This is a genomic window from Paraprevotella clara YIT 11840, from assembly GCF_000233955.1.
Classification (GTDB): domain Bacteria; phylum Bacteroidota; class Bacteroidia; order Bacteroidales; family Bacteroidaceae; genus Paraprevotella; species Paraprevotella clara.
This window is the reverse complement of sequence record NZ_JH376616.1, coordinates 173,015-389,748: the sequence shown is the minus strand read 5'-3', so window position 1 is coordinate 389,748 and position 216,734 is coordinate 173,015. Positions and strand designations below refer to the sequence as shown.

General features: G+C 47.8%; 157 protein-coding genes and 5 tRNA genes (1 of these 162 cut by a window edge). 95 read left to right on the top strand and 67 right to left on the bottom strand.

The window, feature by feature from the left end:
* Nucleotides 1-401, top strand: a 401-nt coding sequence (locus HMPREF9441_RS13125; RefSeq protein ID WP_008622006.1) for a DUF3874 domain-containing protein, incomplete at its 5' end; no start/stop codon positions are given.
* A 158-nt stretch (nucleotides 402-559) separates the two neighbouring features.
* On the opposite strand, the gene HMPREF9441_RS13120 is transcribed toward HMPREF9441_RS13125, so the two are convergent.
* Nucleotides 560-2,962: a glycosyl hydrolase 115 family protein gene (locus tag HMPREF9441_RS13120; RefSeq protein ID WP_008622005.1), complete on the bottom strand. Its 2,403-nt coding sequence runs from the start codon at nucleotides 2,960-2,962 to the stop codon at nucleotides 560-562.
* A gap of 146 nt (nucleotides 2,963-3,108) precedes the next feature.
* Here HMPREF9441_RS13120 and kdsA point away from each other — a divergent pair, with 146 nt between their 5' ends.
* From kdsA to HMPREF9441_RS13105, 3 genes are all read left to right on the top strand, one after another.
* Complete coding sequence (kdsA, locus tag HMPREF9441_RS13115) at nucleotides 3,109-3,861, top strand: 3-deoxy-8-phosphooctulonate synthase (RefSeq protein WP_008622003.1); 753 nt, start codon at nucleotides 3,109-3,111, stop codon at nucleotides 3,859-3,861.
* Nucleotides 3,858-4,808, top strand: a complete 951-nt coding sequence (locus HMPREF9441_RS13110) for a KpsF/GutQ family sugar-phosphate isomerase (protein WP_008622001.1) — start codon at nucleotides 3,858-3,860, stop codon at nucleotides 4,806-4,808. Before kdsA ends, HMPREF9441_RS13110 begins: the two co-directional genes overlap by 4 nt.
* 74 nt (nucleotides 4,809-4,882) lie before the next feature.
* Nucleotides 4,883-6,160 carry a phospholipase D-like domain-containing protein gene (locus HMPREF9441_RS13105; RefSeq protein ID WP_008621999.1) on the top strand — a complete coding sequence of 426 codons (1,278 nt, stop codon included), beginning with the start codon at nucleotides 4,883-4,885 and terminating at the stop codon, nucleotides 6,158-6,160.
* A gap of 9 nt (nucleotides 6,161-6,169) precedes the next feature.
* Here HMPREF9441_RS13105 and HMPREF9441_RS13100 read toward each other — a convergent pair whose 3' ends face one another.
* The 7 genes from HMPREF9441_RS13100 to HMPREF9441_RS13060 form a co-directional block, all read right to left on the bottom strand.
* Nucleotides 6,170-8,383 (bottom strand): tetratricopeptide repeat protein, encoded by a 2,214-nt coding sequence (locus HMPREF9441_RS13100; RefSeq protein ID WP_008621997.1) that lies wholly within the window; start codon nucleotides 8,381-8,383, stop codon nucleotides 6,170-6,172.
* A 4-nt stretch (nucleotides 8,384-8,387) separates the two neighbouring features.
* Entirely contained in the window at nucleotides 8,388-9,350 is a 963-nt protein-coding gene (locus HMPREF9441_RS13095) for an ABC transporter substrate-binding protein (RefSeq protein WP_008621995.1), read from the bottom strand.
* 75 nt (nucleotides 9,351-9,425) lie between these two features.
* The gene (locus tag HMPREF9441_RS13090) at nucleotides 9,426-10,673 is read right to left on the bottom strand and encodes a phosphoglycerate kinase (protein WP_008621985.1); all 1,248 of its coding nucleotides are present in this window, start codon (nucleotides 10,671-10,673) and stop codon (nucleotides 9,426-9,428) included.
* Nucleotides 10,674-10,845: 172 nt separating this feature from the next.
* Nucleotides 10,846-11,514, bottom strand: coding sequence for an endonuclease III (nth, locus tag HMPREF9441_RS13085; RefSeq protein ID WP_008621983.1), 669 nt, complete (start codon nucleotides 11,512-11,514; stop codon nucleotides 10,846-10,848).
* 392 nt (nucleotides 11,515-11,906) lie between these two features.
* Complete coding sequence (locus HMPREF9441_RS17955) at nucleotides 11,907-13,223, bottom strand: leucine-rich repeat domain-containing protein (RefSeq protein ID WP_157244583.1); 1,317 nt, start codon at nucleotides 13,221-13,223, stop codon at nucleotides 11,907-11,909.
* A 481-nt stretch (nucleotides 13,224-13,704) separates the two neighbouring features.
* A complete protein-coding gene (locus tag HMPREF9441_RS13065; RefSeq protein ID WP_008621969.1) occupies nucleotides 13,705-14,172 on the bottom strand; it encodes a nucleoside deaminase in 468 nt (155 codons plus the stop codon).
* A gap of 46 nt (nucleotides 14,173-14,218) precedes the next feature.
* Nucleotides 14,219-18,547 carry a translocation/assembly module TamB domain-containing protein gene (locus HMPREF9441_RS13060; protein WP_244949771.1) on the bottom strand — a complete coding sequence of 1,443 codons (4,329 nt, stop codon included), beginning with the start codon at nucleotides 18,545-18,547 and terminating at the stop codon, nucleotides 14,219-14,221.
* 244 nt (nucleotides 18,548-18,791) lie between these two features.
* On the opposite strand from HMPREF9441_RS13060, the gene HMPREF9441_RS13055 reads away from it, so the two are divergent.
* Genes HMPREF9441_RS13055 through nqrF form a run of 6 tightly spaced genes read left to right on the top strand, consistent with a single transcriptional unit; the run spans nucleotide 18,792 to nucleotide 24,809 of the window.
* Nucleotides 18,792-20,141: a Na(+)-translocating NADH-quinone reductase subunit A gene (locus HMPREF9441_RS13055; protein WP_008621967.1), complete on the top strand. Its 1,350-nt coding sequence runs from the start codon at nucleotides 18,792-18,794 to the stop codon at nucleotides 20,139-20,141.
* A gap of 33 nt (nucleotides 20,142-20,174) precedes the next feature.
* Nucleotides 20,175-21,341 (top strand): NADH:ubiquinone reductase (Na(+)-transporting) subunit B, encoded by a 1,167-nt coding sequence (locus HMPREF9441_RS13050; RefSeq protein ID WP_008621966.1) that lies wholly within the window; start codon nucleotides 20,175-20,177, stop codon nucleotides 21,339-21,341.
* Entirely contained in the window at nucleotides 21,325-22,215 is an 891-nt protein-coding gene (gene nqrC, locus HMPREF9441_RS13045) for an NADH:ubiquinone reductase (Na(+)-transporting) subunit C (protein ID WP_008621965.1), read from the top strand. Before HMPREF9441_RS13050 ends, nqrC begins: the two co-directional genes overlap by 17 nt.
* A 12-nt stretch (nucleotides 22,216-22,227) precedes the next feature.
* A complete protein-coding gene (locus tag HMPREF9441_RS13040) occupies nucleotides 22,228-22,860 on the top strand; it encodes an NADH:ubiquinone reductase (Na(+)-transporting) subunit D (protein ID WP_008621964.1) in 633 nt (210 codons plus the stop codon).
* 35 nt (nucleotides 22,861-22,895) lie between these two features.
* The gene (nqrE, locus tag HMPREF9441_RS13035) at nucleotides 22,896-23,522 is read left to right on the top strand and encodes an NADH:ubiquinone reductase (Na(+)-transporting) subunit E (protein ID WP_008621963.1); all 627 of its coding nucleotides are present in this window, start codon (nucleotides 22,896-22,898) and stop codon (nucleotides 23,520-23,522) included.
* An 18-nt stretch (nucleotides 23,523-23,540) separates the two neighbouring features.
* A complete protein-coding gene (gene nqrF, locus HMPREF9441_RS13030; RefSeq protein WP_008621962.1) occupies nucleotides 23,541-24,809 on the top strand; it encodes an NADH:ubiquinone reductase (Na(+)-transporting) subunit F in 1,269 nt (422 codons plus the stop codon).
* A 745-nt stretch (nucleotides 24,810-25,554) separates the two neighbouring features.
* Here the strand turns inward: nqrF and HMPREF9441_RS13025 are convergent.
* The 3 genes from HMPREF9441_RS13025 to HMPREF9441_RS13015 are packed head-to-tail and all read right to left on the bottom strand — an operon-like array spanning nucleotide 25,555 to nucleotide 30,233.
* Nucleotides 25,555-27,423 (bottom strand): MBOAT family O-acyltransferase, encoded by a 1,869-nt coding sequence (locus tag HMPREF9441_RS13025; RefSeq protein WP_050806181.1) that lies wholly within the window; start codon nucleotides 27,421-27,423, stop codon nucleotides 25,555-25,557.
* Entirely contained in the window at nucleotides 27,413-28,690 is a 1,278-nt protein-coding gene (locus HMPREF9441_RS13020; RefSeq protein ID WP_008621957.1) for a GDSL-type esterase/lipase family protein, read from the bottom strand. The genes HMPREF9441_RS13025 and HMPREF9441_RS13020 overlap by 11 nt, the downstream gene beginning before the upstream one ends.
* 28 nt (nucleotides 28,691-28,718) lie before the next feature.
* Nucleotides 28,719-30,233: a GDSL-type esterase/lipase family protein gene (locus HMPREF9441_RS13015; RefSeq protein WP_008621956.1), complete on the bottom strand. Its 1,515-nt coding sequence runs from the start codon at nucleotides 30,231-30,233 to the stop codon at nucleotides 28,719-28,721.
* A gap of 139 nt (nucleotides 30,234-30,372) precedes the next feature.
* Here HMPREF9441_RS13015 and HMPREF9441_RS13010 point away from each other — a divergent pair, with 139 nt between their 5' ends.
* On the top strand, nucleotides 30,373-31,551 hold the full coding sequence (locus tag HMPREF9441_RS13010; RefSeq protein ID WP_008621953.1) for a DUF418 domain-containing protein: 1,179 nt from the start codon (nucleotides 30,373-30,375) through the stop codon (nucleotides 31,549-31,551).
* Between the two features lie 210 nt (nucleotides 31,552-31,761).
* Nucleotides 31,762-31,998 carry a winged helix-turn-helix domain-containing protein gene (locus HMPREF9441_RS13005; RefSeq protein ID WP_008621952.1) on the top strand — a complete coding sequence of 79 codons (237 nt, stop codon included), beginning with the start codon at nucleotides 31,762-31,764 and terminating at the stop codon, nucleotides 31,996-31,998.
* Between the two features lie 326 nt (nucleotides 31,999-32,324).
* Here HMPREF9441_RS13005 and HMPREF9441_RS12995 read toward each other — a convergent pair whose 3' ends face one another.
* From HMPREF9441_RS12995 to dnaN, 7 genes are read right to left on the bottom strand one after another with little or no spacing between them, the layout of a single operon-like run.
* Complete coding sequence (locus HMPREF9441_RS12995) at nucleotides 32,325-34,163, bottom strand: hypothetical protein (RefSeq protein WP_008621951.1); 1,839 nt, start codon at nucleotides 34,161-34,163, stop codon at nucleotides 32,325-32,327.
* A gap of 42 nt (nucleotides 34,164-34,205) precedes the next feature.
* A complete protein-coding gene (locus tag HMPREF9441_RS12990; protein WP_008621950.1) occupies nucleotides 34,206-35,909 on the bottom strand; it encodes a serine protease in 1,704 nt (567 codons plus the stop codon).
* Complete coding sequence (gene recN, locus HMPREF9441_RS12985) at nucleotides 35,906-37,579, bottom strand: DNA repair protein RecN (RefSeq protein ID WP_008621949.1); 1,674 nt, start codon at nucleotides 37,577-37,579, stop codon at nucleotides 35,906-35,908. The genes HMPREF9441_RS12990 and recN overlap by 4 nt, the downstream gene beginning before the upstream one ends.
* A gap of 4 nt (nucleotides 37,580-37,583) precedes the next feature.
* A complete protein-coding gene (gene porD / locus HMPREF9441_RS12980; protein ID WP_021979748.1) occupies nucleotides 37,584-38,513 on the bottom strand; it encodes a type IX secretion system protein PorD in 930 nt (309 codons plus the stop codon).
* A 12-nt stretch (nucleotides 38,514-38,525) separates the two neighbouring features.
* The gene (coaBC, locus tag HMPREF9441_RS12975; protein WP_008621946.1) at nucleotides 38,526-39,725 is read right to left on the bottom strand and encodes a bifunctional phosphopantothenoylcysteine decarboxylase/phosphopantothenate--cysteine ligase CoaBC; all 1,200 of its coding nucleotides are present in this window, start codon (nucleotides 39,723-39,725) and stop codon (nucleotides 38,526-38,528) included.
* 6 nt (nucleotides 39,726-39,731) lie between these two features.
* The gene (locus HMPREF9441_RS12970) at nucleotides 39,732-40,502 is read right to left on the bottom strand and encodes a 3'-5' exonuclease (protein WP_008621944.1); all 771 of its coding nucleotides are present in this window, start codon (nucleotides 40,500-40,502) and stop codon (nucleotides 39,732-39,734) included.
* 10 nt (nucleotides 40,503-40,512) lie between these two features.
* Nucleotides 40,513-41,637, bottom strand: coding sequence for a DNA polymerase III subunit beta (gene dnaN / locus HMPREF9441_RS12965; RefSeq protein ID WP_008621942.1), 1,125 nt, complete (start codon nucleotides 41,635-41,637; stop codon nucleotides 40,513-40,515).
* Between the two features lie 133 nt (nucleotides 41,638-41,770).
* Here dnaN and HMPREF9441_RS12960 point away from each other — a divergent pair, with 133 nt between their 5' ends.
* A complete protein-coding gene (locus HMPREF9441_RS12960) occupies nucleotides 41,771-42,148 on the top strand; it encodes a DUF3127 domain-containing protein (RefSeq protein WP_008621941.1) in 378 nt (125 codons plus the stop codon).
* Nucleotides 42,149-42,955: 807 nt separating this feature from the next.
* On the opposite strand, the gene HMPREF9441_RS12950 is transcribed toward HMPREF9441_RS12960, so the two are convergent.
* Genes HMPREF9441_RS12950 through HMPREF9441_RS12940 form a run of 3 tightly spaced genes read right to left on the bottom strand, consistent with a single transcriptional unit; the run spans nucleotide 42,956 to nucleotide 48,678 of the window.
* The gene (locus HMPREF9441_RS12950; RefSeq protein WP_008621934.1) at nucleotides 42,956-44,326 is read right to left on the bottom strand and encodes a TolC family protein; all 1,371 of its coding nucleotides are present in this window, start codon (nucleotides 44,324-44,326) and stop codon (nucleotides 42,956-42,958) included.
* A complete protein-coding gene (locus HMPREF9441_RS12945) occupies nucleotides 44,323-47,526 on the bottom strand; it encodes an efflux RND transporter permease subunit (protein WP_008621933.1) in 3,204 nt (1,067 codons plus the stop codon). Before HMPREF9441_RS12945 ends, HMPREF9441_RS12950 begins: the two co-directional genes overlap by 4 nt.
* Before the next feature lie 24 nt (nucleotides 47,527-47,550).
* Nucleotides 47,551-48,678, bottom strand: coding sequence for an efflux RND transporter periplasmic adaptor subunit (locus tag HMPREF9441_RS12940; protein WP_008621932.1), 1,128 nt, complete (start codon nucleotides 48,676-48,678; stop codon nucleotides 47,551-47,553).
* A gap of 164 nt (nucleotides 48,679-48,842) precedes the next feature.
* Between HMPREF9441_RS12940 and HMPREF9441_RS12935 the strand changes: the two genes are divergently transcribed.
* Complete coding sequence (locus HMPREF9441_RS12935) at nucleotides 48,843-49,682, top strand: AraC family transcriptional regulator (RefSeq protein ID WP_008621931.1); 840 nt, start codon at nucleotides 48,843-48,845, stop codon at nucleotides 49,680-49,682.
* Nucleotides 49,683-49,817: 135 nt separating this feature from the next.
* Here HMPREF9441_RS12935 and rho read toward each other — a convergent pair whose 3' ends face one another.
* On the bottom strand, nucleotides 49,818-51,836 hold the full coding sequence (gene rho, locus HMPREF9441_RS12930; RefSeq protein WP_008621930.1) for a transcription termination factor Rho: 2,019 nt from the start codon (nucleotides 51,834-51,836) through the stop codon (nucleotides 49,818-49,820).
* 283 nt (nucleotides 51,837-52,119) lie between these two features.
* Here rho and HMPREF9441_RS12925 point away from each other — a divergent pair, with 283 nt between their 5' ends.
* Nucleotides 52,120-54,024, top strand: coding sequence for an ABC-F family ATP-binding cassette domain-containing protein (locus HMPREF9441_RS12925; protein ID WP_008621928.1), 1,905 nt, complete (start codon nucleotides 52,120-52,122; stop codon nucleotides 54,022-54,024).
* Nucleotides 54,025-54,051: 27 nt separating this feature from the next.
* Here HMPREF9441_RS12925 and HMPREF9441_RS12920 read toward each other — a convergent pair whose 3' ends face one another.
* Nucleotides 54,052-56,265 (bottom strand): RelA/SpoT family protein, encoded by a 2,214-nt coding sequence (locus tag HMPREF9441_RS12920; protein WP_008621927.1) that lies wholly within the window; start codon nucleotides 56,263-56,265, stop codon nucleotides 54,052-54,054.
* 113 nt (nucleotides 56,266-56,378) lie between these two features.
* Here HMPREF9441_RS12920 and HMPREF9441_RS12915 point away from each other — a divergent pair, with 113 nt between their 5' ends.
* The 7 genes from HMPREF9441_RS12915 (at nucleotide 56,379) to HMPREF9441_RS12885 (ending at nucleotide 64,066) form a co-directional block, all read left to right on the top strand.
* The gene (locus tag HMPREF9441_RS12915; RefSeq protein WP_039865310.1) at nucleotides 56,379-57,893 is read left to right on the top strand and encodes a DUF4301 family protein; all 1,515 of its coding nucleotides are present in this window, start codon (nucleotides 56,379-56,381) and stop codon (nucleotides 57,891-57,893) included.
* 37 nt (nucleotides 57,894-57,930) lie between these two features.
* On the top strand, nucleotides 57,931-59,100 hold the full coding sequence (gene purT, locus HMPREF9441_RS12910; protein WP_008621925.1) for a formate-dependent phosphoribosylglycinamide formyltransferase: 1,170 nt from the start codon (nucleotides 57,931-57,933) through the stop codon (nucleotides 59,098-59,100).
* A gap of 67 nt (nucleotides 59,101-59,167) precedes the next feature.
* Nucleotides 59,168-59,240: transfer RNA gene (locus HMPREF9441_RS12905), tRNA-Gly, on the top strand.
* Between the two features lie 19 nt (nucleotides 59,241-59,259).
* Nucleotides 59,260-60,669 (top strand): sodium:proton antiporter NhaD, encoded by a 1,410-nt coding sequence (nhaD, locus tag HMPREF9441_RS12900; RefSeq protein ID WP_008621924.1) that lies wholly within the window; start codon nucleotides 59,260-59,262, stop codon nucleotides 60,667-60,669.
* A gap of 18 nt (nucleotides 60,670-60,687) precedes the next feature.
* Nucleotides 60,688-61,095, top strand: coding sequence for a hypothetical protein (locus HMPREF9441_RS12895; protein ID WP_008621922.1), 408 nt, complete (start codon nucleotides 60,688-60,690; stop codon nucleotides 61,093-61,095).
* Between the two features lie 18 nt (nucleotides 61,096-61,113).
* Nucleotides 61,114-62,682 (top strand): AAA family ATPase, encoded by a 1,569-nt coding sequence (locus HMPREF9441_RS12890; protein WP_008621920.1) that lies wholly within the window; start codon nucleotides 61,114-61,116, stop codon nucleotides 62,680-62,682.
* Nucleotides 62,657-64,066, top strand: coding sequence for a VWA domain-containing protein (locus HMPREF9441_RS12885; protein WP_008621913.1), 1,410 nt, complete (start codon nucleotides 62,657-62,659; stop codon nucleotides 64,064-64,066). The genes HMPREF9441_RS12890 and HMPREF9441_RS12885 overlap by 26 nt, the downstream gene beginning before the upstream one ends.
* A 262-nt stretch (nucleotides 64,067-64,328) precedes the next feature.
* Here HMPREF9441_RS12885 and HMPREF9441_RS12880 read toward each other — a convergent pair whose 3' ends face one another.
* From HMPREF9441_RS12880 to HMPREF9441_RS12860, 5 genes are all read right to left on the bottom strand, one after another.
* The gene (locus tag HMPREF9441_RS12880) at nucleotides 64,329-64,523 is read right to left on the bottom strand and encodes a GIN domain-containing protein (protein WP_244949770.1); all 195 of its coding nucleotides are present in this window, start codon (nucleotides 64,521-64,523) and stop codon (nucleotides 64,329-64,331) included.
* Nucleotides 64,524-64,601: 78 nt separating this feature from the next.
* Nucleotides 64,602-64,676 (bottom strand) — tRNA-Arg (locus HMPREF9441_RS12875).
* A 74-nt stretch (nucleotides 64,677-64,750) separates the two neighbouring features.
* Complete coding sequence (locus HMPREF9441_RS12870; RefSeq protein WP_008621908.1) at nucleotides 64,751-67,564, bottom strand: PD-(D/E)XK nuclease family protein; 2,814 nt, start codon at nucleotides 67,562-67,564, stop codon at nucleotides 64,751-64,753.
* 14 nt (nucleotides 67,565-67,578) lie between these two features.
* Nucleotides 67,579-70,827, bottom strand: coding sequence for a UvrD-helicase domain-containing protein (locus tag HMPREF9441_RS12865; RefSeq protein ID WP_008621906.1), 3,249 nt, complete (start codon nucleotides 70,825-70,827; stop codon nucleotides 67,579-67,581).
* 5 nt (nucleotides 70,828-70,832) lie between these two features.
* Nucleotides 70,833-72,494 carry an AMP-binding protein gene (locus HMPREF9441_RS12860; RefSeq protein ID WP_008621899.1) on the bottom strand — a complete coding sequence of 554 codons (1,662 nt, stop codon included), beginning with the start codon at nucleotides 72,492-72,494 and terminating at the stop codon, nucleotides 70,833-70,835.
* Nucleotides 72,495-73,065: 571 nt separating this feature from the next.
* Here HMPREF9441_RS12860 and HMPREF9441_RS12855 point away from each other — a divergent pair.
* The 15 genes from HMPREF9441_RS12855 to HMPREF9441_RS12785 all read left to right on the top strand — a co-directional run bounded on the left by HMPREF9441_RS12855 (nucleotide 73,066) and on the right by HMPREF9441_RS12785 (nucleotide 99,358).
* On the top strand, nucleotides 73,066-73,725 hold the full coding sequence (locus HMPREF9441_RS12855) for an HAD family hydrolase (protein ID WP_008621894.1): 660 nt from the start codon (nucleotides 73,066-73,068) through the stop codon (nucleotides 73,723-73,725).
* 50 nt (nucleotides 73,726-73,775) lie between these two features.
* Nucleotides 73,776-74,597, top strand: a complete 822-nt coding sequence (gene panB / locus HMPREF9441_RS12850) for a 3-methyl-2-oxobutanoate hydroxymethyltransferase (protein ID WP_008621892.1) — start codon at nucleotides 73,776-73,778, stop codon at nucleotides 74,595-74,597.
* Between the two features lie 3 nt (nucleotides 74,598-74,600).
* Nucleotides 74,601-75,755, top strand: coding sequence for an MFS transporter (locus HMPREF9441_RS12845; RefSeq protein WP_244949769.1), 1,155 nt, complete (start codon nucleotides 74,601-74,603; stop codon nucleotides 75,753-75,755).
* 407 nt (nucleotides 75,756-76,162) lie between these two features.
* Complete coding sequence (locus tag HMPREF9441_RS12840; protein ID WP_008621883.1) at nucleotides 76,163-79,006, top strand: hypothetical protein; 2,844 nt, start codon at nucleotides 76,163-76,165, stop codon at nucleotides 79,004-79,006.
* 5 nt (nucleotides 79,007-79,011) lie between these two features.
* Nucleotides 79,012-82,374, top strand: coding sequence for a SusC/RagA family TonB-linked outer membrane protein (locus HMPREF9441_RS12835; RefSeq protein WP_008621882.1), 3,363 nt, complete (start codon nucleotides 79,012-79,014; stop codon nucleotides 82,372-82,374).
* 11 nt (nucleotides 82,375-82,385) lie between these two features.
* A complete protein-coding gene (locus HMPREF9441_RS12830) occupies nucleotides 82,386-84,104 on the top strand; it encodes a RagB/SusD family nutrient uptake outer membrane protein (RefSeq protein WP_008621881.1) in 1,719 nt (572 codons plus the stop codon).
* A gap of 5 nt (nucleotides 84,105-84,109) precedes the next feature.
* Complete coding sequence (locus tag HMPREF9441_RS12825) at nucleotides 84,110-86,311, top strand: fasciclin (protein ID WP_008621880.1); 2,202 nt, start codon at nucleotides 84,110-84,112, stop codon at nucleotides 86,309-86,311.
* Nucleotides 86,312-86,336: 25 nt separating this feature from the next.
* Nucleotides 86,337-88,037, top strand: coding sequence for a fasciclin domain-containing protein (locus HMPREF9441_RS12820; protein WP_008621877.1), 1,701 nt, complete (start codon nucleotides 86,337-86,339; stop codon nucleotides 88,035-88,037).
* A gap of 63 nt (nucleotides 88,038-88,100) precedes the next feature.
* Entirely contained in the window at nucleotides 88,101-91,316 is a 3,216-nt protein-coding gene (locus HMPREF9441_RS12815; protein ID WP_008621869.1) for a SusC/RagA family TonB-linked outer membrane protein, read from the top strand.
* A gap of 11 nt (nucleotides 91,317-91,327) precedes the next feature.
* Nucleotides 91,328-93,256 (top strand): RagB/SusD family nutrient uptake outer membrane protein, encoded by a 1,929-nt coding sequence (locus tag HMPREF9441_RS12810; RefSeq protein ID WP_008621868.1) that lies wholly within the window; start codon nucleotides 91,328-91,330, stop codon nucleotides 93,254-93,256.
* A gap of 289 nt (nucleotides 93,257-93,545) precedes the next feature.
* Nucleotides 93,546-96,968 carry an isoleucine--tRNA ligase gene (gene ileS / locus HMPREF9441_RS12805; protein ID WP_008621866.1) on the top strand — a complete coding sequence of 1,141 codons (3,423 nt, stop codon included), beginning with the start codon at nucleotides 93,546-93,548 and terminating at the stop codon, nucleotides 96,966-96,968.
* Between the two features lie 33 nt (nucleotides 96,969-97,001).
* Nucleotides 97,002-97,379, top strand: a complete 378-nt coding sequence (locus tag HMPREF9441_RS12800) for a TraR/DksA family transcriptional regulator (protein WP_039865307.1) — start codon at nucleotides 97,002-97,004, stop codon at nucleotides 97,377-97,379.
* Nucleotides 97,379-98,005: a lipoprotein signal peptidase gene (locus HMPREF9441_RS12795; RefSeq protein ID WP_008621863.1), complete on the top strand. Its 627-nt coding sequence runs from the start codon at nucleotides 97,379-97,381 to the stop codon at nucleotides 98,003-98,005. Before HMPREF9441_RS12800 ends, HMPREF9441_RS12795 begins: the two co-directional genes overlap by 1 nt.
* 14 nt (nucleotides 98,006-98,019) lie before the next feature.
* On the top strand, nucleotides 98,020-99,015 hold the full coding sequence (locus tag HMPREF9441_RS12790; protein ID WP_008621862.1) for a DUF4296 domain-containing protein: 996 nt from the start codon (nucleotides 98,020-98,022) through the stop codon (nucleotides 99,013-99,015).
* A 22-nt stretch (nucleotides 99,016-99,037) separates the two neighbouring features.
* Entirely contained in the window at nucleotides 99,038-99,358 is a 321-nt protein-coding gene (locus HMPREF9441_RS12785) for a hypothetical protein (RefSeq protein WP_008621861.1), read from the top strand.
* Here the strand turns inward: HMPREF9441_RS12785 and HMPREF9441_RS12780 are convergent.
* Nucleotides 99,333-100,115: an RNA methyltransferase gene (locus HMPREF9441_RS12780; protein WP_008621860.1), complete on the bottom strand. Its 783-nt coding sequence runs from the start codon at nucleotides 100,113-100,115 to the stop codon at nucleotides 99,333-99,335. The genes HMPREF9441_RS12785 and HMPREF9441_RS12780 overlap by 26 nt on opposite strands.
* A 251-nt stretch (nucleotides 100,116-100,366) precedes the next feature.
* On the opposite strand from HMPREF9441_RS12780, the gene tamL reads away from it, so the two are divergent.
* A complete protein-coding gene (tamL, locus tag HMPREF9441_RS12775; RefSeq protein WP_008621858.1) occupies nucleotides 100,367-102,691 on the top strand; it encodes a translocation and assembly module lipoprotein TamL in 2,325 nt (774 codons plus the stop codon).
* Here the strand turns inward: tamL and HMPREF9441_RS12770 are convergent.
* A complete protein-coding gene (locus HMPREF9441_RS12770) occupies nucleotides 102,657-103,106 on the bottom strand; it encodes a hypothetical protein (protein WP_008621856.1) in 450 nt (149 codons plus the stop codon). The genes tamL and HMPREF9441_RS12770 overlap by 35 nt on opposite strands.
* Before the next feature lie 157 nt (nucleotides 103,107-103,263).
* On the opposite strand from HMPREF9441_RS12770, the gene HMPREF9441_RS12765 reads away from it, so the two are divergent.
* The 9 genes from HMPREF9441_RS12765 to HMPREF9441_RS12725 all read left to right on the top strand — a co-directional run bounded on the left by HMPREF9441_RS12765 (nucleotide 103,264) and on the right by HMPREF9441_RS12725 (nucleotide 114,977).
* Nucleotides 103,264-106,161: a glycoside hydrolase family 38 N-terminal domain-containing protein gene (locus tag HMPREF9441_RS12765; protein ID WP_008621854.1), complete on the top strand. Its 2,898-nt coding sequence runs from the start codon at nucleotides 103,264-103,266 to the stop codon at nucleotides 106,159-106,161.
* 74 nt (nucleotides 106,162-106,235) lie between these two features.
* Nucleotides 106,236-107,045: an MBL fold metallo-hydrolase gene (locus HMPREF9441_RS12760; protein ID WP_172634957.1), complete on the top strand. Its 810-nt coding sequence runs from the start codon at nucleotides 106,236-106,238 to the stop codon at nucleotides 107,043-107,045.
* 72 nt (nucleotides 107,046-107,117) lie between these two features.
* Nucleotides 107,118-107,190: transfer RNA gene (locus HMPREF9441_RS12755), tRNA-Lys, on the top strand.
* A 15-nt stretch (nucleotides 107,191-107,205) separates the two neighbouring features.
* Nucleotides 107,206-107,278 (top strand) — tRNA-Lys (locus HMPREF9441_RS12750).
* A gap of 301 nt (nucleotides 107,279-107,579) precedes the next feature.
* Nucleotides 107,580-108,782, top strand: a complete 1,203-nt coding sequence (locus tag HMPREF9441_RS12745) for a pyridoxal phosphate-dependent aminotransferase (RefSeq protein ID WP_008621847.1) — start codon at nucleotides 107,580-107,582, stop codon at nucleotides 108,780-108,782.
* Nucleotides 108,783-108,795: 13 nt separating this feature from the next.
* The gene (locus HMPREF9441_RS12740; protein ID WP_008621845.1) at nucleotides 108,796-110,040 is read left to right on the top strand and encodes an ABC transporter permease; all 1,245 of its coding nucleotides are present in this window, start codon (nucleotides 108,796-108,798) and stop codon (nucleotides 110,038-110,040) included.
* Nucleotides 110,041-110,160: 120 nt separating this feature from the next.
* On the top strand, nucleotides 110,161-112,422 hold the full coding sequence (locus HMPREF9441_RS12735; RefSeq protein WP_008621842.1) for an inorganic phosphate transporter: 2,262 nt from the start codon (nucleotides 110,161-110,163) through the stop codon (nucleotides 112,420-112,422).
* 76 nt (nucleotides 112,423-112,498) lie between these two features.
* On the top strand, nucleotides 112,499-113,197 hold the full coding sequence (locus HMPREF9441_RS12730) for a response regulator transcription factor (RefSeq protein ID WP_008621840.1): 699 nt from the start codon (nucleotides 112,499-112,501) through the stop codon (nucleotides 113,195-113,197).
* Nucleotide 113,198: 1 nt separating this feature from the next.
* On the top strand, nucleotides 113,199-114,977 hold the full coding sequence (locus HMPREF9441_RS12725) for a sensor histidine kinase (protein ID WP_008621833.1): 1,779 nt from the start codon (nucleotides 113,199-113,201) through the stop codon (nucleotides 114,975-114,977).
* A 70-nt stretch (nucleotides 114,978-115,047) separates the two neighbouring features.
* Here HMPREF9441_RS12725 and HMPREF9441_RS12720 read toward each other — a convergent pair.
* From HMPREF9441_RS12720 to HMPREF9441_RS12680, 9 genes are all read right to left on the bottom strand, one after another.
* Nucleotides 115,048-115,121: transfer RNA gene (locus tag HMPREF9441_RS12720), tRNA-Arg, on the bottom strand.
* 145 nt (nucleotides 115,122-115,266) lie between these two features.
* Complete coding sequence (gene htpG, locus HMPREF9441_RS12715; RefSeq protein WP_008621825.1) at nucleotides 115,267-117,321, bottom strand: molecular chaperone HtpG; 2,055 nt, start codon at nucleotides 117,319-117,321, stop codon at nucleotides 115,267-115,269.
* 121 nt (nucleotides 117,322-117,442) lie between these two features.
* Complete coding sequence (locus HMPREF9441_RS12710) at nucleotides 117,443-119,995, bottom strand: ATP-dependent Clp protease ATP-binding subunit (RefSeq protein ID WP_039865305.1); 2,553 nt, start codon at nucleotides 119,993-119,995, stop codon at nucleotides 117,443-117,445.
* 400 nt (nucleotides 119,996-120,395) lie between these two features.
* Nucleotides 120,396-121,457, bottom strand: a complete 1,062-nt coding sequence (locus tag HMPREF9441_RS12705) for a glycoside hydrolase family protein (protein WP_008621820.1) — start codon at nucleotides 121,455-121,457, stop codon at nucleotides 120,396-120,398.
* Nucleotides 121,454-122,200, bottom strand: coding sequence for a galactosyltransferase-related protein (locus tag HMPREF9441_RS12700; protein WP_008621818.1), 747 nt, complete (start codon nucleotides 122,198-122,200; stop codon nucleotides 121,454-121,456). Before HMPREF9441_RS12700 ends, HMPREF9441_RS12705 begins: the two co-directional genes overlap by 4 nt.
* Before the next feature lie 7 nt (nucleotides 122,201-122,207).
* Entirely contained in the window at nucleotides 122,208-122,861 is a 654-nt protein-coding gene (locus HMPREF9441_RS12695; protein ID WP_008621816.1) for a hypothetical protein, read from the bottom strand.
* A gap of 45 nt (nucleotides 122,862-122,906) precedes the next feature.
* Nucleotides 122,907-123,524, bottom strand: a complete 618-nt coding sequence (locus HMPREF9441_RS12690) for a hypothetical protein (RefSeq protein ID WP_244949767.1) — start codon at nucleotides 123,522-123,524, stop codon at nucleotides 122,907-122,909.
* A gap of 23 nt (nucleotides 123,525-123,547) precedes the next feature.
* Complete coding sequence (locus HMPREF9441_RS12685; RefSeq protein WP_253270816.1) at nucleotides 123,548-124,222, bottom strand: hypothetical protein; 675 nt, start codon at nucleotides 124,220-124,222, stop codon at nucleotides 123,548-123,550.
* A gap of 32 nt (nucleotides 124,223-124,254) precedes the next feature.
* Nucleotides 124,255-124,839 (bottom strand): hypothetical protein, encoded by a 585-nt coding sequence (locus HMPREF9441_RS12680; protein WP_008621813.1) that lies wholly within the window; start codon nucleotides 124,837-124,839, stop codon nucleotides 124,255-124,257.
* Between the two features lie 146 nt (nucleotides 124,840-124,985).
* Here HMPREF9441_RS12680 and HMPREF9441_RS12675 point away from each other — a divergent pair, with 146 nt between their 5' ends.
* From HMPREF9441_RS12675 to HMPREF9441_RS12650, 5 genes are all read left to right on the top strand, one after another.
* Nucleotides 124,986-127,187, top strand: a complete 2,202-nt coding sequence (locus HMPREF9441_RS12675) for a peptidase domain-containing ABC transporter (protein WP_008621811.1) — start codon at nucleotides 124,986-124,988, stop codon at nucleotides 127,185-127,187.
* Nucleotides 127,165-128,496, top strand: a complete 1,332-nt coding sequence (locus HMPREF9441_RS12670; RefSeq protein ID WP_008621810.1) for an HlyD family efflux transporter periplasmic adaptor subunit — start codon at nucleotides 127,165-127,167, stop codon at nucleotides 128,494-128,496. The genes HMPREF9441_RS12675 and HMPREF9441_RS12670 overlap by 23 nt, the downstream gene beginning before the upstream one ends.
* Before the next feature lie 11 nt (nucleotides 128,497-128,507).
* Nucleotides 128,508-129,995 carry a TolC family protein gene (locus HMPREF9441_RS12665; RefSeq protein WP_244949766.1) on the top strand — a complete coding sequence of 496 codons (1,488 nt, stop codon included), beginning with the start codon at nucleotides 128,508-128,510 and terminating at the stop codon, nucleotides 129,993-129,995.
* A gap of 32 nt (nucleotides 129,996-130,027) precedes the next feature.
* Nucleotides 130,028-134,041 (top strand): DUF707 domain-containing protein, encoded by a 4,014-nt coding sequence (locus tag HMPREF9441_RS12660; RefSeq protein WP_008621796.1) that lies wholly within the window; start codon nucleotides 130,028-130,030, stop codon nucleotides 134,039-134,041.
* Nucleotides 134,042-134,691: 650 nt separating this feature from the next.
* The gene (locus tag HMPREF9441_RS12650; protein WP_008621792.1) at nucleotides 134,692-135,963 is read left to right on the top strand and encodes a VapE domain-containing protein; all 1,272 of its coding nucleotides are present in this window, start codon (nucleotides 134,692-134,694) and stop codon (nucleotides 135,961-135,963) included.
* Nucleotides 135,964-136,072: 109 nt separating this feature from the next.
* On the opposite strand, the gene HMPREF9441_RS12645 is transcribed toward HMPREF9441_RS12650, so the two are convergent.
* The 3 genes from HMPREF9441_RS12645 to HMPREF9441_RS12635 are packed head-to-tail and all read right to left on the bottom strand — an operon-like array spanning nucleotide 136,073 to nucleotide 138,770.
* The gene (locus HMPREF9441_RS12645; RefSeq protein WP_008621791.1) at nucleotides 136,073-136,651 is read right to left on the bottom strand and encodes a LutC/YkgG family protein; all 579 of its coding nucleotides are present in this window, start codon (nucleotides 136,649-136,651) and stop codon (nucleotides 136,073-136,075) included.
* Complete coding sequence (locus HMPREF9441_RS12640) at nucleotides 136,648-138,033, bottom strand: lactate utilization protein B (protein WP_008621790.1); 1,386 nt, start codon at nucleotides 138,031-138,033, stop codon at nucleotides 136,648-136,650. The genes HMPREF9441_RS12645 and HMPREF9441_RS12640 overlap by 4 nt, the downstream gene beginning before the upstream one ends.
* A complete protein-coding gene (locus HMPREF9441_RS12635; protein ID WP_008621789.1) occupies nucleotides 138,030-138,770 on the bottom strand; it encodes a (Fe-S)-binding protein in 741 nt (246 codons plus the stop codon). The genes HMPREF9441_RS12640 and HMPREF9441_RS12635 overlap by 4 nt, the downstream gene beginning before the upstream one ends.
* Before the next feature lie 235 nt (nucleotides 138,771-139,005).
* Here HMPREF9441_RS12635 and gyrA point away from each other — a divergent pair, with 235 nt between their 5' ends.
* The 11 genes from gyrA to HMPREF9441_RS12580 all read left to right on the top strand — a co-directional run bounded on the left by gyrA (nucleotide 139,006) and on the right by HMPREF9441_RS12580 (nucleotide 153,469).
* A complete protein-coding gene (gyrA, locus tag HMPREF9441_RS12630) occupies nucleotides 139,006-141,573 on the top strand; it encodes a DNA gyrase subunit A (protein WP_008621787.1) in 2,568 nt (855 codons plus the stop codon).
* A gap of 26 nt (nucleotides 141,574-141,599) precedes the next feature.
* Nucleotides 141,600-142,790: a UDP-N-acetylglucosamine--peptide N-acetylglucosaminyltransferase SPINDLY family protein gene (locus tag HMPREF9441_RS12625; protein ID WP_244949765.1), complete on the top strand. Its 1,191-nt coding sequence runs from the start codon at nucleotides 141,600-141,602 to the stop codon at nucleotides 142,788-142,790.
* 84 nt (nucleotides 142,791-142,874) lie between these two features.
* Nucleotides 142,875-144,152 carry a tetratricopeptide repeat protein gene (locus tag HMPREF9441_RS12620; protein ID WP_244949764.1) on the top strand — a complete coding sequence of 426 codons (1,278 nt, stop codon included), beginning with the start codon at nucleotides 142,875-142,877 and terminating at the stop codon, nucleotides 144,150-144,152.
* A 2-nt stretch (nucleotides 144,153-144,154) separates the two neighbouring features.
* On the top strand, nucleotides 144,155-145,096 hold the full coding sequence (locus tag HMPREF9441_RS12615) for a tRNA-dihydrouridine synthase family protein (RefSeq protein WP_008621777.1): 942 nt from the start codon (nucleotides 144,155-144,157) through the stop codon (nucleotides 145,094-145,096).
* A 30-nt stretch (nucleotides 145,097-145,126) separates the two neighbouring features.
* Nucleotides 145,127-146,134 carry a family 43 glycosylhydrolase gene (locus HMPREF9441_RS12610; protein ID WP_008621776.1) on the top strand — a complete coding sequence of 336 codons (1,008 nt, stop codon included), beginning with the start codon at nucleotides 145,127-145,129 and terminating at the stop codon, nucleotides 146,132-146,134.
* Between the two features lie 127 nt (nucleotides 146,135-146,261).
* Nucleotides 146,262-147,497, top strand: coding sequence for a clostripain-related cysteine peptidase (locus tag HMPREF9441_RS12605; RefSeq protein ID WP_244949763.1), 1,236 nt, complete (start codon nucleotides 146,262-146,264; stop codon nucleotides 147,495-147,497).
* 126 nt (nucleotides 147,498-147,623) lie between these two features.
* Entirely contained in the window at nucleotides 147,624-148,484 is an 861-nt protein-coding gene (locus HMPREF9441_RS12600) for an enoyl-ACP reductase FabI (protein WP_008621774.1), read from the top strand.
* A gap of 119 nt (nucleotides 148,485-148,603) precedes the next feature.
* Nucleotides 148,604-148,876, top strand: coding sequence for an ACT domain-containing protein (locus tag HMPREF9441_RS12595; RefSeq protein WP_008621773.1), 273 nt, complete (start codon nucleotides 148,604-148,606; stop codon nucleotides 148,874-148,876).
* A gap of 15 nt (nucleotides 148,877-148,891) precedes the next feature.
* Nucleotides 148,892-150,256 carry a PFL family protein gene (locus HMPREF9441_RS12590; protein WP_008621772.1) on the top strand — a complete coding sequence of 455 codons (1,365 nt, stop codon included), beginning with the start codon at nucleotides 148,892-148,894 and terminating at the stop codon, nucleotides 150,254-150,256.
* A 243-nt stretch (nucleotides 150,257-150,499) separates the two neighbouring features.
* Nucleotides 150,500-151,879: a family 43 glycosylhydrolase gene (locus tag HMPREF9441_RS12585; protein WP_244949762.1), complete on the top strand. Its 1,380-nt coding sequence runs from the start codon at nucleotides 150,500-150,502 to the stop codon at nucleotides 151,877-151,879.
* Nucleotides 151,880-151,891: 12 nt separating this feature from the next.
* Nucleotides 151,892-153,469 (top strand): glycoside hydrolase family 43 protein, encoded by a 1,578-nt coding sequence (locus tag HMPREF9441_RS12580; protein WP_008621762.1) that lies wholly within the window; start codon nucleotides 151,892-151,894, stop codon nucleotides 153,467-153,469.
* Between the two features lie 77 nt (nucleotides 153,470-153,546).
* Here HMPREF9441_RS12580 and HMPREF9441_RS12575 read toward each other — a convergent pair whose 3' ends face one another.
* Nucleotides 153,547-154,416: a DUF3298 and DUF4163 domain-containing protein gene (locus HMPREF9441_RS12575; protein ID WP_008621760.1), complete on the bottom strand. Its 870-nt coding sequence runs from the start codon at nucleotides 154,414-154,416 to the stop codon at nucleotides 153,547-153,549.
* A gap of 178 nt (nucleotides 154,417-154,594) precedes the next feature.
* On the opposite strand from HMPREF9441_RS12575, the gene HMPREF9441_RS12570 reads away from it, so the two are divergent.
* Nucleotides 154,595-155,332, top strand: coding sequence for an SDR family NAD(P)-dependent oxidoreductase (locus HMPREF9441_RS12570; RefSeq protein WP_008621758.1), 738 nt, complete (start codon nucleotides 154,595-154,597; stop codon nucleotides 155,330-155,332).
* An 81-nt stretch (nucleotides 155,333-155,413) separates the two neighbouring features.
* Here the strand turns inward: HMPREF9441_RS12570 and HMPREF9441_RS12565 are convergent, their stop codons facing one another.
* Nucleotides 155,414-157,429 (bottom strand): DUF2264 domain-containing protein, encoded by a 2,016-nt coding sequence (locus HMPREF9441_RS12565; protein ID WP_008621757.1) that lies wholly within the window; start codon nucleotides 157,427-157,429, stop codon nucleotides 155,414-155,416.
* A 344-nt stretch (nucleotides 157,430-157,773) separates the two neighbouring features.
* On the opposite strand from HMPREF9441_RS12565, the gene HMPREF9441_RS12560 reads away from it, so the two are divergent.
* Entirely contained in the window at nucleotides 157,774-159,072 is a 1,299-nt protein-coding gene (locus tag HMPREF9441_RS12560) for a phenylacetate--CoA ligase family protein (protein ID WP_172634962.1), read from the top strand.
* 11 nt (nucleotides 159,073-159,083) lie between these two features.
* Nucleotides 159,084-159,512, top strand: a complete 429-nt coding sequence (locus HMPREF9441_RS12555) for an amino acid-binding protein (protein ID WP_172634956.1) — start codon at nucleotides 159,084-159,086, stop codon at nucleotides 159,510-159,512.
* Between the two features lie 29 nt (nucleotides 159,513-159,541).
* Here the strand turns inward: HMPREF9441_RS12555 and HMPREF9441_RS12550 are convergent, their stop codons facing one another.
* Nucleotides 159,542-159,811: a hypothetical protein gene (locus HMPREF9441_RS12550; protein ID WP_008621752.1), complete on the bottom strand. Its 270-nt coding sequence runs from the start codon at nucleotides 159,809-159,811 to the stop codon at nucleotides 159,542-159,544.
* Between the two features lie 781 nt (nucleotides 159,812-160,592).
* Between HMPREF9441_RS12550 and HMPREF9441_RS12545 the strand changes: the two genes are divergently transcribed.
* From HMPREF9441_RS12545 to HMPREF9441_RS12500, 10 genes are read left to right on the top strand one after another with little or no spacing between them, the layout of a single operon-like run.
* The gene (locus HMPREF9441_RS12545; RefSeq protein WP_008621741.1) at nucleotides 160,593-161,729 is read left to right on the top strand and encodes a hypothetical protein; all 1,137 of its coding nucleotides are present in this window, start codon (nucleotides 160,593-160,595) and stop codon (nucleotides 161,727-161,729) included.
* 10 nt (nucleotides 161,730-161,739) lie between these two features.
* Nucleotides 161,740-162,960: a beta-ketoacyl-[acyl-carrier-protein] synthase family protein gene (locus HMPREF9441_RS12540; RefSeq protein WP_008621740.1), complete on the top strand. Its 1,221-nt coding sequence runs from the start codon at nucleotides 161,740-161,742 to the stop codon at nucleotides 162,958-162,960.
* Between the two features lie 24 nt (nucleotides 162,961-162,984).
* Nucleotides 162,985-163,233 (top strand): acyl carrier protein, encoded by a 249-nt coding sequence (locus tag HMPREF9441_RS12535; protein ID WP_008621739.1) that lies wholly within the window; start codon nucleotides 162,985-162,987, stop codon nucleotides 163,231-163,233.
* Nucleotides 163,230-163,661 (top strand): hypothetical protein, encoded by a 432-nt coding sequence (locus HMPREF9441_RS12530; RefSeq protein WP_008621738.1) that lies wholly within the window; start codon nucleotides 163,230-163,232, stop codon nucleotides 163,659-163,661. Before HMPREF9441_RS12535 ends, HMPREF9441_RS12530 begins: the two co-directional genes overlap by 4 nt.
* Entirely contained in the window at nucleotides 163,636-164,004 is a 369-nt protein-coding gene (locus HMPREF9441_RS12525) for a hypothetical protein (RefSeq protein ID WP_009390686.1), read from the top strand. The genes HMPREF9441_RS12530 and HMPREF9441_RS12525 overlap by 26 nt, the downstream gene beginning before the upstream one ends.
* Before the next feature lie 7 nt (nucleotides 164,005-164,011).
* Nucleotides 164,012-165,505: a phytoene desaturase family protein gene (locus HMPREF9441_RS12520; RefSeq protein ID WP_008621733.1), complete on the top strand. Its 1,494-nt coding sequence runs from the start codon at nucleotides 164,012-164,014 to the stop codon at nucleotides 165,503-165,505.
* A complete protein-coding gene (gene fabG / locus HMPREF9441_RS12515; RefSeq protein ID WP_008621731.1) occupies nucleotides 165,502-166,230 on the top strand; it encodes a 3-oxoacyl-ACP reductase FabG in 729 nt (242 codons plus the stop codon). Before HMPREF9441_RS12520 ends, fabG begins: the two co-directional genes overlap by 4 nt.
* 24 nt (nucleotides 166,231-166,254) lie before the next feature.
* Nucleotides 166,255-166,692, top strand: a complete 438-nt coding sequence (locus HMPREF9441_RS12510) for an acyl-CoA thioesterase (RefSeq protein WP_230315406.1) — start codon at nucleotides 166,255-166,257, stop codon at nucleotides 166,690-166,692.
* A gap of 18 nt (nucleotides 166,693-166,710) precedes the next feature.
* Nucleotides 166,711-167,772: a lysylphosphatidylglycerol synthase transmembrane domain-containing protein gene (locus HMPREF9441_RS12505; RefSeq protein WP_008621727.1), complete on the top strand. Its 1,062-nt coding sequence runs from the start codon at nucleotides 166,711-166,713 to the stop codon at nucleotides 167,770-167,772.
* Between the two features lie 54 nt (nucleotides 167,773-167,826).
* A complete protein-coding gene (locus HMPREF9441_RS12500; protein ID WP_008621715.1) occupies nucleotides 167,827-170,385 on the top strand; it encodes a DUF5686 family protein in 2,559 nt (852 codons plus the stop codon).
* Between the two features lie 98 nt (nucleotides 170,386-170,483).
* Here HMPREF9441_RS12500 and HMPREF9441_RS12495 read toward each other — a convergent pair whose 3' ends face one another.
* From HMPREF9441_RS12495 to HMPREF9441_RS12410, 18 genes are all read right to left on the bottom strand, one after another.
* Entirely contained in the window at nucleotides 170,484-171,176 is a 693-nt protein-coding gene (locus tag HMPREF9441_RS12495) for a CDP-alcohol phosphatidyltransferase family protein (protein WP_008621714.1), read from the bottom strand.
* Nucleotides 171,177-171,270: 94 nt separating this feature from the next.
* A complete protein-coding gene (locus HMPREF9441_RS12490) occupies nucleotides 171,271-174,003 on the bottom strand; it encodes a hypothetical protein (RefSeq protein WP_039865317.1) in 2,733 nt (910 codons plus the stop codon).
* A 188-nt stretch (nucleotides 174,004-174,191) separates the two neighbouring features.
* On the bottom strand, nucleotides 174,192-174,626 hold the full coding sequence (gene rpiB, locus HMPREF9441_RS12485) for a ribose 5-phosphate isomerase B (protein ID WP_172634961.1): 435 nt from the start codon (nucleotides 174,624-174,626) through the stop codon (nucleotides 174,192-174,194).
* 8 nt (nucleotides 174,627-174,634) lie between these two features.
* Nucleotides 174,635-176,650, bottom strand: coding sequence for a transketolase family protein (locus tag HMPREF9441_RS12480; protein WP_172634955.1), 2,016 nt, complete (start codon nucleotides 176,648-176,650; stop codon nucleotides 174,635-174,637).
* A gap of 96 nt (nucleotides 176,651-176,746) precedes the next feature.
* Nucleotides 176,747-178,345 (bottom strand): xylulokinase, encoded by a 1,599-nt coding sequence (locus HMPREF9441_RS12475; protein WP_008621709.1) that lies wholly within the window; start codon nucleotides 178,343-178,345, stop codon nucleotides 176,747-176,749.
* A 109-nt stretch (nucleotides 178,346-178,454) separates the two neighbouring features.
* Nucleotides 178,455-179,981, bottom strand: a complete 1,527-nt coding sequence (gene araA, locus HMPREF9441_RS12470) for an L-arabinose isomerase (protein WP_008621708.1) — start codon at nucleotides 179,979-179,981, stop codon at nucleotides 178,455-178,457.
* 47 nt (nucleotides 179,982-180,028) lie between these two features.
* The gene (locus HMPREF9441_RS12465; protein WP_008621707.1) at nucleotides 180,029-180,724 is read right to left on the bottom strand and encodes an L-ribulose-5-phosphate 4-epimerase; all 696 of its coding nucleotides are present in this window, start codon (nucleotides 180,722-180,724) and stop codon (nucleotides 180,029-180,031) included.
* A gap of 3 nt (nucleotides 180,725-180,727) precedes the next feature.
* Nucleotides 180,728-181,405: an NUDIX hydrolase gene (locus tag HMPREF9441_RS12460; protein WP_008621706.1), complete on the bottom strand. Its 678-nt coding sequence runs from the start codon at nucleotides 181,403-181,405 to the stop codon at nucleotides 180,728-180,730.
* A gap of 14 nt (nucleotides 181,406-181,419) precedes the next feature.
* Nucleotides 181,420-183,165 (bottom strand): sodium:solute symporter, encoded by a 1,746-nt coding sequence (locus HMPREF9441_RS12455; RefSeq protein WP_008621705.1) that lies wholly within the window; start codon nucleotides 183,163-183,165, stop codon nucleotides 181,420-181,422.
* 37 nt (nucleotides 183,166-183,202) lie between these two features.
* A complete protein-coding gene (locus tag HMPREF9441_RS12450; RefSeq protein WP_008621704.1) occupies nucleotides 183,203-184,351 on the bottom strand; it encodes an aldose epimerase family protein in 1,149 nt (382 codons plus the stop codon).
* A 275-nt stretch (nucleotides 184,352-184,626) separates the two neighbouring features.
* Complete coding sequence (gene galK / locus HMPREF9441_RS12445) at nucleotides 184,627-185,787, bottom strand: galactokinase (protein ID WP_008621703.1); 1,161 nt, start codon at nucleotides 185,785-185,787, stop codon at nucleotides 184,627-184,629.
* 40 nt (nucleotides 185,788-185,827) lie between these two features.
* Entirely contained in the window at nucleotides 185,828-187,057 is a 1,230-nt protein-coding gene (gene gluP / locus HMPREF9441_RS12440; RefSeq protein ID WP_008621702.1) for a glucose/galactose MFS transporter, read from the bottom strand.
* Between the two features lie 44 nt (nucleotides 187,058-187,101).
* On the bottom strand, nucleotides 187,102-188,181 hold the full coding sequence (locus HMPREF9441_RS12435; protein ID WP_008621700.1) for an aldose epimerase family protein: 1,080 nt from the start codon (nucleotides 188,179-188,181) through the stop codon (nucleotides 187,102-187,104).
* 110 nt (nucleotides 188,182-188,291) lie between these two features.
* Nucleotides 188,292-189,587, bottom strand: a complete 1,296-nt coding sequence (locus tag HMPREF9441_RS12430; RefSeq protein WP_008621698.1) for a bifunctional folylpolyglutamate synthase/dihydrofolate synthase — start codon at nucleotides 189,585-189,587, stop codon at nucleotides 188,292-188,294.
* Between the two features lie 17 nt (nucleotides 189,588-189,604).
* Nucleotides 189,605-190,750: a molecular chaperone DnaJ gene (gene dnaJ, locus HMPREF9441_RS12425; protein ID WP_008621697.1), complete on the bottom strand. Its 1,146-nt coding sequence runs from the start codon at nucleotides 190,748-190,750 to the stop codon at nucleotides 189,605-189,607.
* Nucleotides 190,751-190,763: 13 nt separating this feature from the next.
* The gene (locus tag HMPREF9441_RS12420; RefSeq protein ID WP_008621691.1) at nucleotides 190,764-191,348 is read right to left on the bottom strand and encodes a nucleotide exchange factor GrpE; all 585 of its coding nucleotides are present in this window, start codon (nucleotides 191,346-191,348) and stop codon (nucleotides 190,764-190,766) included.
* Nucleotides 191,349-191,431: 83 nt separating this feature from the next.
* Nucleotides 191,432-193,048 carry an ABC-F family ATP-binding cassette domain-containing protein gene (locus HMPREF9441_RS12415; protein WP_008621689.1) on the bottom strand — a complete coding sequence of 539 codons (1,617 nt, stop codon included), beginning with the start codon at nucleotides 193,046-193,048 and terminating at the stop codon, nucleotides 191,432-191,434.
* Nucleotides 193,049-193,101: 53 nt separating this feature from the next.
* Nucleotides 193,102-193,584 (bottom strand): cytidine deaminase, encoded by a 483-nt coding sequence (locus HMPREF9441_RS12410; protein WP_008621687.1) that lies wholly within the window; start codon nucleotides 193,582-193,584, stop codon nucleotides 193,102-193,104.
* Nucleotides 193,585-193,692: 108 nt separating this feature from the next.
* Here HMPREF9441_RS12410 and HMPREF9441_RS12405 point away from each other — a divergent pair, with 108 nt between their 5' ends.
* Together HMPREF9441_RS12405 and HMPREF9441_RS12400 are read left to right on the top strand one after the other, a co-directional pair.
* Complete coding sequence (locus HMPREF9441_RS12405; protein ID WP_008621686.1) at nucleotides 193,693-194,613, top strand: glucosaminidase domain-containing protein; 921 nt, start codon at nucleotides 193,693-193,695, stop codon at nucleotides 194,611-194,613.
* A gap of 14 nt (nucleotides 194,614-194,627) precedes the next feature.
* Complete coding sequence (locus HMPREF9441_RS12400) at nucleotides 194,628-195,353, top strand: hypothetical protein (protein ID WP_008621684.1); 726 nt, start codon at nucleotides 194,628-194,630, stop codon at nucleotides 195,351-195,353.
* A gap of 714 nt (nucleotides 195,354-196,067) precedes the next feature.
* On the opposite strand, the gene HMPREF9441_RS12395 is transcribed toward HMPREF9441_RS12400, so the two are convergent.
* The 4 genes from HMPREF9441_RS12395 to HMPREF9441_RS12380 are packed head-to-tail and all read right to left on the bottom strand — an operon-like array spanning nucleotide 196,068 to nucleotide 201,743.
* Nucleotides 196,068-198,407: an ABC transporter permease gene (locus tag HMPREF9441_RS12395; protein WP_008621678.1), complete on the bottom strand. Its 2,340-nt coding sequence runs from the start codon at nucleotides 198,405-198,407 to the stop codon at nucleotides 196,068-196,070.
* 18 nt (nucleotides 198,408-198,425) lie between these two features.
* Nucleotides 198,426-199,100, bottom strand: a complete 675-nt coding sequence (locus HMPREF9441_RS12390; protein WP_008621677.1) for an ABC transporter ATP-binding protein — start codon at nucleotides 199,098-199,100, stop codon at nucleotides 198,426-198,428.
* Between the two features lie 26 nt (nucleotides 199,101-199,126).
* Nucleotides 199,127-200,377 carry an efflux RND transporter periplasmic adaptor subunit gene (locus tag HMPREF9441_RS12385; protein ID WP_008621676.1) on the bottom strand — a complete coding sequence of 417 codons (1,251 nt, stop codon included), beginning with the start codon at nucleotides 200,375-200,377 and terminating at the stop codon, nucleotides 199,127-199,129.
* 28 nt (nucleotides 200,378-200,405) lie between these two features.
* Nucleotides 200,406-201,743 carry a TolC family protein gene (locus tag HMPREF9441_RS12380; RefSeq protein WP_008621675.1) on the bottom strand — a complete coding sequence of 446 codons (1,338 nt, stop codon included), beginning with the start codon at nucleotides 201,741-201,743 and terminating at the stop codon, nucleotides 200,406-200,408.
* 259 nt (nucleotides 201,744-202,002) lie between these two features.
* Between HMPREF9441_RS12380 and HMPREF9441_RS12375 the strand changes: the two genes are divergently transcribed.
* The 17 genes from HMPREF9441_RS12375 to HMPREF9441_RS12300 all read left to right on the top strand — a co-directional run.
* Nucleotides 202,003-203,349, top strand: coding sequence for a sigma-54-dependent transcriptional regulator (locus HMPREF9441_RS12375; protein WP_008621673.1), 1,347 nt, complete (start codon nucleotides 202,003-202,005; stop codon nucleotides 203,347-203,349).
* Nucleotides 203,339-204,646 (top strand): sensor histidine kinase, encoded by a 1,308-nt coding sequence (locus tag HMPREF9441_RS12370; RefSeq protein ID WP_008621664.1) that lies wholly within the window; start codon nucleotides 203,339-203,341, stop codon nucleotides 204,644-204,646. The genes HMPREF9441_RS12375 and HMPREF9441_RS12370 overlap by 11 nt, the downstream gene beginning before the upstream one ends.
* A gap of 121 nt (nucleotides 204,647-204,767) precedes the next feature.
* Nucleotides 204,768-205,625, top strand: a complete 858-nt coding sequence (map, locus tag HMPREF9441_RS12365; protein ID WP_008621663.1) for a type I methionyl aminopeptidase — start codon at nucleotides 204,768-204,770, stop codon at nucleotides 205,623-205,625.
* A gap of 28 nt (nucleotides 205,626-205,653) precedes the next feature.
* Complete coding sequence (gene tsaD, locus HMPREF9441_RS12360) at nucleotides 205,654-206,685, top strand: tRNA (adenosine(37)-N6)-threonylcarbamoyltransferase complex transferase subunit TsaD (protein WP_008621662.1); 1,032 nt, start codon at nucleotides 205,654-205,656, stop codon at nucleotides 206,683-206,685.
* Nucleotides 206,686-206,694: 9 nt separating this feature from the next.
* A complete protein-coding gene (locus tag HMPREF9441_RS12355) occupies nucleotides 206,695-207,201 on the top strand; it encodes a CinA family protein (protein WP_008621661.1) in 507 nt (168 codons plus the stop codon).
* A gap of 97 nt (nucleotides 207,202-207,298) precedes the next feature.
* Nucleotides 207,299-207,559, top strand: coding sequence for a 50S ribosomal protein L28 (gene rpmB / locus HMPREF9441_RS12350; protein ID WP_008621660.1), 261 nt, complete (start codon nucleotides 207,299-207,301; stop codon nucleotides 207,557-207,559).
* A gap of 19 nt (nucleotides 207,560-207,578) precedes the next feature.
* Complete coding sequence (gene rpmG / locus HMPREF9441_RS12345) at nucleotides 207,579-207,767, top strand: 50S ribosomal protein L33 (protein ID WP_008621659.1); 189 nt, start codon at nucleotides 207,579-207,581, stop codon at nucleotides 207,765-207,767.
* Between the two features lie 12 nt (nucleotides 207,768-207,779).
* Nucleotides 207,780-207,938: a DUF4295 domain-containing protein gene (locus tag HMPREF9441_RS17930; RefSeq protein ID WP_008621658.1), complete on the top strand. Its 159-nt coding sequence runs from the start codon at nucleotides 207,780-207,782 to the stop codon at nucleotides 207,936-207,938.
* 218 nt (nucleotides 207,939-208,156) lie between these two features.
* Nucleotides 208,157-209,113, top strand: coding sequence for a signal recognition particle-docking protein FtsY (gene ftsY / locus HMPREF9441_RS12340; protein ID WP_008621656.1), 957 nt, complete (start codon nucleotides 208,157-208,159; stop codon nucleotides 209,111-209,113).
* A 37-nt stretch (nucleotides 209,114-209,150) separates the two neighbouring features.
* Complete coding sequence (gene rimO / locus HMPREF9441_RS12335; RefSeq protein WP_172634954.1) at nucleotides 209,151-210,452, top strand: 30S ribosomal protein S12 methylthiotransferase RimO; 1,302 nt, start codon at nucleotides 209,151-209,153, stop codon at nucleotides 210,450-210,452.
* A 14-nt stretch (nucleotides 210,453-210,466) separates the two neighbouring features.
* The gene (locus tag HMPREF9441_RS12330; protein WP_008621654.1) at nucleotides 210,467-210,739 is read left to right on the top strand and encodes an HU family DNA-binding protein; all 273 of its coding nucleotides are present in this window, start codon (nucleotides 210,467-210,469) and stop codon (nucleotides 210,737-210,739) included.
* 12 nt (nucleotides 210,740-210,751) lie between these two features.
* Entirely contained in the window at nucleotides 210,752-212,236 is a 1,485-nt protein-coding gene (locus HMPREF9441_RS12325) for an HU family DNA-binding protein (protein ID WP_008621653.1), read from the top strand.
* 133 nt (nucleotides 212,237-212,369) lie between these two features.
* Nucleotides 212,370-213,365: an AAA family ATPase gene (locus HMPREF9441_RS12320; protein ID WP_008621652.1), complete on the top strand. Its 996-nt coding sequence runs from the start codon at nucleotides 212,370-212,372 to the stop codon at nucleotides 213,363-213,365.
* Between the two features lie 12 nt (nucleotides 213,366-213,377).
* Nucleotides 213,378-214,247, top strand: a complete 870-nt coding sequence (locus tag HMPREF9441_RS12315) for a DUF58 domain-containing protein (protein WP_008621651.1) — start codon at nucleotides 213,378-213,380, stop codon at nucleotides 214,245-214,247.
* Between the two features lie 2 nt (nucleotides 214,248-214,249).
* Nucleotides 214,250-215,353, top strand: a complete 1,104-nt coding sequence (locus HMPREF9441_RS12310; protein ID WP_008621649.1) for a BatD family protein — start codon at nucleotides 214,250-214,252, stop codon at nucleotides 215,351-215,353.
* Nucleotides 215,354-215,368: 15 nt separating this feature from the next.
* On the top strand, nucleotides 215,369-216,367 hold the full coding sequence (locus HMPREF9441_RS12305; RefSeq protein WP_008621647.1) for a vWA domain-containing protein: 999 nt from the start codon (nucleotides 215,369-215,371) through the stop codon (nucleotides 216,365-216,367).
* A gap of 12 nt (nucleotides 216,368-216,379) precedes the next feature.
* A protein-coding gene (locus HMPREF9441_RS12300; RefSeq protein WP_008621646.1) for a VWA domain-containing protein crosses the window boundary here: on the top strand, nucleotides 216,380-216,734 show its start. 704 nt of this gene lie beyond the right edge of the window; 355 of the gene's 1,059 nt are visible here — the first part of the coding sequence; its start codon is at nucleotides 216,380-216,382; its stop codon lies beyond the right edge, outside the window.

Genomic DNA, 216,734 nt, shown 5'->3' with positions numbered 1-216,734 from the left:
GCAGCCGCCGTTTCCTCTGCGTGGAGGTGGAGCGACCCATCGACAGCACGGACATCGGACATGCCCAAATCTACGCCCAACTAAAAGCCATGCTCCTCGGTGGCGAACGTCATGGGTTCACGGCGGAAGAAGAGGCGGAAATCCAACGTGCCAACGTGGCTTTTTACCGCACTTGCCCGGCGGAAGAGGCTTTTGCCCGTCACTTCCGTGCCGCCCGTCCGGACGAAGAGGCCCTGTCCGTTTCCCTTCCCGAACTCATCGCCCTGTTGCGCAAGCGTCAGCCGGGCACGCTCACGGGCATCGGCATGCAGGAGTTCAGCCGCGCCCTCGTGGCCGCAGGCGTGGAACGGAGGCACACGGAAAAGGGTAACCGTTACCGGATTGTGCCGTTGGAGATATGAGCCAACCCACACAAGAAGAGACCGTAACTATGTAGTCGGAAACTGCACAATGTGTTCAAGAAAGAACCGGACAAATGCTTTAATAATGGGGCGTATGTGCAGTTAGTTATCTTTGCTACACATACGCCTGAAATAACATTCGCAGTTCTATCCTAAAATTATCTTAGTCGTATTTGGTCAATGACCACTCCTTCGTCCAATGCCGTAATCTTGATGCGTCCTTTTCTGCTGCCGGAGGGGAAGCGGGCGGTTTTGACGGCTTGTGCCCGCAGAATGTTGACTTTCCACTCTTCGCTGTATTCTGCGGTTTCGCAGTCGAACACCTGTGGCTCACGGTCATCCGTGGAGACGGCGAAACGCAGTTTTCCGCCTTCTACGGCATGGGTCGGTACGAGGCATACCTCTACGGTCAGGCTGTCTTTCCGGAAGTTTCGGTATTCGTATTCCACTGTTCCACCCTTACCCAAGTAAATGGCTTTCCCAGAATGTCCCAGACCGTCGATGACGGTATGCACGCCTGTCACGGCATCATGTTCCGTGCCGTTCCACAACTGTAGCGGGGCAGGGGAGGACACTAAGGCCGTGGATGATGCAGTGCGCTTGACCTTGTCGAATACGATCAGTCCGCGAGGGGCAGTGCTGATGATGTGGTTCCATTTGCCGTCGAGCAGGGAGTTGAACCGCCGGGTCAGGGAAACGATGCTGTCGTATGCCGCGTCGGACTTCTTCCATAAAGAAGCGCTGTCGGACGGGGTGTGGCGGGCAAATTGTGCATAGAGCATCTTTTTGTTCATTTCGTTCGAGGCTTGTACGGGATACTGGATCATATCGAAATAAGCATCTTTGCGGTTGGACGGAACGGTTGCATACAATTTTTCCACCCGGTCTGATAGTTTTTTGAATTGTTCGAGGCGTTCGTTGATTTCCTCCGTAGACCATGGCAGGTCGGCGATTTGTTCGTGCCGCTTGTCGTATGTCCGCGTATTACCCATGAATTCCGGTTTGCGGATGTGGGAGAGCAAGTAGAAATCTTTCATGAGAGGTAAGAGCTCCTTTCCCGTTTTCTTTCCGAACGTTTGGTTCAGCCAGTTGCCCAGATGCGAGAATACAACTTCGCTTCCGTCCTTGCATCCGGAAAGGTTGATGTCCCAAGCCATATCGAGGAAGAGCTCGGTCAGGTATTCGGACGGCTTGATGTCTCCGACGTTGAGCACCCATATCTTGCGCATATTCCGGTCGTAAGCCGTTTTCATCTGTTGATACATCAATGAGGGCTGTACGATACCGAGCCAAAGGAAGTCGTGAGGCTCACCCCAGTATGAAGTGTGGTAGTATACGCCGTTTCCGCCCGTGCGTTTTCTTTCTTTCTCATCGGGAAAGTGACGAATGTAGCCGAAGTTGTCGTCCGGCCATACCAAGGTGATGTGGTCAGGCACTTCCAATCCGGCCCGGTACACGTCCAATACTTCTTTGTAGGGGACGAACTGTTGCGGAATCTTTTTACTGTCCGGATGAATGTACTGTCGGAGCAGGCTGTCTTGTACTTGCAACACAGCATTCAGGGCATCTTTGTATTCATGGGTATTCTTTACACCAATCATCCTTCCGTCATGTTTGCCCCGCATGCCCATCGTGAAGATATTATCCGAATGTCCCAGTTCTTTGAGCCGGTCTGTCCAGTAATCTACTACGGCCTGGCGGTTCTTGAGAAAATTGTAGTCGCCTTTTCCGGCTAAGTCCCATTCCGTAGCCGAGTTACGCATCATGGGTTCGCAGTGAGATGTGCTGACCACTATGCCATAGCGTTCCGCCATTTTCCGATTGCCTTCTACGAAATAGAAAGGCATGGTCACTTCGTGCATGGCAGGCCAAATGGTGTTGGCACGTAGCCGAAGAAGCAATTCGAAGACTTTGGCGTATGTTTTCGGGCCGACTTGTCCTTTGAAACGTCCTTTGACCGGATATTGGGTTTGAGCCTCCGGTTCGAAGTTCTTTGTAGACCACGGTGTCAGCCCCCAGTCTTCGTCGTTGAGGAAGATACCTCGGAATTGCACGGAAGGGGCTTGCTGCCCCTCTTTGATTTCGGAGACAAGGAAGCGGTCGCGCTTGTCGGGAGTCACGTCCGCCCACCATTCCCACGGCGAAACGCCTATCATGCGTGAAATTTCCAAAAGGCCGTAGGCCAACCCTCGAGCATCGCTTCCGGTGACGAGAACTTGCTTTTTGCCTAACTTGCGAATTTGGAATGCTTCCCATTGCCCCATGATGGGAGGGAGGTCTACTTCATTTCTTTTCAGGTAAGCCTGCATTTCCGGATTGTCGACCGTTCCGGCCACGATTTCTATGTCATGTCCCGGAGCAGAGGCGGGAACCAGTCGGGCATCGAATACGTTCTTCACGTCCTTTTGCAGGATTTCCAATGCGGTGTGTACTACTTCTTTCTCTTCTTTGCCTACGAAAATTTCCGTCTGGCAATCCTTTTCAAACAGCACTTGTGCAGAAACCGGTGCACACATTAGCATATATATGCTCAGTAACCAGAAGATATTTTTCTTGTGCATGGTCGTTTTTTGTTTTTATTTTATTGTTCTTTTTGTAGGTATAGGTTTTTCAAAAGTACGATTTTAACCGGTATTTGCCAAGTCTGGCGTGGTATTTCTTCTTTTTTTGTGTACCTTTGCACATTATATTATTAAAACAGATTGTCATGACCCCTATATTTATAGCCGGTCCGTGTGTGATTGAATCCGCTGATTTGTTGGACGAGGTGGCGTGCGAGCTGGTTCGGATAAAGCAGAAATTTAATATAGAGATTTACTTTAAGGCTTCTTTTGATAAAGCCAACCGCACTTCGGTGCATTCTTATCGGGGCCCTGGATTGGAGAAGGGTTTGCAGATGTTGGGCGACGTGCGTGAGAAGCACGGCCTTAAACTTCTGACGGACATTCATGAAAGTTTTCAGGCTGCTCCGGTGGGCGAAGTGATGGATGTCCTACAGATACCGGCCTTTTTGTGTCGTCAGACCGATTTGTTGGTGGCGGCAGCCCGTACCGGTAAGATTGTCAACATCAAGAAAGCCCAGTTCTTGTCGGGACTTGACATGAAATACCCCGTGGAAAAAGCGCAGGAGAGCGGAGCAAAGGAAATTTGGCTGACCGAGCGTGGTAATATTTACGGTTACAATAACTTGGTGGTGGATTTCCGTAATATTCCGGATATGAAAGCCTTTGTGCCCCGTGTGGTCATGGACTGTACGCACTCCGTACAACGTCCCGGTGCGGCAGGCGGAAAGACTGGCGGAAACCGTGAGTTCGTGCCGGCCATGGCCTTGGCGGCGAAAGCGTTCGGTGCGAACGGATATTTCTTCGAGACGCATCCCGATCCGGAGAAAGCCATGAGCGACGGCCCGAATATGTTGTATCTGAAAGATTTGGAAACCGTAATTGCATCATTGCTATGAGCCCAGTGAAAGATATTGCCGTCAAGTGCTTCCGCGACGAAGCCCAGGCCATTTTGGATTTGATACCTCAGTTGGATGAACATTTCGATGCAGCGGTGGATTTGATGCTCCGTTGTACCGGAAAGGTAATTATAACAGGAGTGGGCAAGAGCGGGCATATCGGTGCCAAGATGGCCGCTACGTTGTCAAGTACGGGAACACCGGCTTTTTTCATCAATCCGTTGGATGTCTTCCATGGCGATTTGGGGGTGATGACGCCCGATGATGTCGTCATAGCCATTTCCAACTCCGGCCAGACCGACGAACTCCTTCGTTTCATTCCTTATTTATTGGAACATCATATTCCTTTGATTGGTATTTCCGGAAATCCCGATTCTTTGTTGGCCAAGTATTCCACGTGTCATTTGGTGGTCAAGGTCAGCCACGAGGCTTGTCCTTTGAATTTGGCACCGACGTCTTCCACTACGGCTACTTTGGCCATGGGCGATGCTTTGGCCTGTGCGCTCATCGAGATGCGTCATTTTCAGGCTAAGGATTTTGCACAGTTCCATCCCGGCGGGACGTTGGGCAAGCGTCTCTTGACCACGGCGCATGACGTGATGCGCAGCAACGACTTGCCGGTCATACCTCCCGGAATGAAGTTGGGTGAGGCCATTATCCATGTGAGCAAGGGAAAGTTGGGATTATGTGTGGCGCAAGTGGATGGTAAGGTTGTCGGATTGATAACGGACGGCGATGTGCGGCGTGCTATGGAAAGTTTGCAGGATAAGTTCTTTAACGTCCCGGTGGAGCAGGTGATGACGCGTACGCCGAAATGTGTGTCGCCGGATACCAAGATTGCCAAGATTCAAGATATTATGCACAATAACAAGATACATACGGTTTTGGTCGTGGATGAAGACCGCCATTTGTTGGGTGTGGTAGACCACTTCAGTTGTATGTTCTGACGGGCGGGTAACGGTATGAATTTCATAAAAAAAGGATAGAATGCCTCGGCCCGGGTCGAGGTGGGGAAGCGATAATGAGTAAGTGGCGTGTCATATTCTGTGGCGTTTTGCTGTCGATGGGGCTTGTGTCTATGGCACAGGCAAGCCTGAGCGATTCTCTTACGGTAGAGGATTTAAAGGAAAACGGTGTGTTGTTTACGCCCCACAACCGCGTGACGTTGTTACCGAGCGGCGCGGAAAAGTTTGAAGACATGTTCAAAGCCATAGAGCAGGCCCGTCATTATATCTATCTGGAATATTTCAATTTCCGTAGTGATTCTATCGGAAAAGCGTTGTTTACCTTATTGGATAAAAAAGTACGCGAAGGGGTTAAGGTCAGGGTGATTTACGATGATTTTGGTAATGTCAGCAACGACCGTCCCTTGCGGAAAAGACATCTAAGGCAATTAAAGAGCCGTCATTTTGAAGTAGTCGTATTCGATCCCATCGTGTTTCCTTGGGTGAACCATGCCTTACATCGTGACCATCGCAAAATTGTGGTTATCGACGATAAGGTGGTGTACACCGGAGGAATGAATGTGGCCGACTATTATATCCATGGCCGTCCTGAGTTCGGTAAATGGAGGGATATGCACATGCGTCTGGAAGGTGATTGTGTGCCTCTTTACCGACGTATATTCTGTGAGATGTGGGAGCGTTGTACCGGCGACAAGATAGACAGTTTGGAATACCAGACGGACAGTCTGGCCTTCCAGACCGACTTCCGGGGATTGAAAGAGACGGCCTGCGCGGATTCTTCCGGCGTTCTTTTGGGCGTGGCTAATCGTGAACCGAAGAGGAGTCCGGCCATTATCCGCAGGAGTTATATAGACGCAATCGACAATGCGCAAAAACGGATACAGATTGTAAACCCCTATTTTACTTTGGTGCCCAGTGTGAAGAAGGCCTTATATCGTGCGTTGAAGCGTGGGGTGAAGCTTGAGGTCATGTTGTCTACCAAATGTGACGTTCCCGTCATGCCCGATGTGGCGGCCTACCATGCCAAAAGGTTGATGAAGCGAGGGGCCGACATTTATTATTATGAAGACGGGTTCCATCACTCGAAAGTCATGATGGTAGACAGTACGTTTTGTACGGTGGGGTCGGCTAATCTGAATAGCAGGAGCTTGAAGTTCGACTATGAAGTGAACGCTTTTATCGTCGATTCCTGTACGACTCGCGAATTACAGTCTATTTTCGAGGCAGACAAACATCATTCTACGTTACTCACTCCGGAGAATTGGAAAAAGCGGCGCTCTTTCGGACGCCGCTTTATGGGATGGTTCTACCATCTTCTCATTCCCCTGATTTGATTTTTACATTCAGCTTTCCGGTTCCGGTTGGAGAATGTCCCGCATCAGGCTGATGTCCAAATCGTTCAATCCGTGTAGGAGCAATTCTTTCCGGTCTTCGTCAAAGGGGGATAGCAAAGGCTGTGTCGTATCCTTCCTTTTGCTGCGGTAGAGTTGGAGGTAGTTCCGGTAATGGGCGATGGCTTCCGTCGTTTGTTTCAGGCACCATGCCGTATGTCCGGCATTGAGATAGTCTTCCCATGTCACCTTATCTTGTTGCAGTATTTTCCGGTAGTACTTGTCTGCCTGTTCCAGACGTCCCATCTTGAAGTTGCACCAGGCGATGGCTCTCCACGACGGTACCACTCTTTCCCCTTTGTATTCCAATTCATAAAAACGTTGGGCGGCTTCTTCGTAGCGTCCGAGCTGCATCAGGCATAATCCGATTTCCGAAATCAGGCGGGTGTCGCCCGGGTTCATCTCTTCCAAGCTCTTCAGGCAGTCGAGTTCCTGCTCATAGCGTCCCAAGGCGGAATAACACAGATACATTTGTTTCAGAATCCATTCATTGTCCGGACTCAACAGGTCGGCTTGTTGATAATAGTATATGGCCTTGCTCGGCCGGTCGGTGTGCTGATAGCAAAAGGCCACTTTTTGTAGCGTTTCGGCATCTGCCGTTTCGTGTTTGAGCGCCTCTTCCATGTAGGCAATGGCATCCTGGTAATATTCCCTTTTCATAAGGAATGAGGCCATCTCGCGCAAGTAAGCCGGTGTTTTCAACATGCTTTCCAATACCGTATAACGGGTGAACAACTGGTCTCTTTTGAACGGGTCGTCGAATTGTGTCTTACGCGGATGAAGTTTAAAGAAACGGTACAAATCCTGCAAATAGCTACGGTAGACGGAACCGATGTTCATGCTTTCCTTGGCTACATCCCGGAGACCTTCTTCGTTGCCTTCTATCTGTGAACCGATTTGGGAAATCATCATATCCCGTTGCGAAGGGGCTATTTGGTTGAGCATCATGCAAAGCGAATATTTGTCCGATTCGCAGAAGTTACCGGCCTCCATAAGCATCTGTATCGGATTGTGCCGTACACCCGGAGGGAAGATGCTTTTCACTTCCGGCCGCCGTTTGTTGAATGGTGTGAACCAGTGTGCGACGGATTGGAAGAACGAGAAGCCTTTGAGCGCGGAGAAGGTTCCCAAGTTGATGTCTATCCCTTCCTTACCCATGGCAATGATTTCTTTCATGTTGTCGGCCAACTGTTTGTTGCCCCGCATCTTTTCCCATTCCGCATTCGGTTCTCCACGCAAGGCCTTCGCCAAATCTTCCTCCATTTGCTCGAATCCCATTTTATTGCGTTGGTAGTTCCGGCTTCTGAGTAAATCGGGAAAGATTTCATTTTGCAATTTCCTTTCGGCCTTAGCCGTTTCCAGACTGAGTAGGAATTGCTGTTGCAGGAGGATGAGTTCCCCTTTGAGGCGTTCGTCCTGCGCCAGCAATGATAGTCCGTCCGAGAGGTCGGGATAGTAGGCAAAACGCTTTTCGTATTGCATGTAGGTCCACACGGTGGCCGTCATGGCCCGTGCGCGGACTTTTGTATGTTCCGTCCGGCAGAAATGAAGCAACAAGCGGTATTTTTGCGGGTCGAAATATCGTTGTATGTTCAGCATGACGGCACTGACGAGCAAGGCTTGTTCATCGACTTCCTGCCGTTCTATGAAGCTTTTCAGTTTCTTCGCGTCGGCTGCATGGAAAAGAGGAGCGGTCCAGATATACTCGAACAGCCTGTCGTATGCGTTGTAGAAACTGTTTTCCTCAGCCTCTCCCGTAGAGGTCTTCCCGCGCTCCTCTGACAATTTTTCCCGTAATAAATCAGCCGTTTCGAGCCATTGGTCGAAAGAGGCCGTCTGGTCGGCGTCACAGCGATTGTACGTTTCCGCGTATAGGTCGTTTTCGTAACGGACGTGGTAGAGCCGTGCGGACTTGTCGAGCAATGTGAAGGCTCGGTGGGTCAGGTTGCGGTGGACAAGGGCCTGTTGAGGGTCTGTGCCACCCTGTGATATGAAGGTGAGCATCATGCCATAGTCCTGTTGTACGGATTCCAGTTCACGGTTCAGTTCCGGATTCTCGGTATTGAACAAAATCCCCCGGATACAGTTCAGGGCGTCGTGCATGCGGCGTGAGGTGAGTGCCTCTACGGCATCTTGATAAAGAAGTTCAAAGCTTTTCCTATCCATAAGTTTAAGGAATGAATGGTGTGTGGATGAGCGTGTCGCCCGTATATTCAGGCGTAATCAAATGTCGGTAAGTCAAAAAACGGAGAGCTGTGGCCACGTTGCCTTTTTCCGCCTTTTGGGCTTGAGGATAAGCCGGTATTTTCAGAGAATCTATCGTTTCCGGTTCTACAGGGTAGCCGAGCAAGATGTTCCGTATGTTGTCCGTTTGTTCCTTGCGGTTAATTTGTTCCACGGCTTTGTTGTAGCCTTGCAGCAGCAAGCGCATTTGTTCCGATTTCCTTTTGTCGGTCACAACGTCGGACGATACCATGAAAGCCATGAGCCGTATGTGTGGCTTCCGGCTGTCGTAGATGCTCCTATGGCCTTTCAGCTTGGCTTGTGTGATATACGGTTCGGGAAGGAAAGCCGCATCTATCGTGGCATTGTTCAGCATGTCGTACCGGAGCCGGATGTCGTTGATTTGGGGATGGTAGACCGTGGACGGTTCCAGACGTGCCTGCCCGATGACCGTGTCTAACAACAGGTCTGTCACCGAGTGGCGGGCCATGGCCACCATCCGTTCCTTTAGATGCTTGGTCTGTCGTATGCGTCTGCTTTTGGCCGTCAACAGTTCATGATGTCCGTCCGCCTGCATGAATACGTACAGGCCGGTGCCTTTGCTTTGCATCCATGCCGCACGAATCAGATCCGTGTAGGACACGTCCACGTGTCTGCGGGCGAAAGCCGTATCACAGTCCATTTGGGCATTGAAAGTTTGCAGGCGGATGTCCAGGCCTAATTCTTTGAACAGTCCGCACCGCTGGGCATAGTAGAACGGCAGGCAGTCCAAGGTCGGCATCAAGGCCACCTTAAGGGCTAAGGAATCTTGACGCGTTTTCCCGGTCTGCGAGGTAGCCGTATCGTTCTGTCCGGAGTGGCATCCGCACACGATACCCAACAGGAGGAGTAGGGGAATTAACTTCTTCATGGAGTTTTGGAATGAAGAAGGGCAACCCGTATGCACAAGTCGCCCTTCGTATTTCAGAATGTCCGCCGGGACGGATTAACCTTTGATGGCTGCGATACCCGGGAGGATTTTGCCTTCGATGGCTTCGAGCAGAGCACCGCCGCCCGTAGAAATGTAAGAAACCTGGTCGGCCATGCCGAATTTGTTGATACATGCTACGGAATCACCACCACCGATGAGTGAGAATGCACCGTTTTTGGTAGCTTCGGCAATAGCTTCGGCAATGGCGCGCGAACCGGCTGTGAAGTTATCGAATTCGAATACGCCGGCAGGACCGTTCCACAGAATCGTCTTGGCTCCCTTGATGGCTTCGGCAAAAGCTTTCTGAGTAGCCGGACCTGCGTCCAGACCTTCCCAGCCTTCGGGAATGTCGTTAGCCGGAACCACTTGTGTATGTGCGTCATTGGCAAAAGCGTCGGCAGCCACGCAGTCCGTACCCAATACGAGGTTTACGCCTTTGGCCTTCGCCTTTTCGATGATATCGAGAGCCAACTGCAATTTGTCGTCTTCGCAGATAGAGTTACCGATCTTGCCGCCCTGGGCTTTGGCAAAAGTATAAGTCATACCACCGCACAGAATCAGGTTGTCCACCTTGTCCATCAGGTTTTCGATGATACCGATTTTGGTAGAAACCTTAGAACCGCCCATGATGGCCGTGAACGGACGTTTGATGTTGCTCAATACGTTGTCTACAGCGTTCACTTCTTTCTCCATCAGATAGCCGAGCATCTTGTTGTCGGCATCGAAATAGTCGGCGATGACAGCCGTAGAGGCATGTTTGCGGTGAGCCGTTCCGAACGCGTCGTTTACGTAGCAGTCTGCGTATGAAGCCAATGTCTTGGCAAACTCTTTCTGAGAAGCCTTCATGGCCTTTTTGGCATCTTCGTAAGCAGGGTCTTCCTTGTCGATGCCTACAGGTTTGCCTTCTTCCTCAGGATAGAAGCGGAGGTTTTCCAACAACAGCACTTCGCCCGGTTTCAATGCTGCGGCAGCGTCAGCGGCCTTGGCGCAATCGGGAGCGAATTTTACGGCTACGCCCAATTTCTCTGAAACGGCGTCTACAATCTGGCTCAAAGAAAACTTCGGGTTCACTTTGCCTTTCGGCTTGCCCATGTGGCTCATGATGATGAGCGCACCGCCGTCGGCGAGGATTTTCTTCAGCGTAGGCAATGCTCCGCGAATACGGGTATCGTCTGTAATCTTACCGTTCTCATCCAAGGGGACATTGAAGTCCACACGTACGATTGCCTTCTTGCCGGCAAACTTGTAATTGTCAATAGTCATAATTTTAAATCTTTATTTAAAGGTTTTCTGTCGTTTCCTTCTTAATATAATGCTTTTACAGCACTGCAAAATTATACTTTTCCGTCCATATTTGCAAGAAAGCAGACCCTTTATTTGCGGAGGACGGGCTACGTTTTCACGCGGTGTTTCCGCCCGTCGTGCCACGGGTTGTTTACGGTTGGGCGGAAGGGCGTGCCGCTCCGTGGGTACGCAGGTAATGCCGGCATATCATTTTCAGTCCGCAGACCTCGCATTTGGGCGTACGTGCCGTGCAGGTATAGCGTCCGTGTAGGATGAGCCAGTGGTGGGCTTTGGGGATAATGGGATCGGGGAAATAGCGTACCAGTTGCTTTTCCACGCTGTAAGGCGTGGTACAAGTATCCGGGACGAGTCCAATGCGGTGGCTCACGCGGAACACATGAGTGTCTACGGCCATGGCGGCTTTTTCAAACACGACGGCTTGGATGACGTTGGCCGTCTTACGTCCTACGCCGGGCAGCTTGACCAACTCATCCAAATCGGAAGGAACCTCGCTGTGGTAGTTTTCCACCAGCATGCGCGCCATCCCTACCAGATGCTTGGCTTTGTTGTTGGGATAACTCACGCTACGGATATATTCATAAATGGTTTCCGGCGTGGCGGCGGCCATGGCTTCCGGAGTGGGGTAGTCGCGGAAGAGCGGAGGGGTAATCATGTTGACCCGTTTGTCCGTACATTGGGCGGAAAGTATGACTGCTACCAACAGTTGGAACGGGTCGTGGTAGTGCAGTTCGGTTTCAGCCACGGGGATTGCTTGTTCAAAATAAGCAATGACGCGGTCATAGAGTTCTTGCTTTTTCATTTTCTCTTGCTATTTACAGGCAAAAACAGGGCAAACCGAATGCCGTGAAGCTGGCTTCAGATTGCCGGAATACAGCCTATTTCGTGCAAAAGTAAGGAAAATATGCGAGGCTTGCTACTTTGCGGAACGGAAAAAACTGCATGATAGTCTAATTCTTTACAAAAAACAGGACGCAAGAGGTTCCCGTACGAACGTCTGGAGGTCGTAAAAACGTTTGGCTGAGATTGACTTTTCAATCTCAGCCAAATGATTTTTCATTCGGCGCAGAAATATTTTCTGTTCTGCTGAGACAAATTTTATGTTGTTATTTGATTGAAAATCAGAAGTATGTAAGATGGTCTGTATTTCTCCTTTTTACGGGTTTGGACGAAAGGAAAAAGATAGACACAGATTCAACTCCGGTTCATCGCCTGTAAGGTTGTTCCGTATTCTTCTATTTGTGAGAAGTATTTCCAGTGCTTGTCTTGTTTGTATTTCTCTGTAGAACCTTGCGGGACGTGGAGCCGGCAAACGTTGAACCTGATGCCTCCGAAGGTGTCGGCATGGATGGAGGCCGGTTCCGCAGCTTGGCAATAAATGGTTTTCAGGCCGGCACAGCCGTAAACGGCTTTTTCGCCCATCATATAAAGTGAAGACGGAAGGTGGAGTTCTTTCAGTACGAAGCAATTCATGAGGCATTTGGACGGAATGACTTCGCATCCCTCCAATATACGCAGGATGGAAAGGCTGTGGGGAAGGTAATAGTTTGTTTCCTTTCCCGTTTCGTTATCCTGGCTTATTTTCCGCATCTCGATGTCGGGGGTAGTCCCGAAGAGTTCACCGAAGTTGGAGAAGGTGGCCGGAGTGCCGCAGGCCGGAAAAGGGACGGTCAGAGTCTTTAGCGAGCGGCAGCCTGAGAATATGTGTTTGCCTAAATGATGTACGGAAGGAGGAATGGTTATTTGTTCCAACGCATGGCAGTCGGCGAAAACGCGGTCGCCGATATGGACGATTTTGTCCGGAATGTCGATACGTGTAAAGCCGTTGCATCCTTCGAATGCGGAATTGCCGAGATAGACCACAGAGGAGGGCAGCGAGACAGAAGGGAGGGAAATACAGCCGGTAAAACTGTTGCTTTTGAGTTGCAGCAGTCCCTCGGGGAGCTTTACTTCCGTCAGGCTTTTGCAATCGGCAAACACTTGGCTTCCCAGCAGGACGGCATTGTCGGGTATGGATATACGGGTAAGGCCGTGGCAAGAGCAGAAAGCGGCTTTACCTATACTTTTGAGTGTGGTGGGCAGGGTGAGTTCCTGCAAGTGGTAGCAATGCGCAAAAGCGTAGTCCTTGATGTGTTTCACTCCTTCGGGCAGAAGAACGGAGGTCAGACTTTTACAATAGGCGAAGGCGTGCTGTCCTATGCCTGTCAGTGTGTCCGGAAGTTGGACACTCGACAGCGACTTGCAGTAACTGAAGGCCTGGAAGCCGATGTAAGTGATACCGTGGGCGACGACCACTTTCCGGATATGGTTCAGATGGCTTTCCCACGGAACTTCTTTTTCGCCGAAGAAATCGTAAAGGGGGCCTGTGCCGGTGATGCGTAGTTCTCCGTTTTCCGGATTCAGGCTCCATTGAGCATGATCTCCGCATGAACCGGAATACGATTCGTGGGAGGATGATTCTAGCCTTTTGGGAAAGAATATTTGTGAAAGGATGTTTTTGACTTTAGCCATTTGTCTATGCTGATTTGATTTATATTCCATCATTTATTGCCCGTTATATATTTGTGGAGAAAAAGGGATTAAGAGTAGAAGGCAATACTTGATATAAATATTGCGCAGCTTCCATCCCGTTTTTCTAATGTTGAGGTCCTGAGAAAACCCTAAGTCTGGAAAAACGGGAATGGAAGCCTGCGCATGACACAGGCATCCACCCACACTTTCTCATCAGACTTGTTTTTGAAATTTCTCAGGTTTCAACATTGATAAGAATATGCAGTAAATGCAATTTTGTATCCACAAAGAGGATGCGTCCCGACGCTCCGGTCTACATCACATCGGCAAAATTAAACATTTTTTCTCTAATAGGATGAAAAAGATAAGGAATTTTTTTATGCGGATAAAAATAGTGAAAAATCCAAAGGCCGTTACAGAGAACTTTGGATTTTTCACAGGAGGGGGATGCCCTACGGCAATGGACTGAAATGATAGAGGTTTAATATTCAGTCTTGTCTGCCGTGTTACGCCACAGGTCGAAGGCTGCTATGGCTTCTTCGGGCAGCAGTTCTTCCATGGCTTTCTTGCGGTTTTGACGGGGGAGAGCCAGTTCTTCGTAGATAAAGGAATCGTCGAATCCGATGTCGGCTGCGTCGTCCTTATTGTTACCGTAGTATATTTTGTCGAGGTGAGCCCAGTATATGGCACCGAGACACATCGGGCAAGGCTCGCAGGATGTGTATATTTCGCAACCGCTAAGGTCGAAGGTGCCCAGTCGGCGGCAGGCTTCGCGAATGGCGCTGACTTCCGCATGAGCCGTCGGGTCGTTGTGGGCAGTCACCCGGTTTACTCCGGTTGCGACGATTTCATCTCCTTTTACGATGACGGCGCCGAACGGGCCTCCGCCGTTTTTTACGTTTTCTACTGAAAGCTCAATGGCTTTGCGCATAAATTCTTTGTTTCCCATACGCTTTGTTTTTAGTATGTTGTGAGTGAAAAGAGAGGAACGGTATTTACGGGTTCTTCCTCCGCTTTTTGGGAATGAATACCCGAAATACGTCCCGCCACGTGTTGAAGTCCCGTTTCAGTCCGATTCCGACACCTTGAGTGGTCAGCGACGATTTGGTGAAGTAGCGGTCGTTGGTTTTGCTGTATGCTTTCAGGCTTACGTTTCCACTTGGGGTCAGCAGCCACTGCAGGTCGAAGTCGCCGATGAAGTTACCGTTCGGATTGGTGCTGTTATCTCGGTAACCGAAATTTCCGTTGATGAGCAGGCGGTTGTTGAGCAGCCGTCCGGAGAGCAGTCCTTCTACGTCCATGTCGCTCCATCCCGTTTCGCCCGTGCTGAGGTTCGTCCCGATGTTCCAGTTGCTGTTGTTGCCGAGCAGCGTGGAAAGCATTTGGTTGAGTTGCCCGCTCAGAGTAGAGGACAACAATGACTTCATGGCTACGGAGGATTGGCTTTGTTCCGTGTTGCTGTAATCGTAAGTGTAGAAACGCCCGATACCGAGGAGGTAAATCACCTGCATGTTTTTTTCTTCTTCCGTGCTGATGAGGCTGCGCACCATCTGTTTCTCGTCTTCATTGACGTTGGGCAGGTCGAAGTCGAAACTGATTTGAGGAGACTGTGCCTTTCCGCCGAGGTTCATCAGGCAGTTCACGCGTACGTTGTTTTGGCTGAAGGTAGAGCGTGCGCTCAGGTCGTTCAGCGATACGGAGGGTACGGTGTAGACGGCTTGCAGGTTGAGGTCGGCTTGGACGGGCGGACCACCGAATACGATGGTGCCGCCGGGGTTGAAAATAAAGTCCTTGCGAATGACGTCCTGCAACGAGAGCTTATAAATGCCATGGTCTATGGTGTACGTGCCATACATGGTGAAGTCTCCTTTATTATAATAGTTGGCGCGGATGTTTCCGTGTCCGTTCAGGGCGATGTAGTCACCGGCTTTCGGGTCCATAAGAATCTTCATGGTAGCTTCCGGTGTCAGGTTGAGGCGGAAATTGATACGCATGTCCGATTCCGGCTCCGGAAGGGGGGTGCCGCCTGGGGTATGGGAATGTCCGTCGATACTGTTCTGATGGGTCTTGTAGGTGATAAACTGGTTGTCTGTCAAAGTCGTTGGAGAGGACAGGTTGTAGACGAACATGGTGTTTTCTTCGGGGCGGGCGTCGATGTTGATGTTCAGGTTGCCCGGCTGTCCGTTGAACCCGATTTTTCCGGTGGCGTATGCCGTTCCGCAGAACACTTCGTCTCCGAAATCCTTGACGTCATACCCCAGAATGTTGTAGGCGTCGATGTCGAAATCGAAACGCATGTGGGAGAGGTTGGAATGTTGGAGCACACCGTTGACTACGGCATAGTGCTCGTCTTTGCCGGGAGTGCCTTGCCGGTCGTAAACCATGGCATTACGGAAATAAATGTTGTCCGGGCGCAGAATGACGGAGTCGTTGACGAGGCGGTAGTCCACTTCGGTTGCGTTGACTTTCATTCCTCCCTCGCTGACCAGCATGTCGCCTTCCAGATTGATACCTTTGAACGGGCCGAATACGCGGGTCCACCCCGACGCTCGTCCGTGCAAACCGGTGAATATGCCGTCTGTATAGTGGTTCAGAAAAGCCAGGTCTATGTTTTCGGTACGAATCATCAGGTCGAGGCCTCCCTTGGGGGCGGCGCCGATTCGGATGTCTCCGTCCACACTGGTCATGCTGCTGTGGGCCGGGTCTGCCATGCGTGCGTGCAGGAAAATTGCATTTTTCTCCTTCTCCCAACCGCCGTGCAAGTTCATTTCGCCCAAATAAGCTTGGTTGAAAGTGAAGTTCCGGACATGGAGATGGGCATCCACTTCGGGGCTTTTCATAAGGTTGGCTGCGTAGGCCCGTCCGGTGGCTTGTCCGGCAAAATCCACGGTGTGGAAATTAATGATGTTGAAGATGTATTCCAGATTGATGTCTTTCAGATCGACCGTCAAGGAATCGCCCGGGTTGCCCGATACGTTACCGTTGAGAATCAGGTGGCGGTCACCTTGTTCGATGGCGAATCCGTTGATGTTGACCAAACCCGGCGCGGCATGTACGCTGGAGGCATGTACGTTCCAGACCGAGTCGTTGACGATGATTTGCGAGGGATGAAATTCGATGTCGGTGAGCATCTTCTTTTCTTCGTTTCGGGTAAACCGGGTATCAGCCGAGATGGAACCTTGATAGATTTTTTCGGCGTGGTTGGTCCAATTCAGTCCTGTGTAGACATTGTCATGGGCGGCGCGGGCCAACAGTCTGAAGTCCACGGGGGCTTTGCCGATTTGCTTTTTGAAATCGACGGTACAGGTGAGGGAATCGTTGACACGGCCGGCCAGAATCCGTATGTCGTCCAATTGCTGCCCGTTGTAGTTGAACGACGGGATGGACGCATTGAAGTCCAGTTCCTCGGTACGGCTGTTGAAATAACCGTTGATGTGTCCGGCTTTCGGGATTTGCAAAGGGATGCCGAAAATCTTTTCAATAGGCTCCGTATGGTCGATGTGCATGTACAAGGCTACTTCGTCCGGCGTGTCTTTTTTAAGTCGAGGTGCTTTGACGAAAGACGGGATATAGGCATGGAGCAGTTTCCGGCTGTGAGCGATTAACGTGCCGAGCCTGAAATCTCCCTCCATTTCTGCACGCAGGAAATCGCTGTGGAGCGAGAGATTGCGCTTGCCTTGTCCGTAGGTTGCCTTAAAACATATCGGTCCCGTGGTATAGTCTTCCTCCGATGTAGACATGCGGAAACCATTCAGGCAGACGAGCCCTTCCATATTTTCAATGTTGTTGCCCCTGAAGTCGGCCTGTATGTCGCCTTGGAACACCGTTCCGGCATATCGGGGTGTGAGGGCGAGAGCGTGCGGGGCGAAATGGCGGACGGAAGCTTCCGCTTTAATATAAGGTGTGGATGAATGTAAGTTGACTTCTCCTTTCGTCGTAAGCGCAAGGTGAGGGTCGTTGATGTTTACATTGCCGGCGAATCCTCCTTTTCGGTAATCCACGTCGACTGTGATGTCGTGGTAATCGTAATGGTTATAAGACAGGCGACCGATGGTCCCTTGAAGCGAAAGGACGGGATAGGCACCGGAGCGCAGGAGTCCCTTGCCCGATAAGTCGAAAGCCGTTTCGCCGAATTGCTCTTCCCGTCCCGTCAGTTTGCCGAGTTGGAATCCGGGAGTATGCACTTCCGCTTCGATTTCGTTTCCTTTGGCGAAAGATCCGAACAAAGCCAGAGAACCTAAATCGGTATGTAAATTAAGATGGCTTTTGAGATACTGGGAACGATAGGACAGGGCACCTGTGACTTCTAATGTACCGATAGCCTGTAAATAAGGTGAAATGGGAATCTTGTCGTTTGAAGTCCATTCAGACAGTTGCTTGAGGCCGGCCGGGGTGATTCGCAGGTTCCGGATGTCGGCTTTTATCGTTCGTTGGGCCGGATTTTCGAGGTGACGGATAGTCAATGGGGCTTCGAGCACCATGCTCCAGTCGGGTGTGTAAAGTGCGAACTGGTCTATCAGGATTTGTTTGAGGTTTCCGCTGAACTGCGCTTCGGCAGCTAACGTCGGTAGCTCTTCAAGTACATGGTTTTGAACTGATTTGGGGTAAAAGGGGATGAAGTCGGCGAAAGAGAATGTTCCCTGCTCGATGCTGCCTTGAAACGTGAAATCCTGATACCGCCCTTTTCCGTTCCCTTCTTTTATATGGCGGTAGCTCATAGTGACCGGATGGAGGGCTAACCGGGAATGGGGCAGCTCGATGGTAAAATGGTCGAGCTGTGCTTTTTCCCGGTTGGCCGTAATCTTGAAAGACAGTTGTTTAAGCTGTAGGCCGGAGTGTTCTTCAAAGGAGAACTTCTTGACGTTCAGGTTCAAGGAATCCGCCGTATAGCTTTTCAGTGAAAGCGTGGCACTGATTTTGTCCAATACGATGTGGTCTGGGTTAAAACGGCCGGGAGTAGGAGACTTGTCATAACGGTGCCACGACAGTTTACCCCGCCGGATAAGTACGGAATTGATGCGAAGGTTCGGATTGGAAGGCAGACTGTCTTTTTTCGCGAAAGTGTCTATGAGAAACTGGAAGTTCGGCTTTTCCTTCTGCGTGCGTTGGTAGAGGTGGATGTCGAATCCGTAGAGTTGGACATTTGAAATGGATATTTTGCCGTGTAGCAATGAGGTCAATTCTATTTTGGCCGACAGGCGGGCTGCTTTCAGCAAATCCTTTTTCTTCTGATCTTTAATGCGTACGTCATCAAGAATGATACGGTTGAAATATCCCAAGTCCACCCGGCCGATAGAAAGCTCTGTATGTAAAATATCTTTCAATGCTTCCGAGATGAGGAACGTGACACCTCTTTGCACTGCCGGAACGTGGAGTAGCGCAACCGACAACAGGTAGAAGCCCACGACTATACCTGCGAGTACTCTGAATATTTTCCTTAATCTTTTAATATGACCCTTATTTATGCGACAAAATTACTATTTTCTTTTTAGAATTCTTCACTTTGTCATATTTTTAATGTAATTTTGCGACGTTTTAATTAAAACCAGTTTATTTAATCCTATAATAATGGCAAATGTAATTAAATTACGTAAGGGCCTTGACGTGAATCTCAAGGGTAAAGCTGCCAAGGAGGAGTTTCAGGTGAAGAAACCGGCTGTCTATGCACTGATGCCGGACGACTTTACGGGGATGAAGCCCAAGGTAGTAGTCAAAGAGAACGACGTGGTGAAGGTCGGGGATAGCTTGTTTGTGGACAAGAACCATCCTGAAATCAAGTTTGTCTCTCCCGTGAGCGGACGGGTAACCATGGTGGAGCGTGGCGACCGTCGCAAAGTGTTGAGCGTGCGTGTGGAAGCCGATGCGGAGCAGCAGTATGTGGATTTTGGCAAGAAGAATGTGGGTCAGATGACAGCTCAGGAGGTGAAAGACCTTCTTCTGGAATCGGGCTTGTTCGGTTTCTTCAGGCAACGTCCCTACGACGTGACGGCAAATCCGTCCGACACTCCGAAAGCTATCTTTGTTTCCGCTTTCAACTCCATGCCGCTTGCAGCCGATTTCGAATATGTGTTGCGGGGACGTGAGGCTGATTTCCAGGCCGGACTCGATGCCTTGGCCAAAATGGCGAAAACTTACTTGGGCGTAAGCTCGAAGCAGACGGCTACGGCGTTGACTGCAGCCAAGAACGTGGAAATAAACTTTTTCGACGGACCGGCGCCGGCCGGAAACGTAGGCGTGCAAATCAACCACATTTCTCCTATAAACAAGGGTGAAGTCGTTTGGACACTCGGTGCGGAAGAGGTGATTTTCATCGGTCACTTGCTGAATACAGGACGTTTGGACTTTACCCGCGTAATTGCATTTGCCGGTTCGGAAGTGAAGAATCCGGCCTATTGCAAAATGACGATAGGACAGCAACTGAGCACCTTAATCGAAGGTAACGTGACGACGGGCAAGAGCCTGCGTGTGATAAACGGCAATGTGATGACCGGCGTGAAGACCTCGGCCGACGGCTTCTTGGGTGCCCATGTGACGGAAGTGAACGTGATTCCCGAAGGAGACGACGTGCACGAGATTTTCGGTTGGATCATGCCGCGTTTCAACGATTACTCTTCCAGCCGTGCTTACATGAGTTGGTTGATGGGCAAGAAGGAGTATGCGCTTGACGCTCGTGTGAAAGGCGGAGAACGCCACATGATCATGTCGGGCGAATACGACCGTGTATTCCCGATGGACATCTTCCCCGAACAGTTGGTAAAAGCCATTATCACCGGCGACATAGACCGCATGGAAGCTTTGGGCATCTATGAGGTGGCTCCGGAGGACTTTGCCTTGTGTGAGTTCGTAGACTCTTCCAAACTGGAGGTGCAGCGCATCGTCCGTGAAGGCTTGGATATGCTTCGCAAGGAGATGGCTTAATTAATTTCATCACAGGTTTAAATGATTTAAATAATGAACGCGTTAAGAAAATATCTTGATAAGATAAAGCCGAACTTTGAAGAGGGCGGCAAGCTTCACGCATTTCGTTCTGTGTTTGACGGTTTCGAGACTTTCCTGTTCGTGCCGAATACCACGTCGAAGTCGGGAGTGAACGTACATGATGCGATAGACAGCAAGCGTATCATGATTTTTGTGGTTATAGCGTTGTTACCGGCTTTGTTGTTCGGTATGTACAACATCGGGTATCAGAATTATGCGGCCGCCGGAGTGGACGGGACATTCTGGGAAATGTTCGGTTTCGGTTTGTTGGCCGTGTTGCCTAAGATCATCGTGTCCTACGTGGTGGGTTTGGGCATCGAGTTCATCGTGGCCCAATGGAAGCACGAGGAGATTCAGGAAGGTTATCTGGTAACGGGTATCCTAGTTCCGATGATCGTGCCGGTCGATTGTCCGTTGTGGATTATCGCGATAGCTTGTGCTTTTGCCGTAATTTTCGCCAAGGAAATTTTCGGAGGTACGGGTATGAACATTTTCAATGTCGCTTTGATTACCCGTGCGTTCCTGTTCTTTGCCTATCCTACGGCAATGAGCGGCGATGCTTGCTGGGTGGCCAAGGAAAGCATTTGCGGTTTGGGAAATGATTTGCCTGATACGTTTACGATGGCCACTCCTTTAGGAGAAGCGGCTACCGGTACGGTGCCGGCTTTCTCTTGCGATCAGGTTATCGGTTTGATTCCCGGTTCTATCGGTGAGACCAGCGTGATAGCCATAGCTATCGGTGCAGTGATTCTTTTGTGGACGGGTATTGCCAGTTGGAAGACGATGTTCAGCGTGTTTGTCGGAGGTGCACTCATGGCTTGGATTTTCAATGCCAGCGGGATGGAAGGTAACGCCGGTGCTACCATGCCTTGGTATCAGCATCTGGTATTGGGCGGCTTCTGTTTCGGCGCCGTGTTCATGGCTACCGACCCTGTGACTTCGGCACGCACTGAGACCGGTAAATACATTTACGGTTTCCTCATCGGTGCCATGGCTATTATTATTCGTGTGTTGAATCCGGGTTATCCCGAAGGTATGATGCTCGCCATCTTGTTGATGAACTTGTTTGCTCCGCTGATCGACTATTATGTCATCCAGAGTAATATCGACAAGCGGGCTAAACGTGCAATTAAAAAATAATAAAGGAACTATGGCTACAAAGAAATTCAAATGTAAAGTGTGCGGTTACATCCATGAGGGTGACGCTGCGCCTGAAAAGTGCCCCGTGTGTCAGGCTCCAGCTTCTGAGTTTGAAGAAATCGTGGAGGCCGGAGGAACGGAGAAACCGGCGAAGAAAGGGCTGAACACCGACGGTAATACTTATACCATTATATATTCATGTATTGTGGTCGTTATCGTAGCTTTCTTGTTGGCTTTCGTTTCCAAGGTTTTGGAACCGCAGTCGATGGCTAACGTACGTATCGACAAGAAAAGTCAGATTCTGGCGGCATTGAATCTTCGTGATGTGGAGAAAACCGAAGTGGAAAAAACATACGACGAGGTCGTAGTGGCTGATGAAATCATCGACAAGGACGGCAACGTGGTGAAAGACGGTGCTTCCAAGGATGCGGACGGTTTTGCCGTAGAAGACAAAAACATCTCGGACAGCAACCTCCCGCTGTACGTATGTAAGGTGAACGGAGAAACCAAATATGTCATTCCCGTGACAGGTAAAGGTCTGTGGGATGCGATTTGGGGATATGTGGCTTTAAATGCCGATAAGAACACCATTTATGGAGTATATTTTACCCATAAGGGCGAGACGGCCGGTCTGGGTTCTATCATTACGGAATACGATAAATTCCAGAAGCAGTTCGAGGGCAAGAAGCTGATGAATGACGACAAGTCTGCCGTAGCCATCAGCGTGGTGAAGAAAGGTAAAGTCGTGAACGGACTTTCTGATGACAGCCGTTGCGATGCCATCACCGGTGCCACCTTGACTTCGGACGGTGTGAACAACATGCTTCATGACTGTATTTCACGTTATATGACTTTTTTAAATACTAATGAATAAAGGAGGTAAGATATGAGTAAGTTATTTTCTAAAGAGAATGGAGAAGTATTCTCGTCTCCCCTTAACCTCAACAACCCGATTGCGGTTCAGGTGCTCGGTATCTGTTCCGCCTTGGCTGTCACTTCACAAATGGAGCCGGCCATTGTCATGGGGCTTTCGGTAACAGTGATTACGGCTTTTTCCAATCTGATTATATCTTTGATACGTAAGACGATTCCCAACCGTATCCGTATCATCGTCCAGTTGGTCGTCGTGGCTGCTTTGGTAACCATTGTAAGTATGGTGCTGAAGGCTTTTGCTTACGATGTGAGCGTACAGTTATCCGTGTATGTCGGTCTGATTATCACCAACTGTATTCTGATGGGACGTTTGGAGGCTTTTGCTATGATGAACGGCCCGTGGGAAAGTTTCCTCGACGGTATCGGTAACGGTTTGGGCTATGCTTATGTGTTGGTGCTGGTGGGCACGGTACGCGAATTCTTCGGAAACGGTTCCCTGATGGGCTTCCAGATTATCCCGCAGAGCTTTTACGACATGGGCTATATGAACAATGGTATGATGACCATGCCGGCCATGGCGTTGATTCTTTTGGGATGTTTCATTTGGGCTCACCGGGCTTACAATGAAAGGAAAGAGAAAAAGTAATAGAATCATAACCATAAATAGAAAGAAAAAAGAATATGGAACATATGTTAAGTTTGTTTGTCCGTTCTATTTTTGTGGACAACATGATTTTCGCTTTCTTCTTGGGTATGTGTTCTTACTTGGCCGTATCTAAGAATGTAAAGACAGCATTGGGGTTGGGCGTTGCCGTAACCTTCGTGCTTTGCGTGACGGTGCCGGTGGACTATCTGTTGCAGACCAAAGTATTGGCTGAAGACGGTATCCTCGGTATGGATTTGACTTATTTGGCGTTTATCCTTTTCATAGCCGTGATTGCCGGTATCGTGCAGTTGGTAGAGATGGTGGTGGAGCGTTTTTCTCCTTCGCTTTATGCTGCATTGGGTATCTTCCTCCCTTTGATTGCCGTGAACTGTGCCATCATGGGTGCCTCACTGTTCATGCAGCAGAGAATTTCCATGGATCCGGCCACCAGCACGCAGGCTATCTCCAGCGTATGGGATTCCTTGGCATACGCTTTGGGTTCCGGTATCGGTTGGCTGTTGGCCATTGTGTCTTTGGCTGCCATCCGTGAGAAGATGGCTTATACCGACGTGCCCAAACCCTTGCAGGGATTGGGTATCACCTTCATCACGGTGGGTCTGATGGCCATGGCCTTTATGTGTTTCTCAGGTTTAAGTATTTAAAAGGAAAGGAATAGAACAATGGATATGAATTTTATTTTAGCGAGCATTGGCGTATTCCTCGTCACAATTCTCCTCTTGGTGGTTATTTTGTTGGTAGCCAAGAAGTATTTGTCTCCGAGCGGAAACGTGAATATTACCATCAACGGGGATAAGACGATTTCCGTGGCACAAGGCGGAAGCGTGCTTTCCACTTTGGCTTCCGAAGGGATTTACCTGTCTTCGGCCTGCGGTGGTAAAGGTTCTTGCGGACAGTGCAAATGTCAGGTGGTAGAAGGAGGCGGTGAGATTCTGGACTCTGAAAAGGGACAGTTTACCCGTAAACAAATCAAAGACCATTGGCGTTTGGGTTGCCAATGCAAGGTGAAAGGCGATTTGAAGATTAAGGTGCCCGAGTCTGTCATGGGTGTGAAGGAGTACGAATGTACGGTGATCAGCAACAAGAATGTGGCTACGTTCATCAAGGAGTTCAAGGTGCAGCTTCCGGCTGGGGCACACATGGACTTTATCCCCGGTTCATACGCCCAGATCAAGATACCTGCATTTACGATGGATTACGACAAGGATATCGACAAGAGCCTTATCGGTGACGAATACTTGCCGGCATGGCAGAAGTTCGGTCTCTTCCCGTTGAAGTGTGTCAATCCGGAACCGACTGTGCGTGCCTACTCTATGGCCAACTACCCGGCTGAGGGCGACGTGTTCATGTTGACCGTACGTATTGCTACGCCTCCTTTCAAGGCCGACCGTAGCGGTTTCATGGATGTGAACCCGGGTATTGCTTCTTCTTACATCTTCACGCTGAAACCAGGTGACAAGGTGACGATGAGCGGCCCTTACGGCGACTTCCATCCGCATTTCGACAGCAAGAAAGAAATGATTTGGGTCGGCGGTGGTGCCGGTATGGCTCCGTTGCGTGCGCAAATCATGCACATGACGAAGACGTTGCATACGACGGATCGCGAGATGCACTATTTCTATGGTGCGCGCGCGTTGAACGAAGTGTTCTATCTGGAGGACTTCTTAGGCTTGGAAAAGGATTTCCCGAATTTCCATTTCCATTTGGCTTTGGACCGTCCGGATCCTGCTGCAGACGCAGCAGGCGTGAAGTACACTCCGGGTTTTGTGCATAACGTGATGTATGAGACCTACCTGAAGAATCACGATGCGCCCGAGGACATCGAATATTACATGTGCGGTCCTGGGCCGATGTCGAAGGCTGTGGTCGGCATGCTCGACGGTCTCGGTGTAGATCCTGAATCTATCATGTACGATAACTTCGGCGGATAGTAGAGTAAAGAATACATTCTTTTTCATAGTAATTTGCGGCAGATTCCATGGGTACATGATGGATTTGCCGCAAATTTTTGTATCCAATCGGAAGGAAGGCCAAACTGATTTCTACGTTGAATTTTTGTGTGTAAAATCCGGACTTCTACTTTCAAAATGACAGAAAAATAGGATTTAAATGAACAAGCAAATCTTCTTTTTTCTTCCATCTGTGCAGTTCAAGAGAAGGTTTTGAATACATTTTTTTGCAAATCAGGCTTGATTTTTATCTTTGTTCAGCAAAAAGGGGCATCAATCTCAGTCGAATGAAAAATCGTTCGGCTGAAAAAACACTTTTTTTGTCCGCATCTCGTATAATTCACTTCCTCACGTTGTCCGAAAAAAGACTTGAAAATGTGTAGACGAGATGCCGATACGGGCTCTTTTTTCTCTATTTCGTCTCCTTGGGTTTACGGGATTCGACTGTCAAATCGTTGTGTAAATCCGGGATTGGCTTGCTCTGCGTTGAAGCGTAGGCGCAAGTCATGGCTTTTCGTTTGGCTTTTTGAAAGTACAGGTCCTGAATGGGTGACAAACCGTTTTCTCCCTACGTGGCGAGAATCGTATATTTCCAAATGCTTCCGCTTCGTGGTACAAATGGCGGAATCTTGCCGGGTGCGGATTGTCATTTTGACAGTATCGCAAAGCGGTGTGGCCCCAGGTACGCACGGCATCGGAGGGATGGGAAAGATTGAAGCGTCCCTTCTTAGAATTGGAAATAGATGAACGGTTGCATTTCCGCCGTGACGAACTGGTAAGCGATGAAAACGGTCAGTACGACAACTGCGGCCATCAATGGCAACGGCATGCGTGCAAACCAAATGCGATAACGGCGTTTCCAGTTGTCCGGCAACCAATGTATGACCATGCCTAAGGCGAAGAGGGCAAACACCTTGTCGTAGGCCAGAATAATATCGCCCACGTTGGCGTTCCATGCCGTCCCCATTTGGTTCACCATTTCCGTGGCGATGCGCCATGCCGTTTCGTTGGCAATGGCCGGGTCGAGATTAGAACCCGAACGGAAGAACAGGCGCGTGAAGGTGATGAATACGAAGGTGACACCCACAGCCCATGCGTGCCCCACCCCTGAAAAGCGCCAACGCAAGCCGCTCAGCGCATACAGCCATTTGATGACCGCACTGGCCGTGATGAACAGCATGAAGACGAGCAGCAGGTTCCATATAGGCGCGGGGGCAAAGACATATAACGCTCCCGTTACGGACAAGATGAGCAACGACCAGAGCGTGCGGACCACAGGCCGGAAGTCCCTCCAGAACTTGTAGACAATCATGCCCACGCCGTTCAGTCCGCCCCATATCATGAAATTACAGCTTGCCCCATGCCACAGGCCGCCGAGCAGCATGGTAATCATCGAGTTCAGGTTGGCCCATATCTTTTTGCGGCGGTCCGGACAGCGCAGTCCCACCGTGACGACAATGGCACCGAGCACGAGTACGCCTCCGGCCACGTAAAGGTTGCCCGAGAGGATAAGGGCCACGAACGTAATGGTCAGTATCCAGAAATACGTGCCGAAGGTGGCGTTGCGGTTTCCGCCCAAGGGGATGTACAGGTAATTCTGCAACCAGCGCGACAACGAGATGTGCCAGCGTTTCCAGAAGTTGCTGCAATTCGGGGCTTTGTACGGTGAGTTGAAATTACGCGGCAGATAGAATCCCATGAGCAGCGAGAGACCGATGGCAATGTCCGTATAGCCCGAAAAATCGGCATATACTTGCAGGCTGTAGGCAAAGAGGGCCATGAGGTTCTCAAAACCGGAGAAAAGCATGGGGTTGTCGAACACACGGTCGATGAAGTTCACCGCGAGGTAGTCGCTCAGGATGATTTTCTTGAGCAGGCCGTTGAGTATCCAGAACACGGCCATGCCGAATTGCAGGCGGCTCAGGCAGTACTTGCGGTAGAGTTGCGGGATGAAGTCGCTGGCTTTTACGATAGGTCCGGCCACCAGTTGGGGGAAGAACGTGACGTAGAAACCGAAATCGAACAGGTTGCGCACCGGTTTTATCAACCCGCGATACACGTCGGCTGTATAGCTGATGATTTGGAACGTGTAGAAGGAGATTCCCACGGGCAGGATGATGCGGTCTACGCTGAAGAACGGTTGGCCGAGCAACCGGTTGCCCTCGGCAGCCAGCAGGTTGGTCACTTGGAAGGAGGTGCCGCATACGGTATTCACCAAGTCCGCGAAAAAGTAGGCATACTTGAAGTAGCACAAGATGGACAGGTCGATGGCGACGCTCAGGATGAGGAAAGCCCGCTTTTGCCAACGCGCCTGCACGCGGTAGATAAGTTGGGCGATAAGAAAGTCGCTGCACGTCACGAACAGGAGCAGGCCGAAAAACAGTCCGCTCGTTTTGTAGTAGAACAAAACGCTGACGAAAAACAGGTAAGTGTTACGAAGCAGCCGTTTGTTGCGGAAAAGCGCGAAAACGGCGAAGACAATGGCAAAAAAGGCCCAAAACTGGAATTGCGTGAACAACAGCGGACTGTTCGGGTCGAACGAGAATACACTTTCTATATAATGCCACAGCACGAGCAGGTTTTCTTTAATTTCCATCAGCTTGTAAATAGTCGGTTATGATTGCATTGTAGAGCATGTCGCCTATGAGGTGGTATCCCTCGGCGGTGAAGTGGATACGGTCGGGGCGCATCAACCGCTTGCCGCGCCACAAGGCGGAAGAGCGCGAACCGCCCATGATATGATATTGGTCCCATACGGCGCCGCCGGTCTCGGCGGCCAGTTCTTTGAATGCCTTGGCCACGCGCGCCGTGTTGGGATTGGTACGCTTGCCGTGCCTTCTCCCAAGGTTGAGCAGGCAGTCGTTGTTGGTCACGAAAAGCAAAGCGCAATGCGGATTCGCGGATTTGAACAGGGCGATAAGTTCGCGGTAATGCGCTTTGAACTGTTCCGGGTCGAATTTCTGCGGCGGTACGTTGGCGTCGTTGATGCCGATGCCGAAAATGGCAAGATCAGGCCGGATAAGTTTCAGGTCTTCGGGCAGGTGGCGGCAACGCAGCCAGGCCGGTACGTCGGCCCCGTTAATCCCTACGGCATGATAGACCAGTCCGTCCCGGTCGTTTTCCGGCAAGATGCCTGTCAGCGTGAAACGTCCGCCCTCTCCGGTGTGGATGCGTATGTCCGCCGTGTCGCAGGCTTCGGGGTAGTGTATCAGGAAACTGTGCGTGGCAGTGTCATGTTGCGGGAGGAGGGTGTCTCCGCGATGTATGGCGTAGGGATATGCCGTGGTGTCGTTGGCATAGCCCAGTATGCGCAGTCGTGTGAAATGCCAGGCGGACGTATCGCTCGGATTGAGCCGGAGCGTCAGGTTGGCGGAAGGGTCGCCGGTGCTGACTGCGGCTCCGGTCAGTCCGAGGGTATCAGTGCCGTTGGGCTTGATGCACCGGCAACTTTCCCATGTTCCGGTAAAACCGATACGGTAGTTTTGGGGAGCGTTCGTCCGCAGGATGCGGAAAGGGAATACCACGCCCCGGGCGGTCATTACCGAATCGCCTAAGGTGGAAAAGTTCATCCGCAACCGGTGGCTCAGGTATCCGGCTTGTACGTGGCTGCCCCCGATGTGGAGGATGTTTATTTTGCCTTTGCCGGTGGACAGCAAGCTATCCATTTTGTGATAGAGTGTGTCGAAGTCGGCTCGTCCGGATGGGAATTGCAACGTGTTGTCTCCGTATCGGATGAACGGGTAATCGGGGAGAGGGCGTAACGCAGCTTCGCGGCGTACGGAATCATTCCTCTCATGGGCGTGGCAGCCAACCAGTAGGGCAAAGGCCGCTAAAAGTCCGGATAATATCCTGTATTTCTTCATGTCTTTCGGAGGGATATTGAAGATAAAATTAGAGATTCAGTGAATCGTGGGACACCGTGTCGGTGTGCGTGGCATGGACGGACGGGACCTGTGTGGTATCTACCACCAGTTCCGTACTGTCTGCACTGAGTTTCAGTTTGTCTTTTCCTGTACGGAAACGATAGAATTTATGGTAAAATTCAAGCGTCTCGTAGAGGATGTTGCCTACGTGGCGGGCACCTTTGGGAGTGAAATGCACGTAGTCCGGTCCGGCCAGATAAGCGTCCACCCACTTCATCATGGAGCCTCGTCCGCCCATGGCGGCATAAAGGTCCCAATAGGCTATACCGCATTCTTCCGCCATGGCTTTCATGGCTTCTACCAGATGGGGCAGGATGGGGTAAGTCTGCATCTCGCCGTCTATGGAAGTGGACATGTCCGACGGGCCGATGAAGAGGAAACAAGCATCGGGAGCCAGTTTCCGGAGATATTCAATCTGTCGTTTCAGGCCGGACATGTAATTGTCGATACCTTCTTTTCCTTTCAGGTAAGGAACGGAATTTCCGCCATATTGCAGGATGATGAGCCGGACGTTTTCGCGTCCGAAGAACGGGGACAGCGTGGATGAATGGATGCCGGTGAATATCGTGCCGGAGCAGCCGCGCATGGGGATGTTGTCGAGCGAAACGCCCGTTTGCCCGTCGAGCATTACTCCGTACACATCGGCTTGTCCGTCGACCGTAAGGCTGACCGTAGTGCGGGGACTGCTGAAATTACGGGAATAGCAGTAAAACCGGTCGTTGAGTTGCGTTTCGTTCAGGATGAGGGTGTCGGTTCCGGCCACCGCTGCCGCTTTTACCGGGGCACTGGTCAGGAGCGTGATTTGACCGAAGCGGGAAGCGTGCGGAAAATGTTGGCGGTCGCGCGTGGAAAACCGGAATGTGGTCGGCCCGTCGAGTGTGGCCGTTTGTCCCATGACTCCGTATGCCTTGCTTTCGAGCCGCATATCCTTGGGGCCATAGACGATGTGTCGGGATAGCCCTTCCGGCGATACGGATTGTGACAACGTGTAGGTCGGGACGGTTTGTACGGCCGGCGCCAACCCCACGCCACTTCCGCCGAACCGTTCTTGGAACGCTTCGCGCAAGACGGACGAGATACGGTCGCCCTCCAACTGCGAATCGCCGTAGTGCATAATGCGGACGGGGCGTTCGCGTGCAGCTTCGAGCGCATCGAAAAACGGGTCCAAATAATCTATGTTGTCTCCCGGCATATAAATACGTGCGGCGTTCGTCTCGCAATAGGTCATGAACTCGCTTTCTTTTTCCGCTTTGAGTGCGTCCATGCGCATTTGCAGCAGTTCTTCCGTGCTGAGGGTGTCAGTTGATACGGTGTCGGTCGGGAGCGTTTCTTTTTCTTCTTCCGTTTGAAGGACTTCTGTCAGAGAGGGAAACTTCATCCGCACACTGCCTACGGCGATACCGTCTTCCGGAAAAAAGTATGCGACAAGTGCCAACAATCCTAAAATGGAAAAGATAAAACAAATAATGGTTCTGATTTTCATCCTGTTTGGGGGTGTTTGTGAAAAACGCTGCAAAGTTACGGAATATCGCTGGAATAATCGAATAAAAAGGCGGATTTGATAACTTCCATGAGGTGGAAGAGTGTTTTTTCCTTATATTTGTGACGTCAATAAATAATATATGGAACAAAATCCTCTTCAAAAAACGCGTATAGAGGTCGTGGACGCCCTACGTGGTTTTGCCGTAATGGCTATTATTCTGGTCCATAACTTGGAACATTTTATTTTCCCTGTTTATCCGGCAGATTCACCGGAGTGGTTGGAGGTTCTGGACCAAGGAGTTTTGAATGTGGTGTTTAGCCTTTTTGCAGGTAAGGCATACGCCATCTTTGCCCTTTTGTTTGGTTTTACTTTTTATATTCAAACGCAGAATCAAAAGCGGCAGGGGAAAGACTTCGGTTACCGTTTCCTGTGGCGCATGGTGCTGTTGGTAGGTTTTGCCACGTTGAATGCCGCATTCTTTCCGGCCGGCGATGTCTTGTTGCTGTTCGTTGTGGTGAGTCTGGTCTTGTTCTTTACGCGTAACTGGTGTGACAAGGCTATTTTGATTGCCGCCATCATATTTTTGTTGCAGCCGGTTGAATGGTACCACTATCTGGCCGCTTTGGCCGACCCGGCTCACCGCTTGCCTGATCTCAAGGTGGGCGAAATGTATGCGGAAGTGGCGGAATACACGAAAGCCGGGGACTTTTGGGATTTCATTGGGTGCAACATTACGTTGGGGCAAAAGGCCAGTTTGTTGTGGGCCGTGAATGCCGGGCGTTTTTTCCAGACGGCAGGGCTGTTCCTGTTGGGCTTTTACATCGGAAGAAAACGGCTTTTTGTGTCATCCGAAAAGAACCTTCATCTGTGGGTAAAGATATTGATTGTTTCCGCTCTTTCCTTTGCACCTTTATATACGTTGAAGGAACTGGTTATGGGACAGGACGCTATCGTACAGCAAACCGTGGGTACTGCATTTGACATGTGGCAGAAATTGGCTTTCACGCTGATACTGATAGCATCTTTCGTGCTCCTTTACCAAAACAGGAGGTTCAGCGACGCGGTCGGCAATCTGCGTTTTTATGGAAAGATGAGTCTTACGAATTATATAAGCCAGTCTATAATAGGATCGGTCATTTATTTCCCGTTCGGTCTTTATCTTGCTCCTTATTGCGGATATGCGGTGAGTTTGTTGATTGGAGTTTTCACGTTCCTGCTGCAAGTATGGTTTTGCAAATGGTGGCTGTCCAAGTATAAACAAGGGCCTTTGGAGCGTATCTGGCATAAATGGACTTGGATAGGAACGGATAAGAAGTAAGCCGCCTTTTGGGAATAAAGAAGGACGATTGAACCACTGCGTCCCGTCCGGATAAATACGTCGATAAGAGTTTTTTCCTTTTATCGGCGTATTTTTGGTTTATAACATGTTAATATGAGTTAATTATTCGGGGGGGGTAAATAATTTGTCACTGATTTATTACATTTGTAAGACAATTTAATAGGTAAACAGCTAAATATATTGCAATTTATGGATAAGCATATTATCGGTGAAAATGCGGGTAGGGTATGGCGTCTATTGAGCAGTGACGACCAACGTCGTTGGGAGTATTCGGAGATAAAAGACATCTTAGGATTGAATGATGCCGAACTGGGCAGTGCCATTGGCTGGTTGGCTCGTGAGGATAAGATACAGTTCGAGTTGGAACATCATAACAGCAAGGATGAGAAGGCCTATTTGTATCTTATGCTGAATGTATATTTTTGATTGTATGGTACGGTCGGGATTTGCCTCTCTTCAGAAGAGGTGCACTGTCCATCCTTGTCGGGAAGTAGGGATTGAGAAAAATAAAAAGTATGACATAATGGCAATTATTCCAGAATCCTCTATGCGAAGCGATATCGGCAAAAGTACTTCTGATTTCTTAGAAGAGCAACTAAATATTTAGAAAAGGAATATATTTTCGCTTTATTAACCTTTTGATCGGTACGGAGTAAGGCTATAAAATACAGTTTGCCAGGAAAATGGAAATTTCCTGGCAAACCATATGAGTCGTAAAAATCGTTTGGTAGAGGAGATATATCATTAGGGGATTATTCGCCTACTTCCACGCGGATGATTCGGCTGCCGTCGTCCGACCATGTATAGTGCAGTGCGTTCGAACGGAAAGGTTGGCCGTTGACTTTTGTTTCTATATATCTTTTTTTCGTTTTGAAGTTATAAGTAGCGTAGTGTCGATAGAAGTCTGTCTCTATTCCTGGTTCGCGGAAGTCTTGCCGGTAAAGCGAACCCATTTCTATGCTTTGGTTGCCATTCTCTTCCATGAACTTTATATCGCTTTCAAACCAGAAAGTTCCGGATATGATTTGTTCTGAACGGATGGCATCTTCCATTTCTGTTCGACCTCCCTGTGGGTAGAAGCCTTGTACCAATTCCGCACTGGTAAAGCGTAGTTCGGGTTTCTTGTCATACACTACAGTGAAAGGTTTGTTGTCAAGTATGATACGTTCATTGCCCGCATGGCAGTAAAGTACGGCTTCGACATCGGCTTTGGCTATGAAGTTCTCGCGGTCGATTTGGAAGTCTGGAGTAGAAGGATGTACGGAAGTCTCCACAATACCGTTGAAGGCATCCGTACGGCCAAAGATGTCTGTTTCGCTGAAGTCATTGTGTGCGTAACGGAGGGCAATCCCCCACGAGCCGTGGTTGAAAGAGTTATTGAAAGACAAAGGGATATCCGGAATCTGAGGAACGGATACGGAAATACTCAGGTCTGCCTGCACACCTGAGTTGGCCACGTAGTAGCAGTCCGTCATCTCTATCTCGCCCAAATGGGCATCCAAAGTCAAGTATGCCCTTGTGTCTTCTGCATAGAGTAACAAGCGTGGATTAGCTTTGCCTGTCGTCTGTGCCTGAAGTTCATCTTCTGCGATGAGATAGGGGCGCACATAATAAATGCCGGGGGCAAGGTCGGGCAGTTCGAAAGTCTGGGATTGCTCGTGCCCAGACAAGAGTTCTTCGCCCTTGAGGTCGTAAAGGGCATTGCCCGGTCCCAGTACGTTGTGCTGTCCGATAAGCAGTCCGCAATATAGTTTGAGGGCTTTGGGCGCACCGTATTCTCCCTCTTCCGGATTACGGTTGAACGTTTCGGTGGGGGCATTGGTGCGGGCGTAGACCGTGACGTAGCTTTTGCCGTCCGGGCCTTTCCCATACAAATTTTCAGAGTTGTCCAAATAGACGGCACTTTCGCCTGTAATCAGCCTGCGGATAGTTTCCAGATGGTTTAAGTTGCATACGGCATCATATTCAGGGAACAAGGCTTGTCCATCGTAAACAGGCTGACCCGCATAATCGCCAGAAGCAACCTTGCCGATGAAATCTCTCCCGTACGATTTAAGGTTTTCCGATAAAAAATCTATGTTCAGACTGAACGACAGGATGGAAGAGGCCACGGCGGAGAAGGGGTCGGAGGAGGTCTGACTGTTTCCGTATGGGGACTGTAGGGCGTAGGTACGGTGCTTTGTATTTCCGTTCGCAGTCCCTGTCAGGTAGATGTTCCCTCCCTTTTGTTGTACGATATAAGTATTGGCATTGTATTCGGAAGATGTGCCCATTAAAAATGTCGTTACATCGAACCGGTCATCCACGAAAAACGTAAGCGTGGTGTGCGAGTTGAAGCCATCTACAGAGAAGGCGGCCACATAGCCTCCCCCCAGGCTGTCACGGTTACACACGAAAGTGGCAGTTGTCTCATCGTTGATGCGGCTGGCGATGCCCCACTTCCAATGCATCTTGTTCAGGGCTTCTGTTGGGATTGAGCCGTATGCCCCTACGGTTTGGGGTTTGCCGCCGTTTTCATCGTCTTCGCAGCCCGTGAAAGTGAAGACGGAGAAGCATAGCAGAAAAACGTAAGATAACTTTTGAATATTCATAGTCTCATTTTTTATGAAAGGTTACTGCATTAAGGTGCTGGCTTAGGGCTTTTCCCCATTCCCGGCTTCTTCGCTTTGCAGGATGGCTTGTGCAGATTCGTCTCCCAACTCGGCCGCTTTCTTCAGATGGGCCAGACCTTCTTCACGTCGGTTCAATTTGAGTTGGCAAATGCCCATCAGGCGGTAGGCATCTCCGAACTCGGGATTCAGTTCCGCGCTCTTTTTTGCGGAAGAGAGTGCTTCAGCAAATTCCCCGATACGGTAATAGACCACGGCCCGTTCGGCATGATATAACGGTTCTTTGGGTTCCATGCGTATGGCCCGGTCGATATCGTCGACGGCTTGTTGGAACATGCGGCATTGCATTTCTGCCTGTTCGCGACGGTAGTAGAAGTAGGCTGTGAGTTCATCGCCCATTAAATGCTCGTATTCATTCAGATCCAAAATAGCATCCCGGTAGCGGCCCAAGGCGAGCAAAGTGTTGGAGCGCTCCAACAATGCCGGTGCCGCATCTTTTAAATAAGGTTTGCTGAAACATGCCACGGCACTGTCTTGCAATGCCAGTATCTGTAGCGTATCGGCTCCTGCCATCCGTTTGCATTGGGCGGCGTAGAGGAACAGGTTGGCCGAACGCATATTGGTTCCCGTCAAGGACAAGTATTTTTCGAAGGCCTTTTCGTAGTCTTTGAGTGCATAGAGCGTATTGCCCTCCTGAAGTGTATAGAGGGGGAGAGGATTTTGCTTGTAGGCTTCTCCAGCGAGTGAGAGTGATTTGTTCATGTCCCAGTCTTTATACACCGTGTAACCGGGTTTTAAGTTCAATTCGTATAGCAGTTTGCTGAATGCATAGTACACTTCGTCTTTTTTCTCGGCCACGTCCATGGCTGCATTCATATCTTCTTCAGCGGCTGCATAGTTGCCGTGTGCCATGTAGAAATCAGCCCGTTGGGTGTAGGGTTCGCTGCTTTTGGGAAATTGTTCCGCATAGTCGTTCAGGTACTGGTTATAGGTGGCGGAGTCCGAACGGGCGGCCGTCATGAACAGGAACGTGCGTATATCCGCTTCATCGGCCGGCAGTGCCTTACGGATGTGGATGGCATTTAAGTCGTTGTCGGCCGAAGACATGCCGTTGGTGCAAAGTGTGTTGCCGTATGCGACACTGACGGCGTAGGACGTTGTGGCGGAGGCGTTGGCTTTCCGCTGTATCATTCCCAATACTTCGCCTTCTTCATCCATGACCGGACTGTTCAAGTACTTTTCGTCCAATGGCCGACCTAAGGTGTAGTAACCGTATTTCTCGTTGAATTTCTGAATGTCGTGCAACGTGTCGTTCACACACATTTTGTTTTCTTTTGTCGGGTAGGGGAGGACGTAGACGTGTTCATGTTTCACGCCCATACGGTCTGAAATGGTCAGTGCCGGAGTATCCTTGTCGGTTTTTACCCGGAACTTCACCAGATCGTATAATGAGCTGACTCCCACGATGGCTTCCACTTCGTATTCCTTTCCTTCTCCGCTGACGACTTTGGCTTTGCTAGCTTGTTTGAACAGTTGGTAATCGGCTAAAGCTGTTCCGTTCTTGTCGATGAAAAAGCCGCTGCCGGATTGCAGCATGTCTCCTTTTTCATTCATGGTCACGATGCTGATTTGTGCTTTTGCCGCCTTTTTGAACCATTTGGGATTTTGGGCAACCAAATGGCCGCCCAAAGTAGACAGGCAAGTCAATATAAATATGATCTTTTTCATTTTCTATAGGATTGGTTAAGCAATTCTTTAGCGTTATTGATGGCCGCATCGGTCAGTGTGGTGCCGCTCAACATGTGGGCGATTTCCTCCACGCGTCCTTTTTCGTCCAGTTGGACGATATGGCTGCTAGTACCCTCCGCGTGGTCTTCCTTGTACACTTTGTAATGCGTGCTGCCGAGAGCCGCGATTTGGGGCAGATGGGTGATGCTGATGACTTGTCGGTTGAGTGCCCCCATTTCCTGCATGATATGCGCCATCTTTTCGGCGATGCTGCCGGAGACGCCGGTATCTATTTCGTCGAAAATGATGGTAGGCAGTTTGACCGCCCCGGAAATCATGGCTTTCAGCGAGAGCATGACGCGCGCGATTTCACCCCCCGATGCCACTTGGGAGATAGGTTGCAACTGGCCGTTTTTGTTGGCACTGAAAAGGAAGTTGATTTTGTCGGTTCCCGTCTCGTCCGGTACTTCTTTGGGAGTGAGTTCCACTTTGAATTGGACATTCGGGATACCCAACGGGATGAGCTTTTCTTTCATCTGCCTTTCCACGACCGAGGCCGCCTTTTGCCGTAGCGAGGTCAGCCTTCCGGCTTGTTTCTTCATAGACTCAAGGGCTTGGTCGCATTGCTGTTGCAAGGCCTGTATATGTTCGTCGCTGTGTGTGATGGCGTTGAGTTTTTCGCGGTATTCCTCCTCTATTCGCAGAAGGTCTTCCAACGTGTCCACACGGTGTTTCTGTTGCAAGCCATAGATGGTGTTGAGCCGTTCGTTGACGTATTCCAGACGTTCCGGATTGAACTCGACCTGTTCCGTGCGTCCGGCAATCTCGCCGGCAAGGTCTTTCAACTCGATGTAACATGACTCCATACGTGATGCCAGTTCATTGCCGTCGGGATAAACTTTTCCTATATTATCCAAGAGATGGGTTGTTTCTTTCAAGACGTTGACGATACCGTTTTGTTCATTGTCCAAAAGGTTTTCCGCTTGATACAAAGCCAGTTTGATTTCTTCGGCATGTGTCAGTGTTTCGGCCTCTTGCTCCAGAACTTCTTGTTCTCCGGTTTTCAATGCGGCATTCTCTAATTGCTCCAGTTGGAACGTGATATAGTCTTCTTCCGTACGGGCTTGTTCCGCGGCTTGCCGCGCCTGTTGCAACGCCTTTTCCGCTTGCCTGTAAGCTGTGTACAGTCTTTTATACTGTTGCAGTTCATCCTTGTCTCCGGCCAGGATGTCGATGACGTTCAGTTGGAAGTTCTCTTTGTTCAGCAACAAGTTTTGGTGTTGGGAATGCACATCGATGAGCATTTCCCCCAATTCCTTGAGTTGGCTCACGGGAGCGGGCGTATCGTTGATGAACGCCCGACTCTTGCCGGATGCCGTGATTTCACGGCGGACGATACATTCTTTTCCGTCGAACTCCAAATCGTTGCGTTCGAAGAACTCCTGCATGCCGTAGGCACTCAGGTCGAAAACGGCTTCGATGATACATTTCGACATGCCGTTTTTTATGGATTTACAGTCTGCGCGCTGACCGAGCAGCAGGCCGATTGCACCGAGGATAATGGACTTTCCGGCACCGGTTTCTCCGGTAATGACGGAAAATCCCGGCTCGAACCTGATGTCTAACGTGTCTATTAATGCGTAATTCTGAATGAATAAAGATTTCAGCATATCCTTATTTTCTGAGTTTTTCCCAATAATTGCTTTGTGAAGCGTTGATGGCGAACACGATATTATATACTTTCTCACGTTCTTCCGCCGTGCCCTTTCCGCTGTAAATGCTGACTAACTCATCCCGTTTGATGTCGGTGAATATGACGGGGAGCGCGCTCATGCTTTTCTGGTCGCGGGCTTGTTTGAGCATTTCTATGGATTCCGTAATGGCCATGCGTGCCGTATCGGTATTTTCCGTCATGCGGTCCAGTCCCTGGCGGTGGTATTTGTATTCCAGTTGCCGGAGCGGTTCCATGGCCCCGTCCAGATAGTCGTTGATAATGGCAAAGCGGTTGCGGTCGTTTTCGAAAGCTTTCCATCCGGCATAGCCCAAGTTTTGCGAATTGTTGGCTACGTCCATGGCCATTTGCAGGATGTCGGAACCGCCGAGCGGTGCCATCGTATCCATGTCCATGCCGATGATGAGGTAGGCATAGTAGGCAATGACAGCCGTAAGGTTGTTGTCCACTTGTTCCGGGCGGAATTCCAGTTGGTCGAATTGCTGGAAAGTAAAGTTGAAATTCTCATCCTGAAAATTAAACACCGTCGTTGAATAGTTGGAGTCATACACCGGACGTGTACTCTGCACCTGTATCGACCCAGTAAATGAATTGTCCGTTTCGCTGTAAGTTTTCAGCGTGATACTGAAAGTACAGTTGATGCGTTCTTCTTCTTCGTATGTCATCCCGGTCCATTGCCTCTCGTTGATGAAAGCTGTCAGGGAGTTCTGCAACGCCTCGAAGACGGCGTCCGTCGTGTTGGAGATTTGGGAACGGTTGATGGTCACTTTGGCATTGAGTTCCTGTGCCACAGCCGGGGCTGCAATGTGGAAACATGCCGTCAGGGCCATGAATTTGAGACAGGAAGCTATATGTCTGCGTACGTCATGCATATTTATCCGGCGTTAGAAAGAAGACACGAGCCGGTCGACAATGTCGGCCGCCACTTCTTTTTTGCTTTTCAGCGGATAGACCACGGAATCGGTCCGGCTGATAATGGTTATTTTATTCGTGTCATGACGGAAGCCCGCCCCTGGGTCGTTCAGCGAATTGAGCACGATGAAGTCGAAATTCTTCCGTTCCAGTTTTTCGTGCGCATGCGCCGTCTCGTCATGGGTTTCGAGGGCAAAGCCTATGAGTTTCTGTCCCTCACGTTTCATCTGGCCGAGCGTTTGGGCTATGTCGCGTGTCGGTTTCAGACGGAGGACAAGATCATCGGCTTCACGTTTGATTTTGCGGTCGGAAGCTTGCGCAGGCGTGAAGTCGGCCACGGCTGCACATAAGATGGCCGCATCCGATTCTGGGAAATGTGCCGTGGCCTCGCGGAACATGTCTTCGGCCGATTCCACGTCGATTCGCCGGATGCCCGCCTGCGTGGTGCCGAGAGACGTCGGACCGCAAACCAACATGACTTCCGCGCCGCGTCGGGCACAAGCCTCGGCTAAGGCGATTCCCATTTTGCCCGATGAATAGTTACCGATAAACCTTACGGGGTCTATCTTTTCATACGTGGGGCCTGCTGTAATCAGGATTCTTTTCCCCTGCAAGTCTTGTCCGCCGGAAAAGTAGTCTTCCAGAACCTTGATAATATTTTCAGGTTCCTCCATGCGTCCTTTGCCCTCCAAATGACTGGCCAATTCCCCGCTGGCAGGCTCAATGATATGGTTGCCGTAACTGCGGAGGCGTTCGAGGTTTTGCTGTGTGGAGGGATGGGCGAACATGTCCAAATCCATTGCCGGAGCTACGAAAACGGGAGCTTTCATGGACAGGTAGGTCGTGATGAGCATGTTGTCGGCTATGCCATGAGCCATCTTGCCGATAGACGAGGCCGTAGCCGGTGCAATCACCATGGCATCGGCCCAAAGCCCGAGTGCGACATGGCTGTGCCAACTCCCGTCGCGTCCGGAAAAGAATTCGCTGACCACCGGTTTGCTGGTTAGTGCGGAGAGGGTGACGGGCGTGATGAATTCTTTGCCCGCCGGAGTGATGACCACTTGTACTTCAGCTCCCCTTTTAATCAATCCCCGGATGAGATAGCAGGCTTTGTAAGCCGCGATGCTTCCCGTGATTCCCAATACGATTTTCTTGCCTCTTAATGTTTCCATGCCGGTTTATGCCTTGTTCATATCCAAACGTATCTGGGTTAAAATCTGCTTGGTGTTGCGTGCGAAGTCACCTTGCAGAATCCAACTGTAATATCCGGGATCCGTACGTAACACGTCGGTGACTTTTTTTCCTTTGTATTTGCCGAAGTTGAACACGACATCACGATTTTCATCATAAACCATGCGTCCGGCAAAATCCACGTTATCCGTCATCCTGGAAAAATCGGACAGGAATGCCACGTCGTTTTTCAAGTCTTCAGGATAGTGGTCCAGTTGTGCCATCAGGACTTCGTATGTAGCCCGTGTGTCGGCCAAAGCAGAGTGGGCGTTTTCCAAATCCTTTCCGCAATAGAACTTGTATGCGGCACTCAACGTCCGGCGTTCGAGCTTATGGTAAATGTTTTGTACGTCGATGAACTTACGCTTGCGGATGTCGATGTCTATGCCCGCCCGCAGAAATTCTTCGACCAGCATCGGTACGTCGAAACGGTTGGAATTGAATCCGGCGAAGTCGCATCCCTTGATGGTATTGGCCAGTTCCCGGGCTACTTGCTTGAACGTAGGACAGTCTGCCACGTCTTCATCATAGATACCGTGAATGGCCGAAGAACTTTCTGGAATGTGCATCTCCGGATTGATTCGCATGCTTTTGGACTCTTCATTGCCGTTAGGGTACACTTTGATGTAGCATAATTCTACGATACGGTCGGTGGTGATATTGATTCCCGTGGTTTCCAGATCGAAGAAAACGACGGGATTGTTCAGATTTAATTTCATTTTTATTCTTTTAGTCGTTCAGCATCATAGGCATCAGCAGCATCAGCAGGTCTTCGTTTTCTTCCTGCTCTGCCGGGACGATTACTCCGGCCCGGCTCGGGTCGGCCAGCTCGATGATGACGTTTTCTCCCCCCATATTGTTCAGTATGTCGATGAGGAATGTACCCTTGAAACCGATATTCATCGGAGAGTCTCCGTATTCGCAGGGCACGCGTTCCTCGGCCGAGGTGGAGTAGTCTATGTCTTGTCCGGAGACTACCAACTGATTGCTTTCCAGATGCAACTTGATCAAAGCGCTGCTTTGGTTGGAGAATATCAATACGCGTTTCAGGGCGCTCAGCAAAGTAAGGCGGTCCACCGTAACCCGGTAGGGGTTGTTTTGCGGAATGACAGAGTTATAGTTAGGATAGCGTCCTTCGATAAGTCGGCAGATGAGTCGGGAAGATTCCATGGTAATGTAAGCATTACGCTCATTGAATTTCAACGTGACGTCATCCGATTCCTTCGGTAAGAGGTTTTTCAGAATCGTAGCCGGCTTCTTGGGAAGGATAAAGGCTGCGGGCTGATGGTCTTTGATACCGTAGTTTCTGTTGCGTACCAATTTGTGCCCGTCGGTAGAGACAAAAGTCAGGTTGTCGGCTTGGATATCGAAATATACCCCGTTCATCACCGGACGCAATTCGTCGTCGGCCGTGGCGAACAGGCAACGGTTTATGCCGTTGAGCATCGTTTCGGCCGGTATGATGAGGGCATTCATGTCCTCCTGCGGGAGGTTCATTTCCGGATATTCGTCGGCACTTTGTCCCACGATGTTGAAACGTCCGTTCTGGTAGTTGGCTGTGATTTCCATGTTGTCCGGATTGATATCGAAAGAAAGAGGCTGTTCCGCAATTTCTTTCATGGAGTCCTGGATGGTTTTGGCGTTGATGCAGAAACGGGCATTGGCATCGCTTTCCACAAGTTCCAGGTTGGTGATTAGCGTCGTTTCGCTGTCCGAGGCCGTAATGGTGAGTATATTATCTTGGATTTCAAATAAGAAACAATCCAAGATAGGGAGCGTATTCTTTGAATTTATGACGCGTCCAATCGTCTGCAAGCGATTGAAAAGTGCAGAGCTTGATACGATAAATCTCATAATGTGGTATTTTTAGAATTATATTCAGCAAATTTACATATTTAAGTAGAACGGAACAAAAAAAATAATTTAAAATTCGAGAAAGTAGAAAATAAGTTGTAATTTCGCATCACTAAACAGTTAATGTAGAAATATGGAAATTACAGGAAAAGTTATTGCTGTGTTACCTGAGCGGGGTGGCGTTTCTCAGCGTACCGGTTCGGAGTGGAAAGTACAGGAATATGTGTTGGAAACTCAGGAGCAATATCCCAGAAAAATGTGTTTTGACGTTTTCGGCGCAGATAAGATTGCACAGTTCGCCATTAAGATCGGCGACCAGCTTACCGTGTCTTTCGATATAGATGCGCGTGAATATAATGGCCGGTGGTACAATAGTATTCGTGCTTGGAAAGTGGAGCGTGCGACAGCTCCGGCCGAATCTCCCGCAGGACCGGTGCCTTTCCCTCCGGTTTCGGATGCGGCGCCTGTTGATTTTTCGGCAGGAGATTCTAAAGACGACCTGCCTTTCTGACAGGAACGGTGGAAGTATACAGTAATCCCGATAGCAAGAGGCTATCGGGATTTTTTGTGCTTCCTTGAACCGTGTGGGGGTATTGCAGAAGGAGTCGGACAGATTGTCAGAATGTCATTCCATGTCCTGCAGGAATCGTTTATTTGCACGTGGATGCGACGGTTTACAGAAATATGCGATTCTCACGCGGTGGGAAGAAAACGATTTGGAAGCGATAGGGTGGACGAGGCTTCCATTATGTCGGGCGGGAAAGTGCGGTCGGCGTTCGTTGGGGGAGAAGTTGTAAGTACAAAGATGGGTTGGCCAGACCATTTGACATCGGGGTTTTGAAGGCGGAGAAGCATCGAATAGAAGAAAAACGGCCGTCTGCGGCATATCGTTACCTCGTTTTCTGTTGCCGTTCATGGCCGTTTGAGGATGTCGTCTGAACAATAAGAGGAGAAAAAAATGTTATTTTGCTCCAAATGAAAAAAAGTTTGGCTGAGATTGATTCTTAATTTTGCTTAATTTGGTTCAAGTTTCCGCCAGAATGGCAAATAAGTGTATTCAAAATAGCCCTGAATCCTTCCTGAATGGATGTCGTATGCGAAAGTGTGGGTTGGGGAATCCGGCTTTTTTCTGTCAGGAAGATGGTAAAATACGGAATTCTGTTGACAAGATGAAAGCCTGCGTCTTTGTGCGGACATCTTCGTTCCATGGCTTCTGCCGTATGCCTTGGATGGGCGGGATGCATGTGGAAAGGAAGACGGCCTCCGGACAATTTGCCGGAAGCCGTCTTCGCTTGGTTTATAAAAAGAGGTAGTTACTTTATTCGTCGTAGCCTCCGCCTAAAGCCTGATACAGCTCGATGGCAGCCTGTATCTGGCTGAATTTGTTACTGATTTGCGACATCTGTGCCGTCAGCAAAGTCTGTTGGGCTGTCAACACCTGCAGGTAGTTGGTCGACGAGTTCATCATCAATGCTTGCGTACTTTTTACAGCCGTTTCCAAAGAAGCGATCTGTTTGGTGTACAAACCGTCTTTTTCTCCTGTGGCCTGTATTTTGGTTAAGGCTGCATTGACTTCCGTTCCGGCATCCAATAAAGTCTGTTGGAATGAAAGCTTGGCCTGTTCCTGCTGTGCTTTTGAGATTTTATATTGTGCACGCAACTTTCCGTTCTGGAAAATGGGTTGTGTCAGCGACGCCATGGCATTCCATATCCATTTGCCCGGATTGACCGGTAGGGTACCGAGGTCGTTCGTCCAGCCTATAGCACCGCTTAAGTTCAAGCCCGGGTAGAAAGCGGCACGCGATTCGTTGGTGGCGTAATATGCTACGGCCAACTGGGTTTCTGCCTGCTTCACGTCCGGACGGTTGGCCAGTGCGGCAGCCGGAATACCGGCCGACATGCGGGCCGGAACCTTCCAATTGTTCATAGAGCCGATGGCATACTTTTGCGGAGCTTCACCCAACAGGGCAGAGAACTCATTTTCCAAATCACTGATTTGCTGTTTCAAGTCCGTGATTTGCGTGCAAATGCTATAGTAGTTGGCTTCAGTCTGCGACACGGCTGCCATGTTGCTTTGACCGGCATTCATCAAGGCACGGGTGGTTTCGACGTTCTCCTTCCACAGTTTTTCCGTTTCCTGGCTGACGGCTAACTGGTCTTTCAGCATGGCCAGCGAGTAGTAATAGTTGGCGATTGCCGCAATCAACTGAGACTGTACGGCCTGTTTGTAAGCCTGGCTGTTTTCAAGTTGGGCTTGTGCACGCTTTTTGGCATTGTGCAGGCTTCCGAAGATGTCTATTTGCCAAGAGGCTGATACCGGAATGGTATAAGTTTGTGTGGCTTTTCCCCAATCCACACCGGCCAACGAACCTTGCGGAGCGAAAGCGAGACTGGGGATATAAGCCCATTTGGCAGCCTTCAGCGAGGCTTCGGACTGTTCGATTTGCAGTTGGGCACTACGTAAGTTCGTGTTTTGTGCCAACCCTCTTTCAATCAGAGTCTGCAGTTGGGGATCCGTGAAGATTTCTCTCCATGCGAATGAGGCTAAGCCCAATGAGTCGCCGCTTTGAGTGTTGTCGCTGCGGTACAGACCGTCAGTCTGAATGTCGGCCGGGCGTTCGTAGCTTTTGTATAGACCGCAACTGCTCAACAGAGCAGCCGTGGTCATGGTCATAATTATCTTTTTCATTGTTCGTCTTTTTCGCTTTTAAATGCACTGCGTTCTTCTAAACTCTTTTGGCGTTCTGCTAATACTTGGGCGTCTGCTTCTTCATGCAAAGGCGGACGAACCTTTTCTTGCAAGTATTGGAATACGATAAAGAATACAGGAGTAATGAAGAGTAGCGCCAAAGTACCGATTAACATACCGCCGACAACACCCGTACCCAGAGAACTGTTACCGTTGGCTCCGGCACCTGTGGCGAACATCAAAGGCAACATACCGAAGATCATGGTCAACACCGTCATCAAAATCGGGCGGAAACGTACTTGGGCTGCAGAGTAGGCTGCTTCGATAATGCCCATTCCCTTTCGGCGACGTTCCGTGGCATACTCTGTGATAAGGATAGCTGTCTTAGCCAACAGACCAATCAACATAATCACACCGGTTTGCAGATAGATGTTGTTTTCCAGACCGAAAAGCCATGCGAAGAGGAACGAACCCATCAAACCGCACGGTACGGAGAGGATAACGGCCATCGGAACTAAGAAACTTTCGTACAGACACGACAGAATTAAGAAAATCAGCACGATACAGAACACGTAGATGAAGACCGTGTCGTTGGAACCGGCTGTTTCTTTCTCTTCACGTGAGATGCCGCCGTATTCATAATTATAACGGTTGGGCATGGTCTGTGCGAATACTTCTTCAATGGCTTGCATGGTCTGGCCCGAAGAATAACCCGGAGCCGGGTTTACGTTGCAGGCAATGGCATCGAACAGGTTGAACCGGTTGGTGACTTCAGGTCCCATGGTCTTCTTGACACTGAGGAATTGGCTGATAGGAGCCATTTCGCCGTTCACCCGTACAAAGATGTTGTTCAGCGATTTTTCATCCAAACGATATTTCGGGTCAGCCTGAATCATGATACGGTATACCTTAGAGAACAAGTTGAAGTTGGATGCATAAATACCACCGCAATAACCGCCTAATACGCTTAACACTTCAGACGGAGAGATTCCTGCACGTTTGCATTTTGCCGCATCTATGTCGATAGCATATTGGGGGAAGTTCGGGTTGAAGGTCGTATATGCCATGGCTACTTCAGGGCGTTGGTTCAATGCACCGATGAACTTCATGGTATTCTGATAGAATGAAGTCAGGTCACCGCCCACGCGGTCTTGGAGCTGCAATTCGATACTGTTACCCATACCGTATCCCGGAATCATACCCGGCTGGAACGTGAAGGATTGTGCCTCTTTGATGCTTTGCAGCATGAAGTTCAGTTTATTCATGACGGAAGTGGCATCCTGTCCCTTGCCTGTACGTTCGTTCCAGTCTTTCAAACGAATGATGAAAGAACCGTAAGACGTACCTTGACCGGCGATGAAGCCGTAACCGGAAATCTTTGAATAATGGTCTACTTCCGGAATTTGCTTGATGATGTTTTCTATCTTGGCCATTGTCTTGTTGGTAGTAGCCAAACTGCTACCCGGCGACATGCTGACATTGACCATCATCGTACCCTGGTCTTCCTGAGGAACCAATGCCGTTTTGGTCGTCTTCATAAAGTACACTAACAGCACGCATGAAACAACAAGCGAGCCCCATGAAATCCAACGATGATGAATGAAGAACATGACTCCATTCTTATATTTGCTCATCATGGCATTGAACGAAGCATTGTAGGCGGCTTTTACGATACCGTTAATGCTTCTTTTGCCTTTCTTGCCGCTCGCAGGACGCATCCACATAGCACATAGCGCCGGACACAACGTCAAGGCATTCAGACATGAAATACCTACGGCTACGGCCATGGTCACACCGAATTGAGTGTAGAAGATACCGGACGTACCGCCCATGAAGGTCACAGGGATAAACACAGCCATAAACACAAGGGTACAAGTGATAACGGCCATGGTAACATCAGACAATGCATCTTTGGTGGCCAGATAGGGCGATGTGTATCCGACATCGAATTTGGATTGTACGGCTTCGACCACCACAATGGAGTCGTCCACCACCGTACCGATAACCAACACGAGTGCGAATAGTGTCAGGATGTTGATACTGAAACCTGCAATTTGCATGGCCGCAAAGGTTCCCACCAATGAAACGATGATGGAAATGGACGGAATCAGCGTACTCTTGAAGTCCTGCAAGAAGAAATATACCACCAAAATAACGAGGATGATGGCGATTACCAATGTCTCAACCACTTCATGGATAGAAGCAAACAAGAAGTCATTGGAACTCATCATTGTCATGAATTCCAGACCTTCAGGAAGTTCTTCGTTAATCTCAGACAACAATTTGGAGATTTCCGCATTTACCTCCGTGGCGTTTGAACCGGCAACCTGGAACACCATAAAGGTACAGCTCGGGTGCCCGTCTACGTTACTGTCGAAAGCGTATGACTGAGTGCCGAGTTCTACACGAGCCACGTCTTTTACGCGTAAAATATTACCGTCGGGTAAAGAACGGACTACGATATCTTCGAATTGACTGATATCGGTCAGACGTCCCTTATATTTCATGGTGAACTGGAACGTATTCGTTGAGTTCTCACCCAATGAACCGGTTGGAGATTCCAAGTTCTGTTCGCCCAAGGCAGAGGTAATGTCGGTGGGGACAAGGCCGTATTGCGCCATGACATCCGGCTTCAGCCAAATACGCATACTGTACGTGTCACCCATGGCCATCACGTCTCCCACACCCTCTACACGTTTGATACGGGGCACTACGTTGATGTCAAGGTAGTTGGCAATGAATGTCTTGTCATAACGGTTGTTAGGGCTGTACAACGAACCGATTTGCAAGAAACTGGTTTGTCGTTTGGTGGTCGTCACACCGATTTGCGTTACTTCTACCGGTAACAAACCTTGAGCCTTGCTCACACGGTTTTGAACGTTCACCGCAGCCATGTCGGGGTCTGTCCCTTGTTTGAAGTAAATAGATATATCGGCAGAACCGGAGTTCGTGGCAGTAGACTGCATGTAAGTCATGTTTTCCACACCATTGATTGCCTCTTCCAGAGGTTGGACCACACTCTTCATCACAGCGTCTGCGCTGGCTCCCGTGTAGGTGGCCGAGACACATACGGTCGGAGGAGCAATGTCCGGGTACTGCTCAATCGGCAGGGTGCCCAGTGAAATAAATCCTACGATAAGAATGAGGATGGAGATGGAGAAAGCCATCACCGGGCGTTTTATAAATATGTTACCTTTCATTGTTTTTACTTAATTTAGAATTCACTATTTACCATGATTTTGTGCACCTTGTGCTGTACCCACAGGTGTACCTTCGCGTACCAGACCGGCACCTTCGGCAATGATGACATCGCCCACGTTCAAACCTTGGGTTACAATGTATTCCGTACCATTGTTGTTGGGAGCCACTTCGATGTTCGCACTTTGGGCTTTTCCGTCTACGACCTTATAGACCAAGACCTTGTCCTGAAGTTCGAATGTAGCGGCCTGCGGGATGACAATCACGTCCTTGTAATATACCGGTACTTCTACATTACCGTTGGCTCCACTGTGTAACAGGTGAGAAGCATTGGGGAATGTAGCACGAACCTGGGCCGTACCTGTGCTGGTGTTGATTACTCCGCTGATGGATTCAACGCGACCGCTGTCCGGCAGGACGCTACCGTCGTTCAGAATCAATTTCACGGCCGGCATCTTTTTGGCTGCCTCTTCCAACGAACCGTATTGACGGGTCATATTGAGCAAGTCGTCTTCGTTGACGGAGAAGTAAACATACAGCTCGCTGTTGTCGGAGACGGTGGTCAAAGGCTGCGGGATAGAACTGCTGACCAATGCGCCCTGACGGTAAGGAAGCTGGCCTACCACACCGTCGGCCGGGCTTTTTACTACGGTATAAGACAAGTTGTTTCTTGCATTTACAACTTGTGCTTTCATTTGAGCTACGGATGCTTTTGCACTCAATAAGCTATTTTGAGCTTTCTGTAAATCGAAATCGGAAACGACTTTCTGATCGAACAGGCGCTTGGTGCTCTTGAATGTCAAATCGGCTGTAGCTTCTGCTGCTTCTGCTGCTTTCAGGTTGGCTTCGGCTGTGTTCAACGCGGCTTGGTAAGGCACCTGGTCGATGATAAATAACGTTTGTCCTTTCTTGACACGGTCGCCTTCTTGCACGCACAGACGTTGGAGCGTTCCACTGACTTGCGGATATATCTCTACATCCTGACGTCCTTCAATTCTTGCACTGTAAAGTGATTGTAATACTATGGAGTCGGTTTTTACGGTCATTGTCTTGTAAGAACCCGTGTCCATTGCTTGTTGTTGCTTATTGCAACCAGTTAACGCAACTAAGCAACAAAATGCTGTCGTTGCAACAGTCTTAATACCTCTATTCATAATTAATAAATAAAATAATAATCTCAAAAACGGTGCAAAAATACACAAACTGTGCGAGTATACGCTTGTTAAAAGTACCTTTGTTTTGTTCATTTTGGGAAGTAACCTTGCATTTTAGGAATATTCTACTTAATTTTGATTTCTATTAACGAAATAATCTCTTTATGGAAGAAAACATACGTTCGTTGTTGGCGCAGGAGTGTTTTTATTTTAGGACTTCTTTGAATTGGACGGTAGAGAGTGGGGTGACTTTAGACAAGTGTTTACTTGTAATGGTGGAGAGAGGGAAGGCTTCTGTTTTCGTAGGGGAAAATGAGTATATTTTGGAGCGGAACCAGATACTTTTCATGCGGCCTGAGTTACCGCTGAAGAAGTTGCGTTCCACGACGGATTTTTCAGTTTCGTTGATGGCTTTTCCGCCTTCTATGCTTCGGGACAGTACGGAACGTATGGAGCCTCGTTTTCTATTACTTTTGTTTACACAAGTGATTTGGGGGGTGGATACGGAAAACCGGAAACTGGTGGAGCATTTTCGGGAATTGTTTCGTTTTGCGGTTGCGGATTACGGCAGGGGATACACGCGTGAATTAGTACTGAGTTTAGTGAATGGTCTGGTGTATGGGGCTTACGAAATGTGTGGGGCTGCACGTCTGGAGAATTTGTCTTTGGACTCTTCCCGCTCCCGGGAGTTGTTCCGGAACTTTATGGAGTTACTTCATGAACATCTGACGCGTGAGCACGAAGTGCAGTTTTATGCCGGTAAACTTTGTATTTCATCCAAATATCTTACTCAGGTCTCGAAAGGGATGATCGGACGTACGCCCAAACAGATTATCGACGAAACCCTTATGCACGAGGCCATGAAGTTATTGGATAAAAACAATTCGAGCATACAGGATATCAGTGTCAGTCTCGGATTCCCTGACCAGTCTTATTTCGGACGTTTTTTCAAGCGTTTGAAACACATGTCGCCCCAGCAATACCGCTTGAGGTCGAAACGTTGACAGTCCTTTCAATATCTAAGAACTTTTGTGGACTGGAATTTTATAAGAAGCGTTCCATCGTCTTCGGAAAAGAAGGAGACGATGGAACGCTTATATTTGTAAGCCGGATATAGACCTCGTGCGAGGATTCAGGCTTTATGAATTCATGCTCATCAGGAACTCTTCGTTGTTCTTAGTCGGTTCAATCCGGTCTTTCAAGAACGTCATGGCTTCTATCGGGTTCATGTCCGCAAGAATCTTGCGCAGTACCCACATGCGATCCAGGGTCTGTTTGTCATGCAACAGGTCGTCGCGTCTTGTGCTTGAAGCTACGATGTTGACAGCCGGGAAGATACGCTTGTTGCTCAGCGAACGGTCGAGCTGGAGCTCCATATTTCCCGTACCCTTAAACTCCTCGAAGATGACTTCGTCCATTTTACTACCGGTGTCTATCAGTGCGGTGGCTATAATGGTCAGCGAACCGCCGTTTTCGATGTTACGGGCTGCTCCGAAGAAACGTTTCGGCTTGTGCAGTGCGTTGGCATCCACACCTCCGGAGAGAACCTTTCCGCTGGCGGGAGAAACCGTATTGTAAGCGCGTGCCAGTCGCGTGATGGAGTCGAGGAAGATGACCACGTCGTGTCCGCATTCTACCATTCTCTTGGCCTTTTCCAGTACGATGCCGGCTATCTTCACGTGGCGTTCCGCCGGTTCGTCGAACGTGGAGGCTATGACTTCGGCGTTGACGGTGCGTGCCATGTCCGTTACTTCTTCCGGACGTTCGTCAATCAACAGCATGATGAGGTACGCTTCCGGGTGGTTGGCGGCGATAGCGTTGGCAATATCCTTCATCAGGATGGTCTTACCCGTTTTAGGTTGTGCCACCAATAAGGCGCGTTGTCCTTTACCGATGGGGGCAAACAAGTCTACGATACGTGTAGAAAGATTGTCGTTATGTCCTTTACAAAGTTTGAACTTTTCGTCGGGGAAAAGCGGAGTGAGATGTTCGAAAGGCACTCGGTCTCTCACGTCGCTGGGAGCACAACCGTTGATTTTTGTCACTCGGATGAGCGGGAAATACTTTTCGCCGGGTTTCGGAGGACGTACGGGGCCTTCTACCACATCACCGGTTTTAAGGCCGAACAATTTGATTTGTGAAGTGCTTACGTAGATGTCGTCCGGAGAAGACAGATAATTATAGTCGCTGGAGCGCAGGAAGCCGTATCCGTCCTGCATGATTTCCAAAACTCCTTCGCCCGTCAGGATGTCTCCGAAATCGTATGTCGGTTCGGTGCCTTTAGGAAGTACTATTTCCTTTTCCGGGGCGTTTTCTGCCGCTTCGTACGAATAGGTATCGGGAAGTCCGTGAGATGTAATGTCCGGTTGTTGGCTGGGGTAAGTCATATACGTTTCATCCATGGCCGGTTCTGTCGGGATGATGGGGATGTCTTCCACCACGACGAAATCATTTTCGTCTGCAGAGAAGAAATTTTCTGTAGAAGGTGCCACAGATTCTGTTTTTTCCGTGATTTCCGGAACCTCGGCTTCTGTCACATCGTCAATTGTTTCCGCGGACTGAGCCGGAATGTCCTGCAAGATTTCCAACGGAACGTCGGTGATAGGTTCGTCCATAACCGGAAGCTGCTTTGCTTTGTCCGACAAAACAGTGGCTTGTTCCTCTGCTAATTTTGCAGCAGCTTCCAATGCCGCTTTTTCGGCTTTTGATTTCCGTCCTCTCTTTTTGGGAGCCGGGGCGGAAAGAGCTTCTGCATTGTTTTCTATTGTATTGTCAGATATTTCTTTTTCCACGATGGCTTCCACCGGCAGGTCTGCCAATTCGGGACTGATTACGGGAGTTGTTTTTTCATTTTTCAGTTCCGTTGCCTCTTCTTTATTATCGCGGGCGGCTTCCTTTTTCTTCATATCGAAGTTCTCGCCGTTGCCTTGTGAGGCACTATATACGCGGTCGGTTTCTTTCTTGCTCACTCTGACGCGTTTGCGCGGTGTTTTCGTTGTAGTGGCTTTTTGTGAGGCGGACAATATGGACTCTTCGTCTATGATTTGATAGATCAGCCCCATACGGTCTCCTTCATTAGGTGAGGGGATTCCTAAATTCTTTGCTATGTCTATCAGTTCTTCCTGAGACATGGCTTCTAATTCACTTTTCTTATGCATATGTAAGTATGTGTTGTACTTTTCTTGTATTGTACAGAGTTTATCTGTAGAATAAAAGTAGGATTCTTTTGATTGGATTTTCTTTGTTGTGATTAAAGAAAGAATACTGTGTGATTACAGTCATCTTGCATTTTGTTGGTGCAAAAGTAATGAATAATTTCTAAAAAACACGCATCTTTCCCATTTTTTTTCACTGAAAACAGAAAGTTTTCCACTTTGAAGTTTCTTTTTGCGGGTTTCATAATTAATCGTTATATTCGCGGGCAATTTGTATGGATGGAATATGGCTTTAGTGAATCCTTATTTACAGGTAGACGGTTTGACCAAGCGTATAGGTGACCGCATGTTGTTCGAACATATTTCTTTCGGCATTGCCGAAGGGCAACGGGTAGGCTTGATTGCCAAGAACGGAACCGGTAAGTCGACTTTATTAAATATAATAGGAGGAAAAGACGGATATGACGAAGGAAACGTGGTGTTCCGCCGCGACTTGAATGTGGGCTATCTGGAACAGGCGCCTTCTTATCCGCCCGATTTGACGGTCATCGAGGCTTGTTTCAGCCATGGCAATGCCGTGACCAATTTGATACGGGAATATGAAAATTGTATGAATACGCCCGGAAACCCTCGTTTGGAAGAGATTCTCGACCGGATGGAGAGGGAAAAAGCCTGGGACTACGAGAACCGGGCGAAGCAAATTCTGTCGCAGTTGAAAATACATTCTTTCAATCAGAAGATTTCCACGCTGTCGGGTGGGCAACTTAAACGGGTGGCCTTGGCCAATGTGCTGATTACCGAACCGGATTTGCTGATTCTGGACGAGCCGACCAATCATCTTGACCTGGAAATGATAGAGTGGCTTGAAGGTTATCTGAAACGTTCCAAGTTGAGTCTGCTGATGGTGACACACGACCGTTATTTTCTGGATCGGGTTTGTTCCGTCATATTGGAACTGGACGACTATACCGTATATACTTACAAAGGGAACTATAGCTATTATTTGCAGAAACGGCAGGAACGTATCGACGCATCGAATGCCGAGGTGGCGCGTGCCAACAACCTTTATCGTACGGAATTGGACTGGATGCGCCGCATGCCTTGCGCCCGAGGGCATAAGGCGCGTTATCGTGAGGAAGCGTTTTACGAACTGGAGAAAGTGGCAAAACGTAAAACGGTGGAACAGAGCGTGTCGTTGGAGGTGAAATCGTCTTATATCGGTAGCAAAATCTTCGAGGCCGACTACATTAGCAAAAGTTACGGACCGGATAAAGTCATCCTGAAAGATTTCTTTTATACTTTCTCGCGGTATGAGAAAATGGGTATCGTAGGGAATAACGGCACCGGCAAGTCTACCTTCATCAAGATTCTGCTGGGTTTGGTGAAGCCGGACAGCGGACGGGTCGTCGTGGGCGAGACGGTGAAGTTCGGGTATTATTCGCAAGACGGGATGGTTTTCGACGAACAAATGAAAGTCATCGACGCGGTGAGGAGCATTGCCGAATATATCGACCTTGGGGGAGGTCGGCATCTGTCGGCCATGCAATTTTTGCAGCATTTCATGTTTTCGCCCAAAGACCAGCAAAACTACGTGTATAAATTGAGCGGAGGAGAGCGCCGCCGCCTGTATCTTTGCACCGTGTTGATGCAGAATCCGAACTTCCTGGTGTTGGACGAGCCTACCAACGATTTGGACATTGTCACGTTGCAGGTATTGGAGGAATATTTGCGGAATTTCAAAGGTTGCGTGATTGTGGTGAGCCACGACCGTTATTTTATGGACAAGGTGGTGGATCATCTTTTGGTATTTCAGGGGCAGGGCGATGTGCGTGACTTTCCGGGCAACTACACGCAGTATCGGGAATGGCAGGAAGAAAAACAAAAGTTTGAGCGCGAACAACAAAAAGACCTGTCCTCGAAAACAAAAGAGCCGCCGGTGCAAAAGACTTCCCGTCCGGCTCATGGAGAACAAAAGCGTAAAATGACGTTTAAGGAACGTCGGGAGATGGAACTGTTGGAGCAAGATATCGCCTCACTCGAGTCGGAAAAGAAAAACATTGAGGAAGCTTTGTGTAGCGGGGCACTGTCTGTAGAAGAATTGACGGATAAGTCCAAGCGCCTGTCCCTCCTCAATGACGAACTGGACGAAAAGTCCATGCGTTGGTTGGAGTTGGCCGAGATTGAGGGGTAAAGATAAGGTGTGAAACAAGTGTCCGCTTTAGTTGCGGGACACTTGTTTCACACCTTTTATAGTTTTCAATTTCTTTTCCAACAGTTGCAGTTTACTTGTATCGTCGAGCATGACGGTCAGTGTGCCGGAGAATAGGCCGTCGTGGGAGTCGATGCTGATACTTCGTAATGAAATCTTCTCCTCCTTGCTGATGATGGACGTGATGTTGTTTACGATGCCCAAATCGTCGTTGCCGATGACCTTGAGCGTGATAGGGTATTGGCTGCCCCGCTTGCCGGCCCATCGGGCTTTGACGATACGGTATCCGAACCGCTTACGGAGTTCCTGTGCGTTAGGGCAGTCTTGGCGATGTATTTTAATGCCACCGTTCACTGTGACGAAGCCGAACACATCGTCCCCGTATATCGGTTGGCAACATTTGGCCAAAGAGAAATCCAGTCCCTTTAAGTTTTGGTCTATGACCAACACATCATCGTTCGTTTTAGCCTTGAGTTCGGCTTCCGACGGGATATTATAGTTCTCTGCACTGGGAGCCGGAGTGTGTTCTGCCAGCCCGGCCTCTATTTTTTGTTGTTCAGTGTATAAGTCGAGCACTTCGTTGACGTCCGTCGTTTCGTCGGCCAGACTTTTATAAAAGTCCGTCACGACTTTGAATCCGAGCTTTTTGATGACGTGCATCATGGTCGGCTCGTCGTATTCTATCTTTCGGTTTTTGAATTTGCGTTCCAATAACTCTTTGGCAAAAGCCCCTTGCTTGGCTTGCATTTCTTTGAGAGCCTGACGGATTTTGGCCCGTGCCTTTCCTGTTACGACGAAATTCAGCCAATCCTGTTTGGGCGACTGGTTGTTGGCGGTCAGGATTTCCACTTGGTCGCCGCTGTTCAGTTTTTGGCGGAGTGGGGCATTCTTTTCGTTGATTTTGGCACCGATACAATGGTCGCCCACATTGGTGTGGATGGTATAGGCAAAATCCAGTACAGTGGCACCTTTGGGAAACTTGAACAGGTCCCCCTTCGGGGTGAACACGAAAACTTCATCTTCATACAGATCCATTTTGAACTGGTCCATGAGCTGGAGGTCGTCGTTGTTCTCCAACGCGCTGCGTATGTTGTTGAGCCATTCGTCCACTCCGCTTTCTCCGCTTTTAATACCTTTGTATCTCCAATGCGCAGCCAATCCTCGTTCGGCTATTTCGTCCATTCGTTCGGTTCGGATTTGCACTTCCACCCATTTGTTCTCCGGCCCGAGGACCGTGATATGCAAGCTTTCGTAACCGTTGCTTTTGGGGATGGACAACCAATCCCTCAACCGTTTGGGGTTGGGTTGATACATGTCTGTGATGATGGAATAAACCTGCCAGCATTCCATCTTTTCTTTTTCGAGGGCGGAATCCAGAATGATGCGGATGGCAAACAAGTCGTAAATGCCTTCCACTCCGCAATGCTGCTTCTTCATCTTCTGCCAGATGGAGTGTATGCTTTTGGTACGCCCTTTCATGTGGAATTTCAGACCGGCCTTCTTCAGTTTTTCGTCGATAGGACGGATGAACTTTTCGATATATTCGTCACGCGATTTTTTAGTGGCGTTCAGTTTTTCTTTTATTAAATAGTAGGCATCGTGTTCCAGGTATTTCAGCGACAAGTCTTCCAGTTCGCTTTTCAGGCGGTATAACCCTAATTTGTGAGCCAACGGAGCGTATAAGTAAGCAGCCTCTTCCGACACCTTGCGCCGGGCTTCCTCGTTTTCCGTGTCTTTGATTTTGCGCATGATGTTCACGCGGTTGGCTATCATAATGAGAACCACACGCATGTCTTCGGCAAAAGACAGCAATAAGCTTCTGAAGTTCTCGCTTTCTACGCTTGGATTCTTCTCATACAGTTCCAAAATGCGGTTCAGGCCCTTGATGATACCGGCCACATCCACTCCGAATTCTCTTTCCACATCTTCCGGCGTGCAGTAGCCGCAACGTACGCAAGTATGTACCATGATACCAAGAATGGCTCCGCGCGTCAGTCCGATTTCAGAGGCTACGATTAAGGCTGTTTCCATGTCATTGAGGATAGGGTTCATGCCGAACACGTTCCTTTGAATAAGGTTACGGCGCACCGCCTCAAGCAAATAAGTTTTCAACTTTTTGCAGTCATCAGGATGAAGTATATTGCCGGAAAGTTTGAGAAGCTCCCTATATAGCTGTGCAAGTCGCACTTTTTCTTGTGCGGAGAAAAAAGTATTCTGTTCCATAATCCGCTATTTTTCTTCAAAGGTAGTACTTTTTTGCTGAAACGTTTACCCGTTTGCTTAAAAAAGCCTATATTTGAATGTTTTTTAGGGAAGGTTTAAAACGATTATATAATATGTTGACAGCAGAAGACAAGGTCTTATTGGCCGGAAAGGGGATTACGGAAGAGCAAATAGAGGCTCAGTTGCAGACTTTTAAGAAAGGATTTCCATTTTTGAAGTTGAAAGCGGCCGCTTCGTTGGCTCATGGTATTTTGGCTCCTTCGGCAGAAGAATGCAGGCATTATGAGGAAGTGTGGAAGGCTTATAAGGAAGAAGGAAAAGCGATAAGCAAGTTTGTTCCGGCTTCGGGGGCAGCCAGCCGTATGTTTAAGAATATGTTTGAATTTCTGGATGCGGAATACGATGTGCCGACCACTGATTTCGAAAAAACTTTTTTTGCGGCGATTCGTGATTTTGCATTCTACGATGAATTGGATGCGGTTTGCATGAAAAATGAAGGTCGCGGGATTGACGGTTTGGTGGCATCCGGCCAATATAAAAAGGTTGTGGCGAACATGCTTCGTCCGGAAGGTTTGAATTACGGCCAGTTGCCTAAAGGATTGCTTACGTTTCACCGGTATGAGAACGGTTCGCGCACTCCGTTGGAGGAACATTTGGTAGAAGCGGCTTTGTATGCTGCCAGCAAAGGAAAGGCTGAAGTTCATTTTACGGTGAGTGCGGAGCACAAAGCTTTGTTCAAGGCATTGGTGGAAGAAAAGCTTCCGATGTATGAAAAAGCATACGGGGTGACGTTCCATGTCACATTCTCCGAACAGAAACCGGCCACGGATACTTTAGCGACCACGATGGACAATGAACCGTTCCGTGTGGACGGTAAGCTTTTGTTCCGCCCCGGCGGGCACGGTGCGCTTATCGAAAATTTGAATGACTTGCAGGCCGATGTCGTTTTCGTGAAGAATATAGATAATGTGGTGCCGGATCGTTTGAAAGGGGATACGGTTACTTACAAGCAGGTGCTGGCCGGTATTCTGGTAGAGTTGCAACAGAAAGCCTTTGCTTATTTGCGTAAGTTGGACAGTGGGAACTATAGCCATGCGGATATAGAAGAAATCATCCGCTTCGTCCAACAGACGCTTTTCTGCCGTCGTGAGGATGTGAAAGAACTGGAAGATGCGGAACTCGTGATTTATTTGCGTAAAAAGTTGAACCGTCCGATGCGTGTCTGCGGCGTGGTGAAAAATGTGGGAGAGCCTGGCGGCGGTCCTTTCTTGGCTTACAACAGCGACGGGACGGTTTCGTTGCAAATTCTTGAAAGCAGTCAGATTGATACCCGGAATCCGGAATATGTGGCCATGTTCAAGAACGGGACGCATTTCAATCCCGTAGATTTGGTTTGTGCAGTGAAGGATTATAAAGGAAACAAGTTCAATCTGCCCGATTATGTGGACCGCAATACGGGATTCATTTCTTATAAAAGTAAAAACGGAAAAGAACTCAAGGCTTTGGAGTTGCCCGGCCTGTGGAATGGGGCTATGAGCGATTGGAATACGGTGTTTGTGGAAGTGCCCCTGAGTACGTTCAATCCGGTGAAAACGGTGAACGACCTTTTGCGTGAGCAACACCAGTAACAACGATAGGTTGTCGGTACATAATTAAGATATTCTTATGACGAAAAAGATTTTATTGTTAGGCTCCGGAGAATTAGGAAAAGAGTTTGTCATTGCGTGCCAACGCAAAGGGCAATATGTAATTGCTTGCGATTCGTATGCACATGCACCGGCTATGCAAGTAGCAGACGAGTGCGAGGTCTTCCACATGCTTGACGGGGATGCGTTGATGGCTGTGGTGGAAAAGCATAAACCGGACATTATCGTCCCCGAAATAGAAGCCATCCGTACGGAGAAACTGTATGATTGCGAGAAGATGGGCATTCAGGTCGTACCGAGTGCCCGGGCTGTGAATTTCACCATGAACCGAAAAGAAATCCGAGAGTTGGCTCATACGGAACTTGGATTGAAAACGGCGGATTATCGTTATGCCAAAACTTTCGATGAGTTGAAGGCTGCGGCCGATGTGATAGGCTTCCCCTGCATCATCAAGCCTTTGATGAGTTCTTCCGGACACGGGCAGAGCAAGGTGGACAGTCCTGCGGATTTGGCACACGCCTGGGAGTATGCATGCGCGGGGGCACGTGGCGATGTGAAAGAAGTCATTGTAGAGCAGTTTATTCCTTTCGACAGTGAAATTACGCTGCTGACGGTGACCCAACAGAACGGGCCTACTTTGTTCTGTCAGCCTATCGGTCACGTGCAAAAAGGAGGAGATTACCGTGAAAGTTTCCAGCCGGCTGCTATTTCTCCCGAAATGCTGAAAGATGCGCAGGATATGGCAGAGAAAATCACGCGTGCCCTGACCGGTGCGGGGATTTGGGGAGTTGAATTCTTCCTGAGCCATAAAGACGGCGTGATATTCTCCGAGTTGAGTCCTCGTCCGCACGATACGGGAATGGTGACTTTGGCAGGCACACAAAATCTTTCGGAATTCGAATTGCACTGCCGTGCCGTTTTAGGTTTGCCGATACCGGAAATTACACAAGAACGAATGGGAGCCAGTGCGGTCATCCTGTCGGAAGTGGAAAGCCACGGAGCACCGAAGTATTCCGGCGAGGAGGAGGTCTGTGCGGCAACGAACACTTATCTGCGTATTTTCGGGAAGCCCGAAGCCCATATAGGGCGCCGTATGGGAGTGGTGGTTTGCTGGGACAAGTTGGATGCCGACCAGGAAGCATTAAGGAATAAATGCAAAGCCCTGGCAAGTAAAGTTAAAGTATATTAATACGTAAATAAGAAATCCGGATATGGAGTGTTTTTTTCAAGAAAAGATATACCTTTGTATCCGATTTGCGACAATAGCTCAGTTGGTAGAGCATTGGCTTCCCAAGCCGAGGGTCGCGGGTTCGAGTCCCGTTTGTCGCTCTCTTATCAGCTATCTTCCATGACCGTAATAATCGCCATTGTTTTGCTCTTGGGATATTGTGCTATTGCAACAGAGCATATCACCAATATCAATAAAGCCGCTGTGGCGATGTTTCTCGGAGTTATTGTTTGGACACTCTACATGGTGGCGGGAAAACAGTATGTAGAAATGATGTACGCGGAGGAATATGCTGATTTCTTAGGCGGAAATGCCTCTAACGTCACTTCTCTTAAGAATTTTATTGCCAATTATATTTTTATCGGTCACGTAGCGGATATTTGTCAGATCGTGCTTTACCTTTTGGCTACGATGTCTATTGTCGATTTGTTGAATACGAACGGTTGTTTTGATTTCATCAGCGAGTGGATTACGACCCGTAATAGCAAGCGTCTTCTGTGGATGGTGGCTTTCATAACCTATGTCTTGTCGGCCAATCTCGACAACCTGACCACGGCTTTGATGATGTTTGCCATCGTGCGTCAGTTGTTGCCGGGGAGTCGTTTCCGCATGTATTATGGGGCGGTCATTGTGATTGCGGCCAATGCCGGAGGTTGTCTTACGGTAATCGGCGATGTGTCTACTTTGATGCTGTGGGTCAAGGGAGCGGTCACACCGTCCAGTTTTTCGGGTGCCATGTTCTTGCCGTCCATTGTAGCCGTGGCTATTCCCACTTATTTGATTTCCCGCAAGTTGCCGGAACAGATGGATATTAATACGCCTCGTATCCGCTATCGCGGGGATGATACGACTTTGACGCGTTGGCAGCGTATTTTGATGCTGTTCGTGGGAATTGGAGGGCTGTGGTTTATTCCTACGTTTCACAATCTGACCAAGTTGCCTCCTTTTGTCGGAGCGTTGTGTGTATTGGCACTTTTCAGTGTCGTAAACGAGTTGTGCAATCGGCGGTTGATCAAATCCGACCAACCTTTTTTTCGTCCTACACCACGCTTCATGCAGGCAGAGAGTATCCAGACTATTTTATTTTTTATAGGCGTAAGCATGGCTATTTCCGCCATTCAAGAGACGGGGGCACTTTATACAGTTGCCGTATGGTGCGACCAATATATTCATAATATCTACGTATACAGTTTGATATTAGGAGGAATTTCCGCCTTTTTGGATAACGTGGCACTTGTGCTGACCAGCATATCCATGTATGATGTGGTAGGGATGGCGGAAAGCATTCCCGGTATGGATCCAGAATACCTTCGTTCATTCGCGCTGAATGGTCAGTATTGGCAATTAGTAGCTTATAGCGGAGGAATCGGCGGTTGTTTGCTTTCCATCGGTTCCACTGCCGGATATGCGTTGATGAAAAGTGAGAACGTTTCCATTTGGTGGTATTTCCGTCACATATCCGGCAAGGTTATGGTGGGGTGGCTTGCCGGCCTTGGAGTTTACTTTTTTATTGATTCGTTTATCAGATAAGAGATAGAACAAAATAATATGCAGATAAACAATACGTTATTTAAGAGGAAAATACTGTCTTTTACGTTGATACAAGTCGCTCTGTTGAGCTTTTTGCTGATTCTTTCCGTGGCGGTGCGTCTTGTGCTTTATCCTCTCAGCTATCTTGAATCCTTGCCTCTTTATTTTATTGTGGGATTCTTCTTTTTGTGGGAGATGCTGCAATTCTTTTTAGTTTCAAGGGAGGCTTTGGAAGATAGCCGGAACATATTACGGTATTATCGCCATGGTATCCTGTGGCGTGTCGGTATATCGTTGCTTGCCGGAGGGTGTATCAGTCTTTTCTTGTCTGCGCAACCCTTGTTTACGGCTTTGCTTTTTTTGATGTTTCTGGTGGCTGAGTGTATTTTCGATATGATATTTTATCGCCGTTTTCTGAAAGAATAGAAAGAAAGGGCCGCCCGGATGATGGATAAGAAGCGTATCGCCCAGTTGTTGGAAGTTTTAGGGAAGGGGCTTTTTGAGAAAGAACATGTGCTTTCCCTGTCCCTTTTGGCGGCAGTTGCCGGTGAGAGTATTTTCCTGCTCGGCCCTCCCGGAACGGCAAAGAGTATGATAGCCCGGAGACTGAAATCGGCTTTCCGGAACGGTCGTTCTTTTGAATATCTGATGTCCCGTTTCAGTACACCGGATGAGATATTCGGGCCGGTGTCTGTTTCTGCCCTGAAGGACGAAGACCGTTATATGAGAATGACCGAAGGGTATTTGCCCACAGCCGATGTGGTTTTCTTGGATGAGATATGGAAAGCCGGACCCAGCATTCAGAATGCTTTGCTTACGGTGTTGAATGAAAAAGTATATCTGAACGGCAAAGAAGAAATGAGGCTTCCGCTGAAGTTGGTGGTTGCTGCCTCCAATGAACTTCCGGCCGAGGGGGAAAATCTGGATGCGTTGTGGGATCGTTTCCTTGTCCGTTGTGTGGTGGGAGGCATTGCCGATAAAGAACTCTTTAATTTGATGATTTCTTCTACGGTTCAGTCCGAGGTGGAAGTGCCGGATGTCATACGCTTGTCTGCTGATGAGTTACGCGTGTGGGCCGAAGGGATAGATGCGGTGGAGATACCGGTTTTTGTATTTTCATTTGTTCATATATTTCGCAGGCTTCTGACGACTTACAATGTATCGGCAGAAGAAAAAGGAGAGTCCCTGTTTTATGTGTCCGACCGCCGTTGGAAGAAGATGGTACATCTGTGGCGGACTTCTGCCTTTTTGAACGGTTGTTCCGTCGTCCATTTGGCAGATTTGCTTCTGTTGCAGGTCTGTGTATGGGATACTCCGGCTCAGGAGATTGTTTTGGAGCGCCTCTTGACCGACGCTCTTGTGGCAGCCTGTGAAGAGCATGTCGGTGTTCCCCTGTTGTCAGACCGTTTGGCTGCATTGAAAGAAGGGGGGATGGGTGTTTCGGAAATGCATGTGGCTTTTAAGGTGGTCAAGGCTTTTTTCTATCAGATACAATCCATGTATCCCGGACGTACAGTGCTGATTTATACGAATGAATACGAAGCGTTGAGTCCGGACCAGCCGATACCTTTTGTGTTGGTTACAGACCGTCGCAAAACCGGAGCGCAAATACTGCGCAAGTATGAGAAAAGCCGCCATCCGGATGTTTTTCCAAAGGATCTGCTTCAAGTGGTTCGTACTATGACCGGTTTGCAGGTGAATGGACGGAAATATGAATTGCTTCGTGAGGCAGGGGAGGACGGTGAAAACGCAGTGCCCCAGACAGAAGTTTCTTCTCGGATGACTTTTTCATCAGCGATGGCCGAACGTATCGTGGCCGAATTGGGCGAGGTGTCAGCCCGTCTGGAACAATGGCAAAGGGAAGAAGCAGAATATGTACAGACACATTTGTTTTTACAAGACAGGCAAAGGGATATATTGAAAAACGCTTTACGTCGTGTACGTTCTGACATAACCTCTCTGGAAATCGAAAGTCAGGAATTGAGCCATGCAGCCGGCAGGAAATTATCATGAGGGATATGAGCGCGTGCGCCAATTGTCCGCTCTTTTTCTGAGGCGTTTGCATGAAATAGCCGGTGAGGTTTATGCAGAGGTCTTGTCGTCCGGTGTCATCCGTCCCGAAGAGATGGAGGAAGAAATACAGCGCTATTTCGCCAAAAAGAAATCAGGTTTACAAGACGTATATTCCTATTATGGGGAACAGTGGGACTATTATTATCAGGTCGTTGCGGCTTCGGATGCCGACTTTTTGCCCATGTTGCAACAGGCTCGTTCCGCTTTTGTCCGTTTATATGTTCCGGTCGAATTGGATGCGTCCTATTATATGGAACAGTTGGTGCGTTATCCTCGTACGGATAGCCGCTGGCAGGCTCTCCGCCAACATTTCATAAAGAAGTGGAGGAATCTGTTGGAAGGGCGGGAACGTACGTATCAGAAGCGGCACATAGAACGGCTCTGTGAAGATTATTACCGTATGGTGTCGGCCAATGTCGGTATGTTGCAGAATGTGGGAGGAAAAGGTGAAGGGCCTTCCCCTCGATTAGCCTGGCTTCAGTTGACGCAGTCTCCGGAACTTCGCGTGAAGCTCAGACAGCTTTCGCAGGTAATCCGTAAAAGCCAATTAATTAAGGAACTGAATCACGTTTTAGGGCGTAAGAAAGTGGATGAGCAGCGTTTGTATCAAGCCATGAGCGGAAAGACACCGGTTACTTTGTTACGCTCTGCCACGCACTCCGACATTGTGGGCATTACGGAAGGGAACAATCTGAACGCCCTGCTGCCGATGGAATATTGTTTCTTGTCGGATGCCGCTTTGGAACCGATTTTCTACCGCCGTTATGTCGAAAAGAAACTGGCGGTCTTCGATGCCGTATCCCGGCAGATAGAATATGCCGAAGCTTCTTCGTACAGCGGACGCGACTTACAGAAACGGGCCAAACATGGCCCTTTTGTGGTTTGTGTGGATACCTCCGCTTCGATGGAAGGGGAACGTGAGTTATTATCCAAGGCGGTAGTGTTGAGTTTAGCCTTGATAGCCGACAAATTGCGCCGCCCCTGTCGCGTGATACTCTTTTCCGACCAAACCGAAGTCATCGAGTTGAATAACCTCTATTCCGACTTGGCCTTATTGGAGACCTTTCTATGCAACTCCTTTCATGGAGGATCCGATATGACTTGTGCGATGAAAGAATCCGTAGAAACTTTGATGCGTGAAGATTTTCGTTATGCCGATTTGCTTTGGCTTTCGGATTTTGAGATGGATCCGCTTCCTCCGATGTGGGTACAATATGTAGAGGAATTGAAGCAACGGGGCATGCGCCTCTATGCCGTGTCTTTCGGTCATCGGTCAGAGACGTCTTATCTCAGGTTGGCCGACCGTGTTTGGACTGCCGATTGACGAATGTCTTTTGAGCGTATTTCTAAAGGCACGAGATTCCCGTATTTGTGTGCGTTCCCCCGAATGGATATTTTTGAGCGATTCTCGTGGCTTTTTGATTTTTCATAATGAAAGCGTTAGCTTGATTCTATGTAACAAATATAAAAGAAAATCATGCGGATTTTAGTCTTATTGAAACTGAAATCACATGCTTTTTGCTCCTAATGTCGTTTTCTAAATCTTCAGGTTTGATGCCGAAATAGAAGAAACCCGGTTCCGGGAATCAGAATTTGTTTGATTCTGTGGCATCTATTTTGTTCACTCCGCTCGAGTTTATTTCAGTCTGGTCTGCTGTTCCGGATAGGATAAGTTTACCTACTCCGCTGTTGCGGGCTTTTAAAGAAGTACATTCCATGGTAATATGTATGGTCCCGACTCCGGAGTTCTGAATGTCAACCTTTTTACCTTTAAACTCCACGGTTTGCTTGTTTACGCCACTGCTTTTGCAAGATTGAAATAAAAATGCAACCATCTGAAAGATGATTGCATTTTCCTGTGATTCCGTTGGGACTCGAACCCAAGACCCACGCCTTAGAAGGGCGTTGCTCTAATCCAACTGAGCTACGGAACCGACCTTAAATCGGGTGCAAAGATAGAGGTTTATTTTCATTTCTGCAAGCCGGATGCGTGATTTTTTTAACTTTTCTACCGTCCGCAAAGCAGCTTATAGTCGCAGTAGGCACAAATTTTAGGTACGGAAGTCTGCCGGAAGGGAATTTCCGGATTGAACAATTCCTCCAACACACCTTGTAGCATCTTTTGGAAATCCTCTTTGAAGCGGCTGAAATCCGTCACCCGTTCACGGTTGAACACGATGGTCGGATCATAATCTTCAGCATTGGATTTGTGTACGAAGAACAGGGCCGGGGATACGGGACGCTTTTGTTCGCCTGTCATGACCCAGGCATACAGGAATATCTGGAAGATGTATGAGGGACGGTGCTCGGCGGGTTGTACCAGTTGTTCCATCGAAACGGCTTTTTCCGGTGTGCCGCCCGTTTTGTAATCCACGATACGCAAGGTTTCCACTTCCTGCCCCGTGGTTTCGTCCGGCATCCTGACCGTGTCCATTCGGTCTATTTTTCCCCCGATGTCGATGGACAGAGGGTGGCCGTCCGATATGATGTCCACACTTCGGTGGTGTTCCTGTTCCATTTCCTCCAATACGAATTGTTCCATGCGGCTGTCGTGGGCGAGCAGTTGGCGCAGGTAACTGGCCATGACCTTGCGTGCTACGAGCAGTTGCCCGTTGTAGAACACCGTGTCTTCACGTCCTTCAAAGAAGTTTTTCAGGAATGAGGCTTCTATATAAGGAAGTAAAGTTGTTTCCCCACCCTCCAGCAGTCGCTCGATGTCCTGACGACGGATGACGGGGTTACGTTCGGTCAGTTTCCGGTAGATGAGTTCCGCCGCTTCGTGGAAAATAGTGCCGAACAGTGCGTTGTCCAAGCCGTTTTGCGGGTCTTTGGGTTGCCGTATGTGTGCCACCTGTTGGTAATAAAATTTGAGCGGGCAGTCGATGTAAGCGTTGAGTGCCGAAGGGGAGAGGGGGCGCGAACTGGGTTGGCCGCTGCCATAGTTACGGCGTAGGATGTCCATGACTTCCGGCGTCTTGGCTGCTTCCATGCCGTTGTCGGCCGGTACGGCCTGGCCGGATTGCAGGATTTTCAGTTCTACGGGAAAATCCGTTTCGGCCAACAGTTGGCGCAGGAAGCGTGACATCTCGTTTTTGTTCAGTCCGTCGGTAGCGATGTTGTACATGAATGTGATACGTTCTGTACGCTGCACAAGACGGTAAAAATAGAACGCGTATACGGCTATTTTATGTTGTATGGTGGTCAGTCCGAACACTTCCCGCAGGTGGTAGGGGATGAACGAAGTGTCGTTCACGGCTTTGGGCAACATCCCTTCGTTGACGGATAGCATCAGGATATGCCTGAAATTCAGGTTGCGTGTCTCCAATACGCCCATGACCTGCAAGCCTACGGCCGGTTCGCCGTGAAAGGGAATGGTGGTCGTGCCCAGCACGGTGCGCAGCAAGCGGCGCAGGGTGGAGGGCTGTACGTCGAGCGTACGGTTTTCCGTCAGGCGGATGAAGCGGCTAATGACCTGATGGGCACGATAGAGTGCTTCGTGGTACAACTGGCTGTACACGTCGTCTTTCCGGTCTTTTTGTTGTCCGAATGCTGCAGCCAAGCCTTCGAGCAAGGAGCGGATATAGACCAATAAGGCGTGGTTTTCCGCATGCGGACAGAAGATATCCTGTTCCTCCAACAAGGCGGCGTAGGGATGGCTGCGTACGATTTTTTCCTGTTCCGCCCGGAAACAGCGGCGGTCGCGGTCGTAACCATCGGTCTGCAAGGAAAGCAAAGCGTTGATGAAACTGTACACCGGCGTGTCGGTCATGGGGAATCCCATGGTGATGTTGGTGCGTTTCACGGGATGCGGCGATGTGGCATCGGGCAGCGAATGGAGCACCGGTTGGAGCAAGGATTCGTTGCAAAGTACGATAGCCGTGTCCTGTTCCGGTTCCGTGAGGGCTGAGTCCAGCCATTGGGGAATATAGCGTGCCTGTGCATTCTCCGAAGTCGTGGCGATGAACTCGATGCGCGGCGGGTTCTTGAAGTTGTCGAAGCATGTTTCTTCCAAGGCGTTGGGGAACTCTTTCAGGTTCTGGCGGATGAAGGTCCCGGCCTCGAAACGGCTTTTCTCGCCGACGTACATCACGTCATAGTCCCAATAAAAAAGGGCTTGTCCGCGTTTCTGCAAGTAACTGAACAGCCGTTTTTCCACATCGTTGAGCACGTTGAAGCCTACAAAGACATACGTCATGTCCGCAGGGATGCGGTCGGTGCGTTCGGCAAGATGCTCCGCCACGTCTTTGTACAACGCCCCTTCGTACAGCATTCCTTTTTCTTTCAGCCGTGCGTTGAACGTGGCATAGATGTCGTCCATCCGATTCCACAGGGCGAGGAACTTTTCTTTCAGTCGGCTGTTGCCTTCGATGGAAAAGTCCTCGAAAAAATGTTTCAGGGCCTCTTCTTGGCGGGGTGTCAGGAAGTCGCTGTGGTCCAGTTCCTTGATGGATTGTATGTTGCTGAACAGTTTATGAGGATCGGCCAGATGCTTGTCGATGTCGTCGAAGTCGGATAACATGATTTCGCCCCAACCGTAGAAACGGTCGAGCGATTCCGGGTCGGGCACGAGCGCGGCATAGACACGGTGGAGCTCGCACACCGAGAGTATGTCGTCGCAACGGGTGAAGTCCGACAAAGAATCGAACAGTTCGCTGATGGTACGGTAACGTGGTGCCCATACTGGCCGTCCGGACACGGCAGCCAGTTGCTGGTTCATGAAAAGTCCGGCGCGTTTGTTGGGGAATACCACCGTAACGTCGCGCAGGTTGGTGCCGAAACGGTGTATGAGGTCTTGGGCGATAAGTCGAATGAATGTTTCCATAAAAAACAGGCGGATTAGACTTGAACTTCTTCAAGCCGGTTGTTAAGAATGTACCACAGGTAACCTTTCACGCGGCGGTCCGGTTCCATCAGGCGGAGCTGCTTCATATAGCCTCCCACCTGGTCGCGGTATTCGTCGTGCGGACGACCGAATTTGAAGTCCACCACAGTGATTTCGTCTTTGCCGAACATGACCCGGTCGGGGCGGTAAGTGCCGTATTTTCCCGTTTCTTCATAGTATTCCTGCGTCAGGATGGGGCACTCATTGTAAAGCTGCATTGTGCCGTCGAACCAACGGGCCACTTCGGGCAAGGCAAATGCTTTTTCCACCTGCTGCTTGAGTGCATCCATTTCGGGTTGTGTACCGATCAGGCCTTCGGTTTCCAAGGTGCGGAGTGCCTTTTCCACGTCGTCGCGGGTATAGATCGTAGAGAATATTTTGTGCATGAGGATACCCATGCGCCTTTTGTCGTTGCGGGAATGCCGGGGCTTGTCCGTATTCGAAAAAGCGTCTAAGAATTCTTCTGCGCGGTTGGATTGGCAGAAGTCGATACGGGCTTCGTAGGAGTGCATGACGACCGGTACCGGACGGTAATCGGTTTCCATGCGGTTGTCGGAGGTTTTGCGGCCGGAAGAATAGGATGTGACTGGTTTGCCGTAAGTAAAGAGCGATGTTTCTCCGTTTTCCCCGTCCGTCTCTTCAACGCCGTCCAACGCGCGCGGCAAGGCATGGTAAAGCAGGTCGCCCGTCGTGCTGCGTTCATCCATGGTGTAGCGCGTACGGCACCAGGCCAACAGGTTCTTTTCCGCACGGGTGAAGGTCACGTAGAGCGTGTTGAGTGCGTCTACCCTGCGTTGCAGGTGCTCCTCTTCATACTCCCGACAGAATACGGAGTCGCGCATGGCGGCTTCGATGGTGATGGGGATGACCGGCAGGCTGTCGTAGGGCGGTTCGTGCGTTTCGCACCACAGCAGGTCGTTACGGCGGTTGAAGCCCCGTGTGTCTTGTTCGATGTTCCAGTCGCAATAAGGGACGAATACCGTGTGGAACTGCAATCCCTTGGACTGGTGTACGGTGAAAATCCGGATGCCATCCACTTCACCGGACGGAATGGAAGCACCGGAGAGCGTCTCGTCCCAATAGGTCAGGAAAGAACGGAGGTCGGAAGGGTTGTCTTGCAGGTAGGCGGTCACCTGGTCGAAATAAGCGAACAGGTAGGCGTCTTCGTCGGGGATACGTCCCAGGTCGAATATTTTATAAAGCTCCTCCTGAAGTTCATAGAGGGGAAGGGTCTGCAATGCTTCCCTACGGTTCACGTAAACTTCGGGCAGGAACGTTTCGAGGGAACGGGAAGCCAACAGGTCAACATCGGCTTCTGTCGACTTTCCGCTGTGCAGGGCCAAAAAGGCCAATGACACGCGGTCTTCCGTGTCCGCCATGTAACGCATGGCAGCGATGAGCAGGTTCACGCTCAATGAACTGGACAAGAGGAAAGCCTCGTCCGATACCAGTTTGACCCGGTCGCCGAAACGTTCGGCAAAATGACGGATGATGGGGTCGGCATGCCGACGGTAACGCAGCAGGATGGCCATCTCCCCGTAGGGCAGTCCGGCTTCGTGCAGGGTACGGACCTGTTCGCAAAGTTCGTCCAGCATCCGGGTTTCCCAGTCGTCTTCTTTGTCTTTTTCGTCGAAGAAGCGGATTTGTACGTATCCGTCGTTTCCTTTGTCTGGACGGCATTGTTGGGCCACGTCGCCGTAAGCCTCTGACATTCGGATGGGAGCGTCCGGCGTGAGCCGGTCCAGTTCTTCGGCGGCAGCCGTGAACAGGGCGTTGTTGAACGCGATGATGCGGCGTTCGCTCCGGTAGTTGATGGCAAGGTTCCTTATGTCGGGGCGGTGCACGGCCATTTCTTTCTCTATGTTTTTCAGGATGGTCCAGTCTCCGTTCCGCCAACGGTAGATGCTTTGTTTCACGTCGCCCACAATCAGGTTGCCGAAGCCGGAGGCCATGCTCTCCAACAGCAGGATTTTAAAGTTCTTCCACTGCATGGTGGAAGTGTCTTGGAACTCGTCTATCATCACATGATGGAAAAACGCGCCCATTTTTTCAAAAATGAACGGAGCGTCGTTTCCTTCTATCAGTTCATGGAGCAGGATGGGGGTCTTGGCTAGCAGGAAACGGTTGTTCTCGTGGTTCAAGGCCGTGACCTCCTCGTCGATGACGCCTAACAGCCGCAAAGGGTTGAGGTGTTTCAACGCTAGCGACGCACTGGTGTGGCGTACGAGTTCTTTGGTCTGGAAGCCGCGCAGTTCTGCCAACAGTTCGCTGAAGTGGGCGGCGGCTTCAACCAAGGCCGCCACGGAGCGGTCGGCCTTGCGGAGCATTTTTTCCGCATTTTCTGCGTAGCCTTGAAGCGTACTGCCGAATTCGGCTCTGATGTTGCCGTCTTCGATGCGCCGGAGATAGGTGTCTATCGTGCCGCCCCGGCTGAATTGGTCGAAGCCGAGTCCCCACGCTTCCATTTCGGCACGGAAGTTGGCTGCCGCGCTTTGCACGACATCCAGAGAGGCGTGCAACTCGTAGTTGAGCGCGGTGCGGAGTTCGCCGATGCGTTTGTTTTCGCGCAGCACTTCGCGCATTTCGTGTTCCCGGGCCAAATAAGCCTCTTTGAAAATCCATGCGGCGAAGCTTTTCACCTCGCGGGCGATGTCCCATCGCTCGTTGTTCGAGATGCGGTCGTCCACATATTCCAGAATCCAGTTCAGGACGGTGGGGGTAAGGTGAAGGCGTTCCATGATGCGGTCTACAGCCGCATGGAGCACTTCCTTGTCGTTGAGGTCCACTTTGAGATTGGCCGTGAGGCTCAGTTCGTGTGCCAGGTTTTTCAGAACCGACTGGAAGAAAGAGTCGATGGTTTCCACCCGGAAACGGTTATAGTCGTGCAGGATATGGCATAGGGCCGAGCCGGCACGGCTGCGAATCTCTTCCTCCGGCAACTCGATGCCGTCCGCCCGGAGTTCTTTTTGGAGGGATTCCAGATAATTGGCAGAAGACGGGAGTCCTTTCCAGATGCCGTAAAGTTGCTGGAGGATACGGTCTTTCATTTCGGCCGTAGCCTTATTGGTGAAAGTGACGGCCAGAATGTGGCTGTAGGCATGGCGGCTTTCCTGTTCGATCAGCGTCTTGATGTACTGTATGGCCAGGGTGAACGTCTTGCCCGAGCCTGCCGATGCCTTGTAAACAGTCAGACTGGATTTCATGTCGTTCAGGGATTCATGTTCTGGTAAAGATAGCGTTTGATGCTCTTCTTGGCGGTCTTTTCAAACTCTTCGTTTTGCAGCACCACCTTGGTGATTTGCGAATAGGGCGGCAGCTCCTTGTTCAGTTCCTGGCGTGAGATGTCGATCTGCCGCCACAGGGCATGGTCGTCCAACCCGTCTTTCAGGCTTTCGCCCAAATCAGGGTAGACAAGGGCCACCAGTTTCTCATTGCACATGATGACCAGTGATTCGTTGACGTACGGAAGGTTGTTCAACCGTGATTCTATTTCTTCCGGATAAATGTTTTGTCCGCTTGCACTGAGCAGCATGTTCTTGCAGCGTCCTTTGATGTACACATCGCCTTCCGGGTTGATGACGGCCATGTCACCCGTGTGCAGCCAACCGTCGGCGTCGAATATTTGTTCCGTGGCTTCCTGGTTTTTATAGTAGCCCAGCATGGTGTTGCGTCCGCGGCATACCAGTTCGCCGGGAATCCGTGCCGGGTCGGAACTCAGCACTTTCAGTTCCATGCCTTCGGCCGCCCTTCCGCACGACATATAAGCCGTTTCGTACCACGGGCTGTGGCAGATGATGGGGCCGCATTCCGTCATGCCGTAGGCGATGGAATAGGGGAAATTGATGGAACGCACGAACGCTTCCACCTCGGCGTTGAACGGTGCGCCGCCGATGATGACTTCCTTGATGTTCTCCCCGAAAAGGCGCAGGCTTTCCGTGCGTGCCTTTTCCTTGATCTTTTCGCTGATGATGGGGATGTGCAGAAGCAGCTTGCCCAATTTGCTGTCGATTTTCGGAAGGACTTCTTTTTTGAATATCTTTTCGATGACCAATGGCACGCAAGACATGATGCGGGGATGAAACTCTGCCACGGTGGTCATGATGACCTTGGGCGAAGGCATGCGCGTGAGGAAATACAGGTGGGCACCGAAACATACGCCATAGAGGAAGTCGTAGACCAAACCGAACACGTGTCCCATGGGCAGCATGGATACGATATTGTCGCCGGGCGCGATGCCGATGGTACGGTTGCAGAACAACACGTTGGACACGAGACTGCGGTAGGGAAGCATGACCCCTTTGGAGAATCCCGTAGTGCCCGAAGTATAATTGATGACGGCGAGCTGTTCCGGTGAGCTTTCTGGCGTGAAATGTACGTGTTCGCGAAGGAACATCATGGGAAAACGCTGTCCGAACAGGGCGTTGAGATGTTCGCGGACGAAAGAAAGTTTTTCGGAGCGGCTGTTTACGAGCGTGAAGTCCTTCACGCAAATGATGCCTTGCAAGGCAGGCATGCGGTTCTCGTTCAGGTTTTCCCACACCTGGTCGCCCACGAACAACAGGCGTGCTTCGCTGTGGTTGACGATGTGGTGTACATTATCCGGCTTGAACTCGTGCAGGATGGGCACGATGACGGCGCCGTAGGTAATGGTGGCTAGAAACGCCACGCACCAGTTTCCGCTGTTGCGTCCGCACAAGGCGATTTTGTCTCCGGGCCGGATATCGGCCGCTTCAAAGAGCAGGTGCATCTTGGCTATTTTACGCGCCACGTCCTTGTATTGCAAGCTCTCTCCGTTGAAATCCGTGAACGCTTTCCGGTCCCAGTTCTTTTTTATGCTGTTTTCGATAAGTTCTATCAGTTTGTCTTCCATATCGTTTGGACGTATATCTTGGTATCGGAGACAAAAGTACAAAAAACAAGGCATATCCGTTTCTTTGTGGGAGACGATTTTGAATTTCGGGCGTAAGTTTTTCTGTAATTTTAAGAGTCTTTCCTCTCCTGTAAGTTTCGCAAATCATCCTTCATCTTTCAGTGGATATCATAAATTATTCAAAACGAAAAGGTTACAGCCTGAAGGATGTTTCATTCATCTTTCAGCCATGTTTCAATCCGCTCCAGTGAGGGCTGAAAAAACGTTTGGAGTATGAAATATTTTTTTCTCAGCCGAACGATTTTCCAATCTCAGCCGAATGATTTTTCAATCTCAGCCAAACGATTTTTCGTTCTGCGCCGAATGAAATGACGTGTGGCTGAAGGATGCCTGAAACATCCTTCAGTTCATAACGGTTATATTATGAGTGACTTACTGTATTGCCTGAAGGATGAAAGATGTTTTTGCAAAATCCCTTGTGTGTAGGGGATGTGATAATTATGACTTTTGCCGGATATTCCAATTAAAATCCGTAATTTTGTCCGTTGAATTATAAAAACGGCGAAAGAAAATGATGGAATTAAGTAAAGGCCAAGAGGTGGCGGCTTTGTTTGATTTGGACGGAGTGGTGTTCGACACCGAGTCTCAGTATTCACTCTTTTGGGGTATGAAAGGGAAGACGTACCATCCCGAAGTGGAGCATTTTGAGAACGTGATAAAGGGACAGACGCTTGTGCAGATTTTCGACCGATGGTTTGCCGGATGCGATGACGTGCAGCGCAAGATAGCCAACGAGTTGGAGGACTTTGAACGGAACATGGCCTACGACTACGTGCCCGGAGTGGAAGATTTCCTTCGCGACCTGCGGCGGGCCGGTATCCGTACGGCTGTCGTAACCAGTTCGAACGACGATAAGATGCAGAACGTGTACCGGGCGCATCCGGAATTCAAGTCATATTTCGACCGTATCCTGACGGCGGAATTTTTCTCCCGTTCCAAACCGGAACCGGACTGTTATCTGTTGGGAGCCGAAGTGTTCGGTCTTCCGGTGACGCGTTGCGTCGTGTTTGAAGATTCTTTCAACGGACTGAAGGCCGGGCGGGCGGCAGGAATGAAGGTGGTCGGTCTTTCCACGACGAATGCGCCGGAGCAGATTCAGGATTTGTGCGACAGGGTGATTCCGGATTTTCGGGACTTCGATGTGGAAAAACTGCTTGAAATGCTCGCCTGAACGGATAATAATGATTAATTTTGCGGCCGATTTTATTAAAAAACAGTATTATGGCAGGATATTTAGTGGAGGATACGCGTAAAGTGACGACGCATCGTCTGATTGAAATGAAACAGCAGGGAAAGAAAATAGCCATGCTGACTTCATACGACTATACGATGGCTCGTATTGTAGACGGTGCCGGAGTGGATGTGATTCTGATTGGCGATTCTGCGTCGAACGTGATGGCGGGCAATACGACCACGCTTCCGATTACGTTGAATCAGATGATATACCATGCGACTTCGGTGATGCACGGTGTGGAACGGGCATTGGTCGTATGCGACATGCCTTTCGGTTCTTATCAGGTCAATCCCACGGAAGGAGTGACCAATGCCATCCGTATTATGAAGGAAAGCGGCTGCGACGCTCTGAAACTGGAAGGCGGGGCGGAAATTATCGATACGGTGAAGGCTATATTGGCGGCCGGTATTCCCGTTATGGGGCATTTGGGGCTGACACCGCAGAGTATCAATAAGTTCGGCACATACGCCGTGCGTGCCAAAGATGAGACCGAGGCGGAGAAACTGGTGGCCGATGCGCATTTACTGGAAGAAGCCGGCTGTTTTGCCATCGTATTGGAAAAGATACCGGCTGCATTGGCCGGTCGGGTAGCCTCTGAATTACATATCCCCATCATCGGTATCGGGGCGGGTTCGCAAGTAGACGGACAGGTCTTGGTGGTCAACGACATGTTGGGGATGAATAAGGGTTTTTCTCCGAAATTCCTCCGACGTTATGCCGATTTGCATACGGTGATGACTGATGCCATCGGGCAATATGTGAGCGACGTAAAAGCCCGGACGTTTCCGGATGAAAACGAGCAGTATTAAGGCGTGGCACAAACCAGTATCGGGCATAAGACCTTGTGGCATGCTGATTTCCTGAAAATCATCTTAGCCAACTTTTGTGTATGCACCTCTTTATATATGTTTTTGCCTGTCGCTCCCGTGTGTATGGGACGAATACCGGGGGAAGACGTAGGAGGAATGTGTGCATCCGTGCTGCTCTTTTGGGTGGGCGTATGTTTACCTGCACCTTTCTGCAATTACTGGTTGGATGCTTACCGGCGGAAAAATGTGGCCTTGTGGGCATTAGCCGGCATCGTATGCGCTACGGTGGCGTTTCTTTTCGATGGCCCGCAGTGGGGAAAGTGGCTGGCGAGGATGATGCAGGGGGCTTCATATAGTGTGTTCCAAATAGCTTTGGGGAGTACTTTGTTGTTGGATTTGTCCGATACGAAAAAGCGGACGGAAGCCGCACATGTCTACTATTGGTTCACTCGTTTGGCTTTGGTCTTCGGTCCTTTGTCGGGTATTGTCGTACCGATGCATTACGGTGTACGCCTTTTTGCCGGAGTATCCGTGGCTTTTCTGTTTTGCGCCGGCCTGTTGGTTATGACGATGCGTGTTCCTTTCAGGGCTCCTTTGGAACCGTCGTGGTGTACATTCGACCGTTTTTGGCTGCCTCGGGGATTCCGGCTCTTTATTCCTCTGACAGGAGTGGCCTTTTCCGCCGGATTGATGTTGGGGCAATACCGGGATGCCGGATTTTACTTGTTTTTGGCTGTCGGTTTTTGGTTGGCCTTATGGGGGCATCATCTGTTTTTTAAGGAAAAGTTGCAAACGGAGTTTGCAGTAGGATTCGTTGCTCTCGTGACAAGTGCCTCGTTATGGGGATTGGGGGGTGATATGGAAGGGATGAAATGGTGTATTGCCTTATGCCTGGGAAGTGGCCTCGGTTTTGTGACCAGCCGGTATTTGCTTTCTTATATTCGTATCTGCGAGCATTGCGAGAGAGGAACGGCACAGACTTCTTATCTTCTGGGATGGGATGCCGGACTTTTGGCCGGGTATTCCGTAGCTTTCGGGTTAGGAACGGAAGTCGGACAAACGATATATACTTATATAATAGGAGCTATATTCGTAGGAACGGGAATGTATCATTTGTTTTTGGTCAGACCGTGGTATATGCGAAACAAACGGAAATAGTGTGAAAAGAACTGTGCTAATTTTCTTTAATACGTGGAAAAAACAGATTTGTGTCAGCTCAGAAATATGTTTTTAAACATGTTTTCGATATTAGTTTAGATTTTATTATGTGTTTTTACAGAAATGTCATATCTTTGATACCCAAAAGGGGGAGCTTTGTGCACCCGATTTAAAAAATATTGAATAATTAACCTAATGGAATGTAAAGTAGGCTATATTAGAGGACACGGATTCAGCGCTTTAGAGGAGTCAGTACTCCCAAAAAGAAAGTGGCAAAAATGTTGTGTGGGTACACTGCTGGTCAACTCTCGGCCGAGAGCCGGTGACGGGAGGGGCGTGGTGTATCAAAACGATATTTATATATTGAGTGAATAATAAATCTATTAAAATATTAACCTAATGGAAATATGAAAGGCAGTAACATTAAAAGTAAAATGGGTCGTTTTACCTATTCTGCATGTGCGCTGTTCTTTGCCGGTGGTTTGTTAGTCTCTTGTGAGGACGAGCTTTTGACCGGAATGCCTTCGTGGTTGGGTAGCAGCATCTACGAAGAGTTGGAGAAGCGTGGGAATTATAAAACGATGTTGGAACTTATCAATGACAAGGATGTTTCGACCGTGGACGGAAACGGCGAGACAGAGTATGCCAGAACCTTACGTTTGACGGGTAGTAAGACGTTGTTCGTTGCGAATGACGACGCTTTCACCCGATTCTTTCAGAACAATGTGTGGGGAGCCAAGTCTTATAGCGATTTGACGCCTTCGCAGAAAAAGTTATTGTTTAATTCTTCGATGATAAACAGTGCTTATCTGATAGAGTTGATGTCGAGTACGCCTGGCGATAATCCGGCACCCGGGACTGTGATACGCCGCTCTTCTTCGTTGAACCTGTATGATACGATTCCGCAGTTGCGCGCTTCGGACATGCCGGACAACGAATATTGGCTGTATTACCGTTCTAAATATTCGGATGCGGCAACAGGAGGAATGACGGTGTTTCGGGACAATACGACAGCACCGATGGTGCATTTCCTTTCCGCTTATATGTCGAATAAGTCGATTACGAACGACGATTTGAAGTTTTTGACCAATGGAGCTTGCGACAACACTTCGGAGTCGTATATCAACGGGCAGCGTTTGGTGGAAAGGGATATTACGTGTCAGAACGGTTACATTCAGGTTTTGGAAAACGTAATGAATCCTTTGACCAATATGGCCGAGGCTATTCATAACGACGGAGAACTTTCGACATTCAGCAAGATGTTGGATCGTTTTGCCGTACCGGTATATAACGAAGGATTGTCGAATACGGTCGGGGTGGACTCTGCGTTCGTATGGCGTTATTTGAATAACGGTTTCGATGCGAACGTAAACGGAACGAACAATGCGTTGCTGACTTATAAGAATGTGGATTATGATGCAGCCAATGTCTTGTCTTACGATCCGGGATGGAACCAGTATCAGAACGGTTCGTCCAATACGCCTATGAGTGAAGACATGGCAGTCATTGTGGCTCCTACGGATGCTGCTTTCGAGCGTTACTTCCAGTCTGGTGGCGGTGCCGCTTTGATTGACCGTTATAAATATATAGACAGCATTCCGAACCATATTATCGTGAATATGCTGGACAACTTCATGAAGTATTCTTTGGTGGCTACTGTGCCCAGCAAGTTCAGTTCGGTGATGAACACGGCTCAATTGGAGATGGGACTTTCTGTGGGCGAACCGGGCGGACAGACGGGTATCGGTTCTTGCCTTATGGCCAACAATGGTGTGGTATACAAGTCTAACGAAGTTTATAATATTCCGGAATACCAGTCTGTGGCTTTCCCCGCATCTTTGAATGACAACGACCGTAACACCAAGACTGATATCATGCGCTATATCATCAATGAATTGGACTATCAGGCTTATCTGAATTCCATGGAAAGCATGTTCTTGTTCATTCTTCCTACCGATGAAGCTTTGAAAAACTATGTGGATCCGGTAGATTATCACAAGAACCAGCCTACCATTACGGAGTTTTATTATGATTATAGTCCTTCACTGACCGGTAGCCGTATCAAATGTAAACGTTATAATGCAACGAAGAATGCAGACGGAACGTTGACACGCGGTACAGAAATCACAAACCCTTGGAAAAACGGTAGTACAGAATCTGATTACGTAACGAACCGTCTGAAAGATATTCTGGAGAATTCCATCATCGTACAGGATAAGTCTGCCACTACTTCAACGGGTAAGAGCGTATGGGTCACAAAGGGCGGTTGTCCGGTCATACTCGAAGGTACGGGCGCAAACATCCGTATTACCACTCCTTATCGTAAAGAACTTGCCGACCAGAATAGTAGCAATAGCCCCTATGAGCTGAAAGTTCGTGAGGTGGAAGGTTATTATAACATGGGGCAGAATCCTGACGGTAATGGTGAGACCTTTATCGTAGATATGGAACCGGTGATGTCTGCTTCAAAATCCGTTTCTACTTTATTAAAGGAGTTGGCTACAAAGGATAATCGTTATAGCGAGTTCTCTAATATGGTGGAGAATAGCACGTTAGTATCTCAATTCTATAACATTACTACAAGCGGGTCTTCTTCTACGGGTACTGCCAAGACCATTTCCAATGGTTTGACCCTTTCGGTCATGGAGAACTATAATTATACAGTGTATGCTCCGCCTACAACTGAGATAGAGAAAATGTATGAGAATAACTTGCTTCCGGATTGGAGAGATGTGATTGAGTTGGAAGACAAGCTGGATGAAATCGAGAACAGCAATCCGGAAGAGGCAGCTCGATTGGAGGTTCAGATAGATAGCATGAATACATTGATTAACAACTTTATACGTTATCATATCCAGAATAGTGCGGTTTATCAGACAGCTCCTGCCTCATCGGGTACTTACGAAACTTCTTACATGGGAGGAAGCCGTTTTGCCACGCTTACCGTATCGAACAGCGGTCAGGCTGGTTCGGGAAGTATAGTCATCACTTGCAATGATGCCAATAAAATGGAAATTGAAGGGGAAGCTCCCCGTAAGGTTTTGGATGGCAATTACTTTGCACGTGAATATCGCTTCCGTTCCGGTGTAAGTTCAAGCGACGGTTCTGCGAGTGGACCTATTGCATGTACGGATATTGAATCGGCAACCCGTATCTTCAACTCTTCTACAGCAGTCGTACATCTGATAGACAAACCATTGCTCTATACAAAAGAGTTGTCTGATGCCTACAATGAGATTTCAGGTAATTAACCTTAATGATAAAGACAATGAAACAATTAAAATATTATTTCTTAATTTGCTGCCTGGTCATTGCCACGGTAGTGAATGCTCAGGGAATAACGAGTGTGAGTGGAACGATTTCCGACTCTTTCGGGCCTGTTGTGGGGGCTGCTATTGTTGAAATGGACGCTTCTAACCGTAACATATCTGCCACAGTGACAGACTTTAACGGTAATTTCACTTTGAAAATCAAGAATCCTAAAAACCGTTTGAAGATTAGCTATGTGGGTATGAAGACCCAGATTCTTCCTATTAATAAAAAGGTGTACCATGTGACCTTGGAGGATGCTATGGTATTGAAGCAGGTGGAAGTAAAAGCAAAGAAACGTGTGGAGTCATCCGGTTTGGCTATTCCGGAGCGCGAGGTTTCTTTTGCTTCACAGACTATTAATGCCAAGGAATTTGAAGGCTTGGGTCTTACTTCCGTAGATGAAGCTTTGCAAGGACGTATCGCCGGTTTGGATATCGTGATGAATTCCGGTAACTTGGGTGCCGGTACGACGATGCGTTTGCGTGGTGCGTCTACAATCAGTACGTTGACGAGTTCCGAACCTTTGATTGTGGTGAACGGTGACGTTTGGAATGTAGATCAGAGTAACTTTGATGTACAAAATGCCAATGATGAACAGTTCGCGCAATTATTGAATATCAACCCGGAAGATATCGAGAGTATCAGCGTTTTAAAAGATGCTGCTGCTACGGCAATCTGGGGTTCTCAAGGTGCGAATGGTGTGATTGAAATCAAAACAAAGCGCGGTAAACGTGGAAAACCGAGATTGACTTATTCTCTTCGTTTGACTGGCACCTACCAGCCGGATGGAGTGGATTTGTTGACGGGCGATCAATATACGATGTTGATGAAGGAAGCGTATTTCAATCCTCGTTTGAGTGATGCGGCCGCTGATATTCCTGAATTCAATTACATTACGGATAAGCGTGTGTTCTCTGAATGGCAGATGTTCAACAACAACACGGACTGGGTGAAAGAAGTGAAACAAGTCGGTTTGCGTCAGAATCATTTCGTTTCCATTACCGGTGGTGGTGAGAAAGCGACTTTCCGTATATCCGGTGGTTATGACCATGAGACCGGTTCTATCATCGAGCAGAAGTTGGATCGTTTTACGACCCGTATGATGTTGGACTATTATGTAAGTGACCGTATTAAGATTATCAGTGACTTTGCTTTGACTTATACGGACAACCAGAAAAACTCTGATGACTTGTTGAAGATTGCTTATAAGAAGATGCCGAACTTGGCTATTTTCGAAGAGGATGAACAGGGTAATTCTTTGGGACGTTATTACGAGATGTTGAAGGCTAAAGACGCATTGGAAGACCAACGTGGGTTGGTGAATCCTATTGCGAGTGCCAAGTATGCCAAGAATTCTTATACGACATACGCCATCGACCCGAAGTTGGAATTGCAGTATGACTTTTTGGGCATTGATGATACCAAACACCGTTTGACCTATAACGGAAAGGTGATCATGAATGTGTTCAATGCATACGAAGATACTTATTATCCGCGTGAATTGTCTACAGACAACTGGAATGCCGACGGTGTAAGCAAGGCAACGAGTTACAGTTCTAAGAGTTTGGCATTTACGACTACGCATACGTTGACTTTTGTACCTCATTTCTTGAATGAAGACCATTCATTTATGGCAATGGGACGTTTCCAATTGGTTTCAGGTACGTCAAGTGACCAGAAAACCGAAGTAGCAGGTTTGCCGAACGGTGTGGAAGCTCCGAGTGCCGGTGGTATTACTCCGGGTATGTCCAGCAACTTCAACCGTTGGAGAAGTCTTTACTACACATTCTCTGCTCACTATGCTTTCAAGGAAAGATATATTTTTGACGTATCTGCCCGTGTAGACGGTACAACCAAGTTCGGTCCGGGTAAGCGTTGGGGTGTTTTCCCTGCTGTTTCAGGCCGTTGGAATGTGGTGGACGAGCCGTGGATGGAAGGTACGCGTAAATGGTTGTCTATGCTTTCTATCCGTCCGGGATGGGGTATGACCGGTAATCAGCCTACGAAAGATTATTTGTATGTCAATCAGTATAGTGCTGCCAGCAACTATTTCGGTGCTACCGGTATGGCTCCGAATAACTTGAAATTGAACACTTTGCAGTGGGAAATGAAATATACTTGGAATGTCGGTTTCGACTTGGGCTTTTGGGATGACCGTATCAAGGCTGATATCAACTTGTATACACAGACCACAAAAGACATGTTGATGAAGGATGTGAGAATATCCAGTATATCCGGTTTCACGAATTATCCTTATCAGAACGTAGGTGACATGAACAATAAAGGTTGGGAAATCAACCTGAACACCAACAAACTGATTCAGAAAGGTAAGTTCTGGATGGATTTGAACTTCACGTTTGCCAACAACAAGAATGTGATTACCCGAATGGATCCCCGTGTATTGGAGACTTTGAACAATGACTGGGTGGCTGAGAACCGGAAACTTCTGCAACGTGTGCAGGTGGACAATCCTTTCGGTGCCATTTACGGTTATCGTTACAAGGGTGTCTATATGTATAATTATGATACTTATCTGCAGAAAGAACGCTTGGCAGCCGACGGTGATGCGGATGCTAAGGCTTTCATCGCCAACTTCAATAACAATGGCGGTTGGACGGCTCCTTTGGTATACAATGCGAACGGAGAAATCGTACGTGACATGAAGGGTGACCCGTTGCAGATGATGTTCAATTATGTATCAGGCGGTACCGGGTATGAGTTCAAGGGTGGTGATGCGATTTATGAAGATGTGAACCACGACGGTAATATCAACCAACTCGATATAGTTTACTTGGGTAATTCGTTGCCGAAGTTGACCGGTGGTTTCGGATTCAAGTTCAATTATGGTGACTGGGCTTTGAATGCACAGTTCAACTACCGTGTGGACTACGACATTGTGAATTTGGCCCGTTTGGACATGGAGAGCATGGGCTCGAACAACAACCAGAGCCAGGCCGTGAACTACCGTTGGCGCAAGGAGGGAGATTTCACTTCCATTCCGCGTGCGTTGAGTACGAGCGGCAACTTTGCGAACTATAATACGATGATCAGCGACCGCTTTGTGGAAGACGGAACATTCTTGCGTCTGAACTATTTGCAGATTTCCTATAATATGCCGCAGAAGATGGTGAAGAAAATCGGTTTGAGCGGTTTGCGTTTCTATTTGAGTGGTAATAACCTTTTCTGCTTGACGAAGTATTCCGGTGTGGATCCGGAGTTGGGTTACGGAGGATATAGTGTGACGCAAGACGAAGCGCAGACTCCGCGTGCCAAGTCATATACTTTTGGTGTCACAGTAGATTTCTAATTGATAATGCTATGAATAAGATGAAGAAAATATGGTTTAAATCAGCTTTTCTGGCCATGGTCGGAATGTCTATGACATCTTGTGGAGACTTTCTGGATATTTATCCGTTGACCATGGTGTATGAAGATAATTACTGGAATGAGAAGAACGACGTGGACCAGATAGTGACAGGTTGCTACACACGTATGCAGGATGATGATTTTGTTCGTCGCTTGTTCATCTGGGGAGAGAGCCGTTCGGACAATACACGTCGCGGTTTCCATGCTAAATTCAGTGCGACTTCGGCGGAGGGATATATTTTGAGCGAGAATATTCTTTCCAATAATGCCTATACCGATTGGTCGAGTTTCTATTCTGTCATCGACCGTTGTAACTTGGTCATCCAGAAAGCACCGGAAGTGGCAGAAAAAGACCCGAATTATTTGCCGAGCGACGTGCAGGCTACGATAGCTGAGGTTACGGCCTTGCGTGCCCTTTGTTATTTCTATTTGGTGCGTACGTTTAAGGATGTGCCTTATTATACGGAGGCCATTACCAATGACGAGCAGGAACTGAACCTTCCGGCTACGGACGGGGATGTCATCGTTCGGAACCTGATTAATGACTTGTTGGCTGTATGGCCGAATGCGTTGAAGGTATGGCCGAAGCAGTCCGGTAAGGATATCAGTTACGGACGCATCACGCAGAATGCTATCTTTGCCATGTTGGCTGATATGTATTTGTGGATAGATGATTATTCCAATGCAGAGAAATATGCCCAAATGGTTATCGATTACAAGACGGATTATTTCAAGAATAATTATTCTTCCTATTATATGGTGAATGGTTATCCTTTGATTCCGGACAATGACAATACCATTTTGTCGGCAGGTGCGGCTTATGAATATAACTTCGGTGAAGGCGGTGGCCCCGAGAGCATTTTTGAGTTGGAGTTTTCCGAAAGTACGACAGACGGTACGAAGTCGAATGACGTACCTGCAGCATTCTTCTATCGTTTTATTTCGGAAAAGGATAAAGAAATAGGATATGGACTGTTCGCACCGGCGGAAGATCTTTGGAAAGAGTTGTCTTCTCCGCAGATATTCTTGACGAACAAGGATACGCGTATCAAGGAGTCCATTCATGTGGATAACGAGTCTAATCCGGAAATCGTGGATATTGCCAAATATACTTATAGAAGCATTAATCCAAGTCTTTCTACCGGTAGTACTTTGGCTTATGTGGGACGTTTGACAAAGAACGATGTCAATTGGGTATTTTACCGGGTTAGCGACATGATGCTGATTAAGGCGGAAGCTTTGATTTGCATGATGGGAGAAGATGCCACTCAGCGTAATGACAGTTTGGGACAAGCCGCTTTTGAGTTAATCAAGGCCATTGCCGACCGTTCGGCACCGAACACGTCTTCCTCTTTGACTTACAGTAATTATTCTACAAAATCGCAATTGATGGATTTGGTGTTCGATGAACGTAGACGTGAGTTCTTGTTCGAGGGCAAGCGTTGGTTTGATTTGGTACGCCATACCCGTCGTGACGGCAATACGGATTATTTGGTAGAAGCCGTGCAGAGTAAGTTTACGGAAAATGCAGCGACTGCAACCGGTAAGTTGAAGAACATGATGGCTATTTATTGGCCTTATAATTACGACGAATTGCAGGTTAACTCTAACTTGAAGCAGAATCCTGCCTATCCGGAGGCCGGTGACTCTTATGAATCAACAGGTAAATAATTGTTATGAAGTGTTTGTTTAAAATATTAATATCCATGTGTACCGTTTTACTGTTAACGGTACAGATGAGTCTGTTCACCAGTTGTAATGACGACTTGGCAGCCGATAGCTACTATACTTTTACGGGAGAGATGATGAGTGATTTTTTGAAGAATCGCGAAGATTTCAGCCTGTTCAAGCGTATTGTCGAGCGTGCCGGCGAGATGGATTTTCTGTCGAGTCGTGGCTCCCGAACTTTCTATCCGGCCGTCAATTCCGGAGTGGAATCATTTTTGAAAGAACGTGGTTACGCTTCGGTCGAGGATCTTCCGGTCGAATTGTGCGATACGTTGGTGAAAGCCTGTTTGGTGGATAATAGCATCAAGTACACTTATAATTTCTCCGAAACGGAGCAAATAAATAATGAGCTTGATTTGCCTTTGATTATCGTGACGAACGGGGATACGGTAGATGCGAACGGGATGACGTTAAGTGTAATCAACCGTCGTTCCGCCATTATCAACGAGTTGAAGAATGACTCAGTGGACAACGGAGTGGTTCATCCGGTAGATCGCGTACTGATACCGAATACCAGTTTGGGCTCCAGTCTGTTGGACGATAATCATGATGAGTTTACGATTTATTATGAGGCTCTCAGTCGTACCGGATTGCTGGACTCGTTGATTCATTATCGTGATGACAGCTATGAAATCAGGAAAGAAAATTATCCGGAGTTCAAGACTGGAATTCATTCCGGAGGTGTCTTCAACGAGAATGACCAAGGCTACGAATATCATGCCAAGCGTCCGGACCATCGCTATCAAGGTTTCACATTACTTATCGTTCCTGATGAGGTGTTGTATGAGAAGTACAGCGATCGTTTTAACGCCAATATGACTTTGGACCAGAAGGTCGATGCGTTGTACGATTTAGCCGTTGAGAAATATAAAGATAATGCGGCTGCCAATATTTTCGGTCTGAATGAAGTGGATCCTGACGATTCTGAAGGAAGGACGTACAAAGAGAAGTATTGGAATAAAGAATCCTTGACCAGCCGTTACAACCCGTTGAATATGTTCCTGTCCTATCATATTCTGGACCGTCTGTTTGCAAGTACGGCTAAGTTGATTAACTGCTGGGGTACCAATACGGCCTATGCCAATCCTACGGAGTGGATTTCTACGTTGTTGGATTATTCCACGATAAAGTTGGAGAGAGTATATGCTACTGTGGACAAGCAGGTAGAGCATCCGGCTGGTTACTATATCAACCATAGTACGGCTACGGAGTACAATTCTTATGACAGAGTACGTGGTGCTTATTTGACGCAGCCTGACGCAGAGAACTTCTCATTGAACGTGTCCTACTTCTACTTAGACGATGTTGTGGCTTATGACCAGACGATGCGTAATAATGTGATGAATACGAGAGTGCGTGTGGATTTTTATACATTATGGCCCGAGTTGACTAGTAATGATATCCGTTTGTGCGGGAATCCGACACAGGCTTACGGTTCTCATGACAATGATGAGAATGGTGGAGAGAATGGCGGGTTCAATTATTACATTCCACCTGGCTATATGAAAAATTGCACCTTCAGCGAGAATACCATTTTCTTTGTGCAGCGTCCGAAAGTGCCTTGGTGGAACTGGGGAGGAGATGAGATTAACATTTTGGGAACGAGTTACGATGTGACCTTCCCGTTACCTGATGTTCCTCCCGGCACGTACGAACTCCGTTTAGGTTATCCCGGCATGTTGGACCGTGGTATTGCCCAGGTTTATGTGGACGGCATACCGCAAGGAATTCCTATCGATATGCGCTATCGTGCCGATGATTCACGCGTCGGAGGGCTTTATAATGGAACTACGGGTTTTCGGAATTCAGAAGAAAGTTCTTCCGGTATTTACACCAGTGAACAGTTGGAAGAGAATGCACGTACGATGAAGAACAACGGTTATTATAGCGGGCCGAAGAGTATCTTTACGGGGAATGACGGAACGGATGCTCCAAGATACAGTCCTAATAGTTGTACGCTGATGTATAATAATGCCTATACTTTCCGTCGTAAAATCTGCGATGTAGAGGTGAAGCCCCATACGGACCATAAAATTCGTATTCGTTCCGTATTCACACAAGGGAACAGAGGATGTTTCATTCTTGATTATATGGAATTGGTACCTATAAGTATTTGTGGGGCCGGAGGTATCGGTGAGGATGTTTACTAATATTCACATTTAAACGCTAAAGAAAATGAAACTAAAATATTATATACAGACAGGTGTTGTGGCGTTAGCCGCCGCAACCGTCGGTGTATCCTGTACGGATACGTGGGATGACCATTACAGTGTGAATGGTACGGTGCCCGGTGCAACCCTGTGGGAAAATATGCAACTCGACGAGAGCATTCGTCCTTTCGTGAGGGTTCTGGATTCTTGTGGCTACAAAGACATTTTGAATGCCAATCAGGTGTTTACGGTTTGGGCTCCGGAAATTACGGATGCGGAAGCTCAGGAGTGGATTGACACCTATAAGAGAGAGAAAAGCCAGGGGATAATTGATGACGATAATTCTACTTTGAATCAGTTTATCAAGAATCATATAGCCATGTATAATCAGCAAGTTTCGTCGTTGACAAAAGACGAGACTGTCAAGATGATGAATGGCAAACGTTTGACTTTGACCGGTTCCATGCTTAACGGTGAAGTGAACATGGTAGGCAACGGGGTTCCGTCTTCCAATGGTATGCTCTATAAAGTGGACGGACCCGCAACTTTCTTTCCTAATATTTGGGAACGCCTCCGCATGGATTTGGAAGGAGACAACGGGCTGGATAGTGTAGCCAATTTCTTCCTTTCATGGAATCGTATAGAACTTGACGAAGAGGCCAGTGTGCCGGGTGGTATCGTAGACGGTGAAACGGTTTATTTGGACTCTGTGATGTACAATTACAATCCTATTTTCAATCAGTTGGGTCGGATTGACTCTGAAGACAGTCTGTATTGGTTCGTAGCTCCTACCAATAAGATTTGGAAGGAGAACATAGACCTGTACCGTTCTTATTTCGAGTATCATCAAAGTTTGGGAGAAGACGGCGACTCTTTACAGAACCTCTATTCTAAATTTATGTTCCTGTACAGTTCGTGCTTCAATGTAAGATCGCAGGAATTGCCTTTCAACGAAGCGAATCCGGATTCCATCGTTGCCACGACCTATACTTCTTTTTATCCGGATTGTTCTAAGTTCGAATGGCCGATGCAGGCTGGCGGTTTGCTGTATGGCCTGACACCTCAGGAGTGCAGTAACGGTCGTTTGTATAAGGCTACGGATTGGCGTATTCCTCCTACCAAATTGATTTATATGACTCCTGTTCAGGTTGAAGCGGAATATGCTAATAATTATTCGACAGTGACGCTCTCGGGCGACTCGACTTCCATTCAGGTAAATGCAGTAGAGGCAACCAATGAGAAATTCAGAGTGTCGGGAGGTGGTTACTTGGTGGTAAGGGATGCCCGTTCGGGCCGTACCAACCAGCCGGAAATTACCTTTAAGATTCCCAGTACGCTTTCCAACTGTCCGTATGACATCAAAGTCGTGTTTGCCTCTCCTTTGGCCGGAGACTCTTTGGCTAAGGAAGACGCACAGTTGAAGCGTCAGTTTACAGCTAAGATCAGATATTATTCGTCGAGAACCGGCGATATGATTGAAGGGAGCAATGCCGTGACTTTGTGCACGGATGTAGATGTCGATGCCACGAAGATGGATACCGTCACGGTAGCGACAGGATTTGAATCTCCGGTTTGTAACTTCGGCGAGGAAGATCCCAGGGTGCTGCTGACCATACAATCTATCAAGGGACGTACGGTACCGGACGGTTACAGCAAGGATTTAGCGATAGACTGTGTGATTTTCGAGCCACGTCCTACATCCGGATCCGGAAGCGATGAAAATTGATTGTAGAACAATATTAGAGCATGAGTAATGAAAAGATATAGATTCTATTGTTTAGCATTGTTGATGGCAGGTACTTTGGGGGGCTATGCTCAGGAAGAGGCTGCTACCGACACCGTGACTGCGGCCAGACCTGCCAGTCCGATAAAGAAAAATGTAAAGACACGTCCGGTCAGCGGGCGAGTGTTCGCTGTGACATCCGGCACTCCTTTGGGTGGAGCCTTGGTCAGCGTGAGCGGTTACGACGGTTACAGTGCGTTGACCGAAGAGGACGGTACGTATAAGCTTGATGTGCCGGAGTACGCTACGGCATTGAAAATCACGGCACCGGACTATAATACGGTTCGTGTGGGTATTAACCAATCCGGTAAGTTGCGCGATGTGACGATGTATTCGAATGCCATGCGTTCGGCATACGGTGCGGATGACAATATCCTGAATACGGTGGTGGCAGACAAGTTCGATTATAGTCCGTCCTTGAATATCACATCCGAAATCGGTGACCAGTTGGGTGCCAATGTCCGTACGATTTCCCGTGGAGGTACGCCCGGTATCGGAAACTTCATGATGATGAACGGTATCAACTCCTTGCACAGCAACGGTCAGCCGTTGATCGTGATTGACGGGGTTATCGTAGATCAGCAGTATGACCGTACGATGGTTCATGACGGCTTCTACAATGATATTCTGACATCTTTCAACGTGAACGAGATCAAGAGCGTGAAGGTGATGGCCAACGGTACGGCTATTTATGGAGCCAAGGGAGCCAACGGAGTGATTCTCATCGAAACGAAGCGTAACACGAGTTTGGCTACGAAAATCGACGCCACGGTGTCGGCCGGCATTACCTTATTGCCGAAATCGCTTCCGATGATGAGCGGTTCGCAGTTCAAGACGTACGCTTCGGACTTGTTGAAGACAACGGGTACGAACCTGTCGGAATTCCAGTTCCTGACTTCCGATCCGAATAATTACTATTACAATAAATATAATAACAACACGGATTGGAACGATGTCATCTACCGTGAGGCTTTCTCGCAGAATTATGGCATTACGGTACAAGGAGGTGATGAGGTGGCCAGCTATTTCCTCGCATTGGGGTACAATGGTGCGCAGAGTGTATTGGAAGACAATGATGTGAACCGTTTGAACATCCGTTTCAATACGGATATAAACATGTTCAAGCATTTGTTCATCCGTTTCGACGCTTCCTACAGCAACGTGACGCGTAACCTGAAAGACCAGGGTGCGCCGGAGAATTACGATGAAGGAACGGTGACTTCTGTCAATTATCTCGGTTTGGTGAAAAGCCCGATGCTGAGCCCGTATGCTTATTCCAACGGTAAGATTTCCGATGTGGCATTCGACAACAGTGACGAGGACTATCTGGATCAGGCTTTGGCTTCGATTGGTAATGTGAATTATCGTTTGGCCAATCCTGCTTCTATCAACGAGTACGGTACGGCTCAGAATAAGAATTACTTTGAGAACTCTTATTTGAACATCGCCATTACTCCGAGATGGCAGTTCAACAAGCATTTGTCTCTCAGTTCTTTGTTCAGCTATACGTTGACGAATACGAACGATAAGTACTACGTGCCCATCAACGGTGTGCCTGACTACTATGTTTCTTCTATCGGTCTTACGGTAGAAAATGAAATCCGTTCGCTTTATTCTTCGCAGAATTCGATTACGAGCGATACGAAAATAGAGTGGGGAAATCAGTACGGTGCACATAGTATAGACCTTTTGGGAGGTTTCCGTTATATGAACGACCGTTACAAGGTAGACACGCAGTTGGGTTACAATACGGGTAGCGATAAAACGCCGTTTATCAATGATACGCAAAACAAGACGACTACCGGTAGCACTAACGAATGGACTTCAATGAGTTGGTACGGTCAGGCCCGTTACGATTACAGAAAGCGTTATTTCGTAGAAGGTAATTTGGCCATCGAAAGTTCTTCACGATTCGGTAAAGAAGCGAAAGACGGTTTCAAATTGGCGGGTGTACGTTGGGGCGTTTTCCCCGGAATCCAGGCCGGTTGGGTGTTGTCCAATGAAAGTTGGTTCGATGTGCCGGGAATAGACTATGCCAAATTTACGATGGGATATGATGTGAGCGGTAACGACGGTATCGACTTTGATGCTACCCGTACTTATTTCAAGAGTATCTTGTTCCAGAATCTGGCCAATGGTTTGGTGTTGGGTAATTTGGGCAATACGGAAGTACAGTGGGAGACAACCCGTCGTTTCAGCTTCGGTACGGAGTTGAATTTCCTGAAAAACCGTTTGAACTTGAAAGTAAACGTGTTCAAGAGTTGGACAGACAACCTGTTGACTTATCATGAACTGAACTTCATTACCGGTTTGGAGAACAACTGGGTGAACGGAGGTTCTTTGGAGAACAAAGGGTATAATATTACGGTGAACGGCCATATCATCGCCACCCGTAACTGGAACTGGGAATTGGGTGCCAGTGTCGGCCATTACAAGAACAAGCTGACGGCTTTGCCCGACGGGCAGGATTATGTGGATGCCGAAGTTTACGGTGCTACCATCCGCTCTCAAATCGGCCAGCCGGTGAATTTGTTCTATGGCTATAAGACCGAGGCTACCGCATCCGGTACGCATGTATATGCCACTTCGGAAGAGGCTAAGGCCGACGGTTTGTACATCTTGGGCGAGAACGGTATCGACAAGACCTACTTTGGGGCCGGTGACGTGAAGTTTGCCGACAACGGAGATAAGGAAATCAACAAGGCGGATATGCAGGTCATCGGAGATCCGAATCCGGATATTTACGGTAACATCTTTACTTCTTTAAGTTATAAGCGTATCCGTTTGGATGTGAACTTCAATTACAGCTTGGGCAACGATGCCTATAACTACTTGCGTTCGCAGTTGGAAGGCGGAAACCGTTTCATGAACCAGTCGATAGCGATGGTGAACCGTTGGACGTATGAAGGACAGAAGACCGACATGCCGACGGTGATGTGGGAAGATCCGATGGGCAATGCCCGTTTCAGCGACCGTTGGATCGAGGATGCCAGCTATCTTCGCTTGAAGTCTATTACGTTGAGCTATGAGCTACCGCTCAACAGCACTTTCATCCACGGTCTGACATTCTGGGGACAGGCAAACAACGTCTTCACCGTGTCTAAGTATTTGGGAGCCGATCCGGACTTCTCTATGAGCAACAGTGTTTTGGAACAAGGCATAGACCGCGGTCTGTTGGCTAACAGCCGTAACTTTATGCTCGGTATTAAAATCAACCTTTAATTCAGTCTCTTATGAAACTCAAATCTTATATTTTTCAGATTGCGTTGGCGGCTGTCGGAGCAGGATTCTTAGGAGCCTGCGAAGACATGCTTGAACCGACTTCGGATTATGTGATATACGAAAACGGCAGCCATCTGACTACCCCGGCCGATACTGCCACTTCTCTGATCGGTATTATCTATAAGTTGCAGGCTATCGGTGACCGTACCAACCTGTTGGGCGAGGTGCGGGGCGACCTCGTTACTTTGACCACTCAAGCCAATGCCGATTTGCGTGCGTTAGCCAACTTCGAAGTGACGGACGAGAATAGGTATAATAGTCCGCGTGATTATTATGCAGTGATTAACAACTGTAATTATTATCTTGCATACGCCGATACGGCTGCATACGACAATCGTGGCAATCAGATTTTTGCGAAGGAAATGGCTCAGGTAAGATCCATCCGCGCATGGGCTTATCTGCAATTGGCGTTGAACTATGGCAAGGTGCCTTTCTACACCGAACCGTTGCTGACGGAGCAGGATGCTGATGATGTCAGTCTTGACGTGAAGGACCGTAAGGACATTGAAGCTATCTGTGATTATTTCATCAACGACCTGAAGCCATACAGCAACACGCCGTGGCCCGCTTTGCATAAGGTCGGTAGTCTTTTTATGGCCAACTGTTACTTCCCGGTAGACGTGGTGTTGGGCGATTTGTACCTTTGGAAAGCCTCTTGCCAAGGGACGGATGCCGGACGTGCATATTACCGCGAGGCTGCCAAGTGCTATTTCCGTTGGATTATGGACACACGTAACGTCGGAGACGGGTTCTCGAAGCCTGTTTACTATGTCTCCAACTCGTATTCGGCTCATTGGGTAGAGTATACTTCAAGTACGGGAACTTCTTATGGGTGGTCTTATTCAATTCCAGGACAGAGTCCTTCTATATATGGGACGGAAACTTTCACCATCATTCCGATGGACTCGGCAGCCAGCCAGGGATATTATAGCGAAGTGCAGACTTTGTACAATTCTTCGACCAATGATAATGGTGCTTACATTACTTCGACGAATTACAGCATTACACCGTCTTTGCACATGCAGGAGATCAGCCGGGCACAGTCTTATTCTTTCTTGGACAAGAATAATCGCCCGATAGACGCTGTTCCTGATATGATTGAGGAGGAACCGTTGTTAGAAGGGGATTTGCGTTTGGCCGCCCAATGGCGGTCGAGAACCGTCAACATTACGACGGGAGGAGCTGCGGATAAGTTTACGATGCAGAATATCTACAAAGTAAACCAGCGTAACATCGGGATTTATCGTGAAAGCAATGTCTGGTTGCGTTTGGCCGAAGCTCTTAACAATGGCGGGTTCCCCCGTATGGCATACGCCATTTTGGCTACGGGAATCAGCAAGGACGTGGTAGACGACAGCGTGTCCGTATATTGCAACGATGCCGATATGGCATTCCTCAACGAGCTGAATTCAGCCAACAATTATTTCAATACATTCCAGACCCGTAACGGCCGTCTCGGTGAGGACGGCGGTAGCGCTACTGATGCTTTCAATACGGTGGGGCTACATTCACGTGGTTGCGGTTATGCTGAGTTGGATCCGGATTATGCGTATCCGATGGTGGATTCTTTGGATAAGGATGGTAACCGTATCAATGGTTATACGGGACAGAGCCGTAAAGATTGGGCTTATCTGAATCTGGCTGCAGAGCAAGCCTGTGTGGACAGTATGATCATCAATGAGAATGCGTTGGAAACCTGTTTCGAGGGTAAACGTTTCTATGATTTGATCCGTTTTGCCAAACGTTACCGTAACAATGCGTGGGTGGCCGACCCGGTCAGCAAGCGTGGAGGTAAGGAGAATCGCGATGGGGCACTTTACAATAAGTTGATGTTGGAGAACAACTGGTTCCTGAATTGGAAAGGCCAGATAGGAATGTAATTGTTTTTGTTTGTTGTTTAATATAAAGGCGGGGAGTGCGTTTGTGCATTCCCCGCCTTTATTTATGGATTTTATAGTATATTGTAATACAAGAGAATAGAAATGGCTATTTTTCTGCGGAAAGCCAGAAATCGTTCGCCTGAGATTGATTTTTCATTCTGCGGCGAACGATTTTCCGGGATGAGGAGTTCGATGTCGAGACAGTTTTTTATTGAAATTCTTCCTATTCTGAAAAAGAAATCGTATTTTTGCCAAAATTTTAAAGTAACGCGAAAGTAAAATACGATATATGGCAAACCGATTCGCAGAACGTACGCAACTGAACCTCTCCGATGTGAACAAAGAGGTGTTGAAGATGTGGGATGACGCAGATGTCTTCCATAAGAGTATGACAGAACGTGAAGGCTGTCCTTCGTTTATCTTCTTCGAAGGTCCTCCTTCAGCCAACGGGCATCCGGGTATCCACCATGTCCTGGCACGTTCTATCAAGGATACGTTCTGTCGTTTCAAGACCATGAAAGGTTTCTTAGTGAAGCGCAAGGCCGGCTGGGATACCCACGGGCTTCCCGTGGAATTGGGCGTGGAAAAAGAATTGGGCATCACGAAGGAGGATATAGGCAAGACGATTTCCATCGAGGAATATAACCGTAAGTGCCGCACGAATGTGATGAAATATACGGAGGAATGGACCGACCTGAGCCATAAGATGGGCTATTGGGTGGACATGGAGCATCCGTATATCACTTACGACAATAAATATATCGAGACGCTCTGGTGGCTGTTGCAACAGCTCTACCGGAAGGGCTTGTTATATAAGGGATATACGATACAGCCTTATTCGCCCGCAGCCGGTACGGGGCTGAGTTCGCATGAGCTGAACCAGCCCGGTTGTTACCGTGACGTGAAAGACACGACGGTGACGGCACAGTTCCGGATGCTCGATCCGCGCCCTGAAATGACGGGGTGGGGTACGCCTTATTTCTTGGCATGGACCACTACGCCTTGGACGCTTTCGTCCAACACGGCATTGTGCGTAGGGCCGAAAATAGAGTATGTATGCGTGCGTACTTATAATATGTACAGCGGTGAACCCGTAACAGTGGTGCTGGCCAAGGCGCGTTTGGGGGCTTATCTGAACCCGGAGGGTGAGAATATGCCGTTGGACGGTTACAAGTCGGGGGACAAAGTGATACCTTATCAGATTGTGGGTGAATACCTCGGGCCAGATTTGGTCGGTATGACCTACGAACAGTTGTTCCCTTGGGTAAATCCCGGGGAAGGGGCTTTCCGCGTTATCCCCGGAGATTACGTGACGACGGAAGACGGTACGGGTATCGTGCATATCGCTCCGACTTTCGGTGCGGACGATGCGCAGGTGGCCAAGGCCGCCGGCGTTCCTCCCATGCAGTTGGTCAACCGCAAGGGTGAGTTCCGTCCGATGGTGGATTTGACCGGTAAGTTTTATTTGTTGGACGAGTTGGACGAGGACTTCGTGAAGCGTTGTGTCCGTGTGGACGAATACAGGAAGTGGGAAGGCCAGTTCGTGAAAAATGCCTACGACCCGAAGAAGACCGACAAGGACGAAACCCTCGACGTGGCGCTCTGCATGGAACTGAAGCAGCGCGGAATGGCATTCAAGATAGAGAAGCACGTGCACAACTATCCGCATTGTTGGCGGACGGACAAGCCGATTCTGTATTATCCGCTCGACAGTTGGTTCATCCGCAGTACGGCTGCCAAGGAACGGATGATAGAACTGAACCGTACCATCAACTGGAAGCCGGCATCCACCGGGACCGGACGTTTCGGTAAATGGTTGGAGAACCTGAATGACTGGAACTTGAGCCGTAGCCGTTATTGGGGTACGCCGTTGCCGATCTGGCGGTCGGAAGACGGTGAGGAAATCTGTATCGGTTCGGTGGAGGAATTGTATGCCGAAATCGAGAAAGCGGTAGCGGCCGGACTGATGGCTTCCAATCCGCTGAAAGACCGTGGTTTCGTTCCGGGCGATTACAGTCAGGACAATTATGACAAAATAGATTTGCACCGTCCGTTTGTGGATGAGGTCGTTTTGATTAGTCACACGGGTAAGCCGATGAAGCGGGAGACCGACCTTATCGACGTGTGGTTCGACTCCGGTGCCATGCCTTACGCCCAGATTCATTATCCGTTCGAGCATAAGGCAGAGTTGGATAACCGTACGGTTTATCCTGCCGATTTCATTGCAGAAGGTGTGGACCAGACCCGCGGTTGGTTCTTTACGCTGCATGCCATCTCTACGATGGTATTCGACAGTGTGGCTTATAAGGCTGTAATATCCAACGGACTTGTACTCGACAAGAACGGGAACAAGATGTCCAAGCGTTTGGGTAATGCGGTGGATCCGTTCGGTGCGATAGAGCAATACGGTTCGGATGCCGTACGTTGGTATATGATTACCAATTCTTCGCCGTGGGATAACCTGAAATTCGACGAGGCCGGCGTACAGGAAGTCAGCCGTACGTTCTTCGGCAAGTTGTTCCAGACTTATTCTTTCCTGACGATGTATGCTAATGTGGACGGTTGGCATTATGCCGAAACCGATGTGCCCATGAGCGAACGTCCGGAAATAGACCGTTGGATCTTGTCCGAGTTGAATACATTGGTGAAGAACGTGGATGCTTGTTACGAGGATTATGAACCGACGAAGGCCGGACGCCTGATTCAGGATTTCGTGATAGATAACGTGAGCAACTGGTTCGTCCGCCTGAGTCGTAAGCGTTTTTGGGGCAGTGCGATGAGTACGGATAAGCTTTCGGCTTATCAGACGTTATACACTTGCCTGGAGACGGTGGCCAGACTGATGGCACCCATCGCTCCGTATTATGCCGACCGTTTGTATCATGACCTGACGGCTGCAACCGGTCGTGCGGAAGCAGAGAGCGTGCATTTGGTCACATTCCCGGTTTGCGATGAAACGAAGGTGGACAAAGCGTTAGAGTATCGTATGGAACTGGCGCAGCAGATTACGTCCATGGTCTTGTCCTTGCGCAAGAAAGAACGGATTATCGTGCGTCAGCCCTTGCAGTGCATTTCCATACCGTCGGGCGATGCAGAACGCCGTGAAAGCATAGAAGCCGTGAAGCAGTTGATTCTGGACGAAGTGAACGTCAAGGAATTGCAGTTTGTAGAAGGCGATGGCATGTTGGTGAAGAAAGTGAAGTGCAACTTCCGTACGATGGGCAAGAAGTTCGGTAAACTGATGAAGAACGTGGCCGCTGCGGTGGAGAGCCTGACACAGGAACAGATAACTGAGTTGGAACGCGAAGGCACGCTCGGCGTGGCCTTGGAGAGCGGCGAGGCGGTAACCATCGAGGTGGCCGACGTGGAGATTTTCAGTGAGGACATTCCCGGTTGGACGGTGGCCAATGAAGGCAGCCTGACGGTGGCGCTCGATATTACCGTGACGGATGCGCTTCGCGTGGAGGGTACGGCCCGTGAATTGGTGAAGCGTATACAGAACTTGCGTAAGGAAAAGAATTTCGAGATTACCGACCGTATTGCCGTGACGCTTTCCCATGCGGAACAAACGGACAAGGCCGTGGTGGAATACAGAGACTATATCTGTGGTCAGGTTTTGGCCAATTCGCTTACCGTAGCGGATAAGGTAGACGGTGGTGTGACCATAGATTTCGACGATTACACCGTTGAGGTAAAGATAGACAGAGAGTGAGTGAACATTATTAACCCTAAAATAAGAAGTATTATGACAGAGAAAACACGTTATAGCGATGAGGAATTAGCCGAATTCAAGGAGCTGATCCTGAGTAAGCTGGCAGTGGCGCGTGAAGAATATGAAACCATGATGGGGACATTGATGAACACGGACAATAACGGAGTGGATGATACGTCGCCTACTTATAAGGCGTTGGAAGAAGGTGCCAATACGCAGACCAAAGAGGAACTGTCTATGTTGGCGGCTCGCCAGCAGAAATTCATCAAGGGGCTTGAGGCTGCCCTGATACGTATCGAAAACAAAACCTATGGGATTTGCCGTGAGACCGGTAAATTGATTCCCAAGGAACGTTTACGTCTGGTTCCTCATGCGACATTGAGCATAGAGGCTAAAAACATGAAAAAGTAATGGAGGCAGAAGGAAAAAGCAGTTGGGGATGGCTCACTCAGGGGCGTTTGGCTTTGTTGATTATCTTCTTGGTGCTTGTCATAGACCAATGGATTAAGATTGCAGTCAAGACCCACATGTATCTGCACGAGAGTATTCGTGTGACCGATTGGTTTTACATTCTCTTTACGGAGAATCCTGGCATGGCATTCGGGTGGGAATTTTTCGACAAGCTTTTTCTGACTTCCTTTCGTATCATAGCCGTGGTCGTCATTGCGTATCTCCTTTACAGGTCGATACGCAAAGGCGTGCCTACGGGTTTTGTCGTCTGTTTGTCTCTGGTTTTGGCCGGGGCGGCAGGAAACATCATAGACTGCGTGTTCTACGGATTGATATTCAACAATCCTCCCGTACCGTTCACGGCCCATTTCGTACCGTTCGGGACGGGGTATGAAAGCCTGTTCCACGGTCGTGTGGTAGACATGTTTTATTTCCCCATCATCGACACTTATTGGCCGGAATGGATGCCATGGGTGGGAGGGGAGCATTTTATTTTTTTCAGTCCGATATTCAATTTTGCGGATGCGGCCATCAGTTGCGGCATCATAGCCTTGTTGATTTTTTATCATAAACGTATTTCCCAATAACTCTCAAACGTTTCATGTCAAAGTTGTTGCGTAAAGTTTTTGGTGCTGTGGTAGCCGTTCTTTTGTTTCCGGCATGTAAGCCCGGCGTACCGTCCGATCTGATTCAGCCTGCGGAACTGGAAGATTTGCTTTATGACTACCATATCGCACAGGCTATGGCAGAGACCCGGCAAGACAGCATGAACTTTAAGCGTTACAGTTACGTGCAGGCCGTGTTTGAGAAATATGGAGTGAGCGAGGCCGAATTCGATTCTACGATGGTTTGGTATGCCTCGCATGCCACTTATCTGAACGACATTTATAAAAAGTTGCAGGAGCGTTACAGTACGCATGTTTCGGCATTGGGAGCTTCTACGGGAGAGAATGATATCTTTGCCCATTTGGATGCCCAAGGGGATACGGCCAATATTTGGCAGGAGCGTGCGTTCAGAATTCTGAAACCGCGTTTTATGGAAGACCGTTTGCTGTTTACCATGACAGCCGATACGACCTTTCATAAGGGGGACGCCTTGCTCTGGCGCTTCGATTCCCGCTATATATCCCACGGACGACAAAATGAAGCATACGCCGGCTTCTATGTGACGTACGACAATGATTCCACGGCGGGCGTTACGCAAAGAATTTATTCCAATAACCTGATGCAGCTTCGTTTGGAAGGTGACACGGCTCATGCGATTCGAGAAATAGGCGGATTCGTGTATTATAAACCTTCGGACGAAGACAAAGAACCTCGCCTGTTGTGGCTTCGCGACATTATGCTGGTCCGTTTCCATCCCCAGCCGGTAGTTGTGGATACAACGGCGGTTGCTGCGAAGTCAGACAGTATGGACGTGGCATCGAAAGATTCGGTGTTGCGGGTGGTACCGGCGGATACGGTTTCCCGTCGTCTTTCTCCGACGGAATTGAGGGAAAGTCGTCCGGTGGAACGATCCATTCATGTGGTAAAGGAAAAGCCTTATCGTGTGATTCGTAAACCGGGGGCTACGAGAACCGGACGAAGAGGCCATTGAAACCATAAAGGGACAAGCGGCCTTGAAACATATTGCTTTCCATAAAGTGTACTGGCCATCAGGGCGTTTTGCGGTCATGCCGGTGATAACGGTCGATGAGAAAGGCTTTTATCAATCCTATTGTATCTTGACGGGAGAAATGCCTGCTGTGATATGGAATGGAGGCATAGGTTTGTTATTGCCTCCCGATGTCGTTCCGCAACCTAGCGACTGTATTGCCGCCTTGTTACGGAAAGCGAATCCGGATATAGGTCCGGATGCTTTGCGACTTTGGAGAGCCGACGGATTGCCAGCCGATGCAGATATTCTTACTCCTGTCATCCGATGGTATCCCGTCTTCTGAATTCAGCGCATACGATGGCTGTGGCTACGGCTACGTTCAGGCTTTCCGATGTATTTCGTTCGGGAGGATAGTTGGGGATGTACAGTTTCCGGTTGATGAGTGATGCAACGTCCCGGCTGATACCTTTGCCTTCGTTCCCCATGACAATCAGTCCGTTGGGACTTAGTTCCGTGCCATACATGTCATTTCCGTCTAAAAATGTTCCGTAGACCGGTATGTCGGCATTGGCTGTCCGTAGCAAATCTGTCAGTGAAAGGTAGTGTACGCAAACACGTGCCATGGCTCCCATGGTGGCCTGTACGGTTTTGGGATTATAAAGGTCGGCCGTGTCGGGAGAGCAGAATATATGTTCGATGCCGAACCAGTCGGCTATACGGATAATCGTACCCAGATTGCCCGGATCCTGCACGCCGTCGAGTCCGAGGCAGAGTTGTTCTTTCAAGAGATGTTCCGGTGCCCCTCCGGCCGGGCGTTGACGGAATACGACCAACACATCCTGCGGATTCTTTTGCAGGCTGGCTTTTTGAAGCTCTTCGGCCGATACTTCTTGGATTTCACACCCTTTACGGGCGAGCGTTTCCACGGCTTCCCGTCGCGTATCCAGCCATTCCTTTCGAGCTGCGAGAAAGGCGCAGTCGAAAGCCGGTAGCAGGTCGTCTACCAGTTTATGTCCTTCGGCAACGAAGAGTTGACACTCTTTGCGGAATTTTTTCTGTTCGAGAGAGCGGATGAGCTTGATTTTGTTTTTGCTGATCATTTCGGTTCCAATTATACTGCAAATCTAAGAAGTTATTTCGGAACCGGCAAAATAAATCAAAACCAAAAGCGGCCTGAAGATAGGCTGCGGTCCGGTGAAGCCAAATCAGAAAACTTCGTTTTCATTTGTCTTTACGTCCGTCTTGCACTATCTCTTAGATAAGACAGGCTGCGGTTCGGTATGGCCAAACTTGAAAAAACTTTGTTTTTCGTTTGTCTCTGCACTTACCTTGCACTATCTTTGTATCCCAAATGGCACTTATGCGGAAACTTTTATACAGTATAGTCGGGGGAATCATCATGGCATTGCTGGGCGCTTGCTCAGCTACGAAGTTCATACCCGAAGGCGAATATATGCTGGAAAGCGTTTCTGTGAAGTCGACGGATAAGTCGCTCGATGTCACGTCGTTGAAAGGATATATCCGTCAGCATCCTAATTCCAAGTGGTTCAGCTTGCTGAAAGTTCCTATGGGGCCGTACGCCCTGTCCGGACGGGATACGACCAAGCGAATCAACCGTTTCTTGCAACGGGTAGGGGAGGCCCCGGTAATTTTCGATACGGTGCAGGCTAACCGTTCAGGTGAGAACATGTTGGTGGCTGTGAACAATTTGGGGTACCTTCATGCCCGGGTGAATCAGAAGCGTGTAGTGAAAGGAAAGAAGGTGAGGCTGACGTACGAGATTGTGCCGGGAGAACGCTATCGGGTGAGAAACATCCGTTACCTCATAGAGGATTCTGTGGTGGAGCGTATTGTTCGTGAACATGCTACATTGTCATCTTTACAACCCGGAATGCCTTTCGATTTGAATGTGTTGGACGGGGAGCGCAGCCGCATCAGCAGTCGTTTACAAAACAGCGGATATTATAAATTCAATAAGGAATATGTCCGGTTTGAAGCGGATACATGTGTGGGAAACCAGAAGGTGGATCTGGATGTGGTGATACCTTTATACCGGGCATCGGCAGAAAGCGAGCCGGAACTTCACCGGCGTTATAAGATTCACTCTGTTTCCTTTTCCGGTGATGCGATGGCTTTCGATACAAGTCGTGATACTTCCCGTTTGGACAGTATGGTCTATCGCGGCTTTCCCATTTATTACAAGCATAAACTGGCTTTCCGGCCTTCGGTATTTACCAATAATAATGCGATTGAGCCGGGGCATCTGTACCGGGAACGTGATGTGCAACGGACTTATAGTAACTTCGGCCAGTTGGGGGCCGTGATGTTTTCCAATATTAAAATGGTGGAGAATGATTCTTTGCCGAATATGCTGGACGGATTCGTGACCGTGCACGAAAATAAACCGCGTTCGCTGGGAGCGGAATTGGAAGGTACCAACTCGGCAGGTGATTTGGGGGCGGCCTTGCTTCTGACTTACCAGAACCGGAATCTGTTTCGAGGCTCGGAATTGTTTTCCCTGAAACTGCGTGGGGCGTTTGAAGCCATTACCGGTCTGGAAGGTTACAGCGACCAGAATTATATGGAAATCAGTGTGGAAGCCGGTCTGACATTCCCGAATTTCAAGTTGTTCCGCTTCAATGGTCGTGACCGCGGGTTGATGCGTGCCACTTCGGAGATTTCATTATTATATGATTCCCAAAACCGTCCGGAGTTTCACCGGCGTGTTTTGACTTCGGCTCTTCGTTACCGTTGGCAAAGCCCGAACGGCTTGCTCCGCCACCGCATCGACCTGATAGACTTGAACTATGTGTTCATGCCTTGGATTTCCGAGACGTTCCGCAAGGATTATCTGGAAGACGAAACTGACCGGAATGCTATCCTGCGTTACAATTACGAAAATCTTTTCATCATGAGGCTGGGCTATAGCTTTACCTATAATTCGCAACGCAATGCAACGAGCATTGCGGATTACGGTAGCAATGCCTTGGGCATCCGTTTTAATGTGGAGTCGGCCGGAAACGTGCTGTATGGTTTCTCTAATCTCTTTGGAGCCAGTCGGAACGATCAAGGGCAATATACATTGTTCAATATAGCGTATGCGCAGTATCTGAAAGGGGATTTCGACATCAGCAAGAGTTTCCGTTTTGACGACCGTAACTCGTTGGCTTTGCATTTTGGCATAGGGGTAGCCTATCCCTACGGAAACTCCACCATCCTGCCTTACGAAAAACGGTATTTCAGCGGAGGAGCCAACAGTGTACGGGGATGGTCTGTCAGAGAATTGGGACCCGGACGTTTTACGGGGGGAGACGGACGTATCGACTTTATCAATCAGACCGGTGATATTAAATTGGATCTCAATGCGGAATACCGTACCTATTTGTTTTGGAAATTGCACGGAGCATTTTTTGTAGACGCCGGCAATATCTGGACCATTCGCGATTATGCCGAGCAGCCCGGCGGACAGTTCCGTATGCGGAGTTTCTGGCGGGAGATAGCCGTGTCTTACGGATTGGGATTCCGTTTGAATTTCGATTATTTCATCTTACGTCTGGACGGAGGTATGAAAGCCATTCATCCGGCGTATGATGATGTCCGTCACCATTATCCGATTATTCATCCGGACTTTAAGCGGGATTTTACTTTGCATTTTGCAGTGGGCCTTCCATTCTGACAAGCCACCGGCGCCCTTCCTTCCGTAAAGGGATGAGATATGCGGCCTCCGGAACGATGCGCCCTCTTTGCTGTTCCAGCGAATCGGCGGCAAGTGCTTGGCAAACGACGCAACGTACGAGTGCCGTACTGTCATTGATTTGTTGGCATTCCGTTGAACTTATGTATGCTCCTTCCGGGGCAGACCGTACGGCTTCGAGGTCGTGTTCGGTGATGTTCGACGCTCGGAAAGCTATCCATTTGCGGGAATCTTCAGTACAATTCCCGTATGCTTCATCGAAACGCAGATTGAAATAATCTTCCGCAAATTCCTTAGCTCTGCTATTTGCTTGTTCCTCTTCTTCGCTCGTACATCCGGCTGCTCCTAATCCTGTAAGCAGGCATAAAACCAGAGGCCATCTTTTCCTTTTCGTCATTTTTTAATGTTTTTACGTCTTTCGGTTAAGAACCGTTTGACCTCATCGTTTGATTTCGTATTTTCACAGCGCAAATATATGTCTTTTCCCGGCAATGGCCAATGAAAAGGAAAAACATTTTTGAAGAATCCTAACTATTTAATCACAATAAATCACTATGAGATTACAGAATTTGTTTTTGGGGATGTTCTTATGGGGAGCGGCTATTCATCCGGTTTGCTCCGCTGCGTCTCCGGTGCTTCAGACGAAGCTGCATCCGGCTGTGTATAAATCTTCTTCAGGTCCGGTCCGCCGGGTGGCTGTGACGGTAGGTTATGACGGGCAGGCCGCAGAGGTGGAATTGGCGTTAGGCAGGCAGGTGCGGCGTGTCCGCCTGGAAGAAGGAGAAAATCATTTCGAATTCGATATTCCAGACGCAGGCACAGACCGTACGTTGCCGTTGTCTTTACGTGCCGGACAGGTGTCTTGGGCTTCGGATGAAGTAAAAGTACCGGTAGCTCGGCATTGGCAGATGAATCTGGTGCAGCATACACATACGGACATCGGTTATACTCGTTCGCAAATGGAGATTCTGGCAGAACATTTGCGTTATATAGATTACGCGTTGGATTATTGCGATGCCACGGACCATTACCCGGATGCCGCGCGGTTCCGGTGGACTTGCGAGGTGGCTTGGCCTGTGAAAGAATATTTGAAAAACCGTCCGACTTCCCAGGTCGAACGTTTGAAACGCAGGGTGAAAGAAGGGCGGATAGAGTTGGGGGCCATGTACCTGAATTTTGACGAGTTGCCGGACGAACAAACCTTGGCGGCATCCTTGGCTCCGTTAAAGTTATTCCGGGACGAGGGGTTACGGGCAGACTTGGCCGTGCAAGATGACGTAAACGGAATAGCCTGGTGTTTCAGTGAATATTTTGCCGACGCGGGAGTGAAGTACCTGAATATGGGGACGCACGGGCATCGGGCCTTGATATGCTTTGACAAGCCCACAGTATTTTGGTGGGAGTCGCCATCGGGGAAGAAAATCCTGGCTTATCGTGCGGAACATTACCATCTGGGAAACTACTGGGGCGTGCACAACCCTGATGATTTCACAAAGTTCGAGCAATGCGTGTGGGATTATCTGGGACAATTGGAAGCTAAGGGATACCCGTACGACATTTGTGCCATTCAGCATTCCGGGTATCTGACCGACAACGCTCCTCCTTCCACACGGAGTTGCGAGATGGTGAAACGTTGGAATGAAAAGTATGAATGGCCTAAATTGCGTACGGCAGTCGCTACGGACTTTATCAAGACCGTGGAGCGGGATTATGCCGCGCAGATACCTGTCATTCGGGGAGCGTGGCCGGACTGGTGGACGGATGGTTTTGCTTCCGGAGCACGCGAAGCGGCTGTTTCCCGTGCCACTCATTCCCATGCGATTGCCGGGCAAGGCGGCTTGGCCTTGGCGAAGTTGGCCGGAGCCGAGTTGCCTCAGGGGGTGATGGGGAAGGTGAGTGACATGAACGAAGCCCTGCTTTTCTATGATGAGCATACGTTCGGGTATTGCGAGAGTGTGCGCGACCCGTATGGCCGGGAGACATGGGAGCAACGCTCGTTGAAACAGTCGTATGCGTGGGAGGCTTACCGGCATGCCGGGTTGCTGGGCGAAACGGTGATGGGATTGTTGCAGTCTTTCGTCCCGAAGACGGATGTGCCTTCCGTAGCGGTGTTCAATACATTGAACTGGAGTTATAGCGGAATAGCCAAGGTGTATATCGACCATCAGCTTTTGCCGCGCGACAAAGTTTTTGAAATTACGGATGCGTCGGGGCGTAGTGTTCCTGCTCAGGCAGGCGAGAGCCGTTCGGACGGGACGTATTGGTATATTTATGTCCGGGACGTACCGGCTTTGGGCTTCGCCCGGTATCGCATAGACGTGAAGGACGAGCCGCGGCCGTCCGGAGCGTCCGCAGGGAGTTTGTCCGGTACGCATGTAGAGAATGAGTGGTATGGTCTTGATTTCAATCTGCAACGGGGCACCATTTCCCGGCTTTACGATAAAGACCTGCAACGGCAGTTGTTGACGGAGAGTGCGGAATGGGAGTTGGGAGAATTCATTTATGAGACGATAGACGACCGGGGTGCTTTGGAGCGATATACGTACCCGCGCTTTACGCGCAGGCATCCGGAGAAAATGCGTTTCGAGGCTTACGAGGAAGGGGCTATATGGGATACTTACCGTTTCAAGGGAGAGACGGCAGCCGGGATGGGGCATGATAATCTGACGGTGGAGTACCATATATATAAGGTTGAGAAAAAGATAGAAGTGGTTTACAGTTTGCGTAAAAAAACGGAGACGGAACCGGAAGCCGTATATGTGTCTTTCCCGTACCAGATAGAGGACGGCAGAATCTTTCTGGACGTGCCCGGCGGAAATATCGAAGCCGGGGTAGACCAGATTCCCGGTTCGTCGAATGATTGGTACACCGTGCAGAATTTTGCGGCGGCACGCAGTTCGGATGTTCAGGTTGTAATGGGAAGCCCTGAAATACCCCTGATGCAGTTCGGTGCCATCAATACCGGACGCTATCAGGCCGGAGCCGTGCCCCAGACCACCAATATGTATTCCTGGCCGATGAATAACTATTGGACGACCAATTTTAACGCAGGCCAGACCGGAGGTTTGCAGTGGAGTTATTTCATCACTTCGTCGGCGGACACGACAGCCGGATTTGCCACGCGCTTTGCATGGGAAAACCGGATTCCTTTCCTGGCTCGGGTACTTCAGGCCGGCGACTGTGAGGACAAGGATGCGCCCTCTTGCGGCACCTTTCTCACACTTCGCCCGGATAACCTTTTGCTGGTCAACATGGCTCCTGTGGAGGGAGAACGTGCCGTGATGCTGCATTTGCGTGAAACGGACGGGTGGCCGGCAGCGTTTGCTGTGACTTCCGATGAGGTGAAGATACGGAAGGTGACGGTTTGCGACGTGACGGGAAGGCCTGTCGGCGGGAGGGACGAAGCGGAATTTAACCCGTGGGAGAGCAAATTCATTAAATTGAGTTGGTAAGGCAGAAGGGCAGGAAAGAAATATTTGCCCGTTCTTTCATGTTTTCGTATATTTGCATAAACAAAAATACGGATATGCTGAAGTTTATTTGTCTGGGGAGCGGCAGTAGCGGAAACAGCTACTTCCTCTTCTCAGAAAATTATGGGATATTGATTGATGCCGGAATTGGGATACGAACACTGAAAAAACATTTTCATACTTACGGGCTTTCCTTGAAACAAATAAAGGCCGTGTTGATTACGCATGACCATGCAGACCACATCAAAGCTGTCGGGAGCTTGGCGAATGAGTATGGACTTCCGGTCTATGCCACCGAACTTGTACACGACGGAATCAAGCGTAATTATTGTGCAAATCCGAAATTGAAAGCAGAAAACATACATTTCTTGGAGAAGGGGCAGACCTTGAAGCTGGACCGTTTTGAAATTACGCCTTTCGATGTGCCTCATGACAGTACGGACAATGTGGGCTATAGCTTGCAATACGGAGAAGTCAACTTCTGCCTCATTACGGACGCCGGACACGTGACAGAACAGTTCGGCGGCTACATCGCCCGGGCGAATTATCTGGTACTGGAGGCCAACCATGACGAAGACATGCTGATGATGGGGCCGTATCCGGCTTATCTGAAAGGACGGATTAGCGGCGATTACGGACATTTGAGCAATAAGGCTGCGGCGCAACTGCTGGCGGAGCATATTACGGACAGGCTTCGGCATGTATGGTTGTGTCATATCAGCGAAGAGAACAATCATCCGGAACTGGCGCGAAAAACGGTCGACACCTGTCTCCGTTCCGTAGGGATTGTCGCAGGAAAGGACTTTGAATTGGAAGTATTGAAGCGCCGTATTCCTTCCGAAATTTACGAATTGGAAAAAAAATGAGAAAAAGAGGGGTGAAAGTTTGGAGGGTTAAATAAAAAGCCCTACCTTTGCACTCGCAAAATCAAAGATGATGCGTCCTTAGCTCAGTTGGTAGAGCAATTGACTCTTAATCAATGGGTCCAGGGTTCGAATCCCTGAGGGCGTACTTCCAAATTTGTTTGCGTCCTTAGCTCAGTTGGTAGAGCAATTGACTCTTAATCAATGGGTCCAGGGTTCGAATCCCTGAGGGCGTACAGAAGGCAACCTTAGGGTTGCCTTTTTTGTTGACGGACGTCCGGTTTGTCAAACTGTCAAACTGTTAAAATGTACATAGAAGAAGGAAACGGGTACCATATTGTCAAGCGGGACGTTTTGCTTTCCCTCGGCCTATTCAGTGAATCCGTCCGTTGCCGGCCGCACGTGCTGTCATATTCTTCACGGGAATCTCCATTAAATTTCTACCGCACTATTTTATAGGCTGATTTGTTGCTCATTTTATGTTGAAATGCTATCTTTGCATGAATTTCGAACAAATAAAAACAAAAAAGAAAAGACATGCCTAAAATATCCGTTCGCGGTCAGGAAATGCCGGAGTCGCCGATTCGCAAGTTGGCTCCGTTGGCCTTCGAGGCTAAAAATAGAGGGATACATGTGTACCATTTGAATATCGGCCAGCCTGATTTGCCGACTCCGCGAGCGGCCATAGATGCCATCCGTCACATAGACCGGACGGTTTTGGAATACAGCCCGAGCCAGGGATATTTGAGTTACCGGGAAAAGTTGGTCGGATATTATGCCAAATATCATATCAATCTTACGGCGGACGACATCATCATCACGTCAGGAGGTTCGGAGGCCGTGCTGTTCGCCTTTTTGTCCTGCCTGAATCCGGGCGACGAAATCATCGTTCCCGAACCGGCATACGCCAATTACATGGCATTTGCCATTTCGGCGGGAGCGGTCATCCGTACGATATCCACTACGATAGAAGAAGGATTTTCGTTGCCGAAGGTCGAGAAGTTCGAGGAGTTGATTAACGAACGTACGCGGGCCATTCTGATTTGCAATCCGAACAACCCCACGGGATACCTCTATACGCGCCGTGAGATGAACCAGATTCGCGACTTGGTGAAGAAGTACGATTTGTATCTTTTTTCGGATGAAGTGTACCGCGAGTTTATCTATACCGGTTCTCCGTATATCTCGGCTTGCCACTTGGAGGGGATAGAAAACAATGTGGTGCTGATAGATTCCGTGTCCAAGCGGTATAGCGAGTGCGGCGTACGTATCGGTGCGTTGATTACGAAGAATGTAGAGGTCCGCAAAGCCGTGATGAAATTTTGCCAGGCCCGTTTAAGCCCTCCCTTGATCGGACAGATTGCGGCGGAGGCTTCGCTCGACGAGCCGGAGGAGTACGGACGCGAAGTGTATGACGAATATGTGGAGCGGCGCAAATGTCTGATTGACGGGCTGAACCGTATCCCCGGCGTGTATTCTCCCATCCCCATGGGAGCTTTCTATACGGTGGCCAAGCTCCCGGTGGACGATGCGGAGGAGTTTTGTGCCTGGTGCTTGAAGGACTTTGATTATGAGGGGGAGACGGTGATGATGGCTCCGGCCGCAGGATTCTACACTACGCCCGGTTCGGGTAAGAACGAGGTGCGCATAGCTTACGTGTTGAAGAAAGAAGATCTGATACGTGCCCTTTTCGTGTTGCGCAAAGCATTGGAGGCATATCCCGGCCGTGTGGCGGAATAAGACGGCAAGAGGAATGAATTTCAATCTGTTTATAGCCCGAAAGCTGTTCCGTGAGCACGGCGATGTGAAAAAAGTATCGCGTCCGGCCATATTGATAGCTACGTCTGGAGTGGCTGTGGGTTTGGCCGTGATGATTATTTCGGTGTGCGTGGTGCTGGGCTTCAAACAGGAAATCAGTTCGAAAGTCATCGGATTCGGTTCTCATATACAGATTCAAAACTATGCGTCGGTCACGACAAATTCCCCTCAGCCTATTGCGGTGCCCCCTGCTTTGATGAAGGAGGTCGGGGACGTGAAAGGGGTGGCGCATGTGCAACGTTTCTGCAATAAGGAGGGAATACTCAAGACGGATGCCGATTTCAAAGGTATTCTTTTGCATGGCGTGGGGGTGGAATTCGATGCGTCTTTCCTGAAAGCCCACATGGAAGAGGGGGAACTGCCGTCTTTTTCCGATACGGTGGCTTCCAACCGGATCGTCATATCCCGGCAGATAGCCGATGAATTGCATTTGGAAGTCGGCTCTAAGGTCTTTGCCTATTTTTTCGAGAACTCCGTGCGTACCCGTCGTTTTACGGTGTCGGGTATTTATTGTACGCATTTGACGGAGTTCGACAAAGCTTTGGTCTTTACGGACCTTTATACTTGCAACCGTTTGAATGCGTGGGCTCCGGATCAGTATAGCGGAATAGAAATCTCAGTAAAGGACTTGAACCGTGTGGACGAAGTCTCCGGTGCATTGATTAAGCTGGTAAACCGAAAGACAGACGCTTACGGCGGTTCGTATGTGACAATGACGATACAGGAACTTTATCCTCAGATATTTGCCTGGCTCAGCCTTTTGGACGTCAATGTGTGGGTCATTTTGGCTCTGATGGTATCTGTAGCCGGGTTTACGATGATTTCCGGTTTGCTCATTATTATATTGGAACGTACTAACTTTATCGGAATCATGAAAGCGTTAGGAGCGACCAACCGTGGTATCCGTCATATTTTCTTGTATTTTGCCGTGTTCGTCATGGGGAAAGGATTGCTTTGGGGAAATATAATAGGAATAGGCATAGTGGTTCTTCAGCATTATACAGGAGTATTCCGTTTGGATGCGTCGATATACTACGTGGATTCGGTACCGGTCTTGTTCAATCTCGGGTATGTACTGGCTATCAATGCGGCTACTTTGGTGATATGCGTGTTGTCGCTTATCGTTCCGAGTTTCTTGGTTTCCCGTATCCATCCGGCTCGGTCTATTCGTTTTGAATAAATGTGTATTACGACGGTAATACATTTGTGTTGCATTCTTGTGAAAAATGTTATAGGAATATAATTGTCGCAAAAGGGAAAATGCTTATCTTTGTCACAGAATCAAATATGAAGTAATCGTATGGAGCTTGTTTATTTGGGAATAGTCATATTCCTGTTTGCCCTTTCCACTTTTGATTTGTTTGTGGGGGTCAGTAATGATGCCGTGAACTTTTTAGGTTCGGCCATCGGTTCAAAAGTTGCGCGTTTCAAGACCATTCTGATAATTGCGGCAGTGGGTATCTTTGTGGGAGCCACGACGAGCGACGGCATGATGGACATTGCGCGGCATGGCATTTTTCACCCCGAGTTCTTTACTTTCGAAGAGTTGATGTGCGTCTTTTTGGCAGTGGTTGCTTCTGATGTGATTCTGCTCGATATATTCAATACATTGGGAATGCCCACCTCCACCACGGTGTCGATGGTTTTCGAGTTATTAGGTGGTAGTACGGCCTTGGCTTTGGTGAAGATGCTTCATGATTCCTCGCTTACCTACGCCGGCTTGATTAATACGGATAAAGCCTTTACGGTGATTTTGGCCATTTTCCTTTCTGTCGCCATTGCTTTTGTTTTCGGAATGTTGGTGCAATGGATTTCCCGCCTTATTTTTACTTTTCACTATACCAAGCATCTTAAATATACCATAGGTTTGTTCGGAGGGCTTTCCATTACTTCCATTGCTTATTTCTTATTGGTAAAAGGTTTCGGCAGTGCTTCGTTTATGACCTCCGATATTAAAGTTTGGATTGCTGACAACACGCATGCGATATTGATTTCTTTTATTATCGGATTTACGGTACTGATGCAAGTCCTGCATTGGTGTAAGGTCAATGTTTTCAAGATTATAGTGCTTTTTGGAACATTCTCATTAGCCATGGCCTTTGCCGGGAATGACCTGGTGAATTTCATCGGTGTGACGTTGGCCGGTTTTTCTTCTTATCAGGATTTCATGGCTACTCCGGGGGCGAATCCGGCCACTCACATGATGGGTGTGCTGAATGAACCAGCGGGAACATCTGTCTTTTTTCTTATCGGGGCTGGAGTCGTGATGACGATTGCTTTGATGACATCGAAGAAGGCGCAGAATGTGGTAAAGACTTCTGTCGACTTATCCCGTCAGACAGCCGGCGACGAAATGTTCGGTTCTTCCCGTTTTGCCCGTCGGTTGGTGAGGAGCGTGATTAACAGCAACGAGTATGTGGTAGATCATATTCCTGCATGGATGAGGAAATGGATCAATTCACGTTTCAATCAGGATGAGGCTATTATTCCGAATGGTGCGGCGTTCGATTTGGTACGCGCTTCCGTGAATTTGGTGTTGGCCGGCTTGTTGATCGTAGTGGGTACTTCTCTGAAACTTCCGTTGTCTACCACATACGTGGCGTTTATGGTGGGCATGGGTTCGTCGTTGGCCGACCGTGCATGGGGGCGCGAGAGTGCCGTGTTCCGCGTGACCGGTGTGATTTCTGTGATTGGCGGATGGTTTATGACGGCCGGTGCGGCTTTCTTCCTGTGTTTCATCGTGACGTTGTTTGTACATTTCGGTGGAGTGGTGGCCATGGTATTGCTCATTGTTGTAGTCGTGTTCATGCTTATTCAGAATAATCGCAGTTATAAGAAGAAGATGGCGGCAGTACAGCGGGATGAGATTTTCACGGAATTGGCACAAACCAATGATAAGGATGAAGCTTGGGTATTATTGAACCGGCATATCAGTGCTTATCAGTCGAAGATGGTGAAGTATATATCGGAAGCTTATATGCAGACTACTTCCGGTTTGATTGCCGAGGATGTCAAAGTGTTGCGACGGACTTTGAACCATTTGGAGGATGAGCGGAAGAATTGGAAGGTAATCCGTCGGAAAGAACTGGTGGGATTACGTAAAATAGACCCGCTGCAAGCTGTTGAAAAAGATACATGGTTCCATTTGGCATGTAACAGTTGCGAACAGAGTTTGTACTGCCTGAAGCGTATGTGTGAGCCTTCATTGGAACATGTGGACAATAATTTCAATCCCATGCCCGAGGAATACGTGAAAGAATTCATGCCGATTCGGGAAGGGGTGGAAAGGTTGATGAATGTCATTGCCGGCATGATAGAGACGAATAATTATGATAATGCGTTGCAGGTTCGGCAGTTTGGAGACGAGATGAAAGCCCAGTTGTCCCAGCTCCGCAAGGTTCAGCAAGACCGCATACGCAAGGGGGATATGGACAATCTGAAGATTGAATATCTTTATATGAGTACTTTGCAAGAGACACAGGAAATAATCGGCCACATGCGTCATTGGGTTCGTGCATGCCGCAGGTTCCAACAAGAAAAAGGTATTGTAACGGTATTGTAACACAGGTTTCATATTCGTGCAACAACTAACTTGTAATTTTGCAGTCGGAAAATAATAATTTAAAGCGGTAAGTCTGATGAATACAAATTACAGGATTCTCGTGGTGGACGATGAAGAAGATTTGTGCGACATCCTGAAGTTCAATCTGGAGAATGAAGGGTACGAAGTAGAAACGGCCAATTCAGCCGAAGAAGCACTTAAGATGGATCTGACCAAGTTCCACCTTCTGTTGTTGGACGTCATGATGGGAGAAATCTCTGGTTTTAAGATGGCTAAGATGCTCAAGCAAGTGCGGGAGACTCGTGATATACCTATTATCTTTCTTACGGCGCGTGATACGGAGAACGATGCCGTCACCGGATTCACTTTGGGGGCGGACGACTATATTTCCAAGCCCTTTTCCCTGCGCGAAGTGCAGATGAGAATCAAGGCTGTGCTTCGTCGTACGGCGCCGCAACAGGCGGTACCGGCTGCTTATATCGGTTTTAAGGAGTTGAAATTGGATCTTAACAAAAAAGAGGCCGTGCTGTGCGGCGAGGCGTTGCAGTTGACTAAGACCGAATTTGAGATTTTGCGCTTACTGTTGGAAAATGAGGGCCGTGTGTTTTCGCGGGCTGAGATACTGCGTAGGATATGGAACAACGATGCCGAGGTGCTGGACCGGACGGTAGATGTGAACATAACCCGTTTGCGTAAAAAACTCGACGGATACGGAAAGTTTGTCGTCACCCGTTTGGGTTACGGATATTGTTTCGATACCTCTGTGAAAGATTGAGATGAAAAGGAAGTCATTGTCATTCAGCCAATATCTGTTTTTTTCCGTTATCGCTATTTATTGTGTTTTCGTAGCAAGTTTCTTGTATTATCAGTATCACCGCGAGAAGACGCATAAGGTGGAGTTGTTGAATTCTACGCTGACCATGTTCAACGTGGATTTGTATGATCACATGGCTGATACGGCCTTTTCAGTGAAAAATTATGTGGCGCGCTATCGTATACGGCACCATCTTCAGAAACTGCGTGTCACGCTCGTGGACCGTCACGGAAAAGTGATTTTCGATAATGATATTTCCTCCGAACATGTGAAGGATAATCACCTGGACCGTGAGGAAATACGTGAGGCTTTGGCCGCAGGGAGCGGATATTCCATCAAAAGAACCTCAGAGACCCTTGGAGAGGAATTCTTTTATTCGGCGAATTATTTTCCGGAGAAAGAGTTGTTCGTACGTAGCGCATTGCCTTACGATACGGATTTGATTGCCATGTTGAATGCCGACAAAGGGTATTTATGGTTTTCATTTTTGTTATCTGCCATTTTGTTCCTCGTCTTTTATAACTTGACGGCTCGTTTAGGGGCTATGATTACTCAGCTTCGCCTTTTTGCACGTCGTGCCGATCAGGACGAGGCTGTGGATACGAATGACTTGAAGGGATTGGGAAATACCGATTTGGGGCAGATTTCACGGCATATCGTCGATATTTATACACGGTTACGCAAGGCGAAGGACGACCTTTTCCGCGAGCGTGAGAAGCTTATCACACATTTGCAGATTTCCAATGAAGGACTGGCCATTTTCAATCCAGGCAAGGATGTGGTTCTGGCTAACGGGCTTTTCATGCAGTATGTGAATCTGATATCCGATAAGAATATCGGAGGCATAGAAGAAGTCTTTCAAGTGAAGGAATTGCAGCCGCTGTTTGATTTTATAACGATGTCTCGCAAGAGTTTTACGCAGGGAGACCTTAGGCAGAAGTTGTTGGTCGTGGACAAAAACGGTTATGTGTTCAACTTGTCTGTGGCTCTTTTTGTGGATAACAGCTTTGAGATTTCCATTTCTGACATTACGAAACAAGAGGAACAAGCCCGCATGAAGCAGCAGATTACACAAAATATTGCTCATGAGTTGAAGACTCCCGTGAGCAGTATCCAAGGTTATCTGGAAACGATTCTGAATAATCCGGGACTTTCGTCGGATATGCTTAAGAAGTTTTTGGAGCGTAGCTTTGCGCAAAGCAACCGACTGACGAACCTGTTGCAGGACATATCTACTCTGACCCGTATGACGGAGGCCGGTCAGATGATAGAGGTGACGGATGTGGATTTGTCTTCCATGATTCATAATATCGTGGCGGAACTGGCCTTGAAACTGGAGGAGAAGCAAATGACTGTGGGGATAAATGTTCCGGACAAGTTGGTGCTTCAAGGGAATTCTTCTTTGTTGTACTCCATTTTCCGTAATTTGATGGATAATGCCATTGCATACGCCGGAAACGGTACGCATGTGAACATCGTGTGTTATTCGGAAGACGAGGACGGTTATTATTTCAGTGTGAGCGACAATGGAGTAGGAGTGCCCTCCGAACATTTGGGGCGCATCTTCGAACGTTTCTACCGTGTAGACAAGGGGCGTAGCCGGAAATTAGGAGGTACGGGCCTTGGGTTGGCCATCGTAAAGAATGCCGTGCTTTTCCATGGGGGGAATATCAATGCAAAGCCTTCGGGCGGCGGGCATGGTTTGGAGTTCCTTTTCACATTGAAGAAAAAGAAACTCTAAGGGGAAATTGTATTGAGTAGAGGATAAGAAAAACGGTTTGCAAATTCATTGAGTTTGCAAACCGTTTTTGTGACTCCGACAGGATTCAAACCTGTAACCTTCTGATCCGTAGTCAGATGCTCTATTCAGTTGAGCTACGGAGCCGTTTTTGTTTTGATTTCGTGTGCAAAGGTATGGCTTTTTATTTAAATCTCCAAATATTGAAGGTGTTTTTTATGATAAAATCGCTATCCTTTTCGGGGGATAGCGATTTTATCTTGCTTATTCTTGCCGTAGCAAGCATGTTAGGTTATTGAATCAAGTCGATGCTGCGTTTTACGAAGTTGCTTAAGGCTTCGCCAGTCAGCATACCGTTTTGCAGCAATGCCAAGTCGATAAGCTGATGCACCTTCTTGTTGTCCTTGCCATAACCGGCCAGTACGTCGTTTTTCTTTTGTTCTTCCGCACTGATGTCCTGATGGCATTTGTCCAATTCATCCTTTTGTGCCTGGTCGATCTCTTCGGGCTTTTTGCCCTCCTGCTGCTGATGGAGTACAGCCTCGCGGGCATGCAACCCTTTGAGTTCGGCTTCGATGGGTTTTAGTTGCTCCGCAGTGTGAGTTTCGCTGTCTGCCAATACCTCCTTAATCAGACGGTGGTCCGTATTTAACACCAAGGTGTACATGTCCGGCATTTCACCGTAGAAGGACATGCCCGGCTGAATATGCGCCATGTCTTTCATACGACGCATGTATTCGCTTTGGGTAATCATGACCGGCATACCGTTTTCTCCCATACCCTGTGCCTCTACGTGGAATTCCGTTTTGTCCAACTTCGGCATCTGGAAATTGAAGATGGCCGAAAGGTTGGCACTCTTTTCAGCATCCAATTCAGACTTGTTGGCATCCTCTTTCACGATAAGTCGGTCGATGATGTCGGCATCCACGCGGGTGAAACGGCTCTTTTCAAACTTGCGTTCCAACATGGAGACGATGGGAGTGTCCAGTTGCCCGTCGAGCAGCAATACGCTATAGCCTTTGTTCTTGGCTGCTTCGATGTAGCTGTACTGGGCTTCCTTGTTCTGGGCATACAGGTAAATCAGATTACCGTCCTTGTCCGTCTGATTGTCCTTGATGAGTTGCTGGTATTCTTCGAATGTGAAGTATTTACCGTCACAATCCTTAAAGAGGGCGAAGTTCTTGGCCTTGTCGTAGAAGTCGTCCTGTGTCAGCATACCGTAGTTGATGAAGATCTTGATGTCGTCCCATTTCTGCTCGAATTCCTTGCGGTCGTTCTTGAACAGGCTTTGCAGGCGGTCGCTCACTTTCTTCGTGATGTAGCTGGAAATCTTCTTCACGTTGCTGTCGCTTTGCAGGTAGCTGCGGCTGACGTTCAACGGGATGTCCGGTGAGTCGATGACTCCGTGGAGCAAAGTAAGGAAGTCAGGCACGATGCCTTCCACGCTGTCAGTTACGTACACCTGGTTGCAGTACAACTGAATCTTGTTACGTTGCAGTTCGATGTTGTTCTTGATTTTGGGGAAATAGAGCACGCCCGTCAGGTTGAACGGATAGTCCACGTTCAGATGAATCCAGAACAGAGGCTCGTCGCTCATCGGGTACAGTTCGCGATAGAACTCCTTGTAGTCCTCGTCTTTCAGATCCGACGGTTTCTTGGTCCATATCGGGGTGACGTTGTTGATGACGTTGTCCTCTTCCGTGTCCACCTGCTTGCCGTCTTTCCATTCCGTTTTTTTGCCGAAGGCTACAGGTACGGGCAAGAAACGGCAGTACTTGCGAAGCAACTCCTCAATCTTGTTCTTTTCCAAGAACTCTTTGCAATCGTCATCGATGTACATGATGATGTCCGTTCCGCGGTCGGCTTTTTCTGTTTCTTCTATTTCATAGGAAGGACTTCCGTCACAGCTCCATTTTACGGCCTTTGCCCCTTCTTGGTAACTTTTGGTCACGATTTCCACTTTCTTGCTCACCATGAACGAAGAGTAGAAGCCCAAGCCGAAGTGTCCGATGATGGCGTTGGCATCGTCTTTATATTTATCCAAGAAGTCATTGGCGCCGGAGAACGCGATTTGGTTGATATACTTGTCTATTTCTTCTTCTGTCATACCCAGTCCCCGGTCGCTCACCGTGATGGTACCGTTGTCCTTGTCCACTTTGACACAGACTTTCAGTTCGCCCGTTTCGCCCTTGAAGTCTCCTTTGTTGGCCAATGTTTTCAACTTCTGCGTGGCGTCTACGGCGTTCGACACGATTTCACGGATAAAGATTTCATGATCGCTGTACAAGAACTTTTTGATGACGGGGAATATGTTCTCGGTCGTTACCCCAATGTTTCCTTTTTGCATGATATTTATTGCTTTTATTGTATGAATTTATCTTCTGTTCGGCTTTTTGAAAGCCACTGATGAAGAAACAAAAAAAGTGCCAGACGAAAACATCGTCCGGCACTTTAACATATATTTATTGTTATTCTTGGGCAAGGCCATGCGTGATCCGGAGTTTGTCTCCCTCGGCGGCACGTACGGTCAGGATTTCGCCTTCCCGCAGTTCGTCATTGATGACCAGTTCGCAGATGGCATCCTCCAGATAAGTCTGCAAGGCGCGTTTCAACGGACGCGCGCCATATTGTACGTCGTATCCTTTGCGGGCGAGGAACTCCTTGGCATCCTCTTCCGTTTCCAGCGTATAGCCCATTTCCTTCACGCGCTTTACGATGGGTTTAAGCTCGATGTCCACGATACGTTTGATGGCCTCCAAGTCCAGTTGGTCGAAATTGATAATGTCATCCAGACGGTTCAGGAATTCCGGAGCGAACTGTTTGTGCAACGCCTTCTGGATGACTTCGCGGCCGTATTGCTTGTCGGCTGCCGACGTGTCCGGGCGGCTGAACCCGATACCCTTGCCGAAATCTTTCAACTGGCGCGTTCCGCAGTTCGATGTCATGATGATGACCGTGTTCTTGAAATCCACCGTCGTGCCGTTGCTGTCCGTCAGTCGTCCTTCGTCCATCACTTGCAACAAGATGTTGAACACGTCGCTATGTGCTTTTTCCAATTCGTCGAGGAGTAGGATGGAGTAGGGCTTGCGGCGCACTTTTTCCGTCAACTGTCCGCCTTCTTCGTGTCCCACGTATCCCGGAGGAGCCCCCACCATACGGCTTACGGTGTGCTTCTCCATGTATTCGCTCATGTCGATGCGTATCAAGGAGTCGGCACTGCCGAACATGTATTCGGCCAGTTTTTTAGCCAAGTACGTCTTGCCCACTCCCGTAGGGCCGAGGAACATGAACGCCCCGATAGGCTTGTTCGGGTCTTTCAGTCCCACGCGGCCGCGCTGGATGGAGCGCACCAACTTGTCGATGGCCTCGTCCTGTCCGATGACTTCCCGTTTCAGGTTGACGGCCATGTCCTTCAGCTTGTGTCCTTCTGCCTCTCCCATGCGCTGTACGGGAATGCCCGTCATCATGGATACCACTTCGGCTATCTGGTCTTCGTCCACAGTGACCCGCTCGCGGCTGAGTTTCTCCTCCCATGCCGCTTTTATACGGTTCAGTTCCTCTTGCAAATTGGCTTCTTGGTCACGGTAGTCGGCGGCCAGTTCAAAATTTTGGTTCTTTACCGCCTCGTTCTTCAAGGCATGTACGGCGTCGATACGCTTTTCCTGTTCCTCCATTTCTTTCGATACGGGAGAGTGGGTGATGTGTATGCGCGACCCGGCTTCGTCCAGGGCGTCGATGGCTTTGTCCGGGAAGCAACGGTCGGAAACGTAGCGCTCCGTGAGCCGTACGCAGGCACGGATAGCCTCGGGCGTGTAGCGCACATTGTGATGGTCTTCGTAACGTTCCTTGATATTGTCCAGTATCTGTACGGTTTCCTCCGGTGTGGTCGGTTCCACCATGACTTTTTGGAAACGGCGTTCCAAAGCACCGTCTTTTTCGATGCTTTTCCGGAATTCGTCCGTGGTCGTAGCCCCGATACACTGTATCTCTCCCCGGGCCAGCGCGGGTTTCAGCATATTGGCCGCGTCCATGCTGCCCGGTGCCGAACCGGCTCCGATAATCGTGTGAATCTCGTCGATGAAAAGAATCACGTCCGGATTTTTTTGCAGTTCGGTGAGGATGCTGCGGATGCGTTCTTCAAACTGCCCGCGATACTTCGTGCCGGCCACTACGGCCGCCATGTCCAAGGCTATCACGCGTTTGTCGAACAGGATGCGAGACACCTTTTTCTGCACGATGCGCAAGGCCAGTCCTTCCACGATGGCCGATTTGCCCACGCCCGGTTCACCTATTAATATAGGGTTGTTCTTTTTCCGTCGGCTCAGGATCTGCGACACGCGTTCTATTTCTTTTTCGCGACCCACCACCGGGTCCAGGATGCCTTCTTGGGCGGCGCGTGTCAGGTCGGTGCCGAAATTGTCCAAAACCGGCGTGTTGTTGGCCGATTTCCTTTGCGGTTGCGCCGTTTGTGTGGCGGTGTGTCCCTGTTCGTTCATCGGGTTTCCCGCCGAGGATTTGTTTTCATATTCGTCTTCCTCGTCCTCGTCCGGAAAACCGAAGCCGGACTGCACGTCCGATTTCTCAGCCTTCTGGGTGAGCAGGTTCAGGATGTCTGTATAATGGATGCTGTTTTCCTCTAAGATACGGCATGCATTGTTGTCTTTTTCTTTCATAATGGCTAAAAGTATGTGTTCGGTGTCGGCCACCTGGGCCTTCAGCATGCGTGCTTCGAGCAAGCAAAGGCGCATGATTTTAGAGGCCTTCTCGTTTAAAATGATTTCATGGTCCGCGTCAGGCATTTCCTGCATGGCGGAACCTTGTATGGATTGCTCTGCGCGTAGTTTCACCGAGCGGAAGTCCAGATTGAGCAAGCGGAGGATTTGGATGGCCTTGCCTTCCCCGTCCCTGATCAACCCAAGTAATAGGTGTTCCGGAGCCACACATTCATTGTGCAGCCGTAGCGCCTCCTCCTTGCTGTAAATGAGAACTTCTGATATTTTAGGTGAAAATTGATTGTTCATGCTCTGCAAATTCCTCTGATTAATGACTCTACTGGCAAAATTAACTATATTATTGGAATTACCATACAAAACACGTGCCAAAAAAAGATTAGGGTGCATTAAGTTTTTCTAAAAATAGTAAGGTTCTTCATGCAATGAAGTATTCCTATGGTTCTATATGTTGTCAGGAAATTGCGGCTTGCTCGTCGTGGACAAATTGGACTGGTCTATTGGGCGGTCGTGGAGGACAACTGGCGATAAAGTTTGGAGGCAGGTTTAAATTGTTGTAACTTTACGCTCGTCGGGACGGGTGGTCCCGCCCCTTGGCGCAGGCCGTCCCCCGACCGATGAGCTTGAACAAGAATAACGCATGACACAGTTTATTTTACACCCCCGAATTTTGGGGTACGCATTGACGAAGTCAGGAAAAAGCTTCCGGCCATAGAAATAGCAAGAAACCTATTCCGCTCAATCCATGAACAAAACTAATGTCTAAAGGCTTTTCCCTATTGGTCTCATTGATATAATCATCAAACAAAGCACCGTATTTTTCCAATATATTGATTCTCGTCTCCCGAAGCAATTCATATTGCGGAATACCCATATCTAACAAGTCTTCAGCTTTTTTTAAAATGGCAACTGCTCCAAACCATCCGTCATTAATATTCATGATGCGGATGTCGAGTTCATCTTCAATCTTGGACAGGTCAACAGAAAACATCAATACTTCTATACGCCTTTTAATTTCGGGAAAACATAAATACTCGTTCAAATAAGCAAGCGATACTGCCAAATACAATTTGTTGATATGGAGATAAGGCTGGTTCGTCTCTAAATAAAACAACCACGTTTTGACCATATTAATGATCTTATCATTAAACACATCTAAATCCAAAGTCCTACGTAATAGCACTAACAACAAAGGTACGTGCCATAACAACGTGAAATATTCATCCTTGCATATTGATGAAAATATGGTGGGGGAAATCTTGTCAATCCGGACAATAAGCCCACGCAAAAAGTCCTTATCTATTTCATGTAACACGGTGTTCCGGACATGTTCTGGGTTCCCTAATCTTGCTACACTGTATATTAAATATCCTAACAGGCCATTACTTACATTGGCAGGTATACCAGACACAGTATTGATTTCTTTAAATACGGCAGCGTCTATGTCCTTTAGGACTTCATCCACATCTCCTTCATAATAATGGTCCTCCATCAGATAGTTGATTCCCCATCCAATACCGGCAAACCCGGTATCAAAAAAGGCTTTCTTCTCCTTAGCTGCCCGTGCATATATACGGTCTATCAGATTATCGGCAAAGTCTTCCACCACCGGATCCTTTTTCTCCCGATTCAGGACAAACAAAGCCAAACATACTCCCATGTCCCCTTTGAACAGCCCGAATCCCTCTTGTCGGTTCTGTCTCGCCCCCTCCATGATAAGAGAAAGCAAACGATCTTTTGTTGTTTCTATCATTTTTTGCGGATTGATTTAAGATATTCCCTATGTTTAGCCACAGAAAAGACTGGATGAGGAATGGCACTGTTGATGCCCCTTGGATGCGACAAATGGAAAATTGGTCCTTCTATCCTTTCTATCGTAAATCCCATGTTTTTCCACCGCGCAAAGCGTTCCCCGTCTTCTATCCCCCAACCGTAGAAGTTTTCATTTTCCAAACCGCTGCGGATATAAGATTCCCGATTGGCTAAAAAAGCCCCTCCTACGGGGTTGGGAGGATACATTTCCGTCATAAAACGCCAATAATCCTGCAAGACTTTCAAATCGCCATGCTTCAGGTATTCCCTCCGCAACACGGCAGAGGTGTCTAAAAAATATTTCTCATAGGGATAAACAAAATCCGTCCCTTGCCTCAATAATTCCACGGCTTTGACAATTTGGGATGGCTGTGCCACCACATCCACATCCCAAACCGAAACATAGGGAACTTCCACAGACCGGACCATCTGATTGATGTATCTTGTACGGTGCAAGATTGGATCGTGGTCTTCCCTAAAGGCATAGTGGACATTCGAAGGCAACAATTTTCCTAAGAATCCATTATAAAATGAATCGCATTCCCACAGATGGATATTGGTCTCAAAATTGTCATTCAAATAGCGGGCTACATGTACGGTATTTTCCAATCTGACAATAGTGTCAAACCTGGCTATCAGTAGGAATGCGACATCATGAAGAGGTATTTTATGTTGTATTTCCATATCAGGTTTACCTTAGGCGCATAACATTATGGTGTTTCAAAATCTCCCGGGTTTTCGTAAAAATCCGAATGATATGGAACAACGGAGCATGTTTGAACTCCTCGAAATCCGTCGATTTCAACAGTTCCACTTTCAAGATGAAATCTTTGTCGAACTTGTAAGAAGACAAATCATTCATCAGGAAGAACTTGTTGACCATATACATGCAAGGCGTGTTCCCCATCTGAGGAAAATATGTCTTTCGTATGTCATCCAAAGAAAGGAGTTCCACTTTCTTTCCAAACGAAGTGCAAGCAAAACGGGTATAGTCCACGCCATTAATCCGTACCGGATTCTTATGAAAATCCTTTTGCGTCACCACAATCGAATCATTTTCCGTCTTTATCCCTTTTATAGTCAAAGGACCATCACTCACAACATTGAACGTACGCAAAGAGTCCATATTCACTCCTATCAGGCTCTTTACAAACACTCCATCCACTAAGGCCCCGATAGTACTCTTGTTAAAATCCTCAGTGGACAATTCATTCAAGAATCCGTTTTGATCCGTTTTTGAATCTACACATGTCGGAGGAAGCTGTATCCCGGCAACGCAATAAGACGGAAACCAACAGAAGAAGACACCAATAATGATGCCAAAAGGGAAAAGAATATTTTTCATAACCCATTATTTTTTATATATCTTACTCCAATTTAATCCATAAAATCACCCGATGCGTCCAGAGTTGTGGTTAGATATTATATTCGTAAAAACCCTAATAATGGTAAAGGGAGATTGGCCTTCAAAAATTTCACATTCCGAAGAGGGCAATGCCTCCACTTTCAATATGAAATCCTTATCCAATCTATAAGACTCCCAATCCTTTGTGATAAAGTATTTATTAACCATATACAAGCACTTTCCTGTAACCTTCGGGAAATACAGTTTCTTTATATCCTCCAAAGTAACCCATTCAGCCTCTTTTTCTTGTACATAATTTACAATATCAGAATATGGAATTCCATTTATAACTACCGGATTCTTTTCACTCGGAGCAGCCTCTACTACAATAGAGTCCAATCCGTTTTCCCCCACTCCTTTTATGGTATAGGGTACGGATGGCCTCTGGTAAAGATGTTCCACGGAACGGAAATCAATTCCAATGTCACTTTTCACAAAGAAGCCGTTTACCATGACTCCACACGTATTCCCGTTGAATTCCAAGTCCGTACGGTTATCACTATAATAACCGGGCTTCTCGTCATGCGTTATATTGGCAACGGCATGGTTTACCAAAGTCCCCAATCCCAAGGTCATATTGACCAAAAGTAAAATCCTTTTCATATCTTCATTCCCAATTAAAATCCTCACCTTATCCTTGGCGCGTAACGGTTACCAGGCGTATTGGTAAATATCCGTATGATAGTGAATGGTTCTTTACCCTTAAAAAAAACTATTTCCGAAGAAGGCAACGCCTCTACTTTCAACACAAAGTTCCGATCCAATTTATAAGACCCCACATCCTTCGTGATAAAGAATTTATTGACCATATACAAACATGGCTCTGTCACGTCCGGGCAAAATTCCTCTTTAATCTCCTCCAATGATGCCAAATCAAATTTTTGGGAAGAAATCAGGTTTTGGACGAAAATATAAGATTCCCCATTGATTTCAATAGGGTTGTCTGGAGATGCATCCTTTTCCAACACGATGGAGTCCCGACCATCCTTCCCTACACCACGTATAATGAAAGGCTTGTGTTCACGCTTTATGTAATAGTACGGGAACTCTTTTTTCTCCACTTTATACAAGTCTATTCCTATATCACTTTTAATAAACACATTATTCAACAACATTGCAACAGGTAATTTATTGAATTCCAAATCAGTTTGGAAACCATTCTCTTCATTTTTATCTGTAACCCAACTTCTGTCCCTGTCTTCCAACTTCCCACCTGTTGGTGCTGCAAAGGCGTGAATACCTCCTATCACCACCAATAATCCCCATACAAAAAACGGCTTCATATGTCTTATTATAAACATAAATAATCCCTTTCTTTTAATCATTCAGGATTTTAAAAATCCTTATAACCAGTTACCTTTCCCGCAAATTGGACATATTTTTCGTCCACCGTACTCTCGGTCTTATAGCTTGGGTCATAGTACTTATATTTTCCATCACTGTAAGATTCAAAAATGACAGCATGGTACTTTCCTGAAGAACTTCCAAAAATACCAACAACGTACTCTCCTGATGCTGTTGAGCCATTTTTATTGAATAGAGATGAAACTTTATTTTGTTCCCAACTTCCTGTATCCGTTTCAAAATAATTACTCATATAATCAAATAACTCCTGATTGGGAGTAGTCCGTTCTTTATCCGTGTATGCCATAGGGCCATACGCATAGTCTTTTATGTCACCCGTTCCATTCCAATCATCATTCGTATTTGCCGTCCCTTGAAAATAATCTGTTGCAATCGAACTGGCATCTATGTTATACCCTCTATATTCTTTATGCAAATAAGCCATACAATTAAAGAAACACCAATTTTGAGAATAATCACCCCCATTTCCCCCTACGGTTTCGCGCATCTCATTTTCCGACAATTCGGGATTCATACACTCGTCAAAGATAGACAACTTGCTTAGCTTTTTCATATGACTAAAATTAAATTAAGTTAATATAAAAAACAAACTTATCGCTTCAACTTCACAAAATCAACAAAGGATAAAATATATTCTATTATCTGCTTACAAAGTATGGAAAATTTTTCGATATTTGCAATAATAATAATGAAAAACTTATGATATTTAACAAATTTCCTCATGAATATCAAATGGATGCCAAGGATTGCGGACCTGCCTGTTTGAAAATCATTGCCAAATATTATGGCAAATACTATTCCTTGCAGTATTTGAGGGACCTTTGTGGCATCACACGCGAAGGAGTTTCACTTTTAGACATCAGCTATGCTGCAGAAAAGATTGGCTTACGCAGCCTTGCCATAAAAGCAACCCTACAGGATTTGATGGAAAGGGTACCGCTACCCTGTATCGTACACTGGAAGCACGACCACTTTATAGTAGTCTATAAAATCAGAAAAGGGCGGATATATGTGTCCGACCCGGCAAAAGGCTTGCTCTACTATCCGTTGCAAGAATTTATCAACCAATGGTATGAACCTCAAAAAAGCTATGGAAAACTTATGGGACTACAACCCATGGCTAACTTCAAACAAATAGAAGCACATGAACGCATAGAACGGTTCAAGACATTGGAAAATTTCATGGGATACTTTATTCCTTATAAAAAGACCTTTGGCATTCTGCTTTTTGCCATGCTGTTAGCCACAGGTTTACAAGCGTTATTACCCTTCATTTCCAAATCGGTTATAGACATCGGCATTTACACACAAGATATAACCTTTATTAATATGATGTTAGTGGGAAATATCGTATTGCTATTGAGTATCACATTATCCAACATCATGCGTAATTGGATTCTAATGCACATTTCCATGCGCGTAAACATTTCGCTCATTTCGGATTACCTGATCAAACTGATGAAACTTCCCGTGACATTCTTTGAAAACAAATTGGTAGGCGATATCCTGCAACGTGCCAACGACCATGAACGCATCCGCTCATTTATTATGAACAACTCCCTGAGTACTCTTTTTTCTGCTGTCACATTTGTAGTGTTCAGCATAATCCTTCTGGTCTATAATTCAGGGATTTTTTTCATTTTCCTTGCCGGAAACGCCTTATATGTCATTTGGGTACTCACGTTTCTGAGCGTCCGCAAGAAATTGGACTGGGAATATTTTGAACTGAATTCCAAAAATCAAAGTTTTTGGGTGGAAACTATTGGAAACATACAAGAAATCAAAATAAACAACTATGAAGACATCAAAAGATGGAAATGGGAAGCCATTCAAGCACGGATTTACAACCTAAATTTGAAAGTACTTAATATCAACAATACCCAAATGCTTGGAGCCAATTTCATTAACAGCCTAACCAACATAGGAGTCACGTTTTTCTGCGCCGTGGCCGTCATCAACGGACAAATCACTTTCGACATGATGATTTCCACTCAATTTATTATAGGTATGATGAACGGCCCCATCATGCAATTTGTCAGTTTCATACAGTCTGCCCAATACGCGAAAATCAGCTTCATGCGCATCAATGAGATTCATAAATTGGAAGATGAAGACGATACATCCCCCATCATTTCCAACAGCCTTGCCTTGCCCAAGGATAAGAGCTTGATAGTGAAAAATTTGTCGTTCAGGTATTCACCGCACGCACCCATCGTCTTGAAAAATATAAACTTGACTATCCCTGAGGGAAAAGTGACTGCCATTGTAGGAGACAGCGGATGTGGAAAATCCACCCTTTTGAAGCTGCTTCTAAGAATGTATGTTCCATCATATGGGGAAATCAGTATCGGGCAAATGAACATCAACAATATCGGGTTGAGAGAATGGCGTTCCAAATGCGGATGCGTGATGCAAGATGGTAAACTTTTCAACGATACCATTCAGAACAACATCGTATTGAACGAAGAAAACATAGACTATGATGCCCTAAAACGGGCTACAGAAGTGGCTTGCATCAACAAGGAAATAGAAGCCATGCCACAAGGCTACCAGACCACAATAGGAGAAATGGGAAGGGGGCTGAGCGGAGGACAGCGGCAACGCTTGCTTATAGCCCGCGCCCTATATAAAAAACCGGATTATCTTTTTTTGGACGAAGCCACAAATGCGTTGGACACCATCAATGAACAAAAAATCGTAAAAGCACTGAACAACGTATTCGTGAACCGCACGGTCATCATCATAGCCCATAGATTGAGTACCATACGGAAAGCTGACCAAATTGTAGTGCTCAAATCCGGTTCCATTATAGAAACGGGCAATCATGACCAACTGATGCAAAACAAACAATATTATTATCAACTGATACAGAACCAATATGAACTGGACACGAAAGAATAACCCACAGCTTCCAAGCACAAACAGGCGCAGCGAGGAAATCACCGACATCATCGACCGCATGCCGACCTCGTTCGGTCGTAAAATGGCTTGGTTGGTTACGGCGCTGGCCTTGCTAATCCTGCTCCTTGGATGGGTGGTCAAGTACCCGGATACCGTGACAGGTGCCATAAAGATCAATTCGGATCATGCATCAGTAAAATTAGTATCCATGAGTTCGGGAAACATACATCTGATGATAGACGAGAACCAAACATACATTTCCCGAGGCGATTATATTGCAGTCATTGAAAACCCAGCCTCGACATCGGACATGAAAAAAGTAGCTTCCTTGCTTGAAAAGTTCCATCCGGAAAAACTAACACGCGACAATGCCCATAATCCGTTTCCTGAAACCGTTTCTTTGGGTGAACTGAATGCACAATATTATATATTCTTTACAGCATTGAAAAACCAAATCAGCTATTGGCAAGAAAATACGTACGAAAAACAACGGAAAGGTATCATGGACAACATTCGTTGGAACGAACGGCTTCAAACCTCTTCAAAAGAACTTTTGGAAACTGTAGGGCGCAAATTGACCTTGTCTCAAAAATGGTTAGACAAATACGCTGCAGCCAATAAAAACGACATTATAACGTATGAATACGAAATAGACCAGGCTAAAAATGAATATCTTTCCACGATTCAGGAGGAACAAAGTCTGAAAAAGGAAATCATCAGCCTGCAAAAACAAACGGCAGACAATTGGAACAACCCACACCTGCTTGATGTAGAACAAATGAATGAAGCACAAAAGCTGCATTTAAATCTGCTTACGGCTTACCAGGAATTGAGTGACAACATCAAGTCGTGGGAGCAACGTTATGTGTTTAAAGCCCCGTTCGACGGAAAAGTAGACTTCTTGAAGTTTGTTTCGGAAAACCAATATGTACAGGCTGGAGAACAAGTCTTCGGCATACTGCCGTCAGAAAACAAAATATTCGGGCAACTTCTATTACCATCGATGGGAGCTGGAAAGGTGAGCAAAGGAAACAAAGTCGCCATCAAATTGGATAATTACCCTTACCGTGAATATGGCAGCATAGAAGGACGGGTGCATTCAATATCCATTCTTACCCAAACACAACAGTCTGTCGAAAACACAGTAGAAACCTACCTGATTACGGTAGAACTTCCCAATGGGCTGATCACCAATTACGGCGATACTTTAGATTTCCAATATGAACTTGGAGGCATTGCAGATATCATAGTCAAGGACCGGCGTTTGCTGGAACGCCTGTTTGACAACCTTAGTGTCAGGGAACTATAATGCAAATCATCATGGAAAAAACGTATAATAAAATACATAAATTCATTCTCCTTTTGGGTATCACGCTTTTTCCCAAGCAAGCCTTGGGGCAAGTTTTGAACATGAGATTGGACCAGTGCATAGAAATAGCTATAAGACAGTCACCGGAAGTTCTCAAGCATAAACATGCCTTTTTATCTTCCTATTGGTTGTATAAAGCTTACCAAGCCGGCCTTAAACCCCAAGCTGTATTGCAAACCACTCCCATAGAATATAGCCGTACGTTCATCAAACGTTACGACTACACCCAAAATATAGATATCTACCGTCCACAGCGTTATTGGGCCACGTCATTGGGCTTGTCTGTATCCCAATCCATCCCTTTTACGGGAGGCACTCTCACCCTTTCTTCCGGATTGGACTATATCAGGAATATAGGAACAGACAACAACGAGCAATACTCAACCGTTCCAGTAAGCCTCGGTTATTCACAATCGCTGTTCGGTTATAATCCGTTAAAGTGGAGCAAGAAGATAGAGCCTCTAAAATACCAAATAGCCCGTCAAAAATACATCTATGCCATGGAATCCACAATCCTTGAAACCGTCAACCGTTTTTTCGACTTGGCATTGCTGCAAGAAGAGCATAGGATGGCTTCGGAAACGCTGCATTCTTGCGATTCCCTGTATTCTGCCGGAAAAGAACGGTATAAAATGTCAGCCATATCAAAAGCGGACCTATTGGCTTTGCAAGTAGACCTTATCAATGCAGAGAATGCTTCCGTCCAAATAGCGCACCAAAAGGAAGAGGCTCTTTCTTCCTTTCTGCTATTTCTGCAAATTGATAAGCCAATGGACATTGAGTTGGAAATTCCGCCGCTTCCTAAAATTTCTTCGATTTCTCCCCAGAAAGCAGTCAGCCTCATGCAAACGAATAATCCCAACGTATTGGAAGCCCACATGCAGGTTAGAGAATCGGAACAAGACTTGGAACGAATAAGGAAAACAACTGGGGTTGATGCCTCTTTTTCGGTTGGTATCGGATTCAACAAAGCTGCCGGAAAATTTCACGAAGCCTATTCCCATCTGCCAAGGCAAGATTATTTCAGTATGAGCATAAAGGTTCCTATCTTGGATTGGGGAGCCGGAAAAAGCAAAAGGAATGCCGCCAAAAGCAATTTAGAACAAATCAGGATTTCCGTAAACCAAAATATAGAAGACCTGAAAGAAAAAGTGTTGCAAACGACCCTGCGATTTAACCAAAACAGAATTTTGACCGACAAAGCGCAAAAGGCATTCCAAATGGCACTATCGTCTTACCAAATATATAAATCACGTTTCATTTTAGGTAAAGAGGATGTCAGTTCCGTAACATTATCCTTGAACCGCCAACAAGAAGCACAACGTAATTACCAACAGGCATTAAGCGATTACTGGACTTATTATTATACGATACGTACATTGACGTTGTATGATTTTGAAAAAGAAGAAAATTTATCTTATACTTTACCTATTTACTAAATAAATCCATTAACTTTAATCTTATTAAGGACATGAAGCAAGTTATACTCTTTTTGAGCGGAAAATCTGATTTTTGCACCATAAAAAAAATCGACAAGCTATCGATTATGAATAGAGATGACGCAAATGATACGATATTTTTGTATCATCAAAAGGAACAAGAAGTCCCGGATACAATTAAAAGTGTCCCACATTATACATTCACTTCCGATATTTTGCATAATATGGGATACACCCCCATAGGACAACAATTATTGCCGGGCAGCAATCATTTCCCTTTGCTTAAGTTTTACCTATCATACCCTAACTATGACTACTATTGGCTCATTGAAGATGACGTGTATTTTAATGGTAATTGGGATTCTTTTTTCAACTTATTCACTACACATTCTTTTGACCTTATTTCAGCATATCTGAAAATTTATCAGGAAGAGCCAGAATGGCCCTGGTGGAAGACCTTACATACAGGAAACGAATGCCTCGACAATAACAACAAGATACATTCTTTCAATCCGGTATACAGATTGTCTGTCCGAGCACTTTCATATATCCACGAAGCACTTTCAAATGGTTGGAGCGGGCATCATGAAGTATTAATCCCCACCTTGCTGTCTTTACGGGGATGTAGTATAGCCGATATGGGTGGGGACGGTTATTATGTGATTAAAGGATTTCGCAACAAACTTTACGATAAAAACACCTTTTCACACCTCCCGTTAAAACCTCAAGAAAAAAGGGCCGATATGCTTTACCATCCCATAAAAGAGAAGTATATGTCCACAGCATACAAGCTAAAAAAATATTGCATAATCTCATCTGTAGGTTCTAACAGTTTACACAAAGAGTGGTCGAAAGGCAAAGAATCCGCCTTGTTTGACTTACATTTGATTGTATATGACCAATCGTTCAATAATTTTTATGACGATGCCGACTTTATCAGTTACAGCAAAGGATATAAACTAAAATTGGTATTTGATTATTTACAGCATCATCCGGAGTATTTGGAACACTATGAATATTTCTTTATCCCAGACGATGATATTCAAACTGATGCTTTCCAAATAGCCCGATTGTTCGAACTAATGAAAGAATATCATTTGGAAATAGCGCAGCCCTCTTTGTCTGAATCTTATTTTAGCCATCCGCATACTTTACGTGACAAGTATTGCCTTTTACGTTATACTAACTTCGTGGAAATGATGCTTCCCTGTTTTTCACGACAAGCGTTGAAAAAGGTATTACATACATTCAACGCCAATGAAAGCGGATGGGGAACAGAATACCATTGGGCAAAACTCATTGGTTCAAACCATCGGGATATGGCAATCATAGACCAAATCCACATGGTACATACTCGTCCTATTCAATCTTTCAATCCGAAAAATGCACAAGAAGCGTCTGAATATATCAAAAAATACAATTTAGATACCCACATCTACGAATGGGGCTACATCCCCAACTCCCATGATCATACGGTAAATATCATCAACCGCGACCAATACAAACAAATTATCAGGATGTCTGAAACCTCGGCTTCCAATATCATGAAATTAATAAGAAGCAACAAAATCAACAGACTTGGATTGGACGGTATTACAGGTTGTGCGTTGTTTCTCGCAGCATACTCAAGAATATCTGAAAAAAAACTCTTTGCGGACATGTCCTTAACCCTCATTGAAAAAGTGGGGAAAAAAGCATCTTTATTCAGAAATGATATGAATTTTGTTTCCGGACTGCCAGGATTCTGTTGGTGTGTTGAATGGTTGGCACAAAATGGATTCATCTACAACGATACCAATGACATATTAATCGAAGCATGTGCATTCATTAATAAAAAGATAAAAACAGACTTAAAGGTTCTGCCCGCAGGACAACTTTTGGGATTGGTATGGTATTATTCCATAAGATTGTCAAATTCGGAAAACACCCAACACACAATCTATAAAGAAGAATGTGAAATACTCGATAATACCGTAAAAATACTTAAAAACAAGGGAGTCAACGACTGTCCTAAAATTAGCACGAACGGAATTTCTTTGCTCTTCAAATTCTTTATTCCTTATTTGGATATGGCTATTTCCTCATCAGAATCACTTTATCCCAAAATATTGCAAACAGCATGGAATTCTCTGTTCCTTACTTCACGAATTCTATTCCCTGAAATAGAAAATATAAATAAAGGCAAGTATCCATTTACCGGATTCTCTGTCATTATGCCCATATATAATCAAGGACATTTTGTCAAAAGAGCCATACTCAGTTTGAAAAAACAAACCTTAAAAAATTGGGAGCTAATTATCGTGAACGATGGCTCAACCGACTGTAGTCATGATGTAATACAAACTGAATTAGAGGACAAACGAATAACTTATATAACTTATTTGCAAAACAAAGGATTGGGGTATGCACTAAACAAAGGGTTAGAAAAAGCAAGATTTTCTCATATCGCATATTTACCTGCTGACGATTTTTACTATCCTTGCCACTTGGAAAACTTTAAGAACATATTTGAATATGAAAGCAATACCATATTGACGTTCTCTGGTATGAAATATAATGATACCGATTCGTTTTTTAGAAGAAGCGATACAAAAACTTTAGGCTGTAGAAAAGGATACTCTCTTCAATTAGTACAAACAGCACATCGAAAAACAAAAAACAAATGGATGGAAAGAGAGGAAATGGTTACAGAAGACCTATTCATCATGTTTTGGAACAAGCTTGTTGGACAAGGATTATTTGTACCTACTTGCCAAATTACTGCTAATTGGACTAACCACCCATATCAAAGACATAAAATTTGCAATGAAAACTTTGGAGGAAGTATATATAAATACAAATGGTATTACCATGTAAAAACCCCCATACGCATCCGCATGTCGGAATATAAAATCATTAACGAACATGAACTTTATAAAACTATACCACATATATATACAGAAAAAGTACAATTAAAAATTCTGATTATTGGTTCGTTGGCCTATAACCCTGAACGAATTTGCTCCTTGGAAATACATGGATGTAAGTTATATGGATATTGGAAACCTGAACCGTTATATGCTTACGAATCTGTCGGTCCTTTTCCATTTGGAAATATCGAAGACATACCCAATGACGAATTTTGGATTGAACGGGTAAAAGACATCAGACCAGATATTATTTATACAGTTTTCAGTGCAACTTCCATCCGATTTGTTTATGACAGCATAACAGCACTACAACATGCAGGAATACAAATTCCTTTTGTGTGGCATTTAAAAGAAGGACCACAGATTTGTATAAGATATGGAGAGTGGGCACATCTGATGGAGTTATATTGCCATTCTGCAGCCAACATTTTCACCAATGAAATGACAAAATTGTGGTTCGAACAGTTTCAGGCTAATGATAAACCCTATATGATACTAGATTTGGAATTACCTAAACAAGAATATTTCACAAATAACTTTTCTAGAAAGCTATCATCCCAAGACAATGCTATCCATACGGTTGTCGTAGGACGAATGATCGGATTAACTACCAAAGAACTAAAACATTTAGCACAAAACAATATTCATATACATTTATATTCAGAAAGCTATCACAAACAAAAAAATGAAATGACGCAATACTGTCTTGAGATAGCTCCTCGTCATTTTCATGTGCATGCACACTGCCCCGCCAATCATTGGGTAGAAGAATTTTCACAATACGATGCAGGCTGGTTGCATAACTTTATCAGCGACAACGAGGATGACTTGCTTCGCTTGTCATGGGATGACATCAACTATCCCTGCCGTATCGGAGTATTTGCAGCCGCTGGAATTCCAATGATACAACGAAATAATCCTTTCTGCAAAGTCGCTTCACAAAACTTATTACAAGAACAAAATATTGGAATTTTGTATAACAACATAGAAGAATTATCCATTTACTTACATGACACAAAGAAAATGGCATTATTGGCACAAAATGTCATGAAACAAAGAATGAATTTTACTTTCGATTCCCATGTGCCGGAACTAATTAGGCTTTTCAAAAATTTGATTCGTACAAATGAAAAATAATATTTAGACTTATTTCAAAACTAATATTAAAAAGTTGGAAATAATAATAAAATGGGGCTTTGCTACTTGCCCGGCACTATTTGATTCTGTCCCTTTCGTATACAAGGGAACACAAATAGAGGTCATATATCAAAAGAAACGAATGACATTACGTAAGGCTATAACAATGATAAAGAACAATATGAAAAGAAAATTATAATGAAAGATGTAGGCCTTATGGCATACAAAAATGGCGATATAATCTGCGCCAAACGATTTTCCGTTCTGCTGCAAACGATTTTTCAATCTCCTGAGTTCGATTTTTGGATGTACTGGTTCCATCTTATGCCCCCTTTCATACTGAAAACCGAATCAGGAAAAAGCATGGATAGCCGTGGGAAAGATTCATCTTACTCTACCTCCTACAAACAGTTTTTCTCCCGAAAAGGTTCGCTTCCTTCATACCTCTTCTGTACCAACGCTTTAAGGTGAACTTTCTACCGTACAATCCTTCACCGGGATTTCACCGGAAAACGGGTTGTCCGCATGAAATTGTTTTTAACGAATTTGCAGTTGCATTGGTTTTCAACGCGTTACGGTGAAGGGCTTGACAAAGGCTTTTTCATGTCGTATATTTGCAGGTGGAAAACATAACAGAAAACACAAAGCCTATGGACTTCAAGAAAATCGCGCATGCCGCCGTCTGTCGGTGGAATGAAAAACGTCGTACGGACAAAACGTCGGATACCCATCGTACTTCCTTACCGGAGGCCGCACCCGCTGTCCGTGAGGCAGTATCCCCAAAAGCTGCCAACCTCGAGTCCGCCCTCGGCGGCTTCCTCGCCGAACGATACGAATTCCGCTTCAACGTGCTCACAGAAGTCACGGAATTCCGTAGCAAATCAGATAAGAGAAACGGAACCTTCCGGCCCGCCACGGAACGAGACCTGAACGCCATCTGCCTCGAAGCGCACCGCCACGGCATCGACTGTTGGGACCGCGACGTGGCACGCATGGTGCACTCCGCCTACGTGCGGGAATACCATCCCTTCCGGCAGTATTTCCAACGCCTCCCGGCATGGGACGGACGCGACCGACTTCACGGACTGGCCACCCGTGTGTCGGACAGTCCCTTATGGGTACAGGCTTTCCACCGGTGGATGCTCGGACTGGCCGCACAATGGGCCGGACTCTCCGACGGGCTGCACGCACACAGCACCGCGCCCCTTCTCGTCAGCGACGAACAAGGACTCGGAAAGTCCACCTTCTGCCGCGCCCTGCTGCCACCAGAGTTGCAGGCCTACTACACCGACAGCGTGGACCTCGTGCGTCCCGACAAAGTGGAACGGCAACTCACCGAGATGGGGCTGCTGAACTTGGACGAGTTCGACCGCATACCCGAGAAGAAACACCCGCTCCTGAAAAACCTCATGCAGCTCTCCGCCCTCAACCTGCGCAAGGCGTACCGGCGGCACAGCCAAGCCCTGCCGCGCATCGCCTCCTTCATCGGCACGTCCAACTCGCGCGAACTGCTTTCCGACCCTTCGGGAAGCCGTAGGTTCATCTGTGTGCTCGTGGAGCATCCTATCGACAGCACGGGCATCGACCATGCGCAGGTCTACGCCCAACTGAAAGCAGAACTGGAAAACGGGGAACGGTACTGGTTCAGCCACGGGGAAGAGAATGCCCTGCGACTGCACAACGCGGCTTTCTACCGCATCTGCCCGGCTGGGGAGGTATTACGCCGTTACTATCGTGCGGCTCAGCCAAACGAGAAGGTACGCCCGCTTTCGCTGCCCGAAATTTTCGCACGGTTGCGGCGGTTGGAACCCGGAGCGATGGCAGGCGTGACGCTGCCCAAGTTGGCCCAGGCCCTCGTGGCCGCAGGGGTGCAGAAAGTGCACACGCATTACGGAAACCGATACAGGGTGGCGGAAAGGTGATGGTGGGTATATGAAAGGCGCAAATGCTGAATATTCCTTTGAAAAATAGGCTTCCGTGAGAGAATGAAAATAGGGGCAAGTGGCTGATGCGCTTGCCCCATTTCTGGGATTACTTTAAAATGACCAAACATGTGCATGCCCCGTGTGCCCCCATGACCAATGCCTGTTCGATATCGGCTGTTTTGGAAGGGCCGGAGATGAAAGTGCCGAAAGGGTAGGTTTGCCCGGCGAGAAGTTCGTAGGCTTCTTGCATATTATGGACCAGGGAATGTCGGTCGAGGACAATGACTAAGGCTTCAGCAATGAAATAGAGTGCTTTGTGTTTTACGTTCTGAGGAATCCAGACCGCACCGTTTTCCGCTACGCCGAACGCTCCTTCTACGACCGCCACGTCGGTACCGTCCAGTTCTTGTGCCTCGGCCAATGTGTCGGGACGTATGGTAGCACAGGTGATCTCTTCCATCTGTGAAGCGATTTTGCGAGCCTCGGGAAAGTGGCTGCGAATGATGTCGTTGATGTCTTCCGCTTCCTGTAGGACGACCGCCTTGCCTCCGACAAACTGGCTGATTTCGCAGAAACGGCTTATTTTGTCCGGGTAAACCGTAGCTTTTATTTCCCAATCCGGATATTCGTACCTTTGTACGGTGTTTTGGCGGATGGCTGTCAATATCTCGTCTTTACTGCTCATTTTTTATCCTCCTTTCTTTGTACTTTACCTTTTTTCCACATGCTGTTGAACGATTCCCCGGCGAATTTCGGCAGTTCGCGGCCTTTTCCCCATTCGTTCAGGCGGTTATATTTGATTGCGTCTGGCATGACATTGACCATAGGAGCAGCCCAGAGGGCGGCGTTGAACAGCACGGGGCGCTCCATCAGAAATTTCATGCCGGCAGACATGAATTGCTTCTCGGTATTGGCTTTGCCGATGTCCTTCAACGTTTGTCTCCAACGGTAGATTTGTTCTCCCAAATCTACTTTGGCCGGGCAGACATTGGAGCAAGACAGGCAGAGGGAACAGGCCGACAAGTTGTCATAGTACTTCGACGGGTCGTGAGCCATTCCCAAGTTTATTCCGATGGGACCCGGAATGAAATAAGTATATGAATAGCCTCCGCTGTGCCGGTAAACCGGACAGGTGTTCATGCAGGCGCCGCAACGGATGCAGTTCAGCGTCCGGATATGGTCGGGGTGAGAGAGGATGCGGCTTCGCCCGTTGTCTACGATAATGATATGGTATTCACCTCCTTCGCGCGGCGTACGATAATGAGACGTGTAGGTCGTGATAGGTTGACCTGTTCCAGAACGTGCCAATAAACGGGTGAATACGCCTAAAGCTTTCATGTCCGGTACGATTTTTTCCAAACCGAAGGCCGCGATGTTCAGTTTCGGGCAGGATGTGCCCATATCGGCGTTGCCCTCGTTGGTGCACACGACGATGTCTCCCGTGGAGGCTACAGCAAAATTCGCTCCTGTCATGGCAGCTTCGGCATGCAAGAAAATATTTCGCAGGTTTTTTCGAGCCACATGCGTCAGGTAAGTCGGGTCGTAGTTGCCTTTTTCGGCATTCATCTTCTCTTCGAACAGCAGGCCTACTTGTTCGCGCTTGATATGAATGGCCGGCATGACGATATGGCTGGGTGGAAGGTGCATCAGTTGCAGGATGCGTTCACCCAAATCGGTTTCCACTACATCTATGCCTTTAGATAACAAGAACGGATCCAGTTCGCATTCTTCCGAAAGCATGGATTTACTTTTGACGAAACGGGTCACTTGATGTTCTTTAAGCAGGCCATAGATGATCTGTCGGTATTCTTCTGCGTCTTTAGCCCAATGTACGATGGCACCGTTTGCCGTGGCGTTCTTTTCAAATTCTATCAGCAGTTCCTCCAAATGGCTGTTGGAATAGAGTTTCAACTGGCATGCTTTTTCCCGAAGGTCTTCCCATTCGGGTACCTCCTTGCTCATTTTGTCTCTTTTGGCACGTACCATCCACAGGGTTTCGTTGTGCCATGCCGCCATGTCGCCGTTCCGGAGGAACTTTTCGGCAGCTTTGGAATGTAAGGTGCTCATAACTGTGACGCTAATATTTCTACAATATGAATCGTTTGGATGGGAAGTTTCTCACGGTCGATGACTCCCTGCATGTGCATCAGGCAGGAGCTGTCGGCTCCGGTAATATATTCGGCCCCGGTTTCGCTGTGGTGCCTGATTTTGTCTTTTGCCATACAGACGGATACGGCCTGTTCTTCGATTGCGAACATTCCGCCGAAACCGCAACATTCATCTATGTGGGACGGTTCGCATACTTCGATGTCTTTCACCATGAGTAGCAAATCCCGTAATTTATTATAATAAGGAATATTGCGTTCACTGGGAGAGGACAAGTGAAGTTCCCTTACGCCGTGGCAACTGTTGTGCAGGCTGACTTTGTGAGGGAAGCGGGCGTCCAAATGTTCCGGCTTGACGACGTCGTGGATGAACTCGCACAAATCATATATTTTCTCCGCACTCTCGCACCGATGTCCTTCTTGTGCCAATATGTCGGGATGGTTTTGTTTGACGAAAGCCACACAACTGGCCGACGGTCCTACAATGTAATCGTATGACTGGAACAAGGTTTCGAAACGCCGGGCCAGCCGTGAGGCCTCATTTTCGAATCCGGCATTGGCCATGGGTTGCCCACAACACGTTTGGTCTAAAGGGTAATCTACGTCGACTCCCAACCGGCTTAAAATTTTATATGACGCCACTCCGACCTGGGGGTATATGGCATTGATGTAGCAAGGGATAAATAAACCGACTTTCATATTTTGGGTTGTTTTGAATTTGGTACAATATTAGTGTTTGGTTCGTATGCCTGCCGGTATGCGTTGGCCAATAGCTGCAAAGTTATAAAAAAGCATGGTTCTATTCTATTATTCGTGCTGCCTTTTGATTCGTAAACCATTAATTTTTGGCTGTTTTCTTTCGTATTCTCTCAAAAAGTAGTAATTTTACGTGCTTTTTGGCAAGTGGTATTTATAATAGTAACAGATATAAATAATGTTAGACCAAGACAGAATAATAAAGGTGAACATTGAAACCGAGATGCGTAAATCGTATATCGACTATTCAATGTCCGTAATTGTATCCCGTGCTTTGCCTGATGTGCGCGACGGATTTAAACCTGTGCATCGTCGCATTCTCTATGGAATGAGGGAACTGGGTAATACGCACGACAAACCATATAAAAAATGTGCCCGTATCGTAGGAGAAGTGTTGGGTAAGTATCATCCGCATGGAGATTCTTCCGTTTATGGTGCATTAGTGCGTATGGCACAAGAATGGAGCATGCGTTATACGCTGGTGGACGGTCAGGGAAACTTCGGTTCCGTCGATGGGGATAGTGCTGCTGCCATGCGTTATACGGAGGCTCGCCTGCAGTTGATGGGCGAAGCTATGATGGATGACTTGGAAAAGGAAACCGTAGACATGATGAACAACTTCGACGATACGTTGAGGGAGCCTACGGTTATGCCGACAAAAATACCGAACTTGCTGGTAAACGGTGCCAGTGGTATCGCAGTGGGAATGGCCACTAACATCCCCACGCATAATTTAGGGGAAGTCATTGATGCTTGTGTGGCTTATATAGACAATCGGGATATTGACATCGACGGACTGATGGAGTATATCAAGGCTCCTGATTTTCCTACCGGTGGCTTTATTTACGGTATGCAAGGCGTACGCGATGCCTACGAGACGGGGCGCGGACGTGTGATTATGCGTGCCCGTGCTGAGATAGAGCCGGGAGAGAATCACGATAAGATTGTCATTACGGAGATTCCTTACGGGGTGAACAAAGCGGAGCTGATTAAACAGATTGCCGATTTGGTAAACGACAAGAAGATTGAAGGCATCAGCAATGCCAATGACGAATCCGACCGTGAAGGCATGCGTATCGTGGTGGATGTGAAACGCGACGCCAACGCAAATGTCGTATTGAACAAATTGTTCAAGATGACTCCGTTGCAGACCAGCTTCAGCGTGAATTGCATAGCGTTGGTGAAGGGGCGTCCCAAGTTGTTGTCTCTGAAGGATTGCATCTCTAACTTTGTGAACCATCGTCACGATGTGGTCATCCGTCGGACGCAGTATGATTTGCGCAAGGCGGAAGAACGTGCCCATATTTTGCAAGGTTTGATTATTGCGAGTGATAACATCGACGAAGTCGTGCATATTATTCGCAGTGCCCAGAATCCGCAGGCCGCCATCGAAGGTTTGATGAACCGTTTCGAACTGGACGAGGTACAGGCCAAAGCCATCGTAGAGATGCGTCTGCGTCAGTTGACGAACCTGATGCAGGAGCAGTTGCGTAACGAATACGATGAACTGTTGAAACAAATCGAATATTTCAAACAGATACTGAGTGATGAAGACCTTTGCATGAAAGTAATCAAGGACGAATTGATCGAGGTTAAAGAGCAGTTCGGCGACGAACGGCGTTCGGAAATCGTATATTCGAGCGAAGAATTCAATCCTGAAGATTTTTATGCTGACGACGAGATGGTTATCACCATCAGTCACATGGGATATATCAAGCGTACGCCTTTGGCCGAGTTCCGGGCACAGGCTCGTGGTGGCGTGGGCAGCAAGGGAACGAGCACTCGCGATACGGACTTTGTGGAATACATCTATCCGGCTACGATGCACAACACGATGCTCTTCTTCACGCAGAAGGGTCGCTGTTTTTGGATGAAAGTATATGAGATACCGGAAGGTGCCAAGAACTCTAAGGGACGTGCCATTCAGAATATGTTGAATATCGACCCGGATGATGCTATCAATGTTTGCTTGCGTATCAAGAACCTGAACGATGCGGAATTCTGCCGTTCGCATTATGTGGTGTTCTGCACGAAGAACGGTATCATCAAGAAAACCTGCTTGCAGGAGTATTCCCGTCCGCGTACCAATGGGGTCAATGCCATTACGATTCGTGAAGACGACCGTGTCATCGGCGTGCGTCTGACAAATGGCGAGAATGAAATCATCATCGCTAACAGAAACGGTCGTGCCATTCGTTTCCATGAAAGCAAAGTGCGTGCCATGGGACGTACGGCTACTGGTGTGAGAGGTATGACCATCGACGAGGACGGTAGCGACGAAGTGGTAGGCATGGTATGTGTGAACGACCCGCAGACGGAAACCATTATGGTGGTCAGCGAGCAAGGCTATGGCAAACGTTCTGATATAGAGGATTATCGTGTGACAAACCGGGGCGCGAAGGGTGTGAAGACACTGAACATCACGGAGAAAACCGGTAAGTTGGTGGCTATCAAAGTCGTGACGGACGAGAACGACCTGATGATTATTAACAAGAGCGGTATAACGATACGTCTGAAAGTGGCTGATGTCCGTATTATGGGACGTGCCACACAAGGTGTCCGTTTGATTAATCTTGAGAAGCGTAATGACCAAATCAGTAGCGTATGCAAGGTACAGACGGAGGACGAAGAAGAAGAGACGGAAATGTTGAGTGACGGTGTGGCTCCGGTGATGGATGAGTCGGAAGGCAGTTCTGATGCATCGGTTTCAGAGTCCCGTGACGAAGAGACTGAAACGAATGAATGAGTTTAAAACTTTTAATTTATAAAGTTATGAATAAATACGTATTATCAATTGCATTGCTGGTTGCTTCAACCGGTGCTTTCGCGCAGAACAGACTGGTGAAAAAAGCTCAGGGATTGATTAACAACAATCAAATAGAGGAAGCCCAGACGTTGTTGACGGAAGCTTTGAACAGCGGAGAAACCAAAGACATGGCTTTGGCTTGGGATGTTCAGGGAGATTTGTACCAAAGGCTTTTTGCAGACGAACTGAACAAAGCGGCTGCTCACCAGCCTTTGGATACGGCAAAGTTTGCTAAAAACCTGTATGCTTGTCTGGACGCATACGAAAAATGCAACGAGTATGACGAGAAAAAGGAATATGCGGAAAAGAACAAAGGCAACTTGATGAAGTTCCGTACTTTCTTGATGTACGTCGGTCAGTTTGACTTCCAAAATCAGAATTTTGCGGGAGCTTATAAAGCATACGATGCGTGGTTGACTTATCCGCAGAACCATAAACTGGTGGCTGATGAGCCGAAGGTGTTGAACGATAGTGTATTTGACAAAAATCAAGTAGCTTATTATGCTTGTCTGGCAGCTTACCAGGGTAAAGATTTTGATAAGGTCGCTACTCATTTGGAAGAGGCATTGAAGTATGATAAAGAAGCCAAGACGGTAAAACAATTACATTTGATGACACTCTTGGAAAAGGGAGATACGGCTCAATGGGTTGATGCTTCGAAGAAGTATGCAGTGGCAGATGAGGTGATAGCCCAGAATTTGTTAGCTTATTACACCGAAAAGAAGAACGATGCGGCTTCGTTGGAGTTTGCCAACAGTCTTTTGGCGGCCGACCCGAATAATAAGATTGCCAATTATTCAAAAGGTGTAGTATTGTTCGGTCAGGAGAAATTTGAGGAAGCTCTGCCGTTCTTTGAGAAGAGTGCGGAAATAGATCCTACTTTTACGGATGCTTATTACAATGCCGGTGTATGCTGCTGTAATACAGGATATGGCATCAACGAAGCAATCGGTAAGACGAAGAACATGAAGAAAGCCGAATATGACAAGGAGATTGAAAAAGTGAAGTCTTGGTATAAGAAGGCAGAACCGTTCTTCCTGAAAGTCAAGGAACTTGAGCCTGACAATCCGCAGAGATGGGCTTCTCGTCTGAAGACGGTGTATTATATAACCGGAGAAAAGGCTAAAGAAGCAGAGATGGATACTTATCTCAAGTAAGCGGTAGGAGATAATGATAAAGTAAAAAAGAATTGGGGTGGTGTTCAATGAAAGTGTGGGCATCACCCTTTTGTTTTATATAGGATGAGTAGATTGAGTTTTTGGGCAATGGTTTGTATGTTCGGGGTTTGTTGTCAGACACTGGACGGTGCCAATGTGGTTCGTGAAGCGCGTAAAACCATAAAGAACGCCAGATATGAGGAGAACGGGGATGAAGCCAAGAAGGTAAGGGAGCGGCTGGATGCCGCAGAGAAGAGCCTGATGGATGCGCTCTCCGGCGAGAAAAAAGTAGTGAAACGTGCAGAACTGTATTATACGGCGGCATTGGTGCAGTGCAGGTTGAATGACATTGAAAACGAAAAAATCTATTTGAAACGTGCATACGATACGGTGCTTTATTATAATAGTATCTACAATGCCTATAAATATTTCGAGAAATGTGATTCCGTGGAGTTGGCTTCAGACTACAAAGGGCGTTTTAAGTTTCGTTCGTCGGCTCGTAAGAGACTGCTGGAACATCGTGCCAATTTATTGAATGGCGGACGCTTCTATTTGAGAAAGAAGAATTATACGGAAGCATTCCGATTCTTGGATTTATATTTGTCTTCGGCCGAATATCCGGCATTGAAGAGCGACTTCTTGAATCAGACGGATACGATGTATTCCCGTGTGGCCTATTGGATTATAGCCACAGGATACCATATCGGGGCTTACGAGGGCGTGATACGTTATGCTCCGATGGCTTTGCGTTACTTCAAGAACCAACAGTATGTGCAGGAGTATCTTTGTAGGTCGCACTTGGCTTTGAATGATACTGCAGCTTGGGTGAAGGAATTGAAAAGGGGTATTGTGAATTTCCCTGACCATACATATTTTTTCACCAGCTTGCAGGAGTTTCTGAATCGTAAAGGGAAATACGACGACGCGTTGTTGTTTGCAGACCGGATGATACAATACGACCCGAAGAATGCTTTGTTCTGGTATGCAAAGGCATTGGTGTACATGCGTAAAGATGACTATAAGAATTGTATAGCGAATTGTGATGTGGTTCTGACTCTGGACAGCATGAATATTGAGGCTAATTATTTTAAGGGGCTGGCTTATTGCAATATGGCCAAAGCGTCTTCCGATGCGATGAAAAAATCAGAGCTGAAAAGTGCTGCATATCGGAAATACAGAACGGAAATGATGACGTATTACGCATTGGCAGAGGAGCCTTTGGAACAGGTGCGTCGGTTGTCTCCGGATAAGGCTTCCCGTTGGGCGCCTTTGCTGTATCAAGTTTACCTGAATCAGAACAAGGGAGCGGAATTCGATGAAATGGAACGTATTATACGGGATATAAAGAAACCGGAAAAATAGATATGGAAAGACTAAAGATATATATGGCTCCTTTGCAGGGGCTTACGGAGGCTCCTTACCGCAATGCTTTTGAGAAACACTTCGGTGGAGTGGATGTGTACTACACACCTTTCATCCGTTGGGAGCACGGTGGCCTGAGAAGAAAGGATGTACGTGATTTGCATCCGGATGCAAACAAAGTAGGGCATCTTGTTCCTCAAATCATAGCGGCTTCGGCCGAAGAGGCAGAACAGATTCTGGCTCAGGTAGTTCCCTATGGATATCAGGAGGTGGATTTAAACATGGGCTGCGCTTTTCCCATGTTGGTGAAAAAGGGAAAGGGATGCGGTCTCTTGCCTGAACCTGAACGGGTGAGAGGATTGCTACAGGTAGTGGAACGTTATCCGGACATCTCTTTTTCCGTAAAAATGCGTTTGGGATATGAGAATGCGGCAGAGTGCATGGAGCTTCTTTCTGTGTTGAATGAGACTCGTTTGTCACGGGTGGTGGTGCATGCAAGAACAGGACGGCAGCAATATAAGGGGGAATGCGACCGTGAGGCTTTTCTTCGTTTTGCCCGTGAATGTCGCCATCCGGTAGTTTATAACGGCGATGTCACGACGGTAGAGTCTCTTAGTGAATTACAGCAGGGAATGCCCTTTTTGGAAGGCGTCATGATGGGACGTGGGTTGTTGGCAGCCCCTTGGGTAGCTATCGAATACCATGAGGGCACGGCGTGGAGCATGGAGCGGCGCATGTCGTCCTTGCGGGCGTTGCATGCGGATTTGTTGGACCATTATGTCCAGACACTCGAAGGGGGCGAGAAGCAACTGCTGACGAAAATGAAAGCTTTTTGGGAATATATATATCCCGAAGGTGACCGGAAATGCCGCAAGAAAATTCATAAGGCACAGAAAATGGCGGATTATACACAAGCCGTCTTCCAACTTTTGAGCGGATATTAAAATAGTTATCGAAATCATTAATCTTATTTCATGAAAAGAACATTGTTTATAGGTATGTTGGGGCTTTCTGCACTGATGAGCGGTTATGCCCAACAAGGAGAGGGAGTCCGTAAAGGGCGTATAGTGCGCGAACCGTTGGTACATGACCCTGTCATGGCAAAAGAAGGGGATACATATTATCTTTATTCCACTGGACACAACGTTTCGTCTTTCTCGTCGAAAGACTTATCCGAATGGACTATCCGGCACGGTGTTTTTTCGGCTCCTCCTCAGTGGGCTGTGGATAGTATCAAGGGATATGAAGGTCATACGTGGGCACCGGATATCATTTATTATAAGGGAAATTATCATCTTTTTTATTCCTGTTCCACTTTCGGTAAAAATACCTCAGCCATTGGCCACGCCTATCGCAAGACTTTGAATCCAGACTCGGATGAGCCGTGGACGGATACCGGCGCGGTTATCGTGTCGCATTCCCATGACAACTTTAATGCCATCGACCCGAACATTGTCATAGACGAGGAAGGGAACCCTTGGATGACGTTCGGCTCCTTTTGGGGAGGTATCCAGTTGGTACGGTTGACCGAGGATTTGACTTCTACTTTGAAACCGGAAAAATTGTACACAATATGCACACGCCAGTTCGAGGGGGCTTCCGACGTACCTTCGCGTTCCGTAAATTCTGTCGAGGCCCCGTTTATCTTCAAGCATGGCGGTTATTATTATTTGTTTGTGTCCTACGATTTTTGCTGTCGCGGGTTGAAGAGCGATTATAAGGTAGTGGTAGGCCGTTCCACCCGGGTGACCGGTCCTTATGTGGATAAAGACGGACGGGAACTGACGCGAGGCGGAGGAAGTCTGGTTGTAGACAGCAATGATGAGTTTGTGGCCATCGGGCATAGTGCGGCTTATCATTTCGATGGAAAAGATTATTTCATGGCCCATGGTTACAGTCTTTCAGAGGATGGAGTCAGTAAATTATTTTTTCGGGAGATGACATGGGATGAAGAGGGCTGGCCACTTGTTTCTGCGGAGTGAAGAAAGCGTTGAATCAATCTTCCTCTTGGTTTTTTGCCAGATTGCCATGTCGCTTTTTTTTGATAAAAGATTTGGATTGTATTTCATTTTTAGTACCTTTGTGAAATTGATAAAAAAACGTATAAATATGGAGTTTAGGATAAAAGGCTGTATCGGAGCGTTAATGATGGGTTGCGTGTTCGCAGCCTGCGAGGACGATACGGACAAGGGAGGGCCTGACGTAGACCAGCCCAAAGAAGCCACTTACCTTTTATATATGGTAGGGCAGAACGATTTGAAACAGTATCTGAATGCCAACATCAGTGACATGAAAATCGGATACGGCAAATCCGACATCAATGCCAATGTGTTGGTGTATGCCGATATCAGTTCGGTGCCGACATTATATCTGATTGGGAAAGATAACAGCGGAAAAGTGCAGCAGACAACTGTGAAGACTTATCCGGACCAGTATTCGGTGGACCCGGAAGTGATGAAGGAAGTCATCAATGATGTCTTTACGCTGTATCCGGCCGAGCGAAAAGGAGTTGCGTTCTCTTCTCATGCCAACGGCAGCCTTTATACGCCAAATACGGTAAGGAAGCGTGCTTTCGGGGATGAGGAAAGTGGCTACAGCATGAATATTACGGATATACGTGAGGCTCTTGAGGGATGTCCGTATATGGATGTGATTATGTTCGACGCTTGTTTGATGGCCAATATGGAGACGGCGTATGAGCTGAAAGACCGGGCGCATTATTTCCTTGCAGCTCCCAACTCCATTCCGGCAGAGGGATTCCCTTACGATAAGGCTCTACCTCATCTGCTGAAGATGGATGCGGCCGGACTGGCGCGTGCAGCTCAGGCTTATATGAAACATTTCCAGAATAACGATGTGGAGTGGGATGATTTCGTTTCCATCAGTGTTTCCGATCTTTCGCAGATGAATGCCTTGGCTTTGTATATGGATTCTTTGTTTCAGGATGAGGCGGTACAGAATCATTTGATGAAGGTGGACCGTGACGATTTACAGATGTTCGAGACGGGCTTTCAATTGTATGATTATGGGGAGTGGGTGGACAGCATTGGGCTTTCAAGTCCTTACGTCCCGAAAATCAGGACTATTTTGGACGAGGCGGTGGTTTATAAGGAACATAGTGATTACAGTTCGGTAAACGATTATACCGCGATGCCGGAAATCCCGATTAAAGATGGCGCGTTTAGCGGTTTGAGTACTTATGTGCCACCGAGGGTATCTCAGCTTTTGCAACCGGGTTATGATATGTTGATGATGCGGTTTTTCACTTCTTTGAAATGGTACCGCGATGCCGGTTTCTGGCGCGTGCCGCTATACAATATATTTGAACAGGATGCTGAAGAATGAGCCAATCCCCGCCGGATTTCCGGTGGGGATTTTCAATGTTTTGCACAAATATGCGGTTTAAGTGCAAAATTAGTTGTATCTTTGTTCCCGATAACGAAGAATATAATTTTTATTAGATTATTATTTATGGCTTATAACTTGTTAAAAGGTAAACGCGGTATTATTTTCGGTGCGCTGAATGACGCTTCTATTGCTTGGAAAGTTGCAGAACGTGCTTCGGAAGAAGGGGCGCAGATTGTGTTGACCAATACCCCGGTGGCCTGCCGTATGGGTACGATTGACGAATTGGCGAAAAAGACCAATGCAACAATAATTCCTGCCGATGCAACTTCAGTGGACGATTTGGAGAAGCTCTTTGTGCAGGCACAAGAGGTTATGGGAGGCAAAATCGACTTCGTGCTTCATTCCGTGGCCATGAGTGTGAACATGCGCAAGAAGCGTACGTATGACGATTTGGATTACGGTTTCTTGAATAAGACGTTGGATATTTCCGCCATCTCATTTCATAAAATGATTCAGACGGCCAAAAAACTGGATGCCATCAATGAAAACGGTTCTATTTTGGCGTTGAGTTATGTGGCGGCGCAACGTACTTTCTTCGGCTATAACGATATGGCGGATGCAAAGTCTTTGTTGGAATCCATCGCCCGTAGTTTCGGTTATATTTATGGGCGCGAGAAAGGAGTCCGTGTCAATACGATTTCCCAGTCTCCGACCTTTACGACCGCTGGCGGCGGCATCAAGGGGTTCGATGGTTTGTATGATTTCAGCGATCGTATGTCTCCTTTGGGTAATGCCAGTGCGGATGAATGCGCGGACTATTGTGTGGTGATGTTCTCCGATTTGACGAAGAAGGTTACGATGCAGAATCTCTATCACGACGGAGGCTTCTCCAGCATGGGTATGTCTTTGCGAGGTATGACGCAATACGAGAAATCGTTTATCGATGAAAACCGTGACGAAAACGGCAAGATTATCTACGGATAAGTGGTATAGCATAGATTATTGATAGAAATACAGTCTGTTATTCGGCAAATTTTCTTATATTTGCGTCTTTGAATAACAGACTGTTTCTTTTACGGAGCAATTATCCCGAATTAAAGATTATGAGTAAGACGATTATTACAGTAGTAGGAAAGGATGCGGTAGGCATCATTGCGAAGGTTTGTACGTACTTGGCAGAGAACAAGGCAAACATTTTGGATATATCCCAAACCATTGTACAAGAGTATTTTAATATGATGATGATAGCAGACTTGTCTAAGGTGGAAAAGCCTTTTGAAGTGTTGGCGAACGAGTTGGCCGAGATAGGTTTGTCGATGGGTGTTCAGGTGAAATGCCAACGCGAAGAGATTTTTGATAAAATGCATCGTATTTAATCCTGTGGCTAAGATATGATTAATATATATGAGGTGTTGGAGACCAACAAGATGATCGAGCAGGAGAATCTTGATGTGCGTACCATTACGATGGGTATCAACTTGTTGGATTGCGTGGATTCGGATGTGGACGCGCTTTGCCGGAAGATTTATGATAAAATCACACGTCTGGCGAAAGACTTGGTGAAAACCGGAGAGGATATTTCTAAGGAATATGGAATCCCCATAGTGAACAAACGCGTTTCCATTACGCCTGTTTCGTTGGTGGGAGGATCTGCTTGCCGCACGCCGGAAGATTATGTAAAGGTGGCTCATGCTTTAGACCGGGCAGCGAAAGAAGTAGGTATTAATTTCTTGGGCGGCTATTCGGCTGTCGTGTCCAAGGGGATGACCCATAGCGACGAACTGCTCATCCGTTCCATACCTCAGGCTTTGGCAGAAACGGAACGCATTTGCAGTTCGGTGAATGTAGGGTCAACGAAAACCGGTATCAATATGGATGCCGTGAGACTGATGGGCGAGATTATCTTGCAGACGGCCGAGCGTACGAAAGACAAGGATTCTTTGGGCTGTGCTAAACTGGTGGTCTTGTGCAATGCTCCGGATGATAATCCGTTCATGGCCGGTGCTTTCCACGGCGTGTCCGAGGCGGATGCCATCATCAATGTGGGGGTGAGCGGTCCGGGCGTGGTGAAACATGCGTTGAGCCAAATCAGGGGAGCCAGCTTCGAGGTGCTCTGTGAGACAATCAAACGTACGGCTTTTAAAATCACCCGTGTGGGGCAATTAGTGGCGCAAGAAGCTTCGCGGCGTTTGGGAGTGCCCTTCGGCATCATCGACTTGTCGTTGGCCCCGACTCCGGCCGTGGGGGACAGCGTGGCCGAAATATTGGAAGAAATCGGCTTGGAACGCGCCGGTGCTCCGGGAACCACGGCAGCATTGGCTTTGCTGAACGATCAGGTGAAGAAGGGAGGCGTGATGGCTTCATCATACGTGGGAGGGCTGAGCGGAGCCTTTATTCCGGTGAGTGAAGACCAAGGTATGATTGATGCCGTGGAGTGTGGCGCGTTGACTTTGGAAAAGTTGGAGGCCATGACTTGTGTTTGCTCGGTCGGGTTGGATATGATTGCCATTCCGGGCGATACGCCCGCCACGACGATTTCGGGTATCATTGCAGACGAAGCTGCAATAGGCATGGTGAACCAGAAAACGACGGCCGTGCGCATCATTCCCGTAGTGGGCAAAACGGTAGGGGATACGGTAGAGTTCGGAGGACTTTTGGGCTATGCTCCCGTGATGCCGGTCAACTCTTTCGGTTGCGGTGATTTCGTGAACCGGATAGGTCGTATTCCGGCTCCGATACACAGTTTTAAGAATTAACAGGTTTTCGTACTTTGACGAATTGAAGCCATCCTTTGTTTCCGCGACTGTGGTTTTTGCAGTCGGCTTGCCGTAACGGTTGTTTATGGTGCGAAGGGAAACAAAGGATGGTTGTGCTTTATGGAACATGCGCTTCATGTGAATTGGTAGATATAGTTCTTGTCAAAGGCTATAAAGTCCAATAGAGAAATAAATGCTGTTTCATATCTTTGCGGCATATATATTATTGATAGTATCATGAAAATGAAGTGGAAAAGAATAATGGCTTTAGGACAAGCCTTTTCTGTAGTTGCCATTATGGAAGCCCAGGTTGTGAATCCGTTTGGAAATGCTTTGGTTCCGGATATGATTGCAGATGCCAGCATACAGGAAATCGATGGTATGTTTTATTGTTATGCCACGACGGACGGATATGGAAGAGGGTTGGAAACGTCCGGGCCTCCGGTGGTATGGAAGTCCAAGGATTTCGTGCATTGGAGTTTCGACGGGACATATTTCCCGTCGGCAGCAACTGAGAAATACTGGGCTCCCAGTAAAGTAGTCCAAGCTAATGGAAAGTATTACATTTACCCTACGATTAACGGTTATATGTATCCGGCAGTCGCCGACCATCCGGAGGGGCCGTTTAAATTGGCTCGCGGGGAAGACCGGTTTTACAAACCTTATACGGCTTCTACCCTGTTGCAGACAGAAGATCCGGGCGGTATCGATGCAGAAGTCTTTATAGATGACGACGGGCAAGCCTATGTGTTTTGGGGACGTCGGCATGTGGCCAAACTGGCAAAAGATATGATTACGGTGGACTCCGTTGTCCATGTGATTTCTACTCCTCGCAAAGAATATTCGGAAGGCCCTATATTCTTCAAACGGAAAGGTATCTATTATTATTTGTACACCATAGGGGGAGATGAGAGGTATCAATATGCTTATGTGATGAGCAAGGTTTCTCCTCTCGGGCCTTACGAATACCCGGAGCAGGATATTGTGTCGACTACAGATTACGAACAAGGTGTCTTCGGGCCGGGACATGGTTGTGTCTTCAATACAGATGAAGACCATTATTATTTTGCTTACTTGGAGTTCGGCCGCCGCAGTACCAACCGGCAAACCTATGTAAATCGCTTGGAGTTCAATGAAGACGGTACGATTCGTCCGGTGAAATTGAGTTTGGATGGAGTAGGGCCTTTGCGGAAGGTGAAGGGAAGGAAAGAAATTAAGGCTGATACGGTTTATGCATCCAGTACGGCGGCCCCCTTGTTTATCGAACCCATGAAAGACGATTTGTGTCGTCGTACGGAGTATTTTGTTCCGGCCTTTGCCGTGGATGGGGCGAACGGTTCCCGATGGATGGCTGCGGAAGGAGATAAGGACAAATGGCTTGTTGCAGATTTGGGAAGAACCCGGAAAATACGGCGCAGTGAAATTTATTTTGTACGTCCTACAGCCGGACATGCTTATCAACTTGAAGGTTCGGTGGACGGGACTACATGGAGGAAATGCGGAGGACATGACGACTTGCGGATGCAATCTCCGCATGTCGATGAACCGAAGGGGAAATATCGTTTCCTGAGAGTCAGGATTTCAGAGGGTGTTGCAGGAGTTTGGGAATGGAATATTTATTAAACGAGAATAGGAATGAGATATTTATGGTCAATCGTTTTTAGCCTTTGTCTTTGTACTGGTCTGAAAGGACAGCAGCAAAGAGAGTGGGGCAAGTGGGAAAGTTGGGGAGACCAAGGTGATGGGACGTATATGAATCCGGTCATCCCGTCAGACTATAGTGATATAGATTGTATCAGGGTCGGGGATGATTATTATGCCATATCTTCTACGTTCCAGTTTTCTCCGGGAATGACGATTTTACATTCTAAGGATCTGGTGAACTGGGAAATCTGTGGGAATGCTGTCGAAGATTTGACCCAAATCGGTGAAGAGCTGGATTGGACACGCATGAACCGTTATAACCGTGGGATATGGGCCGGGACGTTGCGTTACCATGACGGTCGTTTTTACCTCTTTTTCGGGACACCGGATGAAGGATATTTCATGACCTCTGCCGTACGTCCCGAGGGGCCGTGGGAGCCCTTGACTTCTCTTTTGTCCGAACCCGGTTGGGATGATTGTACCGCAATTTGGGACGATAAGGGAAAGGCTTACTTTGCGGGGACTCATTTTGCAGACGGTTATAAGACCTATCTTTTTAAGATGTCGGAAGACGGAAAAAGCATAGACCGGAAATCGGCTGTGCTTATCAATGAAGGAAGCGGCCGAGAGGCCAGCAAATTGATAAAGGTAAACGGATGGTATTATCTGGTTTTCAGTGAACATAAGCCGGGTGTCGGGCGTTATGTCTTGGCCAAACGATCGAAAAAAGTGACGGGACCTTATAAAGAAGAAAGGCAATTGGCGTTGCCTTCCGTGGAAGCGATGGAACCCAACCAAGGTGGCATAGTCCAGGGGAGGGACAATAACTGGTACTTTCTGACGCATCATGGCACGGGTGATTGGAGTGGTCGTATTGTCAGCCTTTTGCCTGTCACTTGGATTGACGATTGGCCTATATTGGGAGAGGTTTTGGATTCAAATATAGGTACGATGAAATGGACCGGAGCGATGCCTTTTCAAGCGGATGAGAAATTAGACATTCAGCGTAGTGATGATTTCGACGAGAGCCGGTTGCCTCCGCAATGGCAGTGGAACCACCAACCGAGGAAGGGGTTCTTTTCCTTGACTGAACGTCCGGGATGGTTGCGTCTGAAAGCTTATCGTCCGTTGGAACCCAATCAATTATTGAAAGCCGGTAATACGCTTACACAAAGGACTTTCAGAAAGCAGGATAATGTGGTCGTGGTGAAAATGGATATTTCCGGTATGGAAAACGGACAGAAAGCCGGTCTTTGCCATTTTTCTTCACCGCATTCCGCTATCGGTGTGACGAAAGAAGGAGGCATTTGCTATTTGGAATTTCGTGAAAACGGCAAGATAACGAAAGGCATGCAAGTCCCGTCAAAACATATCTGGTTCAGTAGCCAGTGGGGTTTGGACGGTAAATCCCGATATGCTTATAGTTTGGACGGGGATAATTTCTTGCCTTTCGGAACGCCCTATCAAATGGCTTGGGGAAATTATAAGGGTGACCGTATCGGCATGTATTGTTTTAACGATAATAGCGAGAGCGGTTTTGTGGATGTGGATTATTTCCATTACCGATAGGAATGGATAGAACGAAAATCCCTGCGTCCGGAGAGGACGCAGGGATTTTCGTCATAGTTTGTACCAAACGTATAGAGTTATCGTTTGACTATCGGGTTGTAAGTGAGGGCCAAAGAGTCCGTGGTACTTTCTATCAGAGGCTTCATCGTCACCGTGAAGAGGTTCTCTAAAGAGTCATACGGGAGAGTACATGTGGGAATGCCGGCTGCGTATGGAGCAATCTCGTACTGCTGATAGATGAATTCTACTCCGTTGGGTCTGCATACCGGAGCAGTCTCCGGAAGCGGAAAAGTATAACGTGCATTCTCATCCAATAGCCTTTCATAAAGTTCTTCATCGCTGTTTACTTTGAAGAATTTACTTTTCAATCCATTCTTTATCATGCCGCGTAACTTTTCTTTGCCGTTTGCCGTGAACATGTCCCAACCGAATTTACGACCGTCCGATTTACGGAATACACCGCCGCTCAGACTTTCTCCGCCGTGTGCTCCACCGGAATATTCATATATTTCAGAGGTATATGTGATGAACTTTTCTGTTTCAAACGCCTTTTTGAATTGTACGTAATAGGCAGATGCATCCATGGCCGTGTTTTCTCCTATTTCAGCAATGTCACGTTTCACCTGCTCCGCACGTTCTGTACCATAGTATTCCAGTAGTTTCTTACCGTCATCCAAACTTCCGGTGTAGGTGCCACCGAGCTGTTCATTCATCCATTCCCGTATGTTCTGTGTCACGACACTGGAGTTATCCGTCGGATAAGCGGCAGCCAACTTACATCCTTCAGATGAAGGCTTTTCCTCCCATGTGATATCTTCCGTTTTTATGGCACGACTTTGGTCTGTTCCATTTTTTTTCTCCAGATGGCAGGAAGCCATTCCCAAGGCAAGAGCTAAAAGAGCAGCACTAAAGCTGCCGTATTTAAAACATAAACTACGCTTTTTCATATTGCTTTGATTTTATAAATGATTATATAACCAAAGTTACGCCTTTATTTCAAACCTAAGCAGTTTTTTCCAATAAAAACTGTTAATCTTTTGCCTAGCCCCTGTTTCCATACAAACAGTCGGATGGTTTCAGCTTGTTTTTCCTTTACCTTTGTAGAGAAATAAAAATAGGAGGCGTATGAAGCAACAGAATAAGATTATAGTGGTAGGGGCAACTTCCGGTTTGGGGCGTATGTTGGCTGAACGCTATATTCGTGACGGACATGTGGTAGGTATCGTCGGTCGGCGTGGAGATAAGCTGGCAGAAGTGGCCAAAGGTCATTCCGAAGTACATTGTTTAAAGGCGGATGTGACGGATATCAGCCAAATAGCAGTGCATTTGTCTGCTTTGGCCGGTGAGATGGGAGGTTTGGATTTACTGGTCTTGTGTTCCGGAGTGGGACGAATGAATCCGGATTTGGATTACGGACTGGAGTTACCCACAGTCGATACCAACGTGCGTGGATGGACGGCAGTGGCGGACTGGGCTTTCTCGTATTTTATGCAACAAGGACATGGACACTTGGCCGCCATTTCATCGGTAGCCGGCATCCGTGGTTTGGCTCCGGCTCCTGCTTATTCCGCTTCCAAGGCCTACCAGATCCACTATTTGGAAGCGTTGCGGCAACGTGCACGCATTTCCCGCAAGAGGGTTTGCGTGACGGATGTTCGTCCCGGATTCGTTCGTACTCCCTTGCTTTCCCATCCCGAAAAATTGTTTTGGGTGGATGAGCCGGAAAAGGCGGTGAGGGCTATCTACAGGGCCATAAGTGCACGGAAAAAGAAAGCCGTGATTACCCGGCGTTGGGCGTTTCTTGCCCCTTGGATGCGGATTGCACCGGAGTGGTTGGTGGCGACGATATTAGGAAAAGCCTGAGTCTTACGGATAAGAAAAATCCCGGTCGAAACTGGTTTGGAGTCGACCGGGAAGTGCTTTTGCCCTTGTCTTTAGAGTGTCTTAGAAAGAGACCCGTTTTACGCTTTTGTCTGCAAACGTGATGTCTACGGCATTCAGGTCTTCAGATACTTTTACGTCCTTTACGGGGGACAGTTCTTTCTTCGTGAAGCCTTTTTTACCTTTCTTCCAAAGCATCAAGGTGACGAATATCTTTTCCTTTTCCACGTTGCTTTCAGCTATGATGAGTCCGCATTTGTGGCTCACCGGATGCAGCCCTTCCGGATAGCTGGCTGTAACCGTTTCCCATCCTTGGAGCGGAACCAAAGCCAGACGGTATGCCCCGTTATGCAGTATTACGGCATCTTTTACTTTGGAAGACTTCTCTTCCTCGACGGGATTGCCGTTGATTTCCGGTAAGGTGTAATGTCCCAAACGGACTTTGGTGGCTGCCGGAGTGACGACCTTGTCTACCCGCAAGACACCGTTGGGCAGGGGGATGTCCGCCAGTTTGTACCGGATGTCACGGTTGGTTTCCAGTTCGGCATCGCGTCGGTAGATGCCGTTTTCAAAACTTTGGAACGTGTAGAGACGGAGTACCTCCCATTGGTTCTTGCCGTTCAGAGTGGCGTAGTTCATGGAAACCTCTCCGTTCGTCCCATCGGCCATCCAAGGGAATTCCGTGTGGTAGGCCAACTTGTTATAGTTTTCGGAACTGCGGAACTTTTGCCAGTCGTTGGCTACCGTTTCATGGCACCACGAACGCATTTCCGCCCCTCCGCAATTCGGATAGTCGGTGATGAGCAGGTTCGTTGCGGGTTGGAATTTGTTGTACACATGGTCTTTTTTGAATTCCTTTTCCCATGGCCCGTTATTCTCCACAGCGGTCCAGAACGGATTGTCGGCAGGGAGGAGCAGGCTCAGGAACGCCTTTCCGCACCAGTATACACTGCCTCGGCAACTGTAGATCTGCACAGCCGGTGCGAAGGTTCCGTAGAATCCCAGCGTCGGCACATTGTCTTCCAGAAAATCGGGGTTCTGCAAAAATTGCAGCAGGGTGGCGGAAGCGATGCGGCGCATCCATCCGTAATTGATGTCCGGGGCTTTTTCATATCCTAACAACGCGAGCGGCACGACGGCACCGAAGCGGTAAGGGATACTCCGTCCCCACATGTTCATTTTGCCTTCCGCACTGAACATATAAGGATAATTGTCCGCCAAGTCATGCTGGTTTTTCATGAACTGCGCGGCATATTCCGGATAGAAGTGCCCGTACATTTGCGCCCAAATGGGGCCGTACATCTGGAATGCCCACATGCTGTAATAGTCGTATGCCGGCGCGTCGTTATACCAGCCTTCTCCGCGATAGAGCTTGAGAATCTTTTCCAGGTTTTCTTTCATGCGTTGGTCGTTGACGGCATAACCTTGTTCCTTGAAGAAGCTGATGACGAAAACGTTGAAGAACATCCAGTTCGACCCTATGGTCGGACCGTTGCCGTAACTTAGCATCGTGGCGGCCAGTTGGTCTTTCTGCTCTTGTGTGAGCGGTTCCCAAAGGATGTCCTTGGCCACAGACAATGATATGGCCAGGGCGCCGAATTCCACCAGTATCTGGCTTGGCCCCCCCTTGCGGTGAGGGATGAAGCTCGGACTGTCCGGACGGATGAGGTTCAGAAGTTGGTGGCGGTAGTAGTCCGCCACTTTTATCCCGTTTAAAGTGAGTTCCGGCTTTTCCCGGAGCAGGGGAGCGGCTACGAACAGCGTGCGGCAGAATCCTTCCAGTTTGGCCGTGGGCACTTGTCCTTCATTGTTAGGATAAGCCTTGTCGAGCTGTTTGGGGAAATACATCGGGTCGTCCAATGTGCGGATGTAAGTGAAGGCCCCGCTTAACAAGTATTCGGCTGCGTCAATCCAGCTTTGACGCGTCATGCCGGTGTAAGGACTGAGTTTGTAGTCGGGACTGGGGATGGTAAATGTTTGCTGGATAGTATGCGTCGGAGTGGCGACTTGTCCCATGGCGTTGAGCGGCCCTGCCAATGCGGCGGCCAGAATCACGGTTTTTAAATATTGCTTTTTCATTCAGGTTTTGTTTGATTGGTTTTTCTGTCCGGTCAAAGGTACAAAAAACTTTGCTTTCGATTCCCATGAAGATTGAAAATGTTTCTTGAAAAGATAAAATATGTTATATAACATGTTTTTTAGAGCAAGAAATTTGCAGAATCGCCAAAAGGTTGTACCTTTGTACTGTGTTTTTCATAGTATTAGATTTAAGGTTAACAAAGGTTGGGCTCAGCGGAGCCCTTTTTTTATGTCCTTCCGGGAGGAAGATATGGAGGATGCCGTGAAAAAATAAAAGGAAATGCCCTCTTTTTGCGATAGTTTTTTATAACTTTGTCCCCGTCATGATTAAAACACAAATGGAAATGTATTTGCATGAAGAATTAGAAACTTTGACGCGGACGGAAATCGAGGCGTTGCAATTCGAGCGTTTGCTCCGTACGGTCCGTCGTTGTATGAAATCTCCTTTTTATCAGAAACGGTTTGCCGAGGCTCATTTGTCTCCTGAAGACATACGTTCGTTGGACGACTTGCGTAAGATTCCTTTTACTACGAAACAGGATTTGCGCGACAATTACCCGTTCGGGCTTGCCGCGGTGCCGATGAGCGAAGTGGTGCGCCTGCATTCCTCCAGTGGCACGACGGGCACCCCTACGGTCATCCTGCACACGCAGAAGGATTTGGACGAGTGGGCCAATGCCGTGGCACGTTGCTTGTACATGGTCGGCCTGAGGCGGGGCGATGTCTTTCAGAACTCGTCGGGGTACGGCATGTTTACGGGCGGACTGGGCTTCCAATACGGAGCCGAACGTCTCGGCATGCTGACGGTGCCGGCGGCTGCGGGCAACACCAAGCGGCAGATTAAGTTCATTACGGATTTCGGCACGACGGCCTTGCATGCCATCCCCAGTTACGCCAGCCGTATCCATGAGGTGATGGAGGAAATGGGGATAGACCCTGTGCGCGACACGAAGCTCCGTACTTTGGTCATCGGGGCGGAACCGCATTCGGAGGAACAAAGGCGCAAAATCGAGAAGATGTTGGGCGTGAAAGCTTATAACTCATTCGGCATGTCCGAGATGTGTGGGCCGGGTGTGGCCTTCGAGTGTACGGAACAGAACGGGATGCACATTTGGGAAGATTATTATATCGTGGAGATTGTAGATCCGCAGACGTTGGAACCCGTGCCCGACGGCGAGGTGGGCGAACTGGTGCTGACCACCATCAACCGCGAAGCTATGCCGTTGTTGCGCTACCGCACCCGCGATTTGACCCGTATTTTACCGGGCGACTGTCCGTGCGGACGTCACCATAAGCGGCTCGACCGCATGAAGGGACGGAGCGACGACATGATGATTCTGAAAGGGGTCAACATCTTCCCCATTCAGATTGAAACGGTATTGATGCAGTTTGAAGAACTCGGGACGGACTATTTGATAACCCTGACCAACGAAGAGGCCAACGACTTGATGACGGTGGAAGTGGAGTTGAAGGAATTCAGCGACGACTATCCGCGCTTGCAGGCGCTGACCCGTGAAATCACACGCCAACTGAAAGATGAAATCCTTCTGACGCCCGTGGTGAGACTGGTACCCAAGGGGACTTTGCCCAAACAGGAAGGCAAGGCCGTAAGGGTAAGGGATTTACGTAGAACGTTGATATAAAAATGAAAAATATGACAGTACATCAAATATCTATTTTTGTAGAGAACAAGTCGGGTACGTTGTTACGCGTGTTGGACTTGTTCAAAGAAGCCGGTGTCCAGTTGATTGCTTCCACCATATCCGACACCGTGGAATATGGCATCTACCGTATTATCTGTTCCGAACCTACACGGGCATACGAAGTGTTGCGGGCGGCAGGCATTTCGGCCAGCATGTCGGAAGTGTTTGCCATCACGTTGGACAACCGTCCCGGGCGTGCGGCCGATGCCGTACGTGTGATTACGGGCGAGGGGATAGGCATATCCTATCTTTATTCTTTCCTCTTGGGCGGAAAGGGTATTTTGGTTTTCCGCACGGATGATGCCGTGCGGACGGAAGAAGTTATCCGCGTGCACCAACTCGGCGTATTGGACGATGAGGCTTTGATGGCGCTTGTCTGAAAGATAGAAGGAAGGGAAACTACGTTTGGTCAGCCGTTCCAGTGGTTCCGTGCAATGCGGTACATGCGTTGGCGGTTGGGGACGGTCTGCATGTCCTCGTCTACGATGCAAAGGTCGGACAAGGCGTATGTGTCTTCCGCTTCATCGGTACGTAACGTATCGGAGAGGCGGAAGATATGGTTTCGGGCATCCACGATTTTGATGCCCTCCTGACAGTATATGGGGTCTGTGACCCGTTTGATTTCATTTGCTACGAAGCGGTAAAGTGCCTCTACGAATTCGTTGATTTCTTCTTGCATGGTCGTTATGGAATTATGCGTGTATGTGTTTTTTTCAGGATGTTTTCTTTCACAGTACAAAAGTAGTGTTTTCCGTGGAATTCATCAGCGGAAAGACTGCCAAAATGGCAGAAAAACATTTTCTCAGTGAAGTATTCAATCGAATGACAGTAGCAGAAAAGAGTGTATAAATGCAAACAAATGTATATTTGTATAAATAAAGAGGAGAAAACAGGGTAAAATGAAGATTTAATCTCAGCCGAACGAAAAATGGTTTGCAGCCAAATGATTTATTTTTCTCCGCATAAAAAAACGAGAAGTTCCTCATGTTACTCGGAAATTCGGCTTTTCTTAGAAAAATACGTACAGGGAAAAGCAGTTTTTTCGTTTTTTAGAACCACTTTCGTGTACAAGATTTGACGAACGCAATGATAAGAGAAAGGTCGAAAAGATAACGAAGAAAGGTTTGTCATAGGCAGGTAGGGCAAGGCAGGCTTTCATTGTGTCAGCAAAAGGATGGGAGCGTCTTGCACTTTGCTTTTGGGTGGTCTTCTGTGAATGGATTATTTTCTATCTCTGTCGGATACGGTTTGAAATGAGCGATTCTCGTGAGGATTCGGACTGCCATTTTGGCATGTTTTATTTCTCCTGCCGGACCTAAAACTTTCTGTTGTAACGTGGGTTTTTCGGATGTCTTTTGTCGTATCAGTGTTCTTAAAATCTCTACTTTTGTTCTATAAGGTGGTTTTGAATTTGGCCGGTCTTGTTGAAAGGAAAAATATTCATAAATTCGTGCCCTGTCATGAGGAAAGTAAATGTAAAAGAAGTGAATACGGAACGCGAAATGGATGATTTCGTGGGACTTACGGAAAGATTGTATGCCGGAAGTCCTTATTATGTTCCTGATATGGAGACGGATATCCGTGAGACGTTCGACCCCCGTAAAAATGCCGGGTTGGACTTTTCGGACATCCAGCCTTTCATCGCTTACGACGAGCACGGAAATGCGGTGGGGCGTATCGTCGGCATTATCAACCATCGTGCGAATAAGAAATGGCACACGAAGAACGTCCGTTTCGGTTTCGTCGAGTTCATTGACGACAAGGACGTGTCTGCGGCTTTGTTGAAGGCCGTGGAGCGTTGGGGGCGCGAGCGAGGGATGGATTGCATCCAAGGTCCTATGGGGATTTTTGATTTCGACAAGGAAGGTATGCTCGTGGAGGACTTTGACCGGATAGGGTCAATGGTAACGATATATAATCCCCCTTACTATTCGGAACATTTGGAGGCATTAGGGTACGAGAAGGAGGTGGATTGGGTACAGGTGAGTATTGAGGTGCCGAAGGATGTGCCTGACAAATATGCCAGGGTTGCGGAACTTTCCAAGGAAATGTTTGGACTGCGAAGCAGGAAATTGACGAGGGCCGATATTTCTCGTCGGGGATATGGCAGGAAGGTGTTTGACTTGCTGAATGTGTCCTACTCTCCGCTTTTCGGATATACGGAGTTATCGGACAGGCAGATAGATACCTATCTTAAACGTTATTTGCCCTTGTTGGATTTACGGATGCTGTCGGTGGTGGAGAATGAAAAAGGTGAATTGGTGGGCGTGGCCATTACGATGCCCAGCCTGTCGCAGGCCTTGCGTAAGTCGAAAGGGCGCCTGTGGCCGTTGGGGTGGTTCTATTTGCTTCGTGCGTTGAAATGGAGAAGGGAAGAGAAAGCCGAGATGTTTCTGGTGGCCGTTCGTCCGGATTACCAAGGTTTGGGAGTCAATGCCTTATTCTTCAACGACCTGATTCCCGTGTATAACCGGTTGGGGTTCCGATATGCCGAGACCGGGCCGCAGTTGGAAGACAACGTGAAGGAGCTGAGCCAATGGAAGCCCTTGCATCCCACTTTCACCAAGCGTAGGAGATGTTACAAAAAGATTTTATAGAAACAGGATTATGGAAAATAGAGTTGTAATAACGGGAATGGGGATATGGTCGTGCCTCGGGAAGACATTGGACGAGGTACGCGATGCGCTCTATGCCGGGAAAAGCGGTATCGTATTCAGCCGGGAGCGCAAGGATGCGGGTTTTCGTTCCGCTTTGTGTGCTGCCGTAGGACAGCCTGACTTGAAACCCTTTGTGTCACGGAATCTGCGTCAGTTCATGCCGGAGGAAGCCCAGTATGCCTATATGGCTACGCGTGCGGCCCTTGAGCATGCCCGTTTGGAGCAAGATTATATCGACCGGCACGAAGTCGGGGTCATTTATGGAAACGACTCCGTGGCCGAAGCGACCATGCGTGCGCTTGACAAGTTCCGTGAGTTTAAAGACACAGCGGCTTGCGGTAGTGGGGCCATCTTCCAGTCGATGAACTCCACCGTGACGATGAATTTGGCTTGCTTGTTCCATTTGCGCGGCATCAACCTGACGGCCTCGGCTGCATGTGCTTCGGGTTCCCATGCTGTGGGGTTGGCCTACCTTTTGGTCCGTAACGGGATGCAGGATTGTGTCGTGTGTGGCGGTGCGCAAGAGGCAAACCTCTACGGTGTGGCATCTTTCGATGGGATTCAGTCGTTCTCCGTGCGTGAGGATGAGCCGGAGAAGGCCAGCCGCCCGTTCGACCGCGACCGCGACGGACTGGTACCCGGAGGAGGCGCGGCCACGGTGGTGGTCGAGGGTTACGAACATGCTTTGAAGCGCGGTGCCCCCATCTTGTGTGAGATTGTGGGATGGGGCTTTTCCGGAAACGGCGACCACATCTCCACGCCCAACGTGGCAGGGCCGGCGCGGTCGTTGGAGCTTTGTCTGCAACATGCCGGTGTGACACCGTCGCAAATCGGCTACATCAACGCCCATGCCACATCCACTCGCATCGGCGACAGCCGCGAGGCGCAGGCGATAGCACAGGTGTTCGGGGACTACAAGGTTCCAGTCACTTCTACCAAGAGTCAGACCGGGCACGAAATGTGGATGGCCGGTGCAAGCGAGTTGATTTATTCGACGCTGATGATGAAAAACGGCTTCATTGCCGGCAACATCAATTTCGAGCATCCCGATGAAGATACGGCCTGCCTGAACATCATACCGCAGACACGGGAGGCGCATTTTGACATGTTCCTTTCCAATTCTTTCGGTTTCGGTGGGACGAACTCCACCCTTATTGTAAAAAACATATAATAAACACGATAAAAACAAACAGTTATGACACGTGAAGACATCGTAGAGAAAGTAAATGCCTTATTGGCAGAAGAGTTTGAAGTAGACGCAGAAGAGTTTGTCCCCGACGCGAATGTAAGGGACACGCTTTCCTTGGACAGCCTCAGCCTGGTGGACCTTGTCGCCATCATCCAACAGACTTATAAGGTAAAAATTCCCGTGGCGGACTTGCGGGAAATCAAGACGTTCGACAACCTTTACGATTACATCGAATCGCACGCGAAGCAGGAATGACAAATTATGACATTAAAAGCCTGATTCCCCAACGTGAACCGATTTTGCTCGTAGACGCATTGGTCGGTGTGGAGGGCGATATGGCCCGGACGCAGCTCACGGTGCGCCGCGACAATAGTTTTGTGGGTGACGACGGCCTGTTGGCAGAGCCGGGGCTTATCGAGCATATCGCCCAGTCGGCTTCCGCCTTTGCCGGTTACAAGGCCGTGGAGGCAGGCGCTTCGGAACCGCCGGTAGGTTATATCGGCGAAGTGAAGAAGTTTCGTTGTTTTCGTTGCCCCCGGGTGGGAGAAGAACTACAGACCACGGTGACCTTCGGGCCGGAAGTGGGTGGCGTGTCCTTATTGACAGGTGAGACCTGCGTAGGGGAAGAAACGCTGGCTTGTACGCAAATGAAGATATATGTGGCTGAAGGATCATTATTATAAGGTGTTGACCCGGCGCGTTTCGGACGGCTGTACGGTGTTCCGTATTGTGCTCCTGCCGGATTGCGAAGTTTATCGCGGACATTTTCCGGGACATCCGGTGTGTCCCGGGGCATTCAATATCCAAATGGTGAAGGAGTGTGTGATGGAAGTGTCAGGCAAGGCATTGCACATCCGCACGATTAAGCTATGCCGTTTGACGGCTGTGGTTTCACCCTGCACTTGTACGGAACTGGACGTGGCGGTGAGGCTCTCTCCTGTGGAAGACGGGTTGGAGGTCAGGGCACGGGTAGCCGACGGGGAACAGGTGTATATGGAATATAAGGGATTGATGACGGTCGTTTGAATGGGCAATGAAGTACGATGTGGTGGTCATAGGTAGTGGATTGGGAGGATTGGAGTGTGCATATATCCTTTCGCGTGCCGGTTTGAGGGTGCTCGTCCTCGAACAAGGCCGGCAGCCCGGTGGATGCCTCCAGTCTTACCGGAGACGGGGATTGGCTTACGATACAGGTTTCCATTATGTGGGAGGACTGGACGAAGGACAGCCGCTGCATACCGTTTTCACTTACTTGGGATTGATGCAACTGCCTTGGCAACGCCTTGACCATGAGTTTGACAAGGTGACGATAGGGCAGCGTACCTTTGCATTTGCGCAAGGGTATGAAGATTTTACCGCTACGTTGGCTGCTGAATTTCCTTCCGAACGTCCGGCTTTGGGACGGTATGCTGCCTTATTGAGGCGTATGTCGGAACAGGAACTGGATTTGCTGAATCCACGTGCCGGAAAGACCGTATGGCCTTCACGTCTCGTTGAAACGAGTGCTTGGCAATATTTGAATGAGACTTTCCGCAATCCGTTGCTGGTGGACGTGCTTAGTGGGACTTCCTTGAAGATGGAGCTTCGGCGCGATTCGCTTCCGCTTTTCACTTTCCTTCATGGCCAAAGCAGTTTTATTGAAAGCAGTTGGCGGTTGAAGGGTGACGGAGCATTGATAACAGACCGCTTGGTGAGGGGAATCGGGCAGCAAGGTGGCCAGGTGGTTTGCGGGGCTGAGGTGGTCGAATTGGTAGAAAAGTGCGGAAGGTTGTCTGCGGCGGTCTGCCGGGACGGTGAAGTGTACGAAGGAGCGGTTTTTATCAGTGACGTACATCCGGGGCAGACATGCAAGTTGGTAAAGCAGAGCGAGAGGATGAAGAATGCTTACCGTCATCGTATGGCCGGGTTGCCGAACACATTCGGCATGTTCACCGTGTCGCTCCGGATGAAACCTCGGGCATTGGAGTATTTCAATTATAACCGGTATGTTTATGCACATCCTGGTGTTTGGACTTTCTACGAAGAAGAGGAGCCGGTGTCCGGAGTGATGGTGGCTTGTCGTGTTCCCGAAGACGGGAGCCGTTTTACTTCCCAAGTGGATTTGTTGACTCCTATGCCATGGGAGAGATGTATGCCTTGGAGTAATACGAAAGTCGGAGGGCGTGGCGAGGATTATGAGGCCATGAAAAGGTGTGTGGCTGACGAGTGTATCCGGTTGGCGGAACGGGTGGTGCCCGGGCTACGTGGTTGGGTGGCTGAATGCTATGCCAGTACCCCACTTACTTACCGTGACTATATCGGTGCCCCGGAGGGGACGGCCTACGGTTTACGCAAGGATTACAGGAATCCGTTGGCGGCCTTGCTGTCCGTCCGCACACCAGTGCCGAACCTGTTCCTCACCGGACAAAACCTGATGTTGCACGGGGTGTACGGTGTGACGATGACCGCGCTGTTCACTTGTGCGGAAGTTTTGGGACGTGAGCAGATATGGAATATCTTAATGAATAAGAAAGGAGTGGAAATATGAAATATGCTTTAGTGACAGGGGGCAGCCGCGGAATAGGGCGGGCTGTCTGTGTGAGACTGGCCCGTATGGGCTACCACGTGTTGGTCAACTGTGTGAACCGGACCGATGAGGCAGAGCACACGTTGGAGTTGGTACGTCAAGAAGGGCAGGACGGTGAAGTCCTGAAATTCGATGTAGGAAACCGTGTGCAGGTCTCTGCCGTGCTTGAGGCTTGGATGGAGAAGCATCCGGAAGAATACATAGAAGTGCTGGTGAACAATGCGGGTGTGCGTCGCGACAACCTGATGGTGTTCATGCCTGGGGAAGATTGGGATAGCGTGTTGGGTACCGGCTTGGGTGGATTTTACAATGTGACGCAACCTTTGCTGCAGCCTATGTTGGTACATAAGTTCGGGCGTATCGTCAACATGGCGAGCGTGAGCGGATTGAGAGGTATGCCGGGGCAGGCGAACTATTCTGCGGCAAAGGGAGGAATCATTGCAGCTACAAAGGCTTTGGCTCAGGAGGTGGCGCGGAAAAATGTGACGGTGAATGCCGTGGCACCCGGTTTTATCCGGACGGACATGGTGGAGGGGCTGGATGAGGCCGCTCTAAAGAAAACCATTCCGGTGGGCCGTTTCGGGATGCCGGAAGAAGTGGCGGGCCTTGTCGGTTTTCTGGTTTCCCGGGATGCCGGTTATATTACCGGCGAAGTGATAGCCGTTAACGGAGGTCTTTATACGTAATAGGTTTCTATATTTCTTATGCTGATGGACGGACTTGAAGATGTTTGCCGCGTAAGGGTGAAGTTCAATGAGATTGATTCGATGCGGAGGGTCTGGCATGGGGCTTACGTCACTTACTTTGAGGATGGACGGGAGTCTTTCGGCCGGCATTATCCGGGCATAGGGTATGCCGACATGCAGCGGTCCGGTATCTACGCTCCGATTTACGACCTGCACCTGAGGTTCTATGCTCCATTGGTGCTGGACGATGTGGCGGTGGTGCATACACGTTATGTATACCGTCCCGGTGCACGGTTGGATTTCGAATATAAAGTTTACCGTGAGGCGGATGGAATCTTGTGCGCGGAAGGAAGTACGGTGCAGTTGTTCATCGATACGGAAGGTATGCTTATGGTGGACTCGCCCGATTACTATAAGGAGTGGCAGGCGAGATATAGGGAACAGAACGATAATCATCCCTAAGACGAAGAACTGACAGGTATGAGAAAACGATTGAACAATTTGTTTTTCGGAATAGGCATGATAGCCGTCGTCGTAATGTTTTTCTCTTTCGACGTAAGCCTTACCGAATTGTGGGAATACATTACGAAGGCCGGTTATTGGCTGGCGGCCATATTGGGGCTGTGGTGTGTGCTTTATCTCATGAACGCATGGGCGTGGAGGGTCATTATCCAGGGAGGAGGGCCTTGCACAGTGGGCTTCATGCAGTTGTTGAAATTGACGGTTTCCGGTTTTGCGTTGAACTATGCCACTCCGGTAGGACTGCTGGGCGGAGAGGCTTACCGTATTATGGAGCTTTCAAAATACATCGGTGTGCAACGGGCTACTTCCACCGTGATACTTTTTGCCATGATGCACATTTTTGCCCATTTCTGGTTTTGGGTAACGGGGGTCGTGGTTTATTGTGTCATGGCTTTGATGGGGGATGTGCCGATAAATAGCGGAATGGGGATTGTATTGGGACTCATTGCTGCTTTCTGTTGGGGAGGTATCTATCTTTTCATTAAAGGATACAAAAACGGAATGACGGTTAAATTGGTTCGTTTGTTGAGTAAGATACCCGGTTTACGTGGTTGGGGAGGACGTTTTATGGAGCGCCATTTGGAGGATTTGCAAAAGATAGACCGGCAAATCGCTGAATTACAGAATCAGAACAAGCGTTCTTTCTTTGGAAGTTTCGCTTTGGAATATATCGGGCGCTTCTGCCAGAGTTTTGAGATTTTTTTCATGTTGGTCTTGTTTGGTATAGATGGCGGAGGAGGAGTGAGCGGATATACGTTGACGTTTTTCCATTCCTTTCTGATTTTAGCTTTTACTTCGCTCTTCGCCAATATACTGGGATTCCTTCCGTTGCAGTTGGGAGGGCGCGAGGGGGGCTTTGCCCTGTCTGTGGCTCAAATGGGAATGGGGGAAGGCATCGGTATGTTTGTAAGTATTATCAGCCGGGTGCGGGAATTGTTCTGGGCTTCTGTCGGGTTGTTGTTGATGAAGGTGGGTACCGGAGTGTCCGTGCCGGACGGGAATGAGGAGCATACCGGATGACGGGACAGGTATAGTCGGGCAAAGAGATAAGGTTTAAGATAAGGTATTAGGTTTATGGGAAAAAGAATTATTTTCATGTGGCTGTGCCTGACGTTTGGGGTGGGTATGGCTTGCGGTCAGCATACGATAGTAAAAGGCATTGTTACCGATTCGGTTACGGGAGAAGCCCTGCCTTCTGTCACGATTGTGTTTAAAGGGACGAATATCGGTACTACGACCGATATCGGCGGGCACTTTTCTCTTTCCACCCGTACGCCGGGAAAAGTGCTGGAAGTCGTTTATATGGGATACGACACCCAACACCTGAAGGTGTTACCGGGAAGAACCAATAATTTAAAGATCCGAATGCGGGAAAGTGAGATAGCCTTGCACGAAGTGACGGTAAAGCCGAGAAGGGAGAAGTATAGGAGGAAAGAAAACCCGGCTGTGGCTTTCGTAAGGCAGGTTATTGCTCGAAGAGACGATAACGACCCACGTAACCGCGATTACTTCCGTTACGATCAGTATGAAAAGATTGTGATAGCGAAAAACGATTATAAGCCGAAACCGAAGAAGGACGGAAAAACAGGGAAGTTCGATTTCCTGTCAGAATTTGTAGATACGTTGGATGTCGGTACGACGATTCTTCCGATTTCGGTAAAGGAAAAAGCGCAGACCGTGTATTACCGTCGCGACCCGAGGTCGGAGAAGACTGTGGTGAAGGGAAACAAATCGTCCGGAGTGGATGAGGTCTTTTCGCGTGACGGGGTACAGCAGTTTCTGAATGAAGTCTTTCGTGAAGTCGATATTTATCAAAACAATATACCTTTGTTTTTGCAACGTTTTGTGAGTCCTCTTTCTTCTATTGGGCCGACCTTTTATAAATATTACTTGCTCGATACATTGGATGTGGAGGGTGACAGGTGTGCGGACTTGGCTTTCGTTCCTTTCGCGTCCGAGTCGTTTGGTTTTACTGGGCACTTGTATGTTACGTTGGACTCTGCTTATTTTGTCCGTAAAGCCATACTCAACGTGGCACAGGATATCAATCTGAATTTTATTTCCAGAATGACTATCGAACAAGACTTTGAACGCGGACCGGACAGTACCCGTGTGATTACGAAAGACGACATCAGCGTGGATTTTAAGTTGAGCGAGAAGTCGAAAGGTTTTTATGCGAGGCGTTTGAATGTATATACCCATCAGTCGTTTGAGGTACCGGAAGGCAGGCAAGAGCAAATATTCAAGGAGAGCGCACCGGTTATTACACAAAAAGAGGCTTACAGCCGTACGGAGGATTTTTGGGAAGAAGTTCGTCCGCAAGAGGCTGTCCAAAGGAATCCGAACTCTATGGAGAAACTGATGGCAAAATTACGCTCTGTGCCTATTTTTGCCGTGACGGAGAAAGTGGTTTCTGTTTTGGTGTCGGGGTATATTCCTACAAGTAAGGTGCCGGACAAGAACAAGTTTGAGTTTGGCCCGATGAATTCCACGATCAATGGTAATGCCATCGAAGGAGCTCGTTTCCGTGTGGGAGGGGCTACGACCCCTCAGTTGAGTAAGAATTGGTTCGTAGAGGGGTATGCGGCATACGGAACGAGGGATAACAAGATGAAGTATGATGCTTTGGTGGAATATTCGTTCAACGACCGCAAGACGTACCGAAAAGAATTTCCCATGCACTCGCTTCGTTTCGAATACATGTATGACATCAACAAACTGGGGCAGCAGTACATGTATACCAGTAAGGATAATGTGCTTTTGGCTATCAAGCGGAAGAAAGACACGCGGGCAACGTATTTGCGTAATGCCGAATTGACGTACAGCCGCGAGCATTATAACGGTATATCGTACAACGCTGTCATTCGTAACTTCCGCGAATATGCTACGGATTATGCCCAGTTCGACCGTATAGGTGCCGACGGAGCCGTGACGCCTGTGAGAAAGTATGACATGACGGAACTGGAACTGAAATTCCGTTATGGTAAGAATGAGAAGTTTTATCAAACCCATGATGAACGAATACCGATTACGTATGATGCCTTGATTTTTAATCTGGAACATACCATGTCGAAAAAGGGTTTTTTAGGTTCTTCATATGATTACCATCGTACGGAGTTAGGCATACAGAAACGTTTGTGGTTTTCGGCTTTTGGTTTTGTAGATGTGATAGGTAAGGCGGGAAAGGTGTGGAACAAAGTGCCTTATCCCTTGTTGATTTTGCCGAATGCCAATCTGACTTATACGATTCAGCCGGAAGCTTATACGAACATGAATGCCATAGAGTTCATCAATGATGAATACATCTCGTGGGATGTGACGTATTATATGAACGGGTTGATATTGAACCGCCTTCCTCTCATCAAAAAATTAAAATGGAGGGAAGTGCTTTGCTTCAGGGGTTTGTGGGGGCATTTGACGGACAAGAACAATCCGATGAAAACGGGAGAGGGGTTGTATGCTTTTCCGGTTGGTTCCGGCGTGATGGGGCGTGCGCCTTACATGGAAGCCAGTGTCGGTATCGAAAACATTTTCAAGTTCATGCGCCTTGATTATGTATGGCGTTTGAACTATCGCGATCATTCGGGAATACAAAAGAGAGGCATACGTTGTACGATGAGTCTCTCGTTTTGAGCGAGCGCGGAAGAGGTAGAAAAACGGCAAGCCTTTGTAGGTGCAATGGCTTGCCGTTTTAAGGTACAGCCTGCGGCTGCTATATTTCAGTTTCTCTATTATCGTTTGTTGTGGGGTTTGAGAGGGTCTTGCTTGGCAAATGCAGCACGGTCTTTGATGAATTGGGCAATGTAGATACTGAAAAGGATAATGGTAATGATGATTCCTAAGATATCGAAAATGCCCCATTCAAGACCATACCAGTTGATACGCCATTCGGACCATGATGTGTACATGTAGAGTATGTTTAAAAGTATGAGCAGTAAACGGAATTCGGTAGGACCGAGTTTGCCGTACGTCAGACAGAATTCTTCTTTGACGATGGTGCAGACGTAAGTGTATATGGAGAGGCTCAAATAACCGGCTAATGCTGCTAACGCCACATCCATACGAAACATAGGAGAGAGACCGGCGCCGAGGAAGATGAGGCAGGTGGTGACAGCGTCGAGCGTATGGTCGATGAAAAAGCCGTATATCGGCCGTTGGGTATTACGGAAGCGTGCCAGTGTGCCGTCCAGGCTGTCGCCGTACCAATGAAGTACCAGTCCGAACGACGAAAGCCACAAATATCTTATATCTGTATTCGACAACCAGCCTCCTATGGCATAAACCACTGTACCCAATACGCCGATATAAGTCAATGTGTCCGAGGTCATCCATTCGGGTTGTCTCTGAGCTAACCACACAAGTGCTTTTTTCTCTGCTTTGCTAAGAATGGAGGTTTGAATTCTTTCTGCTGATTCTTTTCCCATTGTTGCATTTTTATCTGTGTAAAAAATATGAATGTCTTGCAAAGATATGACTTAATTTTAGGGTAACGGTGTTCTTATAAGGAGTAGAAATGGTCTATTTGGTTGAAGGGGAGAGGGTTGATGTCGCTGGTTGGCCTGTCTGGGTTATCCCTTCGGCATCTATGGATAGGGCCGTCCTTTTCCCGTTATTGTAAAAACGTAGTTGTGCCTCTCCTTGTGCATCGAACTTCACGTCGGGATTCCAATATAGTGTACGGCGATAGTCTGCGGTGCCAGGCAGGGGGCGCCGGCTATAGTCTGGATGGTAGAAGTCCTTGCATACGGAGTAGCCCGTCATGAGATAACGGCGGTCACGAAAGGTGTATTGCCGTGCTTCGCCCGGGAAGAGGCGGTAGTCCACCACCACGTCGGGTTGGTCTGTGCCGCTGTATTTCCAACTGTTTTCCTCGCGCGGGGAATAATCGGTGTAGATGTAGAGTTTGTCCAGGTTGTAGAGCTTGTGGTATTTGCGGCGTACGGCTTCCGTCTGGTTGGTGATGGCTACTCCCACGGGTAACGTCTTGTCCTTGTGATTGAGCGGCAGACTGTCGTAACGTTCCTGTATGAAGTAATGACGGGACTGGTTCATGTCGCCGATGTAGGCTGTGCAGACTTGTTTGGTGAAGGTACGCCAGTCATACATGCCGCAGTTCAGACCGTAGTCGGCGGCCAGATTGAACGCCTCGTAGGCATCCACCACGAGCGTGGGTTTCTTCAGGTTGAGCTTGCGCAGGCCGCCGCGCTTGTTGCGTACGGTCACGGCAGACATGAGGTGCGTGCCCGAAACCAGGCTGTCCGGCAAGAATGAGTTGTCTTCCATGTTCTCGAATACGGCGTCATGATAATAGCTGTATGGCTTGGGGAAGACGGGGTAGAAGCGGTCTTGCTTCACATAATAGTCCGGGTAGGCTTCTTCGTCGTGAAACTCCTTGTAATTCCGTTTCTCCTTCCGTTTGTTGAATTTGGCAGAGTCCGTAGCTATCAGGAAGAGGCTGCAATCACCGTGCAGGATAGGGGAGAGCATGGTGAAACGCCCTCCTTTGGTGTCCTGTGAGGCCTCCACGATGTCAGTACCTTGGGCGAAAGTGGCCGTCACGGTCACTTCCTTTTTCATCTTGCCGCTGTAAGTCGTGCCGTAAAGGTCGTCCAGCGAAAACGGCGTGCCGGCTGTGGTGTAGAGGGGAAGCTCTTTTCCCATCCCAGGGATGTAGATAGTATCGCCGTAGTCGGCTTCAGGCAGGAGCGAGTAGGTGGGATGTACGCTGCCGGTCAGGGTTTGCATCCGTTCGGGGAGGAAACTCAAGCGGAACGGTTCCACACCTGCCATCTCGCGCCATTCGTAACGCCGCCATCCCTGCACGAGCATGAGCAGGTCGAGGTCGCGGCGGTGGATACTGTCGTCGGCCTCGAAATAATATCCCGGGTCTTCCACGAAGCCTTTCAGGTCACTGCAAAGTAGCATTTCGGTAAGTATTGTGCCGTTGTCATAGGTCGATTCATCTGTACTGTGGTCACGTACGGAAATGGACAGTCGGGTAGAGTCCGGTAGGGAGGTATGGAGTTTCAGTTGTATTTCTATAGGCTCGAATGGTGCATATTCTTTTTTTACGTTGTTTACGGTCAGTAGTGTACGGGAAAGATCATGGTGGTTGACGAAGAAAAGGCGCTCGGCCAAGATGTGTCCACGTCCGTCGAAGAGGGTCATTTGGTTCACCCCTTCAGCCAGACTGTCGGTTGGAATATCGGCTGAGGCTTTTCCTTGGCTGTCCGGCTTTAAGGTCGTGAAAGCCTGTACGGCTCCACCGTGTAGGATTTGCAGGCCGACCTCCTCGTCAGGCAGTCCGTGACTTTCTATCCGGGCATGGATCAGGCTGTCGTTTTGCGTAACGCGAAGCGTACATCCCGCATCTTCCACCTCAGGTAATTCCACTTCATATTCATATTTCCCGTATCGGAATACGGCTTTGTATTTTTCTTCGGCTGAGACTTGGGGGATGACGAATGTGCCGCGTCCGCGATGGACGGTATGTGTACGTGCAATAATTTGCTTATGGCGATTGTATATCGTAACTTCTGCTGCGACATGCTGTCCGTTTTCGTCGTTCAGTTCGAAGGCCACGTGTCCGGGTAGTCCGGCCACGAGTGCGCCCCCTTCCGGATAGAATTTCAAGTCCATGTCCGGTTTCCCTTTCCGCGCACGGAAGTATCGCCGCAGGGGGCGGAGCGTCATGTCTTTTGGGTAAATGCCGGGAGAGGACGGACGGTCGAATACGGGAAACACGCGTGAGTAAAGCTTGTCGTAGTCGCGAAAGTAATCCTTGGCCATCTGTTTATTATAAAACATCTCTTCGGTGTAAGGAGAGTGAGGATGCTCGTAACGGCCGAAGTTCAGCATCCAACGCGTATAGGCGCGCAGTTCGTAATATCCGGCGTACAGGGAGTCGGTGAGCAGAAAAGCACCGTGCGCCGTGCCGTCCGGCATTTCCAGTTGCTGGCGTTCCACCAGATAACCGTCCGGCGTGAGCAATTCCACGTATAGGATACGGCTCAAGTCCGTGAGGGTTCCTTTGTCGCTGCGGGTCACGTAGCCTTTGTACCAAATGGTGTCGCCCACGAAATAGCAAGTATTGTCTATATGTAGGTATACTTTCTCTTGTGGTAGGGTTTCTCCGAAAAGTTTTACACGGGAGGCGAGAGTGTCTATGCCCGGTACATCGGTTGAGTTTTGCGCCGGAGAAGATGAGCAAAGGATGAAAATGGCATTCAGCCAAAGTAGCATTCTTTTCATGATGTTTTTCTTTTGAGTTTCGTCTTGCAAAGCCGTTGGTTCATGCTTATGTGCAAATGTAATGATTTTCCCGTGATTAAGAAGGATAGGAAAGGGATTTTTCCGAGTATATCTTCCATATTAGAAATACAGCCGCAATCCTTTATAAAGAATTACGGCTGTATGATGTAAAAAGGGAAAGAAGCGGATTATTTCACCGACATCTTGTCTATCCGTCTTTGATGGCGACCGCCCTCAAAATCTGTGGCGAAGAATTCGTCCATGATCTTACGCGCTATGTCCGTGTCGATGAAACGTCCCGGCATAACCAGCACATTGGCATCGTTGTGCTGACGGCACAAATGGGCGATTTCCGGAATCCAGCTCAAGCCTGCGCGTATGCCTTGGTGCTTGTTCAGCGTCATGCTGATGCCTTCGCCGCTGCCGCAGATGGCTATGCCCGGATAGCATTCCCCGTCTTCTACAGCTTGGGCCAAAGGATGGGCATAGTCGGCATAGTCGCAACTGGCTTCAGAATCCGTGCCGAAATCCTTATAGGCATAGCCTTTTTCGGCGAGGTATTCCTTCACGAACTGCTTGAGTGCGTATCCTGCGTGGTCTGAGGCCAGACCGACAGTCTTCACTTCCATCATTAGAGCATTTCTTTGACTTGGTTGTACACGTTCTGCGCCGTGAAGCCGAGTTTTTCATCAAGCACCTTGTAAGGAGCCGAGAAACCGAAGCTTTCCAGGCCGAACACCTTGCCGTTGGCACCTACCAGACCTTGGAGGTTGACGGGCAGACCGGCGGTGAGGCCGAATATCTTGGCACCGGCAGGCAGAATCTCTTCTTGATAGCACGGGCACTGACTGCGGAACAAGCCTTCTGAGGGGCAGCTCACGATGCGTACTTTCACACCGTCGGCACGTAGCAGGGCGGCACCGGCCACGAGTGTGGATACTTCGGAACCTGAAGCCACGAGGATGACATCCGGATTCTCATCGGCACCGGCTACGATATAAGCACCCTTGGCAGCTTGGCCGTAGTCATTTCCTTCCGGCAACATTTCGATGTTTTGGCGGGAAAGGATAAGGGCAGACGGTGTGTCGGTATTCTCTATGGCGAGCTTCCAGCATGCCGTGGTCTCTTCTGCATCAGCAGGACGGAGCACGAGGAGGGAATTCTGGCCGTGATGGTTTTTCAATTTTTCCATCAAGCGGATTTGGGCCTCCTGTTCAACCGGTTCGTGGGTCGGGCCGTCTTCGCCTACACGGAATGCGTCGTGTGTCCAAATGAACTTCACAGGTACCTGCATCAAGGCTGCCATACGTACGGCCGGTTTCATGTAGTCGGAGAATACGAAGAACGTACCGCAGGCTGCGATGACACCGCCGTGGAGCATCATACCGATGCAGCAGCAAGCCATAGTCAACTCCGCTACACCGGCTTGGAAGAACGCGCCGCTGAAATCACCGGAGGTGAAAGCGTGGGTCTTCTTCAGGAAACCGTCGGTCTTATCGGAATTGGAAAGGTCGGCCGAAGCGCAAATCATGTTGGGCACTTGTTCTGCCAATGCGCTCAGTACGGCAGCAGAGGCGTTACGGGTGGCGTCGCCTGTTTTCTGTTTGATGGCCGTCCAGTCTACCTTAGGGGCTGCACTGCTGAACCATTCAGCCTGTTGTGCGGCCTTTTCGGGATGGGCGGAAGCCCATGCTTTTTCTTCTTCCACGCGGGTGGCTACGATTCCTTTCAGTTCTTCGGCACGTTTGGCGTAAAGTTCCTTCACGTCTTCGAAAATCACGAACGGATTTTCCGGGTCTGCACCGAGGTTCACCATGGTGTTCTTATAGGCGTCTCCACCGAGAGGGGCGCCGTGCGTCTTGCAGTTATGTTCGTAAGAGGAATTGTCGTCCTTGCGGGCACCTTTACCCATGATACACTTACCGATAATCAACGTAGGACGTTGGTTCTCTGCCTTGGCTGCATTCAACGCTTCGCGAATCTGTTCGCAGTCGTTACCATTGATTTCAATGACGTTCCAGTTCCATGCACGGTATTTCATGGCCGTGTCTTCGGTCGTTACATCCTTGGTTTCGGTAGAAAGCTGGATGTCGTTGGAGTCGTAGAACATGACCAGATTGTCCAAACCGAGGCAGCCTGCAATGCGGCCGGCACCTTGGGAGATTTCTTCCTGTATGCCTCCGTCGGAAATATATGCGTAGATGGTCTCTTTGGCAAAAGTCGGATTACCGGTACGTGCGGCCAAGAACTTGGCAGCGATGGCGGCACCTACGGCGAACACGTGTCCCTGTCCCAACGGGCCGGAAGTGTTTTCGATGCCACGCATTACGTCTACTTCGGGATGGCCCGGGGTGGGGGAGCCCCACTGGCGCAACTGTTTCAGCTCGTCCAATGTGAACTTACCGATAAGCGCCAACTGGGAATAGAGCATGGGAGCCATGTGGCCGGGGTCGAGGAAGAAACGGTCGCGTCCTTCCCATTTCGGATTAGCCGGGTCGTACTGCAAAAATTCAGAGTACAATACATTGATGAAATCGGCACCACCCATTGCACCGCCCGGATGGCCGGATTTGGCTTTTTCAACCATGGACGCAGCCAAGATACGGATGTTGTCGGCTGCGTGGTTCATTACTTGTTTACTATTCATATTCATTAAATTTTAAATTGAATCCATACTTAAACAGTTTTAAAGCCTGTCTTTTGTATTTTATAAGGACAAAGATAATGGTTTTCTTCCGAATATTTATCTTTTGAACCGAACGGCTGCTTCTTCAATGGGCAGTCCGGCCTTATAGTTTTCAATATATTTGTTGAAGCCTTCCACGTCCTCTGCTGTGGGTGAAACCTCTACGCCTGCATCACCGGCAAAGACATGTTCATCCAAGAAGTCAGCCAGTGATTGTTTCTTTTCGTTGTTTACAAGGTAGGAACCCAATAGGGCGATACCCCATGCACCGCCTTCTCCGGCTGTTTCCATGACAGATATCGGAGAATTTATGGCTGCTGCCAAAACCCGTTGGCCTACTCCCTTGGTGCGGAACAAGCCCCCGTGGCCGGTAATCCGGTCCACTCTGATTTTTTCCTCGTTGAAGAGGATATCATTTCCTATTTTAAGAACACCGACAGAAGCATACAAATGGGCTCTCATGAAGTTGGCCAGATTGAATTTGTCATTGGCTGAACGCACGAACAAAGGTCTGCCTTCGGCAAGTCCCGTGACGGGTTCTCCGGAGAAATAATTGTATGATACGAGTCCTCCGCAATCCGCGTGACCTGTAAGTGCGTGGTTGTAAAGCTTGCCGTATATGTCGTCCATATCGACGGGCTGGCCCTGAAGTTCTTGGAACTCCTTGAAAAGGTTGACCCATGCGTTGAGGTCGGAAGTACAGTTGTTACAGTGTACCATGGCGACGAGGCTTCCGTCCGGCGTGGTGACCATGTCTATCATCTCGTAAGGTTTGGACAGTTCCTTTTCCAATACGATCATGGAGAACGAAGAAGTTCCGGCCGAAACATTTCCGGTACGTTGTTTGACGGCATTAGTGGCCACCATACCGGTTCCCGCGTCGCCCTCTGGGGGACAAAGCGGTATGCCTGCTTTCAAATTGCCGGATACGTCCAGTCTTTTGACCCCTTCAGGAGTAAGGCAGCCTGCATTTTCTCCGGCATTCAATACTTTGGGGAGAATGTCTTCCAGTTTCCATGAATATCCTTTGGGGGCAACCAGCTTGTCGAATTTAGCTACCATTTCAGCCGAATAGTTCTTGGTGGCTGGGTCGATGGGAAGCATGCCGGATGCATCGCCAATACCCAATACCTTTTCACCCGTAAGTTGCCAGTGTACGTAACCTGCAAGTGTAGTCAGGAAATCTATCTCGTTGACATGTTTTTCGTTGTTCAGTATGGCCTGATATAAATGAGAGATGCTCCATCTGAGAGGGATGTTGTAGACAAAAAGCTCGGATAGAGCTGCAGCGGCTTGCCCGGTGTTGGTGTTTCTCCATGTACGGAAAGGAACCAGAATCTCTTCATTCTTATCAAATGCCATGTAGCCGTGCATCATAGCGCTGACGCCAATGGCTGCCAAGGTCTCTATCTCTGTGTCATATTGCTTTTTTACATTGGCACGGAGATCGGCATAACAATCTTGCAGTCCATACCATATTTCTTCTATACTGTATGTCCAAAGGCCATCTACCAACTGGTTTTCCCAAGTATGACTTCCTTGGGCGATAGGGTGGTTCTCAGGGTCGATCAGGACCGCCTTGATTCGTGTAGAACCGAATTCTATACCCAGGATAGCTTTTCCGGTTTCGATGGTTGACTTAGCATCTGTTTTCATATTTAACCCTATAAATTAAAGTATAACAATAATAAATGAATAAATTAAAAGTGCTGCAAACGATTGCTCGCCGAGCACTTTTAATTTTAAATCCTTTGCTGGTATGCTATTAGCAAAGTGCTTTGTTCAGCATATAATACACTTCGTTCATGCGGAGCTCCTTCTTGAACTCGCTGATGGTGGTGTCTTTGTTGATGTGTACCATTTCGATACCGGAGATTTCGGCGTAGTCCTCCCAATATTCGGCTGTCAAGTCGTATGAGAAGCAAGAATGGTGTGTACCACCGGCCAAAATCCAAGCACCTGCGCCGATTTCGAAGTTCGGCATGGGTTTCCACAATGCGGAAGCTACAGGGAGCTTGGGCAGAGGTTTCGGTTCGATGCATTCTACATCGTTTACAATGAGGCGGAAACGGTTGCCCAAATCCACTACGGTAGCAGTACATCCTGTACCTACCTTAGACGTGAAGACCAAGCGGGCTGTCTGGCTCTTGCGAATACCAATGCCGAGGAAGTGTACTTCCAAACGAGGCTTTTGAGCTGCAATGAGCGGACAAACCTCCAACATGTGAGCTTGCAGGATAGAACTGTTCTCTCCATTGAAATTCAACGTGTAGTCCTCCAAGAATGAGCAACCTGTAGGCAAACCTTGGTTCATTACCCATACCGTACGGTAGAGAGCGGCAGATTTCCAGTCGCCTTCGGCTCCGAAACCATAACCATCGGCCATCAAACGTTGTGAAGCCAAGCCGGGAATCTGGTCGAAATGACTGCCGTCTGTTTGTCCCAAGTCATCGAAGTTTGTTGTAAAGCCTTTGGCTCCTTTGGCTTTCAAGATGGCTCGCAGGGCGAGTTCAGCCTTGGCTGAGTTCCACACCTTTTGATAAGCTTCTGTGGTCTTGTCTTCCAATGCGGCATCGTGGTCATATTCATTAAAATAGGTTTTCACTAAAGCTTCTACATCGGCATCTTTTACTTCCGCATGATATTGCATCAGTTCGCTAACCGGACAGTAGTCTACATGATAGCCCATACGCTGTTCTGCTTCGACTTTATCCCCATCTGTTACGGCTACATTGTTCATCTGATCGCCGAAACGGATAATCAACATGTCTTGTGCATCAGCCCATGCGGCACAAACACGCATCCATACGGCAATCTTGTGCTGGGTGTCCTCATCTTGCCAATAACCTACAACTACTTTACGGCGGATACGCATACGGGTACAGATGTGTCCGAATTCGCGGTCGCCGTGAGCAGATTGGTTCAAGTTCATAAAGTCCATATCCATGGTATCCCAAGGTATCTCTTTGTTGAACTGAGTGTGGAGGTGGAGCAGCGGCTTTTTCAGTTGTTGCAAACCGTGTATCCACATTTTAGCCGGTGAGAACGTGTGCATCCACGTGATTACGCCAATGCACTTTTCGTCATTGTTGGCCGCTTTAAATACGGCTTCCACTTCTTTGGACGAATTGGCCGTTCCTTTATATACTACTTTAACGGGGAGTTTGCCGGAGGCATTCAAACCGTTAACCATTTGAGTGGAGTGACCGTCGACTGCTACTACTGCGTCACCACCGTACAGAAGCTGTGCTCCCGTAACAAACCATACTTCATATTGATCAAATGCGTTCATGATAAAAATTTTAAATTGTTAAAGATTTGTTAGTTAATATACTTTGTTTATTTCTTTTTCTGTCCGTAGTAAGCGTTCGGTCCGTGTTTACGGTTATAATGCTTCTCGATGAGCAGCGGATTCATTGTGGTTTCGGGGTTTACCATAAAGGACACGAAAGCCATTTTGGCACACTGCTCCATCACTTTGGCATTGTAAACGGCATTGGCAGGACTCGTACCCCAACTGAACGGACCGTGATTCTTAACCAATACGCCCGGTGTGTGGTCGGGGTTAATCCCTTCAAACCGTTTAACGATAACATTGCCGGTTTCCAACTCGTATTGTCCTTCTACTTCTGCCTTTGTCATGTCGGAGGTGCAGGGGATAGCTTCGTGGAAATAATCGGCGTGTGTCGTCCCGATATTGGGGATGTCTTTGCCGGCCTGAGCCCATGCGGTAGCATAAGTGGAGTGGGTGTGGACTACTCCTTGAATGTTCGGGAAAGCTTTGTAGAGGACAAGATGTGTCGGTGTGTCGGATGAAGGATTCAATTCTCCTTCTACCACTTTACCGCTTTCCAAATCTACCACAACCATATCCGAGGCTTTCATCGTATCATAGTCCACGCCGCTCGGTTTGATGACTACGAGTCCCTTTTCACGATCTATGCCTGATACATTACCCCATGTGAAGATAACCAAACCTTGTTTCACTAAATCAAGATTGGCTTGATATACCTTTTTTTTGAGTTCTTCTAACATAGTTCATAATTTAAATTTAGGGGCTTTACGGTAAGCGTTTTCGTTGAACTTATATAAAGCGGCTCCCCGTTTTGACCCTGTTTTATCAATCTTATCTGTTTTTTCGATATAGTTCAAGTCTGCAACCCGTTTGCGGAAATTCCGTTTATCTAAAGGTTCTCCGTAAATGGCTTCGTACAAGCTTTGTAGTTGGAACAGAGTGAACAGGCTTGGCAAAAGGTTGAAACCGATGGGTTCGGAAGAGGCTTTCTTTTGCAACATAATTCGGGCTTGTTTTACCATTTGGGGATGGTCGAAAACAAGTGGTGGAATTTCGTTGATTTCCGCCCAATGCGCATTATGTTGCTGTACCAGATTCCGGTCATATTCATTGATGTTGATTAATGCATAATATGCCACGGATATTACTCTCTCCCCCGGGTCACGGTCTACTTCTCCGAAAGTTCCGACCTGTTCCATATATACGTTTTCGAGGCCGGTCAGTTCCGCCAAAACTCTTTTGGCTGCATCGTCTACGCTTTCACCGTCTTGTACGAATCCACCCATTAAGGACCAACTTCCCTTTGCCGGTTCGAAATTCCGCTTGAGCAAGAGCAGTTTTAAACTGCCCTTGTCAAAGCCGAATATGATGCAATCTACGGAAACGTAGAATCGAGGGTTTATATTATAATAGGTGGTCATTATCTATGTTTGTATTACCAGAAATAAGCATAGAATAAAGCACAGAGAACGATGACTCCCAAAGAAGCTATAACATCCCATACGTTCCAACTTTCACGGATGGTCTTCTTGTAATCGCCTGTAAAGGTGATAGCAGCAATCTGTTCAGCAGATGGTTTCGCTGTGAACATTGATACAATGTACATCAGGATGATGATGAATACGAGCAACCAAACCTCGAAGATGAGCCAATTGGTTTGCCAGAACCAACTGGTGTATTCCCAAAATGCACCATCCATAACCGCCTTACCGGAGTCGGTAATGACGTTGGTGAGCAAACGTACCATCCCGATTAAAAAACCGCCAATCAGTCCCCATTCACCAGCCTTCGGGGTAATTCTCTTGGAGAATATACCAAGAGTGAAGACGGCTACCATGGCTGGAGCGATCAAGGATTGGATATCTTGAAGGTATGAGTATAAGTTACCCATGTTCATCATGATGGGCATCCATGCCAATCCGAGAAGTACGACTACTACAGTAGCTATACGCCCTATCAATACGTAGTGGCTTTCACTCATGCCCTTTTTCATGGGCTTATAGAAATCCTCTGTAAACAAGGTGGCACAGCTGTTGAAGAATGCAGCTAAAGAAGCTACGAGTGCACAGATAAAACCGATAGTCACAATACCTTTAATACCAGCCGGGAGAATGTTCTTTACCATCATGGCAAAAGCTCCGTCGGTGTCATGGGTATTAGTGATATCCATGACAATGCCACTACCGGCTTTTTGAGAAAGTGCAAAAGCTACCATACCGGGAATGAGGAACATGAAAACCGGAAGGAGTTTGAAATAACCGGCTGCGATTGTACCACGGCGCGCGCGTGCCATAACTTTACCGTTATCTTCACCTTTGGTTTGTCCGAGTACGCGTTGTACAATATGTTGGTCTGTACACCAATACCAGAAACCGATGATTGATGCGCCTAGGAAGACCACATAACCAGGGAATTGCGGATACATGGGATCGGCGGGATCTGTGTGGAACATGTGAGTCGTTCCGAAACCATCGTGGGCGGCATTGCAGACTGCCATCATTTGTGACCAACCTTCAGTGATACTGCCATCACCTAACATGTTCAAACCAAGGAATAACACAAGGAATGAGCCTATGATAAGAATAGGAGTTTGGATAGCAGACAAAGTCATCACTCCTTTCATACCGCCGAATACCGTGAATATTGCCGTAATGACAATAAGGCCAATGGCACCATACCAGAACGGAAGTCCAAGGAGATATTCGAAAAAAATACCACCGGTAAAAGCTGTAACGGAAACTTTAGTCAGTACGTAAGCAATCAATGTAATGATGGACAACCATGAACCAGTACGCTGAGTGTAGCGGAACTTCAGAAAATCTGGCATGGTAATGATTTTTCCCATTTTATTGTTCAACAGTTGGTAGAAAGGGACAAACAACCATCCCAATATCAGAATCATCCAACCCTGCATCTCCCAATGAGCCATGCCTACACCGTCTTTAGCTCCTGTGCCAGCCAAACCAACAAGATGCTCGGAACCGATGTTCGCTGCAAAAATAGCCGCACCAATAATGTACCAAGGTTCTCCCTTTCCGAAAAGATAGTCTTGGCTATCGGCTCCTTGCATTTTCTCTTTGTCTTTTTTAATGGAACGGTATACTGCCCATACAATCGCTATGACTCCGGTGGCGAGAACTAACCAATCGAGCCATATAAATTCACTTGAATTCCAATTCATGTCTTTGTTTTTGTTTGATGATATTAGTTAATGATAATTATTTCTCCACTGTGAATTTGAAAATACATTCGCTGTGATAAGTCTGTCCCGGCTCCAATATTACCGAAGGCCATTCCGGTTTATTCGGACTATCGGGGTAGTGCTGGGTTTCGAGGCAAACGGAAGCACGCTGGTTGTATACGATTCCTTTCTTTCCACTTAATGTACCATCCAAGAAGTTTCCGCTGTAGACTTGAATGCCGGGTTCATTTGTATAAACTTCCAATGAGATTCCACTTGTAGGCGAAGTAAGCTTAGCTGCCAATTGGTTGATATCTCCTTGGGTGTTCAATACCCAATTATGGTCATAACCGTTGCCGTTTTTCAGTTGGATAAAATCAAATTTGTCTATATCCTGTCCTACGGCTTTCGGAGTAGTAAAATCCATTGGAGTTTCTTTTACCGTAACGATTTCGCCCGTAGTCATATATGTACTGTCTACAGGAGTATAGTTGTCCGCATTGATATATAAAATATGATCGGTAGCTGGTTGAGACGGATTGCCTGATAAGTTGAAATAAGAATGGTTGGTCATATTGATGACGGTCTTCTTATCTGTGGTTGCATCGTACTTTATGTCCAAGGCATTATCACCGCTTAGGGTATAGGTCACCGTTGCAGTTACAGCTCCTGGGAAGTTTTGGTCTCCGTCAGGAGAATACATCGTCATAGTCAGTGTCGTATCGTTCAACTGTTTTCCCTCATACACTTGATATTGCCATCCTTGGGGCCCTCCATGCAGACAATGGCCAAAATTATTGGTGGGCAATTGAACAGAATCCCCGTCAATAACAATTTTGCCTTTGTTTATTCGGTTGGCATAGCGACCTATTGCGGCTCCGAAATCACTGGGTTTGTTAATGTAATCGGCTATACTGTCGAAACCTAACACGACATCGCGTAAGGAATCATTTTTGTCTGGTACCATAATAGATACGATTCGTCCGCCAAAGTTTGTGACACAAACTTCCATTCCATTGGAATTTTTAAGAGTGTACAAGCTTGTCGGTTTGCCTTTTACATCAGCTACGAAGTTCTGCGGATCAAGTCCTGAAACGGTTAAATTACTTTGAGGTTGTTGGCTGCATGAAGCCAAAAGAACTGTGATAAGTCCTACACCTAAGATTGTATTTCTTTCTTTTTTCATGGTGAATGAATTAAAAGATTTAAATTGAATGTAAAGTTACGACTTTATCTCGTATTTCTATTGCAAATATATATGTTTTTGGGCATAAGGTGTATGCCTTACACTTCTTTTTATTCTTTTTCTATGTTATAGTTTATTAAAAACCGTACAGTCATAGAAAACTATGGTGGATAGGACATCGTTTTATTCAGTTGTGGGTTACGTTAATAAAAAGGGAATCATTACATTGTAATGATTCCCTTTTTCTACATAAATAAGATGCTAAGATTTTGTTTTTAGCAGAGTTTTCTGGAACCGTCTCCTATGACTACATCTATAATGACCGGTTCTTTACCGAATTTTTCTTTAAATTTCGATTTGACTACTTTTACGAAGTTGTCATAAAGTTCATCACTTACAAGATTGATGGTGCAACCTCCGAAACCTCCTCCCATAATACGAGAACCGGTTACGCCTTCTTCTTTTGCTATATCATTCAGGAAGTCCAATTCAGGGCAAGAAACTTCGTATTCTTTGCTTAGACCGTAATGAGTTTCGTACATTTTCTGTCCTACGGTTTCATAGTCACCTTTCTCTAAGGCATCACAGACAGCCAAGACACGTTCTTTTTCGCCAATAACATATTTAGCTCGCATGAAATCCTCTGCCGATACTTCGTTCTTCACTTCATCCAACATAGCATAGTCTGCATCACGTAAGCTCTTCACTTCAGGATGGTGCTTGTTGATGACTGCGGCTACGTTTTCGCAACTTCTGCGGCGGTCATTGTAGGGAGAACCTACGAGTTCGTGCTTTACACAAGAGTTTACTAATACCAATTTATAACCCTTCGGATCGAACGGGAAATATTCGAATTCACCGCTGCGGCAGTCCAAACGCATCAGGCTGCCTGCTTTACCGTGAACAGAAGCGAATTGGTCCATAATACCGCAATTGCATCCCAAATATTTATGTTCTGTAGCTTGTCCGACTTTAGCCAATGTCATTTTGTCTATTTTGTTTTCGCCGAACATATCGTTGAGTGCAAAAGCATATACGCTTTCCAGTGCTGCAGAAGAAGACATTCCTGCTCCGAGAGGAACATCGCCTGCAAATGCTGTATTAAAGCCTTCTACGGGAATACCCAATGCCATCATTTCCCGACATACGCCGAAAATGTAGCGGGCCCAACTTGCTTTCGGTCCTTTTTCATCGTCTAAAGAAAACTCTACGTAATCTTTCAAATCGATAGAGTAGGCACGTACGTTTCTTGTTCCATTTACTTTTATTTCAGCAATCATGCCTTGTTGAACAGCACCGGGGAATACAAATCCGTCATTATAATCAGTGTGTTCACCGATGAGGTTGATACGACCCGGAGAAGCATATACAGAACCGGTTGTTCCATCAAAGTGTTCAATGAAACGGCTTCTTACATCATCTATTGTCAATTTCATAATCCATTTATTTTATGAGGTTAATAAAAAGAGATTTTTCTTATCCTTTAAGTCCTACTTTAGAACCTTTCCAGCAGAACCAAATGACATACAGGTAGTAAATGAACATCATGCAGATAGCCATGCCTACACCTGTATGGTCTACTACGACACCCATCAACAAAGGCAGTGTGGCCGCACCGATTACACCCATGTTAATGATACCACTGGCAGCTTTTGTATGCGGACCCAATTCCTGCAAACCGAGGTTGAAGATAAGCGGCCACATCACGGAGTGGAACAAACCGGCCGCCAACATGGCGTATACGGCTGCCATCCCCGGCAGAACGAATGAAATGCCGACGCATGCCGCACCTCCGAGAAGGCAAACCGTCAACAAATGGCGTGGTTGGTATTTGCTTAACACACCGGCACCGATGAAACGTCCAACCATCATACCGCCCCAATACAACGGCAGGAAGTCTTCGGCTTTGCCGCCCAAATCAGGCTTGCTGTCGAAATAAGCAGACAACATGGACGGGATACCGATTTCCAGTCCCATATACATAAAGATGGCGAAAGCACCGAACCATACGTGGGGGTATTTGAACACGCTCGATTTGTATTCTCGTGTGTCACCATTGTCGGCAGCTTGCTCTTCTTCTTTGATTTCCGGTAATTTCAGAATATAGAGAATTATGCAGAGAACGAATGCTAAAATACCTAATCCTAAGAAAGGTACGGTCACATCGTTTCCGCTTAACTGGTCTTCGGGTTTACCGGCAATGATAAAGTAAGTGATGAACATCGGAGCCAACGTCGTAGCCACGGAATTCAACGCTTGGCTTAACGTCATGCGGAACGCGCCTTTTTCCGGAGCTCCCAACACCATCACATAAGGATTGGCAACGAGTTGTAACATTACAACTCCTAACGCGACACAACACATGCTGGCTAAGAAGATATTGTAAATGGTGGTTTGGGCAGCATCCAAATTCGTGGAGATACCGAAGTAATTGATGACGAAACCTAAACCTGATACGGCCAAGCCGAGCACTAATGTCATCTTATAGCCAATCTTGTTCATCATGAGTGCAAACGGGATAGACAATGCGTAAGCCCCATAGAATGCCGAGTTGACAAGCTGTCCTTGAGCTTCTGTCAAGTTGAATACCGTTTTGCAGAATCCAATCATAGAGTTGTTCATTGTCGTTATGAAACCGATAAGGAAGCAAACGATAATGACCACTGTGAGAGCGAACGTGTAGTTCGGTTGTGTTTTTTGAGTCATTTGATGATTTGTTTTTTAGATTTGTTTTTCTATTATTGTTTCACTTATTTTTCAACACCGAATTTATAGATGGTTTTTTGGGTATATGTTTCTCCCGCTTTCAGCACGACCGACGGGAAATACGGCCGGTTGGGAGAGTCGGGGAAATGCTGGGCTTCGAAGCAGATTGCGCTTCGACGCGGGAATGTTGCGCCTAACTGTCCCTTGTATCCGTCGGCCCAATTATCCGTATATACTTGAACTCCAGGTTCGGTGGTATAAACTTCCATTGTACGACCGGAAACAGGTTCGTATATTTTAGCTGCAAAACTCAGTTCGCCTACTTCTCTCTTATTGAGTACGAAGCAATGGTCGTAGCCGGCTCCATTCCGCGTCTGTTCGTCATCGGCATCTATGCGTTCGCCGATTTCATGCGAGGTTGTGAAATCAAAAGGAGTACCTTTTACAGGTTTGATTTCTCCTGTAGGAATAGAGGTGTTATCAATAGGAATGAAGTAATCGGCATTAATCTGACATTGCAGTTTTTCAATAGTAGGAGTAGGGTTGGCAATACCGGCCAGACTGAAGAAACCGTGATTGGTCATATTGACGATGGTGGTTTTGTCGGTGGTTCCCTTGTATTCGATTACCAATTCATTGTCGTCGGTAAACGAATAAACGACATTCATGTCCAATTTTCCGGGGAAACCTTCTTCGCCGTCTGCGAAGACGTAATGTAGGCGCAATGTCCGTTCGTCCGTTTGCTCTGCGTCCCACACGCGGGCATGACATCCGGTGGGGCCACCATGAAGACTATTCGGACCATTGTTGATCGTCAATGAATACTCTTTTCCTTCTAACGTAAATTTACCTTTACAGATACGATTACCGTAACGGCCTATCAGAGTACTGAGGAATGGCTCCGGACTACTGATGACCTCCTGAATGTTGTCGTGTCCTTGAATGACATTTGCCATTTTTCCGTCACGGTCAGGAACCATAATGGCAACCAGTGCTCCTCCGTAATTTGTAATGGCAACTTCACAACCCTTATTGTTTCTCAGAATAAACAAATCTGTTTGTTTGCCCTGAACTTCTGCTTGAAAATCTTCTCTTTTAAGACCACTAATATTTTTTAAACTCATCCGACTTATGATTTAAAGTTAAATTATCGTTATGCAAAATAAGAAAAAAACTTTCTTATTGCAAAAGATTTCGGGGAAAAAGATGATGCAGAAATGAGAAGATTTGCAGATTATGCTTGTTCCGGGTGATAAAAGGCTAAAAAGTCGGCCACAATGAACGTGCTACCTCCTACGAAAATCAGATCCTTTTCCGTAGAAGATTGCCGTGCCGCCTGAAAGGCAGACCTTACGTCGGGCCAGGAAGTTCCTCTTAATCCGGCTTCTTTAGCAAGTGTTTGAAGAGTGTGTTCGTCAAGCGCCCGTTTGACGTTTGCTTTCGTGAAATAATAGGTCGCGCATTGGGGAAGCTGTCGTAGAACGGAATGAATGTCTTTGTCATTTACCATACCTATTACAATGTGGAGCTTATCGGCCTGGATACCTCTCAGTTGGTCGGCAATATAACTTATCCCTCCTGTGTTATGTCCTGTGTCGCAGATTATGGTGGGGGACATTCCGACTTGTTGCCAACGGCCTCGTAGGCCGGTGAGTTTGCAAACTTGTCCGAAGCCGATTCGGATATGCTCTTGTGCGATAGTATAACCGGCTTTTCGAAGTTCGTCGATAGCCGTGAGTATGGTTGCCGTATTCTTTTCCTGGCAGAGCCCCCCCAGTTCGCCTGTAAAACTTCCGTAATGAAGAGTCTCGTAAACACGTGTATTGCCTTCCGAACGGGATGAGATGACTTCATGCTCTTCTTCTGCAAATCTTATTGGAGCATTCATCTCCAGTGATTTATCCTTGAAGACCTTTTTCGTTTCTTCGGTAGTCTCGCCGATGACCACTGGAACTCCGGGCTTGATGATTCCTGCTTTCTCTCCGGCAATTTTCGTAAGGGTGTCTCCCAGAAATTGCACGTGGTCAAAACTGATATTGGTAATGACGGACAAATCCGGAGTAATGATGTTGGTGCAGTCCAAGCGTCCTCCCATGCCTACTTCGATAACGGCCACATCCACTTCGGCCTTCGCAAAATATTTGAAAGCCAAAGCCGTGGTCAATTCAAAGAAAGAAGGGTGCAGAGGCTCGAAGAAAGAGCGTTCGTCTTCGACAAAAGAAACCACTTCGCATTCCGGTATCATTTTTCCGTTTACCCGTATGCGCTCCCTGAAATCGGTCAGGTGAGGTGACGTATAAAGGCCCACTTTGTAACCTGCGGTTTGAAGTATGGCTGCCAATGTATGGCTGCACGAGCCCTTGCCGTTAGTGCCCCCCACGTGGATGGTTTTGAATTTGCGGTGAGGATGACCAAAATGTTCATCCAACAGCAAAGTGTTGCTTAGTCCTTCTTTGTAAGCTGTTCCTCCTACATTTTGGAACATGGGCACACTGTCGAACAAGTATGTTGTGGCTTCTTTATACGTCATCTCCTTATTTATAGCTTTTATTCAAAATAGCTTTTGAACTTTCTGAATATCTTTTCCTTAATGGAAGGATTCGGAGCGAAGTTGTCACTCTTCTTCATCTCTTCCAACGCCTTCTTTTCGTCTTTGCTCAAAGTTTCCGGAATATACACACTGATATTTACGATAAGGTCTCCTGTGCCGTATCCGTAACCTTGTACGGCAGGCAGCCCCTTGCTTCTCAAGCGTACCACCTTGCCCGGTTGTGTGCCCGGTTCTATTTTGATTTTTACTTTTCCGTCGATGGTCGGGATTTCCGCATCGCCGCCCAATGCCGCTGTGGGGACATCCAAAAGTAAATTGTATATCAGATTATTGTCTTCCCGTAAGAGTTCCTTATGCGGTTCTTCTTCGATATAGACTTGAATGTCTCCCGGGACTCCGTTACGTCGGGCAGCATGGCCTTTTCCCGTGACGGTGACGACCATGCCGTCTCCTACGCCGGCGGGAATTTTCACTTCAATGACTTCTTCGCCGTTGACGACACCTTCCCCTCCGCATTCTTTGCACTTGTTCTTTATGATGGTTCCTTCTCCACCGCATGTGGGGCAAACAGCTTGCGTTTGCATCATGCCGAAAATACTCTGTTGGGTTTTTACGACGAAGCCGTTACCATGGCATGTCGGGCATGTCTCGGTAGCACCGCTGCCTTCAGCTCCGCTCCCGTGGCAATGCGGGCAGGCCACTTTCTTTTTGACCTTGAATTTCTTGGTTACTCCTGTGGCTATTTCCTGAAGCGTCATTCTCACTTTAAGGCGAAGGTCCCCTCCCCTGTATTGGGGTTTCCGGGCTCTGCCGCCTCCACCGAAGCCACCAAATCCGCCATGGCCTCCGAAAATGTCGCCAAACATAGAGAAAATATCATCCATGTTCATTCCGCCGCCTCCGAATCCGCCTGCACCATTTACGCCTTCCGGTCCGAACTGGTCGTAGCGGGCACGTTTTTGCGGGTCGCGGAGCACGTCGTATGCTTCTGCTGCTTCCTTGAATTTGGCTTCGGCTTCCTTGTCATCCGGATTGCGGTCGGGATGATATTTGATAGCCATTTTCTTATAAGCCTTTTTTATCTCGTCGTCCGAGGCGTTTTTTGAAACGCCTAACACTTCATAATAGTCACGTTTCGCCATATTTTATTGCGGTTTAAAGTCCTACGGCCACTTGAGAGTGGCGAATCACCTTTTCATTTAAAGTATAGCCTGTTTTGACGCAGTCGATAATTTTACCTTTCATTTCGTCCGAAGGAGCCGGCACTTGGGCAATAGCCTCATGCAAATCCGTATTGAAATCGGCATTTTCGGTCTCTATTTTCTTGACCCCCTGTTCGCCCAAGATTTTCACGAATTTCTGGAATATCAAGTCCACGCCTTCTTTTACGGCAGCCACGTCTTCCATCTTGTCCATATTCTTCAATGCACGTTCCATGTCGTCCAATATAGGAAGTATGGCTGTGATGGTTTTTTCCGCCCCGTTCAAAATCAATTCAGCCTTTTCTTTGATGGTACGTTTGCGGTAATTGTCAAATTCGGCAACCTGACGCAGGTATTTGTCTTGCAGTTCTGCCACTTTGGTTTCTGCAGCAGCCAATTTGTCTTCCACGGACATTTCCTTTGCCGGTTGTTCTTCAGCTTTGTCGCCTTCGTCTAGTTGTGAGGTCGCTACATTATCCAAGGTTTCTTCTTGTTGGGCTTTCAACTCTTCTTCGTTCATATCTTTATTTTTTTCCATGATGCAATATTTTAAAAGGGTATTTAGTCGCTAAATACCCTACAAATAGTTTGCCATTCGGCTTTTGTTTTCCAAAAATATTTTTAATCCCCGTACATTCTTGTTTTAAGTTCCTTGATGTGGTCGCTGGCAATGTACTCGTCGTATTCCATCATCTTGTCGATAATGCCGTTGGGAGTGAGTTCGATGATACGGTTGGCTACGGTTTCGATGAACTCGTGGTCATGGCTAGAGAACAAGATGTTGCCTTTGAACAGCTTCAGGTTGTTGTTGAAAGCCTGGATGCTTTCCAAATCCAGATGATTTGTCGGGGTGTCCAAAACGAGACAGTTGGCGTTTTTCAACTGCATGCGGGCTATCATACAACGCATCTTCTCTCCTCCCGAAAGCACGTTGACTTTCTTCATTACCTCTTCTCCCGAGAACAGCATTCTTCCGAGGAAGCTCTTGAAGTAAACTTCGTTACCTTCACCGAACTGGCTCAACCAATCCACAAGATTCAAATCGCTTTCGAAGAAACGGGTGTTGTCGAGAGGCAAATATGCCGTAGTAATGGTCACTCCCCATTTGTAGTCGCCTCCTTGTGCTTTACGGTTACCGTTGATGATTTCAAAAAAAGCCGTCATGGCACGCGGGTCGCGGCTCAGGAAAACGATTTTATCTCCTTTTTCTACGGTAAAGTTCACGTCGTTGAAAAGCACGGTCCCGTCGTCCGTTGTGGCACGTAATCCTTTCACCTCGAGGATTTGGTTGCCCGGCTCGCGCTCCATCTGAAAAATGATGCCCGGGTATTTGCGGGTAGAGGGGCGTATTTCCTCTACATTTAATTTTTCCAACATCTTTTTTCGGCTGGTGGTCTGCTTGCTTTTGGCTACGTTGGCAGAGAAGCGCCGGATGAATTCTTCCAATTCCCGCTTCTTTTCTTCGGCCTTGGCCTTTTGGTTTTGAGCTTGTCTCAGGGCCAACTGGCTGGATTCATACCAGAAACTGTAATTACCGGCGAACATCGTCACTTTGCCGAAATCAATATCCACCGTATGGGTACAGACGGCATCCAGGAAGTGACGGTCGTGGCTTACTACCAATACCGTGTGCTCGAAATCGGAAAGGTATGATTCGAGCCATTGCACCGTGTCGAGGTCGAGGTCGTTGGTCGGCTCGTCCAACAGCAGGTTGTCCGGTTCGCCGAAGAGGGCTTTTGCCAACATGATACGTACCTTTTCCTTACCGCTCAGCTCGCCCATCAGTGCGTAATGCTTGTCCTCTTTGATACCCAGGCCGCTCAACAAGGCTGCGGCGTCGCTTTCGGCATTGTATCCGCCCATTTCAGCGAACTTTTCTTCCAGTTCGGCCACTTTGATACCGTCTTCGTCCGAAAAGTCGGCTTTGGCATAAAGCGCATCGCGTTGCTGCATGATGTCCCACAATACGGTGTGTCCCATCAGCACGGTATTCAGCACGGTACAGTCGTCATATTGGAAGTGGTCCTGGCTCAGTACGGAGAGCCTTTCGCCCGGTCCCAGTTCCACACTGCCTTTGGTCGGTTCCAATTCGCCCGATATGGCTTTCAGCAACGTGGACTTCCCGGCTCCGTTAGCCCCGATGACACCGTAAATATTTCCATTGGTGAACTTCATGTTTACATCCTTGTACAGGACTCTTTTCCCGAACTGGATGGCAAGATTCGATACGCTAATCATACTTTAAATTATACCTTGAATTGAATATTTTCGGCAAAGGTACGAAAAATATTTTATTCGTTCATGGTTTCTCCGGTAAACTGCAAGGGGAGTAGGGCTTTGACCGAATCGACCACGTAGGTACCCTCTTCGCCGAACAGCAGGATGCGTACGGGATGTCCGTACCGTTCTTCCACTCCGAGAATGACTTGCCGGCAAGCTCCGCAAGGAGGGATGGGAGCTTTCAGGAAAGCCCCGTGGGCGTATGCGGCAATGGCCAGTTCTTCCACGCTTTTCTCCGGGTAGCGTGCGTTGGCATAGAAGAGTGCCGTGCGTTCTGCGCACAGGCTTGACGGGAAGGCGGCGTTTTCCTGGTTGCTTCCCGTTACAATCCTTCCGTCGGACAGCCGGGCGGCTGCGCCCACGCAGAATTTAGAGAAAGGTGCATAGCTCGTCTGTGTGGCCTCCTTGGCCTTGTCTATCAATTCGCGGTCTGCTTCCGATAATTCTTCATAGTCGTATATTCTGACTTTGCTGATAATTTCCTTCTCTTTCATAGGACTGTTTCCTTTTGGTTAATAATGCACAAATATATGTTTTTTTATTCACAACGAAGAAAAAAGAGGTAACTTTGTGTGTGAGAAATCCTTCATGATATTTGAGATATGCGATTGAAAACCGTTTTTCTATCCGTGTTGTTCGGCGTGACGAGCTTTTTGCTGCAGGCACAGGGTGTCAGCCAGCAATACCTTAATTATATAGAACGATACAAGGGAATGGCTATAGACCAGATGTTACGTTATAAGATTCCGGCCAGCATCACATTGGCACAAGGATTATTGGAAAGCGGAGCCGGGACAAGTACATTGGCGCGGAAAGCCAACAATCATTTCGGCATCAAATGCGGACGGGCCTGGAAGGGCCCCTACGTCTTACAGGACGATGACGAACGTAATGAAAAGTTCCGTAAATACAGGAGCGTGGAAGAGTCGTACGAAGACCATTCACGTTTTCTGCAACAAGCACGTTATTCTTCGTTGTTCGACCTTTCTCCGAAAGATTATAAAGGTTGGGCGCGTGGTTTGAAACGTTGTGGCTATGCTACGAATCCGCGTTACGCTTCCTTGCTGATAGATTTGATAGAACGGTACGACTTAGACCAATACGACAAGTACAAATCGTCGAAGTTGCATTTTGATTATAGCAGCATAGACCGTCAACTGAACAGTGAGTCGTTGCCGTCCCATCTGGTGTACCGCAATAATGAGAATTATTATATTATTGCACGCGCCGGGGATACGTTTGATTTGTTGGCGGAAGAAACCGGTGTGTCGGCACGCGACATCCGGAAGTTCAATGAATTGCCGAAAGGGTATCGAATCCAGGCCGGCGATGTATTGTATCTGGAACGGAAGCGGAAAAAGGCCGCCAAGAAATACAAGGATGTGCCTCACGTGGTGAAGGCCGGTGAGTCGATGTATAATATTGCGCAACGCTACGGGATACGTTTGGAGAGTCTGTATGATATGAATAATTTGCCGGCAGATTATGCCATTCAAGTAAATGACCGTTTGCGTGTACGTTAAAAAAGGAGGTCAGAATGAAACAGAAAGGTCTTTGTCGGGCTTTATTGCTCATTTTGTTTGCGACCTGCGCGGTTGCAGGACAGGCGCAGGAGGTCTTGCGCTCGGATTCGGTGAAGGGTGTGGATGCCGGAAAGGAGAGTCTGGAGATAAAGCCGTCTGCATCGGAGGTGACGCCGGAGAAGGTCGGCGCACGGTTGGTCTTATCGGACACATTGGTGGCCGATACGGCACAATGGGCTTTTCGCCCCTCTCTTCCTCCATTGTACCGGGACGGTACCGTGGCTTATTTCCCGGCAAGTTATTATGGTGGATATTGGGGCTTATGGGAACTGCATGAAGGTTTCAATGCCAGTCTGGACATGAGCGTGTCGGCCTCGTTCGGCAAGAACCGTTTTCCCGGGGTGGGATTCGGGACCGGAATCTCTGCCATGTACGTGCGTAGCCTCACCGACCGGTTGGTGCTGTCTGTGGGAGGCTTTTACGACCGCTTGTCTTGGAACGGCTTGAATGAGAACCGTTTCGGAATCAGTCTGTTGGCCGGTTACCAGTTGACCGACCGTGTGGGTTTGTACGCATACGGCAGCAAAGCTTTTTTCCCGATGCAAGGCCGTCAGCCGTGGATTCCTCCGATGCCGTGGATGAATAATTTCAGCAGTCGGTTTGGGGGAATGGTGCATTTCAAGGTCTCCGATGCCGTGTCGGTTTTGCTCAGTGTGGAAGAGACCAGTTGGAAACGTTGACGGGCAAAAGGCGATAGGAAGCCATAAGGCTTGGCGGTCGTACCTGTTGCCGACTCCCGAAAAACATACACATCCGTGCGGTTTCCGTCAAGGGGAGCGCACGGATGTTTTGTTTGGACAAAATATTGTTTGAATCCCGTCTTGAAGTATTAAAAAGAAAGCAAAAAGGATGTTTCTGTTACGCCTGCCTTTCACGAAAAGTCTTTGTTAAGGGGGCTTGACGGCGTTTTTGGATACATTTTTTATGTTTCGGGGCTTGTTTTTCACGTATCTAAAGCAAAATTAGGAAACACTTTCAGCCGAACGAGAAATCGTTCGGCTGAAAAAACATTTTTTTTCTCCGCATGTCGTGGGAGAGGCATCTGCATGTTGTCGGAAAGTTCCATGCTGATGGTGGCACGGCGGTCGGCAAATGCCCCGTTTTTACGCTATTTGGGGCGGAAAGGGACACAAATCCGGAATGCCTTCTTGCGAGGCGGAACGCCCTGCACGCTTACGCGTTCCGTATTGCCTTGCGTCGGGCGTGGACTTTCATACGGCATTATGAAAGCAGGAATGTGGGGCAGACTGGCATTCTGTATTTTTCCCGATGCGCGAGAATCGCGTATTTGCGACGGCGGCGGGGGAAGGGCACGAATAGGCGAGCCACGAGGAGGTGGGATTGTCATATTGACACTCGGAATACTTCTTTTCATACCAACCATATTTGCATGTTTATTCTGTTTTGATGCTGTTTACAGGATTGTCTTGTGCCGTTTGGCGGCATTGGGTGTAGACGGTGGCCAAGGTGATGGTGCCGATGGCCAACAGAGCCAATGCAAAAATCCACCAGTGCAGGGGTGTCTTGTAGGCGAAGTTTTCCAAATAACGGTGCACGCCATACCATCCCAAGGGCGCAGCCACGATAAAACTGAGCGCCAACGTGAGGCTGTATTGCCGGAAAAACATCCTGATGATGCCGTTCGTGGTGGCTCCCATGATTTTACGCAGCCCGATTTCCTTCCGTCGGTAGTTGCATTCAAAAAGCGTCATGCTGAACACGCCGGCCAAAGAAATGGCGGTGGCCAAAAGGCAGAAGAGGATAAGGGTCTGTTGCGTGTGTTTCTCTTCCGTGTAGATGTTTTCCATAAGTTGGAATTGGGTCTTCAGCTCGAATGTGCTTTCAGGTGAGAAATCCAGGCAAAAGTCCATGACGGGCTTGAAGGCGTCTTCCAAAGCCACGCCTTCCCGGATGCGGATGTTGGCCACGCCCTTTGACGGCCAGTCGGAATAGGGGCCGTTCATGACTTTCAAGCAAAGCGGGGTGACTTCGTCGCGCAGGGAACCGATTTTGAAGTTGTCGCAAATACCGACTATGGGGCTTTTTATTTCATCTTCAAGGATTTCTTTCCCCACCCGCACGTCTGTATAGAGGTCGTAGGCCGCCTTGTTGAATATCATGGGCGAACTTTCGTCCTTCGGGTTGAAGTCTTTTCCTTCAATGATGCGTATCCCCATCACTTTAAGGTAATTGTACGAAACGGGGAGGCAAATGAAGCCCATGTAATTCCCGTCGGAACTCATTCTTCCCCACGACATCACTTCGCTGCTCTTTTGGGCCGATAGCATGAAACGCGATAGGGCTACGTCCTCTACGCATGCCACTTGCCGGAGTCCCGAAGCAAAAGCCTCGGCTTTTTGATCGTAGATTTTTGCCGCATAAAGGTCGAGCGTGATGATTCTGTCCTTGTCGTATCCGAGGTCGGAATGGCGCATATAGTAATTTTGGCAAACGATGCCTCCCACGCCGATGAGCAAGGCCATGGCCGCTGTGAGTTGCACGCCCATGAGCAGGGTGCGTATCTGCCGTCCTTTAGCTGACAGCCCGAAGTTCCCTTTTAGGGCGAGTGCCGGTTGGAAAGACGTGGAGTAGAATGCGGGAAAGAGGCTGGCCGCACATCCTATAAGGATGGACAACGCTCCCGTTGCCGCCGTGATGCGCGGAAAAGAGGGCAGCGAGATGTCGACTTTGAGCAACTCGTTGACGAAACTTTCTTCCATGGCTTTGACCACCAGCAAGGCCAACAGGAAGGCCGTGAAGCTTAATATGGCACTTTCCATGACCATGGCGCGTATGAGGTGGCTGCGCCGGGCGCCCAATACCCTTTGGGTGTTCAGGCTACGGACACGGAGCGGGGCCAATGCCGTATAGAAATTGGTGAAGTTGATGGCGGCAATCAGGATGATGAGCAAGGCTATGGCTGTGTAGACGTAGCGTTGTTGCATGCTTAATTTAATGGAGTCGCTTGTTTTCAGGTCTTTGCGGTAGGGGAGGTCCGGATAGGGGACCAAATGGATGGAGGCGTTGTCGGATTCTATTATTTTAGACTGGATTAAGCCTTCCAACTCTGTTTTCTTTTCCGGATTCTCCAGTTGGAGATAGGCAAATAAACTGGCCTCCGACCAGTTGTCCTTATAGGCATTTCCCATGGTGTTGTAGACCATGTTTTTTACGGAACAGTTTTCGGGAAAGTCACGGTAGACGCCCCCGATGGTCCAACCGTATCCCCTTCCTTTTTCATCGAAGAACTTCCCGACCAGGTCCGTCGTGTTGAAATACGTCAGGGCCATGCTTTCGGGAATAAAGATGTGAAGGGGTTGCGTAAAAGTCGTCGTGTCGCAGGCAATCCACTTGAATCCGAACATGGGAAAGAAATCCGGTGCCACGCCTCTGGCCGTGGACTCGAACTCCTGTTTCTGGTCGGGGCTGACGGCATGGAGGGTCCAACCGTTTTCCACGAATGTGCACCGGGTGATTTCCGGCGATATGCTACTTAAGTTTTCAATGACCGGGCGTGCGAAAGTGCTCCATGGCATATTGCCTTCCGGCTCATTGACAAGCATGAATATATGGTTCGCATTTTTCAGGTTCCGGTCGTAGGCGGACTCGAAGCGTACTTCCATCATGATGACGATGAAAGCCGCCAGTGCCAACGAAAAGCCTGCCACGTTCATGACAATGGATGCAGGAAAACGTCTGAAAATACTTTGGAAATTACGATAGAGTGTTTTCATGTGAAGTCTTTTTAGATGTTAATCCACAATGTTTGCTATCACTTTCCCGTCGAAGAGCTTCACGATGCGCTCGGCATACCTCGCGTCGTGCTCGCTGTGGGTCACCATGATGACGGTGGTGCCTTCGCGGTGAAGTTCGGTGAGAAGTTCCATGACTTCCATACCGTTTTTAGAATCGAGGTTTCCGGTCGGCTCGTCGGCCAGTATGAGTTGGGGGCGGGCGATGACGGCGCGGGCAATGGCTACTCTTTGTTGCTGTCCTCCCGATAATTGTTGCGGGAAATGCCCGGCCCGGTGGCTTATTTTCATCCGCTGTAGTATTTCCTTGACTTTTTCTTTCCTTTCTTTTGCGGGAATGTGCATGTAGGTGAGCGGCAATTCCACGTTTTCCCATACGGTAAGTTCGTCTATGAGGTTGAAACTTTGGAACACGAATCCGATGGTGCCTTTTCGTAATTCCGTGCGTTCATTCTCCCGCAGGCGGCTTACTTCCTGTCCGTTGAGATGGAATTTCCCCACCGTCGGGTTGTCGAGCAGTCCGATGATGTTCAGCAAGGTGGATTTTCCGCAACCGGACGGCCCCATGATGGCCACAAATTCTCCTTTTCCCACTTGCAGGTCGATGTCCTGCAATGCAATGGTTTCCACTTCTTCCGTACGGAAGGTCTTTCCGAGTTTTTCCAATCGTATCATATTGTTTAATTTGAGGTTTTAGAAATTCAGAATAATTTCAGTTCGTCGGTTGCCTTATAGCTTTCATATCCCGATATTACGACTTGTTCTCCGGGCGAGAGCCCTTCGAGTATTTCATAATAAGTAGGGTTCTGGCGGCCGATTCGTATGTTGCGCCTGTAGGCCCGTGTACCGTCGGGGCTGAGTACGAAAATCCATTTTCCGCCGGTGGTCTGGAAGAAAGTGCCTTTGGGTATGATGACGCATTCCGAAGGTTGTCCCAGTTGCAGGTTGATGTCGTAGCTTTGTCCGCTGCGTATGTGTCCGGGGCGTTTGTCCGTGAAGACCAGTTCCGTGCAAAACTTCCCGTCGCGCACCTCAGGGAGAACCTTGCGCAGGAGGAGCGGATATTTCTGGTCTTGCTGCGTGAAAGTACCCGCAAGTCCCGCATGTACCCTGTCGATGTAAAGTTCGTCGATATAGGCCTCTATCTTGAAATCCGACAAGTCGTTGACTTGTCCCACTTTGCGCCCTGCAGATATGTTCTCGCCCAACTCCACTTCCAACAGTCCCAACTCGCCGTCGATTCCGGCCCGGACGTCGAGTTTGCTTTTTCTGGCCCGGATAAGGCTCAGGTTGCGCTGCATGTTTTCGAGGTTTTCTTCCATCTGTTGCATTTGTATGCTGCGGTAGATGGAGTCCTGGAGCAGCCTTTCGCAGATGAGGCTGTATTGCTTTTCGGCCAGTTCGCAGTCTTCTTTGCATTGCAGGAATTCTTCGCGGCTCACTAGCTCATCCTTATACAGTCTGCTGTATTGCAGGAACGTGCGCCGCTTGCGTTCCTTGTTTTGCGAAAGTTGCAGTTTTTCCATTTCATTGTTGAGCTTGTCCTGTTGCATGGTGACTTGGGTGTTGCGCAACAGGTTTTGTTTTTCTGCCAATTCGGCTTCCGCATTCAGTATTTGCAGGTCGAGGTTGGCATTGGTGAGGCGTAGCAGCACGTCGCCGGCTTTTACCCGGCTTCCTTCTTCTGCTACTTTTTCGGTCACGATGCCCCCTTCCTCGGGTGCCACTTGCACGGTGGAAATAGGACTTGCTTGCCCTCGGATACGGATATAGTCGTCGAAGTTCGTCTTTTCCGCCGTGGCGATGTTCAAGATGCGGCGGTCTACTTTCAGCACGCTATGGTATTTGCCGAAAACAATCCAACCGACAAGGGCGGATAGCAATATTCCTCCGGCTATCCACGGCAAGTGTTTGCGTTTGATTCTTTTTTTGGGGGTAACAGGTATGTCCATGTATGTTGCGGCTTTTGGGGTTAGTAAATTAGTAAAGAGGTTCGCCTTGGTAATAGGATACCAACCGGCATTTTAGCAGATGGTTCAGTTTGCATTGCAACAAGGTGGCCCGGCTGGAAAGAAGCGTGTTGCTTGCGGTACGCAGGTCGAGCGGTGCCGCCATGCCTTCGTCGAATTTCCGTGCGATGACGGCGTAGGCGATGGAGTCGGCCTTGACTTTTTGTTCCATGTGGAGGTATTCCTTGCGGAGTGATTCGCGGTCGAGTATGGCTTGTTGCACGTCGGCCCAAAGCTCGTCTTGCCGTTGGGCATATTCCTCTTGTGCCGACCGGTATGCGATTTTACTACGTTTGTAATTCATGGCGTTTCCCAACCGGTTGAATAGCGGGAAGCTGATATTGAAACTCAGGTATTGCCCCCAGTTGTTCCTAAGTTGGCGGGCGTATGGGATGAAATCGGCTTTTCCCAACGTACGGAAATATGAGGACGACATGCCGGCCGAGAAGGATATGTCGGGAAAGAAGCGGCTTAACGCCTGGCGTTTGCCGTATAGGCTTGCGTCCACGGCAAGTCGGCTTTGCCGCATTTCCGGAAGCCGGGCCTCGGCGACACGGTAAGTGTGTGCTATTTCATCTTGGAAGGGTTCGCTTGGGACCAGTGGTACCGTCACATGCCAGTCGGCCGAAACTATGTGCAATTCTTCTGTGACAGGGTAGGCCATTTCCTTTTTCAGGGCAAGTAAGGCGTTGTCGAGCAGGTGAAGCGTATGAGCGTGGTTGTAGTCGTCGGCGGCATATTGTGCTTCGATGAGAGCCACGTCGGTTTTGCTTTTTAGGCCGAGTTCTTTGAGGCGATGCACCTTTTTCACTTGGATGCGGCTTTCGTCCAGTTTGCTCTCCGTATAGGAGGCAAGTTCCTGATAGTAGGAAGCCTGTATGTAAAGTTCCATGAGGTTGAGCACCATGTTGTCGCGCCGGGCTTCCGTTTGGCTTTTTCCTTGGGCCAGTTGCAAACGTGTAAGTTTGAATTGGTGTATCAGGTTGCCTCCGGTGAAGAGAGGGACGGAGAGGCTGGCAGAGTAACTGTTGTTCAGGTTCGATACTGTGCCATAGGTGTTGGTTTCCGGGTCTACCGAACGTCCGAAACTAAAGTTTACTCCGCTTTGGGCGGACAGCGAAGGAAGAAAGGCTGTATAGGCCTCCACAAGCCGGGTCTGTTGCGATTCAACGTTCCATTGCTGTATTTTCAAGTCACGGTTGTGTTCCAATGCATAGCCGATGCATTGCCGCAGGTCCCAACTGTCGGCTGCCGGTAGGGTAAAGGCATTGAGCCATCCGGTGCAGAATAAGAATATCCATTTCTTCATGATACGTTGCAATCATTTTACATATCCTCTTGCAATTCGTGTGCCAAAATCCGTATTCTTTTGATAATATGTGAGATAGGAAAATGACGGAGTAAGGCCGGTGTCCAAATGTTAGACAGTGGTTGTCTTGTTATTGGACGGTGCTTCTATCTGCACCGGAGCGGGGTGCAAATATTTCTGCGCCGTGTGTCTGTGTTTTCCCTATATTTCCTTTATATTTGTTCTCTCTAACTCATACATGAAATAAAGATACGACACGATGGCTGTTTCTTATTCTATATTGGTGGTGGATGATAACCGGAGTATTCTTACCTCCTTGCAATTTCTTTTAGGCGACTATTTTGCCCACGTGCTCAGTCTGTCGTCGCCACAAGGGATGTTGGCTTTATTGGAAAGGGAGGAAGTGGATGTGGTATTGTTGGACATGAACTTTTCGGCCGGTATCAACAATGGTAATGAGGGGCTGTTCTGGTTGCAGGAATTGAAGGCGCATTTTCCCAATCTGCCGGTAGTGCTTTTTACGGCTTATGCCGATATCGAACTGGCGGTGGAAGGGTTGAAGCGAGGGGCGGCCGACTTTGTGGTGAAACCTTGGGATAACAAAAAGATGGTACAGGTGCTTTTAGCCGTTTGCGGGCAGAATAAAAAGAAAAACGACCCAGAGTGCGAAGTGCCTCGGACGATGTATTGGGGCGAATCGGAAGCAATGCGCCGTTTACGCACGTTGGTGGAACGTTGCAGTGTGACGCATGCCAATGTCCTCATTACCGGTGAGAATGGAACGGGAAAGGAGATGTTGGCCCGGGAAATCCATACACTGTCCCCACGGCATGCGGCACCAATGGTGTCGGTAGACATGGGAGCCATTACTGATACGCTGTTTGAGAGTGAATTGTTCGGGCATGTGAAGGGTGCTTTTACAGATGCCCGGCAGGATCGTGTCGGAAGGTTTGAAGCGGCACATGGCGGTACGCTTTTTTTGGATGAGATAGGAAACCTGCCGCTGTATCTTCAAGCCAAATTGCTGACTGCGGTCCAGAACCGGCAGATTGTACGGGTGGGAAGCAACCAACCGGTCGGTGTCGATATCCGGCTCATCTGTGCTACCAACCGCGATTTGCAAGAGATGGTCGTGAGGAACGAGTTTAGAGAAGATTTGCTTTACCGTATCAATACCATACATTTGCATTTGCCCCCGCTACGGGAACGGAAGGAGGATATTTTACCGTTGGCTTACCGTTTCCTGAAATCCTACAGCCAGATGTACCATCGTCGGTTCGACGGGTTTACCGGGGAAGCCGAAGTCCGTTTGATGGCCCATCCATGGTACGGCAATATCCGTGAGTTGCAGCATACGTTGGAACGGGCTGTGATTCTTTGCGGGGAGTGCGAAAACGGTAAATTGCCGGCTCCCGTATTGCATTTGGCTGACGACGAAAGGCGGTCGGGGGAAGCGGAGGAGCAAGTCCGGACGTTGGAGGAAATGGAGATGTCTGCCATCAGGCAGGCTTTGGAACAATGCCGGGGGAATTATTCTCTGGCTGCTTCACGTTTGGGCATATCCCGGCAGACTTTATATAATAAGATTAAACGCTATGGATTATAAGACGCGTGTATTTTCCTTGTTTCAACTCGTAGGGATAGCGGCCATGGCCGCGTTTGCCGCTGTGGCTTGGGAGCGCGGGCAGACGGAGATGGCCGTCATAGGGACTGTTGTCGTGTTGTGTGTCGTGGCCGGTGTGTGGCGTTCACGTTCCAATGTCTCCAGAAAATTGGGATTGATGCTGGAGGCTATTGTCAACGAGGATTATTCTTTCCGTTTTCCTGCCAGAGGAAAGATGGCACGTACCAACGGTTATCTGAATAGTGTCCTGAACCGTTATGCGGAACAGGTTGCCAAGACTCACCATGAACTTGCGGCCCATGAAAGTTTCAACGAGTTGGTGATGGAAAATGTGCATACGGGAATCGTCGTGTTGGATGAACGATGTAACGTCGTACGTTGTAATTCCATGGCCTTGACGCTTCTTGGGCTTTCCGCCTTTTCCCGTCTGGCACAGTTGGAGCGTTACGGGCACGAAATAGTGGAGTGCTTCCGTTCGATGGAACCCCATGTCCAACGCCAACTTGCTTTCAAGACGGCACAAGGGCAAAAGGACTTGTGGATTAACGTGTCTTTGCTACAGATGGAGCAGCGGCAGTTGCGTGTGTTTACACTCAATGATATTCGCAATGTGATGGATGAGAATGAATTGGATGCTTGGATTAAGCTTTCCCATGTGTTGACACATGAAATCATGAATGCCATTACTCCTGTGGCTTCTTTGAGTGCTTCTTTGCTTTCGAAAGATACTTGGAGCACGGAACAGCTACGGGAAGGCCTTTCGGTGATTTACACCACCTCGCAAGGACTACTGTCTTTTGTGGACAATTATCGTAAATTTACGTCGTTGCCTCGCCCCGTTCCGGTTTTGTTTTATGTACAGGAGCTGACAGAAGAACTGCGAACTTTGCTTCTTGTCCCCGAACGCATCAAGTTAGAATTCCATTTGGTTCCAGAAGATTTGCTGATATATGCGGATAAACATTTGATACGTCAGGTTTTGATTAATTTGGTGCGTAATGCCATACAAGCCATCGGAGAGAGGGACGGTTGCATACGCGTGGTGGCTTTTGTCCAGACAGACGAGCGTGTGCTGATTAAAGTGAGCAATGACGGGCCGGTGATTCCGGAAGAAATAAGGTCGCATATATTTGTACCTTTCTTTACTACAAAAGAGCGTGGAAGCGGCATCGGGCTTTCCGTAAGCCGCCAAATCATGATGGCTTCCGGGGGCAGCCTTTCTCTCCTTCCGGCCGGAACGGCAGGATGGAATACGACCTTTGTGTTGGAGTTTCCGTAAGATGCAGGAGGATGCGGGTGAAGTCTTAATAATATAAAGGTATAGGGATATTTATAAGGTTTTACAGTCGGAAAGTGATTTTTTTATCGTACTTTTGTATGATAAATCTGTGAAAGAAAGAATGCGAAGAAAGATAAGACGGAATTGGATTGTCCCTGAAGGAGCCGAACTGACGGATTTGGACCGTAAGATTTTGGCTTTTCAGGAAGAAGGCTGTTTGGTGCCTTCGCGTAAATTGATTAAGACTCCTGAACAAATAGAGGGGATTCGCAGGAGCGGTGTGGTAAATACCGGGGTATTGGACCTTGTGGCCCAAGAGATACATGCCGGAATGACCACGCTTGAGATAGACGAGATGGTATATGATTATACGGTAAGTCACGGGGCCATTCCTGCTCCTCTGAATTATGAAGGTTTTCCGAAGAGTGTATGTACTTCCATTAACGAGGTGGTCTGTCACGGCATTCCTAATGAATTCGACGTATTGGAGGAAGGAGATATTATCAATGTGGACGTTTCCACCATATTGGACGGATATTACAGCGATGCTTCGCGTATGTTTGTCATCGGGCAGACCACACCCGAGAAGCAGAAATTGGTAGACGTCGCGCGCGAGTGCCTGGAGATTGGCATGAAAGTTGCCCGTCCGTTCGGCTTTGTGGGGGATATAGGAAATGCCATCGAAAAGCATGCCAGGAAGAACGGTTTCAGCATCGTGCGCGATTTGTGCGGCCATGGGGTGGGACTGGAGTTCCACGAAGAGCCGGATGTGGAGCATTTCGGCCGGAAGGGGACAGGGATGCTCTTGGTGCCCGGCATGGTGTTTACGATAGAACCTATGGTGAACATGGGCGATTGGAGGGTGTTTGTGGATGAGGAAGACGGATGGACTGTCGTGACGGAAGACGAACTGCCCAGTGCGCAATGGGAACATACTTTCCTTATGACGGAAAACGGTTTGGAGATTCTTACTTATTGAGACACCATAATTTATAGGACGTGAGGAAATGGAGAAGAAAGATATCGTTATATTAGGTATAGAGTCGAGTTGTGATGATACGTCGGCAGCGGTGATTCGCAACGGGGTGTTGTTGAGCAACGTGACAGCCAGCCAAGCCGTGCATGAGGCGTACGGCGGGGTGGTGCCGGAACTGGCTTCCCGTGCCCATCAGCAAAATGTAGTCCCTGTGGTAGACCAAGCGCTGAAACGCGCCGGAGTGACCAAGGAGGAACTTTCGGCTGTGGCTTTCACGCGAGGCCCCGGATTGATGGGCTCTTTGTTGGTGGGGGTGTCTTTTGCCAAAGGGTTTGCACGCGCACTCGGCATTCCCATGATAGAGGTCAATCATTTGCAAGGACATGTATTGGCGCATTTTATTAAAGAAGATGAGGGCGACCATGACCAACCGGAATTTCCGTTCTTGTGTTTGTTGGTAAGTGGCGGCAATTCCCAAATCATTCTGGTGAAAGCCTATAATGACATGGAAGTGTTGGGGCAGACGATAGACGATGCGGCAGGTGAAGCCATCGACAAGTGTTCCAAAGTGATGGGGTTGGGCTATCCCGGAGGACCGATAATAGACAGGTTGGCGCGTCAGGGAAACCCGCAGGCGTATTCTTTTGCCAAACCTCACATCGGAGGATATGATTATAGTTTTAGCGGCTTGAAGACCTCATTTCTTTATTCTTTACGGGATTGGATGAAGGAAGATCCGGATTTTATCGAACATCACAAAGAAGACTTGGCCGCCTCTTTGGAGCATACGATAGTAGATATCCTGATGAAGAAGTTGCGTCAGGCGGTAAAAGACACCGGTATCAGGCAGGTAGCCGTGGCTGGCGGCGTGTCGGCCAACAACGGGCTGCGCAATGCTTTCCGGGAGCATGCGGATAAATACGGATGGAAAATCTTTATTCCGAAATTCAGTTATACGACCGACAATGCAGCCATGATAGCCATTACCGGATATTTCAAGTATCAGGATAAGGATTTTTGTACGATAGATATGCCTGCTTATTCAAGAGTAACATTAAAATAATTAAGATATATGATGAATGTAGAATCTAAAATCATAAGTCGTGAAATCAGCCCGCTGCTATGGAAAGCAGGGGAGACGGTGTGCACGGCAGAAAGTTGTACTTCGGGGCAGATATCGGCAGCCATAACCAGTGTGCCGGGAAGCTCTACCTATTTCAAAGGAGGTATTGTTTGTTATACCAATGAGATAAAAACTCGTTTTCTCGGTGTTTCGCAAGAGTTGTTGGAAGAAAAAGGGGCTGTAAGCGAGGAAGTGGTGCGTGCCATGTTCGAAGGGGCATTGGAAGCCATGGAAACCACATACGCAATAGCCATTACCGGTTATGCTGGTCCCGGCGGCGGAGAAGAAGCACCGGTCGGTACGATTTGGATTGCCGTAGGCGACAAGAATGAAGTGACGGTGGAAAAACTTGAAGGTGACGACGGGCGGGATATGAATTTGGCCAAAGCGACACTGGTTGCCCTTCAGCTTCTGCTCGACTTGCTGAAAAAGCGTCATCCGCAGGAAGAAGAGTGATTTTTTTGCGAAAATACTTGTATATTCGGTTTTTAAGTACTAATTTTGCACTCTGTTTGAAAGAAGCTAATAGAAATAAACAAAAAGGAAGATAGAAATGTCTAAGATTTGTCAAATTACCGGGAAGAAAGCCATGGTTGGCAACAATGTTTCTCATTCTAAGCGTCGTACCAAGAGACGGTTTAATGTGAACTTGTTTACGAAGAAATTCTACTATGTAGAACAGGATTGTTGGATTAGCCTGAACATTAGTGCTGCTGGTCTGCGATATATTAATAAAGTGGGCCTCGATGCTGCACTGGCCAGTGCGGTAGCAAAAGGCTATTGTGATTGGAAAACCATTAAAGTAATTGCTTAATTAGAGGAGAGTAAGACTTATGGCAAAGAAGGCTAAAGGTAACAGAGTGCAGGTTATTTTGGAGTGCACTGAAATGAAAGAGAGTGGTCTTCCCGGAACATCTCGTTATGTGACGACGAAGAATCGTAAGAATACTCCTGAAAGATTGGAATTGAAGAAATACAATCCTATTTTGCGGAGAATGACAGTTCATAAAGAAATAAAATAATATTAGGATACTATGGCAAAAAAGACAGTGGCAACCCTCCATACCGGTAAAATGGATGGACGTTCCTACACTAAGGTAATCAAAATGGTGAAGAGCCCTAAGACCGGTGCTTATATTTTTGATGAGCAAATGGTTCCGAACGAAGCCGTGAAGGATTTCTTCAAGAACTAATTCGTATTTTAATACGGTTCAAAATAGTCCCTTCCACAAATTGTGGAGGGGATTTTTTGTAGGTATAGCCGACATTTAAAAAACTTGTGCTATCTTTGTTTTTACGAATATAGGATGCGGTTTGGCATGGGTAAGCTTGAAAAACTTTGTTTTTCGTTTGTCTCTGCGCTCACCTTTCACTATCTTTGTGCTTATAATGTACATTAAATAAAAGACGTATGGGAATTTTCAGCTTTTTTTCAAAAGAAAAAAAAGAGACACTTGATAAAGGACTGGAAAAGACGAAAGAGAGTTTTTTCGGGAAACTGACCCGGGCTGTGGCCGGTAAGTCTAAAGTGGACGATGATGTACTGGATCGTCTGGAGGAGGTCTTGGTAACGTCGGATGTGGGAGTAGACACAACGCTGAACATTATCGACCGGATTGAAAAACGTGTGGCTCGGGATAAATATGTAACGGTAAATGAACTGAATGATATATTAAGGGATGAGATCGCATCTCTGCTCACCGAAAATAATACGGCAGATACCGAAGGTTTCGTTTTACCCGAGGGGAAAAAACCGTATGTGATTATGGTTGTGGGTGTGAACGGGGTCGGGAAGACCACTACCATAGGCAAGTTGGCCTACCAGTTTAAGAAAGCGGGAAAGAAAGTGTATCTCGGAGCATCGGATACGTTCCGTGCGGCAGCAGTGGAACAGTTGGAAATATGGTCTGAGCGGGTCGGTGTTCCTATTGTGAAACAGCAAATGGGGAGCGACCCGGCATCTGTAGCCTTCGATACGTTGAGTTCTGCGATGGCGAATGGTGCGGATGTCGTTTTAATCGATACGGCCGGACGTTTGCATAACAAAAAGGGATTGATGGACGAATTATCCAAAATAAAACGTGTCATGCAGAAAGTGGTGCCAGATGCCCCTCATGATGTCATGTTGGTGCTTGACGGGAGTACGGGACAGAACGCTTTTGAACAAGCCAAGCAATTCACGTTAGCTACGGAAGTGACCAGTATGGCTATTACAAAACTTGACGGAACAGCAAAAGGCGGTGTCGTTATCGGAATTTCCGACCAGTTTAAGATTCCGGTACGTTATATCGGTTTAGGAGAAGGCGTTGAGGATTTACAGCCTTTTAACCGGAAAGAGTTTGTAAAGTCTCTTTTTGGAAATGAGTAGGGGGAATTTGATTCGTTCATTAAAAAAGAATATTGTTTTGCGAAAGAATACGATTGATGTCATAACATTGGGGTGTTCAAAGAATCTGGTTGATTCGGAAAAATTGATGCGTCAGTTGGAAGCCAATGGGTACAAAGTGACGCATGATACAGACCGTCCCCAAGGGGAAATCGCTGTGATTAATACTTGCGGGTTTATCGGAGATGCCAAAGAGGAAAGCATCAATATGATATTGGAATTTTGCCAGGCTAAGGAAGAGGGGCGTTTGAAGAAACTATTTGTCATGGGTTGCCTTTCGGAACGCTATCTGAAAGAACTGGGTGAAGAAATTCCACAGGTCGATAAGTTTTATGGTAAGTTCGATTGGAATGAATTGCTGACCGATTTAGGAAAGGCATATCATCAGGAATTGAGTTTGGAACGTGAGTTGACGACCCCTTCCCATTATGCTTATCTGAAAATCTCCGAAGGGTGCGACCGTCGGTGCTCCTATTGTGCCATACCTATTATCACGGGGAAGCATGTGTCGCGTCCGATAGAGGATATTTTGGATGAAGTACGAATGTTGGTGTCACGCGGGGTGAAGGAATTTCAGGTCATTGCCCAGGAGTTGACCTACTACGGTCTGGACCTTTACCATCGTCAGATGCTGCCGGAACTTATTGAACGGATGGCTGACATACCCGGTGTGGACTGGATTAGGCTCCATTATGCTTATCCCGCGAATTTTCCGGTAGATTTATTCCGGGTGATGCGTGAGAAAAAGAATGTTTGCAAATACATGGACATTGCTTTGCAGCATATTAGTGACAATATGTTACAGAGGATGCATCGCCATGTGACCCGCCAGGAAACCTATGATTTGATAGAGCGTTTTAGGGAGGAAGTACCGGGAGTTCATTTGCGTACGACCTTGATGGTAGGGCATCCTGGAGAGACGGAAGAAGATTTCAATGAGTTGTTGGATTTTGTTCGTAAGGTTAAATTCGACCGTATGGGAGCTTTTGCTTATTCGGAGGAAGAAGGAACTTATTCGGCTGAGCATTATGAGGATGAGATTCCTTTTGAGACCAAGCAAGCCAGATTGGATAAATTGATGGCTTTGCAGCAGAAGATTTCAGCGGATTTGGCGGCTCAGAAAATAGGAAAGATTTTCAAGGTGATTATAGACCGTAGCGAAGGAGAATATTATATAGGACGTACCGAGTTTGATTCGCCTGAGGTGGATCCGGAGGTTCTGATTCCTGTGAGCGAAGGGACTTTATCTCTCGGAACGTTCTATGAGGTGAAGATTACAGATGCCGATGACTTTGATTTGTATGGTACTCGAATGTTTTAAAGAGTTGTATACGTATGAATAACAAGGAGTTTATAGCGGAATTGTCCCGTCGTTTAGGTTATACGGTGAAGGATGCGTCTTCATTGATGGTTGCCTTGGTGGCTGAAATGACGGACGAATTGGAGGATGAAAACGTTATAGCCATTCAGAATATAGGTTCGTTTGAGGTGAGGAAAAAACAAGAGCGGGTAGTCGTGAACCCCGCTACCCAGCAACGCATGTTGGTGCCTCCCAAATTAGTCATTAATTTCAAACCCAGCGCTTCTTTTAAAGAGAAGATGCAATAAACGTCGGTCGTAATGGATAAAAAGGTTTTGATACAGGATTTAGCTGACGGGTTGGTGTTGCGGAGAGGTCTGCCTAAAAAAGATGCCGATGTTTTTGTGCGTTCGGTTTTTGAAATTATAGGAGAATATCTGCAAACGGATAAGATCGTTAAAGTAAAAGGGCTTGGAACCTTTAAATTAGTGACAGTGGATAGTCGGGAGAGTGTGGATGTGAACACCGGCGAGAGAATTGTAATCAAAGAATATACGAAGATTAATTTCACGCCGGATCCCGTTCTGCGAGACGCTGTCAATAAGCCTTTTGCACAGTTTGAGACGGTGGTTTTGTATGAGGGTACGGATATTGCCGATATGGAGCGGATGGACATTCCGGATTTATCTGAAGATCATGAGGCGGAAAATATATCTGATGTAAATGAAGAGACAGATGAAGCAGATGAAATGGTGTTATCCGAATCAGAAGAAGTCCTTTCGGGGGAAGAGAAGGATATGCAGGCGAAAGGGCATCATGGTATAGATGAAGTCTCAATAGAAACAGCGGCTATAGACGAAAACGGAGCGGTAGAGATTCAAGATGGTGAAAATGAGAATACTGATACTGAAGCTACCGTGAATTCTATAGAGGAATATTCCGATGTAGTGGAAGAGGTTGAAAATAAGGCCGAGGCTGTCTCCGAGAATGTAGATGAGAAATCAGAAACATCGGTTGGTGACGAAACGGAGGATGAAAGAGTTTCTTCTTTGCGGCAAAACACGGAGAACGAAATAAAGGCAGAATCGATTTCAGCCGTTCAGGAGGGAGTGTTACCGGAAGGAAAGGAAGAAGGGGTGCACAATAAAAATAATACCAATGCTGATGTTCACCATGTGGAAAAGGTGCATGTGGCAACTCAACAAATAGAGGTGCAGAAAGTCGAACATCAAACTGTGGAGAATCAGCATATTGTTCAAATGGCGCCCGAACATCATGGTCGTAGACGAGTCTATTTGACGCCTTGGATGATGTTTTTTGCGGTCCTACTAGTGTTGTTATTAATGGCTATCAGTTATTACATCGGCTATCATCATCTTTTTTATGGGAATCAGCCAAAAGTCGTAAAGCAGCCGGTGGTAGTGCATCCTGTTCCTTTAAAAAAGGATACGGTTCAGATTTCGAAAGAACAAGATTCTCTGAAGGTGGATTCCGGTTCCATACGGAAAGTACAAGTGCCGGAAGGTATGCCGGAAAAAACAAACAAGGTGAAAGCGAAATCGGAAGATACACAAAAAGTATCTGTAGAATACCCGCAGGTGAAAAACGGGGCATACGAAATAGTAGGTACACAAGAAGAACATCGTATGAGGAGCGGGGAGACTTTGCGCGGTTTGGCATTGAGGTATTACGGCTCGAAAGATTTTACAGTTTACTTGGTGGTGTATAATAAAATCGCTAATCCTGACCTCGTGCCTGAAGGTATGTTGTTGAAAATACCCAAGTTAAGACTAAAACGCCGTTAACTGCCATAAAAAGTTTCTTAAATAGATATTTGGGAAACTTTTTTTAATAATATAATATTGTCAGTGCGTACTAAAAAGCTTAATTTTGGGTCACGAAAAACGAGAGTATAATTTATAAACAAATAAAACAGATATGGCTGAAGCGATAGATATTCGCGAGTTGAATGAGCGAATTGAGAAACAAAGTGCTTTTGTAACGAATTTAATAACCGGTATGGACCAGGTGATTGTGGGGCAGAAGCATTTGGTAGAATCACTGTTAATAGGATTGTTGAGTGACGGACATGTATTGTTGGAAGGAGTACCCGGTTTAGCGAAGACGTTGGCCATAAAGACTTTGGCATCGTTGATAGATGGAAAATTCAGTCGAGTACAGTTTACTCCGGACTTGCTTCCTGCCGATGTGATAGGTACGATGATGTACAGCCAAAAAGATGAGACGTTCATTGCTCAGCGTGGTCCTATTTTTGCCAATTTCGTGTTGGCGGACGAAATCAACCGTGCTCCGGCCAAGGTGCAGAGTGCTTTGTTGGAAGCGATGCAGGAACGTCAGGTCACCATCAGTAAAGAAACATATAAATTACCGGAACCTTTTTTGGTATTGGCCACTCAGAACCCGATAGAGCAGGAAGGAACTTATCCTTTACCGGAAGCCCAAGTGGACCGTTTTATGTTGAAAGTGATAATTGATTATCCCAAGTTGGAAGAGGAAAAGAAAATTATCCGTCAGCAAATCAAAGGGGAAAAGACTGTCGTGCGTCCTATTTTGTCTACTGATGAAATCATCGAAGCACGTAATGTAGTCAGGGAAGTGTATTTGGACGAGAAGATAGAGCAGTATATTGCCGACATCGTTTTCGCTACGCGCTATCCAGAGCAATACGGTTTGAAGGACTTGAAAAATTATATAGAATTCGGCGGTTCTCCGCGTGCTTCTATTAATCTGGCTTTGGCGGCTCGTGCCTACGCTTTTATTAAACGTCGGGGATATGTGATACCGGAAGATGTACGGGCTATAGCCCATGATGTTTTGCGCCACCGTATCGGGCTTTCATACGAGGCGGAAGCCAATAATGTCAGCAGCGAAGAAATCATCAGTCAGATATTGAATAAGGTAGAGGTACCCTAATCATCGTTGTGAATGGATACAAGTGAGATTTTAAAGCGGGTCCGTCAAATCGAAATTAAAACGAGAGGACTGTCTAACAATATTTTTGCCGGTGAATATCATTCGGCCTTCAAAGGGCGTGGTATGGCTTTCTCTGAAGTGAGGGAATACCAGTACGGAGACGATATTCGCGACATAGATTGGAATGTGACGGCACGTTTTAACCGGCCTTTCGTCAAAGTGTTCGAGGAGGAACGTGAGCTGACGGTCATGCTTGTGATCGATGTTTCGGGCAGTTTGAGTTTCGGAACAGTTTCTCAGACCAAACGGGAGATGGTGGCGGAGATTGCTGCGACGTTGGCTTTTTCTGCCATACAAAACAACGATAAGATCGGAGTGATTTTCTTTTCGGACAGGATTGAAAAGTTCATTCCTCCGAAGAAAGGACGCAAGCATATTTTGCGTATCATACGTGAATTGCTGGATTTTACTCCTCAAAGCAAGTCTACGGATATCGGTCAGGCGATAGAGTACCTTACTCAAGCCATTAAGCGGCGTTGTACGGCATTCTTGTTGAGTGATTTCATAGATAGAAAAGACTATCGTACGGCTTTGACCGTAGCCAACCGGAAGCACGACGTGGTGGCTATTCAGGTTTTCGACCGCCGGATGGCAGATTTGCCGGATGTAGGGCTGATGAAGGTTTGCGATGCGGAAACCGGGCATGAACAATATATCGATACGTCCAGCCGCAAAGTGCGGAAGGCTCATCATGACTGGTGGAAGAACAGGCAGAATTTGTTGCAGGATACGTTTACGAAGAGCAATGTGGATTCGGTTTCTATTCGTACGGACCAAGATTATGTGTCTTCGTTGATGACTTTATTTGCCAAACGAAATTGAAGATGAAAAGTTACCATAATAAAAATAAAAGAGCCGTTCGACTGTGGTTGCTTCTGCCGTTTCTTTTGATGGCAAGCGTTGTTGAAGCACAGGTGACGGTGGATGTCAGGATAGATTCATTGGAACTTTGGGTAGGGGAACAGACCCGTATAACTTTGGATGTCAGTACGGATACTAAATCCAAGCTGGTAATGCCACAGGTGAAAGCCGGAGATATGCTGACTCCCGGGGTAGAGGTGGTAGAAGTTGCCAAGGCGGACACGCAGCAATTGAATGAAGGAGCTCGTCGTTTGGTTTCCCAAAGCTATATCGTAACCTCTTTTGATTCGGCTTTGTATTATTTGCCCCCCCTTGTAGTGAAAGTTGATGGGAAGGAATATCAGTCGAAGAATTTGGCTTTGAGGGTGTTGTCGATTCCTGTCGATACGGTTCATGTTGACCGATTCTATGGGCCTAAAGAAATTATGGCCGTTCCTTTCTCGTGGACGGATTGGTCTTTGATATTCGCTTTGTCCGTACTTTTGCTTGTATGGGTTCTCGGCTTGGCTTATTTTTATATACGTTATCGGGATAATAAGCCTATCATCAAGATTATCAAGTTAGCTCCTAAGGTTTTGCCGCATACGAAGGCCATGGAGGAAATTGACCAAATCAAGGCAGAGAAAGTTTGGGCGAAAGAAGATTCTAAGGAATATTATACTCGGCTGACCGCTATTCTGCGTACCTATATCGAGAAGCGTTATGGTTTCAATGCCATGGAGATGACCTCGACCGAGATTATCGACCGCTTGTTGAAAGAGCAGACTTCTGAAAGTCTGGACGAATTGCGCATGCTGTTCCAGACTGCCGATTTGGTCAAATTTGCCAAATACAATACATTGATTAATGAGAATGATGCAAATCTAGTGAATGCCATTGAGTTTATCAACCAGACAAAGGTGGAAGTGGATGAAAATGCCGTGCCGGAGTCGGACGAAGTAACGATTGAACAGAAACGCAGTCGCCGGACATTGATAAGTATGCGTTTGGCGTTGGTATTGCTTACGTTGGCCGCGTTGGCCTTGTTGGGCTGGATTCTTTGGATGGTGTATGACTTGGTCGTTTAAAATTTATAAGTGATTATGACGTTTGCGAATATTGAATATTTTTTTCTCTTGCTTCTGCTCATACCTTATATTTTATGGTATGTGCTGAAAAACAAGAAGAAAGAACCTACGTTGTTGGTGTCGGATACGACGGCATATCGTTATGCGCCTAAGAGTTATAAGAACCATCTGATTCATGCACCATTCATACTGCGTTTGTTTACGTTTGTGATGGTCATTATCATATTGGCTCGCCCCCAAACCAGTAACAGTTGGAAAAACACTCAGGTTGAGGGTATAGACATCATGTTGGCAGTTGACGTTTCTACCAGTATGCTGGCCGAAGACCTGAAGCCGAACCGTTTGGAAGCAGCCAAACAGGTGGCTTCCGAATTTATAGCGGGCAGGCCGAACGATAATATCGGTCTGACTATTTTTGCGGCCGAGGCATTTACCCAATGTCCGATGACTACGGATCATGCCGTATTGCTGAACCTCTTCCATGGTATCAAGACCGATATGGCTCAGCGGGGCATGATTCAGGACGGAACAGCCGTAGGAATGGGAATCGCCAATGCCGTTTCTCGCTTGAAAGACAGCAAGGCCAAAAGCAAGGTGATTATCTTGTTGACGGACGGAACGAATAATGCCGGAGATATTTCGCCCTTGACTGCGGCAGAGATTGCCAAGAGTTTCGGAATACGAGTGTACACGATTGGTGTGGGTACCAATGGTTTGGCACCTTATCCCATGCCGGTAGCAGGCGGTGTGCAATATCTGAATGTGCCGGTAGAAATCGATACCAAGACGTTGGCAGCCATAGCCGGGAAGACAGATGGTGAATTTTATCGGGCTACGGACAATAAGAAGTTGGAGGATGTGTATAAGGATATTGACAAGTTAGAGAAAACGAAGCTGAATGTCAAGCAATACAGCAAGCGTTATGAAGCATACGCCTTGTTTGCCTGGTTGGCTGCTGTTGCGTTGCTACTTGAAATCCTGTTACGTATGACCATATTGAAGAAAATACCTTAATTCATTCTGATTATGTTTCGTTTTGAAGAACCATTATATTTGTACTTGCTTCTGCTGATACCCTTATTGGCAGGTCTGCACTATGCCACAAACTATTACCGCAGGAAGCGTCTGCTTCGTTATGGCGACATCGAACTCCTGAAAGGCTTGATGCCGGATGTTTCGGCAGCCCGGCGTGAGGTGAAGACGTGGTTGATGCTTGCGGCTTTGGCATTGTTGATATTCACTTTGGCACGTCCGCAGTTCGGGACAAAAATGGATACCCGTAAGCGTCAGGGAATAGAGGCCATTATAGCCATGGACATATCCAATTCGATGATGGCTGAAGATGTGACGCCGAGCCGTTTGGAAAAATCCAAAATGCTGG

Coding starts and splice junctions, on each gene's coding strand:
- HMPREF9441_RS13120 (WP_008622005.1), bottom strand. CDS start 2,962: ATGCACAAGAAAAATATCTTCTGGTTACTGAGCATATATATGCTAATG.
- kdsA (WP_008622003.1), top strand. CDS start 3,109: ATGACCCCTATATTTATAGCCGGTCCGTGTGTGATTGAATCCGCTGAT.
- HMPREF9441_RS13110 (WP_008622001.1), top strand. CDS start 3,858: ATGAGCCCAGTGAAAGATATTGCCGTCAAGTGCTTCCGCGACGAAGCC.
- HMPREF9441_RS13105 (WP_008621999.1), top strand. CDS start 4,883: ATGAGTAAGTGGCGTGTCATATTCTGTGGCGTTTTGCTGTCGATGGGG.
- HMPREF9441_RS13100 (WP_008621997.1), bottom strand. CDS start 8,383: ATGGATAGGAAAAGCTTTGAACTTCTTTATCAAGATGCCGTAGAGGCA.
- HMPREF9441_RS13095 (WP_008621995.1), bottom strand. CDS start 9,350: ATGAAGAAGTTAATTCCCCTACTCCTCCTGTTGGGTATCGTGTGCGGA.
- HMPREF9441_RS13090 (WP_008621985.1), bottom strand. CDS start 10,673: ATGACTATTGACAATTACAAGTTTGCCGGCAAGAAGGCAATCGTACGT.
- nth (WP_008621983.1), bottom strand. CDS start 11,514: ATGAAAAAGCAAGAACTCTATGACCGCGTCATTGCTTATTTTGAACAA.
- HMPREF9441_RS17955 (WP_157244583.1), bottom strand. CDS start 13,223: ATGGCTAAAGTCAAAAACATCCTTTCACAAATATTCTTTCCCAAAAGG.
- HMPREF9441_RS13065 (WP_008621969.1), bottom strand. CDS start 14,172: ATGGGAAACAAAGAATTTATGCGCAAAGCCATTGAGCTTTCAGTAGAA.
- HMPREF9441_RS13055 (WP_008621967.1), top strand. CDS start 18,792: ATGGCAAATGTAATTAAATTACGTAAGGGCCTTGACGTGAATCTCAAG.
- HMPREF9441_RS13050 (WP_008621966.1), top strand. CDS start 20,175: ATGAACGCGTTAAGAAAATATCTTGATAAGATAAAGCCGAACTTTGAA.
- HMPREF9441_RS13040 (WP_008621964.1), top strand. CDS start 22,228: ATGAGTAAGTTATTTTCTAAAGAGAATGGAGAAGTATTCTCGTCTCCC.
- nqrE (WP_008621963.1), top strand. CDS start 22,896: ATGGAACATATGTTAAGTTTGTTTGTCCGTTCTATTTTTGTGGACAAC.
- nqrF (WP_008621962.1), top strand. CDS start 23,541: ATGGATATGAATTTTATTTTAGCGAGCATTGGCGTATTCCTCGTCACA.
- HMPREF9441_RS13025 (WP_050806181.1), bottom strand. CDS start 27,423: ATGGAAATTAAAGAAAACCTGCTCGTGCTGTGGCATTATATAGAAAGT.
- HMPREF9441_RS13020 (WP_008621957.1), bottom strand. CDS start 28,690: ATGAAGAAATACAGGATATTATCCGGACTTTTAGCGGCCTTTGCCCTA.
- HMPREF9441_RS13015 (WP_008621956.1), bottom strand. CDS start 30,233: ATGAAAATCAGAACCATTATTTGTTTTATCTTTTCCATTTTAGGATTG.
- HMPREF9441_RS13010 (WP_008621953.1), top strand. CDS start 30,373: ATGGAACAAAATCCTCTTCAAAAAACGCGTATAGAGGTCGTGGACGCC.
- HMPREF9441_RS13005 (WP_008621952.1), top strand. CDS start 31,762: ATGGATAAGCATATTATCGGTGAAAATGCGGGTAGGGTATGGCGTCTA.
- HMPREF9441_RS12995 (WP_008621951.1), bottom strand. CDS start 34,163: ATGAATATTCAAAAGTTATCTTACGTTTTTCTGCTATGCTTCTCCGTC.
- HMPREF9441_RS12990 (WP_008621950.1), bottom strand. CDS start 35,909: ATGAAAAAGATCATATTTATATTGACTTGCCTGTCTACTTTGGGCGGC.
- recN (WP_008621949.1), bottom strand. CDS start 37,579: ATGCTGAAATCTTTATTCATTCAGAATTACGCATTAATAGACACGTTA.
- porD (WP_021979748.1), bottom strand. CDS start 38,513: ATGCATGACGTACGCAGACATATAGCTTCCTGTCTCAAATTCATGGCC.
- coaBC (WP_008621946.1), bottom strand. CDS start 39,725: ATGGAAACATTAAGAGGCAAGAAAATCGTATTGGGAATCACGGGAAGC.
- HMPREF9441_RS12970 (WP_008621944.1), bottom strand. CDS start 40,502: ATGAAATTAAATCTGAACAATCCCGTCGTTTTCTTCGATCTGGAAACC.
- dnaN (WP_008621942.1), bottom strand. CDS start 41,637: ATGAGATTTATCGTATCAAGCTCTGCACTTTTCAATCGCTTGCAGACG.
- HMPREF9441_RS12960 (WP_008621941.1), top strand. CDS start 41,771: ATGGAAATTACAGGAAAAGTTATTGCTGTGTTACCTGAGCGGGGTGGC.
- HMPREF9441_RS12950 (WP_008621934.1), bottom strand. CDS start 44,326: ATGAAAAAGATAATTATGACCATGACCACGGCTGCTCTGTTGAGCAGT.
- HMPREF9441_RS12945 (WP_008621933.1), bottom strand. CDS start 47,526: ATGAAAGGTAACATATTTATAAAACGCCCGGTGATGGCTTTCTCCATC.
- HMPREF9441_RS12940 (WP_008621932.1), bottom strand. CDS start 48,678: ATGAATAGAGGTATTAAGACTGTTGCAACGACAGCATTTTGTTGCTTA.
- HMPREF9441_RS12935 (WP_008621931.1), top strand. CDS start 48,843: ATGGAAGAAAACATACGTTCGTTGTTGGCGCAGGAGTGTTTTTATTTT.
- rho (WP_008621930.1), bottom strand. CDS start 51,836: ATGCATAAGAAAAGTGAATTAGAAGCCATGTCTCAGGAAGAACTGATA.
- HMPREF9441_RS12925 (WP_008621928.1), top strand. CDS start 52,120: ATGGCTTTAGTGAATCCTTATTTACAGGTAGACGGTTTGACCAAGCGT.
- HMPREF9441_RS12920 (WP_008621927.1), bottom strand. CDS start 56,265: ATGGAACAGAATACTTTTTTCTCCGCACAAGAAAAAGTGCGACTTGCA.
- HMPREF9441_RS12915 (WP_039865310.1), top strand. CDS start 56,379: ATGTTGACAGCAGAAGACAAGGTCTTATTGGCCGGAAAGGGGATTACG.
- purT (WP_008621925.1), top strand. CDS start 57,931: ATGACGAAAAAGATTTTATTGTTAGGCTCCGGAGAATTAGGAAAAGAG.
- nhaD (WP_008621924.1), top strand. CDS start 59,260: ATGACCGTAATAATCGCCATTGTTTTGCTCTTGGGATATTGTGCTATT.
- HMPREF9441_RS12895 (WP_008621922.1), top strand. CDS start 60,688: ATGCAGATAAACAATACGTTATTTAAGAGGAAAATACTGTCTTTTACG.
- HMPREF9441_RS12890 (WP_008621920.1), top strand. CDS start 61,114: ATGATGGATAAGAAGCGTATCGCCCAGTTGTTGGAAGTTTTAGGGAAG.
- HMPREF9441_RS12885 (WP_008621913.1), top strand. CDS start 62,657: ATGCAGCCGGCAGGAAATTATCATGAGGGATATGAGCGCGTGCGCCAA.
- HMPREF9441_RS12870 (WP_008621908.1), bottom strand. CDS start 67,564: ATGGAAACATTCATTCGACTTATCGCCCAAGACCTCATACACCGTTTC.
- HMPREF9441_RS12865 (WP_008621906.1), bottom strand. CDS start 70,827: ATGAAATCCAGTCTGACTGTTTACAAGGCATCGGCAGGCTCGGGCAAG.
- HMPREF9441_RS12860 (WP_008621899.1), bottom strand. CDS start 72,494: ATGGAAGACAAACTGATAGAACTTATCGAAAACAGCATAAAAAAGAAC.
- HMPREF9441_RS12855 (WP_008621894.1), top strand. CDS start 73,066: ATGATGGAATTAAGTAAAGGCCAAGAGGTGGCGGCTTTGTTTGATTTG.
- panB (WP_008621892.1), top strand. CDS start 73,776: ATGGCAGGATATTTAGTGGAGGATACGCGTAAAGTGACGACGCATCGT.
- HMPREF9441_RS12840 (WP_008621883.1), top strand. CDS start 76,163: ATGAAAGGCAGTAACATTAAAAGTAAAATGGGTCGTTTTACCTATTCT.
- HMPREF9441_RS12835 (WP_008621882.1), top strand. CDS start 79,012: ATGATAAAGACAATGAAACAATTAAAATATTATTTCTTAATTTGCTGC.
- HMPREF9441_RS12830 (WP_008621881.1), top strand. CDS start 82,386: ATGAATAAGATGAAGAAAATATGGTTTAAATCAGCTTTTCTGGCCATG.
- HMPREF9441_RS12825 (WP_008621880.1), top strand. CDS start 84,110: ATGAAGTGTTTGTTTAAAATATTAATATCCATGTGTACCGTTTTACTG.
- HMPREF9441_RS12820 (WP_008621877.1), top strand. CDS start 86,337: ATGAAACTAAAATATTATATACAGACAGGTGTTGTGGCGTTAGCCGCC.
- HMPREF9441_RS12815 (WP_008621869.1), top strand. CDS start 88,101: ATGGCAGGTACTTTGGGGGGCTATGCTCAGGAAGAGGCTGCTACCGAC.
- HMPREF9441_RS12810 (WP_008621868.1), top strand. CDS start 91,328: ATGAAACTCAAATCTTATATTTTTCAGATTGCGTTGGCGGCTGTCGGA.
- ileS (WP_008621866.1), top strand. CDS start 93,546: ATGGCAAACCGATTCGCAGAACGTACGCAACTGAACCTCTCCGATGTG.
- HMPREF9441_RS12800 (WP_039865307.1), top strand. CDS start 97,002: ATGACAGAGAAAACACGTTATAGCGATGAGGAATTAGCCGAATTCAAG.
- HMPREF9441_RS12795 (WP_008621863.1), top strand. CDS start 97,379: ATGGAGGCAGAAGGAAAAAGCAGTTGGGGATGGCTCACTCAGGGGCGT.
- HMPREF9441_RS12790 (WP_008621862.1), top strand. CDS start 98,020: ATGTCAAAGTTGTTGCGTAAAGTTTTTGGTGCTGTGGTAGCCGTTCTT.
- HMPREF9441_RS12780 (WP_008621860.1), bottom strand. CDS start 100,115: ATGATCAGCAAAAACAAAATCAAGCTCATCCGCTCTCTCGAACAGAAA.
- tamL (WP_008621858.1), top strand. CDS start 100,367: ATGGCACTTATGCGGAAACTTTTATACAGTATAGTCGGGGGAATCATC.
- HMPREF9441_RS12770 (WP_008621856.1), bottom strand. CDS start 103,106: ATGACGAAAAGGAAAAGATGGCCTCTGGTTTTATGCCTGCTTACAGGA.
- HMPREF9441_RS12765 (WP_008621854.1), top strand. CDS start 103,264: ATGAGATTACAGAATTTGTTTTTGGGGATGTTCTTATGGGGAGCGGCT.
- HMPREF9441_RS12760 (WP_172634957.1), top strand. CDS start 106,236: ATGCTGAAGTTTATTTGTCTGGGGAGCGGCAGTAGCGGAAACAGCTAC.
- HMPREF9441_RS12745 (WP_008621847.1), top strand. CDS start 107,580: ATGCCTAAAATATCCGTTCGCGGTCAGGAAATGCCGGAGTCGCCGATT.
- HMPREF9441_RS12740 (WP_008621845.1), top strand. CDS start 108,796: ATGAATTTCAATCTGTTTATAGCCCGAAAGCTGTTCCGTGAGCACGGC.
- HMPREF9441_RS12735 (WP_008621842.1), top strand. CDS start 110,161: ATGGAGCTTGTTTATTTGGGAATAGTCATATTCCTGTTTGCCCTTTCC.
- HMPREF9441_RS12730 (WP_008621840.1), top strand. CDS start 112,499: ATGAATACAAATTACAGGATTCTCGTGGTGGACGATGAAGAAGATTTG.
- HMPREF9441_RS12725 (WP_008621833.1), top strand. CDS start 113,199: ATGAAAAGGAAGTCATTGTCATTCAGCCAATATCTGTTTTTTTCCGTT.
- htpG (WP_008621825.1), bottom strand. CDS start 117,321: ATGCAAAAAGGAAACATTGGGGTAACGACCGAGAACATATTCCCCGTC.
- HMPREF9441_RS12710 (WP_039865305.1), bottom strand. CDS start 119,995: ATGAACAATCAATTTTCACCTAAAATATCAGAAGTTCTCATTTACAGC.
- HMPREF9441_RS12705 (WP_008621820.1), bottom strand. CDS start 121,457: ATGATAGAAACAACAAAAGATCGTTTGCTTTCTCTTATCATGGAGGGG.
- HMPREF9441_RS12700 (WP_008621818.1), bottom strand. CDS start 122,200: ATGGAAATACAACATAAAATACCTCTTCATGATGTCGCATTCCTACTG.
- HMPREF9441_RS12695 (WP_008621816.1), bottom strand. CDS start 122,861: ATGAAAAATATTCTTTTCCCTTTTGGCATCATTATTGGTGTCTTCTTC.
- HMPREF9441_RS12690 (WP_244949767.1), bottom strand. CDS start 123,524: ATGAAAAGGATTTTACTTTTGGTCAATATGACCTTGGGATTGGGGACT.
- HMPREF9441_RS12685 (WP_253270816.1), bottom strand. CDS start 124,222: ATGTTTATAATAAGACATATGAAGCCGTTTTTTGTATGGGGATTATTG.
- HMPREF9441_RS12680 (WP_008621813.1), bottom strand. CDS start 124,839: ATGAAAAAGCTAAGCAAGTTGTCTATCTTTGACGAGTGTATGAATCCC.
- HMPREF9441_RS12675 (WP_008621811.1), top strand. CDS start 124,986: ATGATATTTAACAAATTTCCTCATGAATATCAAATGGATGCCAAGGAT.
- HMPREF9441_RS12670 (WP_008621810.1), top strand. CDS start 127,165: ATGAACTGGACACGAAAGAATAACCCACAGCTTCCAAGCACAAACAGG.
- HMPREF9441_RS12665 (WP_244949766.1), top strand. CDS start 128,508: ATGGAAAAAACGTATAATAAAATACATAAATTCATTCTCCTTTTGGGT.
- HMPREF9441_RS12660 (WP_008621796.1), top strand. CDS start 130,028: ATGAAGCAAGTTATACTCTTTTTGAGCGGAAAATCTGATTTTTGCACC.
- HMPREF9441_RS12650 (WP_008621792.1), top strand. CDS start 134,692: ATGGACTTCAAGAAAATCGCGCATGCCGCCGTCTGTCGGTGGAATGAA.
- HMPREF9441_RS12645 (WP_008621791.1), bottom strand. CDS start 136,651: ATGAGCAGTAAAGACGAGATATTGACAGCCATCCGCCAAAACACCGTA.
- HMPREF9441_RS12640 (WP_008621790.1), bottom strand. CDS start 138,033: ATGAGCACCTTACATTCCAAAGCTGCCGAAAAGTTCCTCCGGAACGGC.
- HMPREF9441_RS12635 (WP_008621789.1), bottom strand. CDS start 138,770: ATGAAAGTCGGTTTATTTATCCCTTGCTACATCAATGCCATATACCCC.
- gyrA (WP_008621787.1), top strand. CDS start 139,006: ATGTTAGACCAAGACAGAATAATAAAGGTGAACATTGAAACCGAGATG.
- HMPREF9441_RS12625 (WP_244949765.1), top strand. CDS start 141,600: ATGAATAAATACGTATTATCAATTGCATTGCTGGTTGCTTCAACCGGT.
- HMPREF9441_RS12620 (WP_244949764.1), top strand. CDS start 142,875: ATGAGTAGATTGAGTTTTTGGGCAATGGTTTGTATGTTCGGGGTTTGT.
- HMPREF9441_RS12615 (WP_008621777.1), top strand. CDS start 144,155: ATGGAAAGACTAAAGATATATATGGCTCCTTTGCAGGGGCTTACGGAG.
- HMPREF9441_RS12610 (WP_008621776.1), top strand. CDS start 145,127: ATGAAAAGAACATTGTTTATAGGTATGTTGGGGCTTTCTGCACTGATG.
- HMPREF9441_RS12605 (WP_244949763.1), top strand. CDS start 146,262: ATGGAGTTTAGGATAAAAGGCTGTATCGGAGCGTTAATGATGGGTTGC.
- HMPREF9441_RS12600 (WP_008621774.1), top strand. CDS start 147,624: ATGGCTTATAACTTGTTAAAAGGTAAACGCGGTATTATTTTCGGTGCG.
- HMPREF9441_RS12595 (WP_008621773.1), top strand. CDS start 148,604: ATGAGTAAGACGATTATTACAGTAGTAGGAAAGGATGCGGTAGGCATC.
- HMPREF9441_RS12590 (WP_008621772.1), top strand. CDS start 148,892: ATGATTAATATATATGAGGTGTTGGAGACCAACAAGATGATCGAGCAG.
- HMPREF9441_RS12585 (WP_244949762.1), top strand. CDS start 150,500: ATGAAGTGGAAAAGAATAATGGCTTTAGGACAAGCCTTTTCTGTAGTT.
- HMPREF9441_RS12580 (WP_008621762.1), top strand. CDS start 151,892: ATGAGATATTTATGGTCAATCGTTTTTAGCCTTTGTCTTTGTACTGGT.
- HMPREF9441_RS12575 (WP_008621760.1), bottom strand. CDS start 154,416: ATGAAAAAGCGTAGTTTATGTTTTAAATACGGCAGCTTTAGTGCTGCT.
- HMPREF9441_RS12570 (WP_008621758.1), top strand. CDS start 154,595: ATGAAGCAACAGAATAAGATTATAGTGGTAGGGGCAACTTCCGGTTTG.
- HMPREF9441_RS12565 (WP_008621757.1), bottom strand. CDS start 157,429: ATGAAAAAGCAATATTTAAAAACCGTGATTCTGGCCGCCGCATTGGCA.
- HMPREF9441_RS12560 (WP_172634962.1), top strand. CDS start 157,774: ATGTATTTGCATGAAGAATTAGAAACTTTGACGCGGACGGAAATCGAG.
- HMPREF9441_RS12555 (WP_172634956.1), top strand. CDS start 159,084: ATGACAGTACATCAAATATCTATTTTTGTAGAGAACAAGTCGGGTACG.
- HMPREF9441_RS12550 (WP_008621752.1), bottom strand. CDS start 159,811: ATGCAAGAAGAAATCAACGAATTCGTAGAGGCACTTTACCGCTTCGTA.
- HMPREF9441_RS12545 (WP_008621741.1), top strand. CDS start 160,593: ATGAGGAAAGTAAATGTAAAAGAAGTGAATACGGAACGCGAAATGGAT.
- HMPREF9441_RS12540 (WP_008621740.1), top strand. CDS start 161,740: ATGGAAAATAGAGTTGTAATAACGGGAATGGGGATATGGTCGTGCCTC.
- HMPREF9441_RS12535 (WP_008621739.1), top strand. CDS start 162,985: ATGACACGTGAAGACATCGTAGAGAAAGTAAATGCCTTATTGGCAGAA.
- HMPREF9441_RS12530 (WP_008621738.1), top strand. CDS start 163,230: ATGACAAATTATGACATTAAAAGCCTGATTCCCCAACGTGAACCGATT.
- HMPREF9441_RS12525 (WP_009390686.1), top strand. CDS start 163,636: ATGTGGCTGAAGGATCATTATTATAAGGTGTTGACCCGGCGCGTTTCG.
- HMPREF9441_RS12520 (WP_008621733.1), top strand. CDS start 164,012: ATGAAGTACGATGTGGTGGTCATAGGTAGTGGATTGGGAGGATTGGAG.
- fabG (WP_008621731.1), top strand. CDS start 165,502: ATGAAATATGCTTTAGTGACAGGGGGCAGCCGCGGAATAGGGCGGGCT.
- HMPREF9441_RS12510 (WP_230315406.1), top strand. CDS start 166,255: ATGGACGGACTTGAAGATGTTTGCCGCGTAAGGGTGAAGTTCAATGAG.
- HMPREF9441_RS12505 (WP_008621727.1), top strand. CDS start 166,711: ATGAGAAAACGATTGAACAATTTGTTTTTCGGAATAGGCATGATAGCC.
- HMPREF9441_RS12500 (WP_008621715.1), top strand. CDS start 167,827: ATGGGAAAAAGAATTATTTTCATGTGGCTGTGCCTGACGTTTGGGGTG.
- HMPREF9441_RS12495 (WP_008621714.1), bottom strand. CDS start 171,176: ATGGGAAAAGAATCAGCAGAAAGAATTCAAACCTCCATTCTTAGCAAA.
- HMPREF9441_RS12490 (WP_039865317.1), bottom strand. CDS start 174,003: ATGAAAAGAATGCTACTTTGGCTGAATGCCATTTTCATCCTTTGCTCA.
- HMPREF9441_RS12480 (WP_172634955.1), bottom strand. CDS start 176,650: ATGAATAGTAAACAAGTAATGAACCACGCAGCCGACAACATCCGTATC.
- HMPREF9441_RS12475 (WP_008621709.1), bottom strand. CDS start 178,345: ATGAAAACAGATGCTAAGTCAACCATCGAAACCGGAAAAGCTATCCTG.
- araA (WP_008621708.1), bottom strand. CDS start 179,981: ATGAACGCATTTGATCAATATGAAGTATGGTTTGTTACGGGAGCACAG.
- HMPREF9441_RS12465 (WP_008621707.1), bottom strand. CDS start 180,724: ATGTTAGAAGAACTCAAAAAAAAGGTATATCAAGCCAATCTTGATTTA.
- HMPREF9441_RS12460 (WP_008621706.1), bottom strand. CDS start 181,405: ATGACCACCTATTATAATATAAACCCTCGATTCTACGTTTCCGTAGAT.
- HMPREF9441_RS12455 (WP_008621705.1), bottom strand. CDS start 183,165: ATGAATTGGAATTCAAGTGAATTTATATGGCTCGATTGGTTAGTTCTC.
- HMPREF9441_RS12450 (WP_008621704.1), bottom strand. CDS start 184,351: ATGAAAAAAGAAAGAAATACAATCTTAGGTGTAGGACTTATCACAGTT.
- galK (WP_008621703.1), bottom strand. CDS start 185,787: ATGAAATTGACAATAGATGATGTAAGAAGCCGTTTCATTGAACACTTT.
- gluP (WP_008621702.1), bottom strand. CDS start 187,057: ATGACTCAAAAAACACAACCGAACTACACGTTCGCTCTCACAGTGGTC.
- HMPREF9441_RS12435 (WP_008621700.1), bottom strand. CDS start 188,181: ATGAGTTTAAAAAATATTAGTGGTCTTAAAAGAGAAGATTTTCAAGCA.
- HMPREF9441_RS12430 (WP_008621698.1), bottom strand. CDS start 189,587: ATGACGTATAAAGAAGCCACAACATACTTGTTCGACAGTGTGCCCATG.
- dnaJ (WP_008621697.1), bottom strand. CDS start 190,750: ATGGCGAAACGTGACTATTATGAAGTGTTAGGCGTTTCAAAAAACGCC.
- HMPREF9441_RS12420 (WP_008621691.1), bottom strand. CDS start 191,348: ATGGAAAAAAATAAAGATATGAACGAAGAAGAGTTGAAAGCCCAACAA.
- HMPREF9441_RS12415 (WP_008621689.1), bottom strand. CDS start 193,048: ATGATTAGCGTATCGAATCTTGCCATCCAGTTCGGGAAAAGAGTCCTG.
- HMPREF9441_RS12410 (WP_008621687.1), bottom strand. CDS start 193,584: ATGAAAGAGAAGGAAATTATCAGCAAAGTCAGAATATACGACTATGAA.
- HMPREF9441_RS12405 (WP_008621686.1), top strand. CDS start 193,693: ATGCGATTGAAAACCGTTTTTCTATCCGTGTTGTTCGGCGTGACGAGC.
- HMPREF9441_RS12400 (WP_008621684.1), top strand. CDS start 194,628: ATGAAACAGAAAGGTCTTTGTCGGGCTTTATTGCTCATTTTGTTTGCG.
- HMPREF9441_RS12395 (WP_008621678.1), bottom strand. CDS start 198,407: ATGAAAACACTCTATCGTAATTTCCAAAGTATTTTCAGACGTTTTCCT.
- HMPREF9441_RS12390 (WP_008621677.1), bottom strand. CDS start 199,100: ATGATACGATTGGAAAAACTCGGAAAGACCTTCCGTACGGAAGAAGTG.
- HMPREF9441_RS12385 (WP_008621676.1), bottom strand. CDS start 200,377: ATGGACATACCTGTTACCCCCAAAAAAAGAATCAAACGCAAACACTTG.
- HMPREF9441_RS12380 (WP_008621675.1), bottom strand. CDS start 201,743: ATGAAGAAATGGATATTCTTATTCTGCACCGGATGGCTCAATGCCTTT.
- HMPREF9441_RS12375 (WP_008621673.1), top strand. CDS start 202,003: ATGGCTGTTTCTTATTCTATATTGGTGGTGGATGATAACCGGAGTATT.
- HMPREF9441_RS12370 (WP_008621664.1), top strand. CDS start 203,339: ATGGATTATAAGACGCGTGTATTTTCCTTGTTTCAACTCGTAGGGATA.
- map (WP_008621663.1), top strand. CDS start 204,768: ATGCGAAGAAAGATAAGACGGAATTGGATTGTCCCTGAAGGAGCCGAA.
- tsaD (WP_008621662.1), top strand. CDS start 205,654: ATGGAGAAGAAAGATATCGTTATATTAGGTATAGAGTCGAGTTGTGAT.
- HMPREF9441_RS12355 (WP_008621661.1), top strand. CDS start 206,695: ATGATGAATGTAGAATCTAAAATCATAAGTCGTGAAATCAGCCCGCTG.
- rpmB (WP_008621660.1), top strand. CDS start 207,299: ATGTCTAAGATTTGTCAAATTACCGGGAAGAAAGCCATGGTTGGCAAC.
- rpmG (WP_008621659.1), top strand. CDS start 207,579: ATGGCAAAGAAGGCTAAAGGTAACAGAGTGCAGGTTATTTTGGAGTGC.
- HMPREF9441_RS17930 (WP_008621658.1), top strand. CDS start 207,780: ATGGCAAAAAAGACAGTGGCAACCCTCCATACCGGTAAAATGGATGGA.
- ftsY (WP_008621656.1), top strand. CDS start 208,157: ATGGGAATTTTCAGCTTTTTTTCAAAAGAAAAAAAAGAGACACTTGAT.
- HMPREF9441_RS12330 (WP_008621654.1), top strand. CDS start 210,467: ATGAATAACAAGGAGTTTATAGCGGAATTGTCCCGTCGTTTAGGTTAT.
- HMPREF9441_RS12325 (WP_008621653.1), top strand. CDS start 210,752: ATGGATAAAAAGGTTTTGATACAGGATTTAGCTGACGGGTTGGTGTTG.
- HMPREF9441_RS12320 (WP_008621652.1), top strand. CDS start 212,370: ATGGCTGAAGCGATAGATATTCGCGAGTTGAATGAGCGAATTGAGAAA.
- HMPREF9441_RS12315 (WP_008621651.1), top strand. CDS start 213,378: ATGGATACAAGTGAGATTTTAAAGCGGGTCCGTCAAATCGAAATTAAA.
- HMPREF9441_RS12310 (WP_008621649.1), top strand. CDS start 214,250: ATGAAAAGTTACCATAATAAAAATAAAAGAGCCGTTCGACTGTGGTTG.
- HMPREF9441_RS12305 (WP_008621647.1), top strand. CDS start 215,369: ATGACGTTTGCGAATATTGAATATTTTTTTCTCTTGCTTCTGCTCATA.